Genomic DNA, 230,686 nt, shown 5'->3' on the forward strand with positions numbered 1-230,686 from the left:
CGCACGCTCACGAAGCTCGGGAGGGTAGGGGGACGGACCGGCCATGACTCGATCCTCTCAGGGAATCGAGCCTCCATCAGACCCGGAGCGGTTCAAATGCAGACGACTTTCTGTACTGGCTGGAGCACCTCGGTTCTGCGCCATCGGCGCTGCCATCCGCGGCGGCCAGGTGAACCGGAGTCGGATCAGGAGATCGCGGCCCGTATTGAATCGGCCATTGCGCAAGGCAGACCACAGCCTGACGAGCGTCAGCCCTGCAACCCGCACGTGGACTTGGGTACATCGTCGCGCACCCCGTCGGCACGAGGCTGCTCTGTTGAGCGGCTTGCCGGCCCTGACGTTGTTCAGCGGCCTCACCATGTTGGCACGATGGGGCGGCTGGTAGACGTCACAGCCAGGCGGCGGTGGAACGACGGCATGGCCCCCAGTACGGTGATCGTCGCTGTGCTTGCCTGGGCAGCCGTCGACTACGGTCGCCGGACCGCTGGGATGAAGGGGGCGATGGATGCGGGTCGACCAACTGTGGCGGTATCCGGTGAAGTCGGTGGGTGGTGAGCGACTGACCGCGGCCACGGTCGGTGTGCTCGGGATCGAGGGTGACCGGGGCATCGCCATCCACGACGAGCGGGAAGAGGTCACCTGGGCCGGTGCTGTTCCGGCGCTCATGCGATTGCGGGCGGTCACCCTCGGGCCGGGCGTGGCCGAGCTGGTCCTGCCGGACGGCCGGCGGTTCCGCTCCGATGCGCCTGACGCTGCCAGTCGGCTCAGTGCGGCTGTACAGGCCAAGGTCACGCTGGTCGAGCACCAGCCGCACCGGCCTGACACCGCGCTCCATGTATTGACAACGACGGCGCTGCGCAGCCTCGGCTCGGCGCTGCCGGACAGTGCGATAGACGTCAGCCGGTTCCGGCCCAGCCTGGTGCTCGACGACGTGCCGGGCGACCACGCGACCGGGTACCCCGAGCACGACTGGATCGGCCGCCGGATGGTCATCGGCACACTGCGGTTGCGCTTCACCAAGGGGTGCGACCGCTGCGTGATGATCACCAAGGAGACTCCGACCGTCCCGCATGACCGCGCCGTGCTGCGCTGGGTCGCCCGCGAGCTCGGCAACGCCCTCGGCGTGTACGCGGCGGTCGAGAAACCCGGCCATGTCCGTGTCGGGGACAAGGCCCGCTGGCTCGACTGAATGTCATCACGTGACTGAGCACTCCAGTGCCGTCTGGCAACTGGAGTGCTCAGTAGGTAGATGGCCGGCTGTGACGTCTACCAACGGCCCCATCGTGGCGGCCGGCTGAAGCCAACATGGTGTGCCCGCTGAACAACGCCAGGGCCAGCTTGCACTGTTGCGATCACCGAGCACCTTGCGCGGGCCGACGACGCCAACGGCGGGCCGGGCGCTGCGTTGTCTGAGGAGCACGTTCATGCACCCCGGTCGGGGACTACCAGTAGTGCCGCCTGCCACCGACGGCGCGGCCGACGGAGCCGAGGAGGAACAGGACCGCGCCGATGACGAGCAGGATGATCATGGTGGCCTCCTGGCCCCCCTGCTTCTGTCGATCATTGCGCCGCCCGGCTCTTGCTCTCACCGCTGCCGGAGCTGGCGTCGCTCCGCTCGCGGGCGTCTGAGCCGGTTGCTCAGGTGGTCAGCAGGCGGTTGAAGAACGACCGGTACTGGCGCAGGGCCATGCGCAGATCTTCCGTGTCCACCTTCTCGCCCATGGTCCACTGTTCTTCCAGGTTCTTCTTGTGGTCGGAGAACGTCGCGGCCAGTGTCTGCATGACGTCCGCGACGAGTGTGTCGGCCTTGTGCACGGCTTCACGGGGGTCGTCGACGAACTCGTTCTGAATGGCCTGCCAGCGCTCACGGAAGCTTTCCTCGTCCTCCGTCGTGAGGAGCTGGGGTTGCTCTTCCTCGGCAGGAGTGGCGGTCTTCTCGGCAGGGGCTGCGGCTTCGTCACCAGCTGCCGTCGCGGTGGCCTCGCCGGGGAAGGCGGGGGCCTCGGGGCGGGCTTCGGTGCTTTCACCGAGGTCCCGGTCACGGCTTGGCTGGGCGATGTCCTCGGTGGACAGACCGCTCTCGTCCGATCCTGGTGTGTACTCGCGTCGCATCTTCACTCCGTACGCGTCGGCTGCCCCCCGGCCGGGTCCTGCGGTGGCGGCCGGGCGGTCATGTCTGAAGGGGGTCAGGTCCGGGCGTGGCGGGCCTGACCGCCGTTAGAGAGCAGCTCGTCGAACAGAGCGCGGTAGTGCACCATGGCGCCCCGCAGCTGCTCGGTGGTCGCTTCGTGCTTCCGGCTGAGCTGGTTGACGTCGTGAGCGGCGCGGTAGTGCTCCAGGGTGCGGCCATGCTCGACCGAGAGATCCTTGAGCCTCTGCTCAAGGCCCTCGGTCGGATAGCCGCGCTCGCGCATCAGGGACGTCACCAGAATGTCCGCGTCCTGCACGGCATCCTCCGGGCGGTCCACGAACTCTCCCTGCACGTTCTGCCAGTCCCGGGTGTACCGGTCCCGGACGCTCCCCGGTAGTGGCCTGATTTCCAGCTCGTCGTGACGCCTCTCGCGTGCACTCAGATCACGCTCGGCCTTGAGCCGGCCTCCCGCATCTTCGACCGTGCGTTCGTACTCCGGGCCAAAACGCTCGCGTAGGTGTCGGCGGCGCTGAACGAGAACGGCTCCCGCCGCAAGCACAACTAGCACCACCGCGACGGGGATGATGATCGCTAGGAGGGTCCCAGTTGACATCGCTCCGACCCCCTCACATGCGCCGGGTATGCACCATTTAGTCTAGTTTATTCGTCGTGCTCCAGGCTTGCCGAGGGCTGGCGGCCGCCAGGATGAAGGGTGCTGTGCCACGGATGACGAGTGTTCGCGACCGCCTTCGCTGGAGAGCGCATCGCGCTCTACCGCAGTGAGAGCGGTACCGTCCACGCGCTGGAGTACCGGTGTGCCCACCGTCAAGTGCCGCTGAGTATGGGGGGTCGTGGAGGGCGAGACCCCTGCGATGCGGCTATCACGCGTGGGTCTATCGAGGCGACGGCCGCCTCTCGCAGATCCCGTACCTGTCCAAGGGTGATGGTCGGCCGCCGCGTGGCGTGCGCGGCTATCCCGTCCGGGAGGCGCACGGCCTGGTGGTTGAAGCCGCCGATCGGTTCCAGTAACCGTCCCGCCCAGGGTGGGACGTTGCAGGTCGCGACCGGATGACTGGAGGGGAACGTCGCGGCGTCGAGGCGACCGACGACGATCTCCTCCAGCGGGTCCCACTCGTTGTGCGCATTCACCGGCGAAACGAGGGCTTGGCATTCGGGAGTCGTGGCCGATGACGCCGACATCACACACAATCCGCAGTCTGTGGATGGGCGTCGCGGCCTGTCCCCGCCGCACATGTGCGCTTCCGCCTTACACAGCCGTGCATCGGTCCATGAGTCGGCCGTGTTTGTGAAGTCAGTGCGGTTGGGGGCTCTTGTGCTCCGGCGCCGCCGGACACTCGGGGCAGTCGGGGTTGTGGCAGGGGCCGGGGCCCCATACGGGCACAAAGATCCCGAGGGTCTTGTGCCGTCTCTTGATGATCATTTCCAGGGTGTGCTTGCAGACCGGGCAGGCAAGCGTCCCTTGCGGGCCCGTCTCATGCTCGGCTTTGCTCATTCTTTAACAATAGGTCGTTTGCGCGCAAAAGGCGCCGCCTGCTCATTTCGTCACGGTGCGGCCTGGTCGGGAGGATCGCCCCGCTGTTCTGACCCCGCCCGTACATCGCCGTCGGGTCGCGGCCCACTGGCCGCCTTATCTGGCAGCGGGGCAGGTTTCTCCTCCTGAGGGACGACAGGAAGCGGGGCGGGGCGCAGCAGGCTGAGTGCGACGGACGCGGCCAGGACGACGACGATGACCGCGAGGCTGACCGGTGAGGGGATTTCCGGGATGTCGTGACTGATCATCTTGTGCGACGCCTGGAGGATGAGCTTGACGCCGATGAAGGCCAGGATGATCGCGAGGCCCTTGTTCAGGTAGTGGAAGCGGTCCAGCAGGCCCGCGAGCATGAAGTACAGGGCACGCAGGCCCAGGATGGCGAACGCGTTGCTGGTGTAGACGATGAAGGCGTCGTCGCTGACGGCGAGGACGGCGGGCACGCTGTCGACGGCGAAGATCAGGTCGGCCGCCTCGATCGCCGCCACCACCGCCAGGAGTGGGGTGGCCACGCGCTTGCCGGCCTCCTTGACGAAGAACTTCATGCCCGCGTACTCGTCCCGGACGGGGACGAACTTGCGGAGCAGGCGCAGGGCGAAGCTCTTGCCCGGGTCGAAGGTCTCCTCGTCGCCCTTGAGGAGTTTGTAGGTGCTGTAGAAGAGGATCGCGGCGAAGGCGAACAGCACTGCGGTGAAGCGGCTGACGACGGCGACACCGAGGGAGAGGAAGATCCCGCGGAAGACCAGGGCGCCCATCACGCCGAAGAACAGCACGCGGTGCTGGTAGGCGCGGGGCACCTTGAAGTAGGCGAAGATCACCGCGAAGACGAAGAGGTTGTCCACCGACAGGCTCTTCTCCAAGAGCCATGCGGTGGTGTACTCCGTGCCGGCCGTCGTGCCGAGTACGACGAAGACGACACCGGCGAAAACCAGCGCGAGACCCACCCACAGGCCGCTCCAGGCAGCGGCCTCCTTGAAGCCGATGACGTGCGCGGTGCGGTGGGCCAGCAAGTCCACCGTCAGCGACACCACCACCGTCGCGGCGAACGCCCCCCACAGCCAGAGCGGGACCTCAGGCACACCCGTCACCCTCTCTGCGGCCCACGCCGATCCGCAGACCCTTACCTCGGAGTCTCCGGCATCTCACCGCACTGAGCGACCCAGGACGTCCGGCACGGCGACCGAGCCTGACGTCCCCCGCGCCCAAGCCCCGTGGAGGGCCGGCCCCAACACCGCCCGCGGCACAGGATGTGGCGGCACAACCCTCATCATGAGAGCGTCAGATGAAGAGCGGCTGCCAGGCGCGGGTAGGCCCCATGCCCAACCCTGGCCTCGGCTCGTACAGGCCGCGCTGGGACGCCCGGGTGGGTGGGAGCCGAGCGGCCCGCACTCTGCTGGGCATCAGGTTGACGGTGAGCGAGCACCGGTAGCTCAGGTGACCAGCGACTCGGACAGCCGGATCAACGCGCAATGTGCAGCTCGACGAGCCCCTGGACCAGCGGAGAGGCAAAACGTCGTAATGGGCGCCACCGACCGCGTCCCACGACGCCTTGTCGACTGATCGGTTCTCTCGCCGCCGGCCCACCTCATCCGGTCGCTCAACCGAAAGCGCCCGGACAGCTCCTGAGCTGTAACGGACACAACCGAGCGAGGCTCCGCTGTCCTGTCTCACGGAAGGCTGAGCGGTGTGCGCTGGATCTGGTCGTCGACGTACAGATCTCCCCGCTCGAAGGCGAAGGACTTCCACGTGAGGCCCAGGACCTCACCACGGCGCAGGCCGGGGCAGAGCACCAGGACCTGGCTAGCGGCTCGCCGGCCAGACAACACGGGCGGTCTAGGGTGTGTCGATGCAGCCCCTCCCGCCGCCGCAGATAACAGCGAACGAACTCCGGCCTGGCCGTCACTGGTACGTCACAGCGGCCGCGATCGCCGTCGTGCTGATCGTGCTGGGCGTGGCCATCGGCGTGTACCGGTTCGACAACGCGATCGACGCGGTGGATACCGACAATCAGTTCGCCAACGCCGACACCGTCACCCTGCGGCTCGAGCCGGAGGGCGAGAAGACGATCTGGGTCAAGTACCCGGGCCGGTCGCCTGGCCCGGAGTGCGACATCACCGGGCCGGGCAGCCCCGGTCTCACCGATCCGGGTCCCGACGTGTTCCTCACCCGTGACGAGACCTGGATGCCGCTCTACACCATCGACGTGCCGCGGGCAGGCGACTACGCGGTCACCTGCTCGTCCCAAGCACTCTCCAGGTACGCCATCGGGGGCTCCGGAGGCATGGTCGCGTTTGCGGGCGGGCTGATCCTGGCCATCTCTCTCCCGATCCTCGGAATCAGCATCTGCGCCGTCATCGTCCTCGTCACCGCCATCCGTCGCAGCGGCCATCGCAAGCGGCTGCTCGCCGAACGCCACGGCTCCGGTGGTGGCCATCCCGCGCCCCTGGTCCGGGCCCCAGTGCCGGTCCCCGCCGACAGTGAATGCCGCCCTGCGCTCCGAAGGAGCTGATCCCACCACGAAGATCACGACTTACGGCTGCCGTGATTGATCAAAGATCCGCCGGACAGGCCCTACCGGCGAGCCCCTCAGCCAACTGACAGAGGGCTCTGGCGTCGATCACCGGCCACGGTCGCATGCGCGCGGCGACGTCGGCGGCCAGGCGACGTCATGTCCGGACGAGACGCCGCCGCGAACCGCGCTGCCCTCCGCGACAGCGGCCCAACGCACAGGCACGACGGCGACGGGGCAGCCCGCGTGATGCAGGACGGCGTGCACCACCGACCCCAGGCGCAGCCCGAGCCTGCCCTCGACCGGATGACGCGGAACCACTACAAGGCCGGCCCTCAAGGGCATCCCCGGCGTCAAGAACCGTTCCTTCGACGCCCTCCAGGACGCCAAGGCCTGGCTCGCCCAGGCCCAGACCGACCCTCGCCGAGGCGAGTTCGTCGATCCCCGCGAGGGGCCATCTCCCTCAAGGACTACATCGCATCGAGCAGAGGGTACGCCGGCACATCGTTCCCCACCTGGGTGCTCAGCCGCTCAACGCCATTTGCACGGAAGTCCTGCGTCACTGGAAGAAGCGGCTGGAGAAGGACCTCGGTCCGGCCTCCATCCGTCTGGTTCGGGCGACGCTCTCCAGCGTCCTCCAGGCTGCGGTCGAGGACCGTCGCCTCGGACGCAACCCCTGCCGGTCCAGCACGCTCGGCCCTCCGGCCGCCGCACCCGGCAGGGTCGAAGCGTGGCCGCCGGAACGGGTGCCGGCCGTACGGGAGGCATTGCCGGACCGCTAGCAGCTCCTTGTCGTTATCGGCGCGGGCCTTGGGCTCCGACAGGGCGAGGCACTCGGGCTCGCCCCGGACGACATCGACTTCGAGAAGGAAGTCGTCCACGTCCGGCGGCAGGTCAAGATGGTGCGGGCGAAGCTGTGTTTCGCGCTTCCCAAGGGGCGCAAGGTCCGGGACGTGCCGCTGCCGTCCAGCGTGGCCCGGGCCATCCAACAGCACATGGAGCAGTTCGCGCCGGTGCCGGTCACGCTGCCCTGGGACGACTTCAGAGCCTGTGGAGCGTGGCCAGTTGCCCACCGCAGGCCCAAAGTCCCAGAGAAGTCCCAGAGATGCCGCCGCACCCCACCCTGGCCCGCTAAGTAGCAGGTCAGACGGGATGTGGCGGCATCCGCACATCAAATATCCCGGAAGATCTCGATCTGCGCCCCGATCGAGTTCAACCGCTCGGCGAGATCCTCGTAACCCCGGTTGATGACATACACGTTCCGCAGCACCGACGTGCCCTCCGCCGCCATCATCGCCAGCAGGACGACCACGGCGGGCCGCAGCGCGGGCGGGCACATCATCTCGGCGGCGCGCCAGCGGGTCGGGCCCTCGACCAGGACGCGGTGCGGGTCCAGCAACTGGAGGCGGCCGCCGAGGCGGTTGAGGTCGGTCAGGTAGATCGCGCGGTTGTCGTAGACCCAGTCGTGGATGAGGGTCTTGCCCGACGCCACGGCGGCGATGGCCGCGAAGAACGGGACGTTGTCGATGTTCAGGCCCGGGAACGGCATCGGGTGGATCTTGTCGATCGGCGCCTCCAGCTTGGAGGGCCGGACCGTCAGGTCCACCAGGCGCGTACGGCCGTTGTCCGCGAAATACTCGGGCGTACGGTCGTGGTCGAGGCCCATCTCCTCCAGGACCGCCAGCTCGATCTCCAGGAACTCGATGGGCACGCGACGCACCGTCAGTTCCGACTCCGTCACCACGGCCGCGGCCAGCAGGCTCATCGCCTCGACCGGGTCCTCGGACGGCGAGTAGTCCACGTCGGCGTCGATGTCCGGCACGCCGTGCACGGTGAGCGTGGTGGTGCCGATGCCCTCGACCCGGACGCCGAGCGCCTCCAGGAAGAAACACAGGTCCTGGACCATGTAGTTGGAGGAGGCGTTGCGGATGACGGTGACGCCGTCGTGCCGCGCGGCGGCCAGCAGCGCGTTCTCGGTCACCGTGTCGCCGCGCTCGGTCAGCACGATCGGACGGTCGGGGCGGACGGAGCGGTCGACCGTGGCGTGGTACTGGCCCTCGGTCGCCGCCACGTCCAGTCCGAACCGGCGCAGCGCGATCATGTGCGGCTCGATGGTCCGGGTGCCGAGGTCGCAGCCGCCGGCGTACGGCAGCTTGAAGAGGTCCATGCGGTGCAGCAGCGGGCCGAGGAACATGATGATCGAGCGGGTGCGTACGGCCGCCTCGGCGTCGATCGCCGCCATGTTCAGCTCGGCCGGCGGCACGAGCTCCAGGTCGACGCCGTCGTTGATCCAACGGGTGCGTACGCCGATGGAGTTGAGCACCTCCAGAAGGCGGTAGACCTCCTCGATGCGGGCGACCCGGCGCAGCACCGTGCGCCCCTTGTTGAGCAGCGAGGCGCACAGCAGGGCCACGCAGGCGTTCTTGCTGGTCTTGACGTCGATCGAACCGGACAGCCGACGTCCGCCGACGACCCGCAGATGCATCGGCCCGGCGTATCCCAGGGACACGATCTCGCTGTCCAGGGCTTCACCGATTCGGGCGATCATCTCAAGGCTGATGTTCTGGTTGCCGCGCTCGATGCGATTGACGGCGCTCTGGGAGGTGCCGAGCGCCTCGGCGAGCTGCGTCTGTGTCCAGCCACGGTGTTGCCGGGCGTCACGGATGAGCTTGCCGATGCGTACGAGGTAGTCGTCTGCCATGAGGTTGAGGTTATCTCAGATATGAGATGAACCCTCGCCAGGGGGGCCATTCGGGTGACGGGCCGTCAACGCCGCCTGGCGTTACGGGTGCGCCGCCACCCGAAAGGTCCAGGCAAATCCATCGATGTCGTACGACGTCCGGTGCTGCTGTGGGTGCGCCGGGGACCGTGCTTGCCGCCGGTGGTGAGAGACCAGGAGCGCCGGTTGATGTTCAGTCGCACTCCCGGAAGGATCCGGAAACTCTTGCGGAACGTGAGGGGCATGGCTGTCTCCCTTCGGGGTCGGGGTTACCTGCCCCCCGGTTACCCCGACTTGGCCGACTGATGGCACACGGACACGGGAAAGGCCGGCGCGGCGCTCTTGGCGCCGAGCCGGCCTTTCCCGTGTCCGTCCCCTCGTGGCGGTCAGTCCGTGCCGGACTCCATCGCCGCGCGGTCCAGCAGCGCGTCCTCCTCGGAGACCTCACCGCGCGAGGCGATGGCCTCGGCGCCGCCCTCGGGCAGCTCCGGCATGGTGCCGATGAGGCCGGTCGCGGCGGCCTGGGAGGCGCCGACGGTGGGGCTGCCGGTGCCGATCAGGCCGAGGCCGACGAACTGCTCCAGCTTGGCGCGCGAGTCGGCGATGTCGAGGTTGCGCATGGTGAGCTGGCCGATCCGGTCGACCGGGCCGAAGGCCGAGTCCTCGGTGCGCTCCATGGACAGCTTGTCCGGGTGGTAGCTGAACGCCGGGCCCGTCGTGTCGAGGAGCGAGTAGTCCTCACCGCGCCGCAGCCGCAGGGTGACCTCGCCGGTCACGGCGGCGCCCACCCAGCGCTGCAGCGACTCGCGGATCATCAGCGCCTGCGGGTCCAGCCAGCGGCCCTCGTACATCAGCCGGCCGAGGCGGCGGCCCTCGTTGTGGTACTGGGCGAGGGTGTCCTCGTTGTGGATCGCGTTCACGAGGCGCTCGTACGCCGCGTGCAGCAGGGCCATGCCCGGGGCCTCGTAGATGCCGCGGCTCTTGGCCTCGATGATGCGGTTCTCGATCTGGTCGGACATGCCGAGGCCGTGGCGGCCGCCGATGGCGTTGGCCTCCATCACCAGGTCGACGGGGGAGGCGAACTCCTTGCCGTTGATGGTGACCGGGCGGCCCTGCTCGAAGCCGATCGTCACGTCCTCGGCGGCGATCTCGATCGACGGGTCCCAGAACCGCACGCCCATGATGGGCTCGACGGTCTCGACGCCGGTGTCCAGGTGCTCCAGGGTCTTGGCCTCGTGGGTGGCGCCCCAGATGTTGGCGTCGGTGGAGTAGGCCTTCTCCGTGGCGTCCCGGTAGGGCAGGCCGTGCGCGACCAGCCACTCCGACATCTCCTTGCGGCCGCCGAGCTCGGTCACGAAGTTCGCGTCCAGCCAGGGCTTGTAGATCCGCAGGTGGGGGTTGGCGAGCAGGCCGTAGCGGTAGAACCGCTCGATGTCGTTGCCCTTGTAGGTCGAGCCGTCGCCCCAGATCTGGACGTTGTCCTCGAGCATCGCCCGCACCAGCAGCGTGCCGGTGACGGCGCGGCCCAGCGGCGTGGTGTTGAAGTACGCCCGACCGCCGGAACGGATGTGGAACGCGCCACACGTCAGCGCGGCCAGACCCTCCTCGACCAGGGCGGCACGGCAGTCGACCAGGCGCGCGATCTCGGCGCCGTAGGTCTTGGCGCGGCCGGGCACCGAGGCGATGTCGGGCTCGTCGTACTGGCCGATGTCGGCGGTGTAGGTGCACGGGACGGCGCCCTTGTCGCGCATCCAGGCGACCGCGACGGAGGTGTCGAGACCGCCGGAGAAGGCGATGCCGACGCGCTCGCCGGTGGGCAGGGAGGTGAGGACCTTGGACATGGGAAGAGTATGCATGAAGACGCATGGTCATGCAAAGAGGGCATGTCGAAGCCCCGGGACATGACCATCCCGGCCCCATGTACTAGAGTTATCTCGACATCGAGATATCTGCCGAGGCGTACCGCAGTCGCACGCCGTCGCCAGTCTGGCAGTAAGGCATGCCTAACTTAGCCTTACCTTAGCGGATCGGCCAAGACGGTGTGGCGGCAGGATGCGGTGGTAAGCGCACAGAAATGAAGGAGACTGTCGTGTCGGCGAACAGCTTCGACGCCCGCAGCACGCTGCAGGTGGGCGACGAGTCGTACGAGATCTTCCGGCTGGACAAGGTCGAGGGCGCCGCGCGCCTCCCTTACAGCCTGAAGGTGCTGCTGGAGAACCTCCTCCGCACCGAGGACGGCGCGAACATCACCGCCGACCACATCCGCGCCCTCGGCGGCTGGGACTCCCAGGCCCAGCCGTCGCAGGAGATCCAGTTCACGCCGGCCCGCGTGATCATGCAGGACTTCACCGGCGTGCCCTGTGTCGTGGACCTCGCCACCATGCGTGAGGCCGTCAAGGCGCTCGGCGGCGACCCGGCGAAGGTCAACCCGCTCTCCCCGGCCGAGATGGTCATCGACCACTCCGTCATCGCCGACAAGTTCGGCACGAACGACGCCTTCAAGCAGAACGTCGACCTCGAGTACGGCCGCAACAAGGAGCGCTACCAGTTCCTGCGCTGGGGCCAGACCGCCTTCGACGACTTCAAGGTCGTCCCGCCCGGCACCGGCATCGTCCACCAGGTGAACATCGAGCACCTGGCGCGCACGGTCATGGTCCGTAACGGCCAGGCCTACCCCGACACCCTCGTCGGCACCGACTCGCACACCACCATGGTCAACGGCCTCGGCGTCCTCGGCTGGGGCGTCGGCGGCATCGAGGCCGAGGCCGCGATGCTCGGCCAGCCGGTCTCGATGCTCATCCCGCGCGTCGTCGGCTTCAAGCTGACCGGTGAGCTCACCCCGGGCACCACCGCCACCGACCTCGTGCTGACCATCACCGAGATGCTCCGCAAGCACGGTGTCGTCGGCAAGTTCGTCGAGTTCTACGGCGAGGGCGTCGCCGCCACCTCCCTCGCGAACCGCGCCACCATCGGCAACATGTCGCCGGAGTTCGGCTCCACCGCCGCGGTCTTCCCGATCGACGGCGAGACCATCAAGTACCTCAAGCTCACCGGCCGCTCCGAGCAGCAGCTCGCGCTCGTCGAGGCGTACGCCAAGGAGCAGGGCCTCTGGCTGGACCCGCAGGCCGAGCCCGACTTCTCCGAGAAGCTCGAGCTGGACCTCTCGACGGTCGTCCCGTCGATCGCCGGCCCGAAGCGTCCGCAGGACCGCATCGTCCTCGCGAACGCCGCCGAGCAGTTCAAGGTCGACGTACGCAACTACGTCGACAGCGTGGACGAGGCGGGCCAGGAGTCCTTCCCGGCCTCCGACTCCCCGGCGGTCGCCCCGAACGGCGCCCCGTCCAACCCGGTCACCGTGACCGCCCCCGACGGCTCGACGTACGAGATCGATCACGGTGCGGTGACGGTCGCGGCCATCACCTCCTGCACCAACACCTCGAACCCGTACGTCATGGTCGCCGCCGCGCTGGTCGCGAAGAAGGCCGTGGAGAAGGGGCTGACCCGCAAGCCGTGGGTCAAGACCACCCTCGCGCCCGGCTCGAAGGTCGTCACCGACTACTTCGACAAGGCGGGGCTCACCCCCTACCTCGACAAGGTCGGCTTCAACCTCGTCGGCTACGGCTGCACCACCTGCATCGGCAACTCCGGCCCGCTGCCGGAGGAGGTCTCCAAGGCCGTCAACGACCACGACCTCGCGGTCACCTCGGTCCTCTCCGGCAACCGGAACTTCGAGGGCCGTATCAACCCCGACGTCAAGATGAACTACCTGGCCTCTCCGCCGCTGGTCGTCGCCTACGCCCTCGCGGGTTCCATGAAGGTGGACATCACCAAGGACGCCCTCGGTGTCGACCAGGACGGCAAGCCGGTCTTCCTGACCGACATCTGGCCGACCGAGGCCGAGGTCAACGACGTCGTGGCCAACGCCATCGGCGAGGACATGTTCAACAAGTCCTACCAGGACGTCTTCGCGGGCGACGCCCAGTGGCAGGCGCTGTCGATCCCGACCGGCAACACCTTCGAGTGGGACCCGCAGTCGACGTACGTCCGCAAGCCCCCGTACTTCGAGGGCATGACGATGGAGACCACCCCGGTCTCCGACATCACCGGCGCCCGCGTCCTGGCCAAGCTCGGCGACTCGGTCACCACCGACCACATCTCGCCCGCCGGCGCCATCAAGGCCGACACCCCGGCCGGCAAGTACCTCACCGAGCACGGTGTGGAGCGTCGTGACTTCAACTCCTACGGCTCGCGCCGTGGTAACCACGAGGTCATGATCCGCGGCACGTTCGCCAACATCCGCCTGCGCAACCAGCTCGCGCCGGGCACCGAGGGCGGCTACACCCGCGACTTCACCCAGGCCGACGGTCCGGTGTCGTTCATCTACGACGCCTCGCGCAACTACATCGAGCAGGGCATCCCGCTCGTCATCCTGGGCGGCAAGGAGTACGGCTCCGGCTCGTCCCGCGACTGGGCCGCCAAGGGCACCGCGCTCCTCGGCGTCAAGGCCGTCATCACCGAGTCGTACGAGCGCATCCACCGCTCGAACCTCATCGGCATGGGCGTCCTGCCGCTGCAGTTCCCGGAGGGCCAGAACGCCGAGTCCCTCGGTCTGACCGGCGAGGAGACCTTCTCCTTCACCGGCGTCGAGGAGCTCAACAACGGCACCACGCCGCGCACGGTCAAGGTCACCACCGACACAGGCGTCGAGTTCGACGCGGTCGTCCGCATCGACACCCCCGGTGAGGCCGACTACTACCGCAACGGCGGCATCATGCAGTACGTGCTGCGCAGCCTGATCCGCAAGTAAGCGATCAAGCAGGCGGTACGGCAGGGCGGTTGAGGGCCGCATCCCCGGTCACCGGGGGTGCGGCCCTTCGTCGTGTCCGGGCGTGCGGGGGGGTGCCCTCACCCGCCCTCCCCACGCCGGGAAACCCCAGGTCATCTCCCACCCTCAGGTGGAACACAGGGTTCCCTCAGCGGACGGGGACAGGATCGGGACATGACTGGCACCCCAGGGCCGCGAAACGGCCGCGTCCGTGTGCTCATCGTCGACGACGAGCCCGCGCTCACCGACGTGCTCTCCGTGGCCGTCGAGGAGGCGGGCTGGCGCGCCTACCCGGCGCTCGACGGACAGAGCGCGCTGAGGATCGCGCGGGGCTGCCCACCGCACGCCGTCGTGCTCGACGGGATGCTGCCCGACCTGGACGGCCTCCAGGTGCTGCGCCGCCTCAGAGCCTGTGAACAAACCCCCGCCTGCGCCGCGGCGTCCGGCACGCACGCTCGCCGCGTTGCCGAACCGCCCACGTGGCTCCGCCACGAGGGCGCTCCGGCGCCTTGCGATCGAACGCTCCCCCACGCTCGAACAACCTCGCGCGGGGGGACCCCCACGACGCCGCGGCGCCCGCCCTTCGGGCGGACGACGGGGGTTTGTTCACAGGCTCTCAGGCACGAGAACCCGAAGCCGCCCGTCCTCATGCTCACCGCCCGCGACGCCCTGGAACACCGGCTGGACGGCCTCGGCGCCGGTGCCGACGACTACGTCACCAAGCTGTTCTCCCTGGAGGAGGTCGTCCTGCGGCTGCGCGGACTGCTGCGCCGGGCCGGGGCCGAGCGGGCCCGGTCCGACACATCCGTACGTGTCCTCGGCGACCTCGTGCTGACCGAGGAGAGCCGCGAGGTGCACCGCGCGGGCGTGCCCGTCCCGCTCACGGCCAAGGAGTTCGACCTGCTCAGCCTGATGATGGGCCACCCGCGGCAGGTGCTCAGCAAGGCGCGGATCCTCGACCATGTGTGGAGCAGCTCCTTCGACGGCGGCGGCAACCTCGTGGAGGTCTACATCTCCAACCTCCGCCGCAAGATCGACCACGGCAGGGCGCCGCTGATCCACACCGTGCGCGGGCTCGGCTACGGCATCAGGCCGGTGGAGGACGGGACATGAGCACGCGACGACCCCCTCGCTCCCTGCGCACGCGCCTGCTCGTGTTCATCGGCCTCACCCTCGTCACCGTGTGCGCCGCGATGGCGCTCACCACGGCCTTCGTTCAACGCGCCTATCTGATGGGCGACCTGGACGGCCGGGTGGCCAACGCCGTCTCCCGCAGCCTCGGCGGCGCCGCACTGCGCCCGGACGCCGAGGACGACCTGCGCTTCCTCAACGAGAACGGCCACCCGGCCGGTCTGCTCGCCGCCCGCCTCGACGCGGACGGCAGCATCGTCGCCGCCGCGGTCGTCGGCCAGGACGCCCCGCCGAAGGCGCTCACCGCCGAGCAGACCGCCGCCCTCGCGGACATCGCGACGGACGGCACCAAGCACACCCGGACCGTCCCGGGCCTCGGCACCTACCGGGTCGCCGCGGTCGAGAGCGGCGGCATCCGGGTCCTCACCGGGCTGCCCATGGACGACGTCCAGCGCATGATCGGCGGACTCGTCGCCGCCGAGGCCGCCGTGGCGGTGGCCGGTCTCGCCGCGGCGGGCGGCGTCTGTGCCGTGGTCGTACGACGCCAACTGCGCCCCCTCGGCCGGGTCGCCGCCACCGCCGCCGAGGTCTCCCGCGCCCCGCTCGACCGCGGCGAGGTCACCCGCCTCACCCGGGTCCCGGCCCCGGACACCGACCCCGCCAGCGAGGCCGGCCAGGTCGGCGCCGCGCTCAACCGCATGATCGACCACGTCGAGTCCTCGCTCACCGCCCGCCGGCGCAGCGAGGAGCGGATGCGCCGATTCCTCTCCGACGCCAGCCACGAACTGCGCACCCCGCTCGCCTCGATCGCCGGGTACGCCGAACTCATGAGCCGCGGCACCGACCGGATCGAGCCGCTGCTCGCCTGGAGCCGGGTGTCCGCCGAGTCGGCCCGGATGACGGGGCTGGTCGAGGACCTGCTCCTGCTGGCCCGCCTGGACGAGGGGCGTCCGCTGCAGTCGGCCGAGGTGGACATGGCGGCCCTGGTCGCCGAGGCGGTCTGGGACGCGAGGGCGGCCGGCGGCACCCACGACTGGCAACTCGAACTGCGCCTCGACGCGGCCCCGTCGGTCCTCGGCGACCAGGCCCGGCTCCACCAGGTGGTGGCCAACCTCCTGGCCAACGCCCGCGTGCACACACCGGCGGGCACACGGGTCGTGGCCACGGTGGAGGCGAGGGACGGATCCCCTGAGGCGGGGGACGGCTCCGGTGGGGCGAGGGATGGATCTGGTACGGCGGGGGACGGATCTGGTGCGGCGAAGGACGGCTCCGGCGTCGTGATCCGCATCCGCGACAACGGCCCCGGCATCCCGCCCGCCTTCCTCCCCACCGTCTTCGAACGCTTCACCCGCGCCGACGCCTCCCGCGCCCGCAGCGGCCCGCACGAGGGGGGATCCGGTCTCGGCCTCGCCATCGTGGCGGCGATCGTCTCCGCGCACGGCGGCCGTATCGACGTCGAGAGCGCACCTGGTCGCACCGAGTTCACGATCGAACTGCCCTCCGTGGACGCCGAACCACCGGCCTTGGACACCGTCTCGGGCCCGTCCGTCCCGGCACCCGTGCGGTCCTCGCGGACACTCGCCGGTAACCGCTGACGGACGACAGCGCTTCCTCGTACGCCTGTGACGCCTCGTATGCCTGTGACGCCTCGTGCGTCATCCGTTTACATCTGCGCCACTCGGCGCTACTTTCCGAACCAAGGGGAGGTGGGAGCGCTCCCATCCGGTGGACCGGAACCCGCCGCCTGTGCGCCGCTCCCACCCCACCCGGTCGCACCGCATCGCGTATGCGCCGGCAACTCCGCACCTGCACACATGCATCCGCACCCGCACCCATACATCCGCGCCACACACACGTATCCGCCCGGCCCGTACCTGAAGGAAACGGACTCGTATGTCATGATCCTGACAACCCGCACGGACGCGAGCGCATCCCCGCCTCGCCGATTAACGCTCCCCACCCGCGCCAGAGCCCTCTTCCTCGTCCTGGTCTCCCTGCTCGCGACCATCCCCGCCGTGGCCCTCGTCATGAGCACCGGCGGCGAGGCGGAGGCCCACGGCACCCCCATGAAGCCGGGCAGCCGCACCTTCCTGTGCTGGCAGGACGGGCTGACCGACACCGGAGAGATCAAGCCGGTCAACCCCGCCTGTAAGGCGGCCCAACAGATCAGCGGCACCACGCCGTTCTACAACTGGTTCTCGGTGCTCCGCTCCGACGGCGCCGGCCGCACCCGCGGCTTCGTGCCCGACGGCGCGCTGTGCAGCGGCGGCAACACCAACTTCACCGGCTTCAACGTGCCGCGCGACGACTGGCCGCTCACCCATCTCACCTCGGGCGCGACGGTCGACTTCTCGTACAACGCCTGGGCCGCGCACCCGGGTTGGTTCTACGTCTACATCACCAAGGACGGCTTCGACCCGACCCAGACCCTCACCTGGGACGACATGGAGGAGCAGCCCTTCCTCTCCGTCGACCACCCGCCGCTCAACGGCTCCCCGGGCACGGTCGAGGCCAACTACTCCTGGACAGGAAAGCTTCCTGACAACAAGTCGGGCCGCCACATCGTCTACATGGTCTGGCAGCGCTCCGACAGTCAGGAAACCTTCTACTCCTGCTCCGACATTGTCTTCGACGGCGGAAACGGCGAGGTGACCGGCATCAAGGAGCCCGGCAACCCGACCGACCCGGTGCCCGGCGAGTGCTCCGCCGCCCGCCGCACGACCGGCAGTTGGTCCGGTGGCTACCAGTCCGAGGTGACCGTCACCAACACCGGCGACGTCCCGATGCTCGGCTGGATGGTCGACTGGACGCTTCCGTCCGGCCAGAAGGTGGAGAGCCTCTGGAGCGGCAACGCGACCTACACCGGCCAGGCGGTGATGGTCCACAACGTCGACTGGAACGGCTCCCTCGATCCGGGGGAGAGCACGACATTCGGCTACGTCGTCTCTGGCTCCGGCGGCGACAGTACGGCGAACCTGCCCTGCCGGGTGGGCTGAACCGTCGCCCGAAGCGGACCCGGTGGGCGTCGAGCCGTCGCCCGCCGGGTCCGTCGTCGGTCCGGGTGCGGTGTGACCGTGAGCGGCGACCGGCCGCCTGTCGGCAAGGTGTCGGAGTCGACAGAGTGTTAGACAGGAAAACAAACTGGTAACGACAGGCAACCTCAAGGGGGTTCGCCGCTGTCTAGCCCATATGAAGATCACTTTTCTGCTGCACAATGCCTACGGGATCGGAGGCACGATCACCACCACGTTCAACCTGGCCCAGGCGCTGGCCGAGCGGCACGACGTGGAGATCGTCTCCGTGCTGCGGCACCGGGAACACCCCAACTTCACCCTGGACCCGAAGGTTTCCCTGACGCCACTGGTGGATCTGCGGCACGAGAAGGAACATCCCCTGCATCTGAGACCGGCGCGGGTGTTCCCCGCCGCTGAGTACCGCCACCGGCAGTACAGCGAGTTGACCGACCAGCGGATCGGCGAGTACCTGGCGGCGATCGACGCCGACGTCGTCATCGGCACCCGGCCCGGGCTCAACGTGCATCTCGCGCTCCAGGCACCGGAGCGCGTCATCCGCATCGGGCAGGAGCACCTCACCCTCGACAACCACCCGCCCGGGCTGCGCACCTCACTGCGCCGGGCGTATCGCCGGCTCGACGTGCTGACCACGGTCACGGAGGCGGACGCCGCCGCCTACCGGCGCAAGATGCGGCTGCCCAAGGTGCGGGTGGAGGCACTCCCGAACAGCGTCCCCGACCCCGCGCTGCCCGCCGCGGACGGCTCCGCGAAGGTGGTGGTCGCGGCGGGACGGCTGGTCCCGGTGAAGCGCTACGACCTGCTCATCGAGGCCTTCGCCCTCGTCGCCGCCGAACGCCCCGACTGGCACCTGCGCATCTACGGCAAGGGGGAGGAACAGGACCGGCTGCGGCAGCTCATCCACCGGCTCGGCCTGTACGACAACGTCTTCCTCATGGGCGCGGCGGCTCCCATGGAGGCGGAGTGGGTCAAGGGCTCGATCGGCGCGGCCGCGTCTAACTTCGAGCCGTTCGGCATGACCATCGTCGAGGCGATGCGCTGTGGACTGCCGGTGGTGAGCACCGACTGCCCGTACGGACCCGGCGAGATCATCAAGGACGGGGTCGACGGCAGGCTGGTGCCGGTCGGGGACCGTGACGCTATGGGCGCCGCACTGCTCGACCTCGTCCGCGACGACGAGCGACGCCGGCGGATGGGCCGTACGGCCATGGCGAACGCGCGACGGTACGCGCCGCTCCCGGTCGTCGAGCACGCCGAGCGACTGATCGACGAGGCGATGTCGGCTCGCAGGACCGGGCGACCGGTCGTGCCCCGACCCGGCCGAATACAACACGCCCTGGTCAGCCAGGGCTTCGCCGCCCGCGACGCCGCGTATGCCGTGGCCTCCCGCGCGGTGCGCACGGTACGGAGGGGACAGCGATGACGAGGGAACCCGGCGCGACACGTGACGCGACGCCGCGTACCGACTGCACGGTCGACGCGGACGGGCGCATCATCTTCCTTCTGGCGGCGCGGACAGCCTTCGGCCCCCACCCGCCCCGGTTGCTGCTGCGGCTGCGTCCCAAGAAGGGGCAGCCCGAGAAGGTCCTGCACGTTCTCGACCTGGAGCCCGTGGACGGTGGTCGGCTGCGCGCCGTCCTGGAGCCGAAGCTCGCACTCGCCGAGGGCCGTTGGGACGTGTACCTGCTCCCCGAACCGGCAGGAGAACCAGGCGAGCGCGGAGAGCCCGGCGCCGGCCGGCGGCGCCTCCGCCCCGGCCTGCGTGACCTGCGGACCCTCGTCGACGGACAGGCCCGTGACTGGCCGTCGCCGGTCGCCGTGCGGGTGCCGTACACCACCAAGGACGGCTATCTCGCGGTGCGCGCCTGGCTGCGCACCGCCCACGCGGAGGTCGAGGGCATCGACCTCGCGGACCGCACGATGACGGTCAGGGCCCGGCTGCACGGCGCCACGCTCGCCGAGGGGGCCGCCGTACGACTGCGTCCGAGGGGTGGGAAGGGCGTCGTACGGACCCTGGAACCACGCGCAGGAAGTGATGGACGGGCGTTCTCCTTCACCGTGGACTACAGGGAGTTGACCACCGGTCACGGCGCCGAGGCCGGAAGCCGCGTCTGGGACCTCTCCGTCCAGCCCGGGGAGGCTGCGGATACCGCTCCGATCCGGATCGGCCGTCTGCTCGACGACGTGGCGGACCGCAAGGAGATCTTCGTCTATCCGGCGGTCGCGGTCGGCGATGCCGCCGTACGTCCCTACTACACGGTCGACAACGACCTCTCCGTGGAGGTGACCGCCGCGACGGCGTGAAGGTTCGTTCTCGAGCGGACCCGGTGGGCGTTGAGCCGTCGTCCACCGGGTCCGCGAGCCAGACGGACCCGAGGGGGAGAGAGGCCCGTCCGGTTGGAGAGTGGCTGTGCGGGGATGCAAGGTCGACAACGTTGTCTCGCGTGCCCACGCATGACTCTATCGCCTCAACGGACAACACCGTCAAGCCAGTTGGGTATCCGGCCGCCGTCAGACGGGCGGCCGCGGGTCGGAGGCCAACACCTCGCACAGCCAGTCCAGTTGGCGACGGACGTGCACGGCGTCGCCGCCCTCGTGGCCGTTGAAGGGGTAGGCGTGGATCTCCTTGCGAGGGTCCGAGCCCGACAGCTCCGCGTAGCGGTTGAAGGCGCCGTACGCCCCGCTCGGCGGGCACACCGTGTCGCGCAGGCCGACCCCGAAGTGGGCCGGAGCGTGGGCGCGCCTGGCGAAGGCGATCCCCTCCAGGTGGGAGAGGGTGTCGTACGCGGCGCGCTCGGCGCCCCGGTGGACGGAGAGGTACGCGGTGATCTCGCCGTACGGCCCGGCGTCCGTGAGGTCGAGTGCGCGCCGGATGCCGCACAGGAACGGGGCGGTGGCGAGGAGTGCCGCGAGGTCGGGCACGAGTCCCGCGACGGCGAGGGCGAGCCCGCCGCCCTGGCTGTTGCCGACGGCGGCGATCCGTGCGGCGTCCACGCCCGGCAGGGCCCGCACGGCCGTGACCGCTCGTACGGCGTCCGTGATCAGGCGGCGGTAGTGGTGGTCGTGGGGTGACAGGAGTCCGCGTACCGCCGGGCCCGGGCCGCCCGGCGCCGTGGCGTGCGGGTCCGCGGTGGCGCCGCCGTTGCCGTACTGGTCGCCCTGGCCCCTGTTGTCCATCAGCAGATGCGCGTACCCGGCGTTCACCCAGGTCAGCCGCTCGTGCGGAAGGCCGCGGCCACGGCCGTAACCGGCGTACTCGACGACGGCGGGCAGCGGTTCGCGCACCCCGGCCGGTCTGCTGAACCAGGCCCGCACCGGGTCGCCGGCGAACCCGCGGAAGGTCACGTCCCAGGTCTCGGTCAGCCGCAGTCCGGTCCGCACCGGGTGCACCGCCACCAACACCTCCGGCTGGGCCGCCTCCTTGAGGGTGTCGTGCCAGAACTCGTCGAAGTCGGCGGGCTCCTGGGGATCCGGGCGGTAGCGCTCCAGCTCCGCCAAGGGCAGGTCGAACGCGGGCACCAACGGCCTCCGATTGTTGCGCTTCTGAATATGAATGTTTCGTAGCCGCAGGCTCAATACGGCAACTTCCTTCTCAACTCACCTTCCCTGCCATCCCCATTGACAGCCATTACACCCGCCCCTAACCTCGCCGCAAAGTTGCCGGTACGACTCCGAAACTTTCGGTGCCACCGGGAGGCCCACCGTATGAGCACCCCCACCACATCGGCTCCGCCACCCGGCACACAGGAGCCGCCGCCGACGAAAACCCCACCCCGCCGCGGCCGTCCGCCGACACGCACCGGATGGCGGCGGGCGCTGCGCCGGGACTGGCAGCTGTACTCGCTGGCCCTGCTGCCGCTGCTGTTCTTCCTGGTCTTCCGCTACCTGCCGATGATCGGCAACGTGATCGCCTTCCGGCGCTTCGAGCCGGGCGGATCGATCTTCGGCGAGGACTGGGTGGGCCTGCGCTATGTCGAGATGTTCCTCAGCGACCCCACCTTCTGGCAGGTGTTCCGCAACACCCTGTGGCTCGGCGGACTGACGCTCGTCTTCTGCTTCCCGATCCCGATCGTGCTCGCCCTGCTGCTCAACGAGGTGCGCCGACGCTCGCTGAAACGATTCGTGCAGTCGGTGTCGTATCTGCCGCACTTCCTGTCGATCGTGATCGTCGCGGGCATCACGATGCAGATGCTCGCCACGGACGGCCCGATCAACCACGTCCTGGGGTGGTTCGGGCACGACCCGGTCCGGTTCATCCAGGAGCCCGAGTGGTTCCGCACCGTCTACGTCGGCTCGGAGATCTGGCAGACCGCCGGCTGGGGCACGATCCTCTACCTCGCCGCGCTCACCACCATCGACGAGGACCTCTACGAGGCCGCCCGCATCGACGGCGCGGGCCGCTGGAAGCAGATCTGGCACGTCACCCTGCCCGGCATCCGCCCGACCATGATCACGCTGCTGATCCTCAACGTCGGCACCTTCATGGCCGTCGGCTTCGAGAAGGTCCTGCTGCTGTACAACCCGCTGACCTACCAGACCTCCGACGTGATCTCCACCTACGTCTACCGGACCGGTGTGGAGTCCAACAGCTTCAGCTACGCCGCCGCCATCGGCCTGTTCGAGGCGATCATCGGCCTGGTCCTGATCACGTCCGCCAACACGCTCTCGCGCCGCACAGTGGGGACCAGCCTGTGGTGAAGCCGAGCCGTTCCCAGCGCGTCTTCCAGGGCGTCAACGGGGTGATCCTCACCCTCGTCGTGGTCGTGACCCTGTACCCCTTCCTCAACATCGTCGCGCGGTCCTTCAGCGGGGAGCGGCAGATCCGCGCCGGTGAAGTGACCCTGTGGCCCGAGGGGTTCAACCTCACCACGTACAAGATCGTGTTCCAGGACTCCATGTTCTGGCGCAACTACGGCAACACCGTCTTCTATACGGTCGTCGCGACCGCCGTCGCCATGGTCCTGACGACCTGTTACGCCTACGTCCTGTCGAAGAAGCACCTCAGGGGCCGCGGCGCGCTCGTCGGCATCGCCGTGTTCACCATGTTCTTCACCGGCGGCCTGATCCCCAACTATGTGCTGATCACCAGCCTCGGACTGAAGAACAGTGTGTGGGCGATCGCGCTGCCCAACGCGATCAGCGTCTTCAACCTCCTGGTCATGAAGGCCTTCTTCGAGAGCCTGCCGACCGAGCTGGAGGAGGCCGCCCAGATCGACGGTCTGAGCACCTACGGCATCCTGCTGCGGATCGTGCTGCCGCTGTCCAAGGCGGTCGTGGCGACGATGGTGCTCTTCTACTCGGTGTCGTTCTGGAACTCCTGGTTCAGCGCGTTCCTCTATATGGACCGGACGGATCTGATGCCGGTCACCGTCTATCTGCGCAACCTCATCCAGGGCGCCACCGGCGGCGAGAACGCCGGAGCCGGTATCGAGCAGCTCAGCCAGGTCGGGGCGAACATCCAGGCGGTCACCATCGTGCTCACCGCGCTGCCGATCCTCTGCGTGTACCCGCTCGTCCAGCGCTACTTCGTCTCGGGCGTGATGCTCGGCGCCGTCAAGGGCTAACAAGGGAGTATCCGTGAAGAACACAGGACATCTGTCGCGGCGTCAGATCCTCGCCGCCGCAGGATTCATCGGCCTCGCCACCCTCACCGCCTGCGGCAGCGGCGACGACGGAGGCGACCCCAAGGACCTGTCGAAGAAGCAGAACGGCGCGATGAAGGAGTACCGCACCGGCCAGCAGTTCAAGGCGGCGAAGCCGCTCTCCTTCTCGATGCTGCACAACAACAACCCGGTCTACCCGATGAAGAGCGGCTGGCTGTTCTGGAAGGAGGTCACCAAGCGCACCGGCATCACCATCAAGCCCCTCGACGTCCCGCTGGCGGACTACGAGAAGAAGCGCAGCGTCCTCATCGGCGCGGGCGACGCCCCCTTCCTGATCCCCAAGACGTACCACCCCTCCGAGGTCGCGTTCGTGTCGTCCGGCGCGATCCTCGCGGTCAGCGACTACGTGCACCTCATGCCCAACTTCCAGGACAAGGTCAAGAGATGGAGGCTGGAGCCCGAGCTCGACTCCATACGCCAGTCCGACGGCAACTACTACCTGCTGCCCGGCCTGCACGAGAAGGCCAAGTCCGGTTATTCGCTGTCCTTCCGCACGGATGTCCTCGACAAGCACGGCCTGACCCTGCCCACCAGCTGGGACGAGGTGTACGACGTCCTGAAGGCACTCAAGACCGAGTACCCCGACAAATACCCCTGGACCGACCGCTGGAGCACCAACACCCCCTTCCCGTGCGGCGCGCTGTTCAGTTACCTCGGCCAGTCCTACGGGGTGAAGGCGGGCTGGACCTACAACAACCTCACCTTCGACACCAAGGCGGGGAAGTTCGTCTTCAACGCCACGACGGACAGCTACCGCCAGATGGTCGAGTACCTGAGGAAGCTGGTCGCCGAGAAGCTGCTGGACCCGGAGAGCTTCACGCAGCAGGACGACCAGGCGGTGCAGAAGCTGCTGGCCGAGAAGTCGTATGTGATCAGCGCGAATCCGCAGGAGCTGGTGCAGAACTACCGCTACAACCTTCAGAAGCAGGTCAAGGGCGCGAAGATCGAGATGGTCCCGGTGCCCCTCGGCCCGGCGGGCCGGGTGGTCCTGGGCGGTACCCGCCTGGAGAACGGCGTCATGATCTCCAGCAACGCCCTCAAGAGCGACACCTTCGTGGCGATGATGCAGTTCGTGGACTGGCTCTGGTACTCCGACGAGGGCCAGCAGTTCTGCAAGTGGGGCATCGAGGGCGTCACTTACACCAAGTCCGGCGACACTTACGAGCTGAAGCCCGGCATCTCTCTCATGGGCTCCGACCCGGACGCCCCGAAGGACCTCCAGAAGGACTACGGCTTCTTCAACGGCGTCTTCACCTACGGCGGCAGCTGGGCCCTCGTCTCCTCCAACTTCAGCCCGGACGAGCAGAAGTTCCAGGACGCCATGTCCCAGCGCGAAGAGCTGCCGATCGACCCGGCGCACCCGCTGCAGTCCATGGAGCAGGAACAGGCGACGCTCTGGGACACCCCGCTCAAGGACCACGCCATCCAGAACACCCTCAAGTTCGTCCTCGGCAAGCGCCCGATGTCCGAATGGGACGCCTACGTCGCCGAGTTGAAGGCCAAGAACATGGACCAACTGGTCGACCTGCACAACAAGGCATACGAACGCTTCAAGAAGGAGAACGGGTGAGCGGCGGCGCACCTACAGCCGCCTTCGGCACCGGGGTCCTCTCCCGCGCCGCCGGCCTGATCCACACCCTGGTCACCGTCGAGGCCCTGCTGCTTCTCGCCGCATCGCCCGGTCTCGCCGGCCTGCTCCTCCTCGGCCCCGACCCGGCCAACCTGCCGCTGGCCGCCGTATGCCTGCTGCCGCTCGGCCCGGCCCTGTCCGCCGCCCTGTACGCCCTGCACCACCGCACCCGCGACCTCACGGACCTGCACCCGGCGCGCACCTACGCACGCGGCTGGCGGCTCAACGCCCTCCCGGCGCTGAAGCTCTGGACGCCCCTGCTCGCCTGGCTGACCGTCATCGCCTTCACCCTCACCCACTTCTCCGCCACCGGTCTGCCCGGCTGGTGGGCGGTGCTGCTCGGCGTGATCGGCGCCGGCTCGCTGCTGTGGGGCGCGCACGCGCTGGTCCTCACCTCGCTGTTCACGTTCCGCACCCGCGACACCGCCCGCCTCGCCGCGTACTTCCTCGTCCGGCACGCCCGCGCCACCCTCGCCGCAGCCTCCCTGCTCCTGCTGGTGGCCGCGTCGACCGCCCTGCTGACCGAGGCCCTGCCCGCCCTGCTGGCCGCCCCGCTGCTGCTCTCCCTGCTGCACAGCAGCCGCCCGGTGATCGCCGAGACCCAGGAGGACTTCACCGCATGACGGCGCCGCGCACCCCGAGGATCCCGTACGGCGGCGACTACAACCCCGAGCAGTGGCCGCATCCGGTCTGGGACGAGGACCACCGCCTGTTCACCCGGGCCCGCATCGACACCCTCACCGTCGGTGTCTTCACCTGGGCCCTCACCCAACCCGCCCCCGACACCTACGACTTCACGACCCTCGACCGCATCCTCGACCGCGCCGCCGCCGAGAACCGCCAGGTCTGCCTGGCCACCGGCACCGCGGCCCTCCCGCCCTGGCTGGCCAGGAGACACCCCGAGGTCAACCGCACCGACTTCGAGGGCCGCCGTCACCGCTACGGCCAGCGCCACAACTTCTGCCCCAGCTCACCGGCGTACCGCGAGCACGCCACGGCCATGGCGGACCGCCTCGCCGAACGCTACGCGGACCACCCGGCGCTCCTCGCCTGGCACATCAACAACGAGTACGGAGGCGCCTGTTACTGCGACCTGTGCGCCGAGGCGTTCCGGGCCTGGCTCCAGGACAAGTACGGCGGCCTCGACGCCCTCAACGACGCCTGGTGGACGACCTTCTGGTCCCACCGCTTCACCGACTTCGGCGAGATCGAGCCCCCCAGCGCCCTCACCGAGCACTGGCGCGGTCCCGATCACACCGCGTTCCAGGGCATCACCCTGGACTACTTCCGCTTCACCACCGACGCCCTCCTCGGCTGCTTCCTCGCCGAGAAGGAGGTGATCCGCGCCCATGACCCGGACACGCCCGTCACCACCAACTTCATGGGTATGTTTCGCCCCCTCGACTACCACCGCTGGGCGCCCCACCTCGACTTCGCCTCCTGGGACAGCTACCCGCCCCTCGACGCCCCGCCCACCTGGCCCGCCCTCGCCCACGACCTGATGCGCGGCCTCAAGGACGGCGCCCCCTTCTGGCTGATGGAGCAGACCCCGTCCACGACGGCCTGCCGTGACGTCAACCCCCTGCGCCGCCCCGGCGAACTCCGCCTCGCCACCTTCCAGGCAGTCGCCCACGGCGCCGACGCGGCCCTCTACTTCCAGATGCGCGCATCCCGCGGCGCCTGCGAGAAGTACCACGGCGCGGTCATCGGGCACGCGGGCCGGGACGACACCCGGGTCTTCCGTGAAGTGGCCGATCTGGGAAGGGAGTTGGAGAGCCTCGGAGACGCGACCCTCGGCGCCCGCACCCCGGCCCGTACCGCGCTGATCTTCGACTGGGACAGCTGGTGGGCCCTGGAGATCTCCGACGGCCCTTCCCGGCTGGTCAAGTACCAGGAGGTGGTCCACGCCTACTACCGCGCCGCCCGCGAGGCCGGAGCCGACGTGGACGTCGTCCGCCAGACCGCCGACCTGACCTCGTACGACGTGGTTCTGGCCCCCGTTCTTCACCTGGTCAAGGGCGACCTCGCCGAGCGCCTCGAAGCGGTCGCCGCACGCGGCGGCACGGTTGTGGCGACCTTCCTCTCGGGCCGCGGCGACGAACACGACCGTGCGTTCCTGACGGACGTCCCGGGACCGCTGGCTCCCCTGATGGGCGTGCGGGTCGACGAGTGGGACTCGCGGCAACCGGAGTTCGCCCAGCACATTCCCGAACTTCAGACAGAGGCGCACCTCGTCTTCGAGATCGTCCAGCCGCGCGGCGCCGAGCCGATCGCCACGTATGGCGGCGACTTCTATGCCGGCACCCCGGCCGTGACCCGGCACGCGTACGGCGACGGCGAGGCATGGTACGTCGCCACCGCCCTCGCCCAGCCCGGCGTCGACCGGGTGGTCCGCCGTATCCTCGCCCGCCACGAGCTGCTCGGCCCCTACGCCGACAACCCGACCGTGGAGACCGCGACCCGGATCGCCCCCGACGGCACCCGCCTCCTCTTCCTCCTCAACCACGCCCCCGAACCGGCCCACCTGACCGCCCACACCACCGCCACCGACCTGCTGACCGGCAAACGGACGCAGGAGGGCGAGCCCCTGACCCTCGACCCGCTCGGGGTGGCGGTCCTGAGCCTTCTCAGTTGATGGTGACGACACGTGCCCAGGACGGCGGGGTGTCCGGGACGTAGTCCGGATCGCTCTCGTCGACGGTGCCGCCGACCCGGGGGAAGAGACCGACGACGGTGCGGCAGGGCGGCTGCGCGGAGGGCCATGGTGTCTGACCGTCAGTGAGAGCGACGATCACGTCCGGGCGGTGCCGGGAGCGGAGCGCCCGGGCGAAACCGGAGCGCAGATCCGTTCCCCCGCCGCCGACCAGCTCGATGTTCTCGGCGCGGCAGAGCGGGACGGCCACTCCCGCCGCCGCGTCGCAGGAGATCACCGACACCAGGTCGCGCCGCCCGCCCACCGCGCGTGAGATGGCCGCCACCTCCAGCAGGGCGCTGCCCAGTTCGGCGTCGCTCACCGACCCGGACGTGTCGATCACGACGCAGACCCGGGGCGGCGTACGCCGCAGGCTCGGCAGCAGTACGCCGGGGACACCGGCCGAGCGCCGGGACGGACGCCGGTAGCTGTGGTTCTCGCCCACCCCTGGCGCGCCCGCCGCCGAGCGTACGGCCGCCCCCAGCAGCTGCCGCCACGGCTGCGGCGGATGGAACGCCTCGTCCGCCCATCGCCGCCACCCATCCGGAGCCTCGCCCGGTCGGCCCTTGATCCCCTCGGCGACCCGGAAGCGCACCGCGTCCCGCTGCTGCCTGGTCAGCCCGTGTGACCCGTCCGGCCCCAGCTCCCACGGCCGGACCTGTCCGTCGGCACCGCTGCCACAGTCCAGCCAGGCCAGGTCCGCGGCGAGCCCGGACATCGACGCCCTCCGCAGGTACTCCTCCATCAGCAGTCCGTCGGGCAGCCGCAGCAGCGACGGAAGCACCGCCCCGGTGGGCCGGGGCAGACCGTCGCCGTAGATGTCGTCGTTGATCTCGAAGTCGGCGGCGATGTTCCGTCGCAGCCTCTCGCCCGGCCCGTACTCCTCGTGCTCGCGCGCGTACCGCTCCCCCCGCCCATGATGGTCCCGGAGCAGATGGGACACCTCGTGCACCCAGACGCCCGCCAGCTCCTCGACCGGGGTGCGCGCCACGAAGCCGGGGGAGACGTAGCAGCGCCAGTGCGCGTCGACCGCCATGGTCGGTATCGACCGGTCCTCCACCACCGACAGCGCGAACAGCGCGACAGCGAGGTACGGGCGGACCTTGACCGCGTGCAGCCGGGCGGACAGCAACTTCTCCCTGTCCAGCGGGAGTCCGGGCGGATTGTCCGGCGCGTCGCGACCGGCCGGTGGTCCCGGCACGGTCGCCCGTACCGGGCGCGGCGGCGGAGGCGGGGCCATCGGGCGCGGCAGCGGGCGCCTCCCGGTCATCGGGGCACTGCCCTGGGCTCGCCCCGCCTCGGTGTGCTTCAGGGGCCCGGTCATCGGCGCGCCCCCTCGGCCCGCCCGGCCCGCTCCACCGACCGGTCCGCGCGCTCGGCGAGACCGACGACCGTGGCCAGCCGTTCCACCGCCTCCGGCACCTCCCAGTCGTCGCGTCGCAGCGCGGCCAGCGTCGTGGCGGGGGCGACGAGCAGATCCGGAGCGCCGGTCTCCAGCGCACGGACCAGCACCGCCCAGCCCGCCTCCCACCGCTCCCGTTCCGGCCGCGCCCCGACGGCGGCCACCACCGCCTCCAGCGCGGCCTGACGCAGATCGCCCCGCGCCGGAAGCTCGGCGGCGGCCGGATCGGCCAGGAGCGACTCCGGGTCCGGCAGGTCCATCCGGTCCAGATGGGCGAGGAGTTCGAGCCCCGGTCCGTCTCCCACCGCGCCCCGCACCAGCAGAGCCAGAACGTCCCGCGAGACGGAGGCCGCCGTGCCGAAGGCCAGCAGGGTCAATGCGGTCTCCCAGCTCCGGGGCGAGGGCCAGGCGCCACCGCGCCGCGTCTCGGTGCTCGGCAGCCGGTGGATCAGCGTCGGCCGGACTTTCAGGAACCCGCAGACCGCGCGCCGTGCGAAGGCCACCGCCTCCGCCAGCCGCTCCGGCTCCAGGCGGGGCAGCTCGGCCCTTGGCCAGACCCCGCCGAGGCCCCGCACCACCACGTCCTGGTCGTGCACCCAGTACAGATGCACGAACCGGTTGGCCAGCGGCGGACTCAGCTCCCACCCGTCCGCCGCCGACGCGCGCGGATTGGCGGCCGCCACGATCCGCACCCCCGGCGGCAGTTGCAGCGCACCGACCCTGCGTTCCAGGACGACCCGGAGCAGCGCGGCCTGCACGGCCGGAGTGGCGGTGGACAGCTCGTCCAGGAAGAGCAGCCCCCGCCCGGCCCGTACGAGCTCCACGGCCCACTGCGGCGGTGCCATCGGCACGCCACGCACCGCCGGGTCCTCGCCCACGATGGGAAGCCCGGAGAAGTCGGTCGGCTCGTGCACGCTGGCGATCACGGTCGTCAGCGGCAGGTCCAGGGAGTCGGCGAGCTGTGTCAGGGCCGCGGTCTTGCCGATGCCCGGCTCGCCCCAGAGCAGCACGGGCAGATCGGCCGCGACGGCCAGGGTGAGCGCTTCGAGCTGGTCGTCGGGGCGCGGTTCGGTGGTGGTCGTCCGAAGGATCGTCAGGAGATCGTCAGCGAGGGTGAGTTGGGTGGCGGTCCCGAAGGGGGCGGCGGGCAGGAGGGTACTGGAAGTCATGGGCATCACCTGGGGGAGGTCAGGGAACGGGACAGACCGTTCCGGAAGTCGTCAAAAGGAATGCGGAAAAGGAATGCGGAAAGGAGCGTGGAGTGGAACGCGCTCTGCGGGCGCGGGACTTGGGCGCCGGACGCTCGCCCGGTCAGCAGGCCTGACCGGTACGGGGCCGGGCCCGACTGCTCCGCTTGCGCCACAGCACGGGAGGCGTACGGCGGTCGAGCCGCGGCCGGTGACCCGCCTGCGCGCGGCCTGTGCCCGATACGTCTGAGCCGCCGGCCGTAACGGCATCGGGGTGTACGTCGGTCAGACCCGAGCGGTAGAGCCCGTGGTCGATGCGGCGGACCGCGGCCGACTCCAGCTCCTCCCGGAGCGGCCCGTCGCGCAGGACCGCGGCGGGACCGAGCAGCCCCTCGACCACGGCCAGCGCCCCGGCGACATCACCGTGGCCGAGCCGCTCCCGGACCGCCGGCAGCGCCTCCGGGTTGCGGTGCACCGCATCGATCGCCCGCAGACAGGGCAACGGCGGCCCGCCGAGCGACACCAGCAGCTCCTCGCGGCGCAGTTGGGCCGGGTCGTGATCGACCGCGGTCAGCACCCCGTCCCGCAGCGCGATCCGATGGACCTCGCCCCGGCACTCCACCCGACGCGGATCGCTGGGCTCCGGGACGGTGCCGACCGCGCGTTCCGCGCCGGGCGCCGCCACGGTGCCGGTCGCCGTCTTCGAGCGATACGCGGTCATCGAGCCATACGCGGTCATCGAGCCGGTCGCCGTCGCCGAGCCACGCCCCGTCATCGAGCCGGTCGCGGCCACCGACCCGCACGCCGTCAACGCGGCCGCGACCAGCGGATGCAGCCGGTCGGCCGTCACCAGCCCGACCCGCAACAGCTCCAGATCCGGAAGGGCCCGGGCCGCCGCCTCCGGCAGCACCGGAAGCGCCGCGACCTCCTGCGGCGGCAGCGCCTCCCGCACTGGACGGAACGTCGGGGCATGGCTGTCGTCGGGCGCCACGAGTTCGAGCACGGCGCGGTTCCGCGCACCGAGCCGCACCGTGAAGGCACCGCGGGGACAACCCTCGGCCCGCAACAGCGACTCCGCCTCGGCGGCCCAACTGGCCACCGCCCAAGAGGAGTTGAGGTGATCGGGCAGGTCGGGCGGCGCCGAGGAACGCGCCCCGCACCGTCGCGCCAGTTCGCCGCTCTGCCCGGAGTCCCAGAGATGCCGGTGCAGGTCGAGCCGGAAACGCCGGTCGGGGTGCGGGTGTGGGTGCGGATGGTGGCCGGGGGCTCTGTCCCCGGACTCCTCCCACAGGGACAGCGCCATCCGCTGTCCGGCGTCCGCCCAGGCCGGCGGTGTCCGCACCACCAGCTGCAGCGGAGTGGCACCGGGAACCCGGTATCGGGCCAGGGAGACGGTGAGGCCCGGACGGAGCCGCCCGTCGGGGGCGATCCGGGGCATGTGCCAGCGGAGCAGATCAGGTGCCAGCCGACGCAGATCTGCCCGAAGGCGGGTGACGAGATCGGTGCCGTGGCGGTTGCGCACGGCGCGCAGATCGAGGTCGAGGTCGATCCGGGCGGCGGCGCAGGCCCCCGCCCAGTCACCGACCGCACGCCGTGCGGTCGCGGTCTCGATCATGGACAGTGGCACGGCGTACTCGCGTACCCGCTGCCACATCGACAAATGGGCCGGAATCCCGTTCGCGAAGTGATGTGCCATCAGCACTCACCTTGCGCGAACGAGTCCCCCAATCGGTACGAGGAGAAGTTCTTCATCGTTCGGCATCATAAGCACCGCGATCGCGATCTGTCAGTCCCGATTCATCAGTCCCGATTCATCAGTCCCGATTCAGTGGATGCGACGCCCGTGTGCGTCGGCCACACCTGACTTGCGGAAGAAGTAGCTGTTCACCTGATCCCGCCACTCGCGGGCGCTGCGGAGCTGCTCCTCGTACCGCTCCGCCACCCGCGCGTGGCGCTCCGCGTCGACGACGTCCACCAGCGAGGCCCACACCCGCTGGGCCGCCTCCACCTCCTCCACGCCTTCGAAGTGCGTGTCGTATATGTGCTGGATCACCGTCTTCCCACTCCGCAGCACGTGCTCGTACGACACGTGGTGGAAGAACAGCAGCAGCTCGTCGGGGCAGGTGTCCGGCGACTCGTACACCTCGGCCCACGCCTTGGCGTACTGCCCCGCGTACCCGGTGCCGGTCGCCACGCTGCGGTCGACGCCGATGCCGTCGCGGTCGGCGAAGTGGTAGGTGCCCCAGGGGCTGTACTCGTAGCCGTCGACGCTCGGGCCGTAGTGGTGGCCGGGCTGCACCATCCAGCCCACCCCGAGGGGCGCGGTGTACTTCTCGTACGTCCGCCACGAACCCGCCAGCACCGCGCGCAACCCCGCCGCCGGACCGCTGCCGAAGGTGAGCCGGATCCACTCGTCGAGGATCGGGCCCGGATCCGCGTCCGGCTGCCAGGCGAGCCGCCCGAAGGTGTACAGGTTCGCCTGGGCGAGGGGATGCCCGGTCCAGAACGGGTCGTCGCCGACGTTGGACACGGCGACCATGGCGTCGGCCAGGTCCGCCACCGGCACCCCGTCGGGCCGGAACCGCAGCACCTCGCTCCACATCGGCCCCAGCCAGCACACATGCCGCTGCTGCCCGGTGTACTCCTGCGTGGCCTGCACCTCCACCGCCAGCCGGGTCCGCGGCATCGCGCCGATCAGCGGCGAGACCGGCTCACGCACCTGGAAGTCCATCGGACCGTGCTTGACCTGGAGGACCGCGTTCGCCGCGAACTGCCCGTCCAGCGGCACGAAATGGTCGTACGCGGCCCGCGCCCGGTCCGTCGTCCGGTCCCGCCAGTCCTGGCGGTGGTCGTAGACGAACGCCCGCCAGTGCACAGTCCCGCCGTACGGCTCCAGCGCGGCGGCCAGCATGTTCGCGCCGTCCGCGTGGCTGCGGCCGTACGCGAACGGCCCCGGCTGCCCCTCGGAGTCGGCCTTCACGACGAACCCGCCGAAGTCGGGGATCGCCTCGTACACCCGCGCGCTCGCCCCCGCCCACCACTCCCGCACCGCCGCGTCCAGCGGATCGGCGGACGGCAGCCCGCCGAGCACCATCGGCGCGGCGAAGGTGACCGACAGATGGGTGCGGATGCCGTACGGCCGCAGCGCGTCCGCGATCTCGGCGACCCAGCCGATCCGGTCGGTGAGCAGTCGCGCCTCGGCCTCGTGCACGTTGACGTTGTTCACGGCCAGCGCGTTGATCCCGCACGCAGCCAGCAGCCTGCCGTACGCCCGTACCCGCCCCAGCAGCTCACCGCGCGCCCGGCCGTCCGCCCAGAACAGCGACCCGCCGGCGTACCCGCGTTCCACCTGGCCCATCACCGGGTGCACGGCCACGTTGTCCCAGTGGTCGAGCATGCGCAGCGCCGACGCGGGCCGGTGCTCCTCAGGTGCGGACGAGCCCTGGAAGGCCGCGTTCCCGAGGCGTACGACGTGGAAGAGGCCGTACAGCAGCCCCGAACCGCCGGACGCGGTGACGGTCGTCACGCCGCCACCGCGCTGGAAGGTGAACGCCTCGCCGCCGTCGGTCCCGGTCAGCTCCAGGACCAGGTCGCACGGTTCGGGGGACTCGTCGCGCGAGACGCTCCCCCCGAACCGTACGCAGGCCTGGGCCACTTCTCCGTGCACCGTGTCCACCAGCGGACCCGAACCACGGATCAGGGTCCGCCGGGTGCCGATCGGCCGGAACGCCTCGTCCGGCAGCCAGGCCGGATCGACGGGCAGATCGACACCCTGCATGAGACCCCCAACGCGTCCGCTCAGGCGAGCAGTTCGACTTCCGACACCACCGCCTCGCCGTCGAACACCAGGCGGTACTTCCCGTACGTACCCGGGGACCCCACGGAGAACGCCCGTGTCTGGCGGTCCCATGCGAAGGACTGCCCGGAGCGCTCGTCGAGGGTCCGCCACGTCGTGCCGTCCTTCGACCCCTGGAGCTTCCAGCCGGTCGGCGCCTGCGTCCGGTCCGACGGCGAGGTCAGGGTGTACTGCACGCCCTTGGCGCCTTCGGACACCGGCAGATCCACCGAAGTGACACTCGCCTGGGTCGCCGAGGTGTTGTCGAACAGTGCCCCGTCACCCTCCAGGACGTCCGCCCTCGGGACCGGCACCTCGTCGTCCTTGGTGATCGACACGGGCGCCGCGTTCTTGCCGGTGCCCCAGGACGAGGGCCGCGCACCCATGTCGAACTCCAGGACACCGCCCTTCGCGATCAGCGAGTGGGGGAGCGAAGTCGACTTCCACGGAACGCCGTTGACCTTCAGCCCCTGCACATACACATTGCGGGCAGTGTTCTTCGGCGCCTTGACGACCAGTTCACGGCCGTTCTCCAGATGGACCGTCGCCTTGGTGAACAGGGGCGATCCGACGGCGTACTCGCCACTGCCCATCACCAGCGGATAGAAGCCCAGCGCGGAGAAGAGGAACCACGCCGACTGCTCGCCGTTGTCCTCGTCGCCGTGGTAGCCCTGCCCGATCTCGCTGCCGGTGTACAGCCGCGACAGCACCTCACGGACGCTCGCCTGTGTCTTCCACGGCTGTCCGGCCGCGTCGTACATGTACAGGGCGTGGTGGGCGACCTGGTTGGAGTGCCCGTACATGCCCATCCGCACGTCCCGCGCCTCCGTCATCTCGTGGATGACACCGGGGTACGAGCCGATGAAGTCGGGCGAGGCCGTCTCGGGGGTGGCGAGGTACTCGTCGAGCTTGTCCGCGAGCCCGCCGCGGCCGCCGTAGAGGTTGGCGAGGCCGCGGCTGTCCTGCGGGGCGGTGAAGGCGTAACCCCAGCCGTTGGTCTCGGTGTAGTCGTACCCCCACACGCGCGGGTCGTACTTGGACGACTCGACGCGCCAGTCGCCCTTGGCGTCGCGGCCCTGGAAGAAGCCGGCCTTGGAGTCGAACAGGTTCACATAGTCCTGGGCACGGTTGAGGAAGTACGCCGACTCCTCCTTGTACCGCTTCTCGCCGGTCTCCTCGTACAGCTTCCGGCCCATCCGCGCGATGCCGTAGTCGTTGAGGTAGCCCTCCAGCGCCCAGGACAGGCCCTCGTGGGTCTCGGTGCTGGTGTAGCCGAGGAACGGCGAGGTCTCCATGCCCTTGCGGCCCACGCCGGACGACGGGGGCACCACGGTCGCGTTCTTCACGGCCGCGTCGTACGCCGACTTCGCGTCGAAGTCGACGCCCTTGACGTACGCGTCCGCGAACGCGACGTCCGACGAGGTGCCCGTCATCAGGTCCGCGTATCCGGGCGACGACCAGCGCGATGTCCAGCCGCCGTCCTTGTACTGCTGCACGAACCCGTCGACCATCTCACCGGCCTGACGAGGGGTCAGGAACGAGTAGGCCGGCCACGTGGTCCGATACGTGTCCCAGAAACCGTTGTTGACGTACACCTTGCCGTCGACGATCTTCGCGCCGGTGTGCGTCGGGGTGTCCGGACCCGTCATCGGCGAGAACGGAGAGGCGTACCGGTACGTCGAACCGACCTTCTCGAAACCGGAGTTGGGGTACAGGTACAGCCGGTACAGGCTGGAGTACAGCGTGGTCAGCTGATCCGGCGTGGCGCCCTCGACCTCGACCTTGCCGAGCAGCTTGTCCCAGGCGCGCTGGGCCCGGTTCCTCACCGTGTCGAAGGAGGTGCCGTCCGGGATCTCCTGGCGCAGATTGTCCTTCGCCTGGTCGAGGCTGATGAGCGAGGTGGCGATCCGCAGCGTGACGGACTTGTTCTCGGGCTTGAACCGCAGATGGCCCTTGACCCCGCTCGACGACCCCTCTTCCACCGGCGCGTCGAACACGCCGTACACGAACAGCCGGGTCGCCCCCGTCGACAGCCCCGACTTCACGTCGGAGTAGCCGCTGAACGTCCCGCTCTCCTTGTCGAGGGTCAGCCCCGCCTGGTCGGTGACGTTGTCGAAGAGCACGCTCGCGTCGTCGCCGGGGTAGGTGAAGCGCAGGACGGCCGCGTGGTCGGTCGGCGTCATCTCCGCCTTGAGGCCGTTCTCGAAACGCACACCGTAGTAGTACGGCCGTGCCGTCTCGTTCTCGTGCCGGAAGGCCAGCTGCCGTGCCTCACGGCCCAGATCGGGCGTGCCGGACGCGGCGGACGGCATCACCTGGAAGGTCTGCCGGTCGCCCATCCAGGGGCTGGGCTCATGGCTCGCGCTGAACGCCTGGATCGTCGGCAGGTTGTCGTCGTTGTTGGCCCGCGCGTAGTCGTACAGCCAGCTCAGCGAGCCCGCGTTGGTCACCGGGGTCCAGAAGTTGAATCCGTGCGGCACCGCCGTCGCGGGGAAGTTGTTGCCGCGCGAGAAGCCGCCGCTGGAGTTGGTGCCGCGGGTCGTCACCGCATAGTCGGACAGATGCGCCTTCGGCTTCTCCCGCGGTACGGCCTTCAGCGCCACGTCGTCCAGCCAGCCCCGGAACTTCGCCGGGCCCTTGGGGGAGTCGTACGCCACCAGGATCCGGTCGACGGTCTTGCCGGCCGCGACCGACCCGATCCGCGAGGCCACGTTGTTCCACTGGTTGACGTAGAGGACCTTGGCCGCCCCCTGCCCCTGCGGGGTCAACGCGAACCCGTGCTGGTCGGTCGCCTTCAGGTCGCTCAGATACGTCCCGTCCGTGAAGGCGAGGTCGACGGAGACGTTCGTGGCGTCATAGTCCCGGTCGCGGTCGGCCATCGACGGGAAGATCCGGTACGACAGCTGGGTGTCGCGTCCCACGGCCACATCGACGTCGAAGACCTTGTTGTACGAGTAGGCCCGGGCGTCGGCGGTGTGCCGGCCGGCGTAGCGCAGGGCCCGCTTGCCGGTGAAGCCCGCGCCCGCCTTCGCCGTCGGCGAGCCGCTGGGGCCCTTGTCGACCAGCGAGAGCATGTCCTCAGGTATCGGGTTGGCGCCGCCGCCCTTGGAGAACTGGACGTCGGCGAGCTGGAGGATGTCGCCGCCGTTGTTCTTGGAGATCTCCAGCCGGAAGTGCCGGTACTCGGCCGGCTCGGCGATGTCGTACGTCTTGGTCTGGAACGGCTCGGCGAAGGACTCGCCGGTGCGGGTGTCCAGGGTGGTCCAGTTCGTGCCGTCCGTGGAGCCCTGCAGGGTCCAGTCCCGCGGATTGCGCTCGTCGTGGTCGTTGGCCGACGTGAGCGCGTAGGTGACCACCTTGACCGGTGCGGCCAGGTCGAACTCCACCCAGCCGGTGGGGGCGAACGTCAGCCACTTGGTGGTCGGCTCGACGTCGACGAGGTTCTCCTTCACCTCACGCGCGCCGGCGTTCTCGCCGCTCGCCCGGACGTCCGTGACCTGGTCGGTCACATTGCCCGGGATGCCGCTGCTGTAGCCGCCGTCGACGCCCGAGGTCCGCTTGCCCCCGTCCGGGGCGGTGTCGACGGTGTTGAGCCAGTCGGGTGCCGGGTCGTCCGCCTCGAACGAGGAGGCGAACTCCCGGTCGGCCGCCGCGGGGGCGTCGGGCAGGGCGATCGCCGCGCCCTGCGAGCCCACGGTCAAAGCGAAAGCGGTCGCCGACACGACCGCCGTACCCCATCTGTGCCGAGCTCTGTGCTGCATAAGCCGGTACCCTCCCTGCGCACGGGACAACGTTGTCAACTTCGCTGCGCAAGGATCAGTTGTGGCTCAAGTGCCAAGTATTGTCAAGGGTGTTGGGTGTGGCATTCGGGGCTTATGCTGCGGATTTTTCGGGCAAGCGACGCACAGGCCACTCATATTTCCGTGAGGTCTCAACTCGGAAAAGACCACTGGCCAACCTTGCATTCGATCTTGCTCCGCTGGCGGGAAGTGGACTATACCTGTCGGCACTTCACATGATTCCGCACTTCCTGCACAACCCAGCGTGACCCGACCGCGGTGCCGGGGAGGATCCGGTTCACCGCCTGAGTCCTGGAGAAGGCGAGGACTTGAGCATGGGATCCACTTCTGCCCAGAATCCCGAGAAAAACGGCTTCGGCGGCACCGGAGCGGGTGTCGGACGCCGCGATCTGATCAAGCGGTCCGCCGCGCTCGGCCTGATCTCCGTACCCACGATGAGCTTTCTGTCCGCGTGTGCCAGCGGCGGCGGAGGCGGCAACGGAGACAAGGCCAAGGAAGGCAAGAAGACCGAGAAGAACCCGCTCGGCGTCAATGACACCGCGCAGATGGAGTTCGTGCTGTTCGACGGCGGCTTCGGCAAGGAGTACGCCGAGGACGCCGTGAAGATCTACGAGAAGAACTTCCCCGGGGTGAGCGTGAAGTTCTCCGCCACCCAGAAGATCCAGTCCACGCTCCAGCCCCGCTTCAACCAGGGCACCCCGCCGGACCTCATCGACAACTCCGGCGCCGAGCAGATGGACATGGGCGTCCTGGCCGGCAAGGACCAGCTCACCGACCTCACACCGCTGCTGGACGCCCCGTCGTACGACGACCCGAACAAGAAGGTCCGCGACACCCTGCGCCCCGGCATCGTGGAGATGGGCCAGCTCGACGGCGACCCGGTCTGGATCATGTACTACGCCTACACGGTGTACGGCGTGTGGTACTCGCAGAAGGCCCTGGACTCGCTCGACGCCACGTACCCCGAGACGTGGGACGAGATGCTCGCCGTGTGCGCGAAGGCCAAGAAGAAGGGCATGGCGGGCTGGACGTACGCGGGCAAGTACCCGTACTACCTCCCCTTCTCGCTCTACCCGATGATCGGCAAGGTCGGCGGCGTGGAGGTCCTCGACGCCATCGACAACCTGGAGCCGAACGCCTGGAAGCACCCGGCGGTCAAGGCGTGCTTCGAGGCGTACTACGAGCTCTACAAGAAGGGCTACGTCCTCAAGGGCACCCCGGGTCTGGACCACATCCAGTCCCAGACCGCGTGGGCCGAGGGCAAGGCGCTGTTCATCCCGAACGGCTCCTGGGTGGAGAACGAGTCGGCGAAGGTCATCCCGGCCGACTTCGACCTCGCCGTCTCCGCGCCGACCGGTATCGACAGCTCCGACAAGCTGCCCTTCGGCACGATCTGGGCCTCCGGCGGTGAGCCGTTCATCGTCCCGGCCAAGGCGAAGAACACCGCCGGCGGCATGGAGCAGCTGCGCATCATGCTGAGCGAGGCGAGCTCCAAGAACTTCACCAGCAAGGTCAAGTCGCTGACCGCCTACAACGGCGGCACCGACGGCATCACCCTCACCCCGGGTCTCAAGTCCGGTGTGGCGGCGCTGGAGAAGGCCGGCCAGAACGTGGTGAATCCGCGGCTGCAGGACTGGTACGTGCAGCTGCAGAAGGAGAAGATCGGGGTGTCCGGTCTCGGCGAGATGATGGCCGGTCGCCTCACGCCGGCCGAGGCCATCAAGAAGATCCAGGCCTTCGCCGACGAGACCGCCAAGGACACGTCGATCAAGCACTACAAGCACCAGTAGGTCCCATGCGGATCCGTCACCAGCGGCTGCACCCGCGCGCAGATCGGGGTCGATAGCACATGCAGCACGGCAAGTACCGGTTCATCGTGGGGTTCCTCGCGGTGCCCCTGGGGCTGTACGCGCTTTTCGTCGTCTGGCCGTTCATCCAGTCCATCTATTACTCGTTCACGGACTGGACCGGACTGAGCCCCGAGTTCAAGATGGTCGGCTTCGACAACTACGAGAGGATGCTCGACGACGACATCTTCTGGAAGTCGTTGCAGCACAGCCTGTTCTTTGCGTTGTTGCTGCCTTTGGTGACGCTGAGTTTCGCGCTGTTCCTCGCCTTCATGATCAATGTGGGCGGACGGCGCAGAAAAGGCGGCCCGGCGATCACCGGGGTCCGCGGGTCCGGGTTCTACAAGATCGTCTATTTCTTCCCGCAGGTGCTGTCGATCGCCATTGTCGCGCTGCTGTTCGCCTTCGCGTACAACCCGGACAGCGGCGCGATCAACTCGATCCTGCGCGGGGTCGGCCTCGACAGCGTCCAGCCGCTCTGGCTGGGCGATCCGAACCTCGCCCTGTGGGCCGTGATGGCGGTGATCGTCTGGTCCACGGTCGGCTTCTTCGTGGTCCTGTTCTCGGCCGGCATGGCTTCTATTCCGGCCGATCTGTACGAGGCCGCGCTGCTCGACGGCGCCGGTCGCGCGAGCACCTTCTTCCGGATCACCCTGCCGCTGCTGTGGGACACCGTGCAGTCCGGCTGGGTCTACATGGGCATCCTCGCCCTCGGCGCCGAGTCCTTCGCGGTCGTACACATCATGACGACCGGGCCCGGCGGCCCCGACTACTCGACCACGGTCATGGTCCTGTACGTGTACCAGAAAGCGTTCCGTGACGGGCAGGCCGCCTATGCCACCACGATCGGTGTCGCCCTGCTCGTCGTCACGCTGGCCTTCGCCGCGGTCGTGATGCGGCTGGGGCGGCGCGAGCGGCTGGAGTTCTGACAGATGAAGACGACCGAGACCACCGCTCCCGTACCGGCCGAGTCCGGTATGACCGTCACCAAGACCGGGGCCCCGACCGATGTGCCGGCGAAGGAGAAGAAAGAGGGCACCCTCCTCAATGTCTTCTCGCACGGCGTTCTCGTCATCTGGGCGTTCATGGTCGTCATGCCGCTGCTGTGGGCGGTGATGACGTCCTTCAAGGACGACCGCTCCATCTTCAGCTCGCCCTGGTCGCTGCCGGACGAACTGCACTTCTCCAACTGGTCGCGGGCGTGGACCGAGGCCCACATGAGCGACTACTTCCTCAACACCATCCTGGTGGTGGGGGGTTCGCTGATCGGCACCCTGGTGCTCGGCTCGATGGCGGCCTATGTGCTCGCCCGTTTCGACTTCCCGGGCAACCGCTTCATCTACTTCCTGTTCATCGGCGGCATGAGCTTCCCGATCATGCTCGCGCTGGTCCCGCTGTTCTACGTCGTGAACAACATGGGCCTGCTGAACACGATCCACGGCCTGATCCTGGTCTACATCGCCTACTCGCTGCCGTTCACGGTGTTCTTCCTCACGGCGTTCTTCCGCACACTGCCCACATCGGTGGCCGAGGCGGCCTTCGTGGACGGTGCCTCGCACTCCCGTACGTTCTTCCAGATCATGCTGCCGATGGCCAAGCCGGGCCTGATCAGCGTCGGCATCTTCAACTTCCTCGGGCAGTGGAACCAGTACATGCTGCCCACGGTGCTCAACACCGATCCGGACAAGCGGGTCCTCACCCAGGGCCTGGTGCAACTGGCCGTCAGCCAGGGCTACAAGGGCGACTGGTCCGGCCTCTTCGCCGGGCTGGTGATGGCGATGCTGCCGGTGCTCGCGGCCTACATCGTCTTCCAGCGCCAGGTGGTCGCCGGGCTGACGGCGGGGGCGCTGAAATAGAGCGCGGAGCGATCAGCCGGAGGTAGCGCTCCGAAACCGTTCGTACGCATGCCGTTCCCGGTCCCGGGAACGGCGTGTACACGTATGTGCACGTACCCGGATCCGGTTCAACCTCTTGACGGGAGGCAACCCGAACGGCTCAGCTTAGAGTTCACTAGTTGGACACTGACGGGGCCTCATCGAAGCGGTCCCGCGCGCAGGAGGTCGTCGTGGAGACTCCGGGGTCGCAGTCGTCGCTGCACCGAGCCAACCTGGAGCGGGTCGTGCGGGCCGTCCGGCTGGCCGGATCGCTCACCCAGGCGGAGATCGCCAGGACCACGGGTCTGTCCGCGGCGACGGTCTCGAACATCGTCCGGGAGCTCAAGGACGGCGGAACGGTCGAGGTCACGCCCACGTCGGCGGGTGGCCGCCGGGCCCGCAGCGTCTCGCTGAGCGGGGACGCCGGCATCGTCATAGGGGTCGACTTCGGCCATACGCATTTGCGCGTCGCGGTCGGGAACCTCGCCCACCAGGTGCTGGCCGAGGAGTCCGAGCCACTGGACGTCGACGCCTCCTCGACGCAAGGGTTCGACCGGGCCGAAGAGCTGGTCAACCGGCTGATCGCGGCGACCGGCGTCGACCGCTCCAAGATCGCCGGGGTGGGCCTCGGCGTGCCCGGCCCGATCGACGTCGAGTCCGGCACCCTCGGCTCGACCGCCATCCTGCCCGGCTGGACCGGCACCAAGCCCGCCGAGGAACTGCGCGGCCGGCTCGGCGTACCCGTGCACGTGGACAACGACGCCAACCTGGGCGCCCTGGGCGAACTGGTCTGGGGCAGCGGGCGGGGCGTGCGGGACCTGGCGTACATCAAGGTCGCCAGCGGTGTCGGCGCCGGTCTGGTGATCAGCGGAAAGATCTACCGGGGGCCGGGCGGCACAGCGGGAGAAATCGGTCATATTACCCTTGATGAATCCGGCCCGGTCTGCCGTTGCGGAAACCGGGGCTGCCTGGAGACCTTCGCGGCGGCGCGCTATGTGCTCCCGCTCCTCCAGTCCAGTCACGGCACCGACCTCACCATGGAGGGCGTCGTGCGGCTGGCCAGGGACGGAGACCCGGGCTGCCGTCGGGTGATCGCCGACGTCGGCCGCCATATCGGCAGTGGAGTCGCCAATCTCTGCAATCTCCTGAACCCGAGCCGTGTGGTCCTGGGCGGTGATCTCGCCGAGGCCGGTGAGCTGGTGCTCGGGCCGATCCGGGAGTCCGTCGGCCGCTACGCCATTCCCAGTGCGGCGCGCCAACTGTCCGTTCTTCCCGGGGCACTTGGCGGCCGTGCGGAGGTGCTCGGAGCGCTCGCGCTCGCGCTCAGCGAGATGGGCGATTCAACCCTTTTGGACAGCACGCTGCATGCGGCCACGCCTGCCTTCACTTAGAGAACGGATGGCACCGTTGCCAACCCGTTAAGGATTTACTTCTTGACGTCGCACGTGTGGCCGAGTTGACTTCCAGCCACCTCGGCCGCAACGACGCGGCCTCGTCAGGGAGGTTTCTGAAGTGAACACGCGTATGCGTCGTGCCGCCGTAGCCGTTGCCGCAGGTGCGATGGCCGTCTCACTGGCTGCCTGTGGCAGCGCCGAGGAAGCGGGCGGCGACAACGACTCCACCGCTTCCGCCGCCAAGGGCGACAACATCAAGGTCGGCCTCCTGCTCCCGGAGAACCAGACCGCGCGTTACGAGAAGTTCGACCGGCCCCTGATCGAGGAGAAGATCAAGGAGCTGACGAACGGCAAGGCCACCGTCGACTACAACAACGCCAAGCAGGACGCCAACCTGCAGGCCCAGCAGGTCGACACCATGATCACCAACAAGGTGGACGTCCTCATCCTGGACGCCGTCGACGCCAAGGCGATCAAGAACTCCGTGCAGAAGGCCGTGGACCAGGGCATCAAGGTCGTCGCCTACGACCGCCTGGCCGAGGGCCCGATCAGCGCCTACACCTCGTTCGACAACGTGTCGGTCGGCAAGACCCAGGGCGAGGCCCTGCTGACGGCCCTGGGCGACAAGGCCAAGGACGGCCAGATCGTCATGATGAACGGCTCCGTCACCGACCCGAACGCCGCCCAGTTCAAGGAGGGCGCGCACGCCGCCCTCGACGGCAAGGTGAAGGTCGGCAAGGAGTACGACACCAAGGAGTGGAAGCCGGAGAACGCCAACGCCAACATGGAGGCGGCGATCTCGGCCCTCGGCAAGGACAAGATCGTCGGCGTCTACTCCGCCAACGACGGCATGGCGGGCGGCATCATCACCGCCCTGAAGGCGGCCGGCCTCAGCGACATCCCGGTCACCGGCCAGGACGCCGAACTCGCCGCGGTGCAGCGCATCATCACCGGCGAGCAGTACATGAGCGTCTACAAGCCGTACGCCCCCGAGGCCTCCGCCGCCGCCGAGATGGCCGTCGCGCTCGCCCAGGGCAAGTCGCTCGACTCCATCGCCAAGGACAAGGTCTCCAGCGGCAGCGCCAACGACGTTCCGTCGGTCCTCGTCCCGGTCACCTCGCTGACCAAGGACAACGTCAACGACACCGTCATCAAGGACGGCGTCTACACGGCCGCGGAGATCTGCACCGGCAAGTACAAGGCCGCGTGCACCGAGCTCAAGATCGGCTGAGTCAGGTCCCTTTCCAGGTGCGGGAATTCGTCCTTGAATTCCCGCACGGGGCATGACCGCTCCCAACTCCTCCGGCGCCTCGCGCATACGTCAGCCCCGCAAGCTCGGCGCGGGGCGCCGGACGGAACCCCCCCCAACTCTCTCTGTACAACCCTTCCGCCGGGTCAGGCGGCGAAGGAGATGGTTCACGTGTCCGCTACGCCCGTGCTGGCGTTGCGCGGGGTCTCCAAGCGTTTCGGTGCCGTTCAGGCGCTCACCGACGTAGAGCTTGAGGTCCACGCCGGTGAAGTGGTCGCCCTGGTGGGCGACAACGGAGCCGGAAAGTCCACGCTGGTCAAGACGATCGCCGGCGTGCACCCCATCGATGAGGGCGTCATCGAATGGGAAGGCAAGGCCGTTTCGATCAACCGGCCGCACGACGCCCAGAGCCTGGGCATCGCGACGGTCTACCAGGACCTCGCGCTGTGCGACAACATCGACGTCGTCGGCAACCTGTACCTGGGCCGTGAGGTCCGCAAATGGGGTGTCCTCGACGAGGTCGAGATGGAGCGCCGCTCGCTGGAGCTGCTCCAGACGCTGTCGATCCGCATCCCCAGCGTGCGTATCCCGATCGCCTCGCTCTCCGGCGGTCAGCGCCAGACCGTGGCCATCGCCCGTTCCATGCTCGGTGAGCCCAAGCTGGTCATCCTCGACGAGCCCACCGCCGCCCTCGGCGTCGAGCAGACCGCCCAGGTCCTCGACCTGGTCGAGCGACTGCGCGAGCGCGGGCACGCCGTGATCCTCATCAGCCACAACATGGCCGACGTCAAGGCCGTGGCGGACAAGGTCGCGGTGCTGCGCCTCGGCCAGAACAACGGCGTCTTCGAGGTCAAGACGACCTCGCAGGAGGAGATCATCTCCGCCATCACCGGCGCCACCGAGAACGCCGTGACCCGCCGTGCGGCGCGCACGAACGGGGAGGTTTCCAAGTGAGCATCGACAAGACCTCCACGACGACGCAGGACGAGCACGAGGTGCTGAACACCGAGGCCGCCGCGGCCGCGGTGACCGCGGTCGACCCGCGCCTCCTGGTCCAGGAGCAGGGCCTGGCCGGCTACCTCACCGAGTTCCGGCGCAAGATGAAGGCCGGTGAGCTGGGCTCCCTGCCGGTCATCCTCGGCCTGGTCGCCATCTGCGTGATCTTCCAGAGCCTGAACTCGGCCTTCCTGTCCGCGCAGAACATCAGCGACATCACCGTCACGATGGTCGGCACGGGCATGATCTCCGTCGGCATCGTCTTCGTGCTGCTGCTCGGCGAGATCGACCTGTCCGTCGGCTCGGTCAGCGGCGCGTCCAGCGCCCTCGCGGCCGTCCTCGCGGTGAACCAGGGCTGGCCCGAGTGGGCGGCCGTGCTCTTCGCCGTCGCGGCCGGTGCCCTCATCGGCGCGGCGCACGGGTTCTTCTTCGCGGTGCTGGGCGCTCCAGCGTTCGCCGTCACGCTGGCCGGTCTGCTGTTCTGGCTCGGCTTCATGCTCCAGACACTGGGCGAGAACGGCACGATCAACCTCGACAGCGACGGTCTGATCGGCAAGCTGACGACGTACTTCTTCACGGACGTGGCGGCCGCGTACGGCCTGGCGGCCGTGATGACCGCGGTGTTCTTCATCACCTCGTTCCTGAGCAACCGCCGCCGTGCGGCCGTCGGGATCCCGTCCCGCCCGCTGAGCGACACCATCCTGCGGACGGTGCTGCTGGGTGTCGTCTCCTTCGCCGCGGCGATCATGTACAACCAGTACAAGGGTCTGCCGCTGGCCACGGTGATCTTCCTGGTGTTCCTGGTCGGCACGGACTTCCTGCTGCGCCGTACCTCCTACGGCCGCAAGGTCTTCGCGCTCGGTGGCAGCGTCGAGGCGTCGCGTCGTGCCGGTATCAACGTCACGGCCGTGCGGATCTCGGTGTTCGCGATCTCCGGTGGGTTCGCCGCGATCGGCGGTCTGTTCCTGGCCTCGAAGATCGCGTCCGCCAACCAGAGCGCCGGCACCGGTGACCTGCTGATGAACGCGATCGCCGCGGCGGTCATCGGCGGTACGTCGCTCTTCGGCGGGCGTGGGCGTACGTGGAACGCGCTCCTCGGTGTGCTGGTCATCGTGTCGATCCAGTACGGGCTCCAGCTGGAGTCCATCGCCGAGCCGGTGAAGTACATGATCACCGCGGGCGTCCTGCTGACGACGGTCGTGATCGACTCGATCACCCGTAAGACCCAGAAGACGGCCGGACGCGCGTAAGACACCGCACCGACCCTGTGCCCGGCACCAACGGCGGTGCCGGGCACAGTCATGTCGTAGGAACGCCACAAGTTGGGTACAGCCGATCCCGTGACGTATGACGCACCGCCCGGGCGTCGGCCGCGAAGGCGGAACATTAGACTCGACAAGCCCGGCAACAGCTCGAACAGCTCTACTGCAAGGAGGCACGGGTGCCGCTGCTGACCCGCATCACGGGACCGCGCGATCTGGACCGGCTCAGCCCTGAGCAGCTGGACCAGCTGGCAGAGGAGATCCGGACCTTCCTCGTCGAGGCGGTTTCCAAGACCGGCGGCCACCTCGGCCCCAACCTCGGTGTGGTGGAGCTGACCATCGCCCTGCACCGGGTCTTCGACTCGCCCAAGGACAAGGTGCTCTGGGACACCGGCCACCAGTCCTACGTCCACAAGCTGCTCACCGGCCGCCAGGACTTCAGCAAGCTCAAGATGAAGGGCGGCCTGTCCGGCTACCCCTCGCAGGCCGAGTCCGAGCACGACGTCATCGAGAACAGCCACGCGTCCACCGTCCTCGGCTGGGCCGACGGGCTCGCCAAAGCCAACCAGCTGCGCAAACGCGACGACCATGTCGTGGCCGTCATCGGTGACGGCGCGCTGACCGGCGGTATGGCCTGGGAGGCGCTCAACAACATCGCCGAGGCCAAGGACCGCCCGCTCGTCATCGTCGTCAACGACAACGAGCGGTCGTACGCGCCCACCATCGGCGGCCTCGCCAACCACCTCGCGACGCTGCGCACGACCGACGGCTACGAGCGCTTCCTCACCCGCACCAAGGAGATCCTCGACCGCACCCCGGTCGTCGGAAAGCCCCTCTACGAGACCCTCCACGGCGCCAAGAAGGGCCTCAAGGACTTCATCGCACCGCAGGGCATGTTCGAGGACCTCGGCCTGAAGTACGTCGGGCCGATCGACGGGCACGACATCGAGGCGCTGGAGTCGGCGCTCGCCCGTGCCAAGCGCTTCGGCGGGCCCGTCATCGTGCACTGCCTCACCGAGAAGGGCCGCGGCTACCAGCCCGCCCTCCAGGACGAGGCCGACCGCTTCCACGGCATCGGCCCCATCCACCCCGACACCGGCCTGCCGATCAAGGCCTCGGGTGCCGACTGGACCTCCGTCTTCGGCGACGAGATGGTCAAGCTCGGCAAGGAGCGCGAGGACATCGTGGCGATCACCGCGGCGATGCTGCAGCCGGTCGGCCTGAAGAAGTTCGCGGACACCTTCCCGGACCGGATCTACGACGTCGGCATCGCCGAGCAGCACGGCGCCGTGTCCGCCGCGGGCCTCGCGACGGGCGGCGTGCATCCCGTCTTCGCCGTCTACGCCACCTTCCTCAACCGCGCCTTCGACCAGGTCCTCATGGACGTGGCGCTGCACAAGTGCGGCGTCACCTTCGTGCTCGACCGGGCCGGCGTCACCGGCACCGACGGCGCCTCCCACAACGGCATGTGGGACATGTCGATCCTCCAGGTCGTCCCCGGGCTGCGGCTGGCCGCCCCGCGCGACGCCGACCAGGTGCGGGCGCAGCTGCGCGAGGCCGTCGAGGTCAAGGACGCCCCGACCGTCGTCCGCTTCTCCAAGGGCGCCGTCGGCCCCGCCGTGCCCGCCGTGGGCCGCGTCGGCGGCATGGACGTCCTGCGCGAGCCGGGGACGGACACGCCCGACGTGCTCCTCGTCTCCGTGGGCGCGCTCGCCCCGATGTGCCTGGAGATCGCCTCGCTCCTCGACAAGCAGGGCATCACCACCACCGTCGTCGACCCGCGCTGGGTCAAGCCGGTGGACGAGGCCATGGCCCCGCTGGCCGAGCGTCACCGCGTGGTCGTCACCGTCGAGGACAACAGCCGCGTCGGCGGTGTCGGCTCGGCCGTCGCACAGGCCCTGCGCGACGCGGGCGTCGACGTCCCGCTGCGTGACTTCGGCATCCCGCCGCGCTTCCTCGACCACGCCTCCCGCGCCGAGGTGATGGCCGAGATCGGCCTGACCGCCCCCGACATCGCCCGCCAGGTCACCGGACTGGTCTCCAAGCTGGACGGCCGGTTCGACCGTACGGCCGCTGAGGTGGACTCGGTGGAGCCCGCCCGCGACTGACCCCGCGACCCGTAGCGCCGGACGGGCCGGTTTCACTACCGCGAAGGGTGGTGAAACCGGCCCATCTGTGTGAATCCACCCGCGTCGGGGCATGCGTACCACGCCCCCTCTCGATCATGTCGAGGACGACAAGCGTGGGAGGTAATGACCGTGACCAACACAATCTTCCGGACGAAGAGAGTCGAGCAGTCCATCCTCGATACCGAGGAGCCGGAGCACGCGCTCAAGAAGTCCTTGTCCGCGCTCGATCTGACCGTCTTCGGCGTCGGTGTCATCATCGGCACCGGCATTTTCGTGCTCACCGGCACTGTGGCGAAGAACAACGCCGGGCCCGCGGTGGCCCTGGCGTTCGTCACGGCCGGCGTCGCCTGTGCGCTGGCCGCCCTCTGTTACGCCGAGTTCGCGTCCACGGTCCCGGTCGCCGGGTCCGCCTACACGTTCTCGTACGCCTCCCTCGGCGAACTGCCCGCCTGGATCATCGGCTGGGACCTGGTCCTGGAGTTCGCACTCGGGACGGCGGTGGTGGCCGTTGGCTGGTCGGGCTACGTCCAGTCGCTCATGGACAACGCGGGCTGGGAGATGCCCGCGGCCCTGGGCAGCAGAGAGGGGGCCGACGCCTTCGGCTTCGACATCCTCGCCTCCGCGCTCGTCCTCGTCCTCACCTTCATCCTCGTACTCGGTATGAAGCTGTCCGCGCGGATCACGTCGCTCGTCGTCGCCATCAAGGTGACCGTCGTCCTCGTCGTGATCATCGCGGGCGCGTTCTTCATCAACGGCGACAACTACGACCCGTTCGTCCCGAAGGCGCAGCCCGTGGAAGCGGGCAGCAGCCTCGATTCCCCACTGATCCAGCTGATGTTCGGCTGGGCTCCGTCCAACTTCGGCGTCATGGGCATCTTCACGGCCGCCTCGGTCGTGTTCTTCGCCTTCATCGGCTTCGACGTCGTGGCCACGGCCGCCGAGGAGACCAGGAACCCGCAGCGCGACATGCCGCGCGGCATCCTCGGCTCCCTCCTCATCTGCACCACGCTGTACGTCGCCGTGTCGATCGTCGTCACGGGCATGCAGCACTACAGCGAGCTGTCCGTCGACGCCCCGCTCGCCGATGCCTTCAAGGCCACCGGGCACCCCTGGTACGCGGGCTTCATCAGCTTCGGCGCGGCGGTCGGCCTGACGACGGTCTGCATGATCCTTCTCCTCGGCCAGACCCGTGTCTTCTTCGCGATGAGCCGCGACGGACTGCTGCCGCGCTTCTTCTCCCGCGTCCACCCGCGGTTCAAGACCCCGCACCGGCCGACGATCCTGCTCGGCGTGATCATCGCGATCCTGGCCGGCTTCACCCCGCTGACCGAACTCGCCGCCCTGGTGAACATCGGCACCCTGTTCGCCTTCGTGGTCGTGGCCATCGGCGTGATCGTCCTGCGCAAGACCCGTCCCGACCTGCACCGGTCCTTCCGTACCCCGTGGGTGCCGGTCCTGCCGATCCTGTCGGTGCTCGCCTCGCTGTGGCTGATGATCAACCTGCCCGCCGAGACGTGGGTGCGGTTCGCCATCTGGATGGCTGCCGGGTTCGTCGTGTACTTCCTGTACAGCCGCAGCCACAGCCGCCTCGCGCGGCACGAGGAGACGACCGTCGGCGATGTCATGAAGCCGCCGGGCGGAGACACCCAGTAGAGGACAGCCAGGAGAAGACACTCAGCAGAGGACAGTCAGTAGGAAACACTGCGTAATCGAAGCAAGCGGTTGACGGGCGGTCAACCCTCCACCCTCCGGCCCCGTATGTCCCGCTTCGGTGGGGACTGCGGGGCCGGATAGCGTTCACCCCATGCTCGCCGGGCTCCTCGCACCGCCACGCTCCGTGTCCGCCCCGCGTGCGGAACGCGGCTACTGGAGACGGCTGCTGCCCGCCCTGGCCCTGCTGGCCTGCATCACCCGGGTGCCGTCCTTCACCCGGCCGCTGTGGAACCCCGACGAGGGCTATCTCGCCGTACAGGCACGGATGCTGGCGCAGGGCGGAGAACTGTACGAGACGGTCGTCGACCGCAAGCCGCCGCTGGTGCCGTGGCTGTACGAGGCCGCGTTCGCGGTGGCCGGGTCCGGATCGCTCACGTCGGTGCGGGTCCTGGCGGTCGGGGCCCAGCTGCTGACCGCGGTGCTGCTGGCCTCGCTGGCGCGCCGCCGCTGGGGCGACAGGGCGGGCTGGACGGCCGGGGTGCTGTATCTGCTGGTGTCGGTCGGGCTCAACCCCGAGGACGCCCAGGCCGCGACCTTCGAGGTGTTCATGCTGCCCGGCACGGCGGCGGCGATGTGGTGCGCCGACCGGCGCCGGTGGAGCGCGGCCGGCCTGGCGGTCGCGGGCGCGTTGCTCGCCAAGCAGACCGGCGGGGCGGTGCTGGTGCCGGTGGTGTGGCTGTGCGTGTCGGCGGGGGAGGCGCGGGCCGGGGGACTGGCGCGGCTGGGCGTCGGGCTCGTCGTGCCGGTGCTGGGCGTGGCCGCGCTGACCGACCCCGCGGGGCTGCTGTTCTGGACGGTCACGGGATCGGGGGCGTACGCCTCCTTCGCCGGGTCCGAGCTCCACGTCCTGGCGCGGGGCCTGACGAACACGGCGATCCTGGCGGTGGCCTGCGCGGGACTGATCCCACCGGTGCTACGGGTCCTGCGGGCGACCCGCACCGGGACGGCGGACCTGTGGCTCTGGTCGGCCGCGTCGGCCGGGGCGGTCGTGCTCGGCTTCCACTTCTTCGGCCACTACTACCTCCAACTCCTCCCGCCCCTGGCCCTGTTGGCGACGGCCGCCCTCCAGGCCCTCCCGCGCGAGCGCCTGACCCACGCCCTCCTGACCTCGGCCTGCTGCTGCGCCCTCTTCCTGACCTGGGGACTGCTCGCGCCCCGGTCCGACCTCGACCACGCGAGGCGGCTCGCGGACGAGGTGGCGGCCCGGACGGAGCCACGGGACCGGGTCCTGGTGTGGGGCATACACCCCGAGACTTACTGGCTGGCCGAGCGCAGGCCCGCGAGCCGGTACCTCACGGCCGGGCTCCTCACCAACTACAGCGGGGGGCGGGACACACCGCAGGTCGGCGAACGGTACGCGGTCGACGGGGCCTGGGCGGTCTTCCGGGAGGAGCTGGCCGAGCGGGCGCCGGCCCTGGTCGTCGACGACTCGCGGGGCAAGCCGTACGGGCCGGAGCGGGTGCCGGGTCTGCGGCGGTTCCTGGCGGCGGGGTACGAGGAGGTGGGGGTGGTGGAGGGGGCGGTGCTGTACGCGCGGAGCCGGTCCTAGCGAGCCGTACCGAGTCGGTCGTACGGCGGCTACGGCCGCACCGTGCGCGGCCCCGCCACCTCCGCCCCCAACTCCGTCACCCTCCGCCGCAGTTCCCGATCCGCGGTCACCACCAGGCAGGGCCGTCCACCGGCCCGGGCGACGAGTTCGACCATGTGGTCGTCCCCGCTCCCGGCGGCAGCCTCCACCCGCACCCCCGGCACCGGCTCCACCCCCCGAGCCGCCCCCTCCACCACGAGCACGATCTCCACGGGCCCCGCCTTCCCGGGCACCCCGTCCACCGCCAGCCGGTCCCGCAACCGCTCCGCGGCCCCCCGCCGGTCCCGCCACCACCCGTCGGGCACCGACCCGACGACGTTCGCGGCGTCGACGATCACGAGCAGGGGGACGTCATCGTTCATGGGGCAAGGGTCGCACGGCATCCCCCTCGCCCTACTGCCCCTCGAAGCTCGCGAAGTACGCCGCAGCCATGTCCTCCTCGCCGTGCCCGAGCGCGGCCGCCCGCTCGAAGCGCTCCGCGCTCGCCTCGGCGACGTCCAGGCGTACGCCGTGCCGTTCGCCCGCCTCCACGATGAGCCGTGCGTCCTTCGCGGCCGTGGTCACGGCGAACTGGGCCGGGGACAGACCGCCGTTCAGCACCAGGCCGGTCTTGGCGCGCAGGTAGCCCATGTCGAGCGGGCCGCCGTCGATCACCTCGAAGAAGCGCTGGGGGTCGACGTCGAGGGCCTTGGCGAGGGCCAGCACCTCACCGGCCGCGTTGGTGACCGCGAGCACCCAGCTGTTGGCGACCAGCTTGAGCCGGGTCGCGGTGCCCGCCCCGCCGTCCTCGCCGGTCCACACCGTACGGGCCCCGACGGCGTCGAACACCGGCGTCACCGTCTCCCGCCCGGCGACCGGCCCGGCCGCCAGGACGGTGAGCTGACCGGCCTCAGCGGGCTGGCGGGTGCCGAGCACCGGGGCGTCGTAGAAGACGAGGTCGTGCTCGTGGGCGAAGGCGGCGAGGTCGGCGATCGCCTCGACACCGGCGGTCGTCGACTGGACCCACGCGGCACCGGAGCGCAGCGCGGGCGCGGCCTCGCGCATGACGTCCAGCGCGGCGGGGCCGTCGTACAGCATGGTCAGGACGGCGTCGGCGCCCTGGACCGCCTCGGCGGGCGTGTCGGCGACGAACGCGCCGTCGGCGGCCAGCGGCTCGGCCTTGGCGCGGGTGCGGTTCCAGGCGCGGACGGTGTGCCCGGCCCGGGCCAGGTTGCGGGCCATCGCGGCGCCCATGATGCCGGTGCCCAGGACGCTCACGGTGAGCTTGTCGGTCATGACGTCGACTTCCTGTTCTCGTACGGACGTTGCTGCTGTGATCCAGCTTGCCCGGGGTCGCGCCGCCGAGCCGCCCGGACCCCGAATAGAGTGAACAGGTGAACGGCGACTGGCTCATCCGCGGCCGCGACGGCCGCCTCAGCGTCTATCTGCCGACCGACGACGCCGTCCTGTGCCGGGCGGAACTCGGATCCGGCGGCCCCTGGGAACCCCCGCGCAAGGTCGGCGGCGACCAGAAGCTGCGCCCCGGCCCCGCGGTGGGCCAGGGCGCCGACGCCTACGCCCATCTGGCCACCTGGCGCCCCACCAAGCCGGGTGAGGCGGGCCTGGTCCACTCCACGCACTTCCGCCCGCGCCTGGCCGCCCTGGACTGGATCTCCATCGGCCACCCGGACAGCAGCGGCGACCGCACCGGCACACCGGCCGTCACGGTCGACGCGCAGGGGCGGTCCCATGTCTTCGTCCGCAACAAGGCGGGCGGAGTGAGCATGCGCGGCCAGAAGGAGGTGGGCGGCTGGGGCCCGTGGCGCGACCTCAAGGGGCGCGAGGTCGCCGACCGACTGGCCGCGGTGACGGGGGAGTCGGGGCTGGTCGAGCTGTACGCCGCCGTTCCCGGCGCCCTCCTGCACTGGAGGCAGGAGAAACCGGGCAGCGTCCCGGTCCTGGAGGAGGCGATGGAGACCCCGGTCCGTCCGGGCACCCTGCACGCCCTGGCCACCTCCGCGGAGCACACCACCCTCTTCTACGCAGACGACTCAGGAGACCTGTGCGCCTGGCGCCCCGGCACCAAGCCGGCCACCTTGCTGGCCTCGGCCGGCCCCGGCCCGGTCTCCGCGATCCGCTGTGAGCTCGACGGCCACGACTGCACCTTGCTCGCCCAGCGCTCGTCGAGCGGCCGGGTCGCCTTCGCCGCGTATCCGACGGAGCAGGAGTCGGCGGGCGCGTGGTGGACCGAGTCGGGGCCGCAGCTTCCGGCGGACGCGGCGGTGGCGCTGGCCCTGGACGAGGACGGGCGGGTGGTGGCGGCCACGGCGTCCCCGTCGACGGGACAGCTGCTGATCACCCGGCGCAAGGACGAGCCGGGGTTGGCCTTGGAGGCTTGGCGGGAGGTCTGACTCCCCGGTGGCCTGACTCCCCGGAGATCTGGCTCCCCGGAAGTCACACGAAAGGGCCCCTGCCGGAGGGCGAATTCCAGGGGCCCTTACTGACGTACGAGTCGTGTTACGCCGGAACCGACGCCAGACCCGGCGCCAGGAACTTCTTGCCGTTCACGCGCTCGGAGACACCTTCGCGGTCCAGGTACGGCGTGATGCCGCCCAGGTGGAAGGGCCAGCCGGCGCCCGTGATCAGGCAGAGGTCGATGTCCTGGGCCTCGGCGACGACGCCCTCGTCGAGCATGAGCCCGATCTCCTGCGCCACGGCGTCCAGGACGCGGTCGCGGACCTGCTCCTCGGTCAGGACGGAGTCGCCCTGCTTCAGGAGCGCGGCGACCTCCGGGTCCAGCTCCGGCTTCCCGCTGTCGTACACGTAGAAGCCGCGCTTGCCCGCCTTGACGACGGCCGCGAGGTTCGGGGAGACCGTGAAGCGCTCCGGGAAGGCCCGGTTGAGGGTCTCCGAGACGTGCAGACCGATCGCGGGACCGACCAGCTCCAGCAGGACCAGCGGCGACATCGGCAGACCCAGCGGCTCGACCGCCTTCTCCGCGACCTCGACCGACGTGCCCTCGTCGATGACGTTCTGGATCTCGCCCATGAAGCGGGTGAGGATGCGGTTCACGACGAACGCCGGGGCGTCCTTGGTGAGGACCGCGGTCTTCTTCAGCTTCTTGGCGACGGCGAAGGCCGTGGCCAGCGAGGCGTCGTCCGTCTGCTCACCGCGGACGATCTCCAGCAGCGGCAGGACCGCGACCGGGTTGAAGAAGTGGAAGCCCACGACCCGCTCGGGGTTCTTGAGCTTCGACGCCATCTCCGAGACGGAGAGGGAGGAGGTGTTCGTCGCGAAGATCGCGTGCGCCGGGGCAACCGCCTCGACCTCGGCGAACACCTGCTGCTTGACGCCGATCTCCTCGAAGACCGCCTCGATGACGAAGTCGGCGTCCGCGAAGCCCTCGGCCTTGTCCAGGACACCGCTCACCAGCGCCTTGAGGCGGTTGGCCTTGTCCTGGTTGATACGGCCCTTGCCGAGCAGCTTCTCGATCTCGGCGTGGACGTAGCCCACACCCTTGTCGACGCGCTCCTGGTCGATGTCCGTGAGGACGACCGGGACCTCCAGGCGGCGCAGGAAGAGCAGCGCCAGCTGGGAGGCCATCAGGCCCGCGCCGACGACGCCGACCTTGGTGACCGGGCGGGCCAGGTTCTTGTCCGGCGCACCGGCGGGGCGCTTGCCGCGCTTCTGCACCAGGTTGAAGGCGTAGATGCCGGCGCGCAGTTCGCCACCCATGATCAGGTCGGCGAGGGCCTTGTCCTCGGCGTCGTAGCCCTGCTGGAGGTCGCCGTTCTTGGCGGCGGCGATGATGTCGAGGGCGCGGTAGGCGGCCGGAGCGGCGCCGTGCACCTTGCTGTCCGCGATGAAGCGGCCCTTGGCGACGGCCTGGTCCCAGGCCTCACCGCGGTCGATCACCGGACGCTCGACCTCGATGTCGCCATTGAGGACGTTCGCCGTCCAGATCAGCGACTGCTCCAGGAAGTCCGCGCCCTCGAAGATGGCGTCGGCGATCCCGAGGTCGAAGACCTGCTGGCCCTTGAGCTGCTTGTTCTGGTTGAGGCTGTTCTCGATGATCACCGAGACGGCCTTGTCGGCGCCGATCAGGTTCGGCAGGATCGTGCAGCCGCCCCAGCCGGGAACCAGGCCGAGGAAGACCTCGGGGAGCGAGAACGCCGGGAGCGCCTTCGAGACGGTCCGGTACTTGCAGTGCAGACCGACCTCGACGCCACCGCCCATCGCGGCACCGTTGTAGTACGCGAAGGTCGGCACGGCGATGCCCGCGAGGCGCTTGAAGACCTCGTGGCCGCCCTTGCCGATGGCCAGCGCGTCCTTGTGCTCCTTCAGCAGCTCGACGCCCTTGAGATCGGCGCCGACCGCGAAGATGAACGGCTTGCCGGTGATGCCGACACCGACGATGTCGCCGGCCGCGGCCTCCGCCTCGACCTGGTCGATGGCGGTGTCGAGGTTCGCCAGCGACTGCGGACCGAAGGTGGTCGGCTTGGTGTGGTCGAAGCCGTTGTCCAGCGTGATGAGCGCGAAGCGCCCGGCGCCGAACGGCAGGTCGAGGTGGCGTACGTGCGCGGACGTCACGACCTCGTCGGGGAACAGCTCGGCCGCTCCCTTGAGAAGCTCAGCGGTGCTCACTTGTCGCCTCCGGCGTCCTTGTGGTGCGGGTTCTCCCAGATCACCGTGGCGCCCATGCCGAAGCCGACGCACATGGTGGTGAGGCCGTAGCGGACCTCCGGCTGCTCCTCGAACTGGCGGGCCAGCTGCGTCATGAGGCGGACGCCGGAGGAGGCGAGCGGGTGGCCGTACGCGATGGCGCCGCCGTACTGGTTGACGCGGGCGTCGTCGTCGGCGATGCCGTAGTGCTCCAGGAAGGCGAGGACCTGGACCGCGAAGGCCTCGTTGATCTCGAAGAGGTTGATGTCCTCGATGGACAGGCCCGCCTTGGCGAGCGCCTTCTCGGTGGCCGGGATCGGGCCGTAGCCCATGACCTCCGGCTCGACGCCCGCGAAGGCGTAGGAGACGAGGCGCATCTTGACCGGCAGGTTGTTCTCGCGGGCGAAGTCCTCGCTCGCGATGATCGACGCGGTGGCGCCGTCGTTCAGACCGGCCGCGTTACCGGCGGTGACCCGGCCGTGGACGCGGAACGGGGTCTTCAGGCCGGTCAGGTTCTCCAGCGTGGTGCCCGGGCGCATCGGCTCGTCGGCGGTGACCAGGCCCCAGCCCGTCTCACCGGCCTCGGCGTTCGTGCGGCGCACCGAGATCGGCACCAGGTCCTGCTGGATCTTGCCGTTGGCGTACGCCTTGGCGGCCTTCTCCTGCGAGCGCACCGCGTACTCGTCGGCGCGCTGCTTGGTGATCGTCGGGTAGCGGTCGTGCAGGTTCTCGGCGGTCATGCCCATGAACAGCGCCGACTCGTCGACCAGCTTCTCGCTGACGAAGCGCGGGTTCGGGTCCACGCCCTCGCCCATCGGGTGGCGGCCCATGTGCTCGACACCACCGGCGATGACGGCGTCGTAGGCACCGAAGGCGATCGAACCGGCGACGGACGTCACGGCGGTCAGGGCGCCGGCGCACATGCGGTCGATGGAGTAGCCGGGGACCGACTGCGGGAGACCGGCGAGGATGCCGGCCGTGCGGCCGAGGGTCAGGCCCTGGTCGCCGATCTGCGTGGTCGCGGCGATGGCGACCTCGTCGATCTGCTTCGGGTCGAGACCGGGGTTGCGGCGCAGCAGCTCCCGGATCGCCTTCACGACGAGGTCGTCGGCCCGGGTCTCGTGGTAGATGCCCTTCGGGCCCGCCTTGCCGAACGGGGTGCGGACGCCGTCTACGAAGACGACATCCCTGACGGTACGAGGCACGATGGCTCTCCTCCAGGGTGCGGGATGGCACTACTGCTGCGCGGCACGCTGAGCGCGCGCTCAGGTGCCCATGCTACTTACGGGTAACGTAGCTGCACAGTCCTGGGGGCGGGAGCGGCGAAGGTCACATCCCGAAGCTCACGCGGGGGGTGCCGTCGACCCCCTCGGAGTCAGCACGGGAGTCGGCACGGGATGCGATCCCGGCCCGTCCCCCGTGATCACCCCGAACAGGGTTCGCGCCACCTCCGCCCCGAATCCATGCACGTCATGGCTCATCGCCGACAGCGTCGGATGCGTCAGCCGGCACAGCTGCGAGTCGTCCCACGCCAGCAACGAGACATCCCCCGGCACCGAAAGACCCATCTCGGCCGCCACCGACAACCCGGCCACCGCCATGATGTCGTTGTCGTACACGACCGCCGTCGGCCGGTCCGGCGGGGACGCCGTCAGCAGGGACCTCGTCGCCCGGGCGCCCGCCTCGCCCGAGAAGTCGGTCGCCACCTGCCAGGCCCCCGCCAGCTCCAGACCCCGCGCCGCCTCGTCGAAGGCCGCCGTACGGATCGAGGTGTGCCCGAGAGCCGCCGCACCGCCCACCCGCGCGATCCGCCGATGCCCCAGCGCGGCCAGATACCGCACCGCCTCCGTCACGGCCGTCGCGTCGTCGGTCCACACCGACGTCAGCCCGCCCGTGAGTGACGGGTTCCCGACCGCGACCGCCGGCATCCCGAGCCGTTCGACCGCCGGTACCCGGGGATCGTCGGGCCGGAAGTCGACCAGGATCGCCCCACCGATCTGCCGCCCCCGCCACCAGGCCTCCTGCAACCCCACCTCCTCCTCCACGTTCCGCACGAGCCGCAGCAGCAACGAGCAGGAGTGCTCGGCCAGGACGCTCTCCACCCCCGAGATGAACTCCATGTAGAAGGGTTCGAGGCCGAGCAGCCGGGCCGGCCGGCAGATCGCGAGACCCACCACGTCCACCCGCGACCCGGCCAGCGTCCGCGCCGTCAGGTTCGGCGCCCAGCCCAGTTCCCGCGCGGCCCGGAAGATCCGGTCCCGGGTCGCCTCCGACAACCCCGGCTTGTGGTTGAAGGCGAGGGACACGGCGCCCTTGGACACGCCGGCACGGGCGGCGACGTCCTTGATGGTGACGCGAGGACTCGGCAGGGCGGTCATCGGGCGGGCTCCATGCAGTACAGGGCGGACCGGGCGGCGTCGGCGTCAGGAGTCTCCCAGCCGCGCACACGGATGGTCACCTCTTCGCCGGGCAGCAGGGTGACGAGCCCGGTGTCGGCCCGGGCATCAGGGTGCAGCCGGTCGGCCTGGAGCAGCAGATCCCGTACGAGGGTGCGGGCCGTCACCTTGATGCCACCGGGCACGATCGCCACCTCGAACTCCGGCCGGGGATACGGCACTTCCCGATCAGGCGCGGGGAAGTGCACCGCTCGCAGACCGTCCGCGTCCGCCACGAGGAACTCCTTCGGCCCGACTGGCTCCAGATCCTTCGGTACGGCGACCAGGGCCACCGTGCGCCCCTCAGCGCCGAACCCCACACTCGCCTCCCCGACCACCACCCCGTCGACCGACATCCGCCGCAGCCGCACCGCCCCCGCCCACTCATGCGCCGACTGATTGACGACGGCCAACTCGGGGCCTCGCTCCCGCACTTGGAGCGTCAGCAACCGGTCCGCGTACAGCCGCCGCAGCTCGTGGTAGAGCGGCTTCTCCCGCCCGTCCCCGTCGATCGCCGCCCAGGACGTCACCGGCCAGCAGTCGTTGAGCTGCCAGACGATCGTGCCCGCGCACACCGGCCAGTTCGACCGCCAGTGCTCGATACCGGCCGCGACGGCCCGCGCCTGATTGACCTGGGTGAGGTAGTGCCAGCGGTCGAAGTCCCCCTCGGGAAAGGCGAAGTGCCGCTCCAGCCCGCGCCGCAGCTTGCCGTTCCCGTCGTCCGCCTTCTGGTGGTGCAGCATGCCGGGGGAGTCCGCCGCGAGCTCCTCACCCGGCAGTGCCCGCCGCAGCGTGGCGTACGCGGGCGGCGCCTGCCAGCCGAACTCGGCCACGAAACGCGGCACGTCGGCGCGGTACTCGGCGTAGTCCTCCCGGTTCCACACCTCCCAGGAGTGATGCGTGCCGTGCGCCGGATCGTTCGGATGCCGCTCCCACGAACCGGACCAGGGACTCCCCGCCGTGTACGGCCGTGTCGGATCCAACTCGGCCACCACACGCGGCAGCAGGCCCAGGTAGTACCCCTCGCCCCAGGAGTCCCCGGCCAGCCGGGGCTCCCAGCCCCAATCCCGGAACCCCCACAGGTTCTCGTTGTTGCCGTTCCACAGCACGAGCGAGGGATGCGGCATCAGCCGTACGACGTTCTCGCGGGCCTCGGCCTCCACCTCCCCGCGCAGCGGCTGCTCCTCCGGATAGGCCGCGCACGCGAACGGGAAGTCCTGCCACACCAGCAGCCCCAGCTCGTCGCAGGCGTCGTAGAAGTCCTCGCTCTCATAGAGCCCGCCACCCCAGACCCGTACGAGATCCACGCCTGCGTCGGCCGCCTGCCGCAGCCGCTCCCGGTACCGCGCACGGGTCACCCGGGACGGGAACACGTCGTCCGGGATCCAGTTGACGCCGCGCGCGAACAGCCGCTCGCCGTTGACGACGAGGGTGAACCCGGTGCCGTGGGCGTCGGCCCGGCGATCCAGCTCGACGGTCCGGAAGCCGATCCGCCGCCGCCACACGTCCAGCGCCTCGCTGCCGTGCGACAGCCTCAACTCGACGTTGTACAGCGGCTGTTCGCCGTATCCACGCGGCCACCACAGCCGTACGTCCGGCACTTCCAGCCGTACGACCCCACTCGCCCCGTCGATCTCCGCCCGCGCCCGCACCCCGCCGACCGTCGCCTCGACGGTGAGCGGCGCCTCGACCCGGGTCCGCTCGACGTCGACCACCAACTCGACGTGCCCGGTGCCCTGTTCGACGGCCACCAGGGGGCGCACCCGGGCGATCCGGGCCGTCGACCAGTGCTCCAGCCGCACCGGTCGCCAGATGCCGGCCGTCACCAGGGTCGGCCCCCAGTCCCAGCCGAAGGAGCAGGCCATCTTGCGGAGGTACTGGTAGGGCTCTGCATAGGCGGCGGGCCGCTCGCCCAGCTTGCCGCGCACGGCCTCGGCCTCGGCGTACGCGGAGACGAAACGCACCGAGAGCCGCCCGCTCAGCCCGGTCACGTCGAAGCGGTACGAGCGGTGCATGTTCCGTACCCGGCCGAGGAGTTGGCCGTCGAGCGCGATCTCCGCGACGGTGTCGAGCCCGTCGAAGACGAGGTCGGTCTGCTCATGGTCGGACGCCGCGTCCAGGTCGGTCTCGTACGTCCAGTCCCGCCGCCCCACCCACGCGACGTCGGTCTCGTGCCGCCCCAGAAAGGGGTCCGGGATCACCCCCGCCGCCAGCAGATCGGTGTGCACACAGCCGGGCACGGAGGCCGGAAGCACCGCCTCTGCGCCCTCGGAGTGTCGCAGGATCCATCCGTCGGTGAGCGGTGTGGCCTGAAGCATGCGCGCACTCCTAAACCGATTTATCCCAGAGCTGGGAAACAGATTGGCATCGTTGGCGAGATACGGACTTTACCGGTTAAGAAAACGTTGTCAGAGTTCGGAACCAGCCAACCCGCTCGTGCTCGTCCGTCCCGAGAACGGAGCTGATGCACATGAACCGCCGTGCAGTCCTCGCCGTCACCACAGGTGCCCTGCTGCTCTCGGCGTGCACCGGCACCGGAGGAAGCGCGAAGGGGGCGGAGGCCAAGGCGGCCGACGACCCGTCAAAGGTGAGCGGCACCATCATGGTTCTCACCCACCGGACCGACCTCGTGCAGGACGGGACGATGAAGAAGTACGCCGCCGAGTTCACCCGGACGTATCCCAAGGTGAAGGTCGAGTTCGACGCCATCACCGACTACGAGGGCGAAGTCAAGATCCGTATGAATACGGAGAACTACGGCGACGTCCTCATGATCCCGGCCGTGATCGAGAAGAAGAACTACCCCAAGTTCTTCGCCTCGCTGGGCACTCAGGCCGAGCGGAGCGAGAAGTACCGCTTCACCGACTACACGACCGTGGACGGCAAGGCCTACGGCCAGAGCCCGCTCGGCGCGGTGCCGGGCTTCATCTACAACAAGAAGGTCTGGCAGCGGGCCGGGATCACCGACTGGCCCACGACACCGGACCAGTTCCTCGACGACCTCAAGGCGATCAGGTCGAAGACCGACGCGATCCCGTACTACACCAACTTCAAGGACATGTGGCCGCTCACCCAGTGGACGCAGGTCAACGGCTCGGTCAGCTGCGACGAGCAGGCCACGACCAAGCTCGCCGAGGGCGACCCGTGGGCCGAGGGCGCCGATGTGCGCACCGCCGACACGCTGCTCTACGACATCGTCCACGAGGGGCTCGTCGAGAAGGACCCGACGACCACCAACTGGGAGGCGTCCAAGCCCCGTATCGCCAAGGGCGAGATCGCCACGATGTGGCTCGGCTCCTGGGCGGTCATCCAGATGCAGGGCGCGGCGAAGCAGGCCGGCGCCGACCCGGACGACATCGGGTTCATGCCCTTCCCGGCCCAGCAGAACGGCACGTTCTGCGCGGTGGCGCAGCCCGACTACAACCAGGCCGTCAACGTCCACTCCGAGCACAAGGAGGCGGCCCGCGCCTGGATCGACTGGTTCACCGACAAGTCCGGCTACGCGGCGGACAACCTCGCGCTGTCCCCGCTCAAGGCCGACCCGCTGCCCGCGGTCCTGAAGCCGTACGAGGTAGCGGGCGTCAAGATCCTCGACCTCGACGACAGCAAGGGCGCCGAGGTGAAGTCCATCGACAACCAGTCCGAGGTCGGCATCTACAAGCCCGACTACCGCCAGGACCTCGTCGACCTCGCCCGCGGCGCCACCAAGGGCGATCTGGACGACTTCCTGAACGACCTCGGCGAGAAGTGGACCGAGACGCAGAAGTCGCTGGGGTCCTGATGACGGACACGACGACGACCGGGCAGGCGCCCGCCAAGGCCCCCACGGGGGCAGTGGGCGCCGCCCCCGAACCGGCCCCCGCCCCGCGCACGGCACGTCTGCGGCGCGGGGCCACCCCCTGGCTCTTCCTGCTCGCCCCACTCGCCCTGCTGATCGTCTTCACCTACGCGCCGATCGCCAACATGGTCGCGTACAGCTTCACCGACTGGGACGGCGTGAGCCCCGAGCTGCACTACACGGGCGCTGAGAACTACGCCGAACTCCTCACCCGCTCCGACCTGTTCGAGGTCTTCTGGGTCAGCGGCTACTACCTCGCCGCCTCCGTGATCCAGATAGTCGCCGCGCTCTACTTCGCCACGATCCTGAGCTTCAACGTCCGCTTCCGGAACTTCTTCAAGGGCGTGCTGTTCTTCCCGTACCTGATCAACGGGGTGGCGATCGGCTTCGTCTTCCTCTACTTCTTCCAGCACGGCGGCACCCTCGACTCCGTCCTCGGCCTCTTCGGCGTGCAGACGGACCGGGCCTGGCTGGGCACCCCGGAATCGGCGAACACCTCCCTCGCCGCCGTCTCCGTCTGGCGCTACCTGGGCCTGAACTTCGTCCTCTTCCTGGGCGCGATCCAGTCCATCCCGGGGGAGCTGTACGAGGCGGCCGAACTGGACGGCGCGAACCGCTGGCACCAGTTCCGCCACATCGTCGCGCCGGGCATCAAGCCGGTCCTGTCGTTGACCGTCATCCTCTCGATCTCGGGCTCGCTCTCGGTCTTCGAGATCCCGTACATCATGACCGGCGGTGCGACCGGCACCGAGACCTTCGTGATCCAGACCGTGAAGCTGGCCTTCCAGTTCAACAAGACGGGGCTCGCCTCGGCCGCCGCGGTCGTGCTGCTGCTGATCGTCCTGGCGGTGACCTGGGTGCAGCGGCGCCTCGTCCCCGACGACAAGGTGGACCTCGCATGACGCGCCGCGCAGTGGCCCGCACGTTGATGTACCTGTCCCTGGTCGGCGCGACGGTCGTGGTCCTGCTCCCCCTGGCCGCCGTACTCCTGACGTCCCTCAAGTCCGAGCGGGAGATGGCGAACGGCAGCGGAGCCCTCGCCCTCCCCGACGACCTGCTCAACTTCCACAACTACGCGACGGCGTTCCAGGACGGCCGTATGCTCTCGGCCTTCGCCAACACGGCGATCATCCTGCTCTTCGCCATCGGCGGCACGGTCCTGATCGGCTCGATGACGGCGTACGCCATCGACCGCTTCACCTTCCGCTTAAGGAAGCTGGTCGTGGCCCTGTTCCTCATCGCCGCGCTGGTCCCCGGTGTCACGACCCAGGTGGCGACCTTCCAGATCGTCAACAGCTTCGGCATGTTCGACAGCCTGTGGGCGCCGATCGTCCTCTACATGGGCACGGACATCGTCTCGATCTACATCTTCCTGCAGTTCGTGCGCTCGATCCCGACGTCACTGGACGAGGCGGCCCGCCTGGACGGCGCGGGCGCCTTCACGATCTACCGCAGGATCATCTTCCCCCTGCTGAAGCCGGCCATCGCGACGGTGGTGATCGTCAAGGGCATCACCACCTACAACGACTTCTACATCCCGTTCCTCTACCTGCCGTCGGAGGACCTTGGCGTGATCTCGACGTCCCTCTTCCGCTTCAAGGGCCCGTTCGGCGCCCACTGGGAAACGATCTCGGCAGGAGCGGTACTGGTGATCCTGCCGACCTTGATCGTCTTCCTGGTGCTGCAGCGGTTCATCTACAACGGCTTCATGCGGGGTGCGACCAGGTGAGGTGCTTTCTCCTACGGCGCCTCGGCGGACAAGGCGGCAACCAGAACCGGCGTGACCTGCTCCACCTGCCAGGCCCGCGCCCCATGGCCGGCCAACGCCTCCCCGACCGACCCGGCGTCGACCACCTTCGGCGGCTCCCAGCAGACCCGCCGCACGGTGTCCGGGGTGATCAAGTTCTCCTGAGGCATGTTGAGCTGCTCAGCCAGCGCCGATACGGCGGCCCGAGCCGCGGACAGCCGAGCCGCGGCGACCGGGTCCTTGTCGGCCCACGCCCGCGGCGGCGGCGGCCCCGTCACGGGCTGCCCAGGCGCCGGCAACTGCGACTCCGCCAGAGCCTTCGCCCGATCCACCGCGGTCTGCCACTGCTCCAGCTGCCGCCGCCCCATCCGATGCCCGAAGCCGTTCAGCGCGGAAAGGGCATGCACATTGCCCGGCAGGGAGAGCGCGGCCTCCACAATGGCCGCGTCACTGAGCACCTTGCCCGGCGAGACATCCCGCTTCTGAGCGATGCGGTCCCGCGTCTCCCACAGCTCGCGCACCACGCCCAGCTGCCGACGCCGCCGCACCTTGTGCATCCCGGACGTGCGCCGCCAGGGATCCTTGCGCGGCTCGGCGGGCGGCGCGGTCGCGATCGCCTCGAACTCCTGCCGCGCCCACTCCAGCTTGCCCTGCCGGTCCAGCTCCTTCTCCAGGGCGTCCCGCAGATCCACGAGCAGCTCGACGTCCAGCGTCGCGTACCGCAGCCAGGGCTCGGGCAGGGGCCGGGTCGACCAGTCGACGGCCGAGTGGCCCTTCTCCAGGACGAACCCGAGGACGTTCTCGACCATCGCGCCGAGGCCCACCCTGGGGAACCCGGCGAGCCGCCCGGCCAGCTCGGTGTCGAACAGCAGGCTCGGCACCATGCCTATCTCGCGCAGACAGGGCAGATCCTGGGTGGCCGCGTGCAGCACCCACTCCACGCCGGACAGCGCCTCGCCGAGTCCCGACAGATCAGGACAGGCCACGGGGTCGATCAGCGCGGACCCCGCGCCCACGCGGCGCAGCTGCACCAGATAGGCACGCTGGCCGTAGCGATAGCCGGACGCGCGTTCGGCGTCGACGGCGACCGGGCCCGAGCCCGCGGCGAAGGCGGCGATCACCTCGGCGAGCGCGGCCTCGTCGGCGATCACGGGCGGAATGCCCTCGCGGGGCTCCAGCAAAGGGATCGGCGCCTCCGTAACAGAAGATCCGCCGTCGTCCGGAGGGGCGCCTCCGGTGGTTCGCAGTGAACTGTCTGCTGCGGTCTCTTGGGCGTCGGTCACATGTCAAGGGTATCTGTGTATGGACAGCGCCCGCCGACGGAACGTTCCGTCGGCGGGCGCCTGAGGGTCGTAAACCAGTCAGGTAAGTGAAAGATCCGGTTCACGACAGGTGAGGACGCGGGCGGGGATCAGCGGCCGATCCCCTTCACGTCAGTGAATGATCAAGAATTCAATGAATCTGCGCATGCTGCTGCGGCTCATGTGATGGCGGTGGACTCTCAGTGGATGATCCCGGTCCGCAGGGCCACGGCGACCATGCCGGCGCGGTCACCGGTGCCGAGCTTGCGGGCGATGCGGGCGAGGTGGCTCTTGACGGTCAGGGCGGACAGGCCCATCGAGACGCCGATCGCCTTGTTCGACTGGCCCTCCGCCACCAGCCGCAGCACCTCGACCTCACGACCGGAGAGCTCGCGGTAGCCGCCCGGGTGGCTCGGGGCACCCGGGTGGCGACGGTGCATACGGGCGGCGGCGGCGCCGATGGGAGCGGCACCAGGCCGGGTGGGGAGCCCGACGTTGGTGCGGGTGCCGGTGACGACGTAGCCCTTCACACCGCCGGCGAGGGCGTTGCGTACGGCGCCGATGTCATCGGCTGCGGACAGGGCCAGGCCGTTGGGCCAGCCCGCGGCGCGGGTCTCCGACAGGAGGGTCAGGCCGGAGCCGTCGGGCAGGTGGACGTCTGCGACACAGATGTCGCGGGGGTTGCCGATGCGGGGACGAGCCTCCGCGATGGACGAGGCCTCGATGACGTCGCGCACCCCGAGCGCCCACAGGTGGCGGGTCACGGTGGAGCGGACGCGGGGATCGGCCACGACCACCATGGCGGTCGGCTTGTTCGGGCGGTAGGCGACCAGGCTTGCAGGCTGCTCGAGGAGAACGGACACCAGGCCTCCTGGGTGCGGGGACGACTTCAAGGTCACAGTCGTCTTCGGCACCAAACCTGTGGCCCTTTAGAGAAAGATCACGATTTAGTGAGTAACAATCAGGGCAATTCAGACACGTGGTCGATCGTTCGGCGAACGAATTGGCTCGATCCGGGACTGTTCCTGACCGAAAGTGGCCGTATCGACAAAGTGACGGTCAAGCCGGTGGCGGTCAGCGGGCCTGTGGATCACGGCGCTGCGGCAGTGTCACCACCGACGCGTCGCCCGGGCCCGCCGGCGGCAGCCCCGCGACCTGGGCGAGCAGATCGCACCAGGACGCCAGGTGGGCCGCCGTGTCCGGAACGCCGCCCAGGCCCTCGCGGGGCGTCCAGGAGGCGCGGATCTCGATCTGCGAGGCAGCCGGGCGCTCGGACAGGCCGCCGAAGTAGTGGGAGCTGGCGCGCGTGACGGTGCCGCTCGGCTCGCCGTACGACAGCCCGCGCGCCTGGAGCGCACCGGTCAGCCAGGACCAGCACACCTCAGGCAGCAGCGGATCGGCGGCCATCTCCGGCTCCAGCTCCGCGCGCACCAGGGTCACCATCCGGAAGGTGCCCCGCCAGGCGTCGTGGCCGTCCGGGTCGTGCAGCAGCACCAGGCGGCCGTCGGCCAGGTCCTGGTCGCCGTCGACGACGGCGGCCTCCAGCGCGTACGCGTACGGGGCCAGCCGCTGGGGTGCCTTGGTCTGCTCGACCTCGATCTGCGGCCGCAGGCGGCTGCTCCGCAGGGCCTCGACCGCGGCCCGGAAAGCCGGTGGAGCCGTATTGCGCGAATGCCGGTCCGCCTCCCCGGTCTCCTTCGCGTCATCCATTCCGCCAGTTCCGTCCGACAGTCTTCCCTGAGCCGCAGCCATGCCGGGAAGATTAAAGGGAACGGGGGCTTCGTGCAGGGAAGGACACCCTGACAACACGGCAACCCCGGCGCCGGGCCCGATACGGCCGTGCGAGACTTGCCCCCGTGAGTGCCAACCAGACGCCGCCGTCAGCCACCTACGACTCCGCCTTCCTCAGGGCGTGCAGGCGCGAATCCGTGCCGCACACGCCGGTGTGGTTCATGCGGCAGGCCGGGCGCTCGCTGCCGGAGTACCGCAAGGTGCGCGAGGGCATCGGGATGCTCGAGTCCTGCATGCGGCCCGAGCTGGTCACCGAGATCACCCTCCAGCCCGTGCGCAGGCACAACGTGGACGCGGCGATCTACTTCAGCGACATCGTCGTCCCGCTCAAGGCCATCGGCATCGACCTCGACATCAAGCCCGGCATCGGCCCGGTCGTCGAGAAGCCGATCCGCACCCGCGCCGACCTCGCCCAGCTGCGCGACCTGACCCCCGAGGACGTGTCGTACGTCACCGAGGCGATCGGCCTGCTCACCGGCGAGCTCGGCTCGACCCCGCTCATCGGCTTCGCCGGCGCGCCATTCACCCTTGCGAGCTACCTCGTCGAGGGCGGTCCGTCGCGCACGTACGAGAACGCCAAGGCGATGATGTACGGCGACCCCGAGCTCTGGGCCGACCTGCTCGATCGCCTCGCGGAGATCACGGCCGCCTTCCTCAAGGTGCAGATCGAGGCCGGCGCCTCCGCGGTCCAGCTCTTCGACTCCTGGGTCGGCTCCCTCGCCCCGGCCGACTACCGGCGCTCGGTGATGCCCGCCTCCGCGAAGGTCTTCGACGCGGTCGCCGGCTACGGCATCCCGCGCATCCACTTCGGCGTCGGCACCGGTGAGCTGCTGAAGCTCATGGGTGAGGCCGGCGCGGACGTCGTCGGTGTCGACTGGCGCGTCCCGCTCGACGAGGCCGCCCGCCGGGTCGGCCCCGGCAAGGCGCTCCAGGGCAACCTCGACCCGACCATCCTGTTCACCACCCCCGAGGCCGTCGAGGCCAAGACCCGCGAGGTGCTCGACGCAGCGGCCGGTCTGGAGGGTCATGTCTTCAACCTGGGCCACGGCGTCATGCCGTCCACGGACCCGGACGCGCTGACCCGGCTCGTTGAGTACGTCCACACGCAGACCGCGCGCTAGGGGCTCTGCCTTGCCGCCGATACGTGCGGCGATTCGGTGAACGGGGCCGTTGCCGTGTGCGTATGTCTCGGCAACCGCCCGCGGCGCGGGGAAGGCGGGTCGCGGGGACTACGTGAGGAACAGGCGATGAACGACCGAGTTACTCCTCCGATTCACGCGTTGCCCGACGGTGAGGCCGAGATCGCCGTGGTGGTGCGGCTGCCCTGGGAAGACGTCGCCCGGCTGGGTCAGGAGGCGGGGCGGCTGGCTTCGCAGATGCAGCGGCCGGTGACGTTGGACGAGGCCGTCAGCCATCGGTTGCGGTCGGCTCGGCCGGCTGCGGCGCATGCGAAGCCGGCGGGGGAGCAACCCGCTGCCGCTATGCCGCAGAGTGTGAGCGCGTCTGTGTCGTCGTTGCCTTCTCGGCCGCCTGCTGAGCAGGCGCGGCAGGCGATCGAGAGGATCAACGGCAGCGCGTAATCGCCGTAGGGGTGCGGTTTGTTCTGGCGGCTGCGGGTTCGTTGTGGCTGGTCGCGCAGTTCCCCGCGCCCCTAAGGGGGTTGCTCGCGCCGCCTGTCAGGAGGTGGCGGCGTTTACCGCCTTTGCTGCCTTTCTGGCTGCTACCAGTATCGGGTCCCAGACCGGGGAGAACGGTGGGGCGTAGCCCAGGTCCAGGGACACCATCTGTTCCACCGTCATCCCTGCCGTCAGGGCCACCGCCGCGATGTCGACCCGCTTGCCCGCGCCCTCCCGGCCCACGATCTGGACGCCCAGCAGTCGGCCTGTGCGGCGTTCGGCGAGCATCTTGACCGTCATCATCGAGGCGTTGGGGTAGTAGCCCGCGCGGCTCGTGGAATCGATCGTCGCCGTCACGTACTGCAGGCCCGCCCTGCGCGCGTCCTTCTCGCGCAGGCCCGTGCGGGCGATCTCCAGGTCGCAGACCTTGCTGACGGCGGTGCCGACCACGCCGGGGAACGTGGCGTAGCCGCCGGCGGCGTTCGTGCCGATGACCTGGCCGTGTTTGTTGGCGTGGGTGCCGAGGGCGATGTGGCGCTGGCGGCCGGAGACCAGGTCGAGGACCTCGACGCAGTCGCCGCCCGCCCAGATGTTCTCGTGGCCGCGCACGCGCATGGCCAGGTCGGTCAGCAGGCCGGCGTGGTCGCCGAGGGGGAGGCCGGCCGCGCGGGCCAGGGTCGTTTCCGGACGGACTCCGATGCCCAGGACGACCACGTCCGCGGGGTACTCGGCGTCCTCCGTGACCACCGCGCGGACTCTGCCGTCGTCGCCCGTGAGGATCTTGGTGACCTCGGTGTCGTTGACCATGGTGATGCCCAGGCCCTCCATGGCCTCGTGCACCAGGCGGCCCATGTCCGGGTCGAGCGTGGACATGGGCTCGCTGCCGCGGTTGACGACCGTCACCTCGTAGCCCCGGTTGATGAGCGCCTCGGCCATCTCGACGCCGATGTAGCCGGCGCCGACGACCACCGCGCGACGGCCACGCGTGCGTGCCAGCGTGTCGATGAGGGCCTGACCGTCGTCCAGGGTCTGCACACCGTGGACGCCGGGCGCGTCGGCGCCCGGCATGTCGGGGCGGATCGGACGGGCGCCGGTCGCGATCACGAGTTTGTCGTACGACGTCCAGGACTCGGCGCCGGAATCCACGTCACGCGCGCGTACCCGCCCGCCGGCGACATCGATCTCCGTGACTTCCGTCCGCATGCGCAGGTCGATGTCGCGGGCCCGATGCTCCTCGGATGTGCGGGCGATCAGCTGGTCGCGGTCGGGGACGTCGCCGCCCACCCAGTACGGGATGCCGCAGGCCGAGAAGGAGGTGAAGTGGCCGCGTTCGAACGCCACGATCTCCAGTTCCTCGGCGCTTCTCAGCCGCCGTGCCTGCGACGCCGCGGACATCCCCGCGGCGTCGCCGCCGATCACGACCAGCCGCTCTCGCGTACCCGGCACACCCCTCGCAGCGCTCATGCTCATGCGAACACGCTACGAGCGCCGGGCATTTCAGTCCTGTCCGCCGCCCTGTTCGCGGCCACCCTCGTCGTCCCCCGCGCGCGTGGGCCGCGGTGCCGGGTGGGCCGTCGGCAGCGGGCCCAGGGCCGTCGTCGCGGGCGCGGTGGCCGGGCGGCGCGGCAGCCGGGGCCGCAGGACCTTCAGCCACAGCAGCACGATCAGCGCCGCCACCACGGCGAAGGGCAGCACCGCGCCGAACGCCACCGCGATCCAGCGCAGCAGCGTCACGAACGCGCCCCAGCCGCCCGCGAGCGCGTCCAGGAAGCCCGGGTCGTCGTCCGCCGGGGCCTTCTTCTTCACCGGTGTCTCCGACAGGGTGAGGGTGATGGTGGCCAGGCTGGTGCGGTCCTTCAGGGAGGCCTGCTGGGCGAGCAGCGCCTCCAGGTCGGCCTGGCGGGTGCTCAGCTCGCCCTCCAGCGTGACCACGTCGCTGAGCTTGGTCGCCTGGTCCATCAGCTCCCGGATCCGGGCGACGCTGGCGCGCTGCGTCTTGATGCGGCTCTCCACGTCGACGACCTGGTCGGTGACGTCCTGCGCCTTGGCGCTGCGCTCGACCAGCTTGCCCGCGCCCTCCAGCTCCGTGAGCACCTCGGCGTAGCTGTCGACGGGCACGCGCAGGACGACACGGGTGCGCTCGTGGCCCTCCTCGTCGCGTGTGGTGGTCTCGTTGCCGACGTAGCCCCCCGCGTTCTCGGTGCTGGTGCGGGCCTCGTCCAGGGCCTTCGGCACGTCCTTGACCTGCACGGTCAGCGAGGCCGTACGGATGATGTGGCTCGGGGCGACCTTGGCCGGCGCGGCCTTCCCGGCGCCGGAGCCGCTGTCCGGGGCGCCCTGCCCCGCACTCGCCTGCGGCTCCGCCGCCTGGGCGGCCTCGTCCCCGGCGGCCTTGCTGGAGCCGGCCGAGTCGTTCGCGCCGCTGCATCCGGTGAGCGCGAGCGCGGCGGCCAACGCGAAACCGGCCAGGGCCTGGACGGGTCGTACGGAACGTCGTGTGCGCATGTGGGTGTACCCCCCGAGGGTCGTCGTGGCGACTGATGCTCCTTCGACGCCTGGGGTCGGCCGAACGTTGGCGGGAAACGGTCCCGATGAGGTCACGGTCGGGACTCGGCGCGGGCACGCGGGTCCACGGGGCGGGGCGGTCGGGACGGGGCGGTACGGCCTCTGCCGGGAGTGTCAGTGGCGTTTGAGAGAGTGGGATCATGCGCGAGCACAGCGTGGACACACGCACCGCAGACGGCCCCGCGAGGCAGGGCCATGTCGTCGTCATCGGCGCCGGGATCGCCGGTCTTGCGGCCGCCCATCGGCTGCTGGGCGACGGCAGACGTGTGACCGTCCTGGAGGCCTCGGACCGGGTCGGCGGCAAACTGCTGCCCGGCGAGATCGCGGGCGTGCGCGTGGACTTCGGCGCCGAGTCGATGCTGGCCCGCCGCCCCGAGGCCGTCGCCCTCGCCCGCGAGGTCGGCCTCGACGAGCGCCTCCAGCCGCCCGCCACCGCGACCGCCTCGATCTGGACCCGCGGCGCCCTGCGCCCCATGCCCAAGGGCCACGTCATGGGCGTCCCGGGCACCGCCGCCGCCCTCTCCGGCGTGCTGTCCGACGAGGGCCTGGCCCGCATCGAGCGCGACGCCGACCTGCCCCGCACGGAGGTCGGGGACGACATGGCGGTCGGCGAGTACGTCGCGGCACGCCTCGGCCGCGAGGTCGTCGACCGCCTGGTCGAGCCCCTGCTGGGCGGGGTCTACGCGGGCGACGCGTACCGCATCTCGATGCGCTCGGCGGTCCCGCAGCTCTTCCAGGCCGCGCAGACCCACGACTCGATCACCGAGGCCGTCCGCGAGATCCAGGCCAAGGCGGCGGCCGGCGGGCAGACCGGGCCGGTGTTCATGGGCATCGAGGGCGGCGTGGGCTCTCTGCCGCTCGCCGTCGCGGAGTCGGTGCGCGCGCGGGGCGGCGAGATCGTGACCGGGGCGCCGGTGACGGAGCTGCGCCGCGAGGCGCCCGCCGGGTGGCGCGTCGTCACCGCCGACCGGGTGCTGCACGCCGACGCGGTCGTCGTCGCCGTACCCGCCCCGGCCGCCGCCGGCCTCCTGCGCGCCGAGGCGCCCGAAGCCGCCGTCGAGTTGGACGGCATCGAGTACGCCTCCATGGCCCTGGTCACCCTCGCCCTGCGCCGCGCGGACACCGACCTCCCCGCAGGCAGCGGCTTCCTCGTGCCGCCGGTCGACGGGCGCACCATCAAGGCGTCCACGTTCGCCTCCCAGAAGTGGGGCTGGATCGCCGACGAGGACCCGGACGTGCTCGTGCTGCGCACCTCCGTCGGGCGGTACGGCGAGACGGAGATCCTTCAGCGCGACGACGCCCACCTCGTCGACGTCTCCCGGCGCGACCTCAAGGCGGCGACCGGCCTCGACGCCACGCCCCTGGAAACCCGCGTCACGCGCTGGACCGACGGCCTGCCCCAGTACCCCGTCGGCCACCACGCGCGCGTGTCCCGCATCCGCGAGCACGTCGCGAAGCTGCCCGGCCTCGCGGTGTGCGGTGCGCAGTACGACGGTGTGGGCATCCCGGCGTGCATCGCGAGCGCGTACGCCGCGGTGGACCAGCTGGACGGCGACCTGACCGGTGTGGAGGAGCTCACCGCCAACCCGGTGCAGAGTCTGCACGGCGGAGCGGGAGAATAGGGGACATGAGTGACGACGCCTCCACCACCGAGTCCGGCAGGATCCCGAACAAGGGCAAGCTGGCCAAGGACCTCAACGAGGTCATCCGCTACACCCTCTGGTCCGTCTTCAAGCTGAAGGACGTCCTCCCCGAGGACCGCGCGGGCTACGCCGACGAGGTCCAGGAGCTGTTCGACCAGCTCGCCGCCAAGGACGTGACGATCCGCGGCACGTACGACGTGTCCGGGCTGCGCGCCGACGCCGACCTCATGATCTGGTGGCACGCCGAGACCAGCGACCAGCTGCAGGAGGCGTACAACCTCTTCCGCCGCACCAAGCTGGGCCGCGCCCTGGAGCCGGTCTGGTCGAACATGGCGCTGCACCGCCCCGCCGAGTTCAACCGCTCGCACATCCCGGCGTTCCTCGCCGACGAGACGCCGCGCAACTACGTCAGCGTCTACCCCTTCGTGCGCAGCTACGACTGGTACCTGCTGCCCGACGAGGACCGCCGCCGCATGCTCGCCGACCACGGCAAGATGGCCCGCGGCTACCCGGACGTCCGCGCCAACACGGTCGCCTCGTTCTCGCTGGGCGACTACGAGTGGCTGCTGGCCTTCGAGGCCGACGAGCTCTACCGCATCGTCGACCTCATGCGCCACCTGCGGGCTTCCGAGGCCCGGATGCACGTCCGCGAAGAGGTGCCGTTCTACACCGGGCGCCGGAAGTCCGTGGCCGAGTTGGTCGCCGGTCTTGCTTGATCGGATGGGGTGACTTCCGGGCGGCCGGGGGTCCGGGGGTTGCCCCCCCCGGGAGATGCAGCACCGGGCGCCGGAAGTCCGTGGCCGAGTTGGTCGCCGGGCTCGCCTGATCAGTTCGGGAGCCGGGCGGCCGCGGCGTTCTAGGGTCGGCCGCCCGGTTTCGTCGCGGTCTGCTTGCCCAGCTTCTTCGCCTTGCGGCTCTCCGGGCGCTCCGGCTTGGGCTCCGGGTGCCCCTCGCAGGACGCACGCCGCTCCGGGAGGCGGCCCGACAGCAGATACGCGTCGATGTAGCCGTTGACGCAGGCGTTCGGGCCGTACGCGATGCCGTGCGTGCCCGCGTCCCGCTCGGTCACCAGGACCGAGCCCGACAGCCGCCGGTGCATCTCCAGCGCCCCGTCGTACGGCGTGGCGGCATCCCGCTCGGCCGCCAGGATCAGCACCGGGGGCACCTCGCCCGGCCCCGTCCGCACATCGAGAGGCTGCTGCCGGGGTGTCCGCCAGTAGGCGCACGGCAGGTTCATCCACACGTTGTCCCAGGTCTCGAAGGGCGCCACGCGCGCGAGCCGGGTGTTGTCCCGGTCCCAGACCGCCCAGTTCGTCGGCCAGGGCGCGTCGTTGCACTCCACGGCCGTGTAGACCGCGTTCGTGTTCTCCTTCTCGGTCGCGGCCTCCGTCACCGGCGCGGCCAGCTCGGCGAGCGGCTTCGCGTCGCCCTTCAGATACGCCGACAGCGCCTGCGCCCGCGCGGGCCAGTAGTCGTCGTAGTACCCGACCTGCAGGAACGCCTCCTGCAACTGCCCGGGCCCGACCTTCCCGCCGGCCGGCTCCATGGCCACCCACGCCCGCACCTTCTCGTAGGTGCGCAGCACCTTGTCGGGAGTGTCACCGAGGCCGTACACGTCGTGGTGCTTGGCGACCCACTCCCGGAAGTCCGCCCACCGCCCCTCGAACGCGGCCGACTGCAGCAGGTTGCTGCGGTACCAGATCTGCGCCGGGTCCGGGTTCACCGCCGAGTCGAACACCATCCGCCGCACATGTGAGGGGAAGAGGGTCGCGTACAGCGCGCCGAAGTAGGTGCCGTACGACGCGCCCATGAACGTCAGCTTGTCCTCGCCCAGCGCGGCGCGCAGGACATCCAGGTCGCGGGCGTTGTTGAGGGAGTTGTAGTGCTGCAGCGCGCTGCCGGTGCGCTCGGCGCAGCCGCGCGCGTAGGCCTTCGCCCGGGCGATGCGCTCCCGCTTGTACGACTCCGAGGGGTGCGTCGGCGCGTCCGTGGGCCCCTTGAGGAGCTGCTTGGGGTCCTGGCAGGACACCGGCGCGGACGAGCCCACTCCGCGCGGGGCGTAGCCGACCAGGTCGTACGCCCCCGCCAGCCGCTTCCACGCGGGCAGGACACCGATCAGCGGGAAGTGCAGGCCGGAGCCGCCCGGCCCGCCCGGGTTGTAGACCAGGGCGCCCTGACGCGGGACCCGGCGCTTGCTGTTGTGCGGGTCCTTGTGGGTGGCCCGCACCCGGCTGACGGTGAGCCGGATCTGCTTGCCGTGGGGATCGGTGTAGTCGAGCGGGACGGACACCGTGCCGCACTTCACGTTGTCCGGCAGCTCCAGGTTCTTGGCGCAGTCGCCGAAGGTGATGCCGGCCTCCTCGGCGCGCGCGGCGGCCACCGTGGTGCCGTGCCTCTCGTCCGCACCCGGGGCCGCGGCCGTGGTGCTGTCGGCAGGGGCGGTGGTGAGGGCGGTCAGGAGCAGGGCTCCGGCGACCGTGTAGAGGGCGGGTGCTCTCATCGGGTATCCCTTCAATGCACGGCAGCAACAAAAGGGATATTTCGTTCGTCTGTTGATGAAGGCAAGCACCGTCCGGCCGGTGTCGTCGTCAATGCCCCCGATGCGTCACCGGGCGCCGCGGCCGTCAGCCGCGCCGAGGGAACGCCTCAGGGTGCGGCGCGCGGTGCGTGAGGGTGTTTTTATGATTTGCCGGAGCTTTCGGGTGGGCGACTGGTGGCGGCCGACGGCAGTGTGTACGTCGGCGACGGGGGCGGGGTCACCGGGACGGCCGGGGCGGGGTCGAGGGTCGGGCCGGGCGGGGCCGGGGCGGGGGTGAGCGGAGGGGTGCTGTCGGCGACCATGTCGCGGGCCAGGGCGTCGAAATCGACGTAGCCGGTGGCCTCCAGGACCGTGATGTGGTCCAGCACGGTGGTGTTGGCATCGTCGGCGAGCTCCCGGACGAGGGAGTTGCGGGTACTGGCCCGCACCAGCGCGACGACGGAGAACACCTTGCCGTGCGCCAGCCGCAGGATGTTGGCGAACTGGCGGTCGTACTCGACGCCTTGGGCCGAGTCCAGGGTCGCCAGCCACTCGCGCTGCTGCTCCGTGGGCTCGTTGGGCAGTTCGAGGCTCAGCTCGGAGGCGACCTCACGCACCCGGTCGTCCAGGAAGGTGTGCCCCTCGATGAGGTGCTCTCCGGCGGTCCGTACGGCCGGAGTGGTGCCCTTCTGCCGGGCCTGCTCACCGGCGGGCAGCTCCCACAGCCCGGCCAGCCGGACCTTGGTGATGAAGTCGCGGTCGAGGGCGGACAGCGGGCCGTGGCCGGTCGTGACGGTCTCGGCGTTCAGTACGTCGAGACCGGTGCCGGACCGGTCGGCGTACGACCAGATCGGGAAGATCATCGCCAGCAGTGTCGCCGTCAGGCCCGTGATGATGAGCCCGGTGCCGCTGAAGATGCCTCGTCCGTTGATGGGTGGTCGCGGTCGCATGGTGCCTCCTGTTGCGGCACCGCACGTTAGTGCGCTTCGGGGGTTGGGTTGGCATATTACTTCGGGGTACTTCGGCGCCTACGCCAACTGCCGTACAGGAGCGAATGGTTGCAACGGGGGTCGATACGGGCGAATAGGGGAGCGGGGGGCAGGGACGTTCCAGGGTGAAGGCGGCTGAAACGGTCGCCTTGCCTGCTGTGTGCGGCCGGGGTGTTAGTCCACGCACACTCGCGGCGGGGCGGCGCCTTGTCGGGTGAGCGACAGACGGCGTACGCGGGGTGCGCTCAGCGCCCCAGCAGCACTCGACGCGTGGCCCGCGCCAACCGCACCCCGGGCCGCCGCGACCGCGGCCTCGGCCCCGACCGCTCCAGCCACCACTCCCGCAACTCCGCCCGCGTCCGTGCGTCTTCGAGCCGCCCCTCGGCCAGCAGATACCCGGCGAAGTCCAGCGCGTCGCGCCGATAGCCGTCGGTCATCGGGTGCCCGTGCGTGTACGCGACGAAGGCCCGCCGATACCCGCCCCCCAGGATCACCGGCAACTCCGGCGCGACCTTCGCCACGACGTCCGCCCGCTTCCCGGCGAGCGCCCGCGCCTGCACACCCAGCCGCACCCGGTCGAACCCCTCCGGCACCGGCGTCCCGGCGACGAGGGCGGACAGCAGGGCGGCCTGCGCGAGGGCCAGGCGCTGACGGGCGGGGTCGGTGACGGCGGGGTCGGTGACGGTGGGTTCGGTGACGGTGGGTTCGGCCTGCGCCGCGTCGGGTGCCCGCATCGTCTCCCGCTCCTCGGACGCCCTCTGCTCCCGCACCGCCTCCTGCTCCTGTGCGGCACCGCCGAAGGGCACTGGCTCCCCGGACGGTTCCGCTGCGGAGGGCGCCCTGTCCGTGAACCCCCGATCCGTCGACGCCCGCCGCTCCACCTCCCCCTTCTCCAGCGCCCCCCGAATCGCCCCCAACTCCCGCTCCAGCTCGGCCGGTTCGGGGAAGTTCTCGTCGCGCTCCAGCAGGACTCCCGGCGGGGACACCCGGGACGCGAGGTCGGTGAGGACGTCGAGGACCGGCTGCGGTACCGGGTGGGCGTGGCTGTCGTGCCAGACGCCGTCGCGTTCGAAGCCGCCCGCGACATGGACGTACGCGATGGCCTCCAGCGGCAGCTCGGCGAGGGCCTTGGCCGGGTCCTCGCCGCGGTTGACGTGGTTGGTGTGCAGGTTGGCGACATCGATGAGCAGCCGCACGCCCGTCCGGTCGGCCAGCTCGTACAGGAACTGCCCCTCGGTCATCTCCTCGCCCGGCCAGGAGATGAGCGCGGCGATGTTCTCCACGGCGAGCGGCACGGGCAGCGCGGCCTGTGCGATACGGACGTTCTCGCACAGCACGTCGAGGGCGTCCCGGGTGCGGGGTACCGGCAGGAGGTGCCCCGCTTCCAGGCGCGGGGACGCCGTCAGCGGCCCGCCCGCCCGTACGAACGCGATGTGCTCGGTGACCAGCGGTGCCCCCAGCGCCTCCACCCGCTCGGCGAGCGCGGCCAGCCGCCCGGCGTCGGGTCGCTCCGCGCCGCCCAGGCCCAGCGAGACGCCGTGCGGGATCACGGTGACGCCGCGCTCGCGCAGCCGTACCAGGGACTCCGGAAGATGTCCGGGGCAGACGTTCTCGGCGACCGTCTCGACCCAGTCGATGCCCGGCATGCGCTCCACGGCGTCCGCGATCTCCGGACGCCATCCGATCCCCGTGCCCAGTTGCTCCATCGTCCCCTCCTCGGCCTCTTCCGTACCCGCTGTCCTGACTCTCGGACGTGCCGGACGTGACGGGGGTATGGCCCCGCCGGCAACGCCCGAACCCCGGGGCGGACACCTTCAGAGCAACATTTGAGGTTGAGGTCCGCCCGCGGGCGCTCGCCGCAGGGTCGTACGCGCAGAACGCCGGGGATGTTCATTCGCTTCACCGCCGGAGCCGTGAGCTGCTGCTTTCGGCCCTGTCGAATCGGTTGGCCCGTCCCGCGCCGCACCCTTCAGCTGGTGGTGGCGTAAACCGACGGCTCGCCCCCCTGACCCCCGCTGCGGAGCTGGGCGCCTCGCAGGCGGCTCAGCGCAGGACCAGCGGCCGCCGTACCCGCGGCGGCAGTGATCCCACCCGGTGATGCCCCTCGACCACCACAGTCGTCCCCGGCGCGATCTCCGTGAACCCGGCGTCCCGCACCAACGGCAGCCCGGCGCCGGTCAGTTCACGCCAGCGCCCAGGCTCCGCGGTGCGCACGGCCAGCGGGAACCCCGCCTCGCGCCAGGCGACCCGCTCCTCGTCCGACAGCTCCCACCAGGCGATCTGTGCCGCGTGCCCCGCCTGCGCCATCGTCTTGCCGGCCGACATGTCGAGTTCCGGATTCACCCAGAGCACGGGCGCCGACGGATCGGCGGCCCCGGGCGGCTCCGGATCGTCGAGCTCGGTCCCCGACACCTGGAGCTTCGCCAGCTCCTTGGGCCACCCGTCCAACGGCACGGGCGGAAACACCCGCACCTCGGCCGACTCGCCGGGCACGGTGATCCCCGGCAGCCCCTCCGCCCGCCGCCACTCGGCTCCCCGGGCCCGCCGCACGACCTTCCGGATCCGCGCGTCCTCCCAGTCCCGCATGGCCTGAGCCCACTCACCGTCACCGACGGACCGCTCGTCACTGAGCATGACCAGCACGGCGCGGGCGGCGGTCTCCAAAGCGTCCGTGCGGTCCGGTGGATCAGCCCGCTCGATCCGCACGACGAGGGGCAGGACGTACTGCGGAGCCTGATCACGAGCAATTGGCTCGGACCGGAAAGGACTGTCGTTCATGGGGGTGGGATCACTGTTCACGCCGTCCAGTCTGCCAACCCAGGGGCGCGGGGCTGTATCGATATGCGGCTCCGCCGCGTGGGCGCGACCAGCCCCCACCGCCCCGCAGCCGCAATACGACAAGATGTCCCCCATGCAACGCGATCTTCGTCTGGACAACGTAGGCCGCCGCTACGGCCTACGCGGCCCATGGGTCTTACGAGGCGTCCACCTCACCGTGCCCCCCGGCACCCTCATCCGCATAGAAGGCCCCAACGGCACCGGCAAATCCACCCTGCTGCGCCTCCTGGCCCGCCTGGACGCCCCCTCGGAAGGCCGCATCAGCGGAGCGCCCCGCACCGCCTACGTCCCCGAACGCTTCCCCACCGCCCTCCCCTTCACCGCCCTCGGCTACCTCACCCACCTCGGCACGGTCCACGGCCTGTCCCGCCCGGCGGCCACCCGCGCCGCCCTGGAGTGGCTCGACCGCTTCGGCGCGGCCACGTACGCCCGCACGCCGATGGCCCAGCTGTCGAAGGGCAGCAGCCAGAAGGTCGCCGTCGCCCAGGCGCTGCTCGCCGACCCGGAGTTGCTCGTCCTGGACGAGGCGTGGACCGGCCTCGACTCGGACGCCCGCGCGGAGCTGGAGCGTGCCGTCGCCGAACGGACCGCCGCCGGCACCGCGGTGGTCTTCGTCGACCACGACCCGGGCCGCCTCGCCGGGGCGCCCGACGCGACGTACACCGTGCACGACGGTGCGCTGAACCTCCGTACCGACCAAGGGACTTCACCACCCACCGGCCCGCACACGACCGTCGTCGTCCAAGGCCCGAGCGGCGCGAGCCTGCCCGCCGAGGCGATCCGTATCGCCACGCGAGCGGACGAGACCACCCCCGGCACCCACCGCCTCACCACCCCCGCCTCCCACTCGGACGTACTCCTCCGCGCCCTGCTGTCCACCCGCCCGTCCTGGCACGTGGTGAGCGTGAGCCAGGAGACGACCACCCCTTCCGGGCACCCTTCCGCGCACCCTTCCGAAGCCGAAAGTCGCCGATGACGTCGATGAGAGCCCTCCTCCGCTACCAGGCCGCCCTGCTGGCCCGCTCGCAGCGCTGGCTGCCGCCGTTCATCCTGTACGCCGCGTTCCTCGCCGTCGGCGTACAGGGCGGCCAGCCCATCCTGGACTCGCTCGGCTTCACGGCCGCGGCCCTGTTGCCCGTCGCCGCCTGGCTGGTGCGGATCTGCGTCACCAACGAGCCGCCCGCCGCCCGCAGTTGCGTCGCCGCGGCGGTCGGCCCGGGCCGGGCGCACCTCGCGGCGCTGCTGGTGGCGCTGGCCGCGGCGGCGGCGCTCGGCACGGCGGCGATCGTCGTCGTCACCTTGATCAGCGACCCGGTCAGTGCCGATCACGAGACCCGGGTGCCACGGCTGCCCGCAGGCGCCGCCGGTCTGCTCGCCGCGCTGGCCTGTGCCCTGCTCGGTACGGCGGTGGGCGCCCTCACCACCTGGCCGGTGCTGCGCTCGACCGGCCGTGCGGTCCCGGCGATGCTGCTCGCGGCGCTGCTGTCCGTGGTGGTGACCGGCTCCCCGGCCCAGGCGGCGGTCAGCGGCCTGGTCACGGGCTCCCGCTCGGGCACGGTTCCCCTGCCCGTCCTGCCCTTGCTGGCGGCGGGCCTGTTCACGGCGGCGGCGACCGCCGCGGCCTGCGCCCTGACCTCCCGCAGATCCCCCTGAACGGCAGCTCACCCGAAACGTCAGATCACCCGGAACAGGCCGTGCGCTGCGCCTCCTGCCACTCACATACCGGGCAGAGCGTGATCCCTTTGTACGACTCCGGGTACTCCGTCGGCTCCCGGCACAGCACGCACTCCGCGTAGGGCGGCCCGTCGGCCGTGGGCGGCTTCACCGCGTCGCGGATCGTGCAGTAGTCCTCGCTCATACCCCCAGCGTAGGCCGCTCAGCTCGATCGGCCGGCGGCTCCGATCAGCTCGGACACCTTCACGAACCGATAGCCCTTCTCCCGCAGCTCGGGCACGATGCTCCGGACCACCCGCTCGGTCGTCGGCGCGGCACTGAGCGTGCAGTGCATGACGACCACGGACCCCGCGCGCACCCCGGCCAGCACCTCCTCGGCGACCGCGTCGGCGTCCGTGGCGAAGGCGTCCCCGCTCGCCACGTCCCACTGCACGGCCGTGACGCCCACCGGGGTCAGCGCCTTCAGTGCCCCTCGGTCGTAGCAGCCGCCGGGAAACCGGAAGTACGGCATCGCATCCCGCACCCCCACCTTCCTGAACACGGCGTACGCCCGCTCCACATCCGCCCGCACGCGGTCTTCGGTGAGGGTCGGCAGGCCGTAGCAGTCGCCGGTGACGGCGTAGTGGCTGTACGAGTGGTTGCCCACCTCGAACAACGGGTCCCGCCCGATGGCCCGGGCCTGCCCCGGATACTCCTCGGCCCACCGCCCCGTCATGAACACGGTCGCCGGCACCTTCAACTCCCGAAGCGCGGCGACCAGCCCCGGATTGTCGAATCGCTCCCCCCGCTCCGCCCGCGGCCCCTGATCGGCGGTCATGTCCGCGTCGAAGGTCAGCGCCACGGTCCTGTCCCGGGTCCGGGGGCCGTGCTCGAAGACGGGAGTCAGACCGGCGGGGCCGGGGGCGAGGGTCGGTGGCCTGGACGCCGGGGCGGCGGGGGAGACGGCGGAGGCGCTGGGCGCGGGGCGGGGAGCGAGGGACTCATCGGCCGGGGCGCACGCGGTGAGCGTTGCCCCCAGGGCACAGACCGCACAGGCGGCGGTGACGCGTCGTACAAGAGTGATCACCGCAGGAAGATATGAGGATTAAAGGGATATTCCGGTGCGTGAGTGGGCGTGCCGGGTCGGTGTCACCCACCCGGCGGGGGCCGGTCATCTCAGTCTGTGCGCGTGCAGCGCCCTGTCGGGGCGGTGGCCGGAGGGCGGCACTGGAAGGCGTAGTCGGACGCGTTCGTGCTCAGGTAGCGGCCGATGCAGGTGGTCGGGGTGGTGCGGTTGCGCTCGGCGCAGAAGGTGAGGGCGGCGCGGCCGTCGGTGAAGGGGCCGGGGGCGTAGAACACCCAGAAGCCGGGGCGCAGGGAGGCGTAGTCGCCGCTGCGCAGAACGGCCGCCTCCGGCACCGTTTGGCGGATCTTGGCGAGGGTCTGGTCCCGGACGGTGGTGCCCGCGGCGATGGGCTCGGAGTGGAGTTGGGCGATCCAGCGGCCGTCCGGGGGCGGGGTCTGAGTGGGTGCGGGGGAGGGCGTTGCGCTGGTGGGGGTAGGCGTGGGTGATGGTGCGGGCGTGGTCGGCTTCTGCTTCGCCGCGGTGGGGGTGGATGCCGTGGCTCTCGGGCTGGTCGCCACACGGGCCTTGTCGTCGCCGTCGGTGCCGCCGGGACGCAGCGCGAACACCAGAGCCGTCGCCGTACCGATCACCAGCGCCGCGGTCACGGCCACCACGAGGGGCGTACGGCGTCGGGGGCCGGGCACCTGCTGCGGAACCGTCGGACGCGGGGTGTCCAGTTGGGTGGGGGTCGGTGGCGTCGGGTGCGGTGCGGCGGTCGTCAGGGTCGGCTGTGCCCAGTGCGGGGTCGCCCCGGCCTCGACCTGCGCGAGCATCGCGTCCAGCCGGGCGGCGTCCGGGCGTGCCGCCGGGTCCCGTACCAGGAGGGCGTCGAGCACCGGCGTCAGCGGGCCCGAGCGGGTCGGGGGCGGGAGCGGGTCGTCGAGTACGGCGGCCAGGGTGGCCAGTGTGGTGGGGCGGCGCAGGGGACTGATGCCCTCGGCGCACACGTACAGGACCACGCCCAGCGACCAGAGGTCGGCCGCAGGATCGTCCTCGTGGCCCCGGATGCGCTCGGGGGCCATGTACTCGGGCGAACCGACGAGTTCACCGGTGGCCGTGAGGCCCGTCGTGCCCTGCAGGGCGGCGATGCCGAAGTCGGTGAGGACGGCGCTGCCGTCGGTGCGCAGGAGGATGTTGGCGGGCTTGACGTCCCGGTGGTGGATGCCCGCCGCGTGCGCGGCCCGCAGCGCGGCGAGCACCTGGCGGCCGATGCGGGCCGCCTCCGCCGGGCTCAACGGGCCCTCGTCCAGGCGCTGTTGCAGCGAGACGCCCGGCACCAGCTCCATCACGATCCACGGATGTGGCTCGGCGTCCACGATCTGATGGACCGTCACCACATGCGGGTGGCTGAGCCGGGCCAGCGCCCGCGCCTCCCGCATCACGCGCTCGCGCATCACACCGACCGTGTCCGCGTCGGACCGCACCGCCTTGAGCGCGACCTCGCGGTGGAGCACCGTGTCGCGGGCTCGCCACACGGTGCCCATTCCTCCGCTGCCCAGCCGTTCCACCAGCTCGAAACGGCCGTCGACGAGATCCCCCGGTGCGTTCATGCCGCACAGGTTAGAGGACGAACGGAAAGGAGGCTTCCGCTCGGGGGCCGGTGCCCGTGACCGTTACCTGCGCCAGGGTCCCGTCACCGCGAACGTCGTCCCCGGCGTGTAGCAGTTCACGTACATCGTCTCGCCGTCCGGCGAGAAGGTGACACCCGCGAACTCGCCCCACTCCGGCTCCTCGGGGGTTCCCAGGTTCTGGGCGTTGCGAGCCATCGCGTACACCTCGCCGCGTCGCGTCACACCGAAGACGTGCTGGGCGCCGTTGCCGTCCTCGCACACCATCAGGCCGCCGCTGGGCGCGAGGCAGATGTTGTCCGGGGACTCGCCGGGCAGCTGGAGGTCCGTGTTCGGGCCGAAGACGATCACCAGGGTGAGGCGGCGCGCGGGAGGGTCGTAGCGCCAGATCTGGCCGTAGTGGTCCGCCGCCGAGCCCTCCGCGCTGCGGGCGAAGGAGGACACGAAGTAGACGTTGCGGCCGCCCCAGTAGCAGCCCTCCAGCTTCTGCGCGTGGGTGATGCCCTTGGGGCCGAAGTCCTGGTGGCGGATGGGGGTCTGTGCGGCGAGCGGGTCCGGTACGTCGACCCACTCGATGTTCTCGAAGCTCGCGCCCGTCTCCTGGATCGAGGAGAGGTCGGGTACGCCCGGCACGCGCATCGCCTGGAGTCGGCCGCCCGCGCGCAGGGAACCGAGACCGCCGCGCGGCGCGTGCGGCAGGAAGCGGTAGAAGAGGCCGAAGGGCTTCTCGAAGGCGTCCTCGGTCTCGTAGACGATGCCGTGCCGTGGGTCCACCGCGATCGCCTCGTGCTGGAAGCGGCCCATCGCGGTCAGCGGGACCGCGCCGGAGCGGTAGGGGTTGGCCGGGTCGACCTCGAAGATGAAACCGTGGTCCTTGGTGTAGCCGTTGGTGCCGGCCTTGTCCTCGGTCTCCTCGCAGGTCAGCCAGGTCCCCCAAGGCGTGGGCCCGCCCGCGCAGTTGACGGCCGTACCGGCGATGGCGACCCGCTCGGACATGACCCGGTTGCGGGAGTCCAGCGTCAGCGCCGTACAGCCGCCCTTGCCGGCCGGGTCGTAGGTGAGGCCCGCGACGGTCGGGACGGGGATCGCCGCGGTGTTGCGGTTCTCGTGGTTGCGGACCAGGTGGACACGGCGGCCGTGCCCGGCGAGGGCGGTCATGCCGTCGTGGTTGGAGGGGACCTTGCCCTCCCCGGAGCGGAGCCGGTCGCCCTCGCGGGAGAGGACGCGGTAGCGGAAACCTTCCGGCAGATCGAGCAGACCCTTCGGGTCGGGGATCAGCGGGCCGTAATCCGAGTGGCCCAGGTTCCGCGCGGCGGCCGTGCCCGCGAAGAGTTCGGAGAGGTTTCCGGCGAAGGCGATCGAGACGCCCAACGCGCCGGAACGGGCGAGGAGCTGACGACGCGTCGACACTGTTTCGGACATGGTGCGGCCTTCCTGCTGGCGGACAGGAACTGTGACCCCGCCGTGTCTATCACCTGGTGCGAGTCCCGTGAACCACGCGCGTAGCGTGTGTCACTTCCGCTCGGGCTGTCCGACGGTGTCCGGCGTGGATTCCTCTACGGCGGCATGCTCGGAGGCGGGATCGACGGCGGACCCTTCGGGGGCCGGCTCGACGGCGGACTGCTCGGGGGCCGGCTCGACCGCGTGGTCCGGCGGCGGCTGGGCGGGCCGGTCCGGCGGCGGCCTGTCGGCCCCTCGCTCCAGGAACCGCAGCAGCTCCACCGGGATCGGCAGGACCAGCGTGGAGTTCTTCTCCGCCGCCACCGCCATCACCGTCTGCAGCAGCCGCAGCTGGAGGGCGGAGGGTGCGTCGGCCATCTGGTGCGCGGCCTCGGCGAGCTTCTTGGAGGCCTGGAGTTCGGCGTCGGCGTTGATGACCCGGGCTCGGCGCTCGCGGTCGGCCTCGGCCTGCCGGGCCATGGAGCGCTTCATCGACTCGGGCAGCGACACGTCCTTGATCTCGACGCGGTCGATCTGCACGCCCCAGCCCATCGCCGGACTGTCGATCATCAGCTCAAGGCCCTCGTTGAGCTTCTCGCGATTGGACAGCAGATCGTCCAGGTCGCTCTTGCCGATGATCGAGCGCAGCGACGTCTGCGCCATCTGGGAGACCGCGAAGCGGTAGTCCTCGACGTTGATGATCGCGGCCGTGGCGTCCACGACCTTGAAGTACACGACCGCGTCGACCCGCACGGTCACGTTGTCACGGGTGATGCCTTCCTGGGCCGGCACGGGCATCGTCACGATCTGCATGTTGACCTTGTGCAGCCGGTCCACCGCGGGAACGATCAGCGTGAATCCCGGCTGACGCACCCTGCCTCGCAGACGTCCGAGCCGGAGGATCACCCCGCGCTCGTACTGCTTGACGACGCGTGCGGCGGCCGCGAGGTACACCAGTCCCGCCGCGCCGACACCCACGGCCACGCCCAGAAGTTCCTCGACCATGACGACCTCCTCGCCGAGAGGCCCGTTCCGTATTCACCTGTAACGATATGCCCGGTGTCTGGTCCGGGGCCATGAACGGCCCCGGACCAGGGGTCATACCTCAGAGCCTGTGGCTCTCAGAAGGAGTCGTACGCCGGTCAGGGCGCCGTGACCCGCACCGGGTCCGTACCCGCCGCGCTGTGCCGCTCGGCCCAGTTCTCCAGGGCCGTACGGCAGGCGTGGTCGAGGTGGTGCAGGCCGGACAGGTCCAGCTCCACCGGGCGGTCCTGAGGCAGGGACTCCAGGCTGTCGAGGATCTTCGGCAGCCTGAGGAAGGTCGCGTTGCCCGACAGGTGCGCCTGGATCGGGCCGGCGCCCTTGTCTATGATCTCCAGCTTCAGGTGCGAGGCCTCCCAGGCGGTCTTGGCGATGGACAGGGCCAGACCGATGAGCACGCCCTCGAACATGTTCACCGCGACGATGGAGACGGCGGTGACGACGAGGATCAGCGCCTCGCCCCGGTGCCCCCGCCACAGGGAGACGATCCCGCGGAAGGGGATCAGCTTCCAGCCGGAGTGGACCAGGATGCCGGCCAGCGCGGGGATCGGGATGAGTGCCAGCGTGGCGGGCAGCAGCGCCGCGAACAGCAGCAGCCACACGCCGTGCATGACACGCGACGCCTTGGTCTTGGCGCCCGCCTGGACGTTGGCGGAGCTGCGCACGATGACCGCGGTCATCGGCAGCGCGCCGAGCACACCGCAGACGGTGTTCCCCGCGCCCTGCGCCATCAGCTCCTTGTCGTACTCGGTGCGCGGTCCGTCGTGCAGCCGGTCCACGGCCGCGGCGCTGAACAGCGACTCGGCCGACGCGATGAGCGTGAAGGCGACGATCGTGGCCAGCACGCCGACGTTCGCGAGTTCGCCGAAGGCGCTCAGGGACGGCGGCTGGATGGCGCCCAGCAGGCCCTTGACCTCGACGGTGGCGACGGGCAGGGAGAACACCGCGGCGGCGGCCGTCGCCAGCCCGACGGCGGCGAGCGGACCGGGGAGCGTCCGCACCTTGCGGGGCATCCGCTTCCACAGCACCAGGATGGCGATGGTGCCGGCGCCCAGTCCGATCGAGGCCAGCGCCCCGGTGTTTCCGACGGCCTGGACGAGCGCGCCGGGCAGCCCGGCTATTTTCTCCAGACCGGAGGCGGGCGCCTTGGCGTCCGCGACCGAATAGAGCTGTCCGGCGATGAGTACAAGGCCGATACCGGCCAGCATGCCCTCGACGACGGAGACCGAGATGGCCCGGAAGTAGCGTCCGAGCTTCAGGGCGCCCATGAGGAGCTGGAGCAAGCCGGTGGCGAGCACGAGCACCCCGAGCACCGGCAGCCCGAACTCCTGCACGGCCTCGAAGACCAGCACGGTCAGACCGGCGGCCGGTCCTGAGACCTGAAGGCTGCTGCCGCGCATCAGCCCGGTGACGATGCCGCCCACGATGCCGGTGACGAGCCCGAGCTCGGCCGGGACCCCGGAGGCGACGGCCACGCCGACGCATAGCGGCAGCGCGACCAGGAAGACGACCAGTGAGGCGGCGAAGTCCTGCCGCAGGTGAGGGTATTTGGTCATCATGCCGATCACAGCGCCTCGAACGCGTCGGTCTCGGCGGAGTGGGCGCGCACGGCGCCCTTGTGCACTTCGTAGTACCAGGCGTGCAAGGTCAGTTGACGCTCCTTCAACTTCCGCTCGATGAACGGGTACGAGCGCAGCCGCAGCAGCTGCGTCAGCACATGGGCCTGGACGCCCTCGGCGACCTCGGGGTCCTCGACGGCACCGGTCGGCCGCGGAGTGGCGTTCGAGAGCCAGTCGCGCACCGCCGGTACGGCGTCCAGGTCGTCGCCGCGCACCAGCGCGCCGACGGCCCCGCAGTGGGAGTGGCCGCAGACCACGATGTCGCTGACGCCGAGGACCTCCACGGCGTACTCGATGGTGGCCGCCTCGCTGGTGGGGTGCTCGGAGGCGTACGGCGGGACGATGTTGCCCGCGGTGCGCAGCTCGAAGAGCTCGCCGGGCCGGGCGCCCGTGATCAGGGCCGGAACGACCCGGGAATCGGAGCAGGTGATGAACAGGACCTGGGGGGACTGGCCTGCGGCCAGCCGGGCGAACTCCTCAGGGCGCTGTCCGAACGAACGGGCGTTGTCGATGAGGGGCTGCATATGTGGTGACTCCTCCTGGCGCGCAGCACTGGCGCGTCGGGGTTTACATGACAGAAGTGGGGGGTGTGACTGCCCTGCTTCTCAGCAGCGGAAGACCTGAAGTGCCGCCGGAGTGTGGGACGCCGAGGGTCTCGACGTGTGCTGGTGCGCGGCGCCGGTTCTGGCCGGCTCGTGCGTGGCCGCGGGGTCCCGGGTGAGCAGGGGCCGATAGGGCGCATCGGGCCCGGAATCGGCGATGCGCAGACGGTCATGGGTGCGCAGCGGACCGGTCGGGTCCCCATCACCCGACGGTATGCAGTGGCGGGACGTGAGGGTTTCGTCGCGCAGTGCCTTCCCGGAGAGCTTGATTCCGGGCTGGGCTTTGGCCTCCGCCTGACTGACCGTATGCGCTTCTGCGAAGTGCGCGGTGGGTGCGAAGAACTGGAGGGCGAGCAGGACGGCGGCGAGGATCGAAACCACGGTCCGTGCCGTCGTACCTCGGAACATGCGCCCCCCTCCCGTCAATCCAGACCTCTTGCGCGCGCCAACACTTGGTCAACCGTTGGTCAAGAAACACATTAGCCCGGCAAAGTTGTTTGCAGGGTTAACTTAACGTTTCAAGCTGAAGAGAGCCTGAAAGGCGTTGGTGGCGTGGCTTGAACTCCCCCTTGACCAGGGGGAGTTGGCAGGTTAAAGGGCGTCAGGCGCCGACGAGGCCCTTCGCGTCGCGCGCCAGGGCGGTGAGGCGCGAGATGGCACGGAAGTACTTCTTGCGGTAGCCGCCCTTCAGCATGTCCTCGCTGAAGAGCTGGTCGAAGGGCAGTCCCGCGGCCAGGACCGGGACTTCACGGTCGTAGAGCCGGTCGGCGAGGACGACGAGACGCAGGGCCGTCGACTGGTCGGGAATCGGCTGCACATCGGTCAGGCAGACCGCCGTCAGCCCGTCGGTCAGCGCGCCGTAGCGGCTGGGGTGGACCCGGGCCAGGTGGTCCAGCAGGTGCGGGAAGTCGTCGAGCGAGGCGCCCTCGGTGGCGTACGCCGCCTTCGTCACCTGTTCGTCGGAGTACGGTGCCGGCGCCTCGGGCAGGCCGCGGTGGCGGTAGTCCTCGCCGTCGATGCGCAGCGTGCGGAAGCGGGCCGACAGGCCCTGGATCTCGCGCAGGAAGTCGGCCGCCGCGAAGCGGCCCTCGCCGAGCTTGCCGGGCAGGGTGTTGGAGGTGGCGGCGAGCGCGACGCCCGCGTCGACCAGCTTGCCCAGCAGGGTGGAGACGAGGACGGTGTCGCCGGGGTCGTCCAGCTCGAACTCGTCGATGCACAGCAGGCGGTGACCGGAGAGGGTCTGCACCGTCTGCTGGAAGCCGAGGGCGCCGACGAGGTTCGTCAGCTCCACGAAGGTGCCGAACGCCTTGAGGGACGGCTCGGCCGGGGTGGCGTGCCAGAGGGAGGCGAGCAGGTGGGTCTTGCCGACGCCGTAGCCGCCGTCGAGGTAGACGCCGCGGGGCCCGGCCGGGGCCTTGGGCGCCTTGGACCTGCCGAACCCCAGGAAGCCGCGCTTGCCGGCCTTCCCGGCGCCGCTGGCGTGCGCGCCGCCGAGCCCGCCCGCGAAGGCCTCCAGCACGCCGACCGCCTCGATCTGGCTGGGCTGGTTCGGGTCCGGTATGTACGTGCTGAACCGGACCGAGTCGAAGCGCGGCGGCGGCACCATCTCGGCGACCAGTCGGTCCGCGGGAACGTGCGGCTCACGGGCACACAGGGACAGCGGGCTCGCTTCGGCTATCGACTGCGGACCGGAGGCGGCGGAGGAGGACGACACGGTTCACCATGCTAATCGCCGTGCCACACTCCATGACATGCGACGCCTGTTCCCTGTGACCGACGAAACAGCAGCGAGGGCCTCCGGCGGTTTGGCCGGGGACGACGGGTTCGGAGTTGTCGAAGGGGGGCCTGCGGTTGGTGAGCCCGGTGGGGGTGCTGCGGGTGGGCCGGCCGGGAACGGCGGCCCCGCGGACGGCGGTGGGGTAACCCGCCCCGGCGCCGATCTCGTCGACCGGGAGTGGAGCCTTGCCGAGCTTGCCGTCGCCTATGCCTACCCCCGGCAGGGGCCCGGCGGTCGGCAGCCCTGGTTGCGGGCCAACATGGTGTCCACGCTGGACGGGGCCGCCCAGCACGACGGGCGTTCGCAGCCCATCTCCTGTGCGGCCGACATGCGGATCTTCGGCACGCTGCGGGCGCTGGCGGATGTGGTGATCGTGGGTGCCGAAACGGTACGCCAGGAGGGGTACCGTCCGGCACGCGCGCGTGCGGAGTTCGCGGAGGCGCGCCGGGTCGCCGGACAGGGGCCCGCGCCGGCCATCGCGGTGGTGAGCGCGAGCCTGGACCTGGACTACAGCCTGCCGCTCTTCACCTCCCCCCTCGTGCCCACCCTCGTCCTCACCGGCGCCGCCGCGGCCCCGGACCGGATCGCGGCCGCGGAGAAGGCGGGCGCGCGGGTGGTCATCGCCGGTGACGGCGTCGGGGTGGACCCCGTCCGTGCCGTCCAGGCCCTCGCCGAGCTCGGCCACACCCGGCTGCTGACCGAGGGCGGGCCACGGCTGCTCGGCCAGTTGGTGGCCGCCGGAGTGCTCGACGAACTCTGTCTGACGATCTCCCCGATGCTCACCGCCGGTGACGCCCAGCGCATCGCCGGCGGGCCCTCGGTGGCGGTCCCCGAACGGTTCGAGCTGGCGTCCTTGCTGGAGGAGGAGGGCTTCCTGTTCGGCCGGTACCGGCGGAGGTGACGTTGGTCCGGACATGGGTTCCAGCGGCGCCGCGGTCCTGAAAACGGCGGAATCCACCGTTCCGTTTGGCTTCCGCCGGGCACACTAAAACTCGCAGCCCCCGTGCGAGCACGGGGCAGGATGGTTTCCGCAGAAGGGGCGCCCGGTGTTCACAAGCGTTTTGATGATCGAGAAGGCCCTGACGTCCGCCGACGTGGAGTTCGTCACCACCTTGCACGGGGATGAGCAGGTCGCCTTCCACGTGCTGCTCCAGCCGCGCGGCGAGCAGGCCGACAGGCTGTTGCGCGCCATCGACGACATCGCGCTCGGCGAGCTGGACGAGGCCGTCCGGGAGGGGAAGACGCCGGAGGGGGAGGAGGCGATGAGTACGGGGGAGCGGGCGCTGGAGGTGTCGCTCACGGCATTGCGGGCTGCCTCCGGCGGTGAAGCGGAGGGGAGGCTTGTCGACGATCATCCTCTTGACGTGCTGAAGGGCGTGGTCGAGGAGGTCGGGGCGGATGAGGTCATTGTGTTGACCGACCCGCACTACGTGGAGGAGTTCTTCCACCGGGACTGGGCGTCGAGGGCTCGGCACAAGGTGGGGGTGCCGGTGCTGAAGCTGTTCTCGCACAGCAAGGCGTAGCGCCGTAGGGGCCGAGGAAGTTTGCCGGCTGCGGGTGCACTGTGGTTGCTCGCGCAGTTCCCCGCGCCCCTTGGGTGGGCAGAGTCCCGCACGCAATAGGCTGGGGCCTCATCGTCGTATCGCAATCCTGGGAGAACACGCATGGCACCCGGCATTCCCTCCGCCATGGACCGACCGCACTTCATCGGCATCGGTGGGGCCGGGATGTCGGGGATCGCGAAGGTTCTCGCGCAGCGTGGGGCCGGGGTGGCCGGCAGTGATGCCAAGGAGTCCGGGACCGCCGAGGCGCTGCGGGCGCTGGGCGTGACCGTGCACATCGGGCATGCGGCGGAGCACCTCGCCGACGACGCCAGCTGTGTCGTCGTGTCGTCGGCGATCCGGCAGGACAACCCCGAGCTGGCCCGCGCCGCCGAGCTGGGCATCCCGGTCGTGCACCGTGCCGACGCGCTCGCCGCGCTGATGGACGGGCTGCGTCCGATCGCCGTCGCCGGTACGCACGGCAAGACGACCACGACGTCGATGCTGGCGGTCTCCCTGAGCGAGCTGGGCCTGAAGCCGTCGTACGCCATCGGCGGCGACCTGGACGCCCCCGGCTCGAACGCCCTGCACGGCGACGGGGACATCTTCGTCGCCGAGGCGGACGAATCGGACCGCAGCTTCCACAAGTACGCGCCCGAGGTCGCGATCGTCCTGAACGTCGAGCTGGACCACCACGCCAACTACGCGTCGATGGACGAGATCTACGAGTCCTTCGTGACGTTCGCCGACCGGATCGTCGACGGCGGCACCCTGGTGATCTCGGCGGACCAGGACGGGGCGCGGGAGCTGACCCGGCGGGTGTCCGGGGCCGTGCGGGCGGTGACGTACGGCGAGGCGGAGGACGCCGACGTCCGCGTCCTGTCCGTGCTGGCGCAGGGGCTGAAGAGCCAGGTCACCGTCCTGTTGGACGGCCAGGAACTCACCTTCGGGGTCTCCGTCCCCGGACGCCACTACGCGCTCAACGCGGTGGCCGCCCTCGCGGCGGGCGCGGCGCTGGGCATCCCTGCCGCCGAGCTTGCCCCGGCGCTGGCGGCCTACACGGGCGTGAAGCGGCGGCTCCAGCTGAAGGGCGAGGCCGCGGGCGTCCAGGTCATCGACTCCTACGCCCACCACCCGACCGAGATGACGGCCGACCTGGAGGCCATGCGCGCCGCCGCCGGTGACGCCCGGATCCTGGTCGCCTACCAGCCCCACCTCTTCTCCCGCACCCAGGAACTCGGCAAGGAGATGGGCGACGCCCTCGCCCTCGCGGACTCCTCGCTGGTCCTGGACATCTACCCGGCCCGCGAGGACCCGATCCCCGGCGTCACCAGCGACCTGATCATCGAGGCGGCCCGGGCGGCCGGCGCCGACGTGACGGCGGTGCCCGACAAGAGCGAGGTGCCCGCGCTCATCGCGGGAATGGCGAAGCCCGGTGATCTCGTTCTCACCATGGGAGCGGGCGATGTCACCGACCTCGGCCCGCTCATCCTGGACCGCCTGGCGAAGTGAGGGGCAAGCATTCATGTCGTACGACGTCGAAAAGCCGGACGAGGAGTGGCGCGCGCAGCTGAGCCCGGCCGAGTACGCCGTCCTCCGGCAGGCCGGCACGGAGCCCGCCTTCTCCGGTGAGTACACCAACACCAAGACGACGGGCGTCTACTCCTGCCGCGCCTGCGGCGCCGAACTCTTCACCTCCACCACCAAGTTCGAGTCCCACTGCGGCTGGCCGTCCTTCTACGACCCCAAGGACACCGACGCGGTGGAGCTCATCGAGGACCGCTCGCACGGGATGGTGCGGACCGAGGTGCGGTGTGCGCGGTGCGGGTCGCATCTCGGGCATGTCTTCGAGGGCGAGGGGTATCCGACGCCGACCGATCAGCGGTACTGCATCAACAGCATCTCGCTGCGGCTGACGGCGGACGAGGACTGACCGCCGACGAGGACCGACCGCGGAGGAGGACCGACGCGGGCAGGGCGGGCGCGGCCGGACGGATTCCGGTCGCGCTGGCACGGGGGATGCGGGTGTTCCTAGACTCGTAGGAGGGGTCCGGCCCCGTGGTCGGGCCCACGGGTCGGTCCGGTGGTGCGGGAAGGCGGTGGCGCTCCATGTCGTACGTCGCAGTGAGTGCGATCAGCCATCCCGGGCTGCTGCGGGAGCGGAACGAGGACAGTCTCGTCGTCGGACCGTGGACGCTGTGCGCCACCGTGACCGAGAACCCGCAGACCATGATCTTCCCGCTCGGCACACCCCTCGTCGTCGCCGTGGCCGACGGGCTCGGCGGGCATCCCGGCGGGGAGGTGGCCAGTGCTCTGGTCGTCCGGGAGATCGCGTCCTTGGGGCCGGCGCTGACCAGCGAGGTCGCCGTCCGGGAGGCGCTGAACGTCTGCAATCGCGCCGTGTTCCAGGCCGCCGACGGTGAGCAGGGAGCCGACCTCGTCGGGATGGGGACGACGGTCGCCGGAATCGTCGTACAGCCCAAGTCGCTGTACGTGTTCAACGTGGGCGACAGCCAGGTCTTCGTGGCCTCCCCCGACGGGCTGCGCCAGCTCAGCATCGACGACAGCCCGCCGCATCCGGCCGGGCAGACCACGGCTCTCGTCACCCAGTGCCTTGGCGGCTCGCCCACCTTCCGTGCCGTCCACCCCCATGTCACCTCCGCGACCATCGCCCCGGGCGAGCGCTTCCTCATCTGCTCGGACGGTCTGACGGACCCGCTCACCACGGACGTACTGGACGAGATCCTGCGCAAGCACGACGACGGCCGTGCGGCCTTCGAGCTGTGGAAGGCCGCGATCGAGGCGGGCGGGCCCGACAACATCACCGTGGCGGTGGTGCGGGTCCAGGAGGAGGAGTAGGGGGCGGGTGCGGGTGGCCGGCCGTGGGCGCCTTCGGGTCAGAGGAGCTTGCGCTGGACCATGATCGACAGTACGAGTGCGCCCGGCAGCAGGGGGACCCAGACCGTCAGGACGCGGTAGCCGATGACGGTGGCCGCGGCCAGGCCCATCGGGGCGCCGAAGGTGACCATCATGAACACCAGCGCCGCGTCCACGGGGCCGATGCCGCCCGGTGCCGGTACGGCGCCCACCGCGGTGCTGGCCAGGAGGAGGGCGAGGGTCACCTGCGTCCAGGACAGCGGCAGGCCGAGCGCGAAGCCGACCGAGGCGATCACGCTCGCCTGGAGCAGCGGGGTGGCGGCCGCCCCGCCCCAGAGGGCCAGGACGCGGCTGGGCCGGGTGTGCAGGATCCGGGCGTCGGTCAGGGCGGTGCGGACGAAGCAGACGAGGGGGCGGCGCAGCGGGCGTACGGTCGCCGCGAGGATGCCCGCCGTGGCGAGGGTCGCCGTCACGCCGAGGGCCACCAGGAGCAACGTCCGCCTGTCCGGGAGGAGTTCGCCCAGGTGCAGCAGCTCGGGGAAGGCCACCAGGAAGCCGAGCAGCACCGCCGTCTTCGCGATCGGTTTGACCAGCGAGTACAAGGCGAGCGAGGCGGTGCCCCGGGCCAGGGGTATGCCCTGGCTCTGCAGGAAGCGCAGGGTGACGGCGTGGGCGCCGATGCTCGCCGGCAGCACCTGGTTGGCGGCGCCGGCCGCGAACTGCGAGGCGAGCAGCCGGCCGGGCGGCAGCCGCTCCGGAATGGCCCCCTGGCGGACGACCGCGGCGACCACCCAGCCCATGCAGGTGAAGAAGAGGCCGCAGAGCAGCCACCACGGGTCGGCGGAGGCGAGCCGGGCCGCTCCGTCGCGGACGGTACGCCAGTCGGCCGCGGCCCAAGCACCGATCAGCAGGAGCGGGAGCAGGGTGAGCGCGTGGCGGGTGAGGCGGGCGGGGGAGAGCCGGGTGCGGCGGGTGGGGGAGAGGGGGCCGCGGTGGACGGGGGAGAGGGGGGAGCGGGCCGGAGTGGGGGCGGCCGTGGCGGGCAGCGGTCCGGGGAGATCGCTGAGCGGGAGCGAGGACACAGCGCGGTCGTCCTTCCGCGTCCCACCCGCGCGGACGCGGGGTGGACGGCTAGAGGGCGAGGCAGGAGGGGACGACGGAAACGTGCCCGTTCGACGTGACGCCGTGGTGTCCGGGAGCGGAAGCGGCGTCGGCGAGCGGGCGACGTGGTCCTGCTACGGATATTGCCCGCGAGCCCTCACTTTCACCCTCACCGCATCCCGTGCCCGCCGCCGCCCACCCCGGATTAGGTTAGCCTTCCCTTAATTGTCTTCAGGGGGAGGTCTTTCCATGGCACCGGTCATGTCCCGCCGTCGACTGCTCACCGCGGGCGGCGCCCTCGCGCTCGGCCCGCTGTTCGCCGCCTGTGGCGAGGGCGGGAGCGCCGATGACCAGTCGGGTGGGGCCGACGGCGAGCGCTGGTCCTTCAAGGACGACCGGGGGCGTACGGTCACCCTCGACAAGGCGCCGGAGACCCTCGTCGCCTTCGTCAGCACGGCCGCCGCGCTGTACGACTACGGCGTGGAGTGCGACGGCGTCTTCGGGCCCACCCGCCCCGTCGACGGCAAGCCCAATCCGCAGGCCGGCGCCATGGACGTGTCGAAGCTGACGAGTCTCGGCACCGAGTGGGGGCAGTTCAACGTGGAGAAGTACGCCGCGCTCCAGCCCGACCTGCTGATCAGCAACATGTTCCCGGCGCCCGACCTCTGGTACGTCCCGCAGGAGAGCCGCAAGAAGATCGAGGCGCTCGCCCCGAGCGTCGGCATCAGCGTCGCCCGCACCTCCCTGCTCGACCCGCTCAAGCGCACCGCCGAACTGGCCGAGGCGCTCGGCGCCGACCTGGACGCGAAGAAGGCGGCCGAGGGCAGAGCCCGCTTCGACAAGGCGGTCGAGACCCTGCGCACGGCGGCCGCGGCGAACAAGGGGCTGAAGGTCATGGCCATCACCGGCGACGCCGAGCACTTCTATGTCGCCGTCCCCGACTCCTACTGCGACCTGAACTACTTCAAGGACCTCGGCGTGGAGTTCGTCGAGGGCAAGAAGTCCGACGAGTGGGGCTTCTGGGAGTTCCTGAGCTGGGAGAACACCGACAAGTACCACGCGGACCTCATCATGGTCGACAACCGCTCGTCCGCCATGAGCGCCGAGCAACTCGCCGCGAAGGCGACCTGGCGGCAGCTGCCCGCGGTCAAGGCGGGCCAGACCGTGCCCTGGGCCATGGAGGAGCGCTACAGCTACGCCGGGTACGCGCCGGTGCTCGAACGGCTGGCCGCCGCCATCGGCAAAGCGGAGCGACTGCCCGCCTGACGGGCGGCACCGGCGGCGCGGCCGACGGGGACGGTGTGCCGGTCAAGCGTCCAGCGCGCGGCGTTCGGGAGCCTCCTCGCCCAAGTGCTCGTACACCCACGGGTCGTCGCGCTTCGCCAGGTTGCGGGCGCGTGTGGTGAGCAGGGAACGGACCTTCTGCCGGGCCTCGCGGACCGTGACGTCGCCCGTCCGGTGGCGGCTCAGGATGCCGTGAACCCTGGCCAGTTCGTCGTCCTCGGCCGCCTCCGACAGCACGGAGGCGGCCTCGTCCACGCCGTCGCCCCGCGTCACCTCGCTTTTGGGCGTGTCGTCGACGAAGAGGCGGGCCGCCGCCACGCGTACGAGGACTTCGCAGCGCAGGAGGGCAGGTGCCTCCGAGGCGGCGCCCAGGGCGAGGCGTTCGGCGCGGGCGAGTGTCTGCGCGGCCTGCTGGTGGGAGTCCTCGGCGGCGTACACGGAACTCAGGTCGACGAGGGCTTCCAGGGCTCTGGGATGGTTCCCGGCCCGTTGCCACAGTTCGGCGGCATGCTGCAACAGGTGGACCGCGGTGGCCGGATCGTCGAGGCTCTGGGCCCGGTAGGCGGCGTTGGCGTGGTCGAGAGCCGCGTTGCCGTGGTTGCCGATCGCTTCCCACAGGGCCGCCGCGCGGCGGTAGAGACCGAGGGCCGTCGTGTCGTTGCCCGCCTCCTCCTCGGCGATGCCGTGGGCGTTGAGCGCCATCGCGCGCACCTTGGGGGTGCTCCGCTGTTCCGCCAGGTCCGAGGCCGTACGACCCCACCGCACGGCGGCGGCGGTGTCCTCCGCCCGGCGGGCCGTGCGGCAGTTGTTGATCGCGACGGGCACGGCCGCCGCCGGCTGCCCCGCGGAGGTGAGCAGCGTGACCGCCCTTTCGCCCGCCGCGAGCGACTCGGCCCACTTCTCCTCGTCCCACAGGATGAGGCTGAGCGTGAACTCCGCTTCGGCGACCCGGTCGGTCAGCCCGTACTCCCGGGCGATCCCGGCGGCCTGGCGCGCGGCGTCCGCCGCCTGGGCCGACGCTCCGGCCGAGCGCAGCGTGTCGGCGTTGAGCAGGCAGGCCTTCATGGCCTCCTCGGGCCGGCCCTGTCGCAGATGCAGCGCGATGCGGTCGTCGTTGACTGCGACGATGGCGTCCAGTTCGCCGCGCGCGCTGTAGAGGACATGCAGGCCGATCGCCAAGTCGGTGGCCAGGTCCAGCCATTCGTTCTTCTGCGCGAGTCGCTGGGCGGCATGGAAGCGGGTGGGGTCGAGCTCGCCGGACAGCTGTGCCCCGTGCTCCAGGTTGGTGATCTCCGTCAGCCGGGCGGACAGATACGACACGGAGGCCCGCTGGAACTCCCGTACGACGTCCGGTGGTTCGTCCTCGTCCAGTCTCTCCAGGGCGAACAGCCGCACCAGGTCGAACAGGCGGAACGTCGCGAGCAGCTCCCCGGCCGGCATGCGGACCAGGTCCCTCAGGGCGAGGCTGCGATCCACCAGCCGGTTGAGCAGGAGCTCCTGGCGCAGGGCGGGAGCACTGAGGCAGTGCCCGAGTTCGGCCCCGGTCACCGCCGCCCCGGGGGCCGCGGTGACCAGGCGCAGGATCCGGCGCGCGGCCGGGTCCAGGGCGTCGTGGCTGAGCCGGATCGCCAGCCGGACGGCACGATCCCCGTAGGCGAGGGCGTCCAGGCGCGCCGACTCCTCCTCCAGGAGCTGGACGAGGTACGAGGGCTGCGGTCCGGAAGGCTGCGCGAGGCGTGCCCCGACGATGCGCAGCGCCAGGGGCAGGTCCGCGCACAGGTGCGCCAACCGGTGCAGTGCTGCCGTGAACCCGTCGTCGTCGGCCGCGTGGTCGCGCCCTTCCGAGCAGCGCGTGAGGACCTCGACCGACGCACCGCGTTCCAACGGCCCGACCTCGAAGAGGAGTCCTCGATCCGCGTAGTCCTGGGCGCGGTCGCGTGAGGTCACGATGACGCCGCAGCCCGCCGGAGCCTTGACGAACGGCCTGACGTGGGCGGCGTCCCGGGCGTTGTCCAGGAGGAGCAGGACGCGCCGGTCGTGCAGGTGCGCGGTCAGCGAGGCGATCAGCCGGGCGTCGTCCATGGCCTCGGCGCCCAGGTCGATACCCAGGGCCTCGGAAACCACCCGCACCACCGTCCGGGCGTTGAGGCGGGAGTCCGGGACCAGGCCGTGGAGATCCACGTAGAGGACTCCGCCGGGGAAGGCGGGTGTGAGCGCACGGGCCGCCTCGACGGCGACGACGGACGTGCCCACCCCGGGCTGCCCGCACAGGAACGCGGTCGCCGTGCCGTGCCGCGTCATGTGCCGGTCGACCGCGGCGGCGACGCCCGCGACCAGCTGCTCGCGTCCCGCGAGGCACGGATCGACCGCGGGCAGCCGGCACATCTGACGGGCGACGGCGGAGAGTTCGGGGCGCCCCGGAACCGGCCGGGGAGGGGACGAGACCCGGTCCTCGCCGTCCTCCCGTTGGTCGCCGGTGTGCGCCGCGACGGCCGAGGGGTCGAGCGGTACGGGTTCGACCGACGCGGAGCGCAGGGGTGTCAGGTGGTCCGACAGCGCGTGCAGGAAGCCGGACAGCGGGAGCGCGTCCCCGTCCGTCAGGGCCTCGTGCAGAAAGGTCCGGCAGGAGGCGGAGAGTTCGGCGAGGACGCCGTCCTCGACCTCCTCGGCGAGAATCCGGCGCAGGCGGGACAGAAAGGCGCGAGCCGCATGGACGGAGACCTCGTGGTCGGGGTCCGTGCCGGGCAGCGGTGCCGACCAGCGGTGCACGGCCTCCTCGTGGTGGGGCAGGCGCGGCAGCAGCACCCTGGGCTCCAGGCCGCGCAGGCGGAGTCTTCGGCGCAGCTCCGCGACCTGATGCCCGTCCCAACCGGTGCCGCACGTACGGGAGACGAGATGCTCCACGGCCTCGTCGAGCCCGCCCACGCCACGGCACGAGTCGTCGAGTGCGGTGAGGACGAGCCGCGCCTCATGGGCCGCTTCCACGGGGCCGACGGCTCCCGACGGAGTGCGCCCGACGGGCAGCACGGCGGCGCTGCCCGCGGACCGGACGACGCCGACGTGGTCGCCGAGCGCGAGCCGCTGCCGTACGGGGACAACCGCGCAGTCCTCCAGCAGCCGGGTGAGGTCCTCGGTCCTGGCGACCCAGACCGAGTTCTCCAACCAGCCGTCGGCGCTGTTGTAGCGCGCGGAGACCACCCCGACGACTAGCCCGTCGTCCAGGCCGACCACGGGTGCACCGCTCATGCCGCGCATCACGTCGGGGGACGCCAGCCTGCCCAGGGCCACGCCGTCGCGTACCGTCCCGCCCCGCCACTCGCCCACGGCGTACAGGTACGCGTAATGGTGCCCGGGGTCGTCCACCTCGGCGACGCCGTTGACCACGACCTTGGAGAAGAGGTCCACCGTGTCCGTCGCGGCCCATCCGGCGACCGACTCCCGCAGGGGTTCGGCGCGGCGCAGCACCGCCAGATCGCGTACGGCGTCGACGGCCACCACCCGCGAAGGAGCGGGAGCGAGCGAACCGTCGAGGGCGTCCGTCAGTACCTCGGCGCCGACTCGGTCGCATCCGAGATCCGCGGGCACGTGCCAGGCCGTGACGAGGACGCCGGGCGCCACCTGGAAGCAGGTGCCCGCGGGCGTGCCGTCGTGCGTGAGGACCCGCCCCAGACTCCCCGAGACGCGTGCGTGGCCGGGCGAACGGCTCATCCCACCCCCCGGTCGGGACTCGTTCCTGCGGTGCGCTACGGCCGCGCGCTCTCCGTCGGCGTCCGGTAGGTCATGCGGACCAGCAGCGAGGCCTCTGCGGAGGCGCCGGCCACGATGACATTCCCCTGGGCCGAAAACTTCAATCCGAACTCGACTTCCACCTGCTCGGGTGCCGCCGCCCGCTCCCTGAGCCGCCCCACGGCCTGCGCCGTGGACGTCGCGATCTCCACGACCGCGTCCCGGGCGTGGTCGAAGGAGTCCACGACCTGCCGTCCCGCCTCCCGCACTCTCGACGTGGGCTCCGAGCCGGGCACGGCCACGGTCTCGACCAGCAGTTCGACCTCACCCACGCGAACGGGGAGCAACCGGTTCGTCATGCGCACAACCTGCCACACGCCCCGACGCGCTGTCCGCGGATCAAGGATTCTCGGCGCCTCGTCCCGGCCGATGAATGGGTCATCCATCGGACGGTTGACTTTCGGCTTGCCGAGCCAGAGCATTGCGGGGGTGAGCCTCTTCGAGTACGCCCCCCTCGGGTCGACCACCGCACTCCCCGTCGACCTGGACGAAGCCGCCCACCGCTGTCTCGTCGCCGGGTTCGACGGGGCCGCGAGCGTGCCCGACACCCTCAAGGAACTCGTCGACCGGGGTCTCGGCGGGGTCATCCTGTTCACCCGCAACGTCCGTGACGCGGGGCAGGTGCGCCGCCTCACGGACGAGCTGCGCGCCATCCGCCCCGACCTCCTCGTCGCCATCGACAACGAGGGCGGTGGCATCGGCCACCTGGTCGCAGCCGGCGCCCCCGAGGTCCCCGGCTCCTACGCCCTCGGCGTCGTCGACGACCCGAACCTCACCGCCCGCTGCGCCGACGCGCTGGCCGGGCACCTGGCCACCCTCGGCATCAGCGCCTCCTACGCCCCGGTGGCCGACCTCCAGCACCGCCCGGACAACCCGATCGTGCGCACCCGCTCCTTCGGCGCCGACCCCGAACTCGCCGCCCGCCATCTGCGCGCCTGGATCACCGCGACCGAGGCCCGCGGCATAGCCTCCTGCGCCAAGCACTTCCCCGGCCACGGCGGCACCGTCACCGACAGCCACCTCGGCATGGCCGTCGACCCGCGGACCTACGACCAACTGCTCGACGACCTCGAACCGTTCCGCGCGGCCGTCGCCGCGGGGGTGCCGATGCTGATGAGCGCCCATGTCGTCTTCCCGGCGCTCGACCCCAACCGCCCCGCCACCCTCAGTCGCCGTGTCCTGGGCGACCTGCTCCGCCACGACCTCGGCTTCGACGGCGTCCTCGTCACCGACGCCCTGGAGATGAAGGCGATCGCCGACCAGTACGGCGAGGCGGCCGGCGCGCGCATCGCCCTCGCCGCCGGGGCCGACCAGGTCATCGTCGCCGTAGCGGATCTGGACGTCACGCTGGCCTGCCGGGACGCGGTGCTCGACGCGCTGCGGACCGGCGTGCTGGCGCGGGAGCGGATCGAGGAGGCGGCGGGTCGGGTACAGCGGCTCGCCGAGCGCTATGCCACCCCGCCCGCCGACATCGCCGACTGGGACGCCGAGGCCGGTCTCGCCGCCGCGCGTCGCGCCGTACGGAGCCGGGGCGTACCGCCCGCCGTGCGCGGCGCCCATGTCGTCGACCTGTTCCCGCCGCCGCACCCCGCGCTCAACTGGGGCGGCGAGGACCTGCTGACCGAGGTGCGTGCCGTCGATCCCACGGCGACGGGGACGGCGGTGACGGGGGAGTGCACGGACCCGGACGCCCTCGTCGAGGGCATCGTGGCCCGCTGCGGCTCCGCTCCGCTGGTCGTGGCCACCTGCGACGCCGGCCTGCATCCCTGGCAGGCACGGCTGCGCGCCACCCTGTCGGCCCGGCGGGCGGACACGGTCCTGGTCGACACGGGACTGCCCGAGGGCGGTGCGCTGTGCTCGTACGGGCGGGGGCGGGTGAACCTGCGGGCGGTCGCCGAGGCGCTGACGGGCGCCTGAGCGACCGGCCCACGGCGCTCAGGACGGCCGTACGACCTCCTTGATCCCCCGCGCCGCCAGGTACTCCGCGTCCTGTGCCCGCCCGGCCAGGACCACCGCCGGACGGATCCCCTCCGCCCGCAACCGCATCCACGCCTCGAAGTACGCCCCGCCCGGCCCGGACACCGACCGGGTGGCAGGCGTGCAGTCCAGGACCAGGGCGGTGTCGCGCGGCGGCGCTGGGTGGTTCCCCTTGCGCAGGTCTGCGACGGTCTCGGCGAGGGCCTCGGCGATCGGCTTGGGGTGACCGGAGGAGTCGAACAGGCCCAGCGTGTACTCCAGTTCCGGGAAATCGGCCAGCGAGCGGTCCACGTCGTGGGAGCACCACCAGGTCACGCCCCACAGTCCCGTGCACTCGGCCGTGTTCCGGATGGTGGCGCGTGCAAAGGCCGGGGCGTCGGCGGCCGGGATGTGCGGTTCGGGCGCGCCCGTCTCCTGGACCCAGACGGGGCGGGCGGGGTCGGTGGCGTAGGCCTTGGCCAACTCGGTGCCGTACTCGGCGAGGTGGTGCACCTGTGGGGAGCGGGGGCCGTAGCGGCGGGCGCAGTCGCCGGAGAACACCCAGGGGTGGACGGTGGTCAGGTCGCCCTTGCGGGCCGAGGCCTCCGGGGTGAAGGGGTGGTCGTCGCCGTACCAGGCGGCGTCGTACGCCGAGTGCGTGACCAGGCCGCCGTGCTCGCCGAGTCCGTCCCGGGCGGCGGCCAGCAGGGTGTCGAGGTAGTGGTCGACCTCGTCCGCCGTCACCGGGTTGTGCTCGACCAGGTTGTTGAGCTCGTTGCCGAGCTGGAGGCCGAGGAGGTGGGGGCGGCCCGCGAGGGCGCGGCCGAGGGTGCGCAGGAGGGTGGCCTGGGCGTCGATGGCCTCCGGGTCCGTGAAAACGTTGCGGTGGTGCCAGCTGCGGGTCCACTCCGGGTAGAAGTCGAAGCTCGACAGATGGCCCTGCACGCCGTCCACCAGAACGTCGAGACCGGCCTCGCCGGCCAGGTCGACGAGGTGCGCCAGCTGGTCGACGGCGGCGGTGCGGACCAGGGTGCGGTTCGGCTGGAGCAGGGGCCAGAGGTGGAAGACCCGGACGTGGTCGAGGCCGAGCCCGGCTATCGCGTCCAGGTCGGCACGCGCGCGTGCCGGGTCGAAGTCGTGCCAGGAGTGGAACCAGCCGTGGCGGGGCGTGTAGTTGACGCCGAAGCGGAGCGTACGGATGGGATCCTCCTCGGGCCGGGCCCGCTCGGGGCCGGGGGCTCGGGTCTTGTTGGCTCTCGTTGGCTCTTGTCCATCGCGAATGTATCAACCACCATGGTCGGCGATGAATAGTGATTTGAACCAAACTTCGGCCGGTGGGCCGGCACGGGCCTACGTCGTCGGCCTGGACGCCGGAGGCTCGCGCACGCGCGCCGTCCTGTCGCCCGCGCACGACGGCGCCCCCGAGGGCGAGGGCGTCGGCGGGCCGGGCAACGCCCTGACCGTGCCCGGCCACCAGCTCACCGAGCACCTCGTCGAGGCCCTCGCGCTCGCCGTGCCGGAAGGGCTGCGCGGCCGTGTCGTGGCCGTGGCGGGCGGGTTCGCCGGCGCGTCGCGGGCCGCTCCGGACGAGCCGGGCCGCGTCAAGGCGCATGCCGCGCTCACCGTCGCGCTGAGCAGGCTGGGCATCGACGCCGACTCGGTCGAGATCCACAGCGACATCGAGGCCGGGTTCGCCTCCGCGCCCGGCCACCCCGCCGACGGCCTCGCCCTGGTGGCCGGCACCGGCGCGGTCGCGGCACGCATCACCGCACGCGCGTGCACCACGACCGCCGGCGGCGACGGCTGGCTGCTCGGCGACGACGGCGGCGGCTTCTGGATCGGCCGCGAGGCGGTGCGGGTGGCGCTCCGCATGGCCGACGGACGGGGTGCGCCGACGGCACTGGCCGCGTCGGTGGGGCGGGCGCTGGGGGTGCCGGGGGATGTGCTGCCGGGCGAGGGTCCGGGGTCGTACGACATCCTGCCGGGCGATGCTCCGGGACCCTACGACGCAGGTCACTGGACGCGGGCCCGGCGCGAGGCCTACCGCATGCATCTGCTCCCCGCCGTCATGGAGCGACCGCCGGTCCGGCTCGCCGAGTTCGCGCCGCTGGTCGCCGAGGCGGCCCGGCAGCAGGACGCCGTCGCCGCGGGGATCCTCGACACGGCCGCCGACCACCTCGTCGGCTGTGTCCGCGCCCTGGACCCCCGGCCCGGCGAGCGGGTCGTCGCCACGGGGGGCCTGCTCGGCCCCGACGGACCGCTCACCGAGCCGCTCAGCTCCCGCCTCCAGCACCTCGGACTCACCCTCGACTGGGTGGCGGACGGCTCTCAAGGCGCGGTGGCTCTGGCACGCCTCGCCCTCTGAACGCACGAACCGCCCGCACGAAGACGCACCAACCGCTCGCAGGAAAACACCCGAACCGCTCGCAAGAAAGGGACCGGCCGCATGCCGACTCCGGACCACGCGGCCACGCCCCTCGCCGCCGACCGCCCCCGCTACCTCGACCCCACCGCCCCCGTCGACGCCCGAGTCCGCGACCTGCTCTCCCGCATGACCCTGCGGGAGAAGGTCGGCCAGCTCAACCAGCGTATGTACGGCTGGAACGCCTACCGCCGCACCCCCGACGGCGGCTTCGACCTCACCGACGCCCTGTACGCCGAGACCGACCGCTTCGAGGGACTCGGCGCCCTCTACGGCCTCCAGCGCGCCGACGCCTGGTCCGGTGTCGACCACGGCAGCGGACCCGGCGCCGAGGACGCCGCGGCCCTCGCCGACCTGGTGCAGCGGCATGTCGTCGAGCTCAGCCGGCTGGGCATCCCGGCGCTGTTCGTGGAGGAGGTGCCGCACGGACTGATGGCCCTGGACGGCACGGTCCTCCCGGTCAATCTGACCGTCGGGGCCACATGGGACCCGGAGCTGTACGAGCGCGCCGCGGCCCACGCAGCCGCCGAACTGCGTGCCCGCGGTGGCCATGTCGCCCTGGTCTCGGCGTTCGACATCGCCCGCGACCCGCGCTGGGGCCGCACGGAGGAGTGCTTCGGCGAGGACCCGTACCTGGCCGCCCGGCTGACGGAGGCCGTGGTCCGCGGCATGCAGGGCGAGCCCGCCGGCCTCTTCGCCGCCGACAAGGCCCCCGTCGTCCTCAAGCACTTCGCCGGTCAGGGCGCCACCGTCGGCGGGCGCAACTCCGCCGAGTCCGAGCTGGGCCCCCGCGAACTCCACGAGATCCACCTCCCCGCCGCCCGCGCCGGCATCCGCGCCGGGGCCGCCGCCGTGATGGCCGCGTACAACGAGGTCGACGGCCTGCCCTGCGCCGGGAACCGCGCCCTGCTCCACGAACTGCTCCGCGCACGCTGGGGCTTCCAGGGGCTCGTCATGGCGGACGGACTGGCCGTGGACCGGCTGGCGCGCATCACCGGAGACAAGGTCAGCGCAGGTGCCCTCGCCCTCAACGCCGGTGTGGATCTGAGCCTTTGGGACGAGGGCTTCACCCACCTGGAGGAGGCCGTGCGGCGCGGGCTCGTCGCCGAGGAGACCCTCGATGCCGCAGTGGCCCGCGTGCTCGCCCTCAAGTTCCGGCTCGGCCTGTTCGAACGGCCCTACGGCTCAGGTGAGTCGGCGCCCGACGGTGGCCGCGATCTGAGCCTCTCCCTCGCCCGAGCCGCCGTCACCCTGCTCCGCAACGACGGCGGCGCCCTGCCCGTCGACCCGTCCGCCGTCTCCCGTATCGCCGTGCTGGGCCCTCAGTCCGCCACCACCGCCCACTACTCGGGCGACTACACCGCGCCGCAACGCCCCGGCACGGGAGTGAGCGTCCTCGACGGTCTACGGCGGCTCACCCCGCCCGGCGTCGACATCCGCCACGCCCCCGGCTGCGCCCTCACCGGCGACGACCTCTCCGGCATCCCCGAGGCGGTCGCCGCTGCCGCCGCCTCCGACCTGGCCGTGCTGGTGCTGGGCGGCAGCAGCGCCCGTACGCCCGACACGGAGTTCGACGCCAACGGGGCCGCACGGACCGCCGTTTCGCACCTGACCTGCGGTGAGGGCGCCGACCTGGCCGGTCTTGAGCTGGGCCGCGCCCAGTACGCGCTCCTGGCCGCCGTGGTCGCGACGGGCACGCCGACGGCCGTCGTGCTGATCCAGGGCCGCCCGCATGTAGTGCCCGACACCGGGGCCGCCGTGCTGACCGCCTGGTACCCCGGCCCGTGGGGCGGCGAGGCGATCGCCGAGGTGCTGCTCGGGCTCACCGAACCCGTCGGCCGGCTGCCGGTCTCCGTGCCGCGCTCCGCCGCCCAACTCCCCGTCCACTACAACCACAAGGACATCGAGTACGGCGGCTACGTGGACGAGAGCGCCGAGCCGCTCCACTCCTTCGGGCACGGGCTGTCGTACACCAGCTTCGCGTACGGTCCGCCGCGGCTGACCGGGCGCACCGTCGAGGCCGACATCACCAACACGGGCCACCGGCACGGTCGTTCCGTCGTCCAGCTCTACCTGCGCCGACTCAGGACCCCCGTGTGGCCGCGCACGCTTGAGCTGTGCGGCTTCCAGGCCGTCGACCTGGCGCCGGGCGAGACCCGTACGGTCACGTTCCCGCTCGGCGCCGACCTGCCCGGTACGGGCACGGTGGTCGAGTTCCGGGTCGCCGAGTCGGCGCGGGCGGCACTGACCGCCGTACCGACTCAGAGCTTGACGGCTCCCGACGAGACCCCCTTGTAGAACCACCGCTGCGTGATCACGAAGAGAATCAGCACCGGAATCACCGAGATCACAGAACCCGCCATCACCAGCCGCTGGTCGTACCCGAACGACGACGTCTGCAGCCGGGCCAGACCCAGCGTCAGCGTGAAGTGCTCCTCGGAGCGCAGCACGATCAGCGGCCAGAGGAAGTCGTCCCAGGCGCTGATGAAGGTGTTGATGGTGACGACCAGGATCGCGCCGTACGCGGAGGGCAGGTACAGATAGCGGAACCGCTTCCACTCGCCCGCGCCGTCCAGCATCGCCGCGTCCTCGATCTCGCGCGGTACGGCGAGGAACGCGGCCCGCATGATGAGGACGTTGATGGCGGCGACGAAGCCGGGCAGCCAGACGCCGACGAGGTTGTCGACCAGGCCCATGTCCCGGATGCTGAGGAACAGCGAGACCATGATCGACTCGAAGGGGAACATCATGGACGCCATCAGGACGACCCAGACCAGCTTGCGGCCCTTCCAGCCGGGCTTGGAGAGCATGTAGCCGGCCATGGTGGAGAAGACCAGCTGGCTGCCGATGGAGATGACCGCGATGAACACGCTGTTCCTGATGTACGTCCACACCGGGACCTGGTCGAAGACCTCCTTGTAGGCCCGCAGCGTGGGGTGGTGCGGGATGAGGGAGGCGCCCGCGCCGAAGACGTCCTCGGTGGGGCCCTTGAGCGACGACAGCACCTGCCACATCAGCGGGCCCACGGTGATGAACAGGACGAACACCAACAGCAGGTAGCGGACGACGAGTTCGCGCGGGCGGCCGTAGTCCCGCCAGCGGGGCATCAGACGCCGGTTCTTCTCGACGGCCGTGGTCATCCCTCGTCCTCCTTCGTCAGGCGCTGGGCGAGCAGCGTGAGGCCCAGGGTCAGGGCGAACAGGGCGACGCTGACCGCCGCGCCGTAGCCGGCGTTGCCGGTGAGCGGGTCGAGGCCGACGTCCCGGATGTAGAAGGGGAGCGTGCGGTCGGCGCCGCCGGGGCCGCCGGTGGCGCCGCCGAGCATGTAGATCTCGGTGAAGACGCGCAGCGAGCCGATGCCGGTGAGGGTGCCGACCAGCATCATCGAGGTGCGGACGCCCGGCACGGTGATGTGCCAGAAGCGGCGCACCGCGCCGGCGCCGTCCACGGCCGCCGCCTCGTGCAGTTCCTTGGGCACGTTCCCGAGCGCGGCGAGGTAGAAGATCATGTACCAGCCGAGGCCCTTCCACAGCGTCAGGCCCATCGCCGACAGCAGGATCAGCCACGAGTCGGACAGGAAGGGGATGGCGTCCCGGATGATGTGCGCCTTCTGCAGCCAGGTGTTGACCAGGCCCTGGTCGCTCAGCAGCCACTGCCAGCTCAGGCCGACGACGACGCTGGAGGCGAGGACCGGGGTGTAGAAGGCGGAGCGGAAGAAGCCGATGCCCGGGAGGTTCTTCTCGACGAGGATGGCGAGCAGCAACGGCAGCAGTACCATCAGGGGGACCACGATCAGCGCGTACAGGATGCTGTTGCGGGTCGCCAGCCAGAAGTCCGAATCCCCCAGCATCCGGGTGTAGTTGTCCAGACCCACCAGGTTGTACGCGCCGCCGAGCGGCTTGGCGTCGGTGAAGGACACCAGGATCGTGTTGAGGAACGGGAACACCCCGAAGACCGTCGTGCCGACGATCGCCGGGAGCATCCACAGCCAGGGCAGCCACCAGCGGCGGTAGAGCGCCGCGCCCCCCGCGTCCGCGGTCGGGCCAGGGACCACGGAGCGAAGGACGCGGCGCAGGCGCCCCGGCGGTTCGGGTACGGAGCCGGGGCGGGGGGCGGGGGCGCCCGATCCCAGGGGAGTCGGGGCGGGCGCCTTGCCCACGGTGTGCTGGGCCATCGTCAGCCTGCCTGCTCGATCAGCTCGTTGGCCTTGGACTGGGCGTCCTTGAGAGCGTCCGCCGCGCTCTTCTTGCCCTGCATGGCCAGCTGGATCTGGGCCGAGATGGCGTTCAACTCGCCCGGCGTGAGGGCGATTTCGTCGGCCGTCGCGGTCTTGCGGTCACTGGCCACGATCTTCCGGGCCTCGGCGAAGGGGTCGGTGCCCTTGACCGACTGGAAGAACGGGTCGTCCAGGGAGGCCGTGGTCGACGGGAAGATCACCACGTTCGGGTCCTTCGCCCACTCCAGCTGGTTCTGCGCGTTGGTCAGGAACTGCGCGAAGGACAGTGCGGTCGTCGCGTTCTTGCTGGTGGAGGCGACGCCTATGTACTGCGGGGCACCGACGGTGTGGCCGAGGTCGTCCAGCATGAAGCGGGCGACGCCGGTCTTCTTGTAGACGGTCGGGTTGTTCTGCTGGATGAACCGCAGGAAGTTGGGGTTGGTGGGGCCGTAGACCAGCTTGGCCTGGCCGTAGACGTTGGCCGGGTCCTGGGTGGAGGAGAGGGAGTCCCGGGGCATCCCGCCGGCCTGGTAGAGCTTGGTCATCGCCTCGACCCACTGCACGGTCTTCTGGTCGTCGGCGAAGGTGAACGACTTGCCGTCGGCCGAGAAGATCTCGATGCCCATCTGCTGCCAGTCGGCCGGGATGCGCAGCTGCGGGTTGGCGAGGAAGGCGTAGTACTCGCCGCCCGAGGCCTTGGCCACCTTCTGGGCGTCCTCGAACAGGCCGAGGACGGTCGTCGGAGGTTTGGCCGGGTCCAGGCCCGCCTTCTTCATCAGCTCGGTGTTGAAGGTCTGCACGATGCCGCCGGAGTACCAGGGCAGCACGGAGTGCACCTTGGTGCCGGAGGCGTCGGGGTAGAGGCTCGACTTCCACAGCGCCGGGACGAACGGCTTGCCTGCGTCCGGCGCCTTCTTGTCCAGGTCGAGCAGATAGCCGTTCTTGGTGAGCGCGATCGCCGTGTTGACGTTGATGTTGACCACGTCCGGCAGGGTGCAGCCCTGCGCGTCGGCGACCAGGCGCTGGGTGAAGGTGGCGTCGCCCGGGTCGTCGATCCACTTCACCTTCGCGTCCGGGTGCTCCTTCTCGAAGGCGGCGATGACGCTGTTGAAGTAGTCGCCGAAGTCCTTCTTCAGGTTGGTCGTCTGGAAGGTGATGCTGCCCTTGACGTCCCCGGAGAGCGCGTCGGACCCGACGTTCGCCTTGTCCACCTTGCAGCCGCCGGCGGTTGCCTCGCCGTCGTCGGAGCCGCCGGAGAGGCCGCAGCCGGCCGCGGCCAGGGAGAGGGCGGCGATACAGGTCAGGGTGCGGGTCAGTCTTCTTGCGCGCATGTCGGGGGCCTCCTGCGACCAAGTGGCAAGGGAAGGGGCTGGTTCAATTCACCAACTTCAGCTCCGATTGATGAAAATGTGGACCACAATTCATCGGAGGTCAATGGGCTGCCGTGTTGCTTTTGGGTTCCGGTCGGATCAGTGCCGGTGTTCGTGGTCCTGGTGCGAGGGGTCGCCGGGGTGTTCGTGACCGGCGGCGTACACCACGCCCGTCCGGGCGCGGTCCAGCCAGTCGAAGAACGCCCGCCGGCCCGCCGCGCGGCGCAGATCGAGGGTGATTCCGTCCCGGACCTGCTCGTACGGCAGGACGTCGGCGGCCTCGTGGAAGGGGTCGACGCCCTTGCGGAGTGCCTCCGGGGTGAGGAAGCGGTCGCGGTTGCGGTCGTAGTAGTCCCGGGCCGCGGCTTCGGGGATGCCCTGTTCGGCCTCCAGAGCGGCGAGGAGGAGGCGGGCGGCGGGGGAGTGGGCCAGTGCTGCCGCGACGATGCTGCCGAGGTCTGCGACGTCGCGCTCCGCGGGGAGTGCCGGAGGTCGTAGTCGGTCGTCTGCGGCGCCGTCGTGGCTGGTCGCGCAGTTCCCCGCGCCCCTTTGGGGCGTTGCCGAACCGCCGTCGAGTAGTCCGCGTTCCGTGCAGGCCCGCCGGGCGAGATCGTCCACCACCACCACCTGCGTCGCCCACCGCCGTCGCTGCCGCTCGGCCCGTGCGAATGCCTCGGGGTGGGCCACGCGGTCACGGGGCGGTACGGCAGCCAGGAGGGCGTCGACACGGGCCTTGGGGACGGCTTGGCCGTCGACCAGGGCCGCGTGATCCGGTCCTGCGGTGTGTTCCCTCATGGCGTCACCTCCAGCTCCACGGCCGCCGTATACGCCACGCACCCGTGCCAGCCCGCCTTCGTCATCAGCCAGTACGAACCCGGTGGCACCGTCCCGCCGTCCACCTCGATCACGCATTCCGCCTGCTCGCCGCCGGCCACGGTGAAGCCCTGGCAGCCGGGGGTCACGCCGGCCCAGGTTCCCCATGAGGAGACGGCCCACAGCGTGCCGCTGATCGGGCCCCGGGTTCTGTTGCGCAGGGTTACGGGGATCCGGGCTTGTTCACCCCGGCCTACGCTGATCCGCTCAACTCCCAGCTCCATCAGGAGCGTTGGCCCGTTGTGCCCGTCCCCCACATCCAGCGCCACGACGTCCTCGTACGTCTGCCCGCCATACGACAGCCGAGCCGCGAGCCAGTGCCGCCCGGGCTCGGCGTCGTCCGGTGGTGTCACCGTGGCCTCGGTGAGCGTGAACCCGCCGGGGCCGAGTGCGTACGGCAGCTCCGCCGGTTCGACGGACCAGCCGGGCGGGGCGTGCAGGGTCACCGTGCCTGACACCGGGGCGTCGGTCAGTTCCGAGCTGACCCGGATCGTCGCCGTGACGGGGCCGTCGGGGACGGTGAGGGTGGTCGGTGAGACGTAGACCGCGACCGGCATGTTGCCGCGTGGGGCGGGGCCGGAGTTGTGGAGCCAGTAGCGGGTGGGGATCGGCTGGGCCGGTTCGTGGGCGGCGATGCCGGGGCCGGGTGAGGGCTCCGTGTCGGCGGTCGTGGCGAGCAGGGTCGTCACCTCGAAGCCGGTCAGGTCGAGTTCCAGTGCCCCCTCCTCGCCGGGTGCAAGTGGCTCGCCTCGCCGTTCCAGTACGTCCGCCCGCGCACCGTCCGTCCACTCCCGAGGCCCGCTCACCCGCGCCCGCACCGGCCGCCCGTTCACCTCGTGCATCCGCACGACGACCCCACTCCCGGGATCGGCCGTCGCCACGCTCCCGCGCGCCAGCGGCGACCCCACCGGCTTGAGCGCGTCGAGCAGCACCTCCCCGGCGGGGTCGAGGCCCAACAGCACGGCCTTCCTGGGCAGTACGGCATCCTGCGCGGCCGTCTGCCGCACCCGCGCCGTCAGCGGATGGTTGAAGGCGTGTCCGGCCTGGGGCAGCCGCAGCTCGCGCCAGTCGCCCGTGCCGGCGACCACGGCGTACTCGAAGGTGTGGGACCAGCGCTGGAGCTGGAAGGCGGATCCGTCGGGCGCCGTGCGCCGGGGCGGGTCGACCCAGATGCCGGAGGGCCAGCCTGTGCAGGAGCGCATCAGGGACATGTAGAGGTCGCCCGAGGAGGTCACCACGCAGCCCGGCGTCCCGCGGTTCAGGACCGCGAAGCTGCGGCCGTCCCACGCGTCGCCGGGCGGCAGCGCCTCCCCGCCGCCCGCCGCCGTGGCCCGCAGGACCGCGTCGTCCAGGTCGGCGATCAGCGCGTCCACGGCCTTGGCGTCGTCCTCGGGGCGGGCGCCCGCCACCACGAGCAGCGGCAGCCGCTCCAGGTCGCGCAGGTCGGCGCCGGGCACCCACTCCTCGCGAAGTGAGGCGCGCGGCGCGACCCAGACGGCGGCCACGCCCTGCTCGGCCAGTTGGCGGCGCAGTTCGCGCCCGGCCGCCGGGTCCCAGCCGAGGGCCTCGGCGACCAGCGTGTTGCGCTCGGGGGCGCCGACCGCGATCCGGATGTCGGGCAGGTTGGAGTCGACCTCCAGATCGCCGTAACGCGGGCCCCCGGCGATCGTCGAGGTCGCCGTCACGCCCACGCGCACCAGGGCCGCCGCGAGCCCGGCTCCCAGCTCACCGGCCTCGTCCCAGGAGGAGTACACCAACTCGGCGACACCGATGGACCGTTCACCGAGCGGACGGCCGGAGCCGTCGGCGACCGCGACCCGGGCGGTGGACCCGAGGCCGAACCAGGTGTTGGCCGGGTTGTCCAGCGTCCACGGGAACTGCTCGCTGTCCACCTCCACGAACCCGAACCCACGCCCGATCACCGCGTCCGCCACCTCGTGCACCGGCAGCCCGCCCCGCACGTCGGAGGGCCAGCGGACCCGGATGAGGCGGTCGGCGCCGTCGTAGCCGTCGAGGGTGGTGGTGAGGTCCAGGCGGTCGACGCCCCGCCAGAGGGTGAGCTGTTGGGTGTAGCGGAAGAGGCCGAGGTCGGCGCGGACGGTGATGCGCGCTCCGGCGGGGGAGTGCTCGACATCGATGTCGGCTGTGACGTCCCGGCTGCGGGCGGCCGTCGTGCCGGTCGGCGTGAGGTGCCAGGGGCCCTCGCCGAAGCGCGGGTGCCTGGAGTACTCCTCCTGCACGACCAGCTCGTTGCCGATGTCGCCCGCGCGCAGCAACTCCCGGCCGTCCTCCGCCAGCGCCCGCAGGCTGCTGACGGCGCCGCCGCGCGCGGGGTCGACCGTCACCTCGTAGAACTCGTTGCGGATGGTGGTGCCTTCGGCGCGGGTCCACTCGAAGACCGTCCCCTCGGCCAGCGGGAGCGCCTTCAGGCCCATGCCGGGCACCTCCGGTACGACGACGCGGAGTTCGCCGTCCTCCCTTACGGCGGGCAGCGGCAGTCCGGTGTCGTCGAGCGGGACGAGGCCCGGGTCGTCGACCGCCAGCACGTCGCGCCGTTCCCAGGTCGCCGCGTTGAAGACCACCAAGTCCGGTGTGGCGCCCGGAAGTTGAGCCACCTTGGCCGCCAGGGCGTCGGTCGCGTCGGCGTGCACCGTCTCGGCGAGGTCGTACAACTCCCGCCAGCCGGTGAGCAGATCGATGTAGACCTGGTCCGACTCCGAGCCGGTGATGGCGTCGTGATGGGCGCCGTAGATCAGCTGCCGCCAGGCCTTGTCGAGCGCAGCGTCCGGATAGGGGTGCCCGGTGAGCAGCGAGGCGAGCGTCGCCCAGGCCTCCGCGTCGGCGAGGCGCGTCTCGCCGTGGCGCTGGGCCTGCTTGGTGTCGATGTAGGAGACGTCCTTGCCGGTGTAGATCGGGTTCATGTCCCGCGTCTGCGGGGACGCCTTGCGGCCCTCGGCGTCCAGCTCAGCGCGCACGGCAGCGAAGAAGTCACGGGGGATGCCGCTGATGAATCGCGGCCAGACGTAGCGGGCGTTCCAGTCCCGGTGGATGCCCATCACCCAGCGGCACGGCGGCGCGTAGTCACCGCCGACCGGGAGCAGGACGTTACGGGTGAGCGCGACCTGCTTGAGCCCCTTGAACAGTTTGAGCGCGGCCGCCTCCGCCTCGGGCAGCGTGGGCGCGTTGTCGATCGCCCAGCCGGCGCCGTAGTGGTTGACCATGTAGGCGGTGAGGATCCCGCGCCCCGAGGGGGCGATCCAGTCGAACTCCGCCGGGAACTGCATCCGCTTCGGGTCCCGCGGTTCCTCGCCGAAGACGGAGAGGGTCGGTCCCCACTGGTGGAAGGGCCCGCGCGCCCAGGAACTGGAGGTCACCCCCGCGTCCGCCATCAGCCCGGGGAACTGCGGATCGTGCCCGAACGCGTCCAGTTGCCAGGCCGTCTCGGGGGACGCCCCGATGACGCCGCGCTGGAAACCGTCGCCGTACAGCGCGTTGCGTACGGTCGCCTCGGCGCCCGTGAGGTTGGTGTTGGGCTCGTTGTAGGTGCCGCCCATGATCTCGACGCGGCCGGTGCGGATCAGCTGGCGCAGGAAGGCGCGCTCCTCCGGGAAGGCGTCCCAGTAGGGCTTGAGGTAGTCGACCTCCGCGAGCACGAAGGTGTACGCCGGGTCGCGCCGCGCCAGATCGCAGTGGGCGCGGACCAGGCTCATCCCGGACTGGCCGCGCGAGTCGAAGGTGCGGGCCGGCAGGCCGGTGGTGGCGGGGTCGTCGGCGACGTCCCAGGTCTCGGTGTAGGCGCCCTGGGTGTTCCACCAGACGGGGTCGTAGTGGAAGTGGCTGACCATGAACATGGTCCAGCCGGGCTCGGCGGCCGTGAACGCGGCGGAGTGCTCCGCGGTGTGCGCCGGGTCGGCGGCGTCCGTGGCCGTGACCCTGATGTGCGTACGGTCACCGGGGGCGAGGTCGGTCGTCACCGGTATCTCGGCGCGTACGGTGCCGTCGTCTCCCGTGGTCGCCTCGGCGGTGCCGTGCACCCCCGGCCCCTCGACGGTGAGGCGGACCGCCCGGTCGGGGAGGTGCCCGATCTCGACCACCACCACCTGGTGCGGATCGTCCTCGGTACCGACGAACAGTTCGGTCGACTCGACAGAGATGACGCGCATGGGGCTCCTACGAGTGCTCGTGGGGAGCCCCATCCTGGCATCGAGGGGATGGTTCAAACAACCATCTGTATGTTTCCTCGGTGGTTCATCCATGCAGTCCCGGACGGACTGGACGGTCCCGGCCGGCTCAGCGCGACCGGCGCGACTTCGCCGCGTGCTGCGGGGTGATGTGGTCCGTCAGGGCGAGCGAGGCGCTGGCGCGCTGGTAGGAGACCTGGCCGACCCGGACGTAGAGGCAGTCGACGATCATCAGGACGGAGTGCCGGCCGCCGATGCTGCCGGTGCGGAAGCTGGTCTCCGAGGTGGCCGAGATGAGCCGGATGTCGGCCGCCTTGGCGAGCGGAGAGCGCGGGTCGGTGGTGATGGCGATGGTGGTGGCGCCCCGTTCCTTGGCCATCTCGAACGGTTCGAGGGTCTCGCGGGTGGCACCGGAGTGGGAGATGCCTATGGCCACGTCGGCCGGGGTGAGCAGGGCCGCCGAGGTGGCCGCGCCGTGCACCTCGGTCCAGCCGCGGACCTGGCAGCCGATGCGGAACAGCCGAGTCTCCGTCTCCTGGGCCACCGCGCCGCTGCCGCCGACGCCGTACACGTCGATACGGCGGGCGCGGGCCAGGGCCTGGGCCGAGCGTTCGAGGGCGTCGAGGTCGATCCGGTCGATGGTCTGCTGGATCGCGCGCAGATCCGCGCTGCCGACGACCTGGACGACCCGTTCGAGGCTGTCGTCGGGCGAGATGTCGGGACCGATCTCGGCGGTGCCCCAGTCGGAGACCTCGCCGCGGCCGCGCTCCTGGGCCAGCTCGATCAGCAGATGCTGGTAGGAGTCGAGCCCGATGGCCCGGCAGAACCGGGTCACCGTCGCCTGGGAGGTGCCGGTGCGGCGGCCCAGCTCGGCGGCCGAGCAGTGGGTGACGGCGGCCGGATCCTCCAGGATCAGCTCGCCGACCTTCCGCAGTGAGCCGGCCAGCCGGGGCAGCTCGGTACGGATCAGTGTGGTGACGTCCGTCGGGGGCATGAGGAGAAGGTATCAGCCACCGTTTCTCCCACCGCCTGAATACCAGGACCGGGACGGCGGCTCATCGCCGGCGCCCGCTTCATTGCCCGTACCATCCGGTGTGTGATTTATTGATTCATCGATAGAGGAGTACGAGGTGGTTCAATCCACCGGTGGGGAGTGACGCGTGTCCGACGAGTCCGTGAGCGCCCGGCGCTTCGCACGCGAGAGCATGGCCGTCCTCGACCGCCTGACCGAGTCCGCCCGCGACGAGGTGACCCGCGCCGCCGGGCTGATCGCCGACTGCGTGCGCGCGGGCGGTGTGATCCAGGCCTTCGGCACCGGCCACTCCCAGGCCATCGTCCTCGAACTCGCCGGCCGGGCCGGCGGCCTTGTGCCGACGAACCGGCTGAGCATCGCCGACCTCGTCCTGTACGGCGGCGAGTCGCCGAGCGTCCTCGACGACCCGCTCCTGGAACGTCAGGCGGGGGTCGCCGCCCGCCTCTACGACCTCGCCGTACCGCGTCCCCAGGACCTCTTCGTCGTGATCTCCAACTCCGGCGTCAACAACGTGATCGTGGAGATGGCCCTGCGGGCCAAGGAACACGGCCACCGCCTCCTCGCCATCACCTCCCTCTCCCACACCCGCGCCGTCCCCGCCGGCCACCCGAGCGGCAAGAAGCTCGCCGACCTCGCCGACGTCGTCCTCGACAACCGGGCCCCGCGCGGGGACGCGCTGCTGGATCTGCCGGAGGGCGGTGCGGTCTGCGCCCTGTCCACGCTGACCGGTGTGATGCTCGTCCAGATGGCCGTGGCCGAGGCCTCCGCCCAGCTCCTCGCCGGCGGGGAGCGCCCGCCGGTGTACGTCTCCGCCAATGTGCCGGGCGGCTTCGAGGGCAACCTGGAACTGGAGAAGCGGTACGCCGGACGGATCCGGCGCACCGCGAGTTGATCACTCCAGGCGGTTGATCACTCCACGGGTACGGGCGTCAGGGCGACGGCCAGCGGATAGGCCCCGGTCTTCAAGGGCTCCTCGGCTGCGCCCGACGCGGTGTCGACCGGGACGAGGACGTTTCCGTCCGCCGTCGTGACGTATGCCGTACGGCCGTTCCAGTCCAGGCCGATGTCGAAGGTGGACCGCCCGACCGTCACCTTGGCGCCCGGCGCTCCGCTCACCGTGTCGACCGGCGTGACGAAGTCCCCGTTGCTGGGGCTGACCCACAGCGTCCGGCCGTCCGGGGACAGACCGAGGCCGTAGGCCTGACCGGAGACCAGCAGGGTCGGCTCGGTGTCGTTCGTCGCCGTGTCGATCGGCGTCACCGTCGAGCCGCCCGAGTTGGACACGTACACCGTCCTCCCGTCCGGCGAGGCGACGACGTTGAAGGGCCGGGGGCCGACCGCGATGGCCTTCCCGGCGCTCGCGGAGGCGAGGTCGACGGGGCTGACCGTGTTGTCGTGGATGTTGGCCACGTACAGGGTCCTGCCGTCCGGCGTGACCGCCATGTTCTCCGGACCCGAGCCGACCGCGACGGGTGCCCCCGCCTTCAGCGTCCCGGTGTCCACGGGCTGGACCGTGCCGTCCGTGTAGTTGGCGACCCAGAGCGTGCCGCCGTCCGGGGTGAGGGCGAGCCCGGCCGGGACCCGGCCCACGGCGACCGTGGCCGTGACCGTGCTCCGCGCCACGTCGATCACGCTGACCGTGTTCGAGCCCTGGTTGGCGACATAGGCGGTGCGCCCGTCAGCGCTGACGACGACCTCGCCGGGGTTGCCGCCGACGGCGATGTCCGTGGCCGTACCGGAGCCGAGGTCGATCGAACTGACCGACGCGCCACTGAAGTTGGCCGTCAGGGCGCGGGACGAGCCGGTGCCCTCCGTCACCTGGACCGGGATCGCGCGGGCGAGGACGCCGTCACCCGAGACGACGACGGAGTGCACGCCCGGCTTGGTGGCGGTCAGCGTGACGGTGGCCGACGCGCTGCCCCCGGCCGGAACGGTCACGCTGCCCTCGCTCGGCGAGGCCGTGACCCCGTCGGGCACGTCCAGCTTCCAGGTGACCGTCTTCGCGGACGTGGACCGCTCGTCGGACAGGTCGAGGGTCACCGTCTGCGATGAACCCGGCTTCAGGGAGAGCGAGTGGGGAGTGAAGGCCGCGTCCACGCCGGGGTCGGGGGCGTTCTCCAGCAGCGTGGTGTAGAGGAACTGGTCCATCACTCCCGGGGACACCTGCTGGGGGATGGCGTCCAGTGCCTTGCGCTCGCCCCTGAGCCGGTTCCAGTACGTCGACACGGCGTCGGCGTCCCCGCGCTTGCCCGCGAGCAGCAGCTCCACGGCCGTCTCGCCCGCGGTGCCGTAGCGGCCGAGCTTGTCCAGCCAGGCCGAGGTCTCCGCCAGGAACCCGGGGTTGTCGAGGCGGGCCCGCAGCTGGGCCGGGGTGGCCGCCATGTCGCTGAAGTACGACTTCAGTCGCGCCGCCGCTCGATCGAGCCCGCTGTCCTGCTCATAGGCCTTGCGGAAGGCGGCGATGAGGGCGGTGAGGGTGGGTGACTCGGTCGGGTCGAGCTGGGAGGAGTAGTTGTTCTCGGCGAAGACGCGCAGCCATTTGGATGCTCCCGGCCCGGCGAGATCCCGTACCGAGGCGAGGAACGCGGCCCGCGGGTTGTAGGCGCCCGGGTTCCAGAGGTACGCGGCCGACGTGAACAGCGCGATCCGGCTCGCCTCGCCCTGGACCATCGGGTTGGCGGTCACCCCGGTCGCGGCGCTCGCCACGCCCGGCTCGCGGCCCGTGTAGGGGCCCAGCAGGAGGCGGCTGGTGACGTAGTCGTTGACCGGGTAGTTGTCCCAGACCAGGATCGGGTGGCCGTACACCTCATGTGCCTGTGCGACCTGCTCGGCGGTGATGGTCGGCGCGATCACGCCGACGCCGGTCCACTCGACGACCACGGACGGGTCGAGCTTCTCCCGCAGCGCCTTCTTGTACGGCGAGTCCGCGAGGTCGGAGTACTCGGTGGGGACCATCTCCAGGGGCTCCAGGTCCGGGTGTCCGGCGCTGAAGTCCCGCCACACGGTGTTGAGCAGATGGGCCTGCGCGGCGCCCGCCGCACCCCCGCCCGTGCCGAACTCCGCTTCGTCCGCGGCGCAGTTCCACGTGGTGTAGCTGATGTCGTCCAGCGGGATCGCGAAGGAGCGCACGCCGATGGCGTACAGCGAGTCGAACTTGGCGGTGAGCGCCTTGATGTCGGCGGCGGAGGAGTAGCAGACGGAGAGCCCGGGGGAGAGGGCGTAGGTGAAGCGGACGTGGTTGGCGCGGGCCCGGTCGACCAGTTCCTTCAGCTTCGCCAGTTCGGCGGGCGGGTACTCGTCGCGCCAGCGGGCGCGGAGGTAGTCGTCGTCCTTGGGGGAGTAGACGTAGACGTTCTGCTTCGTACGGCCGTAGAAGTCCAGTTGGGCGAGGCGTTCGGCGTGCGACCAGGGGGTGCCGTAGAAGCCCTCGATGACTCCGCGCAGGGCGGCCGTGGGCCAGTCGCGGACGGTCACCGCGGGCACGCGGTCCTCGGTGACGAGCTGGCGCAGGGTCTGGGCCGCGTAGAAGGTGCCGGTGGTGTCGACGCCGGAGAGGGCGAGGAGGCCCCGGCCGTGGGAGCGGCCGGAGGCGAGGACGTAGCCGCCGGAGGGCAGCCCTGCCGGGGACTTGGCGCCGAGTCGCCTCAACACCCGCCCGGTGTCGGTGTTTTCGGTGGGGCCGCCGAGGTAGACGGTGAGGGCGGAGGCGGGTGGCTTCTCGCCCGCGGGCACGGTGACGATGCGTCGGGCGCCGGCGTCACGCAGGACCGATGCGACGAGGCGCCGGGCGAAGGGGTCGGTGTCCGGGCCGACGACCTCGACGACCTGGTCCGGGACGGTGAGTCGGCCCGGGTGCGCGTGCATGGTCTTGGGCGTCGGCCAGACCTGCGGGCTCGGGGCGGAGGGTTCGGGCGCGGCGCTCGCCGCGGGTGCGGTGAGACCGAGGGCCAGGAGCAGGGCGGCGGTGGCCGATATGAGCGGGCGGCGTGGATGTCTGACACGAAGGGACGGCAGCAAGGATCCTCCCGGGGTGAATGTATCCACCGGGAGATGCTAGGGATGTTGAATGCTTCATTCAATGGCTTCGTTGCGGGTTCGTTGAGGAGGCGGGCCGCCGCAAGTGGCGCACACTGGATATATGTGCCGTCGGTGCTCAAGGGGGTGTCGGCATGGCTGCTTCGGAGCGCCCCAAGGTGCGGCTGTGGCGGTGGCGGCGCAGTCCGCTGCGGCGGCGCAGTGACCTCGTCGAGGCCTGGGTCGTGTTGTGCGCGTGGGTGTTCGCGCTGGTCGCCGCCGTGTTCGCGGGGGTGGTGGCGGCGGACGCGGTCACGCACTCCGCCGAGGAGCTACGGGCCCAGAGCCGCAAGGTGACGGCCGTACTGGTGAAGGACACCGAGGCTCCGGGAACCTCGCAGGTCACCACTGACCATCTCGTGTGGGGCACCGTCCGCTGGACCGACCCCGACGGCACGATCCGCACCGACGAGGCGCGGGTGCCGCCCAGGACGCACGCGGGCAGCAAGGTCGAGGTGTGGGCGGACCGCAACGGTGTCGTCGTCAACGAGCCGCTGTCCGAGACCGAGATCCTGCTGCACTCGATCGCCGGAGGCGTCCTCGCCGCGGGGGCGGCCGGCGGCGTCGTGCTCGGGTGCTCCTGGACGGTACGGCTGGGCCTGGAGCGGCGGCGGCTGGAGCAGTGGGCCGCAGAGTGGGAGCGGCTTGACACGCCGTGGGGCTGGAAGACGGGCTGATCAGGCGTCCCCCTGCCCGGCGTGATCAGGCACAACGATCCGCACGGCGGCCCACTGCCGCCGTCACTTGACGTCCGCGCTCGGCAGCGCCGACGGGGACGCGGTGTTCAGGTCCTCCAGGCCCTTGGGGATGGCGAGGGTGAGGACCGGTGCGCCCGGCTGGGGCGCGGGCGGCGTCATCTGGTCCTTGGGGAGCTTCGGCGGCGTGGTCTGCTGGAAGTTGTTGGCGTCGAAGTTGACCAGTTGCGTCTTCTCCAGGATCGTCATGTGGTCGAGCACGGTGTCGTTCGCCAGGTCGGCCAGCTGACGGACCATGCTGTTCTGCGTGGTGCCCCGGATCTTCGCGATGACCGGGAAGATCTGCCCGTGCGTCACACGCATGATGGCGACACCCGTGGCGTCGAATTCCTTGCCGGTCTTGGAGTCCACGGTCGCCACGAACTGCTGCTGCTGCGGGCTGGCCTGGTTCGGCAGCGTGATGTTCAGCTCGGACGCGAGCTTGCGGCAGGCGAGGTCGAGTCGGGCATGCCCGACGACCAGGTGCTCACCGGCTTCCTTCATCGCCGGGGTCGTCCCACGCTGCATCGCCATCAGGCCCAGCGGGTGCTCCCACAGCCCGGCGGCGCGGACCTTGACGACGAAGTCCCGGTCGGCCTCGGTCAGCGGGCCGTACTGGGTGTTGGCGATGATGCGGTCCTGGTTGGCAGAGGTGGTCTCCACGCCCAGCATGGCGGGGTAGGCGAGGGCGGAGAGGGTGAGGACGAGGGCACCTCCCACGAAGACGGTGCCTACCATGCGGCGCGAGATGGGCATCGTGACTCCTGTCGTGAACGGCCGGTACCCCCTGAGGTACGGATGCATCGCGGGAAACAATCATCGCCGCGGGAAAAAACTTGCGATCCGCTGTGCGTCGTCCGTCACAACCCACCACGAAACGCGCGTACGGAACCGGCCGATCGGCCCCTACGACGCTCGGCGGCCCCGCGCGACCAGAGCGGTCACCTGACGCGCGTACTCGGTCGGATGGGTGACGTGCGGGACATGTCCGGCGCCGTCGAAGGTGTACGTCGCCGACCGCGGGAGCGCGCCGCTGAGCCGCCCGACGATCGTGGCGAACCACGGCGGGCTCTCGCTGCCCTTCGTCAGCAGGGCGGGCCCGGGGTAGCCGGCGAGACGGCCGAGGTCGAGGTCGGCCCAGGCCGGGTCGCCCTGCTCGTCCGCGAACGTGGCCGCGTTGGCGCGGAACGTCTCCCGCACCCGGCCCGGCATCCGCTCCCACTCCCCGGGACCGAACGCGACCTCCTCCACGAACTGCCTTGCCCCCGCGACCGTTTCACCCGCCCGCAACCTGTCGACGACGGACGCCATACGCCGCCCGGTGGCCGCCATCATTGGACGGGACGCGGGGTCGTCGGCCACGACGCCCATGAGCGGCGGCTCGTGCGCGACGATCCCCCGGAAGAGCTCCGGGCGGCGGGTGGCCAGGCCCAACGCGGTCGACGCACCGAACGAGTTGCCCGCGACGAACGCCGGGGCGAAGCCGAGGATCTCCATCAGCGCCGCCAGATCGTCCTCGTCCTCGCGCCGTGACCCCTGCCCCGGCGGGCGCTCGCTCCGGCTGTGTCCGCGACGGTCGTACACCAGCACGCGGTGGTCCCGGGTGAGGGCCTCCAGGACCGGCACCCAGTTGTAGTGGTCGCCCCAGGACCCATGGACCAGGACCAGCGGATCGCCGTCGCCCGCCACCTCGTAGAAGAGCTCGACGCCGTTCACCGCGACCCGTGGCATGCCTTGGTTCTCCTCTCATCGCTCAGCGCAGGTTCCGTTCGAAGAAGGCCATGGTGGCGTCCATCGAGTCCGGCCACCGCGGCCCGAAGGTGTGCCCCTCGCCCCGGTACGTCCGCAGCTCCACGTCCTTGCCTGCCGCGTCGAACGCGGCGACCGTCTCCCTCGTCCAGGCCAGGGGGCAGGTGTCGTCGGCGGTGCCGTGGTGGATCAGCAGGGGCTCGGTGACCCGGTCGACGTAGGTGACCGGTGAGACCTGCCGCCAGAACTCCGGGTTCTCCTGCGGCGTGCCGTGCGCCGTCTCGATCTCCTCGACGAGCGGGTCGCCCTCGGGGCGCTGGAACTGGTCGATGTTCTCCTCCGGGCGCGAGCTGACCGGCGCGAAGACGACGGCGGCGTCGACCAGACCCGGCGCCACGACCAGCGTGTTGTACACGACTCCACCGCCCATCGACCGCCCCACCAGCCCGATCCGCTCGTCGTCGACGTTCGGCCGCACGGCGGAGCGCAGGGCGAGCACGGCGGCGATGACGTCCTCGGTGTAACCGAGCCGCAGGTTGACGTCGTTGTCGGGGTCGTCGTCGGAACCGGCGTGGTTGCGGTAGTCGGTGTGCAGGACGACATAGCCCCTGCGGGCGAGGAGGTCCTGCTCCCGGGGCATGCCGCGGCCGGTGGTGTAGACGTCCGGGTCGATGTAACCGTGCGCCAGGACCAGCGCCGGGAACGGGCCCTCGCCCTCGGGGACGTTCATGATCCCCGAGATCGTCAGGTCGTTGGCGCGGTAGGTGACGGCGTACTGCGTATACGCGTCGGTACGGACGCGTACGGCACCGAGCCGGAGGTCGGAACCCCGGTGCTCGCGCCGCATCAGGGCGGGGAGGGAGACCGGGTCCGCGGGCGTCGGGGAAGGTGAGGGCGTCGCCGTGGGGGTCGCGCTGCCGGTCCGCGGTGACGTCGACGGGGTCTCCGTGCGCGCCGTGTCCGCGCCGTCGGCTCCGGTGCAGCCCACGGCGGCCACCAGCGTGAGCCCGGCGGCGAGACACGAGGCGCCTCGCAGTAACCGCATGACGTCAAGTATCCGGCCCTCGGTCGGCGGACGCGCCCCCTCCACGAGGCCCGGACGGGCCCGTTGTGAGGCGCGTCACATTGGGGCTAGGGTGATACCGCTCGAAGAAGCCCACCGGGCCATGGGCCGAGTGGCGGCGCGCGCGACCGGGACGGCTTCAGGTGAGGGAAGTGATCCCGTTGTCCGTCGCCTGGGACGACATCGGCGGGCTCGTCGATGCGCACCAACGTTTCCTCGCCGGCTCACTGGTCGAGTCGGACGTGCGGGACTCGGTGCTCGACTCCTGGAAGCGATGCCGCTCCGCCGGGCTCGAACCGCACCGGCTGCTGGTCCGCTACACCGATGACGTGACGCTGGACGACCGGCTGCTGCGCGCCGTCGACCCGGTCCTGAAGGCGCTGTCCGCCTCCCTCGCCGATGTGGGCATGGCGATCGCGCTCTGTGATGGACAAGGCCGGATGGTCCAGCGGCTCGGCGGGGACCGACATCTGCGCGAGCGCCTCGACGCGGTCCGGTTCGCCCCGGGGTTCGACGCCTCGGAACCGGTCGTGGGCACCAACGGCATCGGCACCGCCCTCACCGAGCGCGGCCCCGTCTACGTCGCCGGCCGGGAGCACTTCGCGGACTGTCTGCAGCCCTTCGCCTGTGCGGGGGCGCCCGTCCGGGACCCGCTCAGCGGGCGCATCGAGGCCGTCCTCGATCTCACCTGCCTGCGCGACCAGGGCGACCCGGCCATGGTGCGGATGGTCCGCGACGCCGCCCGGGACATCGAGGCCCTGCTGCTGGAGCAGGCCACCCGACGGGAACGCGCGCTCCTCGCCGCGTACCGGCGGGCCGACGGCCATGCGCGGGGCCGGCCGAAGCAGCCCGCGCAACCGCAGCCCGGCCAGGACGGCGGCTCCCTCGCCCGGATCGACCTGGCGGTACTGCGCGAGAAGGCCGAGGAACTCCTCGCCGCGCCGCACCGCACCCTCGACGAGATCACCCTGCCGAGCGGCCGGACCGCCATGCTGTGGCGCCGGCAGGTGCGGGGAGCGGCGGGGGAGAGCGGGGTCGCGGTGGAGGTGCGGGTGCTGGGCGGGCCTCGCCTGAGGCATGTGCGTCCGGAGCCGCCCGGTCCCGCGTCGCCCCCGCCCCGGCCCGCACCGGAGTCCGCCACAGCACCCCTGCCCCGGCCCGCACCGGAGTCCACCGAAGCACCCGCACCGCCCGGCCCGACTCCCCGGCCGCCCGCACCGGACGCATACGCCGACGGGACCGGCGCCCCGCGCCCGGCCGTATCCCCGCCCCGGCCCGCCAGCCTCCCCGAACCCGACCCGGACGGCGCCGGCGCCGAGGGCTGGCTGCTCCTCGTGGGTGAGCCCGGCGTCGGCCGGCTGGCCCTCCTCGCGCGCCGGCGCCTGGAGCTGCTGCATGACGCGAGCGTCCGCGTCGGCACCACCCTCGACGTCACGCGCACCGCGCAGGAGCTCGCCGAGGTGACCGTCCCCCGGTTCGCCGACTTCGTCGCCGTCGACCTGCCCGACTCCGTGCTGCGCGGCGAGGAACCGGAGGCGGTCGGCGGCCGGACCGCGTTGCGGCGGGTGGCCATCCGGGCCGTACGCAGGGATCCGCACAACCTCTACGACGTCGGCGATCACGTCGAGTACGTCGCGTCCACGCCGCAGGCCCGCTCATTGGAGACGAGGCAGTCCGTACTGGAACCCGTCCTGTCCGAGGCGGGCGGCTGGATCGCGCAGGACCCGGCGCGGCTGGAACGGGTGCTCGCGGCCGGCATTCACTCCCTGATCACCGTGCCGCTGCGGGCGCGGGGCACGACCCTCGGGGTGGTCAGCTTCTACCGCTCCCTGCGGCCCGCCTCCTTCGAGGACGACGACCTGTCCCTCGCGCAGGAGCTGGTCGGCCGCGCGGCGATCTGCATCGACAACGCCCGCCGCTACACCCGCGAGCACAACACCGCCCTCACCCTGCAACGCAGCCTGCTGCCGAGGGGCCGACCCGAGCAGAGCGCCGTCGAGGTCGCCTACCGCTATCTGCCCGCGGAGGCCGGTGTCGGCGGTGACTGGTTCGACGTGATCCCGCTGTCCGGCGCCCGGGTCGCGCTCGTCGTGGGCGACGTGGTCGGGCACGGCCTGCACGCCGCCGCCACGATGGGCCGACTGCGCACCGCCGTCCACAACTTCTGCTCCCTGGAGCTGCCGCCCGACGACGTCCTCACCCACCTCGACGACCTGGTCGCCCGGCTCGACAGGGGCGAGGGCTGGGCCGCGGAGAGCGCACCCGACTGCGGCATCGTCGGCGCCACCTGTCTGTACGCCGTCTACGATCCGGTGTCCCGGCGCTGCACCCTCACCCGCGCCGGGCACCCCCTGCCCGCGGTCGTCGCGCCCGACGGCACGGTCGACTTCGTCGACCTGCCCTCCTGCCCGCCGCTGGGCCTGGGCGGGATGCCGTTCGAGACGGTCGAGCTGGAGCTGGCCGAGGGCAGCCAGCTCGTGCTCTACACCGACGGCCTGATCGAGGACCGGCACCGTGACATCGACGCCGGCCTGGACCAGCTGCGCGCCGTGCTGGGCCGCGCCGACCGCCCGCCGGAGGAGACCTGCGAGGCCGTCCTCGACGCCCTGCTCCCGGCCCGCCCCGGCGACGACGTGGCGCTGCTGGTCGCCCGCACCCACGCCCTGGGCCCGGACCGCGTGGCCCAGTGGGACCTGCCCAGTGACCCGGCGGTCGTCTCCCGCGCGCGGGTTGCGGTCACCGAACGGCTCGCCGCCTGGCACCTCGACGAGCTGGCCTTCACCACCGAACTGATCGCCAGCGAACTGGTCACCAACGCCATCCGCCACGCCACCGGCCCCCTCCAGCTCCGCCTCCTGCGCGACCGCACCCTGATCTGCGAGGTCTCCGACGGCAGCGGCACCTCACCCCGTCTGCGCCGCGCCCGCACCGAGGACGAAGGCGGGCGCGGCCTGTTCCTCGTCGCGCAGCTCACCGAGCGGTGGGGGACGCGGTACTCACCGCACGGGAAGGTTATTTGGGCTGAGCAGCCGCTGCCGTAGCGGACTCACTCCCATATGGCGTGCAAGTCGCCGTAGCAGAACCAGTTCTCCGTCGTGAGCGCCCAGGTGAAGGCCGTCGTCTCTGTCGCGAAGTAGCCGGTGTCATCCAGATAGCCGCTGTACTCCTGGTCCACGCCCATCGGTTCGTAGTTGTCGTGGGTGGGCCAGAGGCCGTTCGTGGTGATGGTGAAGTCGCCCTCGACCGGGGTCCCCGCGCTGCGCCAGAAGAAGTGGTTCGTGAACGTGTAGTTGCCCAGCTCATCCCCCCACAAGGTCATCTCGGAGCATTCCCTGAGGGAGGAATCGCTGCCCTGTGCCGCGCCCGAATCGGCGCTGAGTGTCTTCGCGGTCGATGCACCGAGCACGGCCAGGGCCTCATCGGCCGTCAGAGAGGGCCCTGCGTGCGAGGCCGCCTTCAGGCGATCTGCCTGTGCTTCAGTGAGCTTCAGCCCGCGGCTCGCGGCCGTCAGGGTGGTGGTTGTGTCCGTTCCCCGTGCCGAGGCCGAGGTGGTCATCATCGCCATGGCGCTCATGGCAAGGACCATCGTGGTCGCGGCCATCCTTCGAAATCGCATGGTGTCCCCGTTCCCTTTCGGACTGCCCGAGTTCTGGTCATGTTCCTGACCGTTGCGCTGCCTGACCGGATCACCATGACGCAGAGCAGCCCCTATGGGTGCCTGGAACTTTCCAGGGTCCTTCACGCCGGCAACCCCGGCCCCGCACACCGCACATCCGCCTCCGGCACCATCCCGTCGACGAGATACGCCCCCACCGCCCCGTCCACGCAGGCGTTCCCCCGGCTCGCGAACACCCCGTGGGAGTAGTCGTCGTCGAGGATCACCAGCCGGGAACCGGGCAGCACCTCCCGCAGCTGCCGGGCGCCCTCGATCGGCGTCACCGGGTCGTGCGCGGACGCGACCAGCAGGACCGGCGGGGCGGCCGGACTGCCCAGGGGCGTACGGCGGTTCGGGCGGTGGTGCCAGTACGCGCAGGCCGACGCCTCCATGCCGGTCAGGACCGGCTGCGGGTCGAGACGCCTGGTGCGGCGGATGTCCGCCAGGATCTCGCGCGGCGTCGGCCCCGGCCCGTCCGCGCACTTCACGATCCGGTTGGCCGCCTCGTAGTTGCGGGACTCGGGGCTGTCGAAGGCGGACGCGGGCCGCAGACCGTCGGGGCTGCCGTCGGTCAGGTAGGTGCGCAGCCCGTCGGCAAGGCCCGCCCAGCGCTCGGTGCGCCCCAGCGCGCGGTAGACGGCACGGTCGAACTCCGCCGGGCCGAAGCCGTTCACCGGGCGGGCGGTGAGTCCTTGGCGCACGCGCAGATACGACCGCCGTACGGCGTCCGTGGCGTCTCCCAGCCCGAAGCGCGCCGCATGTGTGGCCGTCCAGGCGAAGAACGTGTCGCGGGCGCGCAGCATCGCACGGCTCTGGACGACGTCGAAGTCGTACCAGTCCCAGGGGCCGACCACACTGTCCAGCACCATCCGGCCCACCCGGTGCGGGAAGCGTGCCGCGTAGGCGGCGCCCAGGTAGCTGCCGTACGAGACACCGAGGAAGTTCGTCCGGGGCTCGCCCAGCGCGGCCCGGATCGCGTCCATGTCGTAGGCCGTCTGTTCGGTGGACAGGTACGGCAGCACTTCCGTGCCCGCGCCCGCCGCGCAGTCGTCGGCCAGCGCGCGCAGTGAGGTGAGGTACGTCCGCTCGGCCCGCGGGGTCGTCGGTACCGGGTCCGTGCCCGGAGCGGTGAACAGGCCGCCCATCGGGCCGCACTCCACCGGGGTGCTGCGGCCCACGCCGCGCGGGTCGAAGCCGATGACGTCGTACGAACGCCGCACGCTCGCCGGGAGTTTGGCGCGCTTGGTCACCGCGTAGGGGAGACCGGAGCCGCCCGGGCCGCCCGGGTTCACCAGCAGGGCGCCGCGGCGCTCGGCCGGGGTGCCGGAGGCGGGGACGCGGGAGACGGCGATCTCGATGCGCGGGCCGGAGGGGTGCCGCCGGTCGAGGGGGACGGTGAGGCGCCCGCACTCCACGCGGTCCGGTGCGGGCGGGGTCGGGACGGAGTCCGGGCAGGGGCCGAAGGTGAGGGAGGTCGACGCGCGGGCGGGCGTGGCCGTGGCCGTGGGGAGCAGGGCGGCCGCGGCCACGAGGGCGCACAGCAGAGCGGTGGGGCGGGACGGGAAGGACAAGAGGTCGCTCCGGGGCAGCAGGGTAAGAACGGACTAGTAAATGAAAATGATTATCGCTAACGTGTGTGCGTCAAGTCCGGCACCCCTCCGCCCGAGGGGCGCTCCGGGCTGCCTTGACGTCTGAACTCACGGCACGAAAAGGGGAGTTGTGGCTCATCTGCTGGTGGTAGAGAGCTGGGTCGGGTCGATGAGCAGGCTGCTGCCACGTGCGATCCGGGAGGGCGGACACGAGTTCACCTTCCTCACCCGGGACCTGCATCACTACCTGCGTTCGGCGCCCGAAGGGACCGCGCATCCGCTGCTCGGCGCCCGCAACGTGATCACCGCCGACACCAACGACCTCGACGCCCTGCTGCCCGAGGTGGAGCGGCTGCACTCGGTCCTGGGCTTCGACGGGGTGATCACCTCCTGCGACTACTACCTGCCGACCGTGGCCCGGATCGCCGGACACCTCGGACTGCCCGGACCCGGCCCCGAGGCGGTGGGGAACGCCTGCCGCAAGGACGCCACCCGTCGCGTCCTCGCCGACGCGGGCCTGCCCGGACCGCGCTTCGCCGTGCACGAGGAGTGGGCCGGCCTCGCGTCGGCCGCCAGGGAGATCGGCTATCCGCTCGTCGCCAAGCCGGTCGACCTGTGCGCGGGCATGTATGTGCGCCGAGTCGACGACGAGGCCCAACTGGCCGAGGTCTTCCGGGCATTGGCCGACTTCCCGGTCAACGCCCGGGGACAGCGACGCACCCCCGCCGTCCTCCTCGAAGAGCTTCTCGACGGCCCCGAGGTGAGCGTCGAGACCGTGTCCTACGCGGGCGCGGTGCACATAGTCGGGGTCACCGACAAGAGCATTGGCGGAGCGCCCGCCTTCATCGAGACCGGCCACATGTTCCCGGCGGACCTGTCGCTCGCCGACACGGACGCCGCCGAACAGACCGCGCTCGGCGCGCTCAAGGCGCTGGGGCTGACGGACGGCGTCGTGGCGCACACCGAGATCAAGCTGACCTCCGCCGGCCCCCGCGTCGTCGAGGTCAACCCCCGGCCCGCCGGCAACCGCATCACCGAGCTCGTCCGCCATGTCACCGGCATCGACCTCGCCGCCGCCTTCGTGGACGTCGCCCTCGGCCGCGCCCCCGACCTCGGGCGCACCGACACCGGGCTGCGCAGTGCCGCCATCGGCTTCCTCGTCCCGGATCGTGCGGGCACGCTCGAAGCGCTCGGCGCCGGTCAACTGGCCGATGGAGAAGGGGTGTTGGAGGTACAGCTCGCCGAACCCGGCAAGACCGTGAAGGCGGCGGGCAGCAACAACGAGTACCTCGGTCATGTCATGGCCGGTGACCCGGAGGGCCTCGGCGCCCGCGACCGCGTCGAAGGCCTGCTGTCCGGGCTGCGCGCGGGACTGGTGATCCGATGACCGCCCTCGACGCCTCGCCGACGGCGTCCTGTCGGACGTACGACGAACTGGTCGCCCGGGTCCGCGAAGGCGCCCTCGGCCCCGACCCGCGCACCCAGCGCATCGCCGTCGCCTTCACCACCTGTCAGGCCGTACGGCACGACGGGCGTGGCACCGGCTACCGCAACGAGGTCCTCAGCCTCCGCCTCGCCGAGGCCGTCGGATCGTGTGCCGTCGAGCCGGGGGAACTTCCCGACGGCGCGCTCGACACTTGCGTCGGCGCCGATGTCGCACGGCTCCTCGACCATCCGCTGCCCGCCGTGCGGGTGGCCGCCCTCGACGCCTATCTGATGCACGTCACCCCGCACACGCCGGACCACGGGGCGCAGCCGGTCGCGCTGCCCGCCGGGTCGTCGCTGGAGAAGTCCAGGGCCAGGGCGCAGGCCGTGGTGGAGCTGCTGGATCTGCCGGCCGGTTCGACGGTCCTGGTGGTCGGGGTCGTCAACTCGCTGCTGGAGGCGCTGCGTTCGCGCGGGCTTCGCCCTGTGCCGTGCGACCTCAAGGGCGGGGTGACCGAGTGGGGCGAACCCGTGGTCACCGACGCGCTCGCCGCGACGGGGCGCTGTGACGCGCTGCTCGTGTCCGGGATGACCCTGGGCAACGGCACCTTCGAACCGCTGCGTGAGCACGCGCTGCGGCACGGCAAGCAGCTGGTGATGTTCGCCCAGACCGGCAGCGCGGTGCTGCCCCGCTTCCTCGGGCACGGCGTGAGCGCGGTGTGCGCGGAGCCGTACCCCTTCTTCTGGCTCGACGGCGGGCCCGGCGTCATCCACCGGTACCGGTGTCCCGGAGGTGAGCGATGACCCTCACGACCGCCGCCGTACGGCCGCCCGCCGCGCGCCCGGAGCTGCTCGCCCTGCTCGGCCGTACCCCCGTCGTCCGCGTCACCACCGAACTGCCGCACGCCCACCCCGGGTTCTGGGCCAAGCTCGAAGGGCTCGCGGCCGGCGGCATGAAGGCGCGGGCCGCCGTGTCGATGCTGCTCGGCGCGCGCGAGCGCGGCGAACTGCGGCCCGGCGCCCCGGTGGTGGAGTCCACCTCCGGCACGCTCGGCATCGGGCTCGCCTTCGCCGGACAGGCCCTCGGCCATCCCGTCGTGCTGGTCGGCGACAGCGAACTGGAGCCGTCCATGCGGCAGTTGCTGCGCGCACACGGCTGCCGCATGGAGATCGTGGACCGTCCCGCGCCCCAAGGCGGCTGGCAGGCGGCCCGCCTCGGCCGACTGCGTGAACTGCTCGCCGAACTCCCCGGCGCCTACTGGCCGGACCAGTACAACAACCCCGACAACACGGCCGGATACGCCTCCCTCGCCGCCGAACTCGGCGCCCAGCTCGACCACTTGGACATCCTCGTGTGCAGCGTCGGCACCGGCGGCCACAGCGCCGGCGTCATCGCCCCGCTGCGCCGGCACTGGCCCGCGCTGCGGCTCATCGGCGTCGACGCCACCGGCTCCACGATCTTCGGCCAGCCCGCCCGGCCCCGCCTGATGCGCGGCCTCGGCAGCAGCATCCACCCGCGCAACGTCGCCTACGACGCCTTCGATGAGGTCCACTGGATCGGCCCCGCCGAAGCCGTGGACAGCTGCCGACGGCTCGCCCGGGGCTCCTTCGTCAGCGGCGGCTGGAGCACCGGAGCCGTCGCGCGGGTCGCCGCCTGGGCGGCCTGCGTGCACCCGGGCGCGGTCGTCGCCACCGTGTTCCCCGACGGGCCGCACCGCTACCTCGGCACCGTCTACGACGACGACTTCCTCGCCGCCCACGGTCTCGACCCGGCCTGCGCCGCCACCCGCCCCGTGGAGATACCGCACCCGCACGCCGCCGAGGCGCGCGGTTGGGCGCGGTGTACGCGGGTCGCCGATCCGATCTCTCCCGGAAGGACCCAGTGAAGGCCCGCCTGCGCACCGTACGACTCGAACTCGCCGAGCCGTTGCGCATCTCCCGTTCCACCATGTCCGCGCGCGACGCCGTGTGGCTCGGCATCGAGCACGAGGGGGTCACCGGCTACGGCGAGGCCGTCAGCAGCGTGTACTACGGGCTCGACGCCGACACACTGGCACGGCTGCTGGCGGACGTCGATCTGCGGCGCTTCGCCGATCCGGAGAGTGCCCTTCAGGCCCTGCGCGCGGGGGAGTCGGCATCGGACGCCGATACGCCCCCCGCCGTCACCGCCGCCGTCGAGTCGGCGCTCGTCGACCTCGCCGGCAAGCGCGCGGGCGTCCCCGTCCACCGCCTCCTCGGCGCGCCGGCGCCGCCCGAGGCCGCCACCGCCCGCACCATCGGCATCACCTCGCTCGCGGACGGGGCCGCCCAGGCCCGGCGTCTGGCCGCGCGCGGATTCGAGGTCATCAAGGTGAAGGCGGGGGCGCCCGACCCCGACGACGACGTGGAACGCGTACGGGTCATCCGGGACGCGGCCCCGCACGCGAGGCTGCTGCTGGACCCGAACGGTGCCTGGAGCGTGGCGGAGGCCGAACGGTTGCTGCCCCGGTTCGCCGAACTCGGGGTCGAGGCCGTCGAACAGCCCCTCGCTCCCGGTGACCCGGATGCGCTGAGCGCCCTCGCCGAGAAGTCGCCGCTGCCGGTCATCGCCGACGAGGACGCGGTGAGCCCGGACGACGTACGACGCCTGGCCGGGCGGGTCCACGGGGTCAACGTCAAGCTCGCCAAGTGCGGAGGGCTCCAAGCCGCCCTGCGGATCGCCGAGTTGATCGAAGGCAGCGGGACCGAGCTGATGCTCGGCTGCCTCACGGCCAGCAGCCTCGGGCTGGCGCCCGCCGTGCACCTGGCCGACCGGGCCCGCTGGGTGGACCTCGACGGACATCTGCTGCTCGCGCACGACCCGTGGACCGGCATCGGGGGCGCCGACGGCTTCGTACGCGCGAGTGACCGGCCGGGACTGGGCGTCGAGGAGGTGACGGCACATGAGGACGTGGCGTGAGATGCGCGGCTTCCCCGTCGCCGTCCAGCTCCTGCTGGTCAACCAGCTCGGCGTCAACACCGGCTTCTACCTGCTCATCCCGTACCTCGCCACCCACCTCGGCGAGAACCTGGGCATGTCGGCGGCGGTCGTCGGGATCGTCCTCGGCGTGCGCAACCTCAGCCAGCAGGGCCTGTTCATCATCGGCGGCTCGGCGTCGGACCGGCTCGGGGCGCGCGGCGTCATCATCGCCGGGTGCGCGCTGCGGACCGCCGGATTCGCGCTGTTCGCGCTGGGCGACGGGCTGCCGGTGCTGCTCGCGGCGTCCGTGCTCAGCGGGCTCGCGGGGGCGCTGTTCAACCCTGCCGTACGGACGTATCTCGCGCAGGAGTCGGGGGAGCGCAAGGCGGAGGCGTTCGCGCTGTTCAACGTCTTCGCGACCACGGGAGCGTTGATCGGACCGCTGCTGGGAAGTGCGCTCCTGCTCGTCGACTTCCGTACGTCCGCGCTGACCGCCGCCGGGATCTTCGCCGTGCTCACCGTGGCCCAGGCCCTCGTCCTGCCCGCGCGCAAGGTCGAACCCAGCGGCAGCGGGGTCCTCGGCGACTGGCGCGAGGTGCTCGGCAACCGGGCCTTCCTGGCCTTCGCGCTCGCCATGGTCGGCATGTTCACCCTGGAGAACCAGCTCTACCTGCTGCTGCCCGACGGGGCCCGCGAGGCCACCGGCTGGGACGGAGCGGCGGGCATCGTCTTCCTCGTCGGAACGGTCGCCAACCTGGCGCTCCAGCTGAGGATAACCAGACGTCTCAAGTCCCGGGGGAACAGGGCGGGTTGGATCGCCGTGGGTCTCGCGGTGATGGGGCTCGCCTTCCTGCCGCCCGCGCTGGTGGCGGGCGCGGGATCGCCCGGGTGGCTCGACGCCGGGCCCGTGCTGCTCGGCGCGCTGCTGCTCTACCTCGGCGTGATGGTCGCCTCGCCGTTCGTGATGGAGCTGATCCCGCGCTTCGGGCGCCCCGAGCTGACCGGCACGTACTTCGGGATCTTCTACGTCGTCTCGGGCGTCGCCGCCGCCGTCGGGAACACCGTCGTGGGCTGGGCCATGGACGCCGGGGAGAGCGACGGCCGCGCGTGGCTGCCGTGGGTGTGCTGCGCCGTGTTCGGGCTGGCCTCGGCGGGCGGGGTGGCCTGGCTGCACCGGCGCGGGGCGCTCCCCGCAGAGCCGGCACCGGCGGTTTCCGCTCAGGCCGGAGAGAGGAGCTCGGCGTGAGTGCGGCGCGGGGCGAAGAGACGGATCTGCGCGCGGCCGACGGCGAAGGGGCGGGCGGGGGCCCAGGCGCCATCGCCACCGGCCCGGTCGGCTCCGAGCCGGACATGGCGGTCGCGACGCCGGGCGAGTGGGCTGACGCGGGCGTCGCGGCAGTGGTCGGGGAGGGCGGCTTCGATGCCGGCGGTCCGGTCGGGAGCGGCGGTTTCGCCAACGTCCGTCCTGGCGGGACCGGCAACTCCGGCACCGGTGCCCCGCGCGCCGGCCGCAACCTCCTCACCGACAACCCCGCCCTCTACGAGGCCCGCTTCCCCGACCCCGACCGGCTCGCCGGACGCTGGGCCGAGGACTGCCTGCGCCGCCACGGCGCCGGGCCCCGCGTCCTGGACATGGGCTGCGGCACCGGCCGCGACGCCGCCCACCTGCACTCCGCCGGGCGTACGGTGACCGGCGCCGACCTCTCCGAGGCGATGCTGGCGCACGCCCGCGCCCACCACCCGGGCCCGGCGTACGTCCGGGCCGACCTGCACGCCTTCGACCTGGGCCCGGATGCCGCCTTCGACGCGGTCGTCTGCCTGGACAGCTCCCTGCTGTACTGCCACACCAACGACCAGCTCGACGGGTTCCTCGCGTCCTGCCGCCACGCCCTCGCGCCGGGCGGCCTGCTGGTCGCGGAGATGCGCAACGGGGCGTACTTCCTGGGCCGTACGGACCTCCTCGACGCCCCGTCCGTCAACGCCTTCACCTGGCAGGGCACCGCCTACCGGTCCACCACCACCCTGACCGTCGACCGCACGGCGCAGCTTCTTCGCCGTACCCGCGTCTGGACGGCCGACGACGGAACACCGCCCGTCGAACAGCGCTCCGCCTGGCGGCTGCTGTTCCCGCACGAGCTACGGCACTTCCTCGCAGCGCACGGCTTCGAGGTGCTCGAACTGCACGACGGGCCCGGACCGCGTACCGAACCACCTTGGGCCGAGGGCGAGTTGCCCGGAGCCGCCACCGACCAGGACCGGCTGCACGTCGTCGCACGCCGCCACACCCACTGAAACGAAGGATCACTCACTCATGCACGACGTTTTCCCCGGCCTGCGCCGCCGCGGCTTCCTCGCCGCCACCACGGGCGCCGCCGCCCTCGCCCTCGTCGGCTGCGGCGGCGACACGGACGACAAGGCGGCCGGTGGCTCCGGCACCCCGAAGCGCGGCGGACGTCTGCGTGCCGCGTTCGCCGGAGGCGGGGCCAGCGAGACCCTCGACCCGCACCTGGCCAACCTCTTCGCGGACGTCGCCCGCGCCAAGGCCCTCTTCGACAAGCTCGCCGACTACGGCGCCGACCTCTCCGCCGAGCCCCGCCTCGCCGAGAAGTGGGAGTCCAACAAGGGCCTGGACCGTTGGCAGGTGACGCTGCGCCAGGCGACCTTCCACGACGGAAAGCCGGTCACCGCCAAGGACGTCCTCTACAGCTACCGCCGGATCGCCGACCCGAAGCAGGCCTTCCGCGCCAAGGCGTCCCTGGAGCCCATCGACCTCGACGCCAGCCGCGCCACCGGCGAGCGGTCCATCGAGTTCGTCCTCAAGCGGCCCACCGCCGAATTCCCCAACATCCTGGCCGCGTTCGGCGCGTACATCGTCCCCGAGAACGCCACCGAGTTCGACGCCAAGCCCATCGGCTCCGGCCCGTTCCGGTTCGTCTCCTTCTCGCCCGGCCGTTCCGCCGTCTTCCGCCGCTACGACGACCACTGGGACGGCGCCCCGCTCCTCGACGAGATCGAGTTCGTCGTCGCCAACGAGGAGTCCGCCCGCGTCAACGCGCTCCTCGGCGGCCAGGTCGAGTACGCCCACGAACTCAACCCGACCACCGCCCGCGCGCACGAGGGCAAGGGCCAGATCGAGATCGTGCGGCTGCGCAACAGCGCCATGCAGGCGTTCTGCATGAAGACCGACCGGGCGCCCTTCGACGACAAGCGGGTCCGCGAGGCCTTCTTCCTCATCGCCGACCGGCAGGAACTCGTCGACGGCGCGCTGTCCGGCGCGGGCGAGGTCGGCAACGACCTGTTCGGCAAGGGATACGAGTACTACGCCGCCGACCTGCCGCAGCGCGCCCAGGACCTCGACAAGGCCCGCGCCCTGCTCAAGCAGGCCGGCGCCGAGAAGCTCAAGGTCACCCTGGACACCTCGGCCGTCGCCGCCGGGTTCACCGAGGCGGCCGGGATCTTCCGCGACCAGGCCGCCAAGGCGGGCGTCACGATCGACGTGAAGATGGGCAGCAAGGACTCCTACTGGAGCGACATCCTCGACTCCGGCACCCTGTCCTGCTACCGCTCCGGCGCCATGCCCATCGAGGCCCACATCTCCCAGCGGCTGCTCACCGGCTCCACCACCAACGCCACCAAGTGGCAGCACAAGGACTTCGACGCCCTGTACGAGCAGGCCCAGTCCACCCGCGACAAGACCGAACGGGCCGCCGTCTACGAGCGGATGCAGCGCCGCCTGTACACCGAGGGCGGCTTCCTCATCTGGGGCTTCGCCGACTGGATCATCGGAACGGCCAAGACGGTGAAGGGGGTTGAGACCAAGGCGCCCGCCAACACCCTCGACTGGGCCCGCTTCGACAAGGTGTGGCTCGCGTGAGCGGACTTCGCTCTTTCGTCGCCCGGCGGCTGCTCCTCGGCGTCGCGCAGACCGTCGGCGTCGTGCTGCTGGTCTTCGCGCTCACCGAGGCGCTGCCGGGCGACGCGGCGGTCGCCCTCGCCGGCGACCAGCCGGACCCCGCGCGCATCGCCGCGATCCGCGAGGCGATGGACCTGGACCGGCCGGCGTACGAGCGGCTGGCCGACTGGTCCACGGGGCTGATGCACGGCGACTTCGGCACTTCCCTGACCTCCCCTCGCCCGGTCACCCAGTACCTCGCCGACGGCTTCGGCCCGACCCTGCTGCTCGCCACGCTCACCCTCGCCCTCCTGGTCCCCCTCGGCTTCGGCCTCGGCGTGCTCGCCGCCCGCCACGAGGGGCGGCTCGTCGACCGGCTGGTCAGCTCGGTGACGCTGGCCGTGTACGCGGTCCCCGAGTTCGCCCTCGGGGTGCTGCTGGTGACGGTCCTCGCCATCAAGCTGGCCTGGCTGCCGCCGACCGCGCTCGGCTACGGCACCGACCTGCTCGCCCATCCGGCGGCGCTGGTCCTGCCGGTGCTGGTCCTGCTGTCCCGCCCGGTCTGCTCGCTGTCCCGCCTGGTGCGGGCCGGCATGATCGACGCCCTCGCCTCCCCCTACGCCGCCCACGCCCGCCGCTACGGCGTCCCCGGCGCCCGCGTCCGCTACGCCCACGCCCTGCCGAACGCCCTCGCCCCGGCCGTGCAGCAACTCGCCCGTACCGTCGACTGGTTGCTGTGCGGCGTGATCGTCGTGGAGGCCCTCTTCGTGATCCCCGGCCTGGGCACGGTGCTTCTCAACGCCGTGGCCGAACGTGACGTACCCGTGGTGCAGGGGCTGGCCGTGGTGTTCGGCGTGCTGACGGTCGTCCTCAATCTCGGTGCCGATCTGGTGGCCCACCGGCTCACGCCGCGCGCGGGGGTGGCCGCATGACCACGCACCGCCGTTTCGCGCTCGGCCTCGGCGTCATCGCCGTCCCCCTCGTCCTCGCCCTCCTCGGACCGCTGTTCACCGGTGACCCCGGCCCCCGCGCCACGTCCTTCACCCTCGGCGGCGACCACTGGCTCGGCACCGACTTCGTGGGCCGCGACGTCTGGCACCAGGTGCTGTTGGGCGGCCGTACGGTCGTCGTCACCGCGTTGGCCGCGACCGCGCTCGCCTATCTCGTGGCCGTCCCGGTCGCGCTCATGAGTGCGCTGACGCGGCTGCGCCCGCTGGAGGAGCTGCTGATGCGGCCCCTGGACGTGCTGCTCGCCGTGCCGTCGCTGCTGCTGATCCTGCTGGTGGCCTCCGTGTTCTCGCCGGGCGCGGTAGGGCTCGCGCTGCTCGTGGCCCTGGTGAACGTGCCCGACGCGGCCCGGATCGTGCGGGCGGCCGCGGGGGAGGCCGCCGCCCGACCCGCCGTCGAGGCGCTGCGCATGCAGGGGGAGAGCTGGTGGCGGATCGCCGTCGGCTACGTCGGAAGGTCGGCGCTGCGCACCCTCGCCGCCGACGCCGGCATCAGGCTGACCGGCGTGCTGTACCTGGTGTCGACGGCCGCGTTCCTCGGTGTCGGTGTCGCGCCGGACGCCGCCGACTGGGCGGTCATGGTCGACCGCAACCGCACCGGCCTGTTCGTGCAGCCGTGGGCCGTGGTGGTGCCCGCACTGCTGATCGTGGCGCTGACGATGGGCACCAACCTGCTCTTCGACGCGGCCCTGGAGAAGAACCCGACCAAGAAGAGGGGGCGACGCCCGTGAGCGACGTGCCGGACCCGGTCGCCGAGATCCGCGACCTGCGCGTCGAGATCGACGGCCACGCGATCGTCGACGGAGTCGACCTCCGGGTGCTCCCCGGAAAGGTGACCGCCCTCGTCGGCGCCTCCGGCAGCGGCAAGACCACCACCGGTCTCGCCCTGCTCGGCGAGTACCCGCCCGGCGCCCGCGTCACGGGCGAGGTCCGGCGGACAGGCGACGGCCCGGTGGGCTATGTCCCCCAGCACCCCGCCGCCGTCCTCAATCCGGCCCGCCGGGTCGGCGCCCTCCTCGCCGACATCGCGCGCCCGCAAGTCCGCCACCTGCCTCGCGCGCAGCGCCGTACGGCGGCCCGCGCACTGGTCCTGCGGGCCCTGTCCGACGCCCAACTCCAGGACGCCGAGGCGCTGTTGCGTCGCTACCCGCACCAGCTCTCCGGCGGCCAGCAGCAACGCGTCGTCCTCGCGCAGGCCCTGCTGCTCGGCGCCCGCGTCATCGTCGCCGACGAACCCACCACCGGCCAGGACGCGTTGACCAAGAGCCGGGTCGTCGGGCAACTCGCGGCGGTGGCGGCCCGCGGCATCGCGATCGTGCTGCTCAGCCATGACCTGGACGTCGTACGCGCCCTCGCCGACGAGGTCCTCGTCCTGCGCGCGGGCCGGGTCGTGGAGTCGGGCCCGGTGGAGCGGCTGTGGACGGCGCCGCGGCACGAGTGGACGCGCCGCCTGCTCGACGAACAGCGCGCGGTCCCACAGGGCGGGGCGTACGCGGAGTCAGGCCAACCCATCCTGGAAGTACGGGACTTGACCGCCGTACACGACCGCCGGACCACCGTCCTGCGCACCCCGCACCTCGCCCTCCACCCCGGCGAATGCCTGGCCGTGGTCGGCCGCTCCGGCAGCGGCAAGACCACGCTCGCCCGATGCCTCGCGGGGCTCCACCGCGAGCACGACGGCGAGGTCCTGCTCGACGGCACCCCGCTCCCGCGCAGCCTGCGCCGGCGTAGTCGCGCCCAACTCGCCGCCGTGCAGTACGTCTTCCAGGACGCCCGCGCCGCCTTCGACGAGCACCGGCCCGTTCTGCGGCAGGTGGCCCGTACGGCGGTACGGCTGCGCGGTGCCGATGAACGGGCGGCGACGGACGAGGCGGCGACGACCCTGGCCCGCCTCGGCCTGCCGGTGGAACTGGCCCACCGCCGCCCCGGCGAACTCTCCGGCGGCGAACTTCAGCGCGCCGCCCTCGCCCGCGCCCTGCTGGCCCGCCCCAGGGTGCTGATCTGCGACGAGGTCACCTCCGGCCTGGACACGGTCACCCGGCGCGGCATCCTCGACGTCCTCGCGGGCCTGGTCGGCGAGGAGGAGGACCTGTCCCTGGTGCTCATCACCCACGACCTGGACACCGCGCGCCTGGCTCACCGCGTCGCCGTACTGGACGCGGGCGAACTCGTCGAACAGGGCCCGGCGCAGCAGGTCCTGACGGAGCCACGGCATCCGTTCACCATCTCCCTCATGGAGACGACGGAGCGCCTGGAGGCGGGGACCCGGACATGAGCCGACCTCCGGGCGGGCTCGCTGAGGGTGACGGGAAGGCCTCGGCGAGCGGCCCGGAGGTCGGCGGTCTTGGGGCGCGCCCCTGCCTACTGCGTGGTCGGCAGGCGTCGGCGGCGCGGTCGGGCGGTGGCCTGGGAGAGCAGCAGGTGGAACTGGCGCACCGCCTCTCCCGGGTGGCCGGCCGGGGCGTCGAAGGGCAGTCGGGCGTCGTGGTGCGTGTCCGGTGTCTCCACGCGCAGCACCAGGCCGTGCCGGTCGAGCCGCAGCGGCCGTACGGCGCTCGCGCCGAGCTGCAGCCGGGGCGGGAGCAGCCGGGCGAGCGGGGCGACGGTGTCGGCGTGGGTCGCGTCCAGCCGGGCCAGCATCTCGGCCTCGTGGGTGGCCAGCGGGTCGGGGGAGGCCAGGGTCAGTTCGTCGAGGCCGATGACGGTCGCCTCGTCGTCCTCCGTGAGGACGGCCCGCGCCGGGTTGAACACCAGGGTCTTCGGGCCGAGGGCAGAGAGCCAGCCGCCCAGCGTCAGGCGGGCACGCACCCGTTCGCGTACGGCGACGGGGGCGATGTCCGTGAACTCCACGAGGGCGGCCAGATCGCCGTGCGGTGCCATCGCGAGCTCGGCGGCGAGGTGGGCGTCCGGCGGGCTCTGCAGCAGCAGTCGTGCGGCGGCGTCCACGGTGTGCAGGCCGATCAGCTCGACGCGATGGCCGTGGGTGGTGACGGTCAGTGAGCCGGACGCCGACAGCACCGAGCGGGCACGCTCGGCGGGCGTCGGCTCAGGGCAGGTGGCAGCAGACATGGCGACCTTTCGACTTAGGTACCTCGTGTTCACCAACCTCCGTCGGGCTCGGAAGCCCCGCCTCTCACCGGTCCGCGTCGGCCTCGCGACCCCGGGCCACCACCAGCGGGATCGTGACCGTGAACACCGTCGCCCCCGGCTCGCTCGTCACATCGATCCTGCCGCCGTGGGCGTGCACCAGTGACTGCGCGACCGCCAGCCCCAGCCCGCTCCCGCCCCGGTCCCGGCTGCGGGCCTTGTCGACGCGGTAGAAGCGGTCGAAGACCCGCTGCCGGTCGGCGGGCGGGATGCCCGGGCCGGCGTCGGCGATCCGCACCTGCGCCGTGTCGTTCGCCATCGACACCGCCACGGACACCTCGGTGCCGATCGGGGTGTGCACCGCGGCGTTGGTGAGCAGGTTGTCCAGGACCTGGCGGATGCGCTGGGGATCCAGGCGCAGCTTCAGGGAGCCGGGGCCGGGAGCCACCGTCAGCGGGTGGTCGGCATGGGTGACCCGGAACGCGTCCGCCGCCTGCGCGACCAGCTCCACCAGATCCGCCTCCTGCGGCCGCAGCGGCGTCTCCACCTCCGCGGCGTCCAGGCGGGCGAGCAGCAGCAGGTCGTCGAGGAGGAAGCCCATCCGGGCGGCCTCCGCCCGCAGCCGCGCCAGATGCTTGTCGCGCTCCTCGGGGGCGTTGGCGGCCGCGTACTGGAAGAGGTCGGCATAGCCCCGTACCGACATCAAAGGCGTACGCAGCTCGTGCGAGGCGTCCGCCACGAAGCGGCGCAGCCGCTGCTCCGCCTCCGCCCGCACCGCGAGCGAGTCGTCGATGTGCTCCAGCATCGTGTTGAACGCGGTACGCAGCTCCTCGACCTCGGGCCCGCCGCCGCGCCTGGCGTGCCGCACCGTCAGCCGCGCCGAGTCCGTCAGGTCGTGCGAGGTGATGTCGTGGGCGGTGTGGGCCATGTCGCTGAGCGGCTGCAGGCCCCGCCGCAGCATCTGCCGTCCGAACACCACGAGGGCGAGCAGCGCCAGCCCGAAGGTGACCACCTGGATCGTGATCAGCTGGCCCACGGTGTCCTCGATGTCCTCCATGGGTGCCGCGCTGACCAGGACCACGCCCGGCTCGACCTCGCAGGCACGCAGCCGGAACTCGCCCTTGCCCCGGAGGTACTGGGTCTGCAGCACCTCCGTGTTCGCGGCGGTCTGCGCCCGCGCCACTTCGGTGAAGTCGTCGACGTCCTCCGGAAGATCGCCGGGGTCCTCGGGCCTGCGCAGCACGGGCTTGCCGTCCGAGACGTCGTACACGGCGTAGAACCAGCTGTAGTACTTCTTGCCCGTCAGCGTGCCGTAGTCCGCGATGCTCTTGGACTGGGCGATCTGGCCCTGCGCCAGCTGGGTGTCGAGCTGGGCCGACAGATAGTCCCGCATGTACGTCGTCAGGGCCGTGCCGACGACGGCGAACACCACCAGCGACAGCCCGCCGAGACCCAGCGCGAGCCTGGTGCCGAGCCGGAGCCTGCCGTACGTCCGCCGCAGCCGCCCGATCACTCGGCCGCCTGCCGGATCACGTACCCGAAGCCACGCACCGTGTGGATCAGCGGTCGGCCGGTGTCGTCGAGCTTGCGGCGCAGCCGGCTGACGACCAGCTCGACGACGTTCGAGCGGCCGCCGAAGCCGTACTCCCACACATGGTCGAGGATCTGCGCCTTGGTCAGCACGGTCGGCGACTTGCGCATCAGATAGCGCAGCACCTCGTACTCGGTCGGCGTCAGCGTGAGCAGCTTGTCGCCGCGGCGCACCTCGCGGGTGTCCTCGTCCATCGTCAGGTCCGCCACCCGAAGGACGGAACGCTGGAACGCGGGCCCGGCGCTGCGTCGCAGCACGGTCCGCAGCCGGGCCATCAGCTCCTCCACCGCGAACGGTTTGACCAGGTAGTCGTCACCGCCCCGGGTCAGCCCGGCCACCCGGTCGGCGACTCCGTCGCGGGCGGTCAGGAACACCACGGGCACCATCGTCCCGGCTCCGCGCAGCCGGTCCAGGACGCCGAAGCCGTCCACGTCGGGCAACATGAGGTCCAGCACCACGATGTCCGGATGGAACTCGGCGGCCAGCCGCAGCGCCTCCTCACCGGAATTCGCGGTGACCGCCGCCCAGCCCTCGTAGCGGGCGACCGTCGCGACGAGGTCGGCGATGGGCGGGTCGTCGTCCACGACGAGCAGGCGTACTTTCTCCACCCGTTCATAGTGCGGCACCCGGCCGCGATCGCCGGGGGCGGGTAGGGGACCGCGACCACATCGATAACCACTTGAAAGAACAACGACAGCTTTTCGACAGCTGCCTCCCGACAAGCTCGGAAGCCACAGACCAGATCAAGGAGCTGTCGCCCGTGACGACCGTCCAATCGCCCCCTGCGCCCCCCACGGCGATACGCCCCAGGGTGGTCGCCCGCACGGGCCTGTACGCCGTGCTCGCCGCGAACGTGTGCGTGGTGCTCTACTTCTTCTTCGCCGCCGGCTTCGCCTCGAACACGCTCATCGTGCTCGGCCGTCTCACCGGCCTGTTCGGCGCGCTGCTCATGGCGTTCCAGCTGCTGCTGGTGGCCCGGCTGCCCTGGCTGGACACCCGGATCGGCATGGACCGGCTGACCTCCTGGCACCGCTGGACCGGCTTCAGCGTCCTGTGGGCCCTCCTCGCGCACGCCGTGTTCATCACCTTCGGCTACGCCGAGTCGTCCTCCCTGGACCCGGTCAACCAGCTGATCGACCTCGCCGAGACGGTCGAGGGCGTGCTGCGCGCCGTCGTCGCGCTCGGGATCATCATCGTGATCGGCGTGGTGTCGGCCCGGTTCGCGCGGCGCAGGCTGGCCTACGAGACGTGGCACTTCATCCACCTGTACACCTACGTCGCCGTCGTCCTGGCGTTCACGCACCAGGTCGCGGTCGGTACGTCCTTCACCTCGTCCTCCGTCGCCACGGCGTACTGGTACGCGGTCTGGGGCGTCGCCCTCGCGTCGGTGTTCGTCGGCCGTCTCGTCCTGCCGCTGTGGCGCAACTGGCGCCACCAGTTCCGTGTCTCTGCGGTCGTCCCCGAGTCCGACAACGTGGTCTCCGTCTACATCACCGGCCGTGACCTGGACAAGCTGCCCGCCCGGGCCGGCCAGTTCTTCCTGTGGCGGTTCCTGACGAAGGACCGCTGGTGGCAGGCCAACCCCTTCTCCCTGTCGGCCGCCCCCGACGGCACCCAGCTGCGGCTCACCGCCAAGGCGGCCGGCGACGGCTCGGCGGCCCTGCGGCACATGAAGGTCGGCACGCGCGTCTTCGCCGAGGGCCCCTACGGCGCCTTCACCGCGCTGCACCGCACCCGGCCGGAGGCCGTGCTCATCGCGGGCGGCGTCGGCGTCACCCCGATCCGGGCCCTGCTGGAGGAGCTGCACGGCCACGCGGTCGTGATCTACCGCGTCGCCTCCGACCAGGACGCGGTCCTGTACGGCGAGCTGGTGGAACTGGCCCACGCCAAGGGCGCCGAGCTGCACCTGGTGACCGGCCCGGCCACGCCGGACAAGCTGGCCCCGGCCGAGCTGGAGCGACTCGTTCCGGACATCACGAACCGGGACGTCTTCCTGTGCGGACCGCCGCCCATGATGAACGCGGTCATCGGCAGCCTGCGCGAGCTGGGCGTGCCCAAGCAGCAGGTCCACTTCGAGCGTTTCAGCCTGGCCGGCTGAGAAGGACAAGGAAGACACACAGTGAAGCGCGCCATACCCGTCCTCGTCCTCAGCATCGCCGGTCTGGTCCCGGTCTGGCTCTACGAGCCGTCCATCGGCACGGCCGTCGAGACCGCCTCGCCCGCCTCGACGCCCTCGGCGTCCTCCTCCGCCGGTTCGGGTTCCGGCAGCACGGTCGTCAAGGGCTCGACCGTGCAGACCGACAAGGGTCCCGTGCAGGTCCAGGTGACCTTCGCGGGCACCAAGATCACGGCCGTGAAGCTGCTCCAGCAGCCGAACCACCCGCAGACCACGGCCGCGGTGCCGAAGCTGGTCGCGGAGACGCTGGAAGCCCAGAGCGCGGACATCGACACGGTGTCCGGCGCCACGATCACCAGCGACGGCTACAAGGAGTCCCTCCAGGCCGCGATCGACGCGAACGCGGAGTCGGCGTCCTCGTCCTCCACCTCTCCTTCGGCCTCGGCGTCCGCCGAATCGGCGGCCCAGACGGTCGACGGCTCGACGGTCAACACCGACAAGGGCCCGGTGCAGGTCCAGGTGACCTTCGCGGGCGACAAGATCGCGTCGGTGAAGATGCTGCAGCAGCCGAACCACCCGCAGACGACGGCCGCGGTGCCGAAGCTCATCGCGGAGACCCTTGAGGCGCAGAGCGCGGACATCGACACGGTGTCCGGCGCGACGATCACCAGCGACGGCTACAAGGAGTCCCTCCAGGCCGCGATCGACGCGAAGGGCTGATCATGCACCGAGTCGAACACGTCATGGGGTTCCCGGTCTCGCTGCGGGTCGACGACGCGCACGTGGGCGAGGACACCGCGGACGCCGTGTTCGCATGGCTGCGTGAGGTCGACGTCCGGTTCAGCCCGTTCAAGGCCGACAGCGAGGTCTGCCGGCTGGACCGGGGCGAGATCGCGCGCGGCGACATCAGCGCGGACCTCGACGAGGTGCTCGGGCTGTGCGAGGAGTACCGGGTCGCCACCGGCGGCGCCTTCGACGTACGGCTGCCCGGGCGCGGGCTCGATCCGTGCGCGGTGGTGAAGGGCTGGTCCGTGCAGCGGGCCGCCGAGCTGCTGAGGGCGGCGGGAGCGCGGCGCTTCGTCCTCAACGCCGGCGGTGACGTGGTCGCCTCCGGCGGGCCCTGGCGGGTGGGGGTACGCCACCCCGAGCAGGCCGACAAGGTGTGCGTGGTGGCCGAGCTCACCGACGGGGCGATCGCGACGTCCGCGCGCTACGAGCGCGGCGACCACATCGTCGACGGCCGCACAGGGCGTCCGGCGACGGGGCTGCTGTCCCTCTCCGTCGTGGCGTCCTCCCTGACCGTGGCGGACACCGTGGCGACCGCCGCGTTCGCGATGGGCGCGGAGGGCGTCGAGTGGGCCGCCTCTCAGGAGGGCTGCGAGGTGTTCGCGGTGGACGCGGAGCGGCGGGTCTTCCGTACGGAGGGCTTCCCGGCGGCGTCCGCGCAGGCACGGGCGGCGTAGAGCGGCGACCGAAACGGCGACGGCACCATGTCCTCGGGCATGGTGCCGTCGCCGTCCTTGTGGGGCGTGGGGTGTGGGGCGTCCCGTCACCCGACGTCGGAGGCGTCCAGGCGGTACAGACCGCTGTAGTCGCTCACCGCCGTGCCGTTCTTCTTGACCCAGGTCGCGATCTCGGAGTTCGTGCTGCCCTGGCCGCTGTCGCTGATCACGATGTAGTGCAGCTTGCCCGCCTTCACCAGGCTCTTGAGCTTGGCCAGGGTCATCGCCTCGTCGCTGCCGGACCAGCCGCCCATCGAGATCACCGGCTCACCGGACTCCAGGATGATCGAGGAGGCCGTCTGGTCGGTGGCCACCGCGACCAGCCAGGTGGCGCCGTCCTGGTTCTTCTTGAGGTATGTGATCATCTCGGAGGTGACCTGGGTGCCGCCGCCCGCCTGGCCACCGCCACCGGTCCGGCCACCGCTGGTCGTCTGACCACCACCGCTCGGCGCACCGCCGCTGGGCCGCTGGCCGCCGCCCATGCCACCGCCACCGCCCATGCCGCCACCGGTGCTCGGACCGGCCGTCGGATTGGTCCCGTTGGTGCTCGCGGTCGTCGCCGCCGACACCGAGTACGCGGCGGGACCGGCCAGCAGGGCCACGACCGCCGCCAGCGCCGCGATACCGATCAGCCGCCGCCGCTTCAGGAACCGCCCGGCGAGCAGCCCGAGTACGGCGACCGCACCCGCGACCCCGACCACGATCTCCGCGACGGTGTACAGCGTCCCGGAACCGGAGACCCGCTCCAGCAGCACGACCGCCCACACCGCGCTCACGGCGACGGCACCCGGCAGCACCCAGCCCCACTTCGCCGCCGAACCCTCCACGAACGCCCGGTACAGCATCACCGCGCCGATACCGACGAGGGCCGCGATACCCGGCGCCATGGCGGTGACGTAGTACGGGTGGAAGGTGCCCTCGGCGAGGGCGAAGGTCAGATAATGCAGGACGAACCAGCCGCCCCAGAGCATGAGTGCCGCCCGCTTGGCGTCGGTGCGGGGCGCTCGGCCGCGCAGCACCAGACCGCCGACGAGCGCGATCAGCGCGAACGGGATCAGCCAGGAGATCTGGCCGCCCATGATCTCGTTGAACATCCGGTACAGACCGGCGTCGCCGCCGAAGCTCGCGCCGTTGCCCTGCGAGCCCACCGACGAACTCGCCCCGAAGATCCGGCCGAAGCCGTTGTAGCCGATGACCAGGTCCCAGACCGTGTTGTCGGTGGACCCGCCGATGTACGGGCGCGAGGAGGCGGGGACGAGATCGACGACCACCATCCACCAGGCGCTGCTCACCACCAACGCGACCGTGCCGACGGCGAGATTGCGGATCCGGCGGCCCAGGGAGGCGTTCGCGGCCCACAGGTACACCAGGAAGAACGCGGGCAGGACGACGTACGCCTGCATCATCTTCGTGTTGAACGCGAACCCGATCGCGACCCCCGACCACACCAGCGGCATCAGCCGCCCGCTACGCACGGCCCTCGCCAGCGCGGCGGCGCCGAGGAGCATCAGGAAGACCAGGATCGGGTCGGGGTTGGTGTCCCGGTTGATGGCGACGGTGATCGGGGTGAGGGTCAGCACCAGCGCGGCGATCGTCGCCGCGACGACCCCGAAGTCCCGCTTGACCATCCGGTACAGCAGCGCCACCGAGCCGACGCCCACCGCGACCATCGGCAGCATCAACTGCCAGGTGCCGTAGCCGAAGGCGCGGGCCGACAGGCCCATCACCCACAGCGCGAAGGGTGGTTTGTCGACGGTGATGAAGCTCCCGGCGTCCAGCGCGCCCAAGAAGAACGCCTTCCAGCTCTGGGTGCCGCTGTAGACGGCCGCGTTGTAGAAGGTGTTGCCGGTGACGGAGGACAGGTTCCAGGCGTACAGAGCCGTGGCGAGGACCAGCACCGCCCAGAACGCGGGGCGGGCCCAACGGGGGCCCTGCGGGGGGCCGGTGAACAACCGGCGGGGGCCGGTGCTCCGGACGGGCGCGGGGGAGGGGGCGAGAGTCGTCATGGCAGTGACCATCGGGCGCGCTTCTGGGGGATCCCTGAGGCCGTCCTGAGGGGACGGTGAGAATCAGCGGACTCACAGGTGGGGCACAGCGAGCGCCGCCACGCACCGGCCGGAGTGCCGCAACACGAGCCGTCTAGACTCTGCCCTCAACGGCCCGAGCCCGTGGTCGAAAGCGGGCGAAATCTGCCAGACCCGAAGGGTATTCGGCGTTTTGATACGGATAGATTCAGTCACCAAGCGGTACCCGGACGGCACGGTGGCGGTCGACCGGCTGTCGCTGGAGATACCCGACCGCTCGATCACCGTACTCGTGGGGCCGTCGGGCTGCGGAAAGACGACCACGCTGCGCATGATCAACCGGATGGTCGAGCCCAGCGAGGGCGCCATCCTCATCGACGGCGTGGACAGCCGGCAGCAGCCCGTCAACACCCTGCGCCGGTCCATGGGTTACGTCATCCAGAACGCCGGTCTCTTCCAGCACCGCACGATCCTCGACAACATCGCCACCGTGCCCCGCATGCTGGGCTGGGGCAAGGAGAAGTCCCGCGCCCGGGCACGCGAACTGATGGAGCGGGTGGGACTCGACGGGGCGCTCGCCAAGCGGTACCCCTACCAGCTCTCCGGCGGCCAGCAGCAGCGCGTCGGCGTGGCGCGGGCGCTCGCGGCGGATCCGCCGGTGCTGCTGATGGACGAGCCCTTCTCGGCCGTCGACCCCGTGGTGCGCAAGGGTCTGCAGGACGAACTCCTGCGCATCCAGGAGGAGTTGGGCAAGACCATCGTCTTCGTCACCCACGACATCGACGAGGCCGTCAAGCTCGGCACCATGGTCGCCGTGATGCGCACCGGCGGCCATCTCGCCCAGTTCGCCCCGCCCGCCGAACTGCTCTCCCACCCCGCCGACGCCTTCGTTGAGGACTTCCTCGGCGCCGACCGCGGCATCCGGCGGCTGTCCTTCTTCCCCTCGGCGGGCCTTGAGCTGCTGACCGAGCCGATCGTCGCCGTCGACGCCACCGCCGAGCGGATCGCCGCGGCCGGCACGGGCGACGCCCCCTACCTCCTCGTCACCGACGCCGACGGCAAGCCCCTCGGCTGGAGCGAGCCGCAGAATCTCACCGCCGGGGAGATCGGGGCCGGGCAACTGCTGTCCTACGGCCGCCCGTTCGTGGCCGGTACGGACTCGCTGCGCGCCGCCCTCGACTGCGCCGTGCTCTCGCCCACCGGATGGGCCGTCGCCGTGGACGGGGAGGGTCGGGCCGCCGGGGTCGTCTCGCAGCAGACCATCGGCGAGGCCATCCGTGGTGCGCACGCGGAGCGGAGCGCGGACGGCGAGGGCGCGGACGACGCGGCCCAGAAGGTCGCGCCATGAGCGAACTCTTCGACATGCCCAGCGATCTGCAGAACAGCTACCTCGGACTGGTCGTACTGCACCTGCGCGAGGCACTGATCCCGGTGCTGGCCGGACTGCTCGTGGCACTGCCCGTCGCCCAACTCTGCGTGCGCGTGCGCTGGCTGTACGCGCCCGTGCTGTGGGTGACGACCGTGCTGTACGCGATTCCCTCCCTCGCCTTCTTCGTCATCCTCATCGACTACACCGGCCTGAGCGAACTCACCGTGATGATCCCGCTGGCCGTCTACAGCCTGGTGGTGCTCGTCCCGGCGATCGTGGACGGTGTGCGGTCGGTGCCACAGGAGACCCTGGCCGCCGCCACCGCCATGGGCTTCGGACCCGTACGGCGTTATGTCCAGGTGCAGTTGCCGATCGCGGCGCCCGCGATCATCGCCGGACTGCGGGTGGCGTGCGTGTCGAGCGTGTCCCTCGTCAGCGTCGGCATGCTGATCGGCAACGCGGGAGCCCTCGGCAACCTGCTCAACAGCGGCATGATCTACCATCAGCCACGTCTGATCTGGCTCTCCGTGGTGGGCACGGCCGTCCTCGCCATCCTCGTGGACGCCGCACTGATCGGCCTGCGCGTGCTGCTGACGCCCTGGATGCCGCGCGGCACCCGCAAGAACACGCGCACGCTCGCCGTGAAGGAGGCCGCCCGGTGAACGTCCTGAACTTCATCAACTCATTCTTCAGCGACAACGCCCACTGGCAGGGCTACGACGGCATCCCGACGCGGCTCGCCGAGCACCTCCAGTACACGCTGATGGCGCTCGGTATCGCCGCCGCGGTCGGCCTGCCGATCGGCCTGCTCACGGGCCACACCGGGCGGGGCGGCAACACGCTCGCCCTCATCGCCACCTCAGCGCGTGCGCTGCCCAGCTTCGGCCTGATGGTGCTGATGTTCATCCTGCTGGGCCTGGGCATGGCCCCCGTGATGATCCCCCTGGTGGTGCTCGCCATCCCGCCCATCCTCGTCACCACCTACGAGGCGATGCGCTCCGTCGACCCCGCGCCCGTGGACGCCGCCCGCGGTATGGGCATGGCCGAGACCGCGGTCCTGTTCCGGGTCGAACTGCCCGTCGCCCTCCCGCTGATCCTCAGCGGCCTGCGCTCGGCGGCCATCCAGATCGTCTCGACGGCCACCATCGCGGCGTACGTCAGCTTCGGCGGTCTTGGGCGGTACATCATCGACGGCCTCTACCAGCGCGACTACGAGAAGGTCGTGGGCGGCGCGACGCTGGTCGCCGGCCTGGCCCTGGCGACGCTGGGGTTGTTCTGGGCGGTGGCACGGGTCTCGGTGTCGCCGGGCGTGCGACGGCGCTCCGCTGGTGGCGCCGCGGGGTAGTGCCGCGATGGGTCGTTGTGCGTCTGCGGCCGCGTTGTGGCTGGTCGCGCCCGCGCGGCGGAGCCGCAAATCGATGCAGCCCCGCGCCCCTGGGGCGTTGTGCATCAGCCCTCTGTGCGAGCCAGGGCCAGTTCCAGTACCACGAGGAGGGCGTCCCGTACCGAACCCCGTTCCCGGGCGTCGAAGACCAGCACCGGGACGCCGTCCGTGACGTCGAGGGCCCAGCGGACCTCGTCCAGGGTGTGCTCGACCTTGCCGTCGAAGGCGTTGACGGCGACGGCGAAGGGGATGCCCTTGTGCTCGAAGTAGTCGACGGCGGCGTAGCAGTCGTCCAGGCGGCGGGTGTCGACGATGACGAGCCCGCCGACCGCGCCCTCGACGATGTCGTCCCACATGAAGCCGAACCGCTCCTGGCCGGGCGTGCCGAACAGGTACAGCTTCAGGGTGGGGTCGATGGTGAGGCAGCCGAAGTCCATCGCCACGGTGGTCGTGGTCTTGCGCGGGGTGTGGGTCAGGTCGTCCACGCCCGCCGCGACCTCCGTGATGGCGGCCTCGGTGGTCAGCGGCTCGATCTCGGATATCGAGCCGACCGTGGTGGTCTTGCCCACGCCGAAGCCGCCCGAGATCACCATCTTCACCGGCAGCGGCGGGCGTACGGCGGCGGCCGACCGCTCGGCGGGGACGGTGGCCGGTTCAGTCGGTGTCACTGAGTACCCCTCGTGCGTCGGGGATGGCGCGCAGGCCCTCGATGACCCTGCGCAGGACGGAAGAGTCGTGGACGATGCCGGAGTCGGGCACGTGCACCGTCAACTGCCCCGCGGCGCGCAGGTCCTCGGCGAGGACGCGCACCACGTTCAGGTGCAGCCGCAGCCGGGCCGCGATCTCCGCGAGGGACTGCGGCAGCCGGCACACGGCGACGATGTCGTGCCGTTCGAAGGCGAGCCGGTCGAGCGTGTCGAGACCCTCGGCGGTGGCCACCACCTGGGTCTCGACGGGCATCGACAGGCCGTCGACGCCGGCCGCCACCCGGCCGGCGGTGACCAGGAACGGCCGCACGGCGGAGGCAGGGCCGACCGCGTCCGGGCCGCTGGGGTCCGGGCCGTCCGGTTCCGGGCCGTCCGGGTCCGGCGGTGGGATGCCGTCCGCCATGGGTTGTCCGTCCTTCTCGACCGGGTGCCCCGGTCAGCGGGCCGACGCGGCGCCGACGCTGTTCTTCAGCTCCAGCACCAGCTGCGGGCTGAGGGCGCCGCCGCCGCGGTTGGCGAACACGGTCATCTCGTAGGCGATGTTGCCCAGCTTGGCCTCCTTGTCGGTGACGACGCCGAGCACGGCGCCGCTGCCGATCGCGGAGACCAGGACGTGGCCGCCCTCCAGGTCGATGATGACCTTGTTGAGGCCGCCGAGGCCGTAGTTGCCGGACGCGCCGGCGGCCAGGCTGGTGATGCCGGAGACGATCGCGGCGAGCCGCTCCGAGTCGGCGTGCTCACGCAGCTCGGACACGGCGATGAGGAGGCCGTCGGACGAGACGGCGATGGCGTCCACGACACCGGCCGTCTCCTTCGCGAAGCGATTCAGCAGCCAGGTGAAGTCGGCTGCGGCGGCCTGCAGTTCGGCCGGCGTGGGGCCTCCCGTCGGGGTGCCACCTGTCGACGTGCTCACTGCTCCGCTCCTTCCGGGGGGTCGTTCTGGTCGTGCTTTTGGGGGGTTGGGGATGTGTCCTGGGCGGAGGGTTCTCCGGTCCGAGCTGTATTGCCCGCTCGATCGCCGCCGTGCCCGCTGTCGCGGTGCGCGCGCTCCACGGCGGCCTCGAACTCCTCGATAGCGGCCCGCACCGCGTCCGCGTCCACGGTCCGCACGCCCTGCCGCATCGCCGACTGCTGGGCGGGGGCGCCGACCTGCGTACGGAGGGTCGCGCCTCGGACGCGGCGACGGAGGGGGCGGCCGGCGGCCGGGCCTTCCTCGTCTGCCCTGGTCCGGGCCAGGACAGACAGGTCGGGTTGGTTGGCGCGGGCGTGGTCCGCGGGGGCCGGTGTCTCGCCTCCCCGCTGGGACACCCGGCGGGGGAGAGGACGCAGCCCGTCGCCCTCCGCACCGCTGTCCGACCGTGTGGCATCGCTCTGCGCGTCGGCCGACGGACTGGGTCCGGTGACGGGCGCGGACGGCGTCGTGGCGGTGGGCGCCGAGCCGGTGGCCGACGCGCTGTGGGCGCCGTCGTCCGGCCGCGTCTCCTGGGACGCCACCGCTGCCACGGCCGCCAGCGCCGCCGTAGCCGTACCACCCGTCGTGCTCCCCGTCACCAGCAGCGACGGCGGTATCGCCACCTCGGCCGTCACGCCGCCACCGGGCGTGCGCGACAGCGTGACCGTGATCTCCCAGCGGCGGGCCAGCGCGCCGACCACGAACAGGCCCAGGACCTTCGTCGGGACCAGGTCCAGTCGCTCGCGGCGGACGAGGCGGGCGTTCTCCTCGTCGAGGCGCTCGGGGGTCATCCCGAGGCCGTGGTCGGCGACGACGATCACCGTGCCGCCGTGCTCGCCGTTCGCCACGGTCACCTCGACGGGGCTGCCCTGAGGCGAGAACGACACCGCGTTCTCCAGGAGTTCGGCCACCATCAGCGTGAGGTCGCCGATGACCTCCGGCTCCACCATGGCCTCGGTCCGCGCGCGCAGCTCCACGCGCTGGTAGCCCTCGATCTGGCCGAGTGAGGCGCGTACGAGGTTGGTGAGCGCGGTGGGGCCGGCGTCCAGGTCGGCCTCGTGGATGCCGGCGAGCAGCATCAGGCTGTCGGCGTTGCGGCGCAGGCGTACCGCGATGTGGTCGATGGAGTAGAGGCGCTCCAGGAGCGCGGGGTCGGTCTCGCCCCGCTCCACCGCGTCGATCAGAGCCAGCTGGCGTGTCGTCAGGTTGCTGACCCGGCGGCCCACGTTGCCGAACATCTCGGCCACGTTGCGCCGGCTGAGCACCTGCCGCTCCAGCAGCGCGACCGCCGTCGTCTGCACCTGGTTGAACACGTCCGCGAGCTCGCCGATCTCGTCGCGCGCCGCGACCGGGATCTCGTGCAGCCGCGGCGGACCGTCGTCCTCGGCGTCGTCGTCGGCCACCCGGGCCAGCTCGCGCTCGGCGACGTCGGCGACCTGCCGCGCGGCACCCGTGAGGGCCTGCACCGGCCGGACCACGGAGCGGCGGACCAGCATCACGACGACCAGCCAGACGGCGAAGCCGAACAGGGCGAGCCCCAGCAGCAGGACCGCGTTCAGCGCGGCCTCCTCGGAGGCGTGGTCCGCCCGGTCGGCGATCTGGTCGATGAGCGACGTGGTGATCGCCAGCCGGGTCTTGGCCTGGTCGCGATAGGCGGGGTAGGAGTCGAGCGCTTCCGCGAGCGACTTGCGGATCTCGGCGGGCGAATCGGCCTGCACCGCGCCGGGGTCGATCTGCAGCTCGGCGAACTGTCGGCTGATGACGTTCTGCGCGGCGGTGTACTTGATCCCGTTGAGCTGGGCGGTCTGTGCCTCGGTGGCGAACCGGGCGAAGCGGTCGGCCTGGTGGGTGTACTCGTCGTAGGAGCCGATCGCGCCGATGAACTCGATGAGCGCGTTGGAGTCACCGGTCGACGCGGAGAAGACGCCGGTCTCGAAGGCGCCGTGGGCGGCGCCCGCACGCAGCAGCGAGTCGAGCAGGTTGCCGGTGAAGGTGGTCGCGAGCTCGGGGTTGTGGTCCAGTCCCAGGCCGTCGATCAGGCCCTTGGAGGCGTGGGTGTACGCCAGGTCGATGCTCTCGGCGGGCAGGTACCCCTGCCCGACGGTGCCGCGCAGGCTGCTCAGGCCCTCGACCCCCTTCAGGGCCTGTGCCTCGGTCTTCGGCAGCCGGTCCCCGAAGGCGTCGCGCACCCGGTCGACCTGGGCGTTCACCATGGACTGCGCGGTGCGGTAGGCGGCGGACGAGGGTGCGCGGCCCTCGGTGGCCTCGTGCCGTACGGAGAGCAGGACGGCCTGCTGGTGCTCGGAGGCCAGCCGGTCGACGAGTGTGGCGACCTCGACGCTCTCCCGGACCAGTTGCGCGGCGTCCGCCGCGTTGCGCGACTGCGCGCTCTGTTCGGCGATGAGGTAGGCGAGGAGGACCGCGACCACGGTCAGCGGTACGCCGACCAGAAGGTTGAGTTTGCGCCGGAAGGGCCAGCGGTCGGCGAGACCGCGCAGCCGACGCGGGCGGGGCACACCGGCCTCGTTCGTGGACACCGGGTTGCCTCCTTCGTGGGCGTCACACGGCGCGCGAGGTCTTCACGTGACCGTAATTGATCGGCTCTTGAACGGTTGAATGCGCACGTCACCCCCGCCAACGTCGGGGAGACTACCGCCTCTTGCCGTTCGTGACCGGAACTGTACGTCAAGAATCCGTTACAACACCCTCCGCCCCAAGCGTCCCCCCTTAACATTCCGCCCCACACCTGATCGCAAGTGACCGTTGTTCGAGGCCAATCGGTGACCGGATTGCTCTTGACTGAGGGAGAACTGGCTGGATTGGATCAGTGGAAGAGTGGAAGAGCTTTCTTCGCTCACCCAATCCCCAGCATCCGGAACGGGAATCGTGACTCTCACCGCCGCAAGCAGCAGGTCCCTCAGGAACCATCCCGGCGCGGCCGCCATCGCGCTCGCCGCCACGGCGGCGCTGCTGGCGGGCTGCTCCTCCTCCGACAAGTCCGACCCGCTCGCCGGGGACAAGCCGAGCGGCGACACCGTCGTCGTCGGCTCGAACAACTTCGCCGAGAGCATCCTGCTCGCCGACATCTACGGCGAGGCCCTCAAGGCCAAGGGCATCAAGGTCACCTACAAGCCCAACATCGGCAGCCGCGAGACCACCTACGGCCTGCTGCGCAACGGCTCCGTGACGGTCCTGCCGGAGTACAACGGCTCGCTGCTCGCCTACCTCGACTCGAAGGCGGAGCAGAAGTCGGCGGACGCCGTGAACGCCGCGGTGAAGACCAAGCTGGACGCCAAGCTGACGCTGCTGGAGTCGTCGCCGGCCGAGGACAAGGACTCCGTCAGCGTCAACGCGGAGACGGCGAAGAAGTACAAGCTGACCGCCGACTCCAGCCTTGAGGACCTCAAGGACATCGCCCCGGACCTGGTGATCGGCGGCTCGCCCGAGTTCCAGACCCGGCAGCAGGGCCTGAAGGGCCTGGAGTCCGTATACGGCCTGAAGTTCAAGTCCTTCAAGGCGCTGGACGCCGGCGGCCCGCTGACCCAGGCCGCGCTGGCGAAGAACACCGTGCAGGCGGCGGACATCTTCACGACGGACCCGACCATCACCAAGGAGGGCTTCGTCGTCCTGAAGGACCCGAAGAACCTCTTCGGCTTCGCGAACGTGACCCCGCTGGTCTACAAGAGCGGCCTCTCCCAGGAGGGCGTCGACGCGCTCAACGCGGTCTCGGCCAAGCTGGACACCAAGACCCTGCTCGACCTGGACACCCAGGTCCAGCTGGAGAACAAGGACCCGCTCGACGTGGCCAAGGCCTGGCTGAAGTCGGCCGGCCTCGACTGACGTCCCGCACGGCGGGGTTGTGGAGCCGGCCGATGCCGCCCACGACCCCGCCGTACTGCTGTCGGGAGCCGCTCAGTAGCCGACCTGGAAGGTGGCGTCCTGCCGCTCGGTGGCCGTGGAGACCGGGTCGATGCGCAGCGCGAAGTCGGCGTGCCTGATGTACCGCGTCGGGTTGTTGTACGAGCGGAACGACGACCAGGACGAGTCGGCGAGCCCGGCCGTCCGGTAGAAGGTCGCGTCGCCGGCGAACACCGACGTGCCGTCGTTCTCGTCGACGCGCAGGGCGTAGTTGTAGTGCCGCAGGTACCGGGTCGGGTAATTGACCGACTGGAGCGAGACGGCGGAGGAGTCGGCGAGGCCCGGCACCAGCTTCCACTGCGAGTCGGGGAACGGGTCGAAGGGGTACGCGTCTATCCGCCCCGCGAATCCGCTGTGCCGGACGTAACGCGCCGGGTAGTTGTAGGACTTGAGCCGGTTCCAGGCGGGAGCGCCCCACTTGGCGATGAGGTTGTTGTACTCGGTCGACGTGATCGGGTGGATGCCGCAGTGCTTGGAGTTGAGCGGCTGGGTGTAGAGCTTCTGGTCCACGGCCGTCCAGGTGCCGGAGGCCAGATCGGTGCTCTGCCAGGCGTAGAAGACGCCGTTCGGCGTGTACGTGTCTCCCCAGAGGTACCACGTGTTGCTCGTCAGGGACTTCACCACGGTCGGGGCCTCGGTGCCGCCGTGCGCGACCCCGGTGCTGAACGGGGTGAAGCTGCCGGGGTTCAGGGTCGTCGAGCGGGCGCCGACCAGGGTCTGGTCCTTCTTGTAGTAGAGGTAGTTGACCCCGTTCACGCCGACGGTGAGGTTGCCGTCGATGACGTCGTAGCCGGGGTCGAAGAAGACCTGCGGGTTCGTCGACGTACGGAAGTCCGTCGTGTAGCTGACCATGATGACGTTGTGGCCGCTGCTGTTCACCGACGAGTAGAGGATGCCGTACTGGCCGCGTGAGGCGTCCCAGAACGCCTCCGGCGCCCAACTGTGCGTGGTGGTCATGTCGTGCAGCTTCAGCAGGCGGTAGCCGGTGAAGGTGCGCAGGTCGGTGGAGTCCCAGACGTGGATGTAGACGCTGTTGCGGGTCCAGTCCGTGCCGCTCAGGTCGGTCGCGAGGACGACGAAGGTGCCGTCCTGCTTGCGCAGCAGGAACGGGTCGCGCAGGCCCTTCGCGCCGAGGGTCGGGGTGGCGACGGGGGCGTTCTGGTTGAGCGGCGTCCAGCGCAGGGCGTCGGTGCTGACGGCCAGGTGGAGGTTGTAGTTCGCCTCCAGCATGGTGTTGGACTCGGTGAAGTAGACCATCGCGTACGCCGAGTCGGCGGCATGGGCGGTCCCCGCGCCGAGGGCCAGGGCGCCGGTCGTGGCGAGCGGGACGCTCGCTGCCATGCCGAGGAAGTGTCTGCGGGACGGGTTCGTCATGCGGCTCTCCAGGGTGCGGGGGGTGAGGGGGTGTGGGGGGCTTCCGAACTGTCGGCATTTCGAACGCGGTTCGGTGAATCGACCAGAAGGTAGGAGAGTGCGGAGGGCGCGTCAATCACATGGTCGTCCTTGGCGGTTTCCCGCCACCGGACGCGACGGCCTCGGTTCAGCTCGCCTTGCGGGCGTCGGCGATCAGCTGGTCGATCAGGGCGATCAGCACGTCCCGGCACGACTCGCGCTCCCGCGCGTCGCACAACAGCACCGGCACGTCCGCCGGGAGCGCGAGGGCGTCCCGGATGTCCTCGGCGGGGTAGGGATGTTCGCCGTGGAAGCCGTTGACGCCGACCACGAAGGGGATGCCCCGGCGCTCGAAGAAGTCGATCGCCGCGAAGCTGGAATCGGGCCGGCGGACGTCCACCAGGACCACGGCCCCCAGCGCCCCGATCGCCAGGTCGTTCCACATGAACCAGAACCGCTGCTGCCCGGGCGTACCGAACAGATATAGCACCAGCTCGCGGCTGATGGTGATCCGGCCGAAGTCCAGGGCCACGGTGGTGGCGTGCTTCTCCTCGATGCCGTTGAGGTCGTCGATGCCGAGGCCCGCGACGGTCAGCGGCTCCTCGGTGCGCAACGGGGCGATCTCGCTGACCGACCCGACCATGGTGGTCTTGCCGACACCGAAGCCGCCGGCGATGAGGATCTTGACCGTGGCGGGCGGCGCGATCGCCTCCACGGTGGTGTCAGAGCCGGCCAAGGCCGTCCCTCACTTTCTGCAGCAGGTCCAGGTTCGGGGTGCGGGGAGTGACGGGGTGCGGCGGGTGCACGGTGATCAGACCCGCCTCCAGCAGATCGCAGAGCATGATGGCGACCACGCTCACCGGGAGGTCGAGATGGGCCGCGAGCTCCGCGACCGCGATCGGCCGCGCGCAGCGCCGCAGGATCCCCGCCTGCTCGGGCTGCGGCCGCGGCGCCCGCTCCGGCGGTGGATCCACCGCCGTCACCGTCGTGATGAGCGTGAAGTCGCTGCGGCTGGGCCGGGTCCGGCCACCGGTCAGCGTGAACGGACGTACCAGCCGCCCCGCCGTATCGTCTCCGCCCACCTCACGCGCCAGGGCCGACATGGGCCCGCGGTGCCGCCGACAGGTGCTCGCCGATCTTCTTCACCAGCATGTTCATCTGGTACGCCACCACGCCGACGTCGGCGCCCTGGTTGGTGAGCACGACGAGGTGGGCGCCCGGTCCGGCGGAGGTCAGGATCAGATAGCTGTGGGCCATCTCGATCAGCGCCTGGCGCACCGGTCCGCCCCGGAAGTCCATGCTGACGCCCTTGCTGAGGCTCATCAGGCCGGACGCGGTCGCCGCCAGCCGCTCGGCGTCGTCGCGCAGGAACCCGGTGGACCTGCTGACGACCAGCCCGTCCTCGGAGAGGACGACGGCGTGGTTGACGTCGGCGACCCGCTCCACGAGTCCGGTGAGCAACTGGTCGAGCTGGGTGTCCGTGGCGGGGGTGGGGCGTGTCATGGCGGTGTCCTTCATGAGCGGTCGGCGGGCGGGGTGGAGGACGTGGGGGAGGAGGCGGCCGAGGCGGCGTCGGCCGAGGGCGGTTCCTCGCGGGCGGAATCGTCACGCGCCCGCCGAGCGGCCGGGACCCGCGGATCCGGCGCCTCGGACACCTCCGGAACCTCGCCGTCGGCGCCGTCCCGAGCTTCGAGCGTGCCTCGCTGGAAGGCGGCGAGGGCGGCCGGGCCTTGGTGGTCTGTGGCTCCCGGTGCGTAGGGGGACTCGTCGCCGCAGTCGTCGCGGGCCTGGAGCGTGCCCCGCTGGAAGCAGGCGAGGGAAGAGGCGGCTCGTTCCGCCGTGAAGTCGTCGGCGGGGTCGCTCTCTTCGGCGGTCGAGGCCTCCTCGCGCAGTTCGGCGGCCAGGCTGGTCTGGGGGACGCGGCGCGGGAGCGGGGAGAGGCCGTCGCGGCGAAGGGCGGGTGGGGTGGGTTCGGTGCGGGCCGGGACGACGGGTCGGGACTCCCGTACCGGCTCCTCCGGTTCGGCGGCACCGGCGTGCTCCACCTCCTCCCGGTCCGGGGCGGCGGACACCTCCCGTACCACGACGTCGTGCGGGATCAGCACGATCGCCGTCGTGCCGCCGTACGGCGAGGAGCGCAGCGTGACGGCGATGCCGTGCCGCCGGGCGAGCCGGCCGATCACGAACATGCCGAGCCGCAGGTCGTCGGCGAGCGCCACCACGTCGAACTGCGGGGGCTCGGCCAACTGGGCGTTGACGGAGTCGTAGTCCTCCTCCGCCATGCCTAGGCCGCGGTCCTCGATCTCCACGGCCAGGCCCTTGGCCACCATCGCGGCCCGCACGCCGACCGGCGCGGGCGCGGGGGAGTACAGGGTGGCGTTCTCGATGAGCTCGGCCAGCAGATGGATGACGTCGGCCACCGCGGGCGGCGCGAGGTGCACCTCCTCCTCGGTGTGCACCTCCACCCGCTGGTACTCGGCGACCTCGCCGACGGCGCTGCGCAGGATGTCGATCAGCGCGACCGGCTCGCTCCAGCTGCGGCCCGGACGCTCACCGCTGATGATGACGAGGTTCTCCTCGTAGCGGCGCAACTGGCTGGCGGTGGAGTCCAGTTCGTAGAGCCCCTTGAGGATGTCGGGGTCCTGGTGCGCGCGCTCCAGCGCGTCCAGCTTGGTGAGCTGGAGGTTGACCAGGTTCTGGCTCTGCCGGGCGATGCCGAGGATGATCTTCTGGAAGCCGCGCCGGGTGTCGGCGAGTTCCACGGCGGTGTGCACGGCGGTGCGCTGCGCGGTGTTGAACGCCTTGGCCACCTGGCCGAGTTCGTCGTGGCCGTAGTCGAGCGGCGGCGTCGCCAGCTCCACGTCGACCGTCTCGCCTCGCTCCAGCCGGGCCACCACGTCGGGCAGCCGATCGTGGGCGAGGCCCAGGGTGGCCTCCCGCAGGCCCCGCAGGCGCCGGGACAGCGAGCGGGTGATCCGCCAGGACATCCCGACGCACAGCAGCAGGGCGACCAGTCCGCCCGCGCTCAGGGAGGCGGCCTTGATCAGCAGGCCGCGCGCGTTGTCGGCGCTGCCCTGCAGCAGGCCGGTCGTCTGCTGGCGGATCAGGACCTCGTACTCGTCGGAGACCTTGACCAGCGCGGCCCGCCACTCCTTCTGCGCGTCGGGTACGACGATGTCGCCCTCGGCACCTGCCGCCGCCCGGGCCGCCAGCACCCGGTCCTCGACGGACTCCAGGGTCCGCCACTGCGGGCCGTCCAGGATCCGCTCGGTCTCCGACTTCGCGCTCCCCGTGAGCGAGGGGAGGATCTGGTCCTCGACGAGCCAGCGGCGGGTGTTCACCAGCTCCGCGAACTCGGTCCAGGTCTTCTCGTCCATCTTCCGCGACGGCGAGGCCAGCGTCAGCAACGCGTCCTCCCGGGACATCAGTTCCGCCGCGTGCTCCAGCGAGACCAGCGGACCGGCCTGCGAGGTGAGATCGCCGTCGTCGACCTGGGAGAGCTCCTGGAAGGCGTGGATCTGGTCGTCGATGATCGACGTGTACTGGCCCAGCGCCTGCTTGGCGGGAATGTCGGCCGGGTTGTCCACCTGGCCCCGGTAGTACTCCAGGCTGCTCACCGACGCGACGACCGAGTACAGCCGGTCTTTGATCCGCGAGGGCGCCTGCTGGATCGCGTCCGACTGGGCGAGGAGCTTGGAGACGGCCTTGTCGGTCTTGCCGCGCTGCGCGTCGAGTGCCGTGCGGGCGGCCTCCTGACGTGTGGCGAGCCATACGGCCGAGTAGCTGCGCTCCTGCTGGAGCGCGAGCGTGGCCTCGGTGCCCATGGCCCCGGTCGACTTGCTCAACCCGGTCTGCGAGCGCAGCCGCAGGCCCTCCGAGAACATCTGGATCGTCGTCACGCTCCAGACGGCGGCGAGCGTGACGCTGGGGACCAGCGCGAGGAGGATCAGGGAGAGACGTATGGAGCCGAGGCGGCGCCGGGGACCTGTCCGTGGAGACATTGTCGTCCTAGGGCGATCAGCGGAAGGCGGGGAGGGCGGGGAGGGCGGGGAGGGGACGGGCGCGAGGGGGGTGGTCGCGCATGTCCGGCACGTCACAGGGGGTTCGCAGGATGTTATCCGTACATGTGGACGTACACGTCACACCTGACCGAATCTTTGGCGACACCGACGGCAGAAGTGTCCGGTCAGCGGGACCCGTTGGCGGCGAACTTCGCGACCGCGGCGACGTTCGACTTGGTGACGAACGCCGGCCCGGTGAGCACCGGGGCCTCGCCGCCGCCGAGGGTGTTGCCGTTGGTCCGGTACAGCCAGAGCGAGTCCACGGCGAGGTAGCCCTGCAGATACGGCTGCTGATCCACCGCGAACTGCACGTCCCCGTCCTGGACCGCCTTGACGAGGTCCTCGTTGAGATCGAAGGTCGCGACCCGCGCCTTGCTGCGCGCCTCGTCGGTCGACTTCACCGCGGCGAGCGCGAACTGCGCGCCGAGCGTGACGACTTCGTCGATGCTCGGGTCCTGCGCCAGCCGGGACGCGACGGTGGCGGTCACCGCGTCCATGTCGGTGCCGTCGACATAGAGGTTCTCGGTCTCGCCGCCGAAGGTCTTCTTCACGCCCGCACAGCGTGCCTCCAGGGCGACGTTGCCGCGCTCGTGGATGACGCACAGCGCGTGCTTGGCCTTCAGATCGTCGAGCTTGCCGCCGACGGCGCGGCCCGCGACGCTCTCGTCCTGGCCGAAGTAGCCCAGCAGTCCGGCGGACCGCCAGTCGTCTATACCGGAGTTGAGGCCGACCACGGGTATGCCCGCTCTGCGCGCCTCGCCGACGGGACCCGTCATCGCCGACGGCTTGGCGAGGGTCACCGCGATGCCGTCGACCTTCTGCCGGACCGCGTCACGCAGCAACTCGGCCTGCCCTGCCGCGTCCGTGTCGCTCACGTAGGTCAGATCGATGCCGTCCTTGGCGGCCGCGGCCTGGGCGCCCTTGCGTACCAGCTGCCAGAAGGCGTCGTCCTTGCCGCCGTGGGCGACGAGGGTGACCTTCAGTCCTGCGGTGCTCGCCGCAGCGTCGGCGTCCGATGCGTCGTCGGTCGCGCCGAGGGCGGAGCAGCCGGCCAGCAGCAGACACGCGGCGGCCGTGAGGGCCGCGAGCCGAGCGGAACGGGAGGAGGGGGGTGGGGTCTTCATGAGGGTGCGGCACCTCGCTGTGCGGCCGAGCCGGAGGAACGAACGAGAGGACGGTCGGTGCCGGGAGGGGAGTGCGCCGACCTGTGAACTCTCGCTGAGGCGGAGCCAATCGCGTGTGACCACCGGTAGTCAAGTGTGCAACCACAAGGCGTGAGTCGTTGCTCCCACATCGTGATGAACCGCTGGCCGGAGGGCGGACCGGGCTCTGGCCCGCCCACATCGCTTGCGCCCGCAAACCGGGTCAACTCGGCTTGCGTGCCACCGCCCCGTACATCGCGATGTCCGCGTCCCGGACCACCTCGGTGCCGGCGCCGTCCGGACGCCACTTGTGGACCTGGACGATGCCCGGCTCGACGAGGTCCACATCGGTGAAGAAATCGCCGGCCTCGTCGAGGGTGCGCAGCCGCATCGGCATGCCCCGGGCCGCGTACTCCCGGGCGACCCGGCCGACCTCGTCCGGCGCGAACTCGGCCGTGCCGATGGACATCGCGAGGTAACTCCCCGCGGGCAGCGGTTCGAGCAGCCGCCGCACGATCCCCACGGCATCGTGCTCGTCCAGCAGGAAGTGCACGATCGCGATGACGGTGAGCCCGACCGGCTCACCGAGATCGAGGGTCTCGCGAAACGCCGGGGCGTCGAGCACGGCCGCGGGGTCGCGCATATCGGCTTCGATGTACGCCGTCCCGCCCTCGGGCGTGCCGGACATCAGCCCTTGGGACAGCGTGAGCACGAGCGGGTCGTTGTCGACGTACACGACCCGGGACTCCGGGGCGACCGACTGGGCGATCTCATGGATGTTGGGCGAGGTCGGTATCCCGGTCCCGATGTCGAGGAACTGCCGAATCCCGGCCTCGGCGGCGAGAAACCGCACGGCACGGTTCATGAAGTCCCGGTTGGCCCGCATGTGAACGGGCAAGGCGGGCCACTCACGCACCATGGCGTCGCCCGCTTCCTGATCGGCGGGGTAGTAGTCCTTGCCGCCGATGATGTAGTCGTAGATGCGGGCGGAGTGGGCGGTGTCGGTGTCGATACGGTCGGTGGACATGAAGCCTCCGGAGCGTCGGCGTCGGGCCGGGTCAGTTTGTCAACTGCCCTAGAGTGCTGGGAAGTTGGCGGGAGAGTGCCAACCTGATAGGGGCGCGGGGAACTGCGCGACCAGCCCCCACGGCGCCGCACCCGCCGAACTCACCCAGCCCCAACGACGCTCCGGCGACGGTCCCGCCGACGCCGCCGCGGCTCCTGATCCGGCAACCACCCGAACGCGAGAGAACTCCCCGCCACACCCAGCGACAGCCCCACGAAGAACCCACCAAGGTTCGACGTAGGCCAGGTCCCCAGGGAAACCAGCACCCCGGTGATCGAGTAGAAGAGCCGCTGCGCCGGGTTGAACAGAACCAGCAACCCCAGCAACACCATCAGCCCCGGCAGCAGATACCCGGCCAGCCCCTGCATACCGACATGCAGAACGACCTTCAGCGAAGCCTTCATCGTGAGCAGAATCCACGCCCCGCCCAGCGCGAGCAACACTCCGCCCCAGAACGGCCGGTCGGCCCGCCAACGACGGAAGGCCGACCGGAATCCGACGCGCGAGCTCACGGGCAACCCGAGCCGCTGAACCGAAGCTTCAGCCCGGGAAGCCTGAACACTCCGGCAGTCGTCGCGTAGTTGGTCTGCCGCAGATTGGCGATGCGCACGGTGTCCGCCTGCTGGCTGAAGACACCGATCGGCCCCTTCACCCCGGCCTTGGTCAACGTACTCGCGTCGTTGCCGATCTCGATGTTGTCGAACGCCGCGTCCCCCGACAGCTCGGTCGAGTCGGTGGTCAGGTCGACCGCGGTCACCTTCTCCGACCCGCCACCCGCGGTGATGAGCAGGTTGGTGCCGCCGAGGTCGACGCTCTGGCACAGCTTCGTGAGCGTCGCGTTCTTGATCGCGGACGTGACGACCAGCACCTGGCCGCCGGTGTCCCCCTCGTTGGGGCTGCCCGGCGCCATGTTGTCCAGGCCGCCGAACTGCTCGAACCCGGTGCCGTTGAGCTCGGTCGCGGTGACCGTGAAGGGCATGCCGGAGATGGCGAACTGCACGCCCAGCGCGCCCTCGGCGGTGAGGACGGCGAGGGCGCCGGCGACGAGGGTTGCCGGCACCGCCATCACGGCGGCCCGACGTGCCCGGACCCGCCCGCGTCTCGCGGGACCGTCGGGGGTTTCGGCGGCTTCGGACACGGAACCGCTTTCCGGGTTCTCGGGTGTGTTGTCGGCGGACGAGGTGACGTCCGAGGACGTGGCCATAACTGCTCCCAGGTGCATAAAAGTGCGGGTAGGGCATCAGCGGCACGTTGTCCTGGCGCGGACAGCGCCCACGGCGCACGTCTCCTCACAACTCCCGGCGGGTGCAAGGGCTTTCTCGTACTCCGCAGTAGCCAGCCGGGAAGTTACCGGTGGTTACACATGAGGGTCAAGACAGTTGTGTAAAAAGGGTGTTGGTTGTGTGCCACCTGTGGGTCAAGGGCTTCCGGGAGCCTCAAAAAGCTCCACAGGAAACATCAACGCCCTTGCAACGCCTTGACGTTGACCGACCCTCAGGTCTACAACTCTCCCTGGCTCCCCCCTGGATCCGTGGCGCCGGATCCGCCGCCGCGCGGCCTCTGCCCGCGTTCCCGGACCTGATGTCCTTCACATTTCCTTTCCGCCTCATTCCGCGAGATCACTCCACGGCGCCGTCACGGTCGCTTCCCCCTCGGTCCGTGCCGGCCACCCCCCGCCCGGTCCGGCCGGAGCCCTCCCCACGGTCTCCGGCCGGCCACCGGTCGGGCTGCCGTTGCCGGTCCGTGTCGTACGGAGAAGGCGTCACGGACCGGCAACAGCCCACGCGGAACTCGCGCACCCTCCACCCCCGGGGCCCTCCACCTCCACCTCCACCCCCCGAACCCCCTGAGCCCTCAGACCCTCAGGGCACTCCCCCGCAACGAAAGACGAGGTACACCCGCATGCGCGCACGCACCTTCCTCACCCTCGCCGGCACCGTCGCCGCCCTCGGGCTCGCCGTCCCCGCCTCGGCCGCCGACACCCCGGTCCTGACCACCACCGACGGAGCGGCCGTCGCGGTCGGTGCCGTGCTCGACGCGTCCCTGGCGAGCGGCACCGCCGCCACGTTCTACTCGAGCGCGACCGGCACCAGCGGCATCTCCTGCACCAGCTCGGCGTTCTCCGCCACCGTCACCGACAACCCCGCCGCCCCCGGCACCGCCACCGAGTCGCTGACCTCCCACACCTTCGACACCAGCGGCTGCACCGCCAACGTCACCGGTGTGCTCGGCGTCAGCGGCGTCACCGTCGACAACCTGCCGTACACCACCAGCGTGTCCTCCGACGGCACGGTCACCGTGACTCCGGCCGCGGGCTCCGCCATCCAGTCCACGGTCACGCTGCGCACCCTGCTCGGCAGCATCACCTGCGTCTACCAGGCGCCGAGCCTCTCCGGCACGGCGAGCAACGCCGACAACAGCATCGCCTTCGCCAACCAGCCGTTCACCAAGACGTCGGGTTCGTCGCTGTGCTTCAGCAACGCCTACTTCACCGCCAAGTACGCTCCGGTGACGACCTCGGGCCTCGCCGTCAACGTCAACTGACCGCCCTGCGGCGGTAGTTCACCGCCGACGCAGACGCAGTGCCAGGGCGGCGCCGCCGGTGAGCACCAGCACCGCCGCGGCGCCGCCCGCCAGCATGGGGGTGGACGGGCCCGAGCCGGTGTCCGTGCCGGAGGCAACCGGGGTGCTGTCGCCCTGGGGCCGCGCGGACGCCGGGGTCTTCGACGGCGGTTGCGGCGTACGCTGCTCGACCGCAGGTGAAGGGCTGCCGGCGGTGCCCTTCTCGGGCGCCGCCGACAGACTGCCGTCCGTACGCTTCTCGCCGCTGCCCGGGGAGGCGGCCGGGGAGCCCTCGCCGCCCTGCTCCTTCGTCTCCGGGAACACCACGTCCGAGCACGAGTAGTACGTGTCCGGCGTGCTGCTGTTCTGCCAGATCGTGTACAGCACATGCCGCCCGGCCCGGTCGGACGGCAGCTTCGCCCGGATCCGGTACGCCCCGTCCGTCAGCGCCGGGTCCTTCACCTCCGCGAACGGCCGCTCCGTGAGGTCGGACCAGGTGAGCGGTTGCGTCGGGTCGTAGCCGGGCTTGGTGAGGTAGAGCTTGAAGGTGCCGGTGTGCGGGATCGTCGAGACGTACCGCATGGTCAGGGTGGCGCCAGGGGTCAGCCGGGTCGACGGCCAGTCGGCGCGGGCGAGGTCGAGGCCCCGGTAGGCGGGCAGCCCGCCGCTGCACAGCTCTCCGTCGGGGACGACCTGACGGTCCCGGCCGTTCACGTTCGCGATCCGCAGGTTGTCCCAGGCCGTGAAGGGGGCGCCGTTCGACGCGACCGCCGCCTCGCAGGCCGCCGACCGGGACGCGCTGCCGCCGTCGGGGGAGCAGGCGTACACCCGGCTGACCGGATCCGTCGGCGCGCCGTGCGCATGAGCGGTCCCGGCCGTCCACACCGTGAGCAGCAACGGCGTGACGGCGGCGGCCGCCAGGGCGGTGCGGTGCGATTTCATCCAGGGCATCCGGGACATCCGGAACGTCTCCTCGGCCGGCGTGGGAACGGTCCTCGTGCAGTACGGGAAAAGGGCCCGGCGCGTTCAGTGCGCGACGAACCGGGCAGAGCCCGCTCATACCGGTCAACTCTTCGACGTAGAGGGTGGGTTTCCGGCCTGATCGAGGGTTTCCCCTGTATCCCGATGACCTTTTCTTTGCCTATCGTTCGACCACAGTCGACCCACAGGTGACCCCGAACGGGCCGACGCCCGCGTCCGGCCGGCCGCCGCGCGCCCCGCACTTGCTGCACTGCCCCCCACGCATTCGCTGCACTGCACCCCCCACACGCATGCGCCGCATTGCCCCACCCGCCTTCCGGCGTAACCCCCCGCCGCTTCGAGGACGAAGCGAAGAGACCGCCGCTCCGCGCTGCCCGGAGTACGGCCGGCCACGAAAGGCACACCCTTGCGTACCTCTGCATCCACCAGACGGAAGCTGATATCCGTCGCCGCGGTCTCCGCCGCCCTGTTCACGGCCGCCACCACCGTCGCCGTGGCCCAGGAACCCGCTCCCCGGGAAGCCGCCGTCCCCACGGCGCAGACCGAGGCCGCCCCCGGCGCCACGGCCGAGCGCCTCATCGTCGGCTACAAGTCCGGCGCCGCCGAGGCCAAGTCGAACAAGGCCGCCGAGACCGACGCCGCCGCCAAGGGCAAGGAGGCCGGCGAGGACCTCGACTTCCAGCGCCGCCTCGGCTCCGGCGCCGCCCTCGTCGACCTGGGCGAGAAGCTCACCAAGGCCGACGTCGCCGACGTCGTCGCCGAGTACCAGGCCGACCCGCAGGTCGCCTACGTCGTACCGGACCGGCTGAACAAGCCGCTGGCCACCCCCAACGACACCGAGTACACCAAGCAGTGGGACCTCTTCGAGACCACCGCGGGCATGAACGTGCCAGGTGCCTGGGACGTCGCCACCGGCAGCGGGGTGACCGTCGCCGTGATCGACACCGGTTACGTCTCCCACTCCGACCTCGGCGCCAACATCGTCGCGGGCTACGACTTCATCAGCGACACCGCGGTCTCCAACGACGGCAACGGCCGTGACAGCAACCCGGCCGACACGGGCGACTGGACCACCGACGGCCAGTGCAGCACCGACTGGACGGCCACCACGTCCTCCTGGCACGGCACCCATGTCGCGGGCACCATCGCCGCGGTCACCAACAACAGCAAGGGCGTCGCGGGCATCGCCTACGGTGCGAAGGTCTCCCCGCTGCGGGTCCTCGGCCAGTGCGGCGGCTACGACTCCGACATCATCGACGCCATCACCTGGGCGTCCGGCGGTACGGTCTCCGGTGTCCCGGCGAACACCAACGTCGCCAAGGTCATCAACATGAGCCTCGGCGGCGGCGGTGCGTGCTCGACCGCCACCCAGAGCGCGATCAACGCGGCCGTGAACCGCGGCACCGCGGTCGTCGTCGCGGCGGGCAACAGCAACGCCAACGCGGCCAACTACTCGCCGGCCAGCTGCAACAACGTCATCAGCGTGGCCGCCGCCGACCGGCAGGGGAACCGCTCCTACTACTCCAACTTCGGATCGGTCGTCGACATCGCGGCCCCGGGCGGCGAGACCAACTCCGTCACGGCCAACGGCATCCTGTCCACGCTGAACTCCGGCACGCAGGGCCCGTCCTCCGAGAGCTACGAGTACTACCAGGGCACCAGCATGGCCGCCCCGCACGTCGCGGGTCTGGCCGCGCTGATGAAGTCGGCCAACGCGTCGCTGACCCCGGCGCAGATCGAGTCCGCGATCAAGACCAACTCGCGTACTCTTCCCGGCACTTGCTCCGGTGGCTGCGGTGCGGGCCTCGCGGACGCGGCCAAGACGGTGCAGGCGGTGAGCGGCAGCTCCGGCGGCTCCACGGGGGGCACCACCTTCACCAGCTCGGGCGCACTGTCCGTCCCGGACAACGGCTCGGCCGTCGAGTCCTCCATCACCGTGAGCGGCCGCAGCGGCAACGCCCCCTCGGCCCTCCAGGTCGGCGTGGACATCACCCACACCTACCGCGGTGACCTGGTCATCGACCTGGTGGCCCCGGACGGTTCGACCTACCGTCTGAAGGCCGCCAGCTCCTCGGATTCCGCGGACAACGTCAGCACCACCTACACGGTGAACGCCTCCAGCGAGACCGCCAACGGCACCTGGAAGCTGCGCGTCCAGGACACCGCGGCCGATGACACGGGCAGGCTCAACAGCTGGAAGCTGACCTTCTGAGCCACCCCTGAACACGGGCCCTGAACGGGCGCGTATCACAAGCGGGCGGGCCGGCCGATGCGGATGGGGCATCGGCGGGCCCGCCGTACGTCTGTGTCACTGACGGCCGCCTCCATGCCGGTGACGACCACCTCGGGTGACGACCACCTCGATGACGACCACCGACCGGCCCGACGGAAACCGTCACTCCGGTCGGTGTCGTGTACTCAGCGTGCGGACAGGTCCATGGCTCCGTGCTCGAAGTCCGCCGGGTCGAGAGCGGCCAGGACGCGGACCCCTCGGTCGGGCCTGCGGTCGATGCCGGTGAGCAGGCCCGGCAGCGCGATGCTCGGCAGGAGGTGTCCCCACAACACCGAGATCCGGTCCGCCAGATCAGCCCGGTCGGTCAGCGCCCGCGACATCAACTGGATGCCCGCGAACGCCCCGACCAGCAGCTCCACCGTCTGCCTCGGCTGCACGGTGGGCAGCAACTCGCCCTGGCCACGGGCCTGTTCCAGCACCACCACCAGATGCTCCACCCACTGCCGGAACGGCCCCGAGTGGTCGACGCCGGGCGGGGCGCTCTGGTCCACCGCCAGCCGCACACTTCCCTTGAGCAGCGAGTTGCCGAGCAGCCGCTGCCCGAACACAAAGGTCATGTCGACCAGTTCCTGCAGCTTGCAGGCCTGCGGCGGCACCGCGCCGAGTGCCACCTGCTCGTCCAGCACGGCCTGGGCGAGGGACTCCTTGGACGGGAAGTGGAAATACAGGGCGCCTTTGGTCACATCGGCCCGCTCCAGGACCATCGAGATGGTGGTCGCGGTGTACCCATGCTCGTCGAAGACCGCGCCGGCCGCCTCCAGAATCACTCTCCGCGTCCTGATGGCGCGCTCCTGCCTCGCCATAACCGCCCCTCCGCTGCACCCAGTTGACCCGCGCGCCCGGCGTGCGCCGGAGCGGATTCGGGCACGGCGAGCGACCCGAGGCCGCATTGAAAACAAACCGGTCGCCTCGTACTCTAACGCTCGCGGCACGGGCACCTCGCCGTCCGTCAACCCACACACGGGGGGACCCAAGGAGGGGACGCATGCCTCAACCGCGGCAGCTTGCCACGAACCCGCTCGCCGAGACCTTGACGGTGCCGGACGGCCTGACGGCCACCGTACCCCGCCAGCTCGTCCACCGTGCCTCCGTGGCCGAAACCCTGCTCACCGGCGGAACCAGCACCGACACCGACCGGTTCACCGTCTTCGCCCAGTGGCCGCGCGCTCATCAGTTACACGTGTCTCCGGACCGGTCGGCGTACGAGCCGTTGCTCGTCGCGGAAACGGTCCGCCAGGCCGGCACACTCCTTGCGCACACTGCCTACGAGGTCCCTCTCGGCCACAAGTTCGTGCTCAAGGAAATGCGGTTCAGCACGCACCCCGAGCATCTGGCCGTCGGCTCCGCGCCCGCCGAGCTCGCGATCCACATCACCGTCTCCGACATCGACCGGCGCGGTGGTCGCGTGGCCGGATTCCGCTATGACGCCGACGTTCGGATCGGCGGGGAGCGGGTGGCGACCGCGCACACGGCCGCCACCTGGACCAGCGACGCCGTCTACCGCCGGCTGCGCGGCGGCCGTTCCGCGGCCACCGTGTCGGCGCTGCCCGTCCCGCCGGGTCTGCCGCCCGCCGCAGTGGACCGCGCCCTGCCCGCGGACGTCGTCCTCGCCCCGTCCGGCGACCCCGACCGCTGGCGACTGCGAGTTGATACCGCACATGCTGTTTTCTTCGACCACCCACTCGATCATGTACCCGGCATGCTGCTGCTGGAGGCCGTCCGCCAGGCCGTATCGGCCCGCACCCGCAACGGCCGCCGGACGCCCGTGTCGTTCCGCACCGTGTTCCACCAGTACGCCGAACTCGACCAGCCCATATGGATAGAGGCGGCCGACGGGCGGGAGGCGCACGACGCCGATGTCCAAGTCGTCGGACAGCAGGGGGAATCGACGGTCTTCGAGTGTGAGGTGGGAACCGAGGCGGCGTGAGTTATCTTTGACGGAGAGTAAGAAACAAACGGCATGACCCGTTCTTTTCAGTCCCAGGAGAGTCCAGCCGATGGTGAGGCAGTTACGCGCCGAACAGACCCGCACCACGATCCTCACAGCCGCCGCCGAACTGTTCGACCGTCACGGCTATGAATCGACCAGCCTCAGCGACATCGTCGAGCACGCCCAGGTCACCAAGGGCGCCCTGTACTTCCACTTCGCGGCCAAGGAGGACCTCGCCCAGGCCATCATGGAGCTCCAGTCCAGGGCCTCCCGCCAGGTGGCGAACGAGATGGACGCCCGCGGCCACTCCTCCCTGGAGGCCCTGATCCGCACGACGTTCGGCATCACACGCCTGACCGTCGAGGGCCCGATACCGCGGGCCGGCCTGCGCCTGGCCACCGGGGGAGTGGTGATACGGCCGCCTCTGCGGCACCCCTTCACCGAGCTGCTGGACATCACCACCCGCAGGCTCCACGGCGCCGCCAAGGAGTCCGACATCCATCCGGACGTCGACGTCGATGCCGCGGCCCACTCCCTCGTCTGCTTCTTCGTCGGCACCCGCGTCGTCGGCCGCTCCCTCGAACCCGTCGCGCGCCAGCCCCGCCGGGTGGCCGAGATGTGGCACCTCATGATCCGGGGCCTGGTCCCGGTACCTCGCCGGGCCCGCTATCTCGCCCTCGCGACACAGCTGGAGCGTGAGAACAGAGCCGTATGACGCCCGCGATACGGTGAGGCGCATGCCCGACAGGTCCGACACTCCGCTCGCGCCCGTGCTCCTCGCCGACGAACCCGGCTCGTTCCCGCACAGCGTGCTCGCCGAACGGCATCCCGCGATCATCCGGCAGGTACGGGAGTCCTTCCCGTACGACCCCGAGCGGCACCGCGCGCTGGACGCGCTCCTCGCGAGCTGCGCCAAGGGCGTGATCGAACCGCTCCCCGCCGACGCGCACGACCGCGGCCGCTGGACGGCATGGGGCGCCGACGCGTACACCGGCCGGTCCTGGTTCGACGTACCGTGGCTGTGGTCGGAGAGTTACTTCTACCGCCAACTCCTCGAAGCCGTGGGCTACTTCACCCCCGGCCCCTGGCAGGGCATCGATCCCTTCCGCCCCTCCAAGCTGGCCGAGCTCGACGCCCCGGAGACCGACGAGGAACTGGCCGCCCTCGACTCCCTCGCGGACCGGCCCGCCGACGAGCAGGACCGGGCGCTGCTGCACGGCTCCCTGTGGGGCAACCGCGCCGACCTCGGCTTCCGACTGTCGGACGCCGGGCACGGCGAGACATCCTCGGACACCCCGCCCCTGGTCGCCGACGACAGCGAGACCCTTTGGTCCCTCCTCCCGCCCTCCGGCGCCGCCACCCTGTGCCTGATCGCCGACAACGCGGGCCGCGAACTCGTCCCCGACCTGCTACTCATCGCCCACCTCCTCACCGAGGGACGCGTCGGGCGGGCCGTCCTCCACATCAAGCCGTACCCCTACTACGTCTCCGACGCCACGCATGCCGACGTACTCGACGCCCTGCGCCGGCTGACGGCGGCACCGGGCGCGGCGGCGACGTACGGACACACCCTGTGGTCGGCGATGACCGACGGCCGCCTCGTCGTCCGCGCGCACCCCTTCTCCAGTGGCCCGCTGCCGTTCGCGGAGATGCCCGGCGACCTCCGCGAGGAGCTGGCCACGGCCACCCTCACCATCGTCAAGGGCGACCTCAACTACCGCCGTCTCGTCGGCGACCGACTCTGGCCGCCGACCACGCCGTTCACCGAGGTCACCGCGCATTTCCCCGGACCGGTCGCCGCCCTGCGGACGTTGAAGTCCGACGTGATCACCGGTCTTGACGCCCGCACCGAGGCGGCGCTGGTCGAGGCGGAGGGGCAGAAGTGGCGGACCGGTGGGACGCATGCGCTGATCCAGGTGCGGACGTGATCATCGTGGGGCGCGCAGGGCTCAAGTGATGTGTATCGGGAGCGACTTGAGTCCGTTGATGAAGTTCGACACCAGACGCCTGGGTGCGCCCGCCGTCCGCAGTTCGGGCAGGACCCGCAGGGCCTCCCGGTAGAGCACCCGCAGCTGGAGCCGCGCGAAGTGCGCCCCCATGCAGACGTGCGGGCCGTCGCCGAAGGAGACGTGGGGGTTCGGGGTGCGGGACAGATCCAGCCGGTCCGGGTCGGCGAAGACCCGTTCGTCGCGGTTGGCGGAGGCGTGGAAGACGACCACCTTGTCACCCGCGCGGATACGACGGCCGGCCAGCTCCGTGTCCTGCGCGGCGGTGCGGCGGAAGGTGAGGACCGGGGGGTGCCAGCGCAGTAACTCATCGACGGCGGAGGTGAGTTCGACGCTTCCGATGCGTAGGCGATCGTACGCCTCCGGGTGCTCGGCGAGGGTGAGCAACCCGCCCGGTGCCGCGCTGCGGACGGTGTCGTTGCCCGCGACCGTGAGCAGGAAGAAGAACATCTCCAGCTCGGCTCGGAAGAGTTCGGCGTCGTGGGCGAGCGTCGTCATCACGTCGTCGTCGGGGTACCGCCGCTTGTGCGCGGCCAGCTGCTGGGCGTACCCGAACATGTCCCGCAGCATCGCGGGCGACCGTGGATTGACCGGCTTGCCCGCCGGGTCCAGCACCTGCGGACCCGCCTCGTCGGGGTCCTGGTAGCCGATGACCCGCTGCGTCCAGTGCAGCAGCAGCCTGCGATCGGCCTCCGGCACGCCGAGCAGGTCGGCGAGGTTGAGCAGGGCGTAGTCGTCGGTGACGGTGGAGACCAGGTCGACGGTGCCGTCCGAGGCGCGGGCTTCATCCAGGGCGTGTGCGAGGAGCGTGCGCGCGCGGTCCTGCGCGACCTTGGCGAAACGATCGATGCGTCCGGGAGTGAAGGCCCGGCTGACCAGTCGCCTCAGGCGCCCGTGCCCCGGAGGGTCCTGATTGAGCATCATGCGGCGGATGAACGGCAGGTCGTCCGGGTCGGGGTCGCGGATCTGGGTGGCGCCGATGTACGAGGAGTACGTCGCCGAGTCCTTGAGCACCCGCACCACGTCCGCGTGCCGGGTCACCGCCCAGAACCCGGGCCCGGCGGGCCAGCCCAGCACCTCGGGCTCGTCCTGCCGGGCCACGGGGTGGTGGTCGCGCAGGACGCGATAGGCGTCGTACGGGACTCCGGTGGCGTACTGACGGGGGTCGAAGACGTCCGGGACGGGGGGTGCGTGGTGGACGGTCACGCCTGCCCGCCCTTCGCGATGAGGGTCCTCCTGCTCGAACGAAGCAGGCAGTGGGAGAGTCCGGTGAAGGAGGTCATGCGACCAAGGTGGCGTATATCGGTGAAGGCCGACAGATGGATGCGTCCGGGTTGGTGTGCTGACCGTGCTGACCGTCGTGGTTCCGGCGGGTCGGCTGTCGTTCATCGTTCACGGATCCCCTGTGGTGATCATGACAAATTCTTGGTAGTCATGTCGCTATGCCGTTACGTCAATTGCGCTCGGGAACGAGGTCAGCGGCGGCCGCCGCGGCCACCGTCATGCTGGTGGCACTCACGGGCTGCGGCGACGGCGAGGACTCCTCGTCCGGGGCGGAGGGGCGGGAGACCGTCACGGTGGCCGCCCTGCCGCTGATCGACTGTGTCGCCCTCTACATCGCGCGGGACCGCGGCCTTTTCGAGAAAGAGGGCCTCGACGTCCGTATCCAGCAGGTCCAGCAGAGCCTTCAGGCGCTGCCGGCCCTGGCCAAGGGACAGATCGACATGGTCGCGAGCGCGAACTACGTGACCTACATGCAGGCCCATGAGAAGGGCACCCTCGACATCCGGATCGTCGCCGAGGCGATCAGGGCCGCCCCGCGCATGATGGAGGTCCTGGTGTCCAAGGACTCGGACATCAAGACCGTCGCCGATCTGGAGGGCAAGAAGCTCGCGGTCAACGTCCTCAACAACGTCCAGTCGCTCACCTTCGACGAGATCCTCGCGAAACAGGGCGTCGGCCGTCCCGTCTACCGGGCGATTCCCTTCCCGCAGATGGGCGCCGCCCTGGACAAGGGCCAGGTCGACGCCGTGCACGCGGTCGAGCCCTACGACAGCGCCATTCAGGACGAGCTGAAGGCCAGGGTCCTCATCGACGGCTCGTCCGCGCCGGTGGAGGCCATCCCGCTCAGCGGATACGTCAGCACCAGCAAGTACGCCGACGGGAACGGCAAGACGCTGGCCGCGTTCCAGCGGGCCATCAAGGCAGCCGTGCGGATCGCCGAGGAGGACCCGTCCGTCGTGCGCGAGACCCTGCCGACCTACACCAAGGTGACCGAGAAGCAGGCCGAGTCGATCGATCTGCCCGTCTTTCCGCCCACGATGGACGCCACGCAGCTCAAGCGGCTGACCGACCTCATGGAGAAGCACGGGATGCTGAAGAAACCGATCGATCCGGCGACGTTGCTGGCCAAGTGACGTGACGTGAAAGGCCGTCAGGAGCAGCTGCTGCTGGGCGCTTTGGGGGTGCTGCTGGCTTTCGGTGCCTGCGAGGCCGTCTCCCGTGCGGGTCTGGTGCGGCGCAGCTATCTGCCGCCCGCGTCCGAAGTCCTCGTCCGCGCCGTGGAGTTGGCGGGCGACACGGTGTTCCTGGACGGCATCGCCGCGACGTTGCGCGCCTGGGTGCTCGGTCTCGCCCTGGCGTGCGCGATCGCCGTTCCGGTCGGGCTCGTCCTCGGGAGTGTGCCGGTCGTCGCCGCCGCGGTGCGGGCGATCGTCGAGTTCCTGCGGCCGTTGCCGTCCGTCGCGCTGATCCCGCTGGTCTCCCTGCTCCTCGGATCGGGGACCGAGACCAAGGTCGCGCTGGTGACGTACGCGTCCGTCTGGCCGATCCTCTTCAACACCATCTACGGCCTCGGCGAGACCGACCCCCTCGCCAAGGACACCCTCCGCGCCTTCGGCTTCGGCCGCTTCTCCGTCCTCCTGCGCGTCGAACTACCGGGCACGGCCCCCTTCATCGCCGCCGGCATCCGCATCTCGGCCGCCGTCGCCCTCATCCTCGCCGTCGCCACGGAGATCCTCTCCGGCTTCGGCGAGGGCCTCGGCATCTTCATCGCCCAGGCGGGGCTGGCCACGGACGGGACGCGGGACGTGCTGGCGGGGGTGGTGTGGGCGGGGGTTCTGGGGCTGGTCATCAACGGGGTGCTGGAGTGGGGGGAGCGGCGGTTGTTTCCTTGGACGCCGGGGCGGCGGGGTGTGGGGTGACGGGGTGGGCGTGTGGCGTTCCGTGCGGGGTGACCAGGTGGGTGCGTGGCCGTCGGTGTGGGGTGGGTACGTGGCGTTCGGTGCGGGTCGGTCGTGTGACGCGCGTGTGCCTGAGCTCCCCGCGTCGCGCCGTGAGGAGCGCTGAATGAACCAGCCCCGCGGCACCGCGTCCCGAGCCGCATCCGGATCCGGATCGGGATCCGCCGGAGCTCCTGACCGACGGTCGGCAGCCACGCGCCGGGTCTTCGCACCGTCGCCTCTGCGCCGCGCCCTCGCCCCCGCCGCCGTACGCCACGCCCTCCTGCGCTGGACCGTCCTCGCGCTCGCCGTGGCCGTCTGGCAGGTGGCCGCCGGGGCGCACGGGAGCGTCTACTTCCCGCCGCCCGCCGAGATCGCGCGGCATGCCGGGGATCTGTGGTTCTCGGGTCCCGTGCGGCACGTCTTCCTCACCGAGGCCGCCGTCGCCGACATCCTGCCGAGCCTCGGCCGGATGGCCACCGGGTTCGCTCTCGCCGCCGTCGCCGGGATCGCCCTCGGCGTCGCGGTGGGCCGCTCGCGGCGCGCGTACGCCCTGTGCAACCCGGTCCTGCAGTTCGCCCGTGCCGTCCCGCCGCCCGCCCTGGTCCCCGTCTTCGTGGTGATCTTCGACTTCGGTGCGCCGATGCAGATCGCGTCGATCGTCTTCAGCGCCGTCTGGCCGGTGCTGATCAACACCGCCGAAGGCGCCCGCGACACCGACCCGCTCCGCCTTGAGGTCGCCGCTGTCCTGCGCCTCACCCCGGCCGAACGGCTCCGCTTCCTCATCCTGCCCTCCGCCCTGCCCCGCATCTTCGCGGGCCTGCGCCTGAGCCTCTCGCTCTCCCTCATCCTCATGGTCTTCTCGGAGCTGCTGCCGGGCACGGCCAACGGCATCGGCTTCACGCTCACCGACGCCCAGTCCCGCTCCGACCTGCTCACCGTCTGGGCGGCGCTGGCCCTGCTCGGCGCCCTCGGCTATCTCCTCAACACCGGCCTGCTGGCGGTCGAGAAACGGCTCGTCGGAAGAGGGAGGACCACGACCGTATGACCCGTACGCCCCCCACCACCTCCGCCCAGGGACAGCCATGCTCCGCCTAGACGCGGTCGGCCAGCACTACGGCGACCACCAGGTACTGCACGACATCACCCTCACCGTGCCGGACGGCCAACTCCTGTGCGTCGTGGGCCCGTCCGGCTGCGGCAAGTCCACCTTGCTGCGCACCGTCGCGGGCCTGCTGCCGGCGTACGACGGCACGATCACCCTGGACGGCACACCCGTGCGCGGCGTCCCCGACAACCTGGCCGTGGTCTTCCAGGACTACGCCCGCTCCCTCTACCCCTGGCTCACGGTCCGCGAGAACGTGGCGCTTCCCCTGCGCCGCAGGGGCCTGCCGCGAGCGGAACGCCGGGCCCAGGCCGACCGCATCCTGGCCCGGGTCGGCCTCACCGACACCGCCCGGCGTCATCCCTGGCAGCTCTCGGGCGGCATGCAGCAACGCGTGGCGATCGCCCGCGCTCTGGTCTGCCGCCCCTCCCTCCTCCTCATGGACGAACCCTTCGGCTCCCTGGACGCCCAGACCCGCGAGGACCTGGAGGACCTCCTCCTGGAGGTCCACCGCACGGACGGCGCGACGATCGTCTTCGTCACCCACGACATCGACGAGAGCGTGTACCTGGGCGACCGGGTCGTCGTCCTCTCCCCGGGGCCCGGCTCCAAGGTCGTCCTGGACCTCCCGGTCGAACTCCCCGGCGCCCGGGACCAGATCACGACCCGGGGCCTGGCGGAGTTCGTCACGTTGAGGTCGGAGGTGGGGCGGGCGGTGCGCAACCGGTAGGCCGTCAGCCAACGCGCACGTCCTGCCACACCAGCCGGTGGTCGGACGTCGGAACCGTCTTCCCGTCCCCGACCAGGCGGTACAACGGGTCGTCGGACGTCGGCCAGAAGACGCCGTTCGCGCCCGGTATCAGGCCCTTGGACGGCAGGACGTAGTCGACGCGCAGGTTCCCGGGAGCGGTGTCGCCGAAGTCGGAGGTGTCGTACGCCGGGTTGCCGGTGTGCGAGGCGTTGGCGCCGCCCTGGAGCCTCGCGGCCTCCACGCCGCCCGCGCTGGACGGCGGGGTGGCCGGGAGATTCACCGCCGGGTGGTCGAGCAGCTGCCGTATGGCGTGGTCGTAGCTGTCGCCGTCGTACGGATCGGCGTTGTTGTCGCCCGCGATCACGAACCGCGCCCCGGGCCGCAGCCCGCCGCACACGCCCTTGTCGTCGTAGAGGTACGAGCTGCGCCGGCGCCCGCCGATGTAGTCGGCCCAGAGCCGGATCTCGTCGTGGTTGCGCCGTCCGTTGCGGTCCTCGGTGCCGTCGAAGGTGGGCGGCGTCGGGTGCGACACCAGGAAGTGCACGGTGGAGTGCCCGATCCGCACCGGCACGTCCCAGTGGCTCTTCGACGACAGCCGCAGGATCGCGCGGGCCTCGTCGCCGTAGTAGCCCGGCGGCATGATGTGGCCCGGCATGTCCTTCCACAGGAAACGCTGGAAGGTGCGCACCGCGCGCGTGTCGATCGGGTACTTCGACAGCACGACCATGCCGTACTGCCCCGGGAACCAGCCGTAGCCGTAGGCGTCCTGCCCGTACGCGTCCGAACCGGGCGTCGTCACGGCGCCGTTCTTCCCGTCGAGGTCCACGCCGGTGGCGACGCCCGTGTTCACCGGGCCGGTGAAGTGGTACGGGTAGCGGACCGGCTTCGCCCCGCTCTGGCCGACGGCCAGGTAGTTGCGCAGGAACAGGCGGGCCGCTCTGCCCTGCTCGTCGTAGTCGAACTCGTTGATCAGCAGGATGTCCGGGTCGACGCGCTGGATGGTCTCGGCGGCGTTGCGCGCCTGGGCGTTGTCCGGCGTGGACAGGTCGGTGATCAGCCCGCCCTGGGCGGAGCGGTTCAGCGAGGCGTTGAAGGTGGCGAACCGAACGGACCGGCGGCCGTGCCGCTCGGCCGCCGCTGCGGGGAACGCCGCGGTCGTGGCCAGCGCCGCCCCGGCGAGGGAGGCCAGCGCGGTGCGGCGGGAGAGGGATCCGGTGTGGTTCATCGCGACTCCGGTACGGGAGGTGGACACAGGGGACAAAACAAGGGGGACAAAACAGGGCGGACAAAACAGGGGGACACATGAAGCTCGGACAGCGTGAGGCTCGAAAAGTCTGCGCGCGTAGAGGTGAACGCCACAAGGCCCGGCGAGAACTCCCGGATTCATCCGTGATTCACGCGATGGTGTGATCATGTGCGGCGCCGTGGATGCCTGTGGAAGCCCGGGGGTAGGGCCGGGCCATGACGCAACAGCCCTTCGAACTCCCGCACTTCTACATGCCGTATCCCGCGCGGCTGAACCCACATGTCGACGAGGCACGCGCCCATTCGACCGAGTGGGCGCGCGAGATGGGAATGCTGGAGGGATCCGGGGTCTGGGAGCAGACCGACCTGGACGCGCACGACTACGGCCTGCTCTGCGCCTACACCCACCCCGAGTGTGACGCCGAGGCTCTCTCCCTCATCACCGACTGGTACGTGTGGGTCTTCTTCTTCGACGACCACTTCCTGGAGACCTTCAAGCGCACCCAGGACCGCGTCGGCGGCAAGGCCTATCTGGACAGGCTCCCACTCTTCATGCCGATGGACCTGTCGACCCCGATGCCCGAGCCGCAGAACCCGGTCGAGGCCGGGCTCGCCGACCTGTGGACGCGTACGGTGCCCGCGATGTCGGCCGACTGGCGCCGCCGGTTCGCGGTCGCCACCGAGCACCTCCTCAACGAGTCCCTGTGGGAGCTGTCCAACATCAACGAGGGGCGCATCGCCAACCCCGTCGAGTACATCGAGATGCGCCGCAAGGTGGGCGGTGCCCCCTGGTCGTCGGGCCTGGTGGAGTACGTGAGGGCTGAAGTCCCCGCGTCCGTCGCCGAGTCGAGGCCGATCAGGGTCCTGATGGAGACATTCTCCGACGCCGTGCACCTGCGCAACGACCTGTTCTCCTACCAGCGCGAGGTCGAGGACGAGGGCGAACTCAGCAACGGCGTCCTGGTGCTGGAGAAGTTCTTCGGCTGCACCACCCAGGAGGCCGCCGACACCGTCAACGACGTCCTCACCTCCCGGCTCCACCAGTTCGAGCACACCGCCCTCACCGAAGTGCCCGCCGTGGCGCTGGAGAAGGGGCTCACCCCGCAGGAGGCCGCGGCGGTCGCGGCGTACACCCAGGGGCTGCAGGACTGGCAGTCGGGCGGCCACGAGTGGCACATGCGCTCCAGCCGGTACATGAACGAGCGCGCCGAACCCACCAGCCCCTGGCGGGGCCTCACCGGTCCCGGCACCTCCGCCGCCGACATCGGCGCGCTGCTCGCCTCGGCGGGCGCGGAACGCCTGCGCGCCTACACCCACGTGCCGTTCCAGAAGGTCGGCCCGTCCCGACTGCCCGACTTCTACATGCCGTTCCAGGTGGAGCTCAGCCCGCACCTGAACGACGCCCGCCCCCGCCTCACCGAGTGGATGCACCGCATGGGCATGCTCCAGGAGGGCGTCTGGGACGAGGACAAGCTCGCCGCCTACGACCTACCGCTGTGCTCGGCCGGCATCGACCCGGACGCCACACCGGAGGCCCTCGACCTCAGTGCCCAGTGGCTCGCCTGGGGCACCTACGGCGACGACTACTACCCCCTCGTCTTCGGTAACCGCCGTGACCTGGCCGCCGCACGGCTGACCACGCAGCGTCTGTCGGCGTGCATGCCCCTCGACGGCGAGTCGGCCACCGTCCCGCTCAACGCCATGGAGCGCGGACTCATCGACCTGTGGGCGCGTACGACGGCGCAGATGACACCCGGCGAGCAGCGCACCCTGAAGGACTCGGTGGACGTCATGACCGAGAGCTGGGTCTGGGAGCTGTCCAACCAGATCCAGAACCGCATCCCCGACCCCGTCGACTACCTGGAGATGCGCCGCGCCACCTTCGGCTCCGACCTCACCCTCAGCCTGTGCCGGATGGGCCACGGCCCCGCCATCCCGCCGGAGGTGTACCGCAGCGGCCCCGTCCGCTCGCTGGAGAACGCCGCCATCGACTACGCCTGCCTCCTCAACGACGTCTTCTCGTACCAGAAGGAGATCGAGTACGAGGGCGAGATCCACAACGCGATCCTCGTCGTGCAGAACTTCTTCGGCATCGACTACCCGAGCGCGCTGGAGGTCGTCCACGACCTGATGACCCAGCGCATGCAGCAGTTCGAGCATGTGGCCGCCCACGAACTCCCCATCGTCTACGAGGACTTCCGGCTCTCGAACGAGGCTCGGGAGATCATGGGCAACTATGTGGTCGACCTCCAGAACTGGTTGGCGGGCATCCTGAACTGGCACCAGAAGGTCGACCGCTACAAGGCCGAGTACCTGGCCCGCCGCGCCCACGGCTTCCTGCCGGACCGCCCGCCGGCGGTGCCGGTCCTCAGCTGACGTCGCGTACCCGCGCCACTGCCTCCTCGGCGAGCTCACTTACGGTCTTCGCGGCGTCCTCCGGGAGCTCGCCGAGTATCGCGTCGGCGGCCGTGAGGAGTGTGCGGGCTTCCTCCGGTTGGCCCGCGTCGGCCAGGGCGCGGGTCAGCCTGTAGTGCTCTTTGGCCATGAAGCGGCCGAGGCTCCCGCATTGCCAGTTACGCAGGGAGTCGTCCTCCGAGGTCGCGAGGTTTTCGCGCAGAGCCGCCAAGGTCCGTACGGCTTGCGGTAGTTGGCCGACCGCACGCTCCAGGCGGGCCTGGTCGAGTCGGGCCACCGCCCGGTTCTTCGCCCCCTCCCGCAACGAGGCGTACAGGCGCTGGGCGCGCAGTGCCTGGATGCGGTCGCCGAGCCCTTCGAAGTCGTGCGCCAGCGCGCGCAGCGGGGCGGTGGTCAACTCCCGCGGTGCGTCCGGCCGGCGGAGTCTGCTCTGGTCCATGGCGAACTCGTCGAGACGGCGGATCAGCGCGACCCTGGCGAGCTCGGTCATGCCCTGGTCGCGGGCGAGGCCGGTCCATGTGTCCACTGGTTCGTCCGCGGGATCCGTACCGAACAGCGACTCGTCGAGCTCCTTCGCCCACTCCCGCAACGCGTCCGCACTCGCCCCGGGTTCGGGCATTCCGCCGAGGCCGCACCAGGTGTCGTAGGTCGTCTCGCGCACCTCGTACAACAGGGGCAGGTCCGCCACCTGCCCGCGCAGCCCCACCAGCACCGCGGCGAGCCGCAGTTCGTCCGTCATCGAGGACTTCGCCTCGTGCCGCAGCAGATGCCGCAGCACCTCCAGGTCGCCCTCGGCGCGGTCGAACTGCGCGGCCCGCAGGGCGAGTCGACGCCGTACGGGATCCTCGGCCACCGCGTCCCATACCGCGCGGTCGCCCGCCCGCAGCAGGGCGAGGTCGGCGCGGCCAGTCGCGAGCACCGGCTCCCACAGGGGAGGACCCGGCGGACCGAGCACCTCGTATGCGCACCCCTCGTCGGCGTTCAGCAGCACGAAGTCCGGCTCGGTGCGCAGAAGTGCGGCCTGCCGCATCGCTTCGAGCTCGGCCGTCGAGCGCTCCGGAAAGCCCAGCGCGGCGCGCAGCTCAGCCCGAGCCTCATCGAGACCAGGACGCTGGTGGAATTCCTCCTCGTCGCCTGCGCTTTCCTCGTCCTCCCCGCCTTCCGCCAGCCCGATCATGATCTCCAGTGCCTCGTCGACACCGGAGCCGATGATCCCGGCGCCGCCCTCAGAATCGGCGTACAACACCGAGCCGTCCGCGCACACGAAGTACGTACCGCCGGTGTCGTCCCCGGCCACCACCTCCAGCGGGCCGCCCGAGGCGAGGCGGACCTCCTCGACGTGGCCGTGTGCCGCGCGGGCCAGGTCGAAGTTGAAGGGGAAGGCGGCCAGTTCGGCCAGGCGGGGATTCTGCCGGAGCAGCCGCAGCGCGTGATCGGTCATGTCACAGAACGTAACAGCGGCCACTGACAACGGACTTCGGCCCTCCGAATGCCGTTTCCGAAACTTTTCGTGCGGAACGGGATATTCCGGGAACCTCGGCGGTGCGCCCCGAGTCTTCTGGGGTGAGGGGAACAGACAACGAGAACACACGGGGGTGTTCGACCTTGACCGACATCATCGAGAGGTTCACGGACAGCGACAACAAGGCCGAGACGGGAGAGCAGCAGCCGGCCGTCGGCGAACTCACACCGTACGCGGCCCCGCTGCGCGTCCCTCCCGTCCTGCGGCCCGCGTCCGACGACGTCCTGCGCGAGACCGAGATCGCCCTGCGCCCGACCTGGATCCGCCTGCACCCGCAGCTGCCGCCGACCCTGATGTGGGGGTACGACGGCCAGGTGCCGGGTCCGACCATCGAGGTGCGGCGCGGACAGCGCGTGCGCATCGCCTGGACCAACCGCATCCCCAGGGACAGCGAGTACCCGGTCACTTCGGTGGAGGTGCCGCTGCGCACGGACGGCCGTCCGCAGTCCACGACCGAACCCGGCCGTGACGGCGTCGAGCCCAACAAGGACGTCGCGGCCCTGCCCGCCTGGTCGGTGACCCATCTGCACGGCGCCCAGACGGGCGGCGGCAACGACGGCTGGGCGGACAACGCGGTCGGCTTCGGAGACGCCCAGCTGTCCGAGTATCCGAACGACCACCAGGCGGTGCAGTGGTGGTACCACGACCACGCCATGAACATCACCCGGTGGAACGTGATGACGGGCCTGTACGGCACCTACCTCATCCGTGACGACGAGGAGGACGCCCTCCATCTCCCCTGTGGGGAGCGGGAGATCCCGCTGCTGCTGGCCGACCGCAACCTCGACACCGACGAGGACGGCCGTCTCAACGGCCGGCTCCTGCACAAGACGGTGATCGTCCAGGAGAAGAACCCCGAGACGGGCAAGCCGGTCTCGATCCCGTTCACCGGCCCGTACAGCACGGTCAACGGCCGTATCTGGCCGTACGCCGAGGTGGACGCCGCCTGGTACCGCTTCCGGCTGGTCAACGCGTCCAACGCGCGCATCTACAACCTCGTCCTGGTCGACGAGGACGACAACCCGGTCCCGGGCATCGTGCACCAGATCGGCAGCGACGGCGGACTGCTGCCGCGCCCGGTGCCGGTCGACTTCGACGGCGCGCTGCCCACGCTGAGCGCGGCGCCGGCCGAGCGCTTCGACCTGCTCGTCGACTTCCGCGGTCTGGCGGGCCGCAAGCTGCGCCTGGTCAACAAGGGCCGCAACCAGCCGCCCGGCGTACCCGACCCGGCGGGTGACGTGCGCTATCCGGCGGTCATGGAGTTCCGCGTCCGGGAGAGCTGCGAGCCCGACACCTTCGAGCTGCCCGAGGTGCTCTCCGGTTCCTTCCGTCGGCTCACGCACGACATCGAGCACGGGCACCGCCTGATCGTGCTCACCCCGCCCGCCACCAAGGGCGCCGGCGGCCACCCGGAGATCTGGGAGATGGCCGAGGTCGAGCACCCGGGCGACATCCAGGTCCCCACCGACGGCGTCATCCAGGTCACCGCAGCGAACGGCAAGACCAAGACATACCGGCGTACGGCCCGGACGTTCAACGACGGCCTAGGCTTCACGATCGCCGAGGGCAGCCACGAGCAGTGGAGCTTCCTCAACCTGGCGCCGATCGTCCACCCCATGCACATCCACCTGGCCGACTTCCAGCTGCTGGGCCGGGACGCCTACGACGTCTCGGGCTTCGACCCGGCGGTGGGCGGCACCCGCAGCCCGATCCGGTACGACGCGGGCACCTCGATCCCGCTCGCACCCAACGAGCTCGGGCACAAGGACGTCTTCCAGGTGCCCGGCAACCAGGCGCTGCGCGTCATGGGGAAGTTCGACGGCGCCTACGGCCGGTTCATGTACCACTGCCACCTCCTCGAACACGAGGACATGGGCATGATGCGGCCCTTCGTCGTCATGCCGGCGGAGGCACTGAAGTTCGACCACGGCGGCGGGCACGGCGGACACGGGGAGGGACACACGGGCTGACGTGCGGGCACGTCGGGCTTCCCGTTCCTGACCACGGGTCAGTCTCACTCGATCGTGGCTCGTTGTGCGCCGGTGCGCAGGGTAGTCACCAGGCGGAGGCGATCCGATGGAACAGACTGCGTTGCGACCCAAGCCCATGCCTGGTCAGGGGCCCGGTGACGGCGCCGAGGCCGGGGCCGGCGCGCGGCGTCCGCATGCCGCGCCCCGGCGCCGAGGCCGACGATGCGCGACCCTGTTGTGCGCCTTGCTCGTCGGGCTGGTCCTGATCCTGTGCGGGGTCGGCCTCGGCACGATGGGGGCCACCGTGATCGGCATGAGCAGACTCGCCGAACTGCAACGTCAGCAGACGGGGCCGGGCATGCCAGGAAGCCCGACGAGCCCGGCCCACCCCGGTTCCTCGGCCACGCCGTCCCCGACCCCCTCGCCGTCCCCCGCCGCCGTCGCGACCCTCGGCGTCGAGGCCGTGGACGCCGAGAAGCCGGGTGCCCTGGTCGTCGGCGTCCACGTGCCAGGTCCCGGATACACGGCCGGACTGGTCCGGGGCGACGTGGTCCTCGCCCTCGACAAGACCCGCGTCGACTCGGCCGCCGACCTGGCACGAGCCGTCGCCGGGTCCCGCCCTGGCCGCGAGGCCGTCCTGACGGTGCGCCACCGCAGCGGCGGCTACCAGCAGCTGACGGTGGTCCCGGGCGTCGTCACCTGACCGCCCCGCACTCCCTCGCGGTCCTGGGCCATTACGCGAAAACCACTCGCCACACTCCGCCGACAAAGCCAGCATGACCTCATGCTGACCACCCTCATCGCCTTCCTGGGGGCCTGTACCCTCGTCGCCGCCTCACCCGGGCCCAGCACCGTCCTGATCATCAGGCAGTCGCTGCACAGCAGGCGCTCCGGATTCCTGACCGTGCTCGGCAACGAGACCGGCGTCTTCATCTGGGGCGTCGTCGCCGCGTTCGGCCTGACCGCACTGCTGACGGCCTCCGAGGTGGCGTACGACGTGATGCGGATCGTCGGCGCGGTCGTACTCGTCGGCTTCGGCGTCCAGACGCTCCGTCAGGCCCGCCGCGGCAAGGGAGCGGAGGAAGGCGCATGGGAGGGCACCCGGAAGAGCGGCTGGGCCTCCTACCGCGGCGGGCTGCTGCTCAACCTCGCCAACCCCAAGGCGGCCGTCTTCGCTCTGTCCTTCCTCCCGCAGTTCGTGCCGGAGAGTGCCCCCCATCTGCCGACCATGATCGGCCTCGCGGCGCTCTGGGCGGTCTACGAGGTCGGCTACTACGGCCTGTACGTGTGGTTCGTCGGCCGGATGAAGACCCTGCTGTCCCGCGCGGGTGTGCGCCGGCGCCTGGAACAGGTCTCCGGCGGGGTGCTGCTGCTCCTCGGCGTCCGTATGGCACTGGACGGCTGACGTGATGCCCGGCCGGCCACTCGACGCCGGATCGGCCACCGAAGCCCCCGTCCGGCCACCCGAGGCGCCCCATCAGTCGTCCGAGGCGCCCGATCAGTCCTCCGAGGCATCCGACCAGCCCCTCGAAAGACGCGCCGACCGGCTCGCGCCGCCCCTCTCGTCCGGGCAGGATGCTGCCCGTAGTCCTTTCACGCGCCCAGGGAGGCCCGGATGACCGGCACCGCACCCGCGCCCTTCACCGCCGACGACTACAGGGCCCGTACGGCACGTGCCGCGCGGACGGCCGCCGACGCTGGGCTGGCCGGGCTCCTGGTGGCACCCGGCCCCGACCTGGTCTGGCTCACCGGCTACGCGCCCACCGCGGAGACCGAGCGGCTCACCCTGCTGGTCCTCGTCCCCGGCCGGGACCCCGTCCTCGTCGTCCCCGCCCTGGAGGCCCCGGACGCCGCGAAGGCCGTCGGCGCGCCGGGCCTGACCCTGCGGGACTGGACCGACGGACAGGACCCCTACGCCGCCACCGCCGCCCTCCTGGACCCGAGCGGCCGGTTCGGCGTCAGCGACAACGCCTGGGCGATGCACCTGCTGGCCCTGCAGAGGGCGCTGCCCGGCACCTCGTACGCCTCCCTCACCGACGCCCTGCCGATGCTGCGGGCCGTCAAGGACACCGCCGAGCTGGAGCTCCTGGCGGCCGCGGGTGCGGCCGCAGACGCAACGTTCGAGGAGATCCGGAAGGTTCCCTTCGGAGGCCGCCGCGAGTCCGAGGTCGCCGCCGACCTCGCCCACCTGCTGAGGCGCTTCGGCCACTCCCAGGTCGACTTCACCATCGTCGCCTCCGGCCCGAACGGCGCCAACCCGCACCACGAGGTCGGCGACCGCGTGATCGAACGCGGCGACATGGTCGTCCTCGACTTCGGCGGCCTGAAGGACGGCTACGGCTCCGACACCTCCCGCACCGTCCACGTCGGGGAGCCCACCGACGAGGAGCGCCGGATCCACGACCTGGTGCGCGAGGCCCAGGAGGCGGGCTTCGGCGCCGTACGGCCCGGCGTCGCCTGCCAGGAGGTCGACCGGGCCGCCCGCGCGGTCATCGCGGACGCCGGGTACGGCGAGTACTTCATCCACCGCACCGGGCACGGCATCGGCGTCACCACGCACGAGCCGCCGTACATGATCGAGGGCGAGGAGCAGCCCCTGGTGCCCGGCATGTGCTTCTCCGTGGAGCCCGGGGTGTACCTGCCCGGCCGCTTCGGAGTGCGCATCGAGGACATCGTGACGGTCACCGAGGGCGGCGGCCGGCGCCTCAACGACACCACCCGAGAGATGGTCATAGTGGACTGACCCGGCGGACGATCCCGGCGCAAGGAGCTCCCGTAGACCCCGACACAGACCCCCGAGCGACAACGGCGCGACCATGACCCAGGCACCGACACCCACCGCGGACACCGTCCGCCGGCTGGTCCGTTCCCTGCTCAAGGACGGCGTGGCCGACTCGGCCGGACCCGAGGTCCGGCCCGCCGCAGCGGGCGCCGAACCCGCCACCTGGTGGGTCGGCAGCCGCCATGTGCTGCGCCTCGCCCCCGACCGTGAGACCGCCGCCCGCCGGCGCCGCGAACTGCGCCTGCGCGACCTCGTCCGCCCGCACGTCCCGGTCGCCGTCCCGACGAGCGTCGCGTACGGGGAGTGGGCGCCCGGGCTGACCTACACGCTGGACACCAAGGTGCCCGGCGGGTCGACCGCGCAGTACGACGTCTCCGCCGTCGGCGAGGCCGACCTGGCCGGGCTGCTCACCGGGCTGCGCGAGATCCCGGTGCGGCAGGCCGAGACGCTCGGCGTGCCGCGCGCCGCACCGCGTTCCCTGGAGGCCCTGCGCCGAGCCGCCGAGCGCCCGGCCGAGCGCCTCGCCGCCGCCGACGAGTTCGACGCCGCCCGCCTGCGCCAGCTCACCCAGCCGGCCGCTGTGCAGCTCGCGGCCCAGCCCGGCACCGCGGTCCTCGTCCACCACGCCCTCACCGGCGACCACCTCGTAGTCAGCGCCGACGGCCGGGTGCGCGGCGTCCTCGGCTGGGCCGACACCGTCATCGGCGACCCGGCCGAGGACATCGCCGGCCTCGCCCTCGCCGTCGGCTCCCCGGCCGCGGTCCGCGCCGCCACCCTCGCCGGCTACGCCGCCCGCCCCTGCCTGCGCGGCCTCTGGCTCGCCCGCTGCGACGCGGTCGTCCACCTCGCGGACCGCCTCGACGGCAAGGGCGAGACACCACTCCCGCTGCTGAGGACGCAGCTCCGCCACGCGTGGGAGGCGATTCTGCTGGAGCGCGTGACGGAGCTGCGGGAGGACGAGGAGGGGGACGAGGAGTACTGACGGGCCTTCCCGCTCACCTCAGCCCTGCAACAGCACCACACCCGACTCCCCGGGCACATGCAGCACCCCGTCCGCGCCCGGCGCCTGAACGGGCTCCCAGGCCGCCAGTACGGCCGCCTTGCGGGGCCCCAGTGGGATCGCCGCCGGTTCCTTGGCGAGGTTGACGGCCACGCGTACGTCGCCGCGGCGGAAGGCGAGCCAGCGCTCCTGCTCGTCGTAGGCCACCTTGGTGTCGGCGAGGTCGGGATCCGTGAGGTCGGGCTGCTCGTGGCGCAGGGCGATGAGGCGGCGGTACCAGGCCAGCACGCGCGCGTGAGGCTCGCTGGCCGGCTCGGACCAGTCGAGGCAGGAGCGGTCCCGGGTCGCCGGGTCCTGTGGGTCGGGCACATCCTCCTCCGCCCAGCCGTGCGCCGCGAACTCCCGCCGCCTGCCCCGCCGTACGGCGTCGGCGAGCTCCCGGTCGGTGTGGTCGGTGAAGAACTGCCAGGGCGTGCCCGCGGCCCACTCCTCGCCCATGAACAGCATCGGCGTGAACGGCGCGGTCAGCGTCAGCGTGGCCGCGCAGGCCAGCAGGCCGGGGGAGTCCGGCAGGAACGCGGCCGCCAGCCGGTCGCCCTGTGCCCGGTTGCCGACCTGGTCGTGGGTCTGGCCGTAGCCGAGGAGACGGTGCGCCGCCACGCGCGCGCGGTCCAGCGGGCGCCCGTGGTGTCGGCCCCGGAAGCTGGAGTACGTGCCGTCGTGGAAGTAGCCGCCGGTGAGGGTCTTGGCGAGGCCCGCCATGGGGGCGCGGGCGAAGTCGGCGTAGTAGCCCTCGGACTCGCCGGTCAGCGCGGTGTGCAGGGTGTGGTGGAAGTCGTCGTTCCACTGGGCGTGCAGACCGAGGCCGCCCTCCGCGCGCGCGGTGATGAGCCGAGGGTCGTTGAGGTCGGACTCGGCGATCAGGTACAGCGGCCGGCCGAGCTCGGCGGAGAGGGTGTCGACGGCCGTCGACAGCTCCTCCAGGAAGTGGCACGCGCGCGTGTCCACCAGCGCGTGCACCGCGTCCAGACGCAGCCCGTCGATCCGGTAGTCCCGCAGCCAGGCCAGCGCGCTCTGAACGAGATACGCACGCACCTCGTCCGAGCCGGGCGCGTCCAGGTTGACGGCGGCGCCCCAGGGCGTGTGATGCGTGTCCGTGAGATAGGGCCCGAAGGCGGGCAGATAGTTCCCGGACGGACCGAAGTGGTTGTGCACGACGTCGAGGACCGCACCGAGGCCCAGCTCGTGCGCCCGGTCGACGAAGCGTTTCAGCGCCTCGGGGCCGCCGTACGGCTCGTGCACGGCCCACAGGGAGACCCCCTCGTAGCCCCAGCCGTGCCGCCCGGGGAAGGGACTCAGGGGCATCAACTGGACGTGGGTGACGCCCAGTTCGGCCAGATGCCCGAGCCGCTCGGCGGCCGCGTCCAGCGTGCCCTCGCGCGTGTACGTGCCCACGTGCAGCTCGTACAGCACGGCGCCCGGCAGCGGGCGCCCGGCCCATTCGCCGCGCCACGCGTACCGCTGGTGGTCGACGACCGCGCTCAGCCCGTCCGGGCCGTCCGGCTGCCGGCGGGAGCGCGGGTCGGGCAGCACGGGGCCGTCATCGAGCGCGAAACCGTACCGAGTCCCGTCCCATGCCTCCGCCTCCCCCCACCACCATCCCGCGCGATCGGGATCGCGCTCCAACGCGCGCGTGGCGCCCTCGCAATGGAGCGTCACTCGGTCGGCCTGCGGTGCCCACACCTCGAACTGCACGGACGGTTCCCCTTCGTCTGCTCACCGTGATGTAGCCCGTCCATGGTGCTTCAAACGAGATCAATCCGCTTTTGAATCTTCCCTTTTGTGGAAGGTGTCGCGGCCGGTTTCGTGGCCTGTTCCGTCGAGCACGCGCGCGTGGCCGCCGTTTCCGCGTTTTCTGGACACCGGGGGTTCACTGACCGACAATCAGCACCGTGACGTCGTCCTTCGAGTTCAACACGTACCCCGCGCGGCTTTCCGACGCGGAGCGCGACAAGGCGCTGAAGGTGCTCCGTGACGGCGTCGCCATGGGCCGGCTTTCGCACGACACGTTCGTGCGGCGCATGGAACTCGCCCTCTCCGCCCGCCGCGCGGACGAGCTCGCCATCCTCACCGCCGATCTGCCCGTCGAGAGCCGGGTGTCCCGTCTGGTCTTCGGCACCGTCGAGGCGATCTCCGGCTTCACCGTACGACTGCGCAGGGCATGGCAGGCCGAGCGGCTGCCCAAGCTGCTGCTGCCGCACCCCGGGGCCGGCCATCCGCTGCGCATAGGGCGCGACCCCGCCAACGGACTGCGGCTGACCCACGAGACCGTCTCCCGGGTACACGCCGAACTGAGCCACCAGGGCGGCATCTGGGTCCTGCGGGATCTCGGCTCCACCAACGGCACCACGGTGAACGGCCGACGCGTCATCGGCGCCGTAGTGGTCCGCGAGGGCGACCAGGTCGGCTTCGGCCGGATGTCGTTCCGGCTCGCCGTGTACTGAGCCGAACCTCCGCCCTGGCCTTGGCTTTACCCGACGCCTGACCCAAGTCCCTTTGCCCTCTGTGGTGTTGACGTACCCGTCAACTCGTGACTGACTGTGCGTACACCATGCACACCAGGTGAATCGACGGCACCACATTGTGGAGGTGTGCCCTGCCGCCACTCCTCCGCTACCCGACCGTCGACGAGCTGGGCGCCCGGGCGGCCGCACTCGTCGCCCGAAGTCCCCGTGACGCACGACTGCGCCGTGTCGGCACATCCCGCGCGGGCACCCCCCTGTGGCTGCTGTCCGTCGGCCACGGCACCCGCCAGGCCCTCGTCGTGGCCGGCCCGCACGCCAACGAGCCGGTGGGCGGCGCCACCGTCCTGCGGCTGGCCGAACGGGTGCTCGCCGACCCCCGCCTGCACGAGGGCGCCGACGCCACCTGGAACCTGCTGCTGTGCCTCGACCCGGACGGCCTGCGCCGCAACGAGGGCTGGCTGCACGGCCCGTACGCCCTCGGCGGCTACTTCCGGCACTTCTTCCGGCCCGGCTTCCTGGAACAGCCCGAATGGCTGCCCGACGGCGCGGACGCCGCCACGCTGCCCGAGACCCGCGCCCTGCTCGACCTCCAGGACGAACTGCGGCCCTTCCTCCAGTGCTCCCTGCACGGCGTCGACGTCGGCGGCGGCTTCGTCGAGCTGACCCACGACCTGCCCGGCCTCGCCCAGCGCGTCGCACACTCCGCCGCCCGCCTCGGCATTCCGCGCGAGCTCGGCCCCTACGACACCCTGTACTGGCCGGAACTGGGACCCGCCGTCTACCGGATCCCCAGGCCGCGCCGGGGCGATCTCGCCGCCGCCATCACCGAGGCGGCCGTCGAGTCGACGTGGTTCCATCCGCACCCGCACGGCACGGTCACGGCGGTCATCGAGGCCCCCATGTGGGGCGTGGCCGCAGTGGAGGACGCCACCCGGCCCGCTGATGAGGAAACGGTCCTGCGCATGGTGAGCCACACCCTGCGCCATGACACCCGCGTCCTGGAGCGGCTGCTGGAGCGCCTGCGCCCGCACCTTCCCGCCGGACCGGAGACAGCCCGGCTGCTCGCCCCGGTGGACGACTATTTACTGGTCTGCCCCGGGCTCGCCGACACCTGGGACCCCGACGTCCCGGCCATCGGCGGCGCCCACCCCCTGCCGCCGCTCAGCACCGCCCATCTGGCCGCCCTGCGCATCGCCGGGCGGCGCCTCGCCCTGCGGACGGCCGGGCTGCTCCACCAGCTCGTGACGGCCGCCGGACGCGACCCGGCCGCGGTGACGCCGGAACTGGACCGCCTCCTGGACGAGTGGTGCGACGACTACCGCGACGGCTGCGGTGCGCGCTGGATACCGGTCGCGCGCCAGGTGGAGTACCAGTCGCGGGTGGTGCTCGCCACGTTCGAACTCGCCGGTCGGTACGCGCCCGCGTGCTCCCGTTCGAGTGAGTCCGGCTGGAATGCGGGGGCCGCCGTGCCGATGCATCGGGAATGACGCGAATCCTCACGAGGCGCTACCTCACCGGACACTCCCACGCGGCGAAGGCGGCACGGGTCGGCCTGGCGGCCGCCGCCACCCTCCTGGTCCTCGGCGCCGCTCCGGCGCCCGCGGCCGCCCACGACCCGATCCTGGAGCCGGGGCCGACCCGCTGGCTCTTCCTCACGATCACCCCCGGCGACGGCGGACGCGGCGTCACACGCGGCGACGGCGGACACGCCGGCACGCACGCCGAGGGAGGGCACAGCCGCGGCATCCTCCTCTCGTGCGACCCGCCCCAGGGTCACGAACGCGCGGTCGAGGCCTGCGCGGAGCTGGAGAAGGTGGACGGCGACGTCAGCCGGCTCCAGGGACTCCAGCCCAAGAACACCTTCTGCCCGATGATCTACGCGCCGGTCACCGCCCACGCGCGCGGGACGTGGGGCGGACGACCCGTCGAATACCGGGAGACCTTCTCCAACTCCTGCGCGCTGACCGCGCGGACGGGCTCGCTGTTCACGCTGGACAGCTGACCTGGTCGGTCGAGCCGATACGGCCACCTGGGCGCCGCAGCCATGCCGGTGGCGAGCCGGACGCGCGCGTGGAGGGCGTCTACGCGCGCGTGGCGCCGTCGGGTCCGCGTGGCGCTGCCCTGCCCGCGCCGCGTTGTCCTGCCCGCCAGACCGCACCGCCCGCCGGCCCGCACCGTCCTCCTCACGGCGCACCGTCCTCCTCGTACCGAGAGGTCCGTCTCACGCCGCTCGGTCGCGTGCGTGCAGGGCCGCCGCGACGACCGTGCGGGACTGGTGCTCGACCTGGTGCTCCAGGGGCACCCAGCGGGCGCGGAAGCGTTCGGCGAAGGCGTCGCTCCAGGTCGCCACGAGGTGTTCGAGGCGGGGTGCCGCGCGGTCGTCGGCCTCCTGCAGGACGCGCAGCAGCATGGCAGCCGCCCGCAGCGGCAGCCGGCGCCCGAAGGCGTCCACGCTTCCGACATACGCCCTGGTGTCGTCGGCGGGCGGCGTGTGCATCCAGTCGGCGGCCAGCCCCGGCACCACCTCAAGGGCCCACTTCGAGGCCCGCCACAGGGGTCCGTCGACGCCGTCCAGGCGGGGGAGCGCCTCGGCCAGCACCCGCTCCACCTCCAGGGCGTCCCGCATCAGCCGGCCCCCGAGCCGCCGCAGAGCCCTGGCCGGATCCGGATGCGGAGCCGGATCGTCCACCAGGTCGCTCGCCCACATCGGCACCTCGACGACCGCGGTCAGGCCGCCGTACCGGTGCACGTGGTACCAGGTGCTGCTGCGCGCGTCGTCCGGCATGCTCGGGTACGCCGCGCCCGCGCCCGGCGCCGGCATCACATGCACCCCGGGGCCGGAGGCGGGCCAGCCCGCCGCGTCCGAGGCGCCTGTCTCCACCGGGATGTGCAGCTGGGCCGCGGACTTCGCGAACGGCTCGGCGAGCCCGGGGACGTCCCTCGTCAACTGCACCCAGCTGCCGCCCAGGTCGGTGCCGTGCAGGGTCACCTGGAGGTAGGGGCGCAGTTCGTCGATGACCCGGGTCAGCGCGCGGGTCTCCGGCGGCAGCAGGTCGGGCGGCAGCGCGGCCGGGGCCCACTCCGGCTGCTCCGGGGCCGCGGGCCGGAAGAAGCCGAGGTGGTACTCGAACAGGCTGCGGGGCGCCGGGGTGACGTGCAGGCTCGCTCCGTCGGGGTCCGCGCACAGCAGGAAGTGCCAGGAGATGTCGGCCCGCAGGTCCCGCTCGTGCAGGACCCGTTCGGCCACCGCGAGGAGCGTGGAGCTTCCCGTCGGCTCGTTGGCGTGCGCGCCCGCGACCACCAGGACGGCGCGGGAGGCGTGGCCGATGGACAGCAGATGGAGGGGTCTGCCGCCCCGTGATGTCCCCACCTGTCTCAGCGTGCACAAGCCGGGTCGGTGAGCGGCCAGGGCCCGGGCGGACAGGACCATTTCGGCAAGGGTGGGGTAGCGCAGCTCCGGCAGGAGACTCACCCCCGTCACGTCCGCCCTGCTTCGCAATCCGCAGTACCCCACGGTCTCGTTGACGTGTCAAGGATTTCACCGGGGAGGCTCCAGGGGGCGCCCGGTTGCATTGACCGCCGGCAGGTACGGGCGCTTGGCGTCGGAGGGTCCGCTATGCCCGCCCGGCCGCGCCACCAGGGCTGCCTCCGCGCCTCAGGAGCGCCGGAACGAGACGTACGCCCCGCCGGTCACCGCCCGCCCGCCACCAGGACGGACACCGGAGCCGGACGGCAGGTGCACATCGCCGCTCGTCACCACGCGCCGGCCGTCAGGCACGAGCGCCGGGAGCACGCGCGGGTACGAGCCGGTCGCCGGAACGGTGCCACGGCGCGCGGCGAAGTCGTTCGCGCCCGGCACTACGTCGCGTCCGTCCGCTCCTCCTCGCCGACCCTCTCAAGCAACGCCACCGGCAGCCGCTCCAAAAGCTCCTCCACGCGCGCGTGCCCGGTGAACTCCCGCTCCGGAGCCAGCACATCGACCCAGCGGCCCGGCGGCAGCGGCAGCAGCGTGTCGCGCCAGCCGCCCGCACGGGCCAGCCGCAGTGACAGCCGGGTCACGGCGGTGACCACCTCGCCGGAGCGCACGAAGGCCGCACAGTGGGCGGCCGCCGGGCCCTCGGCGGTCAAGGGCGTGTACGACGCCGAGTCGCCGAACACGTCGGGGCGACGCCTGCGCAGCCACAGCGCGGCCGCGGTGAGCGCGCCCTTGTCGCCCGGATCCTCGTGGGGGAACCGCACGGCCCGCCGGTTGTCCGGGTCCACCAGCGCCCGGTACTCGCCCTCGGTGCCCTGGTAGACGTCCGGGACGCCCGGCATCGTCAACTGGGCCAGGGCCATGCCCAGCATGTTCGCCCGGATGTGCGGCTCCAGGCCGCTCCGGAAGGCGGCCACGCGCGCGTAGGGCGCCCCACACGGCCCCGCCGCGACGAACGCCGCCACCGCCTCCTCGTACGGCGGCTCCTGCTCCGTCCAGCTCGTGAACAGCCCCGCCTCGCGCACATGCTTCAGCAGGGCGCCCTGCACGCGGTCGACGGCCGCCTCGCCCAGCGCGAACACCGTCTGCCACGCGGCCCACGCCAGTTGTGCGTCCGGTACGCCCTCGCCGTCGCGCGTCACCTCCGTCAGGACGTCCGCCCAGCGCTCCGGGCACTCGGTGAGCACGGCCAGCGCCGCCCGTACGTCCGCACTGCGCTTGGTGTCGTGCGTCGACGCGACCGTCCCGGACAGGGGCCAGTCGCGCTGCACGCGCGCGCAGTACGCGTGGAACTCCTCGGGCGAGACCGCGGGGCTCCCCGGGTTGCCGCCCACCTCGGTCGCCGACAGCAGCGGCACATAGCGGTAGAACGCGGTGTCCTCCACGGACTTGGCCCGCAGCGCCGACGCCGTCTGCGCGAACCGCGTCCGGAACTCCTCCTGCTCCGGCCCGTCACCGGCCCGCCCGAGCACCAGGTCGCGCACGATGTCGACCGCACCGGCCTCCTCGGGCACGACGAAGGCGAGCCGAGCCTCAGCGGCGGCCTCCTCGGTGACCACACGGGCCGCGTCTCCGGAGGCGTACGGCCGGTAGACGTCCAGCCGGACGAGGAGTTCCTGCAGTGCGGTGCGCAGTGCCCAGGGCGCGCGGTCGCGCAGCGCAGGCTCCGTGGACGTCACACACACGCGGTTCGCCACCCGCGTCAGACGGTCGATCTCCGCGGCCAGCTCGTGCGTGAGCACCTTGTACGCCGCGCGCCGCACCGTCGCCTCCCATTCGCCGCCCCGGTCCGTCTGCGGAGCGGCGAAACGCCGGTACTGGCCCAGGAGTTCCCCGAAGCCCGCCGGGTCGGTGAAGAGGCCGTCGACGTGCCGCAGGGCGTCGTAGCCGGTGGTGCCCGCGACGGGCCAGGAGGCCGGCAGATGCTCCCCGTCCGACAGGATCTTCTCCACGACCGTCCAGTGCCCGCCGGTCGCCTCGTGGAGGCGCTGGAGATACCCGTCGGGGTCGGCGAGGCCGTCGGGATGGTCGATGCGCAGCCCGTCGATCACGCCCTCGTGGAGCAGCTGGAGGATCTTGGCGTGCGTGGCCTCGAACACCTCCGGGTCCTCCACCCGCACCCCGATCAGCTCCGAGATGCTGAAAAAGCGGCGGTAGTTGAGCTCCGTACGGGCCAGCCGCCACCACACCGGCCGGTACCACTGGGCGTCCAGGAGCTGCGGCAGTGGCAGTTCCCCGGTGCCCTCGCGCAGCGGGAACACATGGTCGTAGTAGCGCAGGACGTCGCCGTCGACCTCCAGGTGCCCGAGCTCCTCGCCCAGCGGGTGCCCCAGCACCGGCAGCAGCACCTGGCCGCCCTGCGCCTCCCAGTCGATGTCGAACCACCGCGCGTACGGTGACTTGGGGCCCTCGCGCAGCACCTCCCACAGGGCGCGGTTGTGGCGTGGGGCCATGGCCATGTGGTTCGGCACGATGTCCACGACCAGGCCCAGGCCGTGCTCACGCGCGGTGCGCGCCAGCGCGCGCAGTCCCTCCTCGCCGCCCAGTTCCTCGCGCACGCGCGCGGGGTCCACGACGTCATAGCCGTGCCCCGACCCCGGCACCGCCTCCAGGACGGGGGACAGGTGCAGATGCGAGACGCCGAGCGAGGCCAGATACGGCACGGCCGCCGCGGCGGCCCCGAACGGGAAGGCGGGCTGCAGCTGCAGCCGGTAGGTGGCGGTCGGCACCATCGGGTCAGGTCGCTCAGGTGTCATGCAGAGCTACGTACCCGCCCCGCCGCCCAACACGTCATCGACCCCCGCCACGTGGGCCACGCGCGCGTGCCCGACGCGAACGGCGGGCACGCGCCGAAGCATCGACCTAGACCGGCCGCTGCAGCACCGTCAGGCTCCGGTCCACCAACGTCAACCGGTCCCCGGCCTGCACCTTCGCTCCCGTCCCGGGCGGCACCCCGTCCGTGCGGGCGGTGTCGACGACCACCTGCCACTGCCGGCCGTGGTTGATCGGCACGACGAAGTCGAGGGTCTTGGGGGAGGCGTTGAACATCAGCAGGAAGGAGTCGTCGGCGATGCGCTCCCCGCGCGAGCCCGGCTCCGAGATCGCGTTGCCGTTGAGGAACACCGTCAGCGCGGATGCCTGCGTCCGGTCCCAGTCCCGCTGGGTCATCTCCGTGCCCTCCGGAGTGAACCAGGCGATGTCCGACAGATCGTCGTGGGTGCCCTCGACGGGCCGCCCGTGGAAGAAGCGCCGCCTGCGGAAGACCGGATGGTCGCGCCGCAGCCACACCATCGCGCGCGTGAAGGCGAGCAGCTCACGGGACAGGCCACCCGTGGACTCGCCCTCCTCGCCCTCCCCGTCTTCCCCGGCCTCCGGCCAGTCGACCCAAGCCAGCTCGCTGTCCTGGCAGTACGCGTTGTTGTTGCCGCGCTGCGTGCGCGCGAACTCGTCGCCGTGGCTGATCATCGGCACACCCTGGGACAGCATCAGCGTGGCGACGAAGTTGCGCATTTGGCGGGCGCGCAGCTCCAGGACGGCCGGGTCGTCGCTCTCGCCCTCCGCCCCGCAGTTCCAGGAGCGGTTGTGGCTCTCGCCGTCCCGGTTGTCCTCGCCGTTGGCGTGGTTGTGCTTGTCGTTGTAGGCGACCAGATCGTGCAGTGTGAACCCGTCGTGGCAGGTCACGAAGTTGATGGAGGCCAGCGGGCGCCGCCCGTCGTCCTGGTACAGATCGGACGAGCCCGTCAGCCGGGACGCGAACTCCGCCAGCGTGCGCGGCTCGCCGCGCCACAGGTCCCGCACGGTGTCGCGGTACTTGCCGTTCCACTCGGTCCACAGCGGCGGGAAGTTGCCCACCTGGTAGCCGCCCTCGCCCACGTCCCACGGCTCGGCGATCAGCTTCACCTGGGAGACCACCGGGTCCTGCTGCACCAGGTCGAAGAACGACGACAGCCGGTCCACCTCGTGGAACTGCCTCGCCAGGGTGGCCGCGAGGTCGAAGCGGAAGCCGTCGACGTGCATCTCGGTGACCCAGTAGCGCAGCGAGTCCATGATCAGCTGGAGCACGTGCGGGGACCGCATGAGCAGGGAGTTTCCGGTGCCCGTGGTGTCCATGTAGTAGCGCGGGTCGTCCGTGAGGCGGTAGTAGCGCTGGTTGTCCAGGCCTCGGAAGGACAGCGTGGGGCCCAGATGGTTGCCCTCGGCCGTGTGGTTGTAGACCACGTCGAGGATGACCTCGATGCCGGCCTCGTGCAGCGCCCGCACGGCCGACTTGAACTCCAGGACCTGCTGGCCGCGGTCGCCCCAGGAGGCGTACGTGTTGTGCGGGGCGAAGAAACCGATCGTGTTGTAGCCCCAGTAGTTGTTCAGGCCCATGTCGACCAGCCGGTGGTCGTTCACGAACTGGTGGACCGGCATCAGCTCCAGCGCCGTCACGCCCAACTCGGTGAGGTGCTCGATGACCGCCGGGTGCGCGAGGGCGGCGTAGGTGCCGCGCAGCTCCTCCGGCAGCCCCGGGTGCCGCATGGTGAGGCCCTTCACATGGGCCTCGTAGATCACCGTGTGGTGGTACTCGGTGCGGGGCCTGCGGTCGTCGCCCCAGTCGAAGTACGGGTTCACGACGACCGACGACATCATGTGCGGCGCCGAGTCCAGGTCGTTGCGCTGGTCGGGTCGGTCGAAGTGATAGCCGTACACCTCCTCGCCCCAGCGGATCGCGCCGCTGATGGCCTTGGCGTACGGGTCTAGGAGCAGCTTCGCGGAGTTGCAGCGCAGACCGTGCTCGGGCGCGTAGGGGCCGTGCACCCGGAAGCCGTACCGCTGCCCGGGCATGACGCCCGGCACGTACGCGTGCCGCACGAACGCGTCGCTCTCCCGTAGTTCCACCGCCGTCTCCGAGCCGTCGTCGTGCAGCAGACACAGCTCTACTCGGTCCGCGGCCTCGGTGAAGACCGCGAAGTTGGTGCCGGCGCCGTCGTAGGTGGCACCGAGTGGGTATGCCTCTCCAGGCCAGACCTGCATGGACACGACTCTTTCAGCTCGGGCCCGCCGTCGGGGGCGCCTTGCCGTCGAGTCTCCCCGAAAGTGAGGGAACCACCTATGACTTGCGTCCCTCTTACCGGGCGACCAGGCATACGCGGTATTGCGCGGTATGCCGAACCAGTGGGGCAGACACGTACTCCCGGGGATGTTGGGGGGAGTAAGGGGACGATGTGCGCAAGATAGTGCACCGCCATCTGGGCAAGGTGGTGGCAGGTGCGGCCATCGCGGTGGCCGGAACGGCCGTGATGGTCGGGATCACCCTGCCGGGGACGGCGGGGGCCGACACGACGGGCGGGACCGACGGCAGCGGCCAGTCCGCGCAGCAGGCGGCTCAGGGGCAGGGCACCGCCGCCGTACCGCCCGGCGTCGTCGAGGAGGCGCCCGTCGAGGGCGACCGCGGCAAGGGCAGCGACCCGCTGACCGACGACGAGATCGCGCGGGTGGAGAAGCTCGCGGTGAACCGGCAGCTGTTCAACGGGAGCGAGAACGTCAGGGGCGCGCGCGGCCCGCAGCGGCTCGACACCCAGCTCGCCGAGCCGGAGGCCGACGAGGTCGACGACGTGAACGCGCCCCGGCGCGCCGACGTGACCGTCTACGACTACCGGGACGACACCCTCGTCACCCGGACCGTCAACCTCGACACGGGCAAGGTCGAGCACACCGCCACACAGCGCGGTGTCCAGCCGCCGCTGAGCCGCTCCGAGGAGGCCGAGGCCGCCAAGCTGCTGATCGCGGACCCGCTGGGCGCGGGTCTGAAGGCGGACTACAAGGACGCCACCGGCAAGGAGCTCACCTCCCCGGACCAGCTGCAGCTGAACAGCATGGTGTACCTGGCCAACCCGGGCGGGTCGGCCTCGGTCGAGAAGTGCGGCGAGCACCGCTGCACCCGACTGTTCCCGAAGATCAAGAACGGGTCGTGGGTCGACCTCCGGGACTTCGTGATCGACCTGAGCGCCCGCAAGGTGATCCGCCTCGGCTGAGGCGACCTCCGTTCACTTTTCCAACCCTGCACCTCCTGTAAGGGAGTCACTTCTTCATGCGCGTCAACAGAATCAGCCGTGCCCGCAGGCGGGCGGCCCTCGGTCTGTCCCTGGCCGCGCTGGCCGCTGGTGCGACGACCGGAGCGGGACCGGCCGTCGCCCAGCCCAAGGCGGCCGCCGCCCCGACCCCCAACTGCAGCGCGGCGTACCGCATCGAGCAGAAGCTCGCCACCGGGACCACCTGGCGGATGTGCTGGCGCTTCAACAGCACGGCCGGGGTCATGCTGGAGGACATCTCCTACCAGCCGCCCGGCGAGGCCAAGCCGATCAAGGTCCTCAACAGCGCCAAGCTCGCCCAGATCCATGTGCCCTACGACGACGGCGACTCCGAGTTCAACGACGTGACGGAGTACAACTTCGGCAACGGCCTGCTGAACATGAAGCCCGCCGAATGCCCGGGCGGCACCATCAAGACGGTCAAGGTCCGCGAGCCCGCCTACTCCGCCTCACAGGACGTCAAGGGCCTGTGCGCCACGACCCGTTCGCGAGGCCACGCGTACCACCTGCAGACCGAGCCGCCGAACGGCGGTATCGGCAAGACCTACCAGGCCCAGGGCAAGGACCTGCTGCTCTACACCATCAACAAGGTGAGCTGGTACGAGTACATCACCGAGTGGCGGTTCTCGGACGACGGCACGGTCAGCATGAACGTCGGCGCGACCGGCAGCCTCGCGCCCGAGGACTACGACGCCGGTGACGGCCGCGGCTGGCCCATCGGCAAGGGCGCCAAGGACTACGCCGACAGCCACAGCCACAACGTCTTCTGGCGGCTCGACTTCGGCCTCGACGGCTCCTCCAAGACCCGGGTCGAGCAGTACGACTCGAAGGTCAGCCCGGCGGCGGGCGACCGCGGGCCGACCAACAAGACGACCCTCACGAAGGTCACCAAGGAACTCGCGGGCGACGCCAAGAACATGCGCTGGTGGCGGGTGGTCAGCGGGACCGGCAAGAACAAGGACGGGCACGCGCGCAGTTACGAGCTCGTGCCGGGCGCCACGACCAAGTTCCCGGGGCGTCCCTTCACCGCGCACGACGTGTACTTCACGGAGTACAACAAGTGCGAGCAGTACGCCAGCGGCAACCTCGGCGCCTGTGGTGCCGGGCACCCCAAGTCCGTCGACAAGTGGGTCAACGGGCAGTCGCTCACCCACCCCGTGGTCTGGATGAACGTGGGCTTCCACCACATCGTGCGGGACGAGGACCAGCAGCCGATGCCGGTCCACTGGCAGGGCTTCTCCATCGCCCCGCGGGACGTGACGGCTATGAATCCGCTCACTCCTGCGGACCTCAAGGACATCAATGGCCATGTCGGCCGCGATAGTTGAGAATCCCTCTTGTCCATCCGGCTGCACCGCCGACCGCTCCCGGAGTACCCTTCCTTGATCGTTGGGACGGGGAGTGCTCGGGGGAGCGGAAGGCGGTGCGCGGGTGGGCTCGGGAGGGCTGGAGTTGCCCCCTGGTGACGAGGGTCACGAGGGGAACTCCACAGAGGTCCCGCCCGGCACGGTGTCCCTGGCCAGGCCGATGGAGACCAGCTCCATCGGCCCGGAGCTGGACTGGGACACCGACGCCTGGCGCGAGGTGCGTACGCGCGCCCAGCGAGCCGGCCGGGCCTACATCTGGCTGAACCTCGTCGAACAGCGGCTGCGTGCTGTCGTGGCCGCTGTTCTGCGTCCCATCTACGAACCCGTCCACGGCGACGACTGGGTCGTGGCGGCGGCCGGACCGGCCGGCCAGGAGTGGGTGCAGCGCGCGGTCGCCGTCCGCGAGGTCAGCCGCCGCAAGGGCTACCTGCTCGACCCGGCCGACGACAACGTCCTGAGCTTCCTCACGCTGCCGCAGCTGCGCGAACTGATGGTGCAGCACTGGCCGTGCTTCGAGCCGTACATCGACGACCGCCGGGACGTCGAACTCGCCCTGGACGAGCTGGAAGTGACCCGGAACGTCGTCTCGCGCAACCGGGCCCTGTCCGAGGCGGTCCTGAACCAGGCCGAGCGGGCCTCCGCCCGCCTGCTGGAGATCCTGGGTTCGAGCGGCGACGTGCCGTCGGCGCGCCGGCTGCCCATCGACGCGGTCGAGGATCTGGTCGGCGACCGGTACGCCGACGTGGTCGCCGTGCACCCCGACCGGGTGCGGCTGCTGCGCCAGTTCCCGGCCGAGGACATCTTCGGCGGGGCGCGCCGGCTCGACGCCATCGGCATCGGTCTCAACCTGCTCGTGCAGAACTTCTCCGGGCGGCGCCTGGTCCGCCTCGCCGAGTCCGGCTGCCGGGTGCGACTGCTGTTCCTGAACCCGGCGTCCAGCGCGGTCAAGCGGCGCGAGCGGGAACTGGGCATCAAGCGCGGCGAGTTGAGCCGTGCGGTCGAGATGAACATCCTGCACATGCGCAGGGTGCGGTCCCGGCTGCGGGACCCGGGCGCCTTCGAGATCCAGGTCTTCGACGAGACGCCCCGCTTCACGGCCTACCTCGTGGACGGTGACGGCTCCGACGGCATCGCGGTCGTGCAGAGCTATCTGCGGCGGACGCGAGGTCTGGAGGCGCCGGTGCTGGTGCTGCGCAACGGCAGCAGGGTGGTCAAGTCGGACGAGATCGACGAGAGCGGGCTTTTCCCGACGTATCGCGAGGAGTTCGAGCTCATGTGGGCGGATTCGCGGCCGGTGTCCTGAACTGTCCGCTCGCGTCGGGGTGCCAGGGGGTAAGCGGAATGCGGTCCTCTGATTGTCAGTGGCGCATGGGAAGGTGGAGACCACTGGGGGAAAGCACCACAGAGAAGGGGGACCGCCCATGGGCTGGCACCAGGAGCTGCTGATCGGCTTCGACCTGGAGACGACGGGAACCGATCCGCGCGAGGCGCGCATCGTCACAGGGGCCGTGATCGAGGTCAGGGACGGGCAGCCCTTCGGGCACAAGGAGTGGCTGGCGGATCCGGGCGTCGAGATCCCGGCCGACGCGGTTGCGGTCCATGGCATCAGCAACGAACGCGCGGCTGCCGAGGGCCGCCCGGCCGACCAGGTGGCGGACGCCATCGCGGACGTCCTCGTCACCTACTGGAAGACGGGTGTGCCGGTCGTCGCCTACAACGCGGCCTTCGACCTGAGCCTGCTCTCCGCCGAACTGCGGCGGCACGGACTGCCGTCCCTGCGCGACCGCCTCGGCGGCCTGGACCCAGCCCCGGTCATCGACCCGTACACCATCGACCGCTGGGCCGACCGCTACCGCCGCGGCAAGCGCAACCTCGAAGCGGTCTGCCGGGAGTACGGCATCGCCCTCGACTCCGCCCACGACGCCACCGCCGACGCCCTCGCCGCCGCCCGCCTGGCCTGCGCGATAGCGACCCGCCACCCCAAGATCGCGGCCCTCGGCCCGGCGGAGCTGCACCGCAGTCAGATCGAGTGGTACGCCGAGTGGGCGGCGGACTTCCAGAACTTCCTGCGCCGCAAGGGCGACGCGACGGCGGTGGTCGACGGGACGTGGCCGCTGCGGGAGCCGACGGGGGAGAGGGTGGCGGGGGAGGCGGTCTGAGGGGGCGTGGCGGGTGCCCCGCCCGCCCGAGGCGGCCCGCCCGAGGCGGCCCGCCCGAGGCGGCCCGCCCGAGGTCGGCCGGTCCAGGCGCCGGTGGCGTCTGGGCGGTGGTGGGTGAGACGGTCTGAGGGACGCGGTGGTGTCTCGCCCGCCGGGCAGGCCGGTCCCAGTCCCGGCGGCGTCCGGCGCGGCCGGGTGCAGGCCGGCGGTGACACCGGCCGCTGCGGGAGCCGATGGGGAGAAGGTGGCGGGGAGGCGCGCTGCGGACACGCGGCGGTGTCCCGCCCACTCGCCGGTTGGCCGGCCCCGGTGCCGACGGCGTCCGTGTGGCGGGGGAGGCGGTCTGAGGCACGCGGCAGCGTCCCGCCCGCCCGCCCGCCCGCCCGCCCGCCTGCCGGCCAGCCGGCCAGCCGGCCGGCCGGTCCCGGCGGCGTCCGGCCCGTGACGCGTGGGCAGGTGCAGCCCGACGGTGACACCGCTCGCCCCAGCCCATTGACGGCATCTCCATCGACGGGACGAGACGGGCCGCGCGAGCGCCTTGGCCAGCGGTCTGTGCCCTCGCCGCGCCCTCCGTCACACCTGCGGCTGCACCGCCGTGGGCGCCGGTGTCGCGATGCGTTCGACGCGCGGGTTGGCCAAGCGCGCGTAGTCGGCGCCCGAGATGAGGAGTGAGCGGTCCAGCCGGGCCGCGTTGAAGTACAGCTTCGGCTGGGCCACGACCTCCGGGTCCGCGAGCAGTTCCAGGTCGGGGTCGAAGCTGAACGGCAGCACGGTGCCGGGGACGGCGCGGGCGAGTCGCTCGGCGGTCTCCGCGTCGCTGAAGCCGACGTAGCGCGCGGCGAACAGTTCCCGGACGACATCCAGGTCCACCCGTCGGTCCCCGGGGACGACCGCGAGGACGTGACGTGTCGTGCGGCGGTCCACCTTCACCCGCAGCACGATGCACTTCGCGGCCTCCGAGGCCGGGTGCCCGCGCAGCGCGCAGACGGCCTCGGTGCTGCCCTCGGGCTCGTGGTCGATGAGGTGATAGTCGACGGAGGAGGAGTCGAGCAGGGAGATCAGGTGGTCGTAGGTGTCGTGGTGGCGGTGATGATCGAGGCTGCGGTCGGTCATGCGGAGTCCTTGGCGAGGGCGTGAGTTGAACCAGTGGGCGAGGTGTCGGCCGAGGCGCGGAGCGAACCGTCGGCCACGGGAAGTCGGCGTCCCGGTGCGCTGCGGTGCCTCCGTTCCACCGCCTGCCCCCAGTACGTGCCGGCGACCATCAGGGCCGCGCCGAGGCCGGTGAGCGGGGTGAGGTGTTCGCCGCCGAGGGCGATGCCCACCGCGACGGCCCAGACCGGTTCGGTGCCCAGCAGCAGGCTGGCGCGGCTGGCCGAGGTGCGCTGTACGGCCCAGGTCTGGGCGAGGAAGGCGAACACGCTGCAGAACAGGGCGAGATAGACGAGCTGGGCCCACGTCGCCGGGTCCGCGTGGGCCAGTGTCGGCAGGTCGAGGGCGGCTGCCGGCAGGAACAGGGCCGTGCCGACAAGGGTCTGCACGGTCGTCAGCTCCAGCGGGCGGATCGCCCGTCCCGCGGTGAGGCGGCCGACCAGCACGACATGCACGGCCCGGATCAGCGCGGCGCCGAGCATCAGCAGGTCGCCGAGGCGGAGGGCATGGAAGCCGTTGCCGGACATCAGCAGTCCGACGGCCAGCACGCACACACCGGTCGCGGCGAAGAAGGGGACCGGCAGCGCGCCGCGGCGGCCGCCGCGATCGAGGAGCGGGGTGAGGACGATGGTCAGACTGATGATGAGTCCGGCGTTGGCGGCGCTGGTGTGGGCGACGCCGTACGTCTCCACGACCAGGACGGCGGCCTGGGTCACCCCCAGAGGCACGCCGACCCGCAGTTCGTCCCGCGTCCACGGGCGCGCCCCGCCCCGCCGTGCGGCGACGGCACCGAGACAGGCGACTGCCGACAGGGCGTAGCGGGCGAACAGCACCAGCAGGACGGGGAGCGCGGCAGTGGCCGTCTGGGCGGACAGGTAGCTGGAACCCCAGACGAGCGCGACGAGGAGGAGTACCGCATCGGTACGGCGAACATCGGACACGCGCCTACCGTGCACCGGCGGTGACCCTGAAGCCCAGTACCACTTTCTAAAACGATCATTTAGCAGCACTACATCGTCCCTAGACTGAGGCCATGGACGAACGGCAGCTGCGGATCCTGCGGGAGCTCGGCGAACTGGGCAGTGTCACGGCGGTCGCCGAGGCGCTGCTGGTGACGCCGTCGGCGATCTCCCAGCAGCTACGGCTGCTGCAGCGGGCGATCCCGGTGCCGCTCACCGAGCGTCAGGGGCGCCGTCTGGTGCTCACCGATGCCGGACAGGCGCTGGCGGGTGCGGCCGTCGAGGTGGAGACGGCGCTCGCGCGGGCGAGGCACGCGGTCGAGGAGTTCGTCGGGCGGCCGGAGGGAGAGGTGTCGGTGGCGGCGTTCCACAGCGCGGGCACCGCCTTCTTCCCGCTCCTCCTGCGAGCGCTGGCCGGCCCGGGCAGGCCGGTGCCGAGGCTGGTCGACGAGGACGTACCGCAGGAGGACTTCCCCCGGCTCACCCGGGAGTACGACATCGTCCTCGCCCACCGCCTGGACCACGCCCCACCGTGGCCGAACACGGTGGCCACGACCACGCTGCTCCGCGAGCCACTGGACGTGGCCATGCCCGCCGGCCACCCCCTGGCCGCCAAGCGTCGCGTCACCCCACGCGACCTGGCCGACGAGCCGTGGATCACCGTGCACGACGGCTTCCCGGTCCTGGCGGTCATCGAGGCCATCGCCGCGGCAGCGGGCCGCCGCCTCCATCTGGCCCATCGCATCAACGAGTTCGCGGTGGTGGCGGAGGTCGTGGCGGCCGGTGGCGGGATCGCCCTGATGCCCCGCTGGACGATGCGCCCCCATCCGGCGCTCGTACTGAGACCGCTCAGCGGGGTGCAGGCGCGACGCCACATCGACGCCCTCTACCGCCCCGAGCGCACGGCACGCACGGCGGTCCGCACGGTCCTGACCGAGCTGCGCAGAGCCGCGCGCAGCATCCAGAACAGAGAAGGCGACGATGAGGCAACGCCCTGAGACGGTGAGGCAACTCCCTGAAGGGGCAGCGAGGCAGCGAACCCGCAGCCGCCCGACAACGCGCAGCCCCCGGACCCCAGGCGCTCAGAACGAAAGCCACCGCACCGTCTCATCCCCGTCCCGCAACGAAGCCACCCGCCGCTCGAACTCCACCAACGCCTTCGGATTGCTCGGCGCATGCTGCGCCACCCACGCACAACTGGCCGTCTCCCGCGCCCCCCGCAGCACCGAACACCCCTCCCACTCCCGCACATCCCAGCCGTACGCCTCGACGAACGACTCATAAGCCGCCGCAGGCAACCCGTACCGATCCCGCGAGAGCGCCATCACCACGAGATCGTGCTCACGCAGATCGGCCGAGAACGTCTCCAGATCCACCAGCACCGGCCCGTCCGCCCCCACATGCACATTGCGCGGCAGCGCATCCCCATGGATCGGCCCCGGCGCCAGACGAGGAGTCAACCCGGCCGCAGCCGCCGCGAACCCGTCCCGCCGCTCACGCAGGTACGCCGCGTCCGCCGGATCGATCGCCTCGCCGGCCAACCGCAGCCACCGCTCCACACCACCCAGCAACTCACGCGGAGGCAGATCGAAGGAGGGCGTGGGCAGGGCGTGTACGACCCGTAGCAGTTCGGCCAAATCCCGTGGCTCGGCGGGACGTACCGGATCGGGCAGCCGGTGCCACACGGTCACCGGGTGCCCCTCCACCAGCAGCGCCTTGGACTCGGCCGCTCGCACCGCCGGCACGCCCGCATCGGCCAGCCACACAGCGATGGCCAGTTCACGCCGCGCACGGTCGAGGAGTTCCGCGTCGCGCCCCACCTTGACGACCAGGTCACCCGCGGCGAACACCGCGTTCTCGCCGAGGGCGAGCAGTCGCGCGTCCCGCGCCGGGGCCGGAAGTACTCCCGCCGCGGCCAGTACGACCCGCGCCTGTGCCTCGTCCATCGTCCGCCTCCGAGTGGTCGTACGCCTCCATGAACGGCGTCGGATTCCCGCCATCGACGTGCAGTCTCGCATTTCCACAGGTCGGACCGCGTGCGCGCGGTCTTGACGGGGCAGAGCGCCTTCACGACCATGACCGGGCCCACCCGAGCCGCGCAAAAAGGGGCTGATTCAGTGACGTCGGTGACCGAGGCGCAGAGACCGGTGAGAGGTGCGCCCAGCGGCAAGGCACCGCGGCGCGTCAGGGATCACGGCGCCTGGTTTCTCGTACTTCCCGCGCTGATCCCCATCCTGATCCTGAGCGTCGGTCCGCTGCTCTACGGCGTCATGCTGTCCTTCACCGACGCGCAGTCCGGACGGACCGAGCCCACGCAGTGGATCGGCGGTCTCAACTTCCGGGATCTGCTGCAGGACACGCTGTTCTGGGAGTCGTTCCGGATCGGCCTGGTCTGGGCCGTCGGCGTCACCGTGCCGCAGTTCCTGCTGGCCCTCGGCCTCGCCCTCCTCCTCAGCCAGGACCTGCGCCTGCGCTGGCTGGCCCGCGCCCTCGCGATCGTCCCGTGGGCCATGCCCGAGGTCGTCGTCGGCGTGATGTGGCGGCTGGTCTACAACCCCGACGCGGGCATCCTCAACGAGACCCTGCGCGACCTGGGCCTCGGCGACGGCCGCGACTGGCTCAGTGGGCTCGGCACCGCGCTGCCCGCCGTCATCGTCGTAGGCATCTGGGCGGGCATGCCGACCACGACGGTCGCCCTGCTCGCCGGCCTCCAGAACACCCCGCGCGAACTGCACGAGGCGGCGGCCGTGGACGGCGCCGGCGCCTGGCGCCGCTTCCGCACGGTCACCTGGCCCGCGCTCAGGCCCGTCGCCCTCTCCATCACGGCGCTCAACCTGATCTGGAACTTCAACTCCTTCGCCCTGGTCTACGTCCTCACCAGCGGCGGCCCCGGCGGCCGCACCCGCCTGCCGATGCTCTTCGCCTACGAAGAGGCCTTCCGTTACGGGCAGTTCGGCTACGCGGCGGCGATGGGATGCGTGATGGTCGCGGTGATCTCGATACTCCTCGCCCTCTTCCTCGTCGGAAGGCTCAAAGGGGGTGACGAGGCGTGAGGACCAGTCGAACCGGCCGCGCCGGACAGTACGTCGCCCTGCTCGCCTACCTCCTCTTCCTCGTCTTCCCCTTCCTCTGGCTGATCTCCACCGCCTTCAAACCGCCCCGCGAACTGGGCAGCCTGCACCCCACCTGGATCCCGAAGGACCCCACCCTCGCCAACTTCCGCCAGGCCTTCGACGAGCAGCCCCTGCTGCACGCCGCCCTCAACTCCCTGATCGCCGCACTCGGCGCCGCCCTGATCGCCGTACTCCTCGCGACCCCGATGGCGTACGTCATGGCCCGTCACCGCACCCGGCTCGCGCGCGCGGCGACCGGGTGGGTGGTCGTCAGCCAGGCGTTCCCGCTGGTGCTGGTGATCATCCCGCTGTTCCTGGTGCTGAAGAACCTGCGGCTGATCAACTCGATGCCGGGGCTGATCATGGTGTACGTGGTGTGGGCGCTGCCGTTCGCGCTGTGGATGCTCGTGGGGTATGTACGGGCGGTGCCGCCCGAGTTGGAGGAGGCCGCGGCCGTCGACGGGGCCGGGCGGGTGCGGACGCTGGTGTCGGTGACCGCGCCGCTGCTGGCGCCGGGGATCGTGGCGACGGCGCTGTTCGCTTTCGTCACGGCGTGGAACGAGTTCTTCTTCGCACTCGTCCTGCTGAAGACCCCCGAGAAACAGACCCTGCCGGTCGTCCTCACCCACTTCATCGGCGCGGAGGGCGTCGCGGACCTCGGCCCGCTGGCCGCCGCCGCGTTCCTCGCGACGCTGCCCTCGCTGGTGGTGTTCGCGGTCATCCAGCGGCGGATCACGGGCGGCATGCTCGCCGGGGCGGTGAAGAACTGATGCGTAAGAAGCTGCTGTTGACGCTGGTCGTCCTGAGCCTGCTGCTCGCCGGGTGCAGCGGTGGCGACGACGGCGGTTCCGACGGGCGAGTCACCCTGCGCTTCCAGTCCCTCGCCTGGCAGGAGGAGTCCGTCGAGGTCAACCAGGAGCTGGTGAAGGAGTGGAACGCGACCCACCCGGACGTCAAGGTCGAGTACGTCCAGGGCAGTTGGGACAGTGTCCACGATCAGCTCCTCACCTCCTTCGAGGGCGGTGAGGCCCCGGACATCATCCACGACGCCTCCGACGACCTCGCGGACTTCGCGTACGGCGGCTACCTCGCCGACCTGACCGATCTGCTGCCGCAGCGGCTCAAGTCCGACATCCCGCAGCGCAGTTGGGACACGGCGACCTTCGGGGACGGGATCTACGGCGTGCCCTTCCTCCAGGAGCCGCGGGTCCTCATCGCCAACGCCAAGTGGCTGAAGGAGTCGGGCGTACGCATTCCGACCCCCGAACAGCCCTGGAGCTGGGCGGAGTTCCGGAAGATCACCAAACAGCTCAGCGGGGACGGCAAGTACGGCGTCGCCTGGCCGCTCAAGGAGCCCGTCTCCGCCACCCTCAACCTGTCGCTGTCGGCGGGCGGACAGCTCTTCCACCGGGGCGCCGACGGCAAGGTGACGATCCGGTTCGGGACGGGCGACCAGGTCGTGCCGCGCACGATCCACGACCAGGCCGACACCGACCACAGTGCCTCGCCCACCACCCTCGGCAGCGGCGGCTCGGACACCCTGCCCGGCTTCTTCGGCGGCAAGTACGCGATGGTTCCGCTCGGCTTCTCCTACCGCCAGCAGATCGTGCAGCAGGCGCCGAAGGGCTTCGACTGGCAGGTGCTGCCCGCCCCGGCCGGCGCCGAAGGGCTCACCCAGGGCGTCAGCCCGCAGACCCTGTCCATCGCCGAGGACAGCCCGCACAAACGGGAGGCGGCCGAGTTCATCGACTTCCTGCTCCGGCCCGAGAACATGGTGCGGCTCGCGTTGGGGGACTGGATGCTGCCGACCGGCACCGAGGCGCTCAAGGACCCGGCCCTGCACACCACCGAGAACGACTGGGCCACCGGCACCGCCCTCGCCGGGCATCTGCGCTCGGCGCCCGCACAGTCCGTACGGGGCTATCCGGAGTGGAAGGACAAGGTCGCCACGCCCGCCTTCCAGGAGTACTACAGCGGGGCCATCGACCTCGCCGAGCTGCGCGACCGTCTGGAGGACGACGGGAACCTGGTGCTGGCGCGCTACCAGCGCTGACGTAAGCCAGGATCGGCAGCATCCGCACCGACGAAATTCAGTTGTCCGCGTCACCCGGCCCCGCCTAACGTGCCGTCCGTGGCAGCGAACAACGCGATCATCAACACCGGTCTCGGCCGGGGCTACGCGCACTCCGTACGGATGCGCCGCGGCCCCGGAGCCCTGACCGGTCCGGGGAGCCACGCCCGCTGAGCCTTCGCGGCACCCGTATCTCCTGCTTCCTCCTGTCTTCCGGTCAGGGCCTTCGTCTGCCCTTCTCCCTCTCCACGGAAGACAAGGACCGCAGGCCATGGCCCGCCCCACCCGCGTATCCCGCGCGCTCTCGCAGAACTTCCTCGCCGACCGCACCGCCGCCGGACAGCTCGCCCGACTGGCCGTACCGAACGGACGCGAGGCACCCCTGCTGCTCGAAGTCGGCGCCGGAAAGGGCGCGTTGACCGAGCTCCTCGCCCCGCGCTGCCGATGCCTCCTCGCGTACGAGATCGACCCACGGCTCGTCCCCGCCCTGCGGACGCGCTTCTCGGGCACACCCCAAGTCCGGGTCATCGCCGAGGACTTCCTCGCCGCGCGGCCCCCGCGCACACCCTTCTCCGTCGCCGGCAACGTGCCCTTCTCCCGCACAGCGGCCATCGTCGACTGGTGCCTGCGGGCCCCCGCCCTCACCGACGCCACACTCCTCACCCAGCTTGAGTACGCCCGTAAGCGCACGGGCGACTACGGCAGCTGGAGCCGGCTGACGGTCCTGACCTGGCCCCGGCACGAGTGGCGGCTGGTCGGCCGGGTCGGGCGGTACAGCTTCCGGCCCGTGCCGCGGGTGGACGCCGGGATCGTACGGATCGAGCGACGCCGCACACCGTTGCTCGACGCCGGCGCGTACGACGGCTGGCGGCGCCTGGTCGACCTGGGCTTCTCCGGAGTCGGCGGCTCGCTGCACGCGTCGCTGCGCCGGGTCCACCCGAGGCGGCGCGTCGACGCGGCGTTCCGCGAGGCGGGCCTCGACGCGCGGGTTCTCGTCGGCGAGGTGCCGCCAGGGGCGTGGCTGAGGCTGCACGAGGTGCTGGCGCCGTGAATTCAAGTAGCGTGAATTCGAGTTGCACGAGACGTATCGTCTCGATTAGCGTCAAGGTCATGACCAGTCCCGCTCACGCCACCCGCCCCGCTCACATCGCGATGTTCTCCATCGCCGCCCACGGCCACGTGAACCCAAGCCTCGAAGTGATCCGCGAGCTCGTGGCACGCGGGCACCGGGTCACGTACGCGATTCCGCCGGCCTTCGCCGAGAAGGTCGCCGAGGCCGGTGCCGAGCCGAAGCTCTGGAACTCGACCCTGCCCGGTCCCGACGCCGACCCGGAGGCCTGGGGGAGCACCCTGCTGGACAACGTCGAGCCGTTCCTCGCCGACGCGATCCAGGCGCTCCCGCAGCTGATCGAGGCGTACGAGGGAGACGAGCCGGACCTCGTCCTGCACGACATCACCTCGTACCCGGCGCGGGTCCTCGCCCACCGTTGGGGCGTCCCCGCGGTCTCCCTCTCGCCGAACCTCGTCGCCTGGGAGGGCTACGAGGAGGAGGTCGCCGAGCCGATGTGGGCGGAGCCGAAGAAGACCGAGCGCGGGCAGGCGTACTACCGCCGCTTCCACACATGGCTGGAGGAGAACGGCATCACGCAGCACCCGGATCCGTTCGCCGGCCGTCCCGACCGCTCGCTCGTCCTCATCCCGCGGGCCCTGCAGCCCAACGCCGACCGCGTCGACGAGACGGTCCACACCTTCGTCGGCGCCTGCCAGGGCGACCGCGCGGCCGAGGGCGACTGGCAGCGGCCCGACGGCGCCGAGAAGGTCGTACTCGTCTCCCTCGGGTCGTCCTTCACCAAGCAGCCGGACTTCTACCGGGAGTGCGTCCGCGCCTTCGGTGATCTGCCGGGCTGGCACCTGGTGCTGCAGATCGGCAGGCACGTAGACCCGGCCGAGCTGGGGGACGTACCCGCCGGCGTCGAAGTACGTTCCTGGGTACCGCAGTTGGCGATCCTCCAACAGGCCGACCTGTTCGTCACCCACGCCGGCGCCGGCGGCAGCCAGGAGGGACTGGCCACCGCGACCCCGATGATCGCCGTACCGCAGGCCGTGGACCAGTTCGGGAACGCGGACATGCTCCAGGGGTTGGGCGTCGCCCGCCGGATCGACACGGAGGAGGCCACCGCCCAGACCCTGCGGGAGACCGCCCTCGCCCTCGTCGGCGACCCCGAGGTCGCCCGGCGCCTGAAGGGGATCCAGTCGGAGATGGCCGAAGAGGGCGGCACCAGGCGGGCCGCGGACCTGATCGAGGCCGAACTGGCCGCCGTACGAGAAGCGCACGGAAACACCTGAAAGGACAGGGCCCGTTGACTCCCCCGAGAGTCAACGGGCCCCGTCGTCGAGCAGTCGGGTCAGACCGGCACCCGCTCGCCCTCGTCCTCCCGGGCCGTCCCCCGCGTCACGGCCTCCGGCGCCTCGTCGTGCGTCAGGTCAGGCAGGCGGTTCAGCCACTTCGGCAGGTACCAGTTGCGCTCGCCCAGCAGTGCCATGACCGCCGGGAGCAGCACGCCCCGGATGATCGTCGCGTCGATGAGCACCGCGGCCGCGAGGCCGACGCCCATCTGCTTCATGGACTGCATCGACAGCGTGCCGAAGATCGCGAACACGGCGACCATGATGACAGCGGCGCTGGTGACGACCCCGGCCGTGGTGACCACGCCGTGCTGGATCGCGTCCTTCGTCGTACGGCCCCGCAGCCGCGCCTCGCGGATCCGCGAGACCACGAACACGTGGTAGTCCATCGACAGTCCGAACAGGATCACGAAGAGGAACAGCGGCAGCCAGGTGATGATGGCGCCGACGCCCTCCGCACCCACCAGCGACGCACCCCAGCCGTGCTGGAAGACGGCGACGAGGATGCCGTACGCCGCGCCCACCGACAGCAGGTTCAGCACGATCGAGGTGATCGCGATCGTCAGCGAGCGGAAGCACAGCAGCATCAGACCGAAGGCGAAGACCACGACGAAGGCGAAGACCGGGACGACCGCTCCGGCCAGCTGGTCGTTGAAGTCCTTCGAACCGGCGACCTGCCCGGTGATCGGCGCCTCGACGCCGTCGACCTTGCCGAGCGTGGCCGGACGTACCTCGTCGCGCAGCTTGTCCAGGCTGGCGCCCGCCTTGTCGAGGTCGGAGCCGCCGACCAGCGGGACGTACACGAAGGCGATGTTCTTCTCGTCGTGCAGCTTGATCTCCACCGGGCCGCGCGAGGCGCCCGAACTGACCGCCCGCTCACGGAAGTCGGCGAGCGCGGACGTCACCTCGGGAGCGTTGATGTCGTCGGCCTTGACGACGACCTCGGCCGGGTCGGAACCGCCGGGGAAGGCCTCGTTGAGGCGGTTGTACGTCTGCACGATGGGCAGCGAGTCGCCGAACTCCTGGTCCAGCGTGAGGTTCTGGGTCTTCATGCCGAGTGCGGGAGCCGCGATGGCGAGCAGCGCACCGGCGGCGACCACGACCGAGATGACCGGCCGTGCGAGCACGCCCTTCAGTACGGCCGTCCAGAAACGGCTCTCGCGGTTCGCGCCGCCCCGATTGCGGCGGAGCTTGCTCTCCGGGTGCAGGAAGGGGATCTTGCCCTTCTCCACTCGCGCGCCGAGCAGCGACAGCACCGCGGGCAGGACGGTGACCGACCCGACCATGGCGACCGCCACGACCATCAGCGAGGCCAGGCCCATCGCCTCGAACTCGGCGAGACCGGTGAACAGCATGCCGGCCATCGCCACGCACACCGTGACGCCCGAGACGATGATCGCGCGGCCACTGGTGGCGGCGGCGACCCTGAGGGCGGTCTGGGCGTCCCGGCCGGCCTCGCGCTCCTCGCGCTCACGGCGCAGGTAGAACAGGCAGTAGTCGACGCCGACGGCCAGACCGACCAGCAGCATCACGGAGTTGGCGGTGTCGCTCATCGGCATGACATGGCTGACGATGCCCATCAGACCCATCGTCGCCATGATCGCGGTGACCGCGAGCAGCACCGGCAGCAGCGCCGCCACCAGGGCGCCGAAGGCGATGAGCAGAATGCCGAGGGCCACCGGCACCGCGGAGTACTCGGCCTTCTGGAAGTCGTCCCCGAACGCGTCGTCGAACGTCTTCATCATGCTGGCGCCGCCGATCTCCTCGATCCGCAGCGACTCATGGCCCTTCTGGACGTCCTCCACGGCCTTCAGCACGGGCTCCACGCGCTCACCGGCGGTCTCGGCATCGCCGCGCATGTCGAACTGCACCAGCGCGCTGCGGCCGTCCTTGGAGATCGTCTGTGTGTCGTACGGCGATGTCACGTCCGTGACCTTGCCGGTGCCCTCGACCGCCTTGACCACCGCGGTGACGGCGGACCGGAACTCGTTGTCCGTGGCCTTGAGCGAGCCGTCCTTGGCCTGAATCAGGACGGTCTCGCCGGCCGGCTCCTTGATGCCCGCGTCCTCGATGATCTTGGCTGCGGTGTGTGTCTCGCCCTTCAGCTGGTCGCTGTCCTTGACGTCCACGCGGCCGGCCGCCGAACCGAGTCCCATCGCCAGGACGACGAACAGCACCCAGATGCCCACGGCAGCCCATCGGTGCCGGGCGCTCCAGCCGCCGGCCCGAGCGGCAAGGCCCCGGACCCGCGTATCTCCGTTCACCATGAGGGCTAGCCCCTTTGATCTGCGGTGGCGGCCCCCTGCCGCCACCTTTCGTTTCGAAGGTATGGGCCGGATAAGGGCATCTCGTCGTGCTCCCCGGTGAAGCTCGGCGGCCGGAACTCATCCCCTTGGACACCGGGCTCTCCCCACTGGGGAGGATGCCGGTCCCTTACATCTGTCCGGTCGTGTCGGGGGCGACGATCAGGGGGAAGCGGTTGTGCTCTTACTGACCGGTGAGTAACTTACGGGGCCAGGCGGCCGTCGTGCCCACCCCCACGGGGCGCGACGGCCGCCCTAAGCTGACGGGATGACGACGACGTACGCGGCGCTCCTCCGTGGCATCAATGTGGGCGGCAGCAGAAAGCTCCCGATGGCCGAACTGCGCACCCTGATGACCGGCATCGGTTACGGCGACGTACGCACCTATCTCCAGAGCGGCCAGGCGGTCTTCACCGCCGACCACGGCGACGAGGAGTCCCTGGCCGCGGAGCTCGCGTCGGCGATCGAGAAGCAGTTCGGCTTCGCCGTGGACGTGATCGTGCGCGACCACGCCTACCTCAGGGCCGTCGCCGACAACTGCCCCTTCCCCGCAGTCGAGTTGGAGCCCAAGCAGCTCCATGTCACCTACTTCTCCGCCCCGGTGGACGCCGAGCGCTTCGCGGAGATCGACCGGGCCGCCTACCTGCCGGAGGAGTTCCGGCTCGGCGACCGCGAGCTGTACCTGTACGCCCCGGACGGCCTGGGCCGCTCCAAGCTAGGCGAAATCCTGTCGCGGCCGCGGCTCAACAAGGGTTTGATCGCCACGAGTCGTAACTGGAACACCGTGCTGAAACTCGTGGAGATGACAGGTGATCAGAGGTGACTGAACACGATTCCGCCGTGAAGGCCGCCATCGAGGGCGAGTTGAGGCTGATGGACCCCGAAGTCCGCCGCTCGGCCGAACTGCTCGGGTCGCTACTGCATCCGGAGTTCCACGAGTTCGGCTCGTCGGGACGGCACTGGGACCGGGCGTCGACCATGTCCCGCCTGCCCGCGGACACCGATCCTGTGGACCGCCATGTCGTCACCTCGGAGATCCAGGGCGTCCGGCTCGCCCCCGATGTCGTCCACCTCACCTTCGACACGGTGTACAACGGCGGCCACGCGCACCGCAGTTCGCTGTGGCGGCGCACCGAGGACGGGTGGCAGATGTACTTCCATCAAGGGACGCCGTTCAGTACCGGTTCCTGATCCCGCCCGCGACCTCAGGTTGAGGGCTCGGTAGCGCCGCCCGACGGTGTTTCGGGCTTGGTGCGGAGGATCTCGCGGGCCTGCTCGGCAGCGCGGGCGGTGCTCTCGGAGACGAAGTCGAGGAAGCGGGCGATGTTCTCCAGGCGGGTGGCGGCCGGCGTGCCCGGGACGAGGACGCGGACGCCCTGCCGTGCGGTCTCGACGAGGTGGGCGATGGCGCGGGCGCTGGCCAGCATCGACTGGTACCAGACGTCGTCGTCGACGACGTAGCGCTCGCGGCGGCGTTCGCCCTGTTCCCGGCGGACCATGCCCTGGCTCTCCAGGAACGCGATCGCCTTGGAGACGGACGCCGGGCTGACCTGGAGGTGCTGGACGAGTTCGGACGCGGTGAGGCTGCCCGAGTCGGTGAGGGTGAGGCAGGCCATCACCCGGGCCATCATCGCGGGCATGCCCGAAGCCACCATGACGGTGGTGAACAACTCCTCGTACTCCCGCACGGCCTCCGCGTCGCGTCCGAAGGCCTGCTCGGGTGCCCCGCCCCCTCGGGGTGCGGCCTGCCTGCGCCGGTGGGCGCGGCGTTCGGTGGCGCGGTGGGCCGCTTCGGCGCGGTAGGCGGTGGGGCCGCCGTTGCGCATCACCTCGCGCGTGATCGTCGAGGTCGGACGGTCGAGGCGTCGGGCGATCTCCGCGTAGGCGAGGCCGTCGGCCAGCCCCAGCGCGATCTGCTGGCGTTCGGGCTGGGTGAGTCTGCCTCCCGGCATCGCGGTCTCCTTCGTGCTCCCTGATGTTGCTCGGTGCCTTCAGGGTAGCGTTCACTCGCAGTTCATTGCAACATTCGACGTTCTTTCGTTGCATTACTTTCAGTGCCGTTGCAACGATTTCCTTGCTCTCACCTGCATTTACAGCAGTTACGTGCAACGACGGCGTTGCCAGATCCATGAATGCAACGTAGCGTTTCTCTCATCAGAAACGACGAGTCACAGGAGAACATCATGCAGAAGTTCGACACCCCCGCCCCGGTCTCCGTCGTCCTCGGAATCCCGGCGGGACGCATCCGGTTCATCGCCGCCGACCGGGCCGACACCGTCGTCGAGGTCCTGCCCGCGGACGCGTCGAAGGGCCGCGACGTGAAGGCGGCGGAGCGGATCGAGGTCGCCTACGCCGACGGCGTCCTGCGGGTCGAGGCCCCGGAGGCGGAGAACCGGCTCCTCGGCTCTTTCGGATCCGTCGAGGTGACCATCCAGCTGCCCGCCGGTTCTCGCGTCGAGGCGAAGGCGGAGGCCGCCGAGTTCCGGGGCGTGGGGCGGCTCGGCGACGTCGCCTTCGAGGGCGCGTACCGCCAGATCAAGATCGACGAGGCCGCGAGCCTCCGCCTCACCGCGACCGACGGCGACGTCGAGGTCGGCCGGCTGGGCGGGCCCGCGGAGATCAGCACCGCGAGGGGCGACATCCGGATCACCGAGGCCGTGCGCGGCTCGGTCGTGCTCCGTACCGAGTCCGGCAACATCTCGGTCGGCGCCGCCGCCGGCGTCTCGGCCGCCCTGGACGCCGGCACCGGCTACGGCCGGGTCAGCAACTCCCTCAAGAACGACGGCACGGCCGAACTCGACATCCGTGCCACCACCTCCCACGGCGACATCACCGCCCGCAGCCTCTGACCCGCTCGGTCACGGCACTTGCTCCTGCTCCTGCTCCTGTCCCTGTCCCTGCCCCGGGACAGGGGACAGGGGTCGTTCATGGGCCCTACACATGGCTGTGCGAGGCTCGTCCCATGCGCTACATCATCATCGGGGCCGGGGCGATCGGCGGTGTCGTCGGCGGACGGCTCGCGGGCTCGGGACACGAGGTCGTACTGGTCGCACGGGGAGCGCACTTCGAGGCCCTGCGGGACCGTGGGCTGCGGCTCCGGGTGCCCGAGGGCGAGCTGATCCACCGGCTGCCGGTCGTCGACGGGCCCGCAGCGCTCGGGGAGTTGCACCCCGACGACGTGCTCGTCCTCGCCGTCAAGACGCAGGACAGCGCGGCGGCGCTGCAGACCTGGGCGGCCGTACCGGTCGCCGGTGGCGGTACGGCCGCCGAGCGGCTGCCACTGTTCTGCGCGCAGAACGGCGTCGAGAGCCAGCGCCTAGCCCTGCGGCTGTTCCGACGGGTGTACGGCGTCTGCGTCTGGCTGCCGTCGACGTACGTCGAACCCGGCGTCGTCTCCGCCGCCGGCCGCCCCCTCACCGGCATCCTGCACCTAGGGCCTGTTTGGCAAATCCCCGCCTGCCAGGCGGTGTCTGGCACGCACGCTCGCCGCGTTGCCGAACCGCCCACGTGGCTCCGCCACGAGGGCGCTCCGGCGCCTTGCGATCGCACGCACCAGACGCCGCCTGGCCCGCCCTCCGGGCGGACGACGGGGATTTGCCAGACAGGCCCTGGCCGCCACCCGCACGGCACCGACGAGACCGCCCGCCTCGTCGCCGCCGACCTGGAGAAGTCGCACTTCGAGGCGCCGGTCGTGGCGGACGTGGCGCGCTGGCAGTACGCCAAGCTGCTGGCCAACCTCGGCAACGCCCTGGAGGCGGTGACCGGCCCCGTCGACAGCGAGGAGGGCGCGGCGCTGTTCCGGCGTGTGCGGGCCGAGGGCGCGGCGGTGCTCGACGCCGCCGGGATCGCGTACGCGGGCGCCGAGGAACAGCAGGCGGTACGGGGCGACAAGGTGTCCCTGGTCCCTCTCGACGGGGCCCCGCGCGGCGGCGGCTCCTCCTGGCAGTCCCTCATCCGCGGCACCGGCACCATCGAGGCCGACTACCTCAACGGCGAGATCGCCCTGCTGGGCCGCCTGCACGGCGTACCGACCCCGCTGAACGAACTCCTCCAGCACCTCGCCGGCACCTTCGCGCGCGAGCGCCGGGCGGCGGGATCGATGCCGGTGGGGGAGTTGGTGCGGCTGGCCGACGAGGCGGTCCGGACGGCGCGCTGAACCGGCGCGCGGAACTCGCTCGAACTCCGGGACAGGCGGCGAGGGTTGTTCGGCATCCGGCCAGGTGAGGTCGGCAGAGCCCGCCCTCAGGCCCCGACCGCCGCCAGCGCCGGCACTCCGGCCGCGTCGTACCGCTCCAGCAGCACCCGCGCCACCTCGGGCGCCGCCCCGAGCACGTCCGCCAGCACGTCCGCCTCGGCCGCGCCCCGCGCGATGCGGTCCGGGAGGAACCCGGGGGCCAGGACGTACGGCGCGACGGCCACCCGCTCGCAGCCGAGTTCCCGGAGTTCGCGGACCGCGTCCTCGGTGCGGGGAAGGGATGCGGAGGCGAACGCAGGTCGCACGGCGCACCAACCGGTGTGCCGCCACTCCCGCGCGATTTCTGCGATCACTGCGATCGCCTCCGGGTCGGTGGACCCCGCCGAGGCCAGCACGACCCCGGTCGAGGACTTGTCGGCGGGCGTCAGCCCGGCCTCGTACAGCCGCCGTTCCAGGGCGGCGAGGAGCAGCGGCGACGGGCCCAGCACCTCCGCCTGCCGGATCCGCAGCTGCGGCGGCGCGTCCCGCAGGACCGCCGGGATGTCGGCCTTCGCGTGGAAGGCCCGGGTCAGCAGCAGGGGCAGCGCCACGACGTCCCGGACGCCCTCCGCCGCCAGCGACTCCAGTACCCCCTGCACCGACGGGATGTTGAAGTCCAGGAAGCCGGTCTCCACCCGTACGTCAGGGCGCAGCGAGCGCACCCGCCGTACCAGGGCATGCACCGTCGCGGCATGCCGCGGGTCGCGGCTGCCGTGGGCGATGACGAGAAGGACCGGCTTCACGGGCATGGGACCTCAGCTCCTTGCCAGCAGGCCGCGGCTGCGCAGGACCCGGCGCTCCAGCGGGCTGAAGATGAGCAGGTCGATGGCGATGCCGACGATCAGGATGAGCAGGATGGCGAAGAAGACCATGGACATGGAGCTGGTGGTACGGCCGTTCTCCAGCAGCTGCCCCAGACCCACACCCAGGTCGGGGGAGGACGCGATGATCTCCGCCGCCATCAGCGAACGCCAGGAGAAGGCCCAGCCCTGCTTCAGGCCCGCCAGATAGCCGGGCAGCGCGGCCGGCATCACGATGTGCCAGGTGCCCTTCAGGCCGGTCGCCCCCAGCGTGCGGCCCGCCCGCAGGAAGAGCGGGGGCACCTGGTCCACGCCCGACACCAGGCCGTTGGCGATCGACGGGACCGCGCCGAGCAGGATCACCGCGAACATCATCCGGTCGGTCAGCCCCAGCCAGATCACGGCCGGCGGCACCCAGGCGACGGACGGCAGCGACTGCAGCCCGGACAGGATCGGGCCGATGGCCGCCCGCACGAACCGCACCCGTGCCACCAGCAGGCCAAGCGGCGTACCGATCGCCAGCGCCAGCAGGAAGCCCAGCAGGCCGCGGGAGACGGACGTCCAGATGTACTCGTGGAGCGTGCCCTGCAGCCATGAGTCGCGCAGCTCGCCCCACACGTCGGACGGCGACGGCAGCTTCGACGGGTCGTCGGCGATCCCGGACGACACCAGGAACTGCCAGACACCGAGCACCAGCACGATGGCGACGATCGGCGGCAGAACCTTCTGCGTCAGCGTCTTCCGCAGCGGCGTACGACCCGTCTGGACCGTCTCCAGGGCGTCCAGACCGGCTTCGAGTCCGGCGAGGTCGTTGCCGTCCTTGGCCGGGGTCGTGTCAGTGCTGGCCATGGCGGCGGATCTCCCCACGCAGTTCTTCGGTGATCTCCCGGGACAGCTCCGCCACGTCGGCGTCCTCGATGCGACGCGGCTGCGGGATGCCGACCGTCCACTCGCGCGCGACGCGGCCCGGGCGCGAGGACAGCAGGACGACGCGCTGGGCCAGCCGGACCGCCTCGCGCACGTTGTGCGTGACGAACAGGACGGACAGTCCCGTCTCGCGCCAGATGCGGGTCAGTTCGTCGTGCAGGACGTCCCGGGTGATCGCGTCCAGGGCGGCGAACGGCTCGTCCATCAGCAGCAGTCGGCTGTCCTGCGCCAGCGCCCGGGCGAGCGCGACGCGCTGGCGCATACCGCCGGACAGCTCGTGCACCCGCTTGCCGTGCGCGCCCTTGAGCCGGACCAGTTCGAGGAGCTCCTCGGCCCGCTCGCGCCGCTCGGCCTTCGGTACGCCCCTGAGCTTCAGGGCGAGTTCGATGTTCTTGCCCGCGGTCAGCCACGGGAAGAGGGCGTGCTCCTGGAACATCAGCGCCGGGCGGCCGTCGGTCGTGATGCTGCCCGCGCTGGGCTTGTCCAGTCCGGCCACGAGGTTCAGCAGCGTCGACTTGCCGCAGCCGGACGCTCCGAGGAGGGTGACGAACTCGCCGGGTGCGACATCGAGCGTGATGTCGTCGAGGACGAGCTGCTGCCCGGCGGGGCCGGCGAAGGACTTCGAGACATGCTCGATGCGCGCGGCGTGCTCCACGGACGCATCCGTGCCCGCGGCCTTGGCGAGGGCGGTTGCCATGGTCGTCACCTCCTGGGAACGCTCGTAGGAACTCTTGTCGTTCGGAAACGCGGCTTACTTGACGCCGAGTCCGGCGTCGTCGACCTCGGATTCGCCCTCGGCCTTGAGGACCTTGTTCAGCGGCGCCAGGTCGTAGACGCCCGTCAGGTCCGGCTTCTGCAACAGCCCCGCCTTGACCGCGTGCTCGGCCTCGGTGCCGAGCGTGGCCGCCAGCGGGTCGTCGGTGATCCGGATCGACTGCCACGCCGGGTCGAGGACCGAGGTCGGCAGCGCCTTGCCGGTGTCGGCCGCCAACTGGGCGTTCGCCGCCGCCTTCGCCCGATCCGGGTTGTCGTTGATCCACTTGTTGGTCTTCACCGAGGCGCGCAGTACGGCCTCCACGGCCCGCGGGTGCTCCTTCAGGAAGCTCTGCGACACGATGACGTTCGTGATCACGAACTTCTTGTCCGGCCACAGGTCGGCCTCGTCGAGCAGCACCTTCGCGCCCTCGGCGACCAGCTTGGACGCGGTCGGCTCCGGCACCCACGCACCGTCGATCGAGCCGGACTTGTAGGCGTCCGGCATGATCTTGTTGTCGGTGCGCACCACCGAGACATCGCCCTTGCCGCTCTGCGCGTCGACCTTCCAGCCCTGCTCGGAGACCCAGTTGAGGAACGCCACGTCCTGGGTGTTGCCGAGCTGCGGCGTGGCGATCTTCTTGCCCTTGACGTCCTTCAGGGACTTGATCTTCTCCGGGTCGACGACGAGCTTCACACCGCCCGAGGCCGAACCGGAGATGATCCGCAGGTTCTCGCCGTTCGACTTGATGTAGCCGTTGATGGCGGGGGAGGGGCCGATCCAGCCGATGTCGATGGACCCCGAGTTCAGCGCCTCGATCTCCGAGGGGCCGGCGTTGAACGTGGCGTACTCCGCCGTCGTGCCGCCCAGCTCCTTCTGGAACAGCCCCTCGTGCCGGCCGACCAGCGCGGTGGCGTGGGTGAGGTTCCCGAAGTAGCCGATCCGCACCGAGTCCAGGCCGTCCACCTTGGCCGCACCGGCGATGGCCTGCTCGGTGTTCTCCTTGGCCTGGGAGCCGTAGCCGCACGCCGCGAGGGCGAGCAGCGGCAGCGTGGTCAGGACGGCGACGAGCCGGGCTCTCAGAAGTCCCACCCGTCGTCCTCGGCGTCGTCCTTGACCGGCTCCGGCGAGGCGAAGGACTCGCCGACCATGCCCGCGGTGAGCGTGGTGCCGTCGTTCGGGTCGATGAGGATGAAGGAGCCGGTGCGGCGCGAGTCGGCGTAGGAGTCGACCGGCAGCGGCTCGGCGGTGCGGATCTTCACCCGGCCGATGTCGTTGGCGACGAGCTGTCCCGGGTGCGGGTGCAGGGACAGGTCGTCGAGCGTGAGCCGGGACGGGATGTCCTTGACGATGGCCTTGACCGTGCGGGTGCCGTGCTTGAGCAGCACCCGGTGGTTGACGGCCAGCGGCTGGTCGGCGACATGGCAGACCGTGGCCTCGATCTCCTGCGTGGTCGCGGGCGCGTCCTTGGTCGGCACGAGCAGGTCACCGCGCGAGATGTCGATGTCGTCCTCCAGCAGGACGGTCACCGACTGGGTGGTCCACGCGATGCCGACCGGCTTGCCCAGCAGATCGATGCCGGAGATCTTCGACGTACGGCCCGACGGCAGCACGGTCACCGACTCGCCGACCCGGAAGGAACCGGCGGCGATCTGACCGGCGTAGCCCCGGTAGTCCGGGTGCTCGGCGGTCTGCGGCCGGATCACGTACTGCACGGGAAGGCGGGCGTGGCAGTGGCTCAGGTCGTGGCTGACCGGGACCGTCTCCAGGTGCTCCAGGAAGGTCGGGCCGCCGTACCAGTCCATGTTCGCGGACGGGTCCACCACGTTGTCGCCGGCCAGCGCCGAGATCGGGATCGCGGTGATCTCCGGGACGCCCAGCTCCAGCGCGTACGCCGTGAACTCCTCGGCGATCGCGGCGAAGACGGACTCCTGGTAGTCGACCAGGTCCATCTTGTTCACGGCGAGCACGACGTGCGGCACCCGCAGCAGCGCGGCGATGGCGGCGTGCCGGCGGGTCTGCTCGACGACGCCGTTGCGGGCGTCGACCAGGATGACCGTCAGCTCGGCCGTCGAAGCGCCCGTGACCATGTTGCGGGTGTACTGCACATGGCCGGGGGTGTCGGCGAGGATGAACCGGCGCCGGGGCGTGGCGAAGTAACGGTACGCCACGTCGATCGTGATGCCCTGCTCCCGCTCGGCCCGCAGGCCGTCCGTCAGCAGCGCGAGGTCCGGCGCGTCCTGACCCCGCGAGGCCGAGGCGCGCTCCACGGCCTCCAGCTGATCGGTGAGGATCGACTTGGAGTCGTGCAGCAGCCGGCCGACGAGCGTGGACTTGCCGTCGTCGACGGAGCCCGCGGTGGCGAACCGCAGCAGGGTGGTGGCCGAGAGTTCCTCGGTCGTCGTCGTGCTCATGCTTAGAAGTACCCCTCGCGCTTACGGTCTTCCATCGCGGCCTCGGAGAGCTTGTCGTCGGCGCGGGTGGCGCCGCGCTCGGTCAGCCGGGAGGCGGCGATCTCGGTGATGACCTGCTCCAGGCTCACCGCGTCCGAATCGACGGCACCGGTGCAGGACATGTCGCCCACGGTCCGGTAGCGGATGAGCCGCTTCTCGACCGTCTCGCCGTCCTTCGGCCCGCCCCACTCACCGGCGGTCAGCCACATGCCGGCCCGCTTGAAGACCTCGCGCTCGTGCGCGAAGTAGATCTCCGGCAGCTCGATGCCCTCGCGGGCGATGTACTGCCAGACGTCCAGTTCGGTCCAGTTGGACAGCGGGAAGACGCGGACGTGTTCGCCGGGTGCGTGGCGGCCGTTGTACAGGTTCCACAGTTCGGGGCGCTGGCGGCGCGGGTCCCACTGGGAGAACTCGTCGCGCAGGCTGAAGACCCGCTCCTTCGCCCGGGCCTTCTCCTCGTCGCGTCGTCCGCCGCCGAAGACTGCGTCGAACTTCTCGCTCTGGATCTTCTCGGTCAGCGGCACGGTCTGCAGCGGATTGCGGGTCCCGTCGGGACGTTCGCGCAGCACACCCCGGTCGATGAAGTCCTGTACGGAAGCCACATGGAGCCGCAGCCCATGCTTCTCGACCGTGCGGTCCCGGTAGTCGATGACCTCGGGGAAGTTGTGTCCGGTGTCCACATGCAGCAGCGAGAAGGGGACCGCCGCGGGGGCGAACGCCTTCAAGGCGAGGTGCAGCATGACGATGGAGTCCTTGCCGCCGGAGAACAGGATCACCGGCCGCTCGAACTCGCCCGCGACCTCGCGGAAGATGTGCACCGCCTCGGACTCCAGCGCGTCCAGGTGCGAGAGGGCGTACGGGGAGTCCGTGCCGTCCTCCACCGTGGCGACAGTGGTCGTCATGCCAAACCCCTTTCGCTGAGCAGGGCGTACACCGACGCCGCGGACTCCTGAACGGTCTGGTTCTGGGACTCGATGCGCAGGTCGGGCGACTCGGGCTCCTCGTACGGGTCGTCGACCCCGGTGAGCCCCGTGAGCTCGCCCGCGGCCTGCTTGGCGTACAGACCCTTCACATCGCGTACGGAGCACACCTCGACCGGCGTGGCCACGTGCACCTCGACGTAAGCCGCCCCGCTCTCCTGGTGCCGCTTGCGCACCGCGTCACGGCTGTCGGCATACGGCGCGATCACCGGGACGAGCGCCTTGACGCCGTTACGGGCGAGCAGTTCGGCGAGGAAGCCGATGCGCTGCACGTTGGTGTGCCGGTCCTCGCGGCTGAAGCCGAGGCCCGCCGAGATGAACTCGCGGATCTCGTCGCCGTCGAGCACCTCGACGCGGTGGCCCTCCTCGCGGAGCCGGCCTGCCAGCTCGTAGGCGATGGTGGTCTTGCCGGCGCTCGGCAGACCCGTGAGCCAGACGGTGGCTCCGCTCGTCACGTGGTTCTCCAAATTCGTAGCAAGCTCGGTCATGGTCAGCCGTGCAGCCCGCACTCGGTCTTGCCGCGGCCCGCCCAGCGGCCGGCGCGCGCGTCCTCGCCCTCCAGCACCCGGCGGGTGCAGGGGGCGCAGCCGACGGAGGCGTAGCCGTCCATCAGCAGCGGGTTGGTGAGGACGCCGTGCTCGGCGACGTAGGCGTCCACGTCGTCCTGAGTCCAGCGGGCGATCGGGGAGATCTTCACCTTCTGCCGCTTCTCGTCCCAGCCGACGACCGGGGTGTTCGCCCGGGTCGGGGACTCGTCGCGGCGCAGCCCGGTCGCCCAGGACACATAGCCCTTCAGGCCCCGCTCCAGCGGCTCGACCTTGCGCAGCTTGCAGCACAGGTCGGGGTCGCGGTCGTGCAGCTTGGGGCCGTACTGCGCGTCCTGCTCGGCGACCGACTGGAGCGGGGTGAGGGTGATGACGTTGACGTCCATCACGGCCTCGACCGCGTCGCGGGTGCCGATGGTCTCCTCGAAGTGGTAGCCCGTGTCGAGGAACACGACGTCCACGCCGGGCATGGCGCGGGAGGCGAGGTGGGCGACCACCGCGTCCTCCATGGAGGAGGTCACGCAGAAGCGCTTGCCGAAGGTGTCGACCGCCCACTGGAGGATCTCCAGCGCGGAGGCGTCCTCCAGGTCGCGGCCCGCCTGCTCGGCGAGCGCCTTGAGATCCGCC

General features: G+C 70.9%; 188 protein-coding genes and 2 pseudogenes (1 of these 190 cut by a window edge). 95 read left to right on the top strand and 95 right to left on the bottom strand.

All coding sequences use genetic code 11. The annotated features are described in order from the left end of the window. Window positions 1-505 precede the first annotated feature (505 nt). Window positions 506-1,189: an MOSC domain-containing protein gene (locus ACIA8X_RS15640; protein ID WP_399458459.1), complete on the top strand. Its 684-nt coding sequence runs from the start codon at window positions 506-508 to the stop codon at window positions 1,187-1,189. A gap of 253 nt (window positions 1,190-1,442) precedes the next feature. Here the strand turns inward: ACIA8X_RS15640 and ACIA8X_RS15645 are convergent, their stop codons facing one another. From ACIA8X_RS15645 to ACIA8X_RS15655, 3 genes are all read right to left on the bottom strand, one after another. Continuing rightward, complete coding sequence (locus ACIA8X_RS15645; protein ID WP_393447363.1) at window positions 1,443-1,589, bottom strand: DUF6131 family protein; 147 nt, start codon at window positions 1,587-1,589, stop codon at window positions 1,443-1,445. A 49-nt stretch (window positions 1,590-1,638) separates the two neighbouring features. Then, window positions 1,639-2,112: a hypothetical protein gene (locus ACIA8X_RS15650; protein ID WP_393447365.1), complete on the bottom strand. Its 474-nt coding sequence runs from the start codon at window positions 2,110-2,112 to the stop codon at window positions 1,639-1,641. A 74-nt stretch (window positions 2,113-2,186) separates the two neighbouring features. Beyond that, window positions 2,187-2,744, bottom strand: a complete 558-nt coding sequence (locus ACIA8X_RS15655) for a hypothetical protein (RefSeq protein ID WP_393447367.1) — start codon at window positions 2,742-2,744, stop codon at window positions 2,187-2,189. Window positions 2,745-2,864: 120 nt separating this feature from the next. Here ACIA8X_RS15655 and ACIA8X_RS15660 point away from each other — a divergent pair. Then, window positions 2,865-3,160 (top strand): annotated as a pseudogene (locus ACIA8X_RS15660) (Rieske 2Fe-2S domain-containing protein). A gap of 534 nt (window positions 3,161-3,694) precedes the next feature. Here the strand turns inward: ACIA8X_RS15660 and ACIA8X_RS15665 are convergent. Continuing rightward, on the bottom strand, window positions 3,695-4,759 hold the full coding sequence (locus ACIA8X_RS15665; RefSeq protein WP_393447369.1) for a TerC family protein: 1,065 nt from the start codon (window positions 4,757-4,759) through the stop codon (window positions 3,695-3,697). 588 nt (window positions 4,760-5,347) lie between these two features. Then, window positions 5,348-5,503: a hypothetical protein gene (locus ACIA8X_RS15670; protein WP_399458647.1), complete on the bottom strand. Its 156-nt coding sequence runs from the start codon at window positions 5,501-5,503 to the stop codon at window positions 5,348-5,350. A 23-nt stretch (window positions 5,504-5,526) separates the two neighbouring features. On the opposite strand from ACIA8X_RS15670, the gene ACIA8X_RS15675 reads away from it, so the two are divergent. Further along, window positions 5,527-6,189, top strand: coding sequence for a hypothetical protein (locus ACIA8X_RS15675; protein WP_399458460.1), 663 nt, complete (start codon window positions 5,527-5,529; stop codon window positions 6,187-6,189). A 108-nt stretch (window positions 6,190-6,297) separates the two neighbouring features. Here ACIA8X_RS15675 and ACIA8X_RS15680 read toward each other — a convergent pair whose 3' ends face one another. The 4 genes from ACIA8X_RS15680 to argG form a co-directional block, all read right to left on the bottom strand. Continuing rightward, the gene (locus ACIA8X_RS15680; protein WP_393448057.1) at window positions 6,298-6,534 is read right to left on the bottom strand and encodes a universal stress protein; all 237 of its coding nucleotides are present in this window, start codon (window positions 6,532-6,534) and stop codon (window positions 6,298-6,300) included. A gap of 826 nt (window positions 6,535-7,360) precedes the next feature. Beyond that, window positions 7,361-8,890 (bottom strand): UDP-N-acetylglucosamine 1-carboxyvinyltransferase, encoded by a 1,530-nt coding sequence (locus ACIA8X_RS15685; RefSeq protein ID WP_093911547.1) that lies wholly within the window; start codon window positions 8,888-8,890, stop codon window positions 7,361-7,363. 65 nt (window positions 8,891-8,955) lie between these two features. Then, a complete protein-coding gene (locus ACIA8X_RS15690; protein WP_393447373.1) occupies window positions 8,956-9,153 on the bottom strand; it encodes a DUF4236 domain-containing protein in 198 nt (65 codons plus the stop codon). A 141-nt stretch (window positions 9,154-9,294) separates the two neighbouring features. Beyond that, window positions 9,295-10,749, bottom strand: a complete 1,455-nt coding sequence (gene argG, locus ACIA8X_RS15695; RefSeq protein WP_093911545.1) for an argininosuccinate synthase — start codon at window positions 10,747-10,749, stop codon at window positions 9,295-9,297. 248 nt (window positions 10,750-10,997) lie between these two features. On the opposite strand from argG, the gene acnA reads away from it, so the two are divergent. The 6 genes from acnA (at window position 10,998) to ACIA8X_RS15725 (ending at window position 20,200) form a co-directional block, all read left to right on the top strand. Next, a complete protein-coding gene (acnA, locus tag ACIA8X_RS15700) occupies window positions 10,998-13,715 on the top strand; it encodes an aconitate hydratase AcnA (protein WP_393447375.1) in 2,718 nt (905 codons plus the stop codon). Between the two features lie 192 nt (window positions 13,716-13,907). Further along, window positions 13,908-14,846 carry a response regulator transcription factor gene (locus tag ACIA8X_RS15705; RefSeq protein ID WP_393447377.1) on the top strand — a complete coding sequence of 313 codons (939 nt, stop codon included), beginning with the start codon at window positions 13,908-13,910 and terminating at the stop codon, window positions 14,844-14,846. Further along, the gene (locus ACIA8X_RS15710) at window positions 14,843-16,459 is read left to right on the top strand and encodes an ATP-binding protein (RefSeq protein WP_399458461.1); all 1,617 of its coding nucleotides are present in this window, start codon (window positions 14,843-14,845) and stop codon (window positions 16,457-16,459) included. Before ACIA8X_RS15705 ends, ACIA8X_RS15710 begins: the two co-directional genes overlap by 4 nt. Window positions 16,460-16,762: 303 nt before the next feature. Continuing rightward, window positions 16,763-17,860, top strand: coding sequence for a lytic polysaccharide monooxygenase (locus ACIA8X_RS15715; RefSeq protein ID WP_399458462.1), 1,098 nt, complete (start codon window positions 16,763-16,765; stop codon window positions 17,858-17,860). A 193-nt stretch (window positions 17,861-18,053) separates the two neighbouring features. Then, a complete protein-coding gene (locus ACIA8X_RS15720; RefSeq protein WP_399458463.1) occupies window positions 18,054-19,319 on the top strand; it encodes a glycosyltransferase family 4 protein in 1,266 nt (421 codons plus the stop codon). Further along, window positions 19,316-20,200, top strand: coding sequence for a transferase (locus tag ACIA8X_RS15725; RefSeq protein ID WP_399458464.1), 885 nt, complete (start codon window positions 19,316-19,318; stop codon window positions 20,198-20,200). The genes ACIA8X_RS15720 and ACIA8X_RS15725 overlap by 4 nt, the downstream gene beginning before the upstream one ends. 207 nt (window positions 20,201-20,407) lie before the next feature. Here the strand turns inward: ACIA8X_RS15725 and ACIA8X_RS15730 are convergent, their stop codons facing one another. Beyond that, window positions 20,408-21,415: an acetylxylan esterase gene (locus ACIA8X_RS15730; protein ID WP_399458465.1), complete on the bottom strand. Its 1,008-nt coding sequence runs from the start codon at window positions 21,413-21,415 to the stop codon at window positions 20,408-20,410. A 186-nt stretch (window positions 21,416-21,601) separates the two neighbouring features. Here ACIA8X_RS15730 and ACIA8X_RS15735 point away from each other — a divergent pair, with 186 nt between their 5' ends. The 5 genes from ACIA8X_RS15735 to ACIA8X_RS15755 are packed head-to-tail and all read left to right on the top strand — an operon-like array spanning window position 21,602 to window position 27,824. Next, on the top strand, window positions 21,602-22,594 hold the full coding sequence (locus ACIA8X_RS15735; RefSeq protein ID WP_393447389.1) for an ABC transporter permease: 993 nt from the start codon (window positions 21,602-21,604) through the stop codon (window positions 22,592-22,594). Continuing rightward, the gene (locus ACIA8X_RS15740; RefSeq protein ID WP_393447391.1) at window positions 22,588-23,460 is read left to right on the top strand and encodes a carbohydrate ABC transporter permease; all 873 of its coding nucleotides are present in this window, start codon (window positions 22,588-22,590) and stop codon (window positions 23,458-23,460) included. Before ACIA8X_RS15735 ends, ACIA8X_RS15740 begins: the two co-directional genes overlap by 7 nt. A gap of 13 nt (window positions 23,461-23,473) precedes the next feature. Continuing rightward, window positions 23,474-25,129 (top strand): extracellular solute-binding protein, encoded by a 1,656-nt coding sequence (locus ACIA8X_RS15745; RefSeq protein WP_393447393.1) that lies wholly within the window; start codon window positions 23,474-23,476, stop codon window positions 25,127-25,129. Then, a complete protein-coding gene (locus ACIA8X_RS15750; RefSeq protein WP_393447395.1) occupies window positions 25,126-25,812 on the top strand; it encodes a hypothetical protein in 687 nt (228 codons plus the stop codon). Before ACIA8X_RS15745 ends, ACIA8X_RS15750 begins: the two co-directional genes overlap by 4 nt. Further along, a complete protein-coding gene (locus tag ACIA8X_RS15755; protein ID WP_393447397.1) occupies window positions 25,809-27,824 on the top strand; it encodes a beta-galactosidase in 2,016 nt (671 codons plus the stop codon). Before ACIA8X_RS15750 ends, ACIA8X_RS15755 begins: the two co-directional genes overlap by 4 nt. Here the strand turns inward: ACIA8X_RS15755 and ACIA8X_RS15760 are convergent. From ACIA8X_RS15760 to ACIA8X_RS15780, 5 genes are all read right to left on the bottom strand, one after another. Next, entirely contained in the window at window positions 27,817-29,205 is a 1,389-nt protein-coding gene (locus ACIA8X_RS15760; RefSeq protein ID WP_393447399.1) for a VWA-like domain-containing protein, read from the bottom strand. The two genes, ACIA8X_RS15755 and ACIA8X_RS15760, sit on opposite strands and share 8 nt — an antisense overlap. Next, the gene (locus ACIA8X_RS15765; RefSeq protein ID WP_393447401.1) at window positions 29,202-30,452 is read right to left on the bottom strand and encodes an AAA family ATPase; all 1,251 of its coding nucleotides are present in this window, start codon (window positions 30,450-30,452) and stop codon (window positions 29,202-29,204) included. Before ACIA8X_RS15765 ends, ACIA8X_RS15760 begins: the two co-directional genes overlap by 4 nt. A 142-nt stretch (window positions 30,453-30,594) precedes the next feature. Next, window positions 30,595-32,166 (bottom strand): hypothetical protein, encoded by a 1,572-nt coding sequence (locus ACIA8X_RS15770; protein WP_399458466.1) that lies wholly within the window; start codon window positions 32,164-32,166, stop codon window positions 30,595-30,597. 129 nt (window positions 32,167-32,295) lie between these two features. After that, window positions 32,296-34,248 (bottom strand): alpha-glucuronidase, encoded by a 1,953-nt coding sequence (locus ACIA8X_RS15775; RefSeq protein WP_399458467.1) that lies wholly within the window; start codon window positions 34,246-34,248, stop codon window positions 32,296-32,298. A gap of 20 nt (window positions 34,249-34,268) precedes the next feature. Continuing rightward, window positions 34,269-38,066 (bottom strand): GH92 family glycosyl hydrolase, encoded by a 3,798-nt coding sequence (locus ACIA8X_RS15780; protein ID WP_399458468.1) that lies wholly within the window; start codon window positions 38,064-38,066, stop codon window positions 34,269-34,271. Window positions 38,067-38,419: 353 nt separating this feature from the next. On the opposite strand from ACIA8X_RS15780, the gene ngcE reads away from it, so the two are divergent. From ngcE to ACIA8X_RS15830, 10 genes are all read left to right on the top strand, one after another. After that, the gene (gene ngcE, locus ACIA8X_RS15785; RefSeq protein ID WP_393447409.1) at window positions 38,420-39,895 is read left to right on the top strand and encodes an N-acetylglucosamine/diacetylchitobiose ABC transporter substrate-binding protein; all 1,476 of its coding nucleotides are present in this window, start codon (window positions 38,420-38,422) and stop codon (window positions 39,893-39,895) included. Window positions 39,896-39,954: 59 nt separating this feature from the next. Next, entirely contained in the window at window positions 39,955-40,881 is a 927-nt protein-coding gene (locus ACIA8X_RS15790) for a carbohydrate ABC transporter permease (RefSeq protein ID WP_393447411.1), read from the top strand. Between the two features lie 3 nt (window positions 40,882-40,884). Beyond that, entirely contained in the window at window positions 40,885-41,808 is a 924-nt protein-coding gene (locus ACIA8X_RS15795; protein WP_393447413.1) for a carbohydrate ABC transporter permease, read from the top strand. A 209-nt stretch (window positions 41,809-42,017) separates the two neighbouring features. Continuing rightward, window positions 42,018-43,217 carry an ROK family transcriptional regulator gene (locus tag ACIA8X_RS15800; protein WP_003997070.1) on the top strand — a complete coding sequence of 400 codons (1,200 nt, stop codon included), beginning with the start codon at window positions 42,018-42,020 and terminating at the stop codon, window positions 43,215-43,217. Between the two features lie 133 nt (window positions 43,218-43,350). After that, complete coding sequence (locus ACIA8X_RS15805; RefSeq protein ID WP_393448059.1) at window positions 43,351-44,451, top strand: sugar ABC transporter substrate-binding protein; 1,101 nt, start codon at window positions 43,351-43,353, stop codon at window positions 44,449-44,451. Window positions 44,452-44,631: 180 nt separating this feature from the next. Then, window positions 44,632-45,423, top strand: coding sequence for an ATP-binding cassette domain-containing protein (locus ACIA8X_RS15810; protein WP_393447416.1), 792 nt, complete (start codon window positions 44,632-44,634; stop codon window positions 45,421-45,423). Continuing rightward, window positions 45,420-46,715 carry a sugar ABC transporter permease gene (locus ACIA8X_RS15815; protein WP_393447418.1) on the top strand — a complete coding sequence of 432 codons (1,296 nt, stop codon included), beginning with the start codon at window positions 45,420-45,422 and terminating at the stop codon, window positions 46,713-46,715. The genes ACIA8X_RS15810 and ACIA8X_RS15815 overlap by 4 nt, the downstream gene beginning before the upstream one ends. 191 nt (window positions 46,716-46,906) lie before the next feature. Continuing rightward, complete coding sequence (gene dxs, locus ACIA8X_RS15820; RefSeq protein WP_393447420.1) at window positions 46,907-48,835, top strand: 1-deoxy-D-xylulose-5-phosphate synthase; 1,929 nt, start codon at window positions 46,907-46,909, stop codon at window positions 48,833-48,835. A gap of 150 nt (window positions 48,836-48,985) precedes the next feature. Then, window positions 48,986-50,509 (top strand): amino acid permease, encoded by a 1,524-nt coding sequence (locus ACIA8X_RS15825; protein ID WP_393447422.1) that lies wholly within the window; start codon window positions 48,986-48,988, stop codon window positions 50,507-50,509. Window positions 50,510-50,660: 151 nt separating this feature from the next. After that, the gene (locus tag ACIA8X_RS15830; RefSeq protein WP_393447424.1) at window positions 50,661-52,118 is read left to right on the top strand and encodes an ArnT family glycosyltransferase; all 1,458 of its coding nucleotides are present in this window, start codon (window positions 50,661-50,663) and stop codon (window positions 52,116-52,118) included. Between the two features lie 29 nt (window positions 52,119-52,147). Here ACIA8X_RS15830 and ACIA8X_RS15835 read toward each other — a convergent pair whose 3' ends face one another. Together ACIA8X_RS15835 and ACIA8X_RS15840 are read right to left on the bottom strand one after the other, a co-directional pair. Continuing rightward, window positions 52,148-52,519, bottom strand: a complete 372-nt coding sequence (locus tag ACIA8X_RS15835; RefSeq protein WP_393447426.1) for an NTP pyrophosphohydrolase — start codon at window positions 52,517-52,519, stop codon at window positions 52,148-52,150. Between the two features lie 31 nt (window positions 52,520-52,550). Then, window positions 52,551-53,432, bottom strand: coding sequence for an NAD(P)-dependent oxidoreductase (locus ACIA8X_RS15840; RefSeq protein ID WP_393447428.1), 882 nt, complete (start codon window positions 53,430-53,432; stop codon window positions 52,551-52,553). A 98-nt stretch (window positions 53,433-53,530) separates the two neighbouring features. Here ACIA8X_RS15840 and ACIA8X_RS15845 point away from each other — a divergent pair, with 98 nt between their 5' ends. Beyond that, window positions 53,531-54,547 (top strand): hypothetical protein, encoded by a 1,017-nt coding sequence (locus tag ACIA8X_RS15845; RefSeq protein WP_393447430.1) that lies wholly within the window; start codon window positions 53,531-53,533, stop codon window positions 54,545-54,547. Between the two features lie 106 nt (window positions 54,548-54,653). Here the strand turns inward: ACIA8X_RS15845 and ACIA8X_RS15850 are convergent, their stop codons facing one another. The 4 genes from ACIA8X_RS15850 to ACIA8X_RS15865 all read right to left on the bottom strand — a co-directional run bounded on the left by ACIA8X_RS15850 (window position 54,654) and on the right by ACIA8X_RS15865 (window position 61,551). Further along, window positions 54,654-56,780 (bottom strand): 3-hydroxyacyl-CoA dehydrogenase NAD-binding domain-containing protein, encoded by a 2,127-nt coding sequence (locus ACIA8X_RS15850; protein ID WP_399458469.1) that lies wholly within the window; start codon window positions 56,778-56,780, stop codon window positions 54,654-54,656. Beyond that, entirely contained in the window at window positions 56,777-58,003 is a 1,227-nt protein-coding gene (locus tag ACIA8X_RS15855; protein ID WP_399458470.1) for a thiolase family protein, read from the bottom strand. The genes ACIA8X_RS15850 and ACIA8X_RS15855 overlap by 4 nt, the downstream gene beginning before the upstream one ends. Window positions 58,004-58,141: 138 nt before the next feature. Next, window positions 58,142-59,176 carry a LacI family DNA-binding transcriptional regulator gene (locus ACIA8X_RS15860; RefSeq protein WP_399458471.1) on the bottom strand — a complete coding sequence of 345 codons (1,035 nt, stop codon included), beginning with the start codon at window positions 59,174-59,176 and terminating at the stop codon, window positions 58,142-58,144. Then, window positions 59,173-61,551, bottom strand: coding sequence for a glycoside hydrolase family 2 protein (locus ACIA8X_RS15865; protein WP_399458472.1), 2,379 nt, complete (start codon window positions 61,549-61,551; stop codon window positions 59,173-59,175). Before ACIA8X_RS15865 ends, ACIA8X_RS15860 begins: the two co-directional genes overlap by 4 nt. 152 nt (window positions 61,552-61,703) lie before the next feature. Between ACIA8X_RS15865 and ACIA8X_RS15870 the strand changes: the two genes are divergently transcribed. From ACIA8X_RS15870 to ACIA8X_RS15880, 3 genes are read left to right on the top strand one after another with little or no spacing between them, the layout of a single operon-like run. After that, window positions 61,704-63,014, top strand: coding sequence for an ABC transporter substrate-binding protein (locus tag ACIA8X_RS15870; RefSeq protein WP_399458473.1), 1,311 nt, complete (start codon window positions 61,704-61,706; stop codon window positions 63,012-63,014). Next, window positions 63,014-63,973 (top strand): carbohydrate ABC transporter permease, encoded by a 960-nt coding sequence (locus tag ACIA8X_RS15875; RefSeq protein WP_399458474.1) that lies wholly within the window; start codon window positions 63,014-63,016, stop codon window positions 63,971-63,973. Before ACIA8X_RS15870 ends, ACIA8X_RS15875 begins: the two co-directional genes overlap by 1 nt. Continuing rightward, entirely contained in the window at window positions 63,970-64,800 is an 831-nt protein-coding gene (locus ACIA8X_RS15880) for a carbohydrate ABC transporter permease (protein ID WP_399458475.1), read from the top strand. Before ACIA8X_RS15875 ends, ACIA8X_RS15880 begins: the two co-directional genes overlap by 4 nt. An 11-nt stretch (window positions 64,801-64,811) precedes the next feature. Here the strand turns inward: ACIA8X_RS15880 and ACIA8X_RS15885 are convergent, their stop codons facing one another. The 3 genes from ACIA8X_RS15885 to ACIA8X_RS15895 form a co-directional block, all read right to left on the bottom strand. Beyond that, the gene (locus ACIA8X_RS15885) at window positions 64,812-66,101 is read right to left on the bottom strand and encodes an HRDC domain-containing protein (RefSeq protein WP_393447444.1); all 1,290 of its coding nucleotides are present in this window, start codon (window positions 66,099-66,101) and stop codon (window positions 64,812-64,814) included. A gap of 218 nt (window positions 66,102-66,319) precedes the next feature. Beyond that, a complete protein-coding gene (locus tag ACIA8X_RS15890; RefSeq protein WP_003997051.1) occupies window positions 66,320-66,982 on the bottom strand; it encodes a response regulator transcription factor in 663 nt (220 codons plus the stop codon). A gap of 211 nt (window positions 66,983-67,193) precedes the next feature. Further along, complete coding sequence (locus tag ACIA8X_RS15895; RefSeq protein ID WP_393447447.1) at window positions 67,194-67,871, bottom strand: DUF3000 domain-containing protein; 678 nt, start codon at window positions 67,869-67,871, stop codon at window positions 67,194-67,196. Between the two features lie 104 nt (window positions 67,872-67,975). Between ACIA8X_RS15895 and hemE the strand changes: the two genes are divergently transcribed. Both hemE and ACIA8X_RS15905 read left to right on the top strand, forming a co-directional pair. After that, window positions 67,976-69,031 carry a uroporphyrinogen decarboxylase gene (gene hemE, locus ACIA8X_RS15900; protein ID WP_393447449.1) on the top strand — a complete coding sequence of 352 codons (1,056 nt, stop codon included), beginning with the start codon at window positions 67,976-67,978 and terminating at the stop codon, window positions 69,029-69,031. Between the two features lie 126 nt (window positions 69,032-69,157). After that, the gene (locus tag ACIA8X_RS15905) at window positions 69,158-69,490 is read left to right on the top strand and encodes a hypothetical protein (protein ID WP_393447451.1); all 333 of its coding nucleotides are present in this window, start codon (window positions 69,158-69,160) and stop codon (window positions 69,488-69,490) included. Between the two features lie 96 nt (window positions 69,491-69,586). Here ACIA8X_RS15905 and ACIA8X_RS15910 read toward each other — a convergent pair whose 3' ends face one another. Both ACIA8X_RS15910 and ACIA8X_RS15915 read right to left on the bottom strand, forming a co-directional pair. Then, on the bottom strand, window positions 69,587-70,996 hold the full coding sequence (locus ACIA8X_RS15910) for an FAD-dependent oxidoreductase (RefSeq protein WP_393447453.1): 1,410 nt from the start codon (window positions 70,994-70,996) through the stop codon (window positions 69,587-69,589). A gap of 27 nt (window positions 70,997-71,023) precedes the next feature. Then, entirely contained in the window at window positions 71,024-72,031 is a 1,008-nt protein-coding gene (locus ACIA8X_RS15915) for a DUF4349 domain-containing protein (RefSeq protein WP_393447455.1), read from the bottom strand. Window positions 72,032-72,231: 200 nt separating this feature from the next. On the opposite strand from ACIA8X_RS15915, the gene hemG reads away from it, so the two are divergent. Both hemG and hemQ read left to right on the top strand, forming a co-directional pair. Further along, window positions 72,232-73,713, top strand: a complete 1,482-nt coding sequence (hemG, locus tag ACIA8X_RS15920; RefSeq protein WP_393447457.1) for a protoporphyrinogen oxidase — start codon at window positions 72,232-72,234, stop codon at window positions 73,711-73,713. A 5-nt stretch (window positions 73,714-73,718) separates the two neighbouring features. Then, complete coding sequence (gene hemQ / locus ACIA8X_RS15925; RefSeq protein ID WP_048583753.1) at window positions 73,719-74,450, top strand: hydrogen peroxide-dependent heme synthase; 732 nt, start codon at window positions 73,719-73,721, stop codon at window positions 74,448-74,450. Window positions 74,451-74,590: 140 nt separating this feature from the next. On the opposite strand, the gene ACIA8X_RS15930 is transcribed toward hemQ, so the two are convergent. The 4 genes from ACIA8X_RS15930 to ACIA8X_RS15945 form a co-directional block, all read right to left on the bottom strand. Continuing rightward, on the bottom strand, window positions 74,591-76,234 hold the full coding sequence (locus tag ACIA8X_RS15930; protein WP_393447460.1) for an alpha/beta hydrolase: 1,644 nt from the start codon (window positions 76,232-76,234) through the stop codon (window positions 74,591-74,593). A gap of 179 nt (window positions 76,235-76,413) precedes the next feature. Beyond that, the gene (locus ACIA8X_RS15935; RefSeq protein ID WP_393447462.1) at window positions 76,414-77,202 is read right to left on the bottom strand and encodes a DUF4142 domain-containing protein; all 789 of its coding nucleotides are present in this window, start codon (window positions 77,200-77,202) and stop codon (window positions 76,414-76,416) included. Window positions 77,203-77,486: 284 nt separating this feature from the next. Continuing rightward, a complete protein-coding gene (locus tag ACIA8X_RS15940; RefSeq protein ID WP_399458476.1) occupies window positions 77,487-78,947 on the bottom strand; it encodes a DUF692 domain-containing protein in 1,461 nt (486 codons plus the stop codon). A gap of 337 nt (window positions 78,948-79,284) precedes the next feature. Beyond that, complete coding sequence (locus tag ACIA8X_RS15945; protein WP_393447466.1) at window positions 79,285-80,019, bottom strand: aminoacyl-tRNA hydrolase; 735 nt, start codon at window positions 80,017-80,019, stop codon at window positions 79,285-79,287. A 133-nt stretch (window positions 80,020-80,152) separates the two neighbouring features. Here ACIA8X_RS15945 and ACIA8X_RS15950 point away from each other — a divergent pair, with 133 nt between their 5' ends. Then, the gene (locus tag ACIA8X_RS15950) at window positions 80,153-81,055 is read left to right on the top strand and encodes an ATP-binding cassette domain-containing protein (RefSeq protein WP_399458477.1); all 903 of its coding nucleotides are present in this window, start codon (window positions 80,153-80,155) and stop codon (window positions 81,053-81,055) included. A gap of 5 nt (window positions 81,056-81,060) precedes the next feature. Beyond that, window positions 81,061-81,732, top strand: a complete 672-nt coding sequence (locus ACIA8X_RS15955; RefSeq protein WP_393447468.1) for an ABC transporter — start codon at window positions 81,061-81,063, stop codon at window positions 81,730-81,732. Window positions 81,733-81,757: 25 nt separating this feature from the next. Here ACIA8X_RS15955 and ACIA8X_RS15960 read toward each other — a convergent pair whose 3' ends face one another. The 9 genes from ACIA8X_RS15960 to zapE all read right to left on the bottom strand — a co-directional run bounded on the left by ACIA8X_RS15960 (window position 81,758) and on the right by zapE (window position 90,842). Continuing rightward, a complete protein-coding gene (locus ACIA8X_RS15960; protein ID WP_393447470.1) occupies window positions 81,758-81,937 on the bottom strand; it encodes a hypothetical protein in 180 nt (59 codons plus the stop codon). Window positions 81,938-81,955: 18 nt separating this feature from the next. Next, entirely contained in the window at window positions 81,956-82,819 is an 864-nt protein-coding gene (locus ACIA8X_RS15965; protein ID WP_399458478.1) for a polysaccharide deacetylase family protein, read from the bottom strand. Window positions 82,820-82,908: 89 nt separating this feature from the next. After that, window positions 82,909-84,408 (bottom strand): serine/threonine-protein kinase, encoded by a 1,500-nt coding sequence (locus tag ACIA8X_RS15970; protein WP_399458479.1) that lies wholly within the window; start codon window positions 84,406-84,408, stop codon window positions 82,909-82,911. Between the two features lie 63 nt (window positions 84,409-84,471). Beyond that, complete coding sequence (locus tag ACIA8X_RS15975; RefSeq protein ID WP_399458480.1) at window positions 84,472-85,848, bottom strand: PhoX family protein; 1,377 nt, start codon at window positions 85,846-85,848, stop codon at window positions 84,472-84,474. A gap of 90 nt (window positions 85,849-85,938) precedes the next feature. Further along, on the bottom strand, window positions 85,939-86,871 hold the full coding sequence (locus ACIA8X_RS15980) for a slipin family protein (RefSeq protein WP_393447478.1): 933 nt from the start codon (window positions 86,869-86,871) through the stop codon (window positions 85,939-85,941). Between the two features lie 137 nt (window positions 86,872-87,008). Beyond that, complete coding sequence (locus tag ACIA8X_RS15985; protein WP_399458481.1) at window positions 87,009-88,466, bottom strand: SulP family inorganic anion transporter; 1,458 nt, start codon at window positions 88,464-88,466, stop codon at window positions 87,009-87,011. Between the two features lie 5 nt (window positions 88,467-88,471). Then, window positions 88,472-89,050 (bottom strand): carbonic anhydrase, encoded by a 579-nt coding sequence (locus ACIA8X_RS15990; RefSeq protein WP_393447482.1) that lies wholly within the window; start codon window positions 89,048-89,050, stop codon window positions 88,472-88,474. Between the two features lie 81 nt (window positions 89,051-89,131). Continuing rightward, entirely contained in the window at window positions 89,132-89,536 is a 405-nt protein-coding gene (locus tag ACIA8X_RS15995) for a hypothetical protein (protein ID WP_399458482.1), read from the bottom strand. Between the two features lie 193 nt (window positions 89,537-89,729). After that, window positions 89,730-90,842, bottom strand: a complete 1,113-nt coding sequence (zapE, locus tag ACIA8X_RS16000) for a cell division protein ZapE (RefSeq protein WP_393447486.1) — start codon at window positions 90,840-90,842, stop codon at window positions 89,730-89,732. A gap of 37 nt (window positions 90,843-90,879) precedes the next feature. On the opposite strand from zapE, the gene ACIA8X_RS16005 reads away from it, so the two are divergent. The 5 genes from ACIA8X_RS16005 (at window position 90,880) to ACIA8X_RS16025 (ending at window position 95,305) form a co-directional block, all read left to right on the top strand. Then, a complete protein-coding gene (locus tag ACIA8X_RS16005; RefSeq protein WP_399458483.1) occupies window positions 90,880-91,806 on the top strand; it encodes a pyrimidine reductase family protein in 927 nt (308 codons plus the stop codon). Window positions 91,807-91,969: 163 nt separating this feature from the next. After that, entirely contained in the window at window positions 91,970-92,428 is a 459-nt protein-coding gene (locus ACIA8X_RS16010) for an indole-3-glycerol phosphate synthase (protein WP_399458484.1), read from the top strand. 141 nt (window positions 92,429-92,569) lie between these two features. Further along, entirely contained in the window at window positions 92,570-93,958 is a 1,389-nt protein-coding gene (gene murC, locus ACIA8X_RS16015) for a UDP-N-acetylmuramate--L-alanine ligase (RefSeq protein WP_399458485.1), read from the top strand. Between the two features lie 13 nt (window positions 93,959-93,971). Further along, window positions 93,972-94,379, top strand: a complete 408-nt coding sequence (msrB, locus tag ACIA8X_RS16020; RefSeq protein WP_399458486.1) for a peptide-methionine (R)-S-oxide reductase MsrB — start codon at window positions 93,972-93,974, stop codon at window positions 94,377-94,379. Between the two features lie 176 nt (window positions 94,380-94,555). After that, window positions 94,556-95,305 (top strand): PP2C family protein-serine/threonine phosphatase, encoded by a 750-nt coding sequence (locus ACIA8X_RS16025; RefSeq protein ID WP_399458487.1) that lies wholly within the window; start codon window positions 94,556-94,558, stop codon window positions 95,303-95,305. Window positions 95,306-95,343: 38 nt separating this feature from the next. On the opposite strand, the gene ACIA8X_RS16030 is transcribed toward ACIA8X_RS16025, so the two are convergent. Continuing rightward, window positions 95,344-96,405 (bottom strand): YbhN family protein, encoded by a 1,062-nt coding sequence (locus tag ACIA8X_RS16030; RefSeq protein WP_399458488.1) that lies wholly within the window; start codon window positions 96,403-96,405, stop codon window positions 95,344-95,346. A gap of 268 nt (window positions 96,406-96,673) precedes the next feature. On the opposite strand from ACIA8X_RS16030, the gene ACIA8X_RS16035 reads away from it, so the two are divergent. After that, on the top strand, window positions 96,674-97,690 hold the full coding sequence (locus tag ACIA8X_RS16035; RefSeq protein WP_399458489.1) for an ABC transporter substrate-binding protein: 1,017 nt from the start codon (window positions 96,674-96,676) through the stop codon (window positions 97,688-97,690). Between the two features lie 42 nt (window positions 97,691-97,732). Here the strand turns inward: ACIA8X_RS16035 and ACIA8X_RS16040 are convergent, their stop codons facing one another. Then, window positions 97,733-101,416: an NB-ARC domain-containing protein gene (locus ACIA8X_RS16040; protein WP_399458490.1), complete on the bottom strand. Its 3,684-nt coding sequence runs from the start codon at window positions 101,414-101,416 to the stop codon at window positions 97,733-97,735. 35 nt (window positions 101,417-101,451) lie between these two features. After that, a complete protein-coding gene (locus tag ACIA8X_RS16045) occupies window positions 101,452-101,793 on the bottom strand; it encodes a CU044_2847 family protein (RefSeq protein ID WP_399458491.1) in 342 nt (113 codons plus the stop codon). A gap of 130 nt (window positions 101,794-101,923) precedes the next feature. Here ACIA8X_RS16045 and ACIA8X_RS16050 point away from each other — a divergent pair, with 130 nt between their 5' ends. Then, window positions 101,924-103,411, top strand: coding sequence for a glycoside hydrolase family 3 N-terminal domain-containing protein (locus tag ACIA8X_RS16050; protein WP_399458492.1), 1,488 nt, complete (start codon window positions 101,924-101,926; stop codon window positions 103,409-103,411). A gap of 18 nt (window positions 103,412-103,429) precedes the next feature. Here the strand turns inward: ACIA8X_RS16050 and ACIA8X_RS16055 are convergent. After that, window positions 103,430-104,724, bottom strand: a pseudogene (locus tag ACIA8X_RS16055) (glycosyl hydrolase). A 29-nt stretch (window positions 104,725-104,753) separates the two neighbouring features. Here ACIA8X_RS16055 and ACIA8X_RS16060 point away from each other — a divergent pair. Next, complete coding sequence (locus ACIA8X_RS16060; RefSeq protein WP_399458493.1) at window positions 104,754-105,815, top strand: N-acetylglucosamine kinase; 1,062 nt, start codon at window positions 104,754-104,756, stop codon at window positions 105,813-105,815. A gap of 81 nt (window positions 105,816-105,896) precedes the next feature. Then, a complete protein-coding gene (locus ACIA8X_RS16065) occupies window positions 105,897-108,170 on the top strand; it encodes a glycoside hydrolase family 3 N-terminal domain-containing protein (protein WP_399458494.1) in 2,274 nt (757 codons plus the stop codon). Here the strand turns inward: ACIA8X_RS16065 and ACIA8X_RS16070 are convergent. From ACIA8X_RS16070 to ACIA8X_RS16095, 6 genes are all read right to left on the bottom strand, one after another. After that, window positions 108,134-109,012 (bottom strand): carbohydrate ABC transporter permease, encoded by an 879-nt coding sequence (locus ACIA8X_RS16070; RefSeq protein WP_393447512.1) that lies wholly within the window; start codon window positions 109,010-109,012, stop codon window positions 108,134-108,136. The genes ACIA8X_RS16065 and ACIA8X_RS16070 overlap by 37 nt on opposite strands. Next, window positions 109,009-110,046 carry a carbohydrate ABC transporter permease gene (locus tag ACIA8X_RS16075; protein ID WP_393447514.1) on the bottom strand — a complete coding sequence of 346 codons (1,038 nt, stop codon included), beginning with the start codon at window positions 110,044-110,046 and terminating at the stop codon, window positions 109,009-109,011. The genes ACIA8X_RS16070 and ACIA8X_RS16075 overlap by 4 nt, the downstream gene beginning before the upstream one ends. Window positions 110,047-110,048: 2 nt before the next feature. Next, entirely contained in the window at window positions 110,049-111,419 is a 1,371-nt protein-coding gene (locus ACIA8X_RS16080) for an extracellular solute-binding protein (protein WP_399458495.1), read from the bottom strand. 138 nt (window positions 111,420-111,557) lie between these two features. Further along, complete coding sequence (locus ACIA8X_RS16085) at window positions 111,558-112,253, bottom strand: peptidyl-prolyl cis-trans isomerase (protein WP_399458496.1); 696 nt, start codon at window positions 112,251-112,253, stop codon at window positions 111,558-111,560. Further along, window positions 112,250-116,494, bottom strand: coding sequence for an NEW3 domain-containing protein (locus ACIA8X_RS16090; protein ID WP_399458497.1), 4,245 nt, complete (start codon window positions 116,492-116,494; stop codon window positions 112,250-112,252). Before ACIA8X_RS16090 ends, ACIA8X_RS16085 begins: the two co-directional genes overlap by 4 nt. A gap of 127 nt (window positions 116,495-116,621) precedes the next feature. Beyond that, entirely contained in the window at window positions 116,622-117,506 is an 885-nt protein-coding gene (locus tag ACIA8X_RS16095; RefSeq protein ID WP_393447522.1) for a MurR/RpiR family transcriptional regulator, read from the bottom strand. 166 nt (window positions 117,507-117,672) lie between these two features. Here ACIA8X_RS16095 and ACIA8X_RS16100 point away from each other — a divergent pair, with 166 nt between their 5' ends. Next, window positions 117,673-118,437 carry a sugar isomerase domain-containing protein gene (locus ACIA8X_RS16100; RefSeq protein ID WP_393447524.1) on the top strand — a complete coding sequence of 255 codons (765 nt, stop codon included), beginning with the start codon at window positions 117,673-117,675 and terminating at the stop codon, window positions 118,435-118,437. Between the two features lie 17 nt (window positions 118,438-118,454). Here the strand turns inward: ACIA8X_RS16100 and ACIA8X_RS16105 are convergent, their stop codons facing one another. Continuing rightward, complete coding sequence (locus ACIA8X_RS16105; protein ID WP_399458641.1) at window positions 118,455-121,520, bottom strand: beta-N-acetylglucosaminidase domain-containing protein; 3,066 nt, start codon at window positions 121,518-121,520, stop codon at window positions 118,455-118,457. Window positions 121,521-121,714: 194 nt separating this feature from the next. Between ACIA8X_RS16105 and ACIA8X_RS16110 the strand changes: the two genes are divergently transcribed. Continuing rightward, window positions 121,715-122,296, top strand: a complete 582-nt coding sequence (locus ACIA8X_RS16110; RefSeq protein ID WP_393447526.1) for a hypothetical protein — start codon at window positions 121,715-121,717, stop codon at window positions 122,294-122,296. Between the two features lie 63 nt (window positions 122,297-122,359). Here ACIA8X_RS16110 and ACIA8X_RS16115 read toward each other — a convergent pair whose 3' ends face one another. The 3 genes from ACIA8X_RS16115 to ACIA8X_RS16125 all read right to left on the bottom strand — a co-directional run bounded on the left by ACIA8X_RS16115 (window position 122,360) and on the right by ACIA8X_RS16125 (window position 125,147). Further along, window positions 122,360-123,109, bottom strand: a complete 750-nt coding sequence (locus ACIA8X_RS16115) for a DUF4142 domain-containing protein (RefSeq protein ID WP_093911740.1) — start codon at window positions 123,107-123,109, stop codon at window positions 122,360-122,362. A gap of 150 nt (window positions 123,110-123,259) precedes the next feature. Beyond that, the gene (locus ACIA8X_RS16120) at window positions 123,260-124,084 is read right to left on the bottom strand and encodes an alpha/beta fold hydrolase (RefSeq protein WP_393447528.1); all 825 of its coding nucleotides are present in this window, start codon (window positions 124,082-124,084) and stop codon (window positions 123,260-123,262) included. 22 nt (window positions 124,085-124,106) lie between these two features. Next, window positions 124,107-125,147 carry an alpha/beta hydrolase family protein gene (locus tag ACIA8X_RS16125; RefSeq protein WP_399458498.1) on the bottom strand — a complete coding sequence of 347 codons (1,041 nt, stop codon included), beginning with the start codon at window positions 125,145-125,147 and terminating at the stop codon, window positions 124,107-124,109. Window positions 125,148-125,317: 170 nt separating this feature from the next. Between ACIA8X_RS16125 and ACIA8X_RS16130 the strand changes: the two genes are divergently transcribed. Continuing rightward, window positions 125,318-128,206, top strand: coding sequence for a SpoIIE family protein phosphatase (locus tag ACIA8X_RS16130; protein ID WP_399458499.1), 2,889 nt, complete (start codon window positions 125,318-125,320; stop codon window positions 128,204-128,206). Window positions 128,207-128,211: 5 nt separating this feature from the next. Here ACIA8X_RS16130 and ACIA8X_RS16135 read toward each other — a convergent pair whose 3' ends face one another. Further along, on the bottom strand, window positions 128,212-128,766 hold the full coding sequence (locus ACIA8X_RS16135; RefSeq protein WP_399458500.1) for a hypothetical protein: 555 nt from the start codon (window positions 128,764-128,766) through the stop codon (window positions 128,212-128,214). Window positions 128,767-128,903: 137 nt separating this feature from the next. Beyond that, complete coding sequence (locus ACIA8X_RS16140) at window positions 128,904-130,391, bottom strand: alpha/beta fold hydrolase (RefSeq protein ID WP_399458501.1); 1,488 nt, start codon at window positions 130,389-130,391, stop codon at window positions 128,904-128,906. Between the two features lie 148 nt (window positions 130,392-130,539). On the opposite strand from ACIA8X_RS16140, the gene ACIA8X_RS16145 reads away from it, so the two are divergent. The 10 genes from ACIA8X_RS16145 (at window position 130,540) to ACIA8X_RS16190 (ending at window position 141,946) form a co-directional block, all read left to right on the top strand. Further along, entirely contained in the window at window positions 130,540-131,796 is a 1,257-nt protein-coding gene (locus ACIA8X_RS16145) for an ATP-grasp domain-containing protein (RefSeq protein WP_399458502.1), read from the top strand. Further along, the gene (locus tag ACIA8X_RS16150; RefSeq protein WP_399458503.1) at window positions 131,793-132,638 is read left to right on the top strand and encodes a Rossmann-like domain-containing protein; all 846 of its coding nucleotides are present in this window, start codon (window positions 131,793-131,795) and stop codon (window positions 132,636-132,638) included. The genes ACIA8X_RS16145 and ACIA8X_RS16150 overlap by 4 nt, the downstream gene beginning before the upstream one ends. Next, complete coding sequence (locus ACIA8X_RS16155; RefSeq protein ID WP_393447542.1) at window positions 132,635-133,720, top strand: PLP-dependent cysteine synthase family protein; 1,086 nt, start codon at window positions 132,635-132,637, stop codon at window positions 133,718-133,720. Before ACIA8X_RS16150 ends, ACIA8X_RS16155 begins: the two co-directional genes overlap by 4 nt. After that, window positions 133,717-134,772: a mandelate racemase/muconate lactonizing enzyme family protein gene (locus tag ACIA8X_RS16160; protein ID WP_399458504.1), complete on the top strand. Its 1,056-nt coding sequence runs from the start codon at window positions 133,717-133,719 to the stop codon at window positions 134,770-134,772. The genes ACIA8X_RS16155 and ACIA8X_RS16160 overlap by 4 nt, the downstream gene beginning before the upstream one ends. Further along, entirely contained in the window at window positions 134,756-136,018 is a 1,263-nt protein-coding gene (locus ACIA8X_RS16165) for an MFS transporter (protein WP_393447546.1), read from the top strand. Before ACIA8X_RS16160 ends, ACIA8X_RS16165 begins: the two co-directional genes overlap by 17 nt. A 152-nt stretch (window positions 136,019-136,170) precedes the next feature. After that, on the top strand, window positions 136,171-137,064 hold the full coding sequence (locus ACIA8X_RS16170) for a class I SAM-dependent DNA methyltransferase (protein ID WP_393448063.1): 894 nt from the start codon (window positions 136,171-136,173) through the stop codon (window positions 137,062-137,064). A gap of 19 nt (window positions 137,065-137,083) precedes the next feature. Then, window positions 137,084-138,646, top strand: a complete 1,563-nt coding sequence (locus ACIA8X_RS16175; RefSeq protein WP_399458505.1) for an ABC transporter substrate-binding protein — start codon at window positions 137,084-137,086, stop codon at window positions 138,644-138,646. Continuing rightward, window positions 138,643-139,596: an ABC transporter permease gene (locus tag ACIA8X_RS16180; RefSeq protein ID WP_399458506.1), complete on the top strand. Its 954-nt coding sequence runs from the start codon at window positions 138,643-138,645 to the stop codon at window positions 139,594-139,596. Before ACIA8X_RS16175 ends, ACIA8X_RS16180 begins: the two co-directional genes overlap by 4 nt. After that, on the top strand, window positions 139,593-140,402 hold the full coding sequence (locus ACIA8X_RS16185; RefSeq protein ID WP_393447552.1) for an ABC transporter permease: 810 nt from the start codon (window positions 139,593-139,595) through the stop codon (window positions 140,400-140,402). The genes ACIA8X_RS16180 and ACIA8X_RS16185 overlap by 4 nt, the downstream gene beginning before the upstream one ends. Then, the gene (locus ACIA8X_RS16190) at window positions 140,399-141,946 is read left to right on the top strand and encodes an ABC transporter ATP-binding protein (RefSeq protein ID WP_399458507.1); all 1,548 of its coding nucleotides are present in this window, start codon (window positions 140,399-140,401) and stop codon (window positions 141,944-141,946) included. The genes ACIA8X_RS16185 and ACIA8X_RS16190 overlap by 4 nt, the downstream gene beginning before the upstream one ends. A gap of 86 nt (window positions 141,947-142,032) precedes the next feature. Here the strand turns inward: ACIA8X_RS16190 and ACIA8X_RS16195 are convergent, their stop codons facing one another. From ACIA8X_RS16195 to ACIA8X_RS16205, 3 genes are all read right to left on the bottom strand, one after another. Next, window positions 142,033-142,740 (bottom strand): DUF2470 domain-containing protein, encoded by a 708-nt coding sequence (locus ACIA8X_RS16195; protein ID WP_399458508.1) that lies wholly within the window; start codon window positions 142,738-142,740, stop codon window positions 142,033-142,035. Between the two features lie 64 nt (window positions 142,741-142,804). Beyond that, window positions 142,805-144,271, bottom strand: a complete 1,467-nt coding sequence (locus tag ACIA8X_RS16200; RefSeq protein WP_399458509.1) for a sensor histidine kinase — start codon at window positions 144,269-144,271, stop codon at window positions 142,805-142,807. Then, window positions 144,268-144,957 carry a response regulator transcription factor gene (locus tag ACIA8X_RS16205; RefSeq protein ID WP_393447560.1) on the bottom strand — a complete coding sequence of 230 codons (690 nt, stop codon included), beginning with the start codon at window positions 144,955-144,957 and terminating at the stop codon, window positions 144,268-144,270. The genes ACIA8X_RS16200 and ACIA8X_RS16205 overlap by 4 nt, the downstream gene beginning before the upstream one ends. A gap of 152 nt (window positions 144,958-145,109) precedes the next feature. Here ACIA8X_RS16205 and ACIA8X_RS16210 point away from each other — a divergent pair, with 152 nt between their 5' ends. From ACIA8X_RS16210 to ACIA8X_RS16220, 3 genes are read left to right on the top strand one after another with little or no spacing between them, the layout of a single operon-like run. Beyond that, entirely contained in the window at window positions 145,110-146,447 is a 1,338-nt protein-coding gene (locus ACIA8X_RS16210; RefSeq protein ID WP_393447562.1) for a ferric reductase-like transmembrane domain-containing protein, read from the top strand. 21 nt (window positions 146,448-146,468) lie between these two features. Further along, window positions 146,469-147,185, top strand: a complete 717-nt coding sequence (locus ACIA8X_RS16215) for an FMN-binding protein (protein ID WP_393447564.1) — start codon at window positions 146,469-146,471, stop codon at window positions 147,183-147,185. A gap of 2 nt (window positions 147,186-147,187) precedes the next feature. After that, a complete protein-coding gene (locus tag ACIA8X_RS16220; protein ID WP_399458510.1) occupies window positions 147,188-147,928 on the top strand; it encodes an FAD:protein FMN transferase in 741 nt (246 codons plus the stop codon). Between the two features lie 86 nt (window positions 147,929-148,014). Here ACIA8X_RS16220 and ACIA8X_RS16225 read toward each other — a convergent pair whose 3' ends face one another. After that, window positions 148,015-149,973 carry an ArnT family glycosyltransferase gene (locus ACIA8X_RS16225; protein WP_399458511.1) on the bottom strand — a complete coding sequence of 653 codons (1,959 nt, stop codon included), beginning with the start codon at window positions 149,971-149,973 and terminating at the stop codon, window positions 148,015-148,017. A gap of 211 nt (window positions 149,974-150,184) precedes the next feature. Here ACIA8X_RS16225 and ACIA8X_RS16230 point away from each other — a divergent pair, with 211 nt between their 5' ends. From ACIA8X_RS16230 to ACIA8X_RS16240, 3 genes are read left to right on the top strand one after another with little or no spacing between them, the layout of a single operon-like run. Then, window positions 150,185-151,339: an ABC transporter ATP-binding protein gene (locus ACIA8X_RS16230; protein WP_399458512.1), complete on the top strand. Its 1,155-nt coding sequence runs from the start codon at window positions 150,185-150,187 to the stop codon at window positions 151,337-151,339. Beyond that, the gene (locus tag ACIA8X_RS16235; RefSeq protein ID WP_393447572.1) at window positions 151,336-152,022 is read left to right on the top strand and encodes an ABC transporter permease; all 687 of its coding nucleotides are present in this window, start codon (window positions 151,336-151,338) and stop codon (window positions 152,020-152,022) included. Before ACIA8X_RS16230 ends, ACIA8X_RS16235 begins: the two co-directional genes overlap by 4 nt. Next, window positions 152,019-152,705: an ABC transporter permease gene (locus tag ACIA8X_RS16240; protein ID WP_393447574.1), complete on the top strand. Its 687-nt coding sequence runs from the start codon at window positions 152,019-152,021 to the stop codon at window positions 152,703-152,705. The genes ACIA8X_RS16235 and ACIA8X_RS16240 overlap by 4 nt, the downstream gene beginning before the upstream one ends. Window positions 152,706-152,809: 104 nt before the next feature. Here ACIA8X_RS16240 and ACIA8X_RS16245 read toward each other — a convergent pair whose 3' ends face one another. The 4 genes from ACIA8X_RS16245 to ACIA8X_RS16260 are packed head-to-tail and all read right to left on the bottom strand — an operon-like array spanning window position 152,810 to window position 156,940. After that, window positions 152,810-153,412: an ATP/GTP-binding protein gene (locus ACIA8X_RS16245; protein WP_393447576.1), complete on the bottom strand. Its 603-nt coding sequence runs from the start codon at window positions 153,410-153,412 to the stop codon at window positions 152,810-152,812. Continuing rightward, window positions 153,399-153,854 (bottom strand): DUF742 domain-containing protein, encoded by a 456-nt coding sequence (locus ACIA8X_RS16250; RefSeq protein ID WP_399458513.1) that lies wholly within the window; start codon window positions 153,852-153,854, stop codon window positions 153,399-153,401. The genes ACIA8X_RS16245 and ACIA8X_RS16250 overlap by 14 nt, the downstream gene beginning before the upstream one ends. 33 nt (window positions 153,855-153,887) lie before the next feature. After that, window positions 153,888-154,364: a roadblock/LC7 domain-containing protein gene (locus ACIA8X_RS16255; RefSeq protein ID WP_399458514.1), complete on the bottom strand. Its 477-nt coding sequence runs from the start codon at window positions 154,362-154,364 to the stop codon at window positions 153,888-153,890. Further along, window positions 154,361-156,940 carry an ATP-binding protein gene (locus ACIA8X_RS16260; protein WP_399458515.1) on the bottom strand — a complete coding sequence of 860 codons (2,580 nt, stop codon included), beginning with the start codon at window positions 156,938-156,940 and terminating at the stop codon, window positions 154,361-154,363. Before ACIA8X_RS16260 ends, ACIA8X_RS16255 begins: the two co-directional genes overlap by 4 nt. Before the next feature lie 349 nt (window positions 156,941-157,289). On the opposite strand from ACIA8X_RS16260, the gene ACIA8X_RS16265 reads away from it, so the two are divergent. Then, window positions 157,290-158,243 (top strand): ABC transporter substrate-binding protein, encoded by a 954-nt coding sequence (locus ACIA8X_RS16265; protein ID WP_393447584.1) that lies wholly within the window; start codon window positions 157,290-157,292, stop codon window positions 158,241-158,243. A 72-nt stretch (window positions 158,244-158,315) separates the two neighbouring features. On the opposite strand, the gene ACIA8X_RS16270 is transcribed toward ACIA8X_RS16265, so the two are convergent. The 9 genes from ACIA8X_RS16270 to ACIA8X_RS16310 form a co-directional block, all read right to left on the bottom strand. Continuing rightward, window positions 158,316-159,695, bottom strand: coding sequence for a glycoside hydrolase family 43 protein (locus ACIA8X_RS16270; RefSeq protein ID WP_399458516.1), 1,380 nt, complete (start codon window positions 159,693-159,695; stop codon window positions 158,316-158,318). 166 nt (window positions 159,696-159,861) lie between these two features. Next, window positions 159,862-160,449, bottom strand: coding sequence for a GTP-binding protein (locus tag ACIA8X_RS16275; RefSeq protein ID WP_399458517.1), 588 nt, complete (start codon window positions 160,447-160,449; stop codon window positions 159,862-159,864). After that, window positions 160,436-160,816, bottom strand: coding sequence for a DUF742 domain-containing protein (locus tag ACIA8X_RS16280; RefSeq protein ID WP_393447590.1), 381 nt, complete (start codon window positions 160,814-160,816; stop codon window positions 160,436-160,438). The genes ACIA8X_RS16275 and ACIA8X_RS16280 overlap by 14 nt, the downstream gene beginning before the upstream one ends. Next, entirely contained in the window at window positions 160,797-161,216 is a 420-nt protein-coding gene (locus ACIA8X_RS16285; protein ID WP_393447592.1) for a roadblock/LC7 domain-containing protein, read from the bottom strand. The genes ACIA8X_RS16280 and ACIA8X_RS16285 overlap by 20 nt, the downstream gene beginning before the upstream one ends. Window positions 161,217-161,227: 11 nt before the next feature. Beyond that, entirely contained in the window at window positions 161,228-163,714 is a 2,487-nt protein-coding gene (locus ACIA8X_RS16290) for a nitrate- and nitrite sensing domain-containing protein (RefSeq protein WP_393447594.1), read from the bottom strand. 185 nt (window positions 163,715-163,899) lie between these two features. After that, window positions 163,900-164,898, bottom strand: a complete 999-nt coding sequence (locus tag ACIA8X_RS16295; RefSeq protein WP_399458518.1) for a substrate-binding domain-containing protein — start codon at window positions 164,896-164,898, stop codon at window positions 163,900-163,902. 241 nt (window positions 164,899-165,139) lie between these two features. Continuing rightward, the gene (locus ACIA8X_RS16300; protein WP_399458519.1) at window positions 165,140-165,943 is read right to left on the bottom strand and encodes an SAM-dependent methyltransferase; all 804 of its coding nucleotides are present in this window, start codon (window positions 165,941-165,943) and stop codon (window positions 165,140-165,142) included. Window positions 165,944-166,083: 140 nt separating this feature from the next. After that, complete coding sequence (locus ACIA8X_RS16305; protein WP_393447600.1) at window positions 166,084-166,494, bottom strand: DUF6114 domain-containing protein; 411 nt, start codon at window positions 166,492-166,494, stop codon at window positions 166,084-166,086. Beyond that, window positions 166,491-167,186, bottom strand: coding sequence for a DUF6230 family protein (locus ACIA8X_RS16310; RefSeq protein ID WP_399458520.1), 696 nt, complete (start codon window positions 167,184-167,186; stop codon window positions 166,491-166,493). Before ACIA8X_RS16310 ends, ACIA8X_RS16305 begins: the two co-directional genes overlap by 4 nt. Before the next feature lie 698 nt (window positions 167,187-167,884). On the opposite strand from ACIA8X_RS16310, the gene ACIA8X_RS16315 reads away from it, so the two are divergent. Then, window positions 167,885-168,526 (top strand): Tat pathway signal sequence domain protein, encoded by a 642-nt coding sequence (locus tag ACIA8X_RS16315; protein ID WP_393447604.1) that lies wholly within the window; start codon window positions 167,885-167,887, stop codon window positions 168,524-168,526. 18 nt (window positions 168,527-168,544) lie between these two features. On the opposite strand, the gene ACIA8X_RS16320 is transcribed toward ACIA8X_RS16315, so the two are convergent. After that, the gene (locus ACIA8X_RS16320) at window positions 168,545-169,495 is read right to left on the bottom strand and encodes a lytic polysaccharide monooxygenase (RefSeq protein ID WP_399458642.1); all 951 of its coding nucleotides are present in this window, start codon (window positions 169,493-169,495) and stop codon (window positions 168,545-168,547) included. Between the two features lie 436 nt (window positions 169,496-169,931). Here ACIA8X_RS16320 and ACIA8X_RS16325 point away from each other — a divergent pair, with 436 nt between their 5' ends. Beyond that, window positions 169,932-171,737 (top strand): S8 family peptidase, encoded by a 1,806-nt coding sequence (locus ACIA8X_RS16325; RefSeq protein ID WP_399458521.1) that lies wholly within the window; start codon window positions 169,932-169,934, stop codon window positions 171,735-171,737. Window positions 171,738-171,943: 206 nt separating this feature from the next. On the opposite strand, the gene ACIA8X_RS16330 is transcribed toward ACIA8X_RS16325, so the two are convergent. Beyond that, window positions 171,944-172,621, bottom strand: coding sequence for a ScbR family autoregulator-binding transcription factor (locus tag ACIA8X_RS16330; RefSeq protein ID WP_399458522.1), 678 nt, complete (start codon window positions 172,619-172,621; stop codon window positions 171,944-171,946). A 182-nt stretch (window positions 172,622-172,803) separates the two neighbouring features. Between ACIA8X_RS16330 and ACIA8X_RS16335 the strand changes: the two genes are divergently transcribed. The 3 genes from ACIA8X_RS16335 to ACIA8X_RS16345 all read left to right on the top strand — a co-directional run bounded on the left by ACIA8X_RS16335 (window position 172,804) and on the right by ACIA8X_RS16345 (window position 175,676). Beyond that, window positions 172,804-173,745, top strand: a complete 942-nt coding sequence (locus tag ACIA8X_RS16335; RefSeq protein WP_399458523.1) for a ScbA/BarX family gamma-butyrolactone biosynthesis protein — start codon at window positions 172,804-172,806, stop codon at window positions 173,743-173,745. A 70-nt stretch (window positions 173,746-173,815) separates the two neighbouring features. Beyond that, window positions 173,816-174,463 (top strand): ScbR family autoregulator-binding transcription factor, encoded by a 648-nt coding sequence (locus ACIA8X_RS16340; RefSeq protein WP_399458524.1) that lies wholly within the window; start codon window positions 173,816-173,818, stop codon window positions 174,461-174,463. Window positions 174,464-174,485: 22 nt separating this feature from the next. Continuing rightward, on the top strand, window positions 174,486-175,676 hold the full coding sequence (locus ACIA8X_RS16345; protein ID WP_393447614.1) for a damage-control phosphatase ARMT1 family protein: 1,191 nt from the start codon (window positions 174,486-174,488) through the stop codon (window positions 175,674-175,676). Window positions 175,677-175,697: 21 nt separating this feature from the next. On the opposite strand, the gene ACIA8X_RS16350 is transcribed toward ACIA8X_RS16345, so the two are convergent. After that, window positions 175,698-176,960 carry a cytochrome P450 gene (locus tag ACIA8X_RS16350; protein ID WP_399458525.1) on the bottom strand — a complete coding sequence of 421 codons (1,263 nt, stop codon included), beginning with the start codon at window positions 176,958-176,960 and terminating at the stop codon, window positions 175,698-175,700. Window positions 176,961-177,256: 296 nt separating this feature from the next. Between ACIA8X_RS16350 and ACIA8X_RS16355 the strand changes: the two genes are divergently transcribed. The 4 genes from ACIA8X_RS16355 to ACIA8X_RS16370 all read left to right on the top strand — a co-directional run bounded on the left by ACIA8X_RS16355 (window position 177,257) and on the right by ACIA8X_RS16370 (window position 180,810). Next, on the top strand, window positions 177,257-178,171 hold the full coding sequence (locus ACIA8X_RS16355; protein WP_399458526.1) for an ABC transporter substrate-binding protein: 915 nt from the start codon (window positions 177,257-177,259) through the stop codon (window positions 178,169-178,171). A 6-nt stretch (window positions 178,172-178,177) separates the two neighbouring features. Beyond that, on the top strand, window positions 178,178-178,957 hold the full coding sequence (locus tag ACIA8X_RS16360; RefSeq protein ID WP_393447618.1) for an ABC transporter permease: 780 nt from the start codon (window positions 178,178-178,180) through the stop codon (window positions 178,955-178,957). Window positions 178,958-179,102: 145 nt separating this feature from the next. Beyond that, window positions 179,103-180,023 (top strand): ABC transporter permease, encoded by a 921-nt coding sequence (locus tag ACIA8X_RS16365; RefSeq protein ID WP_393447620.1) that lies wholly within the window; start codon window positions 179,103-179,105, stop codon window positions 180,021-180,023. A 37-nt stretch (window positions 180,024-180,060) separates the two neighbouring features. Beyond that, complete coding sequence (locus ACIA8X_RS16370; protein ID WP_393447622.1) at window positions 180,061-180,810, top strand: ABC transporter ATP-binding protein; 750 nt, start codon at window positions 180,061-180,063, stop codon at window positions 180,808-180,810. Between the two features lie 4 nt (window positions 180,811-180,814). On the opposite strand, the gene ACIA8X_RS16375 is transcribed toward ACIA8X_RS16370, so the two are convergent. Beyond that, window positions 180,815-182,056, bottom strand: coding sequence for an endonuclease/exonuclease/phosphatase family protein (locus ACIA8X_RS16375; protein ID WP_393447624.1), 1,242 nt, complete (start codon window positions 182,054-182,056; stop codon window positions 180,815-180,817). A gap of 236 nt (window positions 182,057-182,292) precedes the next feature. Here ACIA8X_RS16375 and cyc2 point away from each other — a divergent pair, with 236 nt between their 5' ends. Continuing rightward, a complete protein-coding gene (cyc2, locus tag ACIA8X_RS16380) occupies window positions 182,293-184,452 on the top strand; it encodes a germacradienol/geosmin synthase Cyc2 (RefSeq protein WP_393447626.1) in 2,160 nt (719 codons plus the stop codon). Here the strand turns inward: cyc2 and ACIA8X_RS16385 are convergent. Next, complete coding sequence (locus tag ACIA8X_RS16385) at window positions 184,445-185,932, bottom strand: hypothetical protein (RefSeq protein WP_393447628.1); 1,488 nt, start codon at window positions 185,930-185,932, stop codon at window positions 184,445-184,447. The two genes, cyc2 and ACIA8X_RS16385, sit on opposite strands and share 8 nt — an antisense overlap. A 164-nt stretch (window positions 185,933-186,096) precedes the next feature. Between ACIA8X_RS16385 and phsA the strand changes: the two genes are divergently transcribed. The 5 genes from phsA (at window position 186,097) to ACIA8X_RS16410 (ending at window position 191,747) form a co-directional block, all read left to right on the top strand. Beyond that, window positions 186,097-187,983, top strand: a complete 1,887-nt coding sequence (phsA, locus tag ACIA8X_RS16390) for an O-aminophenol oxidase PhsA (RefSeq protein WP_393447630.1) — start codon at window positions 186,097-186,099, stop codon at window positions 187,981-187,983. Between the two features lie 106 nt (window positions 187,984-188,089). Next, window positions 188,090-188,686, top strand: a complete 597-nt coding sequence (locus ACIA8X_RS16395) for a PDZ domain-containing protein (protein ID WP_393447632.1) — start codon at window positions 188,090-188,092, stop codon at window positions 188,684-188,686. 81 nt (window positions 188,687-188,767) lie between these two features. After that, entirely contained in the window at window positions 188,768-189,388 is a 621-nt protein-coding gene (locus ACIA8X_RS16400; RefSeq protein ID WP_393447634.1) for a LysE family translocator, read from the top strand. A 210-nt stretch (window positions 189,389-189,598) separates the two neighbouring features. Continuing rightward, window positions 189,599-190,726, top strand: coding sequence for an aminopeptidase P family protein (locus ACIA8X_RS16405; RefSeq protein ID WP_393447636.1), 1,128 nt, complete (start codon window positions 189,599-189,601; stop codon window positions 190,724-190,726). A gap of 73 nt (window positions 190,727-190,799) precedes the next feature. Next, entirely contained in the window at window positions 190,800-191,747 is a 948-nt protein-coding gene (locus ACIA8X_RS16410; protein WP_393447638.1) for an aminoglycoside phosphotransferase family protein, read from the top strand. A gap of 18 nt (window positions 191,748-191,765) precedes the next feature. Here ACIA8X_RS16410 and treZ read toward each other — a convergent pair whose 3' ends face one another. Then, on the bottom strand, window positions 191,766-193,520 hold the full coding sequence (treZ, locus tag ACIA8X_RS16415; protein ID WP_393447640.1) for a malto-oligosyltrehalose trehalohydrolase: 1,755 nt from the start codon (window positions 193,518-193,520) through the stop codon (window positions 191,766-191,768). Between the two features lie 197 nt (window positions 193,521-193,717). On the opposite strand from treZ, the gene ACIA8X_RS16420 reads away from it, so the two are divergent. From ACIA8X_RS16420 to ACIA8X_RS16430, 3 genes are all read left to right on the top strand, one after another. After that, window positions 193,718-194,269 carry an FHA domain-containing protein gene (locus tag ACIA8X_RS16420; RefSeq protein ID WP_393447642.1) on the top strand — a complete coding sequence of 184 codons (552 nt, stop codon included), beginning with the start codon at window positions 193,718-193,720 and terminating at the stop codon, window positions 194,267-194,269. Window positions 194,270-194,406: 137 nt separating this feature from the next. Beyond that, complete coding sequence (locus tag ACIA8X_RS16425; RefSeq protein WP_393447644.1) at window positions 194,407-195,777, top strand: M14 family zinc carboxypeptidase; 1,371 nt, start codon at window positions 194,407-194,409, stop codon at window positions 195,775-195,777. Beyond that, the gene (locus ACIA8X_RS16430; RefSeq protein ID WP_393447646.1) at window positions 195,774-196,292 is read left to right on the top strand and encodes an SSI family serine proteinase inhibitor; all 519 of its coding nucleotides are present in this window, start codon (window positions 195,774-195,776) and stop codon (window positions 196,290-196,292) included. Before ACIA8X_RS16425 ends, ACIA8X_RS16430 begins: the two co-directional genes overlap by 4 nt. A 219-nt stretch (window positions 196,293-196,511) precedes the next feature. Here ACIA8X_RS16430 and ACIA8X_RS16435 read toward each other — a convergent pair whose 3' ends face one another. The 4 genes from ACIA8X_RS16435 to glgX all read right to left on the bottom strand — a co-directional run bounded on the left by ACIA8X_RS16435 (window position 196,512) and on the right by glgX (window position 202,781). After that, complete coding sequence (locus tag ACIA8X_RS16435; RefSeq protein WP_393448069.1) at window positions 196,512-197,762, bottom strand: M14 family zinc carboxypeptidase; 1,251 nt, start codon at window positions 197,760-197,762, stop codon at window positions 196,512-196,514. Between the two features lie 183 nt (window positions 197,763-197,945). Beyond that, entirely contained in the window at window positions 197,946-198,149 is a 204-nt protein-coding gene (locus ACIA8X_RS16440; protein WP_393447648.1) for a hypothetical protein, read from the bottom strand. After that, complete coding sequence (treY, locus tag ACIA8X_RS16445; RefSeq protein WP_393447650.1) at window positions 198,149-200,521, bottom strand: malto-oligosyltrehalose synthase; 2,373 nt, start codon at window positions 200,519-200,521, stop codon at window positions 198,149-198,151. Before treY ends, ACIA8X_RS16440 begins: the two co-directional genes overlap by 1 nt. Before the next feature lie 106 nt (window positions 200,522-200,627). Then, window positions 200,628-202,781 (bottom strand): glycogen debranching protein GlgX, encoded by a 2,154-nt coding sequence (glgX, locus tag ACIA8X_RS16450; protein WP_393447652.1) that lies wholly within the window; start codon window positions 202,779-202,781, stop codon window positions 200,628-200,630. A gap of 191 nt (window positions 202,782-202,972) precedes the next feature. On the opposite strand from glgX, the gene ACIA8X_RS16455 reads away from it, so the two are divergent. From ACIA8X_RS16455 to ACIA8X_RS16470, 4 genes are all read left to right on the top strand, one after another. Then, window positions 202,973-203,782: a Tat pathway signal sequence domain protein gene (locus ACIA8X_RS16455; protein WP_393447654.1), complete on the top strand. Its 810-nt coding sequence runs from the start codon at window positions 202,973-202,975 to the stop codon at window positions 203,780-203,782. A 56-nt stretch (window positions 203,783-203,838) separates the two neighbouring features. Then, window positions 203,839-205,167: a copper amine oxidase gene (locus tag ACIA8X_RS16460; protein WP_393447656.1), complete on the top strand. Its 1,329-nt coding sequence runs from the start codon at window positions 203,839-203,841 to the stop codon at window positions 205,165-205,167. 103 nt (window positions 205,168-205,270) lie between these two features. Then, complete coding sequence (locus tag ACIA8X_RS16465; RefSeq protein WP_393448071.1) at window positions 205,271-206,509, top strand: SAV2148 family HEPN domain-containing protein; 1,239 nt, start codon at window positions 205,271-205,273, stop codon at window positions 206,507-206,509. 118 nt (window positions 206,510-206,627) lie between these two features. Further along, window positions 206,628-207,365 (top strand): 3'-5' exonuclease, encoded by a 738-nt coding sequence (locus ACIA8X_RS16470; RefSeq protein WP_399458529.1) that lies wholly within the window; start codon window positions 206,628-206,630, stop codon window positions 207,363-207,365. Between the two features lie 573 nt (window positions 207,366-207,938). Here the strand turns inward: ACIA8X_RS16470 and ACIA8X_RS16475 are convergent. Next, complete coding sequence (locus ACIA8X_RS16475) at window positions 207,939-208,478, bottom strand: YbaK/EbsC family protein (RefSeq protein ID WP_393447660.1); 540 nt, start codon at window positions 208,476-208,478, stop codon at window positions 207,939-207,941. Then, entirely contained in the window at window positions 208,475-209,455 is a 981-nt protein-coding gene (locus ACIA8X_RS16480; RefSeq protein ID WP_399458530.1) for a DMT family transporter, read from the bottom strand. The genes ACIA8X_RS16475 and ACIA8X_RS16480 overlap by 4 nt, the downstream gene beginning before the upstream one ends. 92 nt (window positions 209,456-209,547) lie before the next feature. On the opposite strand from ACIA8X_RS16480, the gene ACIA8X_RS16485 reads away from it, so the two are divergent. Next, window positions 209,548-210,471 (top strand): LysR family transcriptional regulator, encoded by a 924-nt coding sequence (locus ACIA8X_RS16485; protein WP_399458531.1) that lies wholly within the window; start codon window positions 209,548-209,550, stop codon window positions 210,469-210,471. A gap of 84 nt (window positions 210,472-210,555) precedes the next feature. Here the strand turns inward: ACIA8X_RS16485 and ACIA8X_RS16490 are convergent, their stop codons facing one another. Further along, window positions 210,556-211,419 carry a phosphotransferase enzyme family protein gene (locus ACIA8X_RS16490; protein WP_393447666.1) on the bottom strand — a complete coding sequence of 288 codons (864 nt, stop codon included), beginning with the start codon at window positions 211,417-211,419 and terminating at the stop codon, window positions 210,556-210,558. 171 nt (window positions 211,420-211,590) lie between these two features. Here ACIA8X_RS16490 and ACIA8X_RS16495 point away from each other — a divergent pair, with 171 nt between their 5' ends. The 5 genes from ACIA8X_RS16495 to ACIA8X_RS16515 all read left to right on the top strand — a co-directional run bounded on the left by ACIA8X_RS16495 (window position 211,591) and on the right by ACIA8X_RS16515 (window position 217,003). After that, window positions 211,591-212,526: a carbohydrate ABC transporter permease gene (locus tag ACIA8X_RS16495; RefSeq protein ID WP_393447668.1), complete on the top strand. Its 936-nt coding sequence runs from the start codon at window positions 211,591-211,593 to the stop codon at window positions 212,524-212,526. Then, a complete protein-coding gene (locus ACIA8X_RS16500) occupies window positions 212,523-213,356 on the top strand; it encodes a carbohydrate ABC transporter permease (RefSeq protein WP_399458532.1) in 834 nt (277 codons plus the stop codon). Before ACIA8X_RS16495 ends, ACIA8X_RS16500 begins: the two co-directional genes overlap by 4 nt. After that, a complete protein-coding gene (locus ACIA8X_RS16505; RefSeq protein WP_399458533.1) occupies window positions 213,356-214,639 on the top strand; it encodes an ABC transporter substrate-binding protein in 1,284 nt (427 codons plus the stop codon). The genes ACIA8X_RS16500 and ACIA8X_RS16505 overlap by 1 nt, the downstream gene beginning before the upstream one ends. Window positions 214,640-214,928: 289 nt before the next feature. Next, window positions 214,929-215,708: an ErmE/ErmH/ErmO/ErmR family 23S rRNA (adenine(2058)-N(6))-methyltransferase gene (gene erm, locus ACIA8X_RS16510; protein ID WP_399458534.1), complete on the top strand. Its 780-nt coding sequence runs from the start codon at window positions 214,929-214,931 to the stop codon at window positions 215,706-215,708. Window positions 215,709-215,767: 59 nt separating this feature from the next. Next, entirely contained in the window at window positions 215,768-217,003 is a 1,236-nt protein-coding gene (locus ACIA8X_RS16515; protein ID WP_393447676.1) for a glycosyltransferase, read from the top strand. 59 nt (window positions 217,004-217,062) lie between these two features. Here the strand turns inward: ACIA8X_RS16515 and ACIA8X_RS16520 are convergent, their stop codons facing one another. Beyond that, window positions 217,063-219,330, bottom strand: coding sequence for an MMPL family transporter (locus ACIA8X_RS16520; RefSeq protein ID WP_393447678.1), 2,268 nt, complete (start codon window positions 219,328-219,330; stop codon window positions 217,063-217,065). Window positions 219,331-219,634: 304 nt separating this feature from the next. Here ACIA8X_RS16520 and ACIA8X_RS16525 point away from each other — a divergent pair, with 304 nt between their 5' ends. Next, window positions 219,635-220,189, top strand: coding sequence for a DUF1697 domain-containing protein (locus tag ACIA8X_RS16525; RefSeq protein WP_393447680.1), 555 nt, complete (start codon window positions 219,635-219,637; stop codon window positions 220,187-220,189). Next, a complete protein-coding gene (locus tag ACIA8X_RS16530; protein WP_393447682.1) occupies window positions 220,186-220,557 on the top strand; it encodes a DUF4440 domain-containing protein in 372 nt (123 codons plus the stop codon). The genes ACIA8X_RS16525 and ACIA8X_RS16530 overlap by 4 nt, the downstream gene beginning before the upstream one ends. A gap of 14 nt (window positions 220,558-220,571) precedes the next feature. Here the strand turns inward: ACIA8X_RS16530 and ACIA8X_RS16535 are convergent, their stop codons facing one another. Beyond that, the gene (locus ACIA8X_RS16535; RefSeq protein ID WP_393447684.1) at window positions 220,572-221,318 is read right to left on the bottom strand and encodes a helix-turn-helix domain-containing protein; all 747 of its coding nucleotides are present in this window, start codon (window positions 221,316-221,318) and stop codon (window positions 220,572-220,574) included. Window positions 221,319-221,549: 231 nt separating this feature from the next. Between ACIA8X_RS16535 and ACIA8X_RS16540 the strand changes: the two genes are divergently transcribed. Together ACIA8X_RS16540 and ACIA8X_RS16545 are read left to right on the top strand one after the other, a co-directional pair. Further along, window positions 221,550-222,215, top strand: a complete 666-nt coding sequence (locus ACIA8X_RS16540) for a DUF4097 family beta strand repeat-containing protein (protein ID WP_399458535.1) — start codon at window positions 221,550-221,552, stop codon at window positions 222,213-222,215. A gap of 113 nt (window positions 222,216-222,328) precedes the next feature. Beyond that, window positions 222,329-223,522 carry a ketopantoate reductase family protein gene (locus tag ACIA8X_RS16545; RefSeq protein ID WP_399458536.1) on the top strand — a complete coding sequence of 398 codons (1,194 nt, stop codon included), beginning with the start codon at window positions 222,329-222,331 and terminating at the stop codon, window positions 223,520-223,522. An 86-nt stretch (window positions 223,523-223,608) separates the two neighbouring features. Here ACIA8X_RS16545 and ACIA8X_RS16550 read toward each other — a convergent pair whose 3' ends face one another. The 8 genes in view from ACIA8X_RS16550 to ACIA8X_RS16585 are tightly spaced (at most 54 nt apart) and all read right to left on the bottom strand, a layout consistent with a single transcriptional unit that may run on beyond the window. Further along, window positions 223,609-224,349 carry a sirohydrochlorin chelatase gene (locus ACIA8X_RS16550; RefSeq protein WP_393447690.1) on the bottom strand — a complete coding sequence of 247 codons (741 nt, stop codon included), beginning with the start codon at window positions 224,347-224,349 and terminating at the stop codon, window positions 223,609-223,611. 6 nt (window positions 224,350-224,355) lie between these two features. Continuing rightward, a complete protein-coding gene (locus ACIA8X_RS16555; protein WP_399458537.1) occupies window positions 224,356-225,249 on the bottom strand; it encodes an ABC transporter permease in 894 nt (297 codons plus the stop codon). Then, complete coding sequence (locus ACIA8X_RS16560; RefSeq protein WP_393447694.1) at window positions 225,236-226,024, bottom strand: ABC transporter ATP-binding protein; 789 nt, start codon at window positions 226,022-226,024, stop codon at window positions 225,236-225,238. Before ACIA8X_RS16560 ends, ACIA8X_RS16555 begins: the two co-directional genes overlap by 14 nt. Window positions 226,025-226,078: 54 nt before the next feature. Further along, window positions 226,079-227,173 (bottom strand): aliphatic sulfonate ABC transporter substrate-binding protein, encoded by a 1,095-nt coding sequence (locus ACIA8X_RS16565; RefSeq protein WP_399458538.1) that lies wholly within the window; start codon window positions 227,171-227,173, stop codon window positions 226,079-226,081. Then, on the bottom strand, window positions 227,161-228,495 hold the full coding sequence (locus ACIA8X_RS16570) for a sulfate adenylyltransferase subunit 1 (RefSeq protein WP_393447698.1): 1,335 nt from the start codon (window positions 228,493-228,495) through the stop codon (window positions 227,161-227,163). Before ACIA8X_RS16570 ends, ACIA8X_RS16565 begins: the two co-directional genes overlap by 13 nt. Before the next feature lie 2 nt (window positions 228,496-228,497). Beyond that, window positions 228,498-229,436, bottom strand: coding sequence for a sulfate adenylyltransferase subunit CysD (gene cysD / locus ACIA8X_RS16575; protein ID WP_393447700.1), 939 nt, complete (start codon window positions 229,434-229,436; stop codon window positions 228,498-228,500). Next, entirely contained in the window at window positions 229,433-229,969 is a 537-nt protein-coding gene (gene cysC, locus ACIA8X_RS16580; RefSeq protein WP_393447702.1) for an adenylyl-sulfate kinase, read from the bottom strand. The genes cysD and cysC overlap by 4 nt, the downstream gene beginning before the upstream one ends. A gap of 35 nt (window positions 229,970-230,004) precedes the next feature. Continuing rightward, window positions 230,005-230,686, bottom strand: the 3' portion of a protein-coding gene (locus ACIA8X_RS16585) for a phosphoadenylyl-sulfate reductase (protein ID WP_393447704.1). It continues 29 nt past the right edge of the window; 682 of the gene's 711 nt are visible here — the last part of the coding sequence; its start codon lies off the right edge, out of view — the gene reads right to left on this strand; its stop codon occupies window positions 230,005-230,007.

The organism is Streptomyces sp. NPDC051738 (assembly GCF_044453205.1).
GTDB lineage: Bacteria > Actinomycetota > Actinomycetes > Streptomycetales > Streptomycetaceae > Streptomyces.

What these genes read in the sequence shown, in the direction of transcription:
- ACIA8X_RS15640 (WP_399458459.1), top strand. Translation starts at nt 506, where the DNA reads ATGCGGGTCGACCAACTGTGGCGGTATCCGGTGAAGTCGGTGGGTGGT.
- ACIA8X_RS15650 (WP_393447365.1), bottom strand. Translation starts at nt 2,112, where the DNA reads ATGCGACGCGAGTACACACCAGGATCGGACGAGAGCGGTCTGTCCACC.
- ACIA8X_RS15655 (WP_393447367.1), bottom strand. Translation starts at nt 2,744, where the DNA reads ATGTCAACTGGGACCCTCCTAGCGATCATCATCCCCGTCGCGGTGGTG.
- ACIA8X_RS15675 (WP_399458460.1), top strand. Translation starts at nt 5,527, where the DNA reads ATGCAGCCCCTCCCGCCGCCGCAGATAACAGCGAACGAACTCCGGCCT.
- ACIA8X_RS15680 (WP_393448057.1), bottom strand. Translation starts at nt 6,534, where the DNA reads ATGCCCTTGAGGGCCGGCCTTGTAGTGGTTCCGCGTCATCCGGTCGAG.
- ACIA8X_RS15685 (WP_093911547.1), bottom strand. Translation starts at nt 8,890, where the DNA reads ATGGCAGACGACTACCTCGTACGCATCGGCAAGCTCATCCGTGACGCC.
- ACIA8X_RS15690 (WP_393447373.1), bottom strand. Translation starts at nt 9,153, where the DNA reads ATGCCCCTCACGTTCCGCAAGAGTTTCCGGATCCTTCCGGGAGTGCGA.
- argG (WP_093911545.1), bottom strand. Translation starts at nt 10,749, where the DNA reads ATGTCCAAGGTCCTCACCTCCCTGCCCACCGGCGAGCGCGTCGGCATC.
- ACIA8X_RS15705 (WP_393447377.1), top strand. Translation starts at nt 13,908, where the DNA reads ATGACTGGCACCCCAGGGCCGCGAAACGGCCGCGTCCGTGTGCTCATC.
- ACIA8X_RS15710 (WP_399458461.1), top strand. Translation starts at nt 14,843, where the DNA reads ATGAGCACGCGACGACCCCCTCGCTCCCTGCGCACGCGCCTGCTCGTG.
- ACIA8X_RS15715 (WP_399458462.1), top strand. Translation starts at nt 16,763, where the DNA reads ATGATCCTGACAACCCGCACGGACGCGAGCGCATCCCCGCCTCGCCGA.
- ACIA8X_RS15720 (WP_399458463.1), top strand. Translation starts at nt 18,054, where the DNA reads ATGAAGATCACTTTTCTGCTGCACAATGCCTACGGGATCGGAGGCACG.
- ACIA8X_RS15725 (WP_399458464.1), top strand. Translation starts at nt 19,316, where the DNA reads ATGACGAGGGAACCCGGCGCGACACGTGACGCGACGCCGCGTACCGAC.
- ACIA8X_RS15735 (WP_393447389.1), top strand. Translation starts at nt 21,602, where the DNA reads ATGAGCACCCCCACCACATCGGCTCCGCCACCCGGCACACAGGAGCCG.
- ACIA8X_RS15755 (WP_393447397.1), top strand. Translation starts at nt 25,809, where the DNA reads ATGACGGCGCCGCGCACCCCGAGGATCCCGTACGGCGGCGACTACAAC.
- ACIA8X_RS15760 (WP_393447399.1), bottom strand. Translation starts at nt 29,205, where the DNA reads ATGACCGGGCCCCTGAAGCACACCGAGGCGGGGCGAGCCCAGGGCAGT.
- ACIA8X_RS15765 (WP_393447401.1), bottom strand. Translation starts at nt 30,452, where the DNA reads ATGACTTCCAGTACCCTCCTGCCCGCCGCCCCCTTCGGGACCGCCACC.
- ACIA8X_RS15770 (WP_399458466.1), bottom strand. Translation starts at nt 32,166, where the DNA reads ATGGCACATCACTTCGCGAACGGGATTCCGGCCCATTTGTCGATGTGG.
- ACIA8X_RS15775 (WP_399458467.1), bottom strand. Translation starts at nt 34,248, where the DNA reads ATGCAGGGTGTCGATCTGCCCGTCGATCCGGCCTGGCTGCCGGACGAG.
- ACIA8X_RS15780 (WP_399458468.1), bottom strand. Translation starts at nt 38,066, where the DNA reads ATGCAGCACAGAGCTCGGCACAGATGGGGTACGGCGGTCGTGTCGGCG.
- ngcE (WP_393447409.1), top strand. Translation starts at nt 38,420, where the DNA reads ATGGGATCCACTTCTGCCCAGAATCCCGAGAAAAACGGCTTCGGCGGC.
- ACIA8X_RS15790 (WP_393447411.1), top strand. Translation starts at nt 39,955, where the DNA reads ATGCAGCACGGCAAGTACCGGTTCATCGTGGGGTTCCTCGCGGTGCCC.
- ACIA8X_RS15795 (WP_393447413.1), top strand. Translation starts at nt 40,885, where the DNA reads ATGAAGACGACCGAGACCACCGCTCCCGTACCGGCCGAGTCCGGTATG.
- ACIA8X_RS15805 (WP_393448059.1), top strand. Translation starts at nt 43,351, where the DNA reads ATGCGTCGTGCCGCCGTAGCCGTTGCCGCAGGTGCGATGGCCGTCTCA.
- ACIA8X_RS15810 (WP_393447416.1), top strand. Translation starts at nt 44,632, where the DNA reads ATGGTTCACGTGTCCGCTACGCCCGTGCTGGCGTTGCGCGGGGTCTCC.
- ACIA8X_RS15830 (WP_393447424.1), top strand. Translation starts at nt 50,661, where the DNA reads ATGCTCGCCGGGCTCCTCGCACCGCCACGCTCCGTGTCCGCCCCGCGT.
- ACIA8X_RS15835 (WP_393447426.1), bottom strand. Translation starts at nt 52,519, where the DNA reads ATGAACGATGACGTCCCCCTGCTCGTGATCGTCGACGCCGCGAACGTC.
- ACIA8X_RS15840 (WP_393447428.1), bottom strand. Translation starts at nt 53,432, where the DNA reads ATGACCGACAAGCTCACCGTGAGCGTCCTGGGCACCGGCATCATGGGC.
- ACIA8X_RS15860 (WP_399458471.1), bottom strand. Translation starts at nt 59,176, where the DNA reads ATGACCGCCCTGCCGAGTCCTCGCGTCACCATCAAGGACGTCGCCGCC.
- ACIA8X_RS15865 (WP_399458472.1), bottom strand. Translation starts at nt 61,551, where the DNA reads ATGCTTCAGGCCACACCGCTCACCGACGGATGGATCCTGCGACACTCC.
- ACIA8X_RS15870 (WP_399458473.1), top strand. Translation starts at nt 61,704, where the DNA reads ATGAACCGCCGTGCAGTCCTCGCCGTCACCACAGGTGCCCTGCTGCTC.
- ACIA8X_RS15875 (WP_399458474.1), top strand. Translation starts at nt 63,014, where the DNA reads ATGACGGACACGACGACGACCGGGCAGGCGCCCGCCAAGGCCCCCACG.
- ACIA8X_RS15880 (WP_399458475.1), top strand. Translation starts at nt 63,970, where the DNA reads ATGACGCGCCGCGCAGTGGCCCGCACGTTGATGTACCTGTCCCTGGTC.
- ACIA8X_RS15895 (WP_393447447.1), bottom strand. Translation starts at nt 67,871, where the DNA reads ATGGCTGCGGCTCAGGGAAGACTGTCGGACGGAACTGGCGGAATGGAT.
- ACIA8X_RS15905 (WP_393447451.1), top strand. Translation starts at nt 69,158, where the DNA reads ATGAACGACCGAGTTACTCCTCCGATTCACGCGTTGCCCGACGGTGAG.
- ACIA8X_RS15910 (WP_393447453.1), bottom strand. Translation starts at nt 70,996, where the DNA reads ATGAGCATGAGCGCTGCGAGGGGTGTGCCGGGTACGCGAGAGCGGCTG.
- ACIA8X_RS15915 (WP_393447455.1), bottom strand. Translation starts at nt 72,031, where the DNA reads ATGCGCACACGACGTTCCGTACGACCCGTCCAGGCCCTGGCCGGTTTC.
- hemG (WP_393447457.1), top strand. Translation starts at nt 72,232, where the DNA reads ATGCGCGAGCACAGCGTGGACACACGCACCGCAGACGGCCCCGCGAGG.
- hemQ (WP_048583753.1), top strand. Translation starts at nt 73,719, where the DNA reads ATGAGTGACGACGCCTCCACCACCGAGTCCGGCAGGATCCCGAACAAG.
- ACIA8X_RS15930 (WP_393447460.1), bottom strand. Translation starts at nt 76,234, where the DNA reads ATGAGAGCACCCGCCCTCTACACGGTCGCCGGAGCCCTGCTCCTGACC.
- ACIA8X_RS15935 (WP_393447462.1), bottom strand. Translation starts at nt 77,202, where the DNA reads ATGCGACCGCGACCACCCATCAACGGACGAGGCATCTTCAGCGGCACC.
- ACIA8X_RS15940 (WP_399458476.1), bottom strand. Translation starts at nt 78,947, where the DNA reads ATGGAGCAACTGGGCACGGGGATCGGATGGCGTCCGGAGATCGCGGAC.
- ACIA8X_RS15945 (WP_393447466.1), bottom strand. Translation starts at nt 80,019, where the DNA reads ATGAACGACAGTCCTTTCCGGTCCGAGCCAATTGCTCGTGATCAGGCT.
- ACIA8X_RS15950 (WP_399458477.1), top strand. Translation starts at nt 80,153, where the DNA reads ATGCAACGCGATCTTCGTCTGGACAACGTAGGCCGCCGCTACGGCCTA.
- ACIA8X_RS15955 (WP_393447468.1), top strand. Translation starts at nt 81,061, where the DNA reads ATGAGAGCCCTCCTCCGCTACCAGGCCGCCCTGCTGGCCCGCTCGCAG.
- ACIA8X_RS15960 (WP_393447470.1), bottom strand. Translation starts at nt 81,937, where the DNA reads ATGAGCGAGGACTACTGCACGATCCGCGACGCGGTGAAGCCGCCCACG.
- ACIA8X_RS15970 (WP_399458479.1), bottom strand. Translation starts at nt 84,408, where the DNA reads ATGAACGCACCGGGGGATCTCGTCGACGGCCGTTTCGAGCTGGTGGAA.
- ACIA8X_RS15975 (WP_399458480.1), bottom strand. Translation starts at nt 85,848, where the DNA reads ATGTCCGAAACAGTGTCGACGCGTCGTCAGCTCCTCGCCCGTTCCGGC.
- ACIA8X_RS15980 (WP_393447478.1), bottom strand. Translation starts at nt 86,871, where the DNA reads ATGGTCGAGGAACTTCTGGGCGTGGCCGTGGGTGTCGGCGCGGCGGGA.
- ACIA8X_RS15985 (WP_399458481.1), bottom strand. Translation starts at nt 88,466, where the DNA reads ATGATGACCAAATACCCTCACCTGCGGCAGGACTTCGCCGCCTCACTG.
- ACIA8X_RS15990 (WP_393447482.1), bottom strand. Translation starts at nt 89,050, where the DNA reads ATGCAGCCCCTCATCGACAACGCCCGTTCGTTCGGACAGCGCCCTGAG.
- ACIA8X_RS15995 (WP_399458482.1), bottom strand. Translation starts at nt 89,536, where the DNA reads ATGTTCCGAGGTACGACGGCACGGACCGTGGTTTCGATCCTCGCCGCC.
- ACIA8X_RS16005 (WP_399458483.1), top strand. Translation starts at nt 90,880, where the DNA reads ATGCGACGCCTGTTCCCTGTGACCGACGAAACAGCAGCGAGGGCCTCC.
- ACIA8X_RS16010 (WP_399458484.1), top strand. Translation starts at nt 91,970, where the DNA reads ATGATCGAGAAGGCCCTGACGTCCGCCGACGTGGAGTTCGTCACCACC.
- murC (WP_399458485.1), top strand. Translation starts at nt 92,570, where the DNA reads ATGGCACCCGGCATTCCCTCCGCCATGGACCGACCGCACTTCATCGGC.
- msrB (WP_399458486.1), top strand. Translation starts at nt 93,972, where the DNA reads ATGTCGTACGACGTCGAAAAGCCGGACGAGGAGTGGCGCGCGCAGCTG.
- ACIA8X_RS16025 (WP_399458487.1), top strand. Translation starts at nt 94,556, where the DNA reads ATGTCGTACGTCGCAGTGAGTGCGATCAGCCATCCCGGGCTGCTGCGG.
- ACIA8X_RS16035 (WP_399458489.1), top strand. Translation starts at nt 96,674, where the DNA reads ATGGCACCGGTCATGTCCCGCCGTCGACTGCTCACCGCGGGCGGCGCC.
- ACIA8X_RS16040 (WP_399458490.1), bottom strand. Translation starts at nt 101,416, where the DNA reads ATGAGCCGTTCGCCCGGCCACGCACGCGTCTCGGGGAGTCTGGGGCGG.
- ACIA8X_RS16045 (WP_399458491.1), bottom strand. Translation starts at nt 101,793, where the DNA reads ATGACGAACCGGTTGCTCCCCGTTCGCGTGGGTGAGGTCGAACTGCTG.
- ACIA8X_RS16060 (WP_399458493.1), top strand. Translation starts at nt 104,754, where the DNA reads ATGAATAGTGATTTGAACCAAACTTCGGCCGGTGGGCCGGCACGGGCC.
- ACIA8X_RS16065 (WP_399458494.1), top strand. Translation starts at nt 105,897, where the DNA reads ATGCCGACTCCGGACCACGCGGCCACGCCCCTCGCCGCCGACCGCCCC.
- ACIA8X_RS16070 (WP_393447512.1), bottom strand. Translation starts at nt 109,012, where the DNA reads ATGACCACGGCCGTCGAGAAGAACCGGCGTCTGATGCCCCGCTGGCGG.
- ACIA8X_RS16075 (WP_393447514.1), bottom strand. Translation starts at nt 110,046, where the DNA reads ATGGCCCAGCACACCGTGGGCAAGGCGCCCGCCCCGACTCCCCTGGGA.
- ACIA8X_RS16080 (WP_399458495.1), bottom strand. Translation starts at nt 111,419, where the DNA reads ATGCGCGCAAGAAGACTGACCCGCACCCTGACCTGTATCGCCGCCCTC.
- ACIA8X_RS16085 (WP_399458496.1), bottom strand. Translation starts at nt 112,253, where the DNA reads ATGAGGGAACACACCGCAGGACCGGATCACGCGGCCCTGGTCGACGGC.
- ACIA8X_RS16090 (WP_399458497.1), bottom strand. Translation starts at nt 116,494, where the DNA reads ATGCGCGTCATCTCTGTCGAGTCGACCGAACTGTTCGTCGGTACCGAG.
- ACIA8X_RS16095 (WP_393447522.1), bottom strand. Translation starts at nt 117,506, where the DNA reads ATGCCCCCGACGGACGTCACCACACTGATCCGTACCGAGCTGCCCCGG.
- ACIA8X_RS16110 (WP_393447526.1), top strand. Translation starts at nt 121,715, where the DNA reads ATGGCTGCTTCGGAGCGCCCCAAGGTGCGGCTGTGGCGGTGGCGGCGC.
- ACIA8X_RS16115 (WP_093911740.1), bottom strand. Translation starts at nt 123,109, where the DNA reads ATGCCCATCTCGCGCCGCATGGTAGGCACCGTCTTCGTGGGAGGTGCC.
- ACIA8X_RS16120 (WP_393447528.1), bottom strand. Translation starts at nt 124,084, where the DNA reads ATGCCACGGGTCGCGGTGAACGGCGTCGAGCTCTTCTACGAGGTGGCG.
- ACIA8X_RS16125 (WP_399458498.1), bottom strand. Translation starts at nt 125,147, where the DNA reads ATGCGGTTACTGCGAGGCGCCTCGTGTCTCGCCGCCGGGCTCACGCTG.
- ACIA8X_RS16135 (WP_399458500.1), bottom strand. Translation starts at nt 128,766, where the DNA reads ATGGCCGCGACCACGATGGTCCTTGCCATGAGCGCCATGGCGATGATG.
- ACIA8X_RS16150 (WP_399458503.1), top strand. Translation starts at nt 131,793, where the DNA reads ATGACCGCCCTCGACGCCTCGCCGACGGCGTCCTGTCGGACGTACGAC.
- ACIA8X_RS16155 (WP_393447542.1), top strand. Translation starts at nt 132,635, where the DNA reads ATGACCCTCACGACCGCCGCCGTACGGCCGCCCGCCGCGCGCCCGGAG.
- ACIA8X_RS16165 (WP_393447546.1), top strand. Translation starts at nt 134,756, where the DNA reads ATGAGGACGTGGCGTGAGATGCGCGGCTTCCCCGTCGCCGTCCAGCTC.
- ACIA8X_RS16175 (WP_399458505.1), top strand. Translation starts at nt 137,084, where the DNA reads ATGCACGACGTTTTCCCCGGCCTGCGCCGCCGCGGCTTCCTCGCCGCC.
- ACIA8X_RS16185 (WP_393447552.1), top strand. Translation starts at nt 139,593, where the DNA reads ATGACCACGCACCGCCGTTTCGCGCTCGGCCTCGGCGTCATCGCCGTC.
- ACIA8X_RS16195 (WP_399458508.1), bottom strand. Translation starts at nt 142,740, where the DNA reads ATGTCTGCTGCCACCTGCCCTGAGCCGACGCCCGCCGAGCGTGCCCGC.
- ACIA8X_RS16220 (WP_399458510.1), top strand. Translation starts at nt 147,188, where the DNA reads ATGCACCGAGTCGAACACGTCATGGGGTTCCCGGTCTCGCTGCGGGTC.
- ACIA8X_RS16225 (WP_399458511.1), bottom strand. Translation starts at nt 149,973, where the DNA reads ATGACGACTCTCGCCCCCTCCCCCGCGCCCGTCCGGAGCACCGGCCCC.
- ACIA8X_RS16235 (WP_393447572.1), top strand. Translation starts at nt 151,336, where the DNA reads ATGAGCGAACTCTTCGACATGCCCAGCGATCTGCAGAACAGCTACCTC.
- ACIA8X_RS16250 (WP_399458513.1), bottom strand. Translation starts at nt 153,854, where the DNA reads ATGGCGGACGGCATCCCACCGCCGGACCCGGACGGCCCGGAACCGGAC.
- ACIA8X_RS16270 (WP_399458516.1), bottom strand. Translation starts at nt 159,695, where the DNA reads ATGACGAACCCGTCCCGCAGACACTTCCTCGGCATGGCAGCGAGCGTC.
- ACIA8X_RS16280 (WP_393447590.1), bottom strand. Translation starts at nt 160,816, where the DNA reads ATGTCGGCCCTGGCGCGTGAGGTGGGCGGAGACGATACGGCGGGGCGG.
- ACIA8X_RS16285 (WP_393447592.1), bottom strand. Translation starts at nt 161,216, where the DNA reads ATGACACGCCCCACCCCCGCCACGGACACCCAGCTCGACCAGTTGCTC.
- ACIA8X_RS16290 (WP_393447594.1), bottom strand. Translation starts at nt 163,714, where the DNA reads ATGTCTCCACGGACAGGTCCCCGGCGCCGCCTCGGCTCCATACGTCTC.
- ACIA8X_RS16295 (WP_399458518.1), bottom strand. Translation starts at nt 164,898, where the DNA reads ATGAAGACCCCACCCCCCTCCTCCCGTTCCGCTCGGCTCGCGGCCCTC.
- ACIA8X_RS16300 (WP_399458519.1), bottom strand. Translation starts at nt 165,943, where the DNA reads ATGTCCACCGACCGTATCGACACCGACACCGCCCACTCCGCCCGCATC.
- ACIA8X_RS16310 (WP_399458520.1), bottom strand. Translation starts at nt 167,186, where the DNA reads ATGGCCACGTCCTCGGACGTCACCTCGTCCGCCGACAACACACCCGAG.
- ACIA8X_RS16315 (WP_393447604.1), top strand. Translation starts at nt 167,885, where the DNA reads ATGCGCGCACGCACCTTCCTCACCCTCGCCGGCACCGTCGCCGCCCTC.
- ACIA8X_RS16320 (WP_399458642.1), bottom strand. Translation starts at nt 169,495, where the DNA reads ATGCCCTGGATGAAATCGCACCGCACCGCCCTGGCGGCCGCCGCCGTC.
- ACIA8X_RS16330 (WP_399458522.1), bottom strand. Translation starts at nt 172,621, where the DNA reads ATGGCGAGGCAGGAGCGCGCCATCAGGACGCGGAGAGTGATTCTGGAG.
- ACIA8X_RS16335 (WP_399458523.1), top strand. Translation starts at nt 172,804, where the DNA reads ATGCCTCAACCGCGGCAGCTTGCCACGAACCCGCTCGCCGAGACCTTG.
- ACIA8X_RS16340 (WP_399458524.1), top strand. Translation starts at nt 173,816, where the DNA reads ATGGTGAGGCAGTTACGCGCCGAACAGACCCGCACCACGATCCTCACA.
- ACIA8X_RS16345 (WP_393447614.1), top strand. Translation starts at nt 174,486, where the DNA reads ATGCCCGACAGGTCCGACACTCCGCTCGCGCCCGTGCTCCTCGCCGAC.
- ACIA8X_RS16355 (WP_399458526.1), top strand. Translation starts at nt 177,257, where the DNA reads ATGCTGGTGGCACTCACGGGCTGCGGCGACGGCGAGGACTCCTCGTCC.
- ACIA8X_RS16365 (WP_393447620.1), top strand. Translation starts at nt 179,103, where the DNA reads ATGAACCAGCCCCGCGGCACCGCGTCCCGAGCCGCATCCGGATCCGGA.
- ACIA8X_RS16370 (WP_393447622.1), top strand. Translation starts at nt 180,061, where the DNA reads ATGCTCCGCCTAGACGCGGTCGGCCAGCACTACGGCGACCACCAGGTA.
- ACIA8X_RS16375 (WP_393447624.1), bottom strand. Translation starts at nt 182,056, where the DNA reads ATGAACCACACCGGATCCCTCTCCCGCCGCACCGCGCTGGCCTCCCTC.
- cyc2 (WP_393447626.1), top strand. Translation starts at nt 182,293, where the DNA reads ATGACGCAACAGCCCTTCGAACTCCCGCACTTCTACATGCCGTATCCC.
- ACIA8X_RS16385 (WP_393447628.1), bottom strand. Translation starts at nt 185,932, where the DNA reads ATGACCGATCACGCGCTGCGGCTGCTCCGGCAGAATCCCCGCCTGGCC.
- ACIA8X_RS16395 (WP_393447632.1), top strand. Translation starts at nt 188,090, where the DNA reads ATGGAACAGACTGCGTTGCGACCCAAGCCCATGCCTGGTCAGGGGCCC.
- ACIA8X_RS16400 (WP_393447634.1), top strand. Translation starts at nt 188,768, where the DNA reads ATGCTGACCACCCTCATCGCCTTCCTGGGGGCCTGTACCCTCGTCGCC.
- ACIA8X_RS16405 (WP_393447636.1), top strand. Translation starts at nt 189,599, where the DNA reads ATGACCGGCACCGCACCCGCGCCCTTCACCGCCGACGACTACAGGGCC.
- ACIA8X_RS16410 (WP_393447638.1), top strand. Translation starts at nt 190,800, where the DNA reads ATGACCCAGGCACCGACACCCACCGCGGACACCGTCCGCCGGCTGGTC.
- ACIA8X_RS16430 (WP_393447646.1), top strand. Translation starts at nt 195,774, where the DNA reads ATGACGCGAATCCTCACGAGGCGCTACCTCACCGGACACTCCCACGCG.
- treY (WP_393447650.1), bottom strand. Translation starts at nt 200,521, where the DNA reads ATGACACCTGAGCGACCTGACCCGATGGTGCCGACCGCCACCTACCGG.
- glgX (WP_393447652.1), bottom strand. Translation starts at nt 202,781, where the DNA reads ATGCAGGTCTGGCCTGGAGAGGCATACCCACTCGGTGCCACCTACGAC.
- ACIA8X_RS16460 (WP_393447656.1), top strand. Translation starts at nt 203,839, where the DNA reads ATGCGCGTCAACAGAATCAGCCGTGCCCGCAGGCGGGCGGCCCTCGGT.
- ACIA8X_RS16470 (WP_399458529.1), top strand. Translation starts at nt 206,628, where the DNA reads ATGGGCTGGCACCAGGAGCTGCTGATCGGCTTCGACCTGGAGACGACG.
- ACIA8X_RS16475 (WP_393447660.1), bottom strand. Translation starts at nt 208,478, where the DNA reads ATGACCGACCGCAGCCTCGATCATCACCGCCACCACGACACCTACGAC.
- ACIA8X_RS16485 (WP_399458531.1), top strand. Translation starts at nt 209,548, where the DNA reads ATGGACGAACGGCAGCTGCGGATCCTGCGGGAGCTCGGCGAACTGGGC.
- ACIA8X_RS16490 (WP_393447666.1), bottom strand. Translation starts at nt 211,419, where the DNA reads ATGGACGAGGCACAGGCGCGGGTCGTACTGGCCGCGGCGGGAGTACTT.
- ACIA8X_RS16505 (WP_399458533.1), top strand. Translation starts at nt 213,356, where the DNA reads ATGCGTAAGAAGCTGCTGTTGACGCTGGTCGTCCTGAGCCTGCTGCTC.
- erm (WP_399458534.1), top strand. Translation starts at nt 214,929, where the DNA reads ATGGCCCGCCCCACCCGCGTATCCCGCGCGCTCTCGCAGAACTTCCTC.
- ACIA8X_RS16515 (WP_393447676.1), top strand. Translation starts at nt 215,768, where the DNA reads ATGACCAGTCCCGCTCACGCCACCCGCCCCGCTCACATCGCGATGTTC.
- ACIA8X_RS16520 (WP_393447678.1), bottom strand. Translation starts at nt 219,330, where the DNA reads ATGGTGAACGGAGATACGCGGGTCCGGGGCCTTGCCGCTCGGGCCGGC.
- ACIA8X_RS16525 (WP_393447680.1), top strand. Translation starts at nt 219,635, where the DNA reads ATGACGACGACGTACGCGGCGCTCCTCCGTGGCATCAATGTGGGCGGC.
- ACIA8X_RS16535 (WP_393447684.1), bottom strand. Translation starts at nt 221,318, where the DNA reads ATGCCGGGAGGCAGACTCACCCAGCCCGAACGCCAGCAGATCGCGCTG.
- ACIA8X_RS16540 (WP_399458535.1), top strand. Translation starts at nt 221,550, where the DNA reads ATGCAGAAGTTCGACACCCCCGCCCCGGTCTCCGTCGTCCTCGGAATC.
- ACIA8X_RS16545 (WP_399458536.1), top strand. Translation starts at nt 222,329, where the DNA reads ATGCGCTACATCATCATCGGGGCCGGGGCGATCGGCGGTGTCGTCGGC.
- ACIA8X_RS16550 (WP_393447690.1), bottom strand. Translation starts at nt 224,349, where the DNA reads ATGCCCGTGAAGCCGGTCCTTCTCGTCATCGCCCACGGCAGCCGCGAC.
- ACIA8X_RS16555 (WP_399458537.1), bottom strand. Translation starts at nt 225,249, where the DNA reads ATGGCCAGCACTGACACGACCCCGGCCAAGGACGGCAACGACCTCGCC.
- ACIA8X_RS16560 (WP_393447694.1), bottom strand. Translation starts at nt 226,024, where the DNA reads ATGGCAACCGCCCTCGCCAAGGCCGCGGGCACGGATGCGTCCGTGGAG.
- ACIA8X_RS16570 (WP_393447698.1), bottom strand. Translation starts at nt 228,495, where the DNA reads ATGAGCACGACGACGACCGAGGAACTCTCGGCCACCACCCTGCTGCGG.
- cysD (WP_393447700.1), bottom strand. Translation starts at nt 229,436, where the DNA reads ATGACGACCACTGTCGCCACGGTGGAGGACGGCACGGACTCCCCGTAC.